The organism is Pseudomonas sp. W3I7, from assembly GCF_030816095.1.
GTDB lineage: Bacteria > Pseudomonadota > Gammaproteobacteria > Pseudomonadales > Pseudomonadaceae > Aquipseudomonas > Aquipseudomonas salomonii.
The window spans coordinates 4,057,364-4,288,049 of record NZ_JAUSXP010000001.1 but is presented as its reverse complement, the minus strand read 5'-3'; the positions used below and the strand labels follow the sequence as shown (position 1 = coordinate 4,288,049).

Annotated in this window: 186 protein-coding genes, 10 tRNA genes, 3 rRNA genes and 9 pseudogenes (2 of these 208 cut by a window edge); 103 read left to right on the top strand and 105 right to left on the bottom strand. The window is 60.3% G+C overall.

The annotated features are described in order from the left end of the window. The 5 genes and pseudogenes from pyk to gcl form a co-directional block, all read right to left on the bottom strand. A pseudogene (pyk, locus tag QF043_RS19685) lies at positions 1 to 148 on the bottom strand (pyruvate kinase) (it extends 1,269 nt beyond the left edge of the window). Then, on the bottom strand, positions 138 to 1,418 hold the full coding sequence (locus QF043_RS19680) for a glycerate kinase (RefSeq protein WP_307419868.1): 1,281 nt from the start codon (positions 1,416 to 1,418) through the stop codon (positions 138 to 140). Before QF043_RS19680 ends, pyk begins: the two are co-directional and overlap by 11 nt. Before the next feature lie 168 nt (positions 1,419 to 1,586). Next, the gene (locus QF043_RS19675) at positions 1,587 to 2,477 is read right to left on the bottom strand and encodes a 2-hydroxy-3-oxopropionate reductase (RefSeq protein ID WP_056857631.1); all 891 of its coding nucleotides are present in this window, start codon (positions 2,475 to 2,477) and stop codon (positions 1,587 to 1,589) included. Between the two features lie 171 nt (positions 2,478 to 2,648). Further along, positions 2,649 to 3,431, bottom strand: a complete 783-nt coding sequence (hyi, locus tag QF043_RS19670; protein ID WP_307419867.1) for a hydroxypyruvate isomerase — start codon at positions 3,429 to 3,431, stop codon at positions 2,649 to 2,651. Positions 3,432 to 3,441: 10 nt separating this feature from the next. Then, on the bottom strand, positions 3,442 to 5,217 hold the full coding sequence (gene gcl / locus QF043_RS19665; protein WP_307419866.1) for a glyoxylate carboligase: 1,776 nt from the start codon (positions 5,215 to 5,217) through the stop codon (positions 3,442 to 3,444). A 256-nt stretch (positions 5,218 to 5,473) separates the two neighbouring features. Between gcl and QF043_RS19660 the strand changes: the two genes are divergently transcribed. Continuing rightward, a complete protein-coding gene (locus QF043_RS19660; protein WP_307419865.1) occupies positions 5,474 to 5,914 on the top strand; it encodes a heme-binding protein in 441 nt (146 codons plus the stop codon). Between the two features lie 124 nt (positions 5,915 to 6,038). Here QF043_RS19660 and QF043_RS19655 read toward each other — a convergent pair whose 3' ends face one another. Both QF043_RS19655 and QF043_RS19650 read right to left on the bottom strand, forming a co-directional pair. After that, a complete protein-coding gene (locus QF043_RS19655; RefSeq protein ID WP_177033508.1) occupies positions 6,039 to 6,497 on the bottom strand; it encodes a transposase in 459 nt (152 codons plus the stop codon). A gap of 205 nt (positions 6,498 to 6,702) precedes the next feature. Continuing rightward, positions 6,703 to 7,308 carry a TetR/AcrR family transcriptional regulator gene (locus QF043_RS19650; RefSeq protein WP_056857111.1) on the bottom strand — a complete coding sequence of 202 codons (606 nt, stop codon included), beginning with the start codon at positions 7,306 to 7,308 and terminating at the stop codon, positions 6,703 to 6,705. A gap of 133 nt (positions 7,309 to 7,441) precedes the next feature. Here QF043_RS19650 and QF043_RS19645 point away from each other — a divergent pair, with 133 nt between their 5' ends. After that, complete coding sequence (locus QF043_RS19645; RefSeq protein ID WP_307419864.1) at positions 7,442 to 8,347, top strand: DUF808 domain-containing protein; 906 nt, start codon at positions 7,442 to 7,444, stop codon at positions 8,345 to 8,347. Between the two features lie 61 nt (positions 8,348 to 8,408). On the opposite strand, the gene QF043_RS19640 is transcribed toward QF043_RS19645, so the two are convergent. Then, positions 8,409 to 9,197 (bottom strand): VacJ family lipoprotein, encoded by a 789-nt coding sequence (locus QF043_RS19640; protein WP_056857109.1) that lies wholly within the window; start codon positions 9,195 to 9,197, stop codon positions 8,409 to 8,411. Then, positions 9,190 to 10,488: a serine/threonine protein kinase gene (locus QF043_RS19635; RefSeq protein ID WP_056857108.1), complete on the bottom strand. Its 1,299-nt coding sequence runs from the start codon at positions 10,486 to 10,488 to the stop codon at positions 9,190 to 9,192. The genes QF043_RS19640 and QF043_RS19635 overlap by 8 nt, the downstream gene beginning before the upstream one ends. A 235-nt stretch (positions 10,489 to 10,723) precedes the next feature. On the opposite strand from QF043_RS19635, the gene QF043_RS19630 reads away from it, so the two are divergent. Continuing rightward, positions 10,724 to 11,095: a hypothetical protein gene (locus QF043_RS19630; protein WP_307419863.1), complete on the top strand. Its 372-nt coding sequence runs from the start codon at positions 10,724 to 10,726 to the stop codon at positions 11,093 to 11,095. A gap of 117 nt (positions 11,096 to 11,212) precedes the next feature. Here the strand turns inward: QF043_RS19630 and QF043_RS19625 are convergent, their stop codons facing one another. Continuing rightward, on the bottom strand, positions 11,213 to 12,766 hold the full coding sequence (locus tag QF043_RS19625) for a glycosyl hydrolase family 17 protein (protein ID WP_307419862.1): 1,554 nt from the start codon (positions 12,764 to 12,766) through the stop codon (positions 11,213 to 11,215). A gap of 332 nt (positions 12,767 to 13,098) precedes the next feature. Between QF043_RS19625 and QF043_RS19620 the strand changes: the two genes are divergently transcribed. The 3 genes from QF043_RS19620 to QF043_RS19610 all read left to right on the top strand — a co-directional run bounded on the left by QF043_RS19620 (position 13,099) and on the right by QF043_RS19610 (position 16,241). Further along, on the top strand, positions 13,099 to 13,950 hold the full coding sequence (locus QF043_RS19620) for a glycine betaine ABC transporter substrate-binding protein (RefSeq protein ID WP_307419861.1): 852 nt from the start codon (positions 13,099 to 13,101) through the stop codon (positions 13,948 to 13,950). A gap of 324 nt (positions 13,951 to 14,274) precedes the next feature. Continuing rightward, a complete protein-coding gene (locus QF043_RS19615; protein WP_307419860.1) occupies positions 14,275 to 14,586 on the top strand; it encodes a DUF485 domain-containing protein in 312 nt (103 codons plus the stop codon). Further along, positions 14,583 to 16,241: a cation acetate symporter gene (locus tag QF043_RS19610; protein ID WP_110624990.1), complete on the top strand. Its 1,659-nt coding sequence runs from the start codon at positions 14,583 to 14,585 to the stop codon at positions 16,239 to 16,241. Before QF043_RS19615 ends, QF043_RS19610 begins: the two co-directional genes overlap by 4 nt. A gap of 159 nt (positions 16,242 to 16,400) precedes the next feature. Here the strand turns inward: QF043_RS19610 and gltA are convergent, their stop codons facing one another. Then, entirely contained in the window at positions 16,401 to 17,690 is a 1,290-nt protein-coding gene (gene gltA / locus QF043_RS19605; RefSeq protein WP_307419859.1) for a citrate synthase, read from the bottom strand. A gap of 364 nt (positions 17,691 to 18,054) precedes the next feature. Here gltA and sdhC point away from each other — a divergent pair, with 364 nt between their 5' ends. From sdhC to QF043_RS19550, 11 genes and pseudogenes are all read left to right on the top strand, one after another. Beyond that, a complete protein-coding gene (gene sdhC, locus QF043_RS19600) occupies positions 18,055 to 18,429 on the top strand; it encodes a succinate dehydrogenase, cytochrome b556 subunit (protein WP_016979564.1) in 375 nt (124 codons plus the stop codon). Continuing rightward, a complete protein-coding gene (gene sdhD, locus QF043_RS19595; protein WP_003172805.1) occupies positions 18,423 to 18,791 on the top strand; it encodes a succinate dehydrogenase, hydrophobic membrane anchor protein in 369 nt (122 codons plus the stop codon). The genes sdhC and sdhD overlap by 7 nt, the downstream gene beginning before the upstream one ends. Before the next feature lie 3 nt (positions 18,792 to 18,794). Continuing rightward, complete coding sequence (gene sdhA, locus QF043_RS19590) at positions 18,795 to 20,567, top strand: succinate dehydrogenase flavoprotein subunit (RefSeq protein ID WP_017134444.1); 1,773 nt, start codon at positions 18,795 to 18,797, stop codon at positions 20,565 to 20,567. A gap of 11 nt (positions 20,568 to 20,578) precedes the next feature. Further along, positions 20,579 to 21,283 carry a succinate dehydrogenase iron-sulfur subunit gene (locus QF043_RS19585; protein ID WP_003172807.1) on the top strand — a complete coding sequence of 235 codons (705 nt, stop codon included), beginning with the start codon at positions 20,579 to 20,581 and terminating at the stop codon, positions 21,281 to 21,283. A 261-nt stretch (positions 21,284 to 21,544) separates the two neighbouring features. Further along, positions 21,545 to 24,377, top strand: a pseudogene (locus tag QF043_RS19580) (2-oxoglutarate dehydrogenase E1 component). Positions 24,378 to 24,421: 44 nt separating this feature from the next. Beyond that, positions 24,422 to 25,645 (top strand): 2-oxoglutarate dehydrogenase complex dihydrolipoyllysine-residue succinyltransferase, encoded by a 1,224-nt coding sequence (gene odhB / locus QF043_RS19575; RefSeq protein WP_017134446.1) that lies wholly within the window; start codon positions 24,422 to 24,424, stop codon positions 25,643 to 25,645. A gap of 99 nt (positions 25,646 to 25,744) precedes the next feature. Then, positions 25,745 to 27,181 (top strand): dihydrolipoyl dehydrogenase, encoded by a 1,437-nt coding sequence (gene lpdA, locus QF043_RS19570; RefSeq protein ID WP_307419858.1) that lies wholly within the window; start codon positions 25,745 to 25,747, stop codon positions 27,179 to 27,181. Positions 27,182 to 27,385: 204 nt separating this feature from the next. After that, on the top strand, positions 27,386 to 28,552 hold the full coding sequence (sucC, locus tag QF043_RS19565; RefSeq protein ID WP_307421451.1) for an ADP-forming succinate--CoA ligase subunit beta: 1,167 nt from the start codon (positions 27,386 to 27,388) through the stop codon (positions 28,550 to 28,552). Beyond that, the gene (gene sucD / locus QF043_RS19560; protein ID WP_307419857.1) at positions 28,552 to 29,433 is read left to right on the top strand and encodes a succinate--CoA ligase subunit alpha; all 882 of its coding nucleotides are present in this window, start codon (positions 28,552 to 28,554) and stop codon (positions 29,431 to 29,433) included. The genes sucC and sucD overlap by 1 nt, the downstream gene beginning before the upstream one ends. 427 nt (positions 29,434 to 29,860) lie before the next feature. Further along, on the top strand, positions 29,861 to 31,174 hold the full coding sequence (brnQ, locus tag QF043_RS19555; RefSeq protein WP_305458728.1) for a branched-chain amino acid transport system II carrier protein: 1,314 nt from the start codon (positions 29,861 to 29,863) through the stop codon (positions 31,172 to 31,174). A 232-nt stretch (positions 31,175 to 31,406) separates the two neighbouring features. Then, on the top strand, positions 31,407 to 32,147 hold the full coding sequence (locus QF043_RS19550) for a DUF599 domain-containing protein (RefSeq protein WP_305458729.1): 741 nt from the start codon (positions 31,407 to 31,409) through the stop codon (positions 32,145 to 32,147). A 96-nt stretch (positions 32,148 to 32,243) separates the two neighbouring features. Here the strand turns inward: QF043_RS19550 and QF043_RS19545 are convergent, their stop codons facing one another. Beyond that, positions 32,244 to 32,501 carry a hypothetical protein gene (locus QF043_RS19545; protein ID WP_056859728.1) on the bottom strand — a complete coding sequence of 86 codons (258 nt, stop codon included), beginning with the start codon at positions 32,499 to 32,501 and terminating at the stop codon, positions 32,244 to 32,246. Positions 32,502 to 32,658: 157 nt separating this feature from the next. Here QF043_RS19545 and QF043_RS19540 point away from each other — a divergent pair, with 157 nt between their 5' ends. The 4 genes from QF043_RS19540 to QF043_RS19525 all read left to right on the top strand — a co-directional run bounded on the left by QF043_RS19540 (position 32,659) and on the right by QF043_RS19525 (position 36,373). After that, positions 32,659 to 33,135 carry a PaaI family thioesterase gene (locus QF043_RS19540; protein ID WP_307419856.1) on the top strand — a complete coding sequence of 159 codons (477 nt, stop codon included), beginning with the start codon at positions 32,659 to 32,661 and terminating at the stop codon, positions 33,133 to 33,135. Further along, positions 33,132 to 33,584, top strand: coding sequence for a PaaI family thioesterase (locus tag QF043_RS19535; protein ID WP_307419855.1), 453 nt, complete (start codon positions 33,132 to 33,134; stop codon positions 33,582 to 33,584). Before QF043_RS19540 ends, QF043_RS19535 begins: the two co-directional genes overlap by 4 nt. An 89-nt stretch (positions 33,585 to 33,673) precedes the next feature. Continuing rightward, positions 33,674 to 35,578 (top strand): molecular chaperone HtpG, encoded by a 1,905-nt coding sequence (gene htpG, locus QF043_RS19530; RefSeq protein WP_065929522.1) that lies wholly within the window; start codon positions 33,674 to 33,676, stop codon positions 35,576 to 35,578. A 66-nt stretch (positions 35,579 to 35,644) separates the two neighbouring features. After that, positions 35,645 to 36,373 (top strand): dienelactone hydrolase family protein, encoded by a 729-nt coding sequence (locus tag QF043_RS19525; protein WP_305458732.1) that lies wholly within the window; start codon positions 35,645 to 35,647, stop codon positions 36,371 to 36,373. A gap of 99 nt (positions 36,374 to 36,472) precedes the next feature. Here the strand turns inward: QF043_RS19525 and QF043_RS19520 are convergent, their stop codons facing one another. Further along, positions 36,473 to 37,339, bottom strand: coding sequence for a pirin family protein (locus QF043_RS19520; protein ID WP_307419854.1), 867 nt, complete (start codon positions 37,337 to 37,339; stop codon positions 36,473 to 36,475). A gap of 64 nt (positions 37,340 to 37,403) precedes the next feature. Continuing rightward, the gene (locus tag QF043_RS19515; RefSeq protein WP_307419853.1) at positions 37,404 to 37,820 is read right to left on the bottom strand and encodes an OsmC family protein; all 417 of its coding nucleotides are present in this window, start codon (positions 37,818 to 37,820) and stop codon (positions 37,404 to 37,406) included. Between the two features lie 205 nt (positions 37,821 to 38,025). On the opposite strand from QF043_RS19515, the pseudogene QF043_RS30850 reads away from it, so the two are divergent. Next, a pseudogene (locus QF043_RS30850) lies at positions 38,026 to 38,796 on the top strand (MCP four helix bundle domain-containing protein); the annotation flags it as partial. Beyond that, entirely contained in the window at positions 38,788 to 39,651 is an 864-nt protein-coding gene (locus tag QF043_RS30845) for a methyl-accepting chemotaxis protein (protein WP_371919102.1), read from the top strand. The pseudogene QF043_RS30850 and the gene QF043_RS30845, both read left to right, overlap by 9 nt. Positions 39,652 to 39,828: 177 nt before the next feature. Here the strand turns inward: QF043_RS30845 and fabB are convergent, their stop codons facing one another. The 5 genes from fabB to QF043_RS19485 all read right to left on the bottom strand — a co-directional run bounded on the left by fabB (position 39,829) and on the right by QF043_RS19485 (position 46,790). Then, the gene (fabB, locus tag QF043_RS19505) at positions 39,829 to 41,049 is read right to left on the bottom strand and encodes a beta-ketoacyl-ACP synthase I (protein ID WP_012723103.1); all 1,221 of its coding nucleotides are present in this window, start codon (positions 41,047 to 41,049) and stop codon (positions 39,829 to 39,831) included. An 11-nt stretch (positions 41,050 to 41,060) separates the two neighbouring features. Beyond that, positions 41,061 to 41,576 carry a 3-hydroxyacyl-[acyl-carrier-protein] dehydratase FabA gene (gene fabA / locus QF043_RS19500; protein ID WP_003210552.1) on the bottom strand — a complete coding sequence of 172 codons (516 nt, stop codon included), beginning with the start codon at positions 41,574 to 41,576 and terminating at the stop codon, positions 41,061 to 41,063. A gap of 249 nt (positions 41,577 to 41,825) precedes the next feature. Continuing rightward, entirely contained in the window at positions 41,826 to 43,727 is a 1,902-nt protein-coding gene (locus QF043_RS19495; protein ID WP_307419851.1) for an ATP-binding protein, read from the bottom strand. Further along, on the bottom strand, positions 43,724 to 44,668 hold the full coding sequence (locus QF043_RS19490) for an ABC transporter substrate-binding protein (protein WP_307419850.1): 945 nt from the start codon (positions 44,666 to 44,668) through the stop codon (positions 43,724 to 43,726). Before QF043_RS19490 ends, QF043_RS19495 begins: the two co-directional genes overlap by 4 nt. Before the next feature lies 1 nt (position 44,669). Next, positions 44,670 to 46,790: a TonB-dependent receptor plug domain-containing protein gene (locus QF043_RS19485; RefSeq protein WP_373460715.1), complete on the bottom strand. Its 2,121-nt coding sequence runs from the start codon at positions 46,788 to 46,790 to the stop codon at positions 44,670 to 44,672. 193 nt (positions 46,791 to 46,983) lie between these two features. Between QF043_RS19485 and QF043_RS19480 the strand changes: the two genes are divergently transcribed. From QF043_RS19480 to QF043_RS19440, 9 genes are all read left to right on the top strand, one after another. Next, positions 46,984 to 48,009, top strand: a complete 1,026-nt coding sequence (locus QF043_RS19480) for an NAD(P)H-dependent glycerol-3-phosphate dehydrogenase (protein WP_200434258.1) — start codon at positions 46,984 to 46,986, stop codon at positions 48,007 to 48,009. A gap of 11 nt (positions 48,010 to 48,020) precedes the next feature. Then, positions 48,021 to 48,368 (top strand): DUF4389 domain-containing protein, encoded by a 348-nt coding sequence (locus QF043_RS19475; protein WP_058421405.1) that lies wholly within the window; start codon positions 48,021 to 48,023, stop codon positions 48,366 to 48,368. Continuing rightward, positions 48,365 to 48,814 carry a phosphohistidine phosphatase SixA gene (sixA, locus tag QF043_RS19470; RefSeq protein WP_307419849.1) on the top strand — a complete coding sequence of 150 codons (450 nt, stop codon included), beginning with the start codon at positions 48,365 to 48,367 and terminating at the stop codon, positions 48,812 to 48,814. The genes QF043_RS19475 and sixA overlap by 4 nt, the downstream gene beginning before the upstream one ends. An 85-nt stretch (positions 48,815 to 48,899) precedes the next feature. Then, positions 48,900 to 50,549 carry an AMP-binding protein gene (locus tag QF043_RS19465; RefSeq protein WP_307419848.1) on the top strand — a complete coding sequence of 550 codons (1,650 nt, stop codon included), beginning with the start codon at positions 48,900 to 48,902 and terminating at the stop codon, positions 50,547 to 50,549. A 30-nt stretch (positions 50,550 to 50,579) separates the two neighbouring features. Beyond that, on the top strand, positions 50,580 to 51,023 hold the full coding sequence (locus QF043_RS19460) for a hotdog fold thioesterase (RefSeq protein WP_307419847.1): 444 nt from the start codon (positions 50,580 to 50,582) through the stop codon (positions 51,021 to 51,023). A gap of 97 nt (positions 51,024 to 51,120) precedes the next feature. After that, positions 51,121 to 51,924: an alpha/beta fold hydrolase gene (locus QF043_RS19455; protein ID WP_056859713.1), complete on the top strand. Its 804-nt coding sequence runs from the start codon at positions 51,121 to 51,123 to the stop codon at positions 51,922 to 51,924. Then, positions 51,921 to 52,775 carry an alpha/beta fold hydrolase gene (locus QF043_RS19450; protein WP_307419846.1) on the top strand — a complete coding sequence of 285 codons (855 nt, stop codon included), beginning with the start codon at positions 51,921 to 51,923 and terminating at the stop codon, positions 52,773 to 52,775. Before QF043_RS19455 ends, QF043_RS19450 begins: the two co-directional genes overlap by 4 nt. 102 nt (positions 52,776 to 52,877) lie before the next feature. Further along, the gene (locus QF043_RS19445; protein WP_307419845.1) at positions 52,878 to 53,696 is read left to right on the top strand and encodes a DUF4892 domain-containing protein; all 819 of its coding nucleotides are present in this window, start codon (positions 52,878 to 52,880) and stop codon (positions 53,694 to 53,696) included. A gap of 73 nt (positions 53,697 to 53,769) precedes the next feature. Then, positions 53,770 to 54,831 carry an AI-2E family transporter gene (locus tag QF043_RS19440; protein WP_056859710.1) on the top strand — a complete coding sequence of 354 codons (1,062 nt, stop codon included), beginning with the start codon at positions 53,770 to 53,772 and terminating at the stop codon, positions 54,829 to 54,831. Here QF043_RS19440 and QF043_RS19435 read toward each other — a convergent pair. Together QF043_RS19435 and QF043_RS19430 are read right to left on the bottom strand one after the other, a co-directional pair. After that, positions 54,828 to 55,862 (bottom strand): HAMP domain-containing sensor histidine kinase, encoded by a 1,035-nt coding sequence (locus QF043_RS19435; protein ID WP_307419844.1) that lies wholly within the window; start codon positions 55,860 to 55,862, stop codon positions 54,828 to 54,830. The genes QF043_RS19440 and QF043_RS19435 overlap by 4 nt on opposite strands. Continuing rightward, positions 55,862 to 56,626, bottom strand: a complete 765-nt coding sequence (locus tag QF043_RS19430) for a response regulator (protein ID WP_056859738.1) — start codon at positions 56,624 to 56,626, stop codon at positions 55,862 to 55,864. The genes QF043_RS19435 and QF043_RS19430 overlap by 1 nt, the downstream gene beginning before the upstream one ends. Positions 56,627 to 56,887: 261 nt before the next feature. Between QF043_RS19430 and pyrF the strand changes: the two genes are divergently transcribed. Then, positions 56,888 to 57,586: an orotidine-5'-phosphate decarboxylase gene (gene pyrF, locus QF043_RS19425; protein ID WP_307419842.1), complete on the top strand. Its 699-nt coding sequence runs from the start codon at positions 56,888 to 56,890 to the stop codon at positions 57,584 to 57,586. A 122-nt stretch (positions 57,587 to 57,708) separates the two neighbouring features. Here the strand turns inward: pyrF and QF043_RS19420 are convergent, their stop codons facing one another. Then, entirely contained in the window at positions 57,709 to 58,716 is a 1,008-nt protein-coding gene (locus tag QF043_RS19420; RefSeq protein WP_307419840.1) for an NADP-dependent oxidoreductase, read from the bottom strand. A 228-nt stretch (positions 58,717 to 58,944) separates the two neighbouring features. Here QF043_RS19420 and QF043_RS19415 point away from each other — a divergent pair, with 228 nt between their 5' ends. The 4 genes and pseudogenes from QF043_RS19415 (at position 58,945) to QF043_RS30835 (ending at position 63,404) form a co-directional block, all read left to right on the top strand. Further along, positions 58,945 to 59,706 (top strand): SDR family oxidoreductase, encoded by a 762-nt coding sequence (locus tag QF043_RS19415; RefSeq protein WP_305458765.1) that lies wholly within the window; start codon positions 58,945 to 58,947, stop codon positions 59,704 to 59,706. A gap of 203 nt (positions 59,707 to 59,909) precedes the next feature. Then, a complete protein-coding gene (locus QF043_RS19410; protein ID WP_307419838.1) occupies positions 59,910 to 61,322 on the top strand; it encodes a PLP-dependent aminotransferase family protein in 1,413 nt (470 codons plus the stop codon). Positions 61,323 to 61,436: 114 nt separating this feature from the next. After that, positions 61,437 to 62,546 (top strand): annotated as a pseudogene (locus QF043_RS30840) (HAMP domain-containing protein); the annotation flags it as partial. Then, positions 62,523 to 63,404, top strand: coding sequence for a methyl-accepting chemotaxis protein (locus QF043_RS30835; protein WP_371919101.1), 882 nt, complete (start codon positions 62,523 to 62,525; stop codon positions 63,402 to 63,404). The pseudogene QF043_RS30840 and the gene QF043_RS30835, both read left to right, overlap by 24 nt. 27 nt (positions 63,405 to 63,431) lie before the next feature. On the opposite strand, the gene QF043_RS19400 is transcribed toward QF043_RS30835, so the two are convergent. Further along, a complete protein-coding gene (locus QF043_RS19400) occupies positions 63,432 to 64,244 on the bottom strand; it encodes an alpha/beta fold hydrolase (RefSeq protein WP_307419835.1) in 813 nt (270 codons plus the stop codon). 373 nt (positions 64,245 to 64,617) lie between these two features. Between QF043_RS19400 and QF043_RS19395 the strand changes: the two genes are divergently transcribed. Then, positions 64,618 to 65,010 (top strand): hypothetical protein, encoded by a 393-nt coding sequence (locus QF043_RS19395; protein ID WP_307419834.1) that lies wholly within the window; start codon positions 64,618 to 64,620, stop codon positions 65,008 to 65,010. Positions 65,011 to 65,305: 295 nt separating this feature from the next. On the opposite strand, the gene QF043_RS19390 is transcribed toward QF043_RS19395, so the two are convergent. Further along, on the bottom strand, positions 65,306 to 66,064 hold the full coding sequence (locus QF043_RS19390; protein ID WP_218177959.1) for a hypothetical protein: 759 nt from the start codon (positions 66,062 to 66,064) through the stop codon (positions 65,306 to 65,308). A 383-nt stretch (positions 66,065 to 66,447) separates the two neighbouring features. On the opposite strand from QF043_RS19390, the gene QF043_RS19385 reads away from it, so the two are divergent. From QF043_RS19385 to QF043_RS19370, 4 genes are all read left to right on the top strand, one after another. Beyond that, positions 66,448 to 66,523 (top strand) — tRNA-Glu (locus tag QF043_RS19385). A 4-nt stretch (positions 66,524 to 66,527) separates the two neighbouring features. Beyond that, positions 66,528 to 66,603: transfer RNA gene (locus QF043_RS19380), tRNA-Gly, on the top strand. Positions 66,604 to 66,708: 105 nt separating this feature from the next. Next, positions 66,709 to 66,784 (top strand) — tRNA-Glu (locus QF043_RS19375). 4 nt (positions 66,785 to 66,788) lie between these two features. Continuing rightward, positions 66,789 to 66,864, top strand: a tRNA-Gly gene (locus QF043_RS19370). Between the two features lie 53 nt (positions 66,865 to 66,917). Here QF043_RS19370 and QF043_RS19365 read toward each other — a convergent pair. Then, positions 66,918 to 67,202 (bottom strand): hypothetical protein, encoded by a 285-nt coding sequence (locus QF043_RS19365; RefSeq protein WP_307419833.1) that lies wholly within the window; start codon positions 67,200 to 67,202, stop codon positions 66,918 to 66,920. A 126-nt stretch (positions 67,203 to 67,328) separates the two neighbouring features. Here QF043_RS19365 and gltS point away from each other — a divergent pair, with 126 nt between their 5' ends. Next, entirely contained in the window at positions 67,329 to 68,540 is a 1,212-nt protein-coding gene (gene gltS, locus QF043_RS19360) for a sodium/glutamate symporter (protein ID WP_307419832.1), read from the top strand. Here gltS and QF043_RS19355 read toward each other — a convergent pair. Continuing rightward, on the bottom strand, positions 68,497 to 70,716 hold the full coding sequence (locus QF043_RS19355) for a hypothetical protein (protein ID WP_307419831.1): 2,220 nt from the start codon (positions 70,714 to 70,716) through the stop codon (positions 68,497 to 68,499). The genes gltS and QF043_RS19355 overlap by 44 nt on opposite strands. Before the next feature lie 117 nt (positions 70,717 to 70,833). Then, a complete protein-coding gene (locus QF043_RS19350) occupies positions 70,834 to 71,625 on the bottom strand; it encodes a response regulator transcription factor (protein WP_305458779.1) in 792 nt (263 codons plus the stop codon). Positions 71,626 to 71,763: 138 nt separating this feature from the next. Between QF043_RS19350 and QF043_RS19345 the strand changes: the two genes are divergently transcribed. After that, positions 71,764 to 72,867, top strand: a complete 1,104-nt coding sequence (locus QF043_RS19345) for a polyamine ABC transporter substrate-binding protein (protein WP_307419830.1) — start codon at positions 71,764 to 71,766, stop codon at positions 72,865 to 72,867. A gap of 55 nt (positions 72,868 to 72,922) precedes the next feature. Next, on the top strand, positions 72,923 to 73,174 hold the full coding sequence (locus QF043_RS19340; protein WP_099547849.1) for a hypothetical protein: 252 nt from the start codon (positions 72,923 to 72,925) through the stop codon (positions 73,172 to 73,174). 1,131 nt (positions 73,175 to 74,305) lie between these two features. Here QF043_RS19340 and QF043_RS19335 read toward each other — a convergent pair. After that, positions 74,306 to 75,787, bottom strand: coding sequence for a PLP-dependent aminotransferase family protein (locus tag QF043_RS19335; RefSeq protein ID WP_307419829.1), 1,482 nt, complete (start codon positions 75,785 to 75,787; stop codon positions 74,306 to 74,308). A 77-nt stretch (positions 75,788 to 75,864) separates the two neighbouring features. On the opposite strand from QF043_RS19335, the pseudogene QF043_RS19330 reads away from it, so the two are divergent. The 7 genes and pseudogenes from QF043_RS19330 (at position 75,865) to QF043_RS19300 (ending at position 89,573) form a co-directional block, all read left to right on the top strand. Beyond that, positions 75,865 to 77,528 (top strand): annotated as a pseudogene (locus tag QF043_RS19330) (M24 family metallopeptidase). 262 nt (positions 77,529 to 77,790) lie between these two features. Continuing rightward, positions 77,791 to 79,569: a ShlB/FhaC/HecB family hemolysin secretion/activation protein gene (locus tag QF043_RS19325; protein WP_307419828.1), complete on the top strand. Its 1,779-nt coding sequence runs from the start codon at positions 77,791 to 77,793 to the stop codon at positions 79,567 to 79,569. A 9-nt stretch (positions 79,570 to 79,578) separates the two neighbouring features. Further along, positions 79,579 to 80,085 (top strand): toxin-activating lysine-acyltransferase, encoded by a 507-nt coding sequence (locus QF043_RS19320; RefSeq protein WP_305458790.1) that lies wholly within the window; start codon positions 79,579 to 79,581, stop codon positions 80,083 to 80,085. Between the two features lie 42 nt (positions 80,086 to 80,127). Next, positions 80,128 to 88,362: a hemagglutinin repeat-containing protein gene (locus tag QF043_RS19315; RefSeq protein ID WP_307419827.1), complete on the top strand. Its 8,235-nt coding sequence runs from the start codon at positions 80,128 to 80,130 to the stop codon at positions 88,360 to 88,362. Positions 88,363 to 88,373: 11 nt separating this feature from the next. Next, entirely contained in the window at positions 88,374 to 88,688 is a 315-nt protein-coding gene (locus QF043_RS19310; RefSeq protein ID WP_307419826.1) for a hypothetical protein, read from the top strand. A 61-nt stretch (positions 88,689 to 88,749) separates the two neighbouring features. Beyond that, positions 88,750 to 89,004, top strand: a complete 255-nt coding sequence (locus QF043_RS19305) for a hypothetical protein (protein WP_040268219.1) — start codon at positions 88,750 to 88,752, stop codon at positions 89,002 to 89,004. A gap of 20 nt (positions 89,005 to 89,024) precedes the next feature. Continuing rightward, on the top strand, positions 89,025 to 89,573 hold the full coding sequence (locus tag QF043_RS19300; RefSeq protein ID WP_307419825.1) for a hypothetical protein: 549 nt from the start codon (positions 89,025 to 89,027) through the stop codon (positions 89,571 to 89,573). 72 nt (positions 89,574 to 89,645) lie between these two features. Here QF043_RS19300 and QF043_RS19295 read toward each other — a convergent pair whose 3' ends face one another. The 6 genes from QF043_RS19295 to QF043_RS19270 all read right to left on the bottom strand — a co-directional run bounded on the left by QF043_RS19295 (position 89,646) and on the right by QF043_RS19270 (position 97,068). Then, the gene (locus tag QF043_RS19295; RefSeq protein WP_307419824.1) at positions 89,646 to 91,385 is read right to left on the bottom strand and encodes a dipeptidase; all 1,740 of its coding nucleotides are present in this window, start codon (positions 91,383 to 91,385) and stop codon (positions 89,646 to 89,648) included. A gap of 271 nt (positions 91,386 to 91,656) precedes the next feature. Beyond that, on the bottom strand, positions 91,657 to 92,874 hold the full coding sequence (locus QF043_RS19290; RefSeq protein ID WP_307419823.1) for a phospholipase D-like domain-containing protein: 1,218 nt from the start codon (positions 92,872 to 92,874) through the stop codon (positions 91,657 to 91,659). Positions 92,875 to 92,929: 55 nt separating this feature from the next. Then, a complete protein-coding gene (locus QF043_RS19285; protein ID WP_069788768.1) occupies positions 92,930 to 93,577 on the bottom strand; it encodes a MotA/TolQ/ExbB proton channel family protein in 648 nt (215 codons plus the stop codon). Positions 93,578 to 93,602: 25 nt separating this feature from the next. Beyond that, positions 93,603 to 95,888, bottom strand: a complete 2,286-nt coding sequence (locus QF043_RS19280) for a TonB-dependent receptor (protein ID WP_307419822.1) — start codon at positions 95,886 to 95,888, stop codon at positions 93,603 to 93,605. Positions 95,889 to 95,911: 23 nt separating this feature from the next. Next, a complete protein-coding gene (locus QF043_RS19275; protein ID WP_307419821.1) occupies positions 95,912 to 96,658 on the bottom strand; it encodes an energy transducer TonB in 747 nt (248 codons plus the stop codon). A 2-nt stretch (positions 96,659 to 96,660) separates the two neighbouring features. After that, positions 96,661 to 97,068 carry a biopolymer transporter ExbD gene (locus tag QF043_RS19270; protein WP_056859640.1) on the bottom strand — a complete coding sequence of 136 codons (408 nt, stop codon included), beginning with the start codon at positions 97,066 to 97,068 and terminating at the stop codon, positions 96,661 to 96,663. Positions 97,069 to 97,258: 190 nt separating this feature from the next. On the opposite strand from QF043_RS19270, the gene QF043_RS19265 reads away from it, so the two are divergent. Both QF043_RS19265 and QF043_RS19260 read left to right on the top strand, forming a co-directional pair. Beyond that, positions 97,259 to 97,813, top strand: coding sequence for a GNAT family N-acetyltransferase (locus QF043_RS19265; protein ID WP_307419820.1), 555 nt, complete (start codon positions 97,259 to 97,261; stop codon positions 97,811 to 97,813). Beyond that, positions 97,810 to 99,384 (top strand): alkaline phosphatase, encoded by a 1,575-nt coding sequence (locus QF043_RS19260; RefSeq protein ID WP_307419819.1) that lies wholly within the window; start codon positions 97,810 to 97,812, stop codon positions 99,382 to 99,384. The genes QF043_RS19265 and QF043_RS19260 overlap by 4 nt, the downstream gene beginning before the upstream one ends. Positions 99,385 to 99,629: 245 nt before the next feature. Here QF043_RS19260 and QF043_RS19255 read toward each other — a convergent pair whose 3' ends face one another. Next, entirely contained in the window at positions 99,630 to 100,256 is a 627-nt protein-coding gene (locus tag QF043_RS19255) for an alanyl-tRNA editing protein (RefSeq protein WP_307419818.1), read from the bottom strand. Between the two features lie 89 nt (positions 100,257 to 100,345). Between QF043_RS19255 and QF043_RS19250 the strand changes: the two genes are divergently transcribed. Then, positions 100,346 to 101,278 (top strand): LysR family transcriptional regulator, encoded by a 933-nt coding sequence (locus tag QF043_RS19250; protein ID WP_307419817.1) that lies wholly within the window; start codon positions 100,346 to 100,348, stop codon positions 101,276 to 101,278. Between the two features lie 158 nt (positions 101,279 to 101,436). Here the strand turns inward: QF043_RS19250 and QF043_RS19245 are convergent, their stop codons facing one another. Together QF043_RS19245 and QF043_RS19240 are read right to left on the bottom strand one after the other, a co-directional pair. Continuing rightward, positions 101,437 to 101,844, bottom strand: a complete 408-nt coding sequence (locus QF043_RS19245) for a PA2817 family protein (protein ID WP_010567536.1) — start codon at positions 101,842 to 101,844, stop codon at positions 101,437 to 101,439. Positions 101,845 to 101,919: 75 nt separating this feature from the next. Next, a complete protein-coding gene (locus QF043_RS19240; protein WP_307419816.1) occupies positions 101,920 to 104,367 on the bottom strand; it encodes an acyl-CoA dehydrogenase in 2,448 nt (815 codons plus the stop codon). Between the two features lie 178 nt (positions 104,368 to 104,545). On the opposite strand from QF043_RS19240, the gene QF043_RS19235 reads away from it, so the two are divergent. The 4 genes from QF043_RS19235 to QF043_RS19220 all read left to right on the top strand — a co-directional run bounded on the left by QF043_RS19235 (position 104,546) and on the right by QF043_RS19220 (position 107,734). Further along, positions 104,546 to 105,217 (top strand): transglutaminase family protein, encoded by a 672-nt coding sequence (locus tag QF043_RS19235; RefSeq protein WP_307419815.1) that lies wholly within the window; start codon positions 104,546 to 104,548, stop codon positions 105,215 to 105,217. 56 nt (positions 105,218 to 105,273) lie between these two features. Next, positions 105,274 to 105,891 carry a glutathione S-transferase gene (locus QF043_RS19230; RefSeq protein WP_307419814.1) on the top strand — a complete coding sequence of 206 codons (618 nt, stop codon included), beginning with the start codon at positions 105,274 to 105,276 and terminating at the stop codon, positions 105,889 to 105,891. A 134-nt stretch (positions 105,892 to 106,025) separates the two neighbouring features. Beyond that, complete coding sequence (locus QF043_RS19225) at positions 106,026 to 106,958, top strand: ABC transporter ATP-binding protein (RefSeq protein WP_056859647.1); 933 nt, start codon at positions 106,026 to 106,028, stop codon at positions 106,956 to 106,958. After that, positions 106,955 to 107,734 (top strand): ABC transporter permease, encoded by a 780-nt coding sequence (locus QF043_RS19220; protein WP_058420148.1) that lies wholly within the window; start codon positions 106,955 to 106,957, stop codon positions 107,732 to 107,734. Before QF043_RS19225 ends, QF043_RS19220 begins: the two co-directional genes overlap by 4 nt. 133 nt (positions 107,735 to 107,867) lie before the next feature. Here QF043_RS19220 and QF043_RS19215 read toward each other — a convergent pair whose 3' ends face one another. Further along, on the bottom strand, positions 107,868 to 108,407 hold the full coding sequence (locus QF043_RS19215; protein WP_307419812.1) for a TetR/AcrR family transcriptional regulator: 540 nt from the start codon (positions 108,405 to 108,407) through the stop codon (positions 107,868 to 107,870). A gap of 91 nt (positions 108,408 to 108,498) precedes the next feature. Between QF043_RS19215 and QF043_RS19210 the strand changes: the two genes are divergently transcribed. The 3 genes from QF043_RS19210 to QF043_RS19200 all read left to right on the top strand — a co-directional run bounded on the left by QF043_RS19210 (position 108,499) and on the right by QF043_RS19200 (position 112,917). After that, positions 108,499 to 109,689: an MFS transporter gene (locus QF043_RS19210; RefSeq protein WP_307419811.1), complete on the top strand. Its 1,191-nt coding sequence runs from the start codon at positions 108,499 to 108,501 to the stop codon at positions 109,687 to 109,689. 109 nt (positions 109,690 to 109,798) lie between these two features. After that, positions 109,799 to 110,977 carry a TDT family transporter gene (locus QF043_RS19205; protein WP_307419810.1) on the top strand — a complete coding sequence of 393 codons (1,179 nt, stop codon included), beginning with the start codon at positions 109,799 to 109,801 and terminating at the stop codon, positions 110,975 to 110,977. A 65-nt stretch (positions 110,978 to 111,042) separates the two neighbouring features. After that, a complete protein-coding gene (locus tag QF043_RS19200) occupies positions 111,043 to 112,917 on the top strand; it encodes an MFS transporter (RefSeq protein ID WP_307419809.1) in 1,875 nt (624 codons plus the stop codon). Positions 112,918 to 113,026: 109 nt separating this feature from the next. On the opposite strand, the gene sugE is transcribed toward QF043_RS19200, so the two are convergent. The 3 genes from sugE to rdgC form a co-directional block, all read right to left on the bottom strand. Then, positions 113,027 to 113,341, bottom strand: coding sequence for a quaternary ammonium compound efflux SMR transporter SugE (gene sugE, locus QF043_RS19195; protein WP_016970241.1), 315 nt, complete (start codon positions 113,339 to 113,341; stop codon positions 113,027 to 113,029). A 112-nt stretch (positions 113,342 to 113,453) separates the two neighbouring features. Then, positions 113,454 to 114,413 (bottom strand): bile acid:sodium symporter family protein, encoded by a 960-nt coding sequence (locus tag QF043_RS19190; protein WP_307419808.1) that lies wholly within the window; start codon positions 114,411 to 114,413, stop codon positions 113,454 to 113,456. A gap of 166 nt (positions 114,414 to 114,579) precedes the next feature. Then, positions 114,580 to 115,500: a recombination-associated protein RdgC gene (rdgC, locus tag QF043_RS19185; protein ID WP_003172886.1), complete on the bottom strand. Its 921-nt coding sequence runs from the start codon at positions 115,498 to 115,500 to the stop codon at positions 114,580 to 114,582. Between the two features lie 159 nt (positions 115,501 to 115,659). On the opposite strand from rdgC, the gene QF043_RS19180 reads away from it, so the two are divergent. Together QF043_RS19180 and QF043_RS19175 are read left to right on the top strand one after the other, a co-directional pair. Then, positions 115,660 to 115,735, top strand: a tRNA-Val gene (locus QF043_RS19180). Positions 115,736 to 115,754: 19 nt separating this feature from the next. Next, positions 115,755 to 115,831 (top strand) — tRNA-Asp (locus tag QF043_RS19175). Between the two features lie 142 nt (positions 115,832 to 115,973). On the opposite strand, the pseudogene QF043_RS19170 reads toward QF043_RS19175, so the two are convergent. From QF043_RS19170 to QF043_RS19160, 3 genes and pseudogenes are all read right to left on the bottom strand, one after another. Further along, positions 115,974 to 118,406: pseudogene (locus tag QF043_RS19170) on the bottom strand (TonB-dependent siderophore receptor). 78 nt (positions 118,407 to 118,484) lie between these two features. Then, positions 118,485 to 119,468 (bottom strand): FecR family protein, encoded by a 984-nt coding sequence (locus QF043_RS19165; protein ID WP_307419807.1) that lies wholly within the window; start codon positions 119,466 to 119,468, stop codon positions 118,485 to 118,487. A gap of 7 nt (positions 119,469 to 119,475) precedes the next feature. Next, positions 119,476 to 119,994: a sigma-70 family RNA polymerase sigma factor gene (locus QF043_RS19160; RefSeq protein WP_307419806.1), complete on the bottom strand. Its 519-nt coding sequence runs from the start codon at positions 119,992 to 119,994 to the stop codon at positions 119,476 to 119,478. Positions 119,995 to 120,194: 200 nt separating this feature from the next. Between QF043_RS19160 and QF043_RS19155 the strand changes: the two genes are divergently transcribed. The 3 genes from QF043_RS19155 (at position 120,195) to QF043_RS19145 (ending at position 122,239) form a co-directional block, all read left to right on the top strand. Continuing rightward, positions 120,195 to 120,270: transfer RNA gene (locus tag QF043_RS19155), tRNA-Val, on the top strand. 19 nt (positions 120,271 to 120,289) lie between these two features. Continuing rightward, positions 120,290 to 120,366: transfer RNA gene (locus tag QF043_RS19150), tRNA-Asp, on the top strand. A gap of 631 nt (positions 120,367 to 120,997) precedes the next feature. Continuing rightward, entirely contained in the window at positions 120,998 to 122,239 is a 1,242-nt protein-coding gene (locus tag QF043_RS19145) for a M10 family metallopeptidase C-terminal domain-containing protein (protein WP_307419805.1), read from the top strand. Between the two features lie 179 nt (positions 122,240 to 122,418). Here QF043_RS19145 and QF043_RS19140 read toward each other — a convergent pair whose 3' ends face one another. From QF043_RS19140 to kdpF, 6 genes are all read right to left on the bottom strand, one after another. Beyond that, on the bottom strand, positions 122,419 to 123,111 hold the full coding sequence (locus tag QF043_RS19140) for a response regulator (RefSeq protein ID WP_307419804.1): 693 nt from the start codon (positions 123,109 to 123,111) through the stop codon (positions 122,419 to 122,421). Next, positions 123,108 to 125,759 carry a sensor histidine kinase KdpD gene (locus tag QF043_RS19135; protein WP_307419803.1) on the bottom strand — a complete coding sequence of 884 codons (2,652 nt, stop codon included), beginning with the start codon at positions 125,757 to 125,759 and terminating at the stop codon, positions 123,108 to 123,110. The genes QF043_RS19140 and QF043_RS19135 overlap by 4 nt, the downstream gene beginning before the upstream one ends. A gap of 133 nt (positions 125,760 to 125,892) precedes the next feature. Next, entirely contained in the window at positions 125,893 to 127,962 is a 2,070-nt protein-coding gene (gene kdpB, locus QF043_RS19130) for a potassium-transporting ATPase subunit KdpB (protein ID WP_307419802.1), read from the bottom strand. Between the two features lie 11 nt (positions 127,963 to 127,973). Then, positions 127,974 to 128,621, bottom strand: a complete 648-nt coding sequence (gene kdpC / locus QF043_RS19125) for a K(+)-transporting ATPase subunit C (protein WP_307419801.1) — start codon at positions 128,619 to 128,621, stop codon at positions 127,974 to 127,976. 10 nt (positions 128,622 to 128,631) lie between these two features. After that, complete coding sequence (kdpA, locus tag QF043_RS19120) at positions 128,632 to 130,338, bottom strand: potassium-transporting ATPase subunit KdpA (RefSeq protein ID WP_307419800.1); 1,707 nt, start codon at positions 130,336 to 130,338, stop codon at positions 128,632 to 128,634. 107 nt (positions 130,339 to 130,445) lie between these two features. After that, the gene (gene kdpF / locus QF043_RS19115; protein WP_256666301.1) at positions 130,446 to 130,520 is read right to left on the bottom strand and encodes a K(+)-transporting ATPase subunit F; all 75 of its coding nucleotides are present in this window, start codon (positions 130,518 to 130,520) and stop codon (positions 130,446 to 130,448) included. A gap of 1,001 nt (positions 130,521 to 131,521) precedes the next feature. Here kdpF and QF043_RS19110 point away from each other — a divergent pair. Next, entirely contained in the window at positions 131,522 to 132,850 is a 1,329-nt protein-coding gene (locus QF043_RS19110) for a M10 family metallopeptidase C-terminal domain-containing protein (RefSeq protein WP_307419799.1), read from the top strand. Positions 132,851 to 132,994: 144 nt separating this feature from the next. Here QF043_RS19110 and QF043_RS19105 read toward each other — a convergent pair whose 3' ends face one another. Together QF043_RS19105 and QF043_RS19100 are read right to left on the bottom strand one after the other, a co-directional pair. Continuing rightward, complete coding sequence (locus QF043_RS19105; RefSeq protein ID WP_307419798.1) at positions 132,995 to 134,158, bottom strand: catalase family protein; 1,164 nt, start codon at positions 134,156 to 134,158, stop codon at positions 132,995 to 132,997. Beyond that, positions 134,155 to 135,966 carry a di-heme-cytochrome C peroxidase gene (locus QF043_RS19100; protein WP_307419797.1) on the bottom strand — a complete coding sequence of 604 codons (1,812 nt, stop codon included), beginning with the start codon at positions 135,964 to 135,966 and terminating at the stop codon, positions 134,155 to 134,157. The genes QF043_RS19105 and QF043_RS19100 overlap by 4 nt, the downstream gene beginning before the upstream one ends. 258 nt (positions 135,967 to 136,224) lie before the next feature. Here QF043_RS19100 and QF043_RS19095 point away from each other — a divergent pair, with 258 nt between their 5' ends. The 4 genes from QF043_RS19095 to QF043_RS19080 all read left to right on the top strand — a co-directional run bounded on the left by QF043_RS19095 (position 136,225) and on the right by QF043_RS19080 (position 138,536). Beyond that, entirely contained in the window at positions 136,225 to 136,965 is a 741-nt protein-coding gene (locus QF043_RS19095; protein WP_017136377.1) for an FKBP-type peptidyl-prolyl cis-trans isomerase, read from the top strand. Positions 136,966 to 137,277: 312 nt separating this feature from the next. Further along, a complete protein-coding gene (locus tag QF043_RS19090) occupies positions 137,278 to 137,733 on the top strand; it encodes a YkvA family protein (RefSeq protein WP_065931724.1) in 456 nt (151 codons plus the stop codon). Positions 137,734 to 137,829: 96 nt separating this feature from the next. After that, on the top strand, positions 137,830 to 138,168 hold the full coding sequence (locus tag QF043_RS19085) for a helix-turn-helix transcriptional regulator (RefSeq protein WP_307419796.1): 339 nt from the start codon (positions 137,830 to 137,832) through the stop codon (positions 138,166 to 138,168). Beyond that, on the top strand, positions 138,165 to 138,536 hold the full coding sequence (locus tag QF043_RS19080; RefSeq protein WP_005786715.1) for a hypothetical protein: 372 nt from the start codon (positions 138,165 to 138,167) through the stop codon (positions 138,534 to 138,536). Before QF043_RS19085 ends, QF043_RS19080 begins: the two co-directional genes overlap by 4 nt. Here QF043_RS19080 and QF043_RS19075 read toward each other — a convergent pair. Both QF043_RS19075 and QF043_RS19070 read right to left on the bottom strand, forming a co-directional pair. Next, positions 138,533 to 140,296 carry a bifunctional diguanylate cyclase/phosphodiesterase gene (locus QF043_RS19075; RefSeq protein WP_307419795.1) on the bottom strand — a complete coding sequence of 588 codons (1,764 nt, stop codon included), beginning with the start codon at positions 140,294 to 140,296 and terminating at the stop codon, positions 138,533 to 138,535. The two genes, QF043_RS19080 and QF043_RS19075, sit on opposite strands and share 4 nt — an antisense overlap. 119 nt (positions 140,297 to 140,415) lie before the next feature. Then, positions 140,416 to 142,530, bottom strand: a complete 2,115-nt coding sequence (locus tag QF043_RS19070; RefSeq protein ID WP_307419794.1) for a carboxy terminal-processing peptidase — start codon at positions 142,528 to 142,530, stop codon at positions 140,416 to 140,418. A gap of 106 nt (positions 142,531 to 142,636) precedes the next feature. Between QF043_RS19070 and QF043_RS19065 the strand changes: the two genes are divergently transcribed. Further along, positions 142,637 to 143,599 carry a zinc-binding dehydrogenase gene (locus QF043_RS19065; protein WP_307419793.1) on the top strand — a complete coding sequence of 321 codons (963 nt, stop codon included), beginning with the start codon at positions 142,637 to 142,639 and terminating at the stop codon, positions 143,597 to 143,599. 137 nt (positions 143,600 to 143,736) lie between these two features. Here QF043_RS19065 and QF043_RS19060 read toward each other — a convergent pair whose 3' ends face one another. The 6 genes from QF043_RS19060 to QF043_RS19035 form a co-directional block, all read right to left on the bottom strand. Further along, a complete protein-coding gene (locus tag QF043_RS19060; protein ID WP_307419791.1) occupies positions 143,737 to 144,390 on the bottom strand; it encodes an HAD family phosphatase in 654 nt (217 codons plus the stop codon). A 30-nt stretch (positions 144,391 to 144,420) separates the two neighbouring features. After that, positions 144,421 to 145,410 (bottom strand): ABC transporter ATP-binding protein, encoded by a 990-nt coding sequence (locus QF043_RS19055; RefSeq protein WP_307419790.1) that lies wholly within the window; start codon positions 145,408 to 145,410, stop codon positions 144,421 to 144,423. Further along, positions 145,407 to 146,207 (bottom strand): ABC transporter permease, encoded by an 801-nt coding sequence (locus tag QF043_RS19050; RefSeq protein ID WP_056859665.1) that lies wholly within the window; start codon positions 146,205 to 146,207, stop codon positions 145,407 to 145,409. Before QF043_RS19050 ends, QF043_RS19055 begins: the two co-directional genes overlap by 4 nt. Then, positions 146,194 to 147,057 (bottom strand): ABC transporter permease subunit, encoded by an 864-nt coding sequence (locus QF043_RS19045; RefSeq protein ID WP_178110818.1) that lies wholly within the window; start codon positions 147,055 to 147,057, stop codon positions 146,194 to 146,196. Before QF043_RS19045 ends, QF043_RS19050 begins: the two co-directional genes overlap by 14 nt. After that, positions 147,036 to 147,842 carry an alkaline phosphatase family protein gene (locus tag QF043_RS19040; protein WP_307419789.1) on the bottom strand — a complete coding sequence of 269 codons (807 nt, stop codon included), beginning with the start codon at positions 147,840 to 147,842 and terminating at the stop codon, positions 147,036 to 147,038. Before QF043_RS19040 ends, QF043_RS19045 begins: the two co-directional genes overlap by 22 nt. Positions 147,843 to 148,045: 203 nt before the next feature. Continuing rightward, positions 148,046 to 149,113, bottom strand: a complete 1,068-nt coding sequence (locus tag QF043_RS19035; RefSeq protein ID WP_056859668.1) for an ABC transporter substrate-binding protein — start codon at positions 149,111 to 149,113, stop codon at positions 148,046 to 148,048. A 351-nt stretch (positions 149,114 to 149,464) separates the two neighbouring features. Here QF043_RS19035 and QF043_RS19030 point away from each other — a divergent pair, with 351 nt between their 5' ends. Further along, positions 149,465 to 150,178 (top strand): UTRA domain-containing protein, encoded by a 714-nt coding sequence (locus QF043_RS19030; RefSeq protein WP_236373427.1) that lies wholly within the window; start codon positions 149,465 to 149,467, stop codon positions 150,176 to 150,178. A 123-nt stretch (positions 150,179 to 150,301) separates the two neighbouring features. Here the strand turns inward: QF043_RS19030 and QF043_RS19025 are convergent, their stop codons facing one another. From QF043_RS19025 to QF043_RS18990, 8 genes are read right to left on the bottom strand one after another with little or no spacing between them, the layout of a single operon-like run. After that, positions 150,302 to 151,219, bottom strand: a complete 918-nt coding sequence (locus QF043_RS19025) for a metal ABC transporter solute-binding protein, Zn/Mn family (protein WP_307419788.1) — start codon at positions 151,217 to 151,219, stop codon at positions 150,302 to 150,304. Further along, positions 151,219 to 152,118, bottom strand: a complete 900-nt coding sequence (locus tag QF043_RS19020) for a metal ABC transporter permease (protein ID WP_056859671.1) — start codon at positions 152,116 to 152,118, stop codon at positions 151,219 to 151,221. Before QF043_RS19020 ends, QF043_RS19025 begins: the two co-directional genes overlap by 1 nt. Beyond that, a complete protein-coding gene (locus QF043_RS19015; protein ID WP_307419787.1) occupies positions 152,118 to 152,861 on the bottom strand; it encodes a metal ABC transporter ATP-binding protein in 744 nt (247 codons plus the stop codon). Before QF043_RS19015 ends, QF043_RS19020 begins: the two co-directional genes overlap by 1 nt. Further along, positions 152,858 to 153,778, bottom strand: coding sequence for a metal ABC transporter substrate-binding protein (locus QF043_RS19010; RefSeq protein WP_307419786.1), 921 nt, complete (start codon positions 153,776 to 153,778; stop codon positions 152,858 to 152,860). The genes QF043_RS19015 and QF043_RS19010 overlap by 4 nt, the downstream gene beginning before the upstream one ends. 19 nt (positions 153,779 to 153,797) lie before the next feature. Next, on the bottom strand, positions 153,798 to 154,358 hold the full coding sequence (locus tag QF043_RS19005; protein WP_307419784.1) for a DUF6162 family protein: 561 nt from the start codon (positions 154,356 to 154,358) through the stop codon (positions 153,798 to 153,800). Then, positions 154,355 to 154,678 carry a hypothetical protein gene (locus QF043_RS19000; RefSeq protein WP_099547881.1) on the bottom strand — a complete coding sequence of 108 codons (324 nt, stop codon included), beginning with the start codon at positions 154,676 to 154,678 and terminating at the stop codon, positions 154,355 to 154,357. Before QF043_RS19000 ends, QF043_RS19005 begins: the two co-directional genes overlap by 4 nt. After that, on the bottom strand, positions 154,675 to 155,214 hold the full coding sequence (locus QF043_RS18995) for a thiamine pyrophosphate-binding protein (protein ID WP_307419783.1): 540 nt from the start codon (positions 155,212 to 155,214) through the stop codon (positions 154,675 to 154,677). The genes QF043_RS19000 and QF043_RS18995 overlap by 4 nt, the downstream gene beginning before the upstream one ends. Further along, positions 155,214 to 156,413, bottom strand: coding sequence for a PepSY domain-containing protein (locus tag QF043_RS18990; protein ID WP_307419781.1), 1,200 nt, complete (start codon positions 156,411 to 156,413; stop codon positions 155,214 to 155,216). Before QF043_RS18990 ends, QF043_RS18995 begins: the two co-directional genes overlap by 1 nt. 269 nt (positions 156,414 to 156,682) lie before the next feature. Between QF043_RS18990 and leuC the strand changes: the two genes are divergently transcribed. The 6 genes from leuC to QF043_RS18960 all read left to right on the top strand — a co-directional run bounded on the left by leuC (position 156,683) and on the right by QF043_RS18960 (position 163,674). After that, the gene (gene leuC / locus QF043_RS18985) at positions 156,683 to 158,101 is read left to right on the top strand and encodes a 3-isopropylmalate dehydratase large subunit (protein WP_307419780.1); all 1,419 of its coding nucleotides are present in this window, start codon (positions 156,683 to 156,685) and stop codon (positions 158,099 to 158,101) included. Continuing rightward, entirely contained in the window at positions 158,098 to 158,712 is a 615-nt protein-coding gene (gene leuD / locus QF043_RS18980) for a 3-isopropylmalate dehydratase small subunit (RefSeq protein ID WP_307419779.1), read from the top strand. The genes leuC and leuD overlap by 4 nt, the downstream gene beginning before the upstream one ends. Positions 158,713 to 159,157: 445 nt before the next feature. Next, on the top strand, positions 159,158 to 160,312 hold the full coding sequence (locus tag QF043_RS18975) for a KamA family radical SAM protein (RefSeq protein ID WP_307419778.1): 1,155 nt from the start codon (positions 159,158 to 159,160) through the stop codon (positions 160,310 to 160,312). Positions 160,313 to 160,341: 29 nt separating this feature from the next. Beyond that, entirely contained in the window at positions 160,342 to 161,703 is a 1,362-nt protein-coding gene (locus QF043_RS18970) for an acetyl-CoA carboxylase biotin carboxylase subunit family protein (protein ID WP_307419777.1), read from the top strand. 4 nt (positions 161,704 to 161,707) lie between these two features. After that, positions 161,708 to 162,445, top strand: coding sequence for a 2OG-Fe dioxygenase family protein (locus tag QF043_RS18965; RefSeq protein ID WP_307419776.1), 738 nt, complete (start codon positions 161,708 to 161,710; stop codon positions 162,443 to 162,445). Beyond that, on the top strand, positions 162,442 to 163,674 hold the full coding sequence (locus tag QF043_RS18960; RefSeq protein ID WP_307419775.1) for an MFS transporter: 1,233 nt from the start codon (positions 162,442 to 162,444) through the stop codon (positions 163,672 to 163,674). Before QF043_RS18965 ends, QF043_RS18960 begins: the two co-directional genes overlap by 4 nt. Here the strand turns inward: QF043_RS18960 and QF043_RS18955 are convergent. From QF043_RS18955 to soxR, 5 genes and pseudogenes are all read right to left on the bottom strand, one after another. Further along, a complete protein-coding gene (locus QF043_RS18955) occupies positions 163,655 to 164,569 on the bottom strand; it encodes a LysR substrate-binding domain-containing protein (protein ID WP_167365900.1) in 915 nt (304 codons plus the stop codon). The two genes, QF043_RS18960 and QF043_RS18955, sit on opposite strands and share 20 nt — an antisense overlap. A 156-nt stretch (positions 164,570 to 164,725) precedes the next feature. Beyond that, positions 164,726 to 166,030, bottom strand: a pseudogene (locus QF043_RS18950) (dicarboxylate/amino acid:cation symporter). Positions 166,031 to 166,125: 95 nt separating this feature from the next. Further along, positions 166,126 to 167,001 carry an alpha/beta fold hydrolase gene (locus tag QF043_RS18945; protein WP_307419773.1) on the bottom strand — a complete coding sequence of 292 codons (876 nt, stop codon included), beginning with the start codon at positions 166,999 to 167,001 and terminating at the stop codon, positions 166,126 to 166,128. A gap of 1,226 nt (positions 167,002 to 168,227) precedes the next feature. Continuing rightward, positions 168,228 to 168,686: a VOC family protein gene (locus QF043_RS18940; RefSeq protein ID WP_307419772.1), complete on the bottom strand. Its 459-nt coding sequence runs from the start codon at positions 168,684 to 168,686 to the stop codon at positions 168,228 to 168,230. 167 nt (positions 168,687 to 168,853) lie between these two features. After that, positions 168,854 to 169,303, bottom strand: a complete 450-nt coding sequence (gene soxR, locus QF043_RS18935; RefSeq protein WP_307419771.1) for a redox-sensitive transcriptional activator SoxR — start codon at positions 169,301 to 169,303, stop codon at positions 168,854 to 168,856. Positions 169,304 to 169,402: 99 nt separating this feature from the next. Between soxR and QF043_RS18930 the strand changes: the two genes are divergently transcribed. Further along, a complete protein-coding gene (locus QF043_RS18930) occupies positions 169,403 to 169,768 on the top strand; it encodes an antibiotic biosynthesis monooxygenase (RefSeq protein WP_056859702.1) in 366 nt (121 codons plus the stop codon). Here the strand turns inward: QF043_RS18930 and QF043_RS18925 are convergent. The 4 genes from QF043_RS18925 to msuE form a co-directional block, all read right to left on the bottom strand. Beyond that, on the bottom strand, positions 169,757 to 170,860 hold the full coding sequence (locus QF043_RS18925) for a sigma-54-dependent Fis family transcriptional regulator (protein ID WP_307419769.1): 1,104 nt from the start codon (positions 170,858 to 170,860) through the stop codon (positions 169,757 to 169,759). The two genes, QF043_RS18930 and QF043_RS18925, sit on opposite strands and share 12 nt — an antisense overlap. A gap of 11 nt (positions 170,861 to 170,871) precedes the next feature. Beyond that, entirely contained in the window at positions 170,872 to 172,059 is a 1,188-nt protein-coding gene (locus QF043_RS18920) for an acyl-CoA dehydrogenase family protein (protein ID WP_056859690.1), read from the bottom strand. 164 nt (positions 172,060 to 172,223) lie between these two features. Then, entirely contained in the window at positions 172,224 to 173,369 is a 1,146-nt protein-coding gene (gene ssuD, locus QF043_RS18915) for an FMNH2-dependent alkanesulfonate monooxygenase (RefSeq protein WP_307419768.1), read from the bottom strand. Between the two features lie 9 nt (positions 173,370 to 173,378). Continuing rightward, on the bottom strand, positions 173,379 to 173,942 hold the full coding sequence (gene msuE, locus QF043_RS18910; RefSeq protein WP_307419767.1) for an FMN reductase: 564 nt from the start codon (positions 173,940 to 173,942) through the stop codon (positions 173,379 to 173,381). 400 nt (positions 173,943 to 174,342) lie between these two features. Here msuE and QF043_RS18905 point away from each other — a divergent pair, with 400 nt between their 5' ends. The 3 genes from QF043_RS18905 (at position 174,343) to QF043_RS18895 (ending at position 177,864) form a co-directional block, all read left to right on the top strand. Further along, positions 174,343 to 174,612, top strand: coding sequence for a hypothetical protein (locus QF043_RS18905; RefSeq protein WP_307419766.1), 270 nt, complete (start codon positions 174,343 to 174,345; stop codon positions 174,610 to 174,612). A gap of 234 nt (positions 174,613 to 174,846) precedes the next feature. Next, positions 174,847 to 176,007, top strand: coding sequence for a cysteine desulfurase family protein (locus tag QF043_RS18900; protein WP_307419765.1), 1,161 nt, complete (start codon positions 174,847 to 174,849; stop codon positions 176,005 to 176,007). A 48-nt stretch (positions 176,008 to 176,055) separates the two neighbouring features. Continuing rightward, a complete protein-coding gene (locus QF043_RS18895; RefSeq protein WP_307419764.1) occupies positions 176,056 to 177,864 on the top strand; it encodes an aminopeptidase P family protein in 1,809 nt (602 codons plus the stop codon). Here QF043_RS18895 and QF043_RS18890 read toward each other — a convergent pair. The 5 genes and pseudogenes from QF043_RS18890 to rhtA form a co-directional block, all read right to left on the bottom strand. After that, positions 177,857 to 177,964: pseudogene (locus QF043_RS18890) on the bottom strand (LysR family transcriptional regulator); the annotation flags it as partial. The gene QF043_RS18895 and the pseudogene QF043_RS18890 sit on opposite strands and share 8 nt — an antisense overlap. Before the next feature lie 110 nt (positions 177,965 to 178,074). Further along, positions 178,075 to 178,665, bottom strand: a complete 591-nt coding sequence (locus tag QF043_RS18885; RefSeq protein WP_099488874.1) for a 2-hydroxychromene-2-carboxylate isomerase — start codon at positions 178,663 to 178,665, stop codon at positions 178,075 to 178,077. Between the two features lie 47 nt (positions 178,666 to 178,712). Beyond that, positions 178,713 to 179,444 (bottom strand): SDR family oxidoreductase, encoded by a 732-nt coding sequence (locus QF043_RS18880; RefSeq protein ID WP_307419762.1) that lies wholly within the window; start codon positions 179,442 to 179,444, stop codon positions 178,713 to 178,715. A gap of 99 nt (positions 179,445 to 179,543) precedes the next feature. Next, entirely contained in the window at positions 179,544 to 179,825 is a 282-nt protein-coding gene (locus QF043_RS18875) for a hypothetical protein (protein ID WP_056859698.1), read from the bottom strand. A gap of 164 nt (positions 179,826 to 179,989) precedes the next feature. Then, on the bottom strand, positions 179,990 to 180,877 hold the full coding sequence (gene rhtA, locus QF043_RS18870; protein ID WP_307419760.1) for a threonine/homoserine exporter RhtA: 888 nt from the start codon (positions 180,875 to 180,877) through the stop codon (positions 179,990 to 179,992). A gap of 639 nt (positions 180,878 to 181,516) precedes the next feature. Here rhtA and QF043_RS18865 point away from each other — a divergent pair. The 6 genes from QF043_RS18865 to mrdA all read left to right on the top strand — a co-directional run bounded on the left by QF043_RS18865 (position 181,517) and on the right by mrdA (position 189,063). Next, a 16S ribosomal RNA gene (locus QF043_RS18865) occupies positions 181,517 to 183,053 on the top strand. Between the two features lie 161 nt (positions 183,054 to 183,214). Beyond that, positions 183,215 to 183,291 (top strand) — tRNA-Ile (locus tag QF043_RS18860). Positions 183,292 to 183,321: 30 nt separating this feature from the next. Next, a tRNA-Ala gene (locus QF043_RS18855) sits at positions 183,322 to 183,397 on the top strand. Positions 183,398 to 183,644: 247 nt separating this feature from the next. Continuing rightward, a 23S ribosomal RNA gene (locus QF043_RS18850) occupies positions 183,645 to 186,536 on the top strand. Positions 186,537 to 186,700: 164 nt separating this feature from the next. After that, positions 186,701 to 186,816, top strand: a 5S ribosomal RNA gene (rrf, locus tag QF043_RS18845). The 16S, 23S and 5S rRNA genes sit together here with 2 tRNA genes alongside, the layout of an rRNA operon. A 354-nt stretch (positions 186,817 to 187,170) precedes the next feature. Beyond that, positions 187,171 to 189,063: a penicillin-binding protein 2 gene (mrdA, locus tag QF043_RS18840; RefSeq protein WP_056858820.1), complete on the top strand. Its 1,893-nt coding sequence runs from the start codon at positions 187,171 to 187,173 to the stop codon at positions 189,061 to 189,063. On the opposite strand, the gene QF043_RS18835 is transcribed toward mrdA, so the two are convergent. After that, positions 189,064 to 189,465: a GFA family protein gene (locus QF043_RS18835; protein ID WP_017135350.1), complete on the bottom strand. Its 402-nt coding sequence runs from the start codon at positions 189,463 to 189,465 to the stop codon at positions 189,064 to 189,066. 100 nt (positions 189,466 to 189,565) lie between these two features. Between QF043_RS18835 and QF043_RS18830 the strand changes: the two genes are divergently transcribed. Then, a complete protein-coding gene (locus QF043_RS18830; RefSeq protein ID WP_307419758.1) occupies positions 189,566 to 190,033 on the top strand; it encodes an SRPBCC family protein in 468 nt (155 codons plus the stop codon). Between the two features lie 108 nt (positions 190,034 to 190,141). Here QF043_RS18830 and QF043_RS18825 read toward each other — a convergent pair whose 3' ends face one another. Then, on the bottom strand, positions 190,142 to 192,364 hold the full coding sequence (locus QF043_RS18825; protein ID WP_307419757.1) for a TonB-dependent siderophore receptor: 2,223 nt from the start codon (positions 192,362 to 192,364) through the stop codon (positions 190,142 to 190,144). Positions 192,365 to 192,485: 121 nt separating this feature from the next. Beyond that, positions 192,486 to 192,620, bottom strand: a complete 135-nt coding sequence (locus tag QF043_RS18820) for a hypothetical protein (RefSeq protein WP_307419755.1) — start codon at positions 192,618 to 192,620, stop codon at positions 192,486 to 192,488. A 68-nt stretch (positions 192,621 to 192,688) separates the two neighbouring features. On the opposite strand from QF043_RS18820, the gene QF043_RS18815 reads away from it, so the two are divergent. From QF043_RS18815 to QF043_RS18800, 4 genes are all read left to right on the top strand, one after another. Further along, positions 192,689 to 195,046 (top strand): DNA polymerase II, encoded by a 2,358-nt coding sequence (locus QF043_RS18815; protein WP_307419754.1) that lies wholly within the window; start codon positions 192,689 to 192,691, stop codon positions 195,044 to 195,046. 71 nt (positions 195,047 to 195,117) lie between these two features. Beyond that, on the top strand, positions 195,118 to 195,696 hold the full coding sequence (locus QF043_RS18810) for a GNAT family N-acetyltransferase (protein WP_307419753.1): 579 nt from the start codon (positions 195,118 to 195,120) through the stop codon (positions 195,694 to 195,696). A 13-nt stretch (positions 195,697 to 195,709) separates the two neighbouring features. After that, positions 195,710 to 196,330 carry a glutathione S-transferase gene (locus tag QF043_RS18805; RefSeq protein WP_307419752.1) on the top strand — a complete coding sequence of 207 codons (621 nt, stop codon included), beginning with the start codon at positions 195,710 to 195,712 and terminating at the stop codon, positions 196,328 to 196,330. Between the two features lie 176 nt (positions 196,331 to 196,506). Continuing rightward, positions 196,507 to 197,094, top strand: a complete 588-nt coding sequence (locus tag QF043_RS18800; RefSeq protein WP_056858813.1) for a DUF4174 domain-containing protein — start codon at positions 196,507 to 196,509, stop codon at positions 197,092 to 197,094. 522 nt (positions 197,095 to 197,616) lie between these two features. Here QF043_RS18800 and QF043_RS18795 read toward each other — a convergent pair. From QF043_RS18795 to QF043_RS18725, 15 genes are all read right to left on the bottom strand, one after another. Further along, positions 197,617 to 198,672, bottom strand: a complete 1,056-nt coding sequence (locus QF043_RS18795; RefSeq protein WP_307419751.1) for an acyltransferase family protein — start codon at positions 198,670 to 198,672, stop codon at positions 197,617 to 197,619. Between the two features lie 22 nt (positions 198,673 to 198,694). Further along, complete coding sequence (locus QF043_RS18790; protein ID WP_307419750.1) at positions 198,695 to 200,104, bottom strand: lipid II flippase MurJ; 1,410 nt, start codon at positions 200,102 to 200,104, stop codon at positions 198,695 to 198,697. Between the two features lie 2 nt (positions 200,105 to 200,106). Then, positions 200,107 to 201,540, bottom strand: a complete 1,434-nt coding sequence (locus QF043_RS18785; protein WP_307419749.1) for an O-antigen ligase — start codon at positions 201,538 to 201,540, stop codon at positions 200,107 to 200,109. Beyond that, positions 201,537 to 202,640 carry a glycosyltransferase family 1 protein gene (locus QF043_RS18780; protein WP_307419748.1) on the bottom strand — a complete coding sequence of 368 codons (1,104 nt, stop codon included), beginning with the start codon at positions 202,638 to 202,640 and terminating at the stop codon, positions 201,537 to 201,539. The genes QF043_RS18785 and QF043_RS18780 overlap by 4 nt, the downstream gene beginning before the upstream one ends. Beyond that, entirely contained in the window at positions 202,631 to 203,848 is a 1,218-nt protein-coding gene (locus QF043_RS18775; RefSeq protein ID WP_307419747.1) for a glycosyltransferase family 4 protein, read from the bottom strand. Before QF043_RS18775 ends, QF043_RS18780 begins: the two co-directional genes overlap by 10 nt. An 8-nt stretch (positions 203,849 to 203,856) precedes the next feature. Continuing rightward, positions 203,857 to 205,185, bottom strand: a complete 1,329-nt coding sequence (locus tag QF043_RS18770; RefSeq protein WP_307419746.1) for a beta-galactosidase — start codon at positions 205,183 to 205,185, stop codon at positions 203,857 to 203,859. Beyond that, complete coding sequence (locus QF043_RS18765) at positions 205,175 to 206,365, bottom strand: glycosyltransferase (protein ID WP_307419745.1); 1,191 nt, start codon at positions 206,363 to 206,365, stop codon at positions 205,175 to 205,177. The genes QF043_RS18770 and QF043_RS18765 overlap by 11 nt, the downstream gene beginning before the upstream one ends. Next, complete coding sequence (locus QF043_RS18760) at positions 206,365 to 208,356, bottom strand: exopolysaccharide transport family protein (RefSeq protein ID WP_307419743.1); 1,992 nt, start codon at positions 208,354 to 208,356, stop codon at positions 206,365 to 206,367. Before QF043_RS18760 ends, QF043_RS18765 begins: the two co-directional genes overlap by 1 nt. Before the next feature lie 14 nt (positions 208,357 to 208,370). Beyond that, the gene (locus tag QF043_RS18755; protein ID WP_307419742.1) at positions 208,371 to 209,147 is read right to left on the bottom strand and encodes a polysaccharide biosynthesis/export family protein; all 777 of its coding nucleotides are present in this window, start codon (positions 209,145 to 209,147) and stop codon (positions 208,371 to 208,373) included. Positions 209,148 to 209,176: 29 nt separating this feature from the next. Continuing rightward, a complete protein-coding gene (locus tag QF043_RS18750; RefSeq protein WP_307419740.1) occupies positions 209,177 to 210,088 on the bottom strand; it encodes a glycosyltransferase family 2 protein in 912 nt (303 codons plus the stop codon). 1 nt (position 210,089) lies between these two features. Next, on the bottom strand, positions 210,090 to 211,550 hold the full coding sequence (locus tag QF043_RS18745) for a mannose-1-phosphate guanylyltransferase/mannose-6-phosphate isomerase (protein ID WP_307419739.1): 1,461 nt from the start codon (positions 211,548 to 211,550) through the stop codon (positions 210,090 to 210,092). Next, positions 211,550 to 212,989: an undecaprenyl-phosphate glucose phosphotransferase gene (locus QF043_RS18740; protein WP_307419737.1), complete on the bottom strand. Its 1,440-nt coding sequence runs from the start codon at positions 212,987 to 212,989 to the stop codon at positions 211,550 to 211,552. The genes QF043_RS18745 and QF043_RS18740 overlap by 1 nt, the downstream gene beginning before the upstream one ends. A gap of 421 nt (positions 212,990 to 213,410) precedes the next feature. Further along, complete coding sequence (locus QF043_RS18735) at positions 213,411 to 215,897, bottom strand: TonB-dependent receptor (RefSeq protein ID WP_307419735.1); 2,487 nt, start codon at positions 215,895 to 215,897, stop codon at positions 213,411 to 213,413. A 106-nt stretch (positions 215,898 to 216,003) separates the two neighbouring features. Further along, positions 216,004 to 216,954, bottom strand: a complete 951-nt coding sequence (locus QF043_RS18730; RefSeq protein ID WP_307419734.1) for a FecR domain-containing protein — start codon at positions 216,952 to 216,954, stop codon at positions 216,004 to 216,006. Next, complete coding sequence (locus tag QF043_RS18725) at positions 216,941 to 217,456, bottom strand: sigma-70 family RNA polymerase sigma factor (RefSeq protein WP_307421446.1); 516 nt, start codon at positions 217,454 to 217,456, stop codon at positions 216,941 to 216,943. The genes QF043_RS18730 and QF043_RS18725 overlap by 14 nt, the downstream gene beginning before the upstream one ends. Before the next feature lie 171 nt (positions 217,457 to 217,627). Here QF043_RS18725 and QF043_RS18720 point away from each other — a divergent pair, with 171 nt between their 5' ends. Further along, positions 217,628 to 218,257, top strand: a complete 630-nt coding sequence (locus QF043_RS18720; RefSeq protein WP_307419732.1) for a LysE family translocator — start codon at positions 217,628 to 217,630, stop codon at positions 218,255 to 218,257. An 810-nt stretch (positions 218,258 to 219,067) separates the two neighbouring features. On the opposite strand, the gene inhA is transcribed toward QF043_RS18720, so the two are convergent. Next, positions 219,068 to 219,748 (bottom strand): isonitrile hydratase, encoded by a 681-nt coding sequence (gene inhA, locus QF043_RS18715; protein ID WP_307419731.1) that lies wholly within the window; start codon positions 219,746 to 219,748, stop codon positions 219,068 to 219,070. A 90-nt stretch (positions 219,749 to 219,838) separates the two neighbouring features. Here inhA and QF043_RS18710 point away from each other — a divergent pair, with 90 nt between their 5' ends. Both QF043_RS18710 and QF043_RS18705 read left to right on the top strand, forming a co-directional pair. Continuing rightward, positions 219,839 to 220,807, top strand: a complete 969-nt coding sequence (locus QF043_RS18710; RefSeq protein ID WP_305458963.1) for a GlxA family transcriptional regulator — start codon at positions 219,839 to 219,841, stop codon at positions 220,805 to 220,807. A 100-nt stretch (positions 220,808 to 220,907) separates the two neighbouring features. Then, a pseudogene (locus QF043_RS18705) lies at positions 220,908 to 223,134 on the top strand (ATP-binding protein). Here the strand turns inward: QF043_RS18705 and QF043_RS18700 are convergent. From QF043_RS18700 to QF043_RS18685, 4 genes are all read right to left on the bottom strand, one after another. Further along, complete coding sequence (locus QF043_RS18700) at positions 223,117 to 224,022, bottom strand: alpha/beta fold hydrolase (protein ID WP_307419730.1); 906 nt, start codon at positions 224,020 to 224,022, stop codon at positions 223,117 to 223,119. The pseudogene QF043_RS18705 and the gene QF043_RS18700 sit on opposite strands and share 18 nt — an antisense overlap. An 83-nt stretch (positions 224,023 to 224,105) precedes the next feature. Next, positions 224,106 to 224,651, bottom strand: coding sequence for a GNAT family N-acetyltransferase (locus QF043_RS18695; RefSeq protein WP_307419729.1), 546 nt, complete (start codon positions 224,649 to 224,651; stop codon positions 224,106 to 224,108). A 123-nt stretch (positions 224,652 to 224,774) separates the two neighbouring features. Further along, a complete protein-coding gene (locus QF043_RS18690) occupies positions 224,775 to 226,601 on the bottom strand; it encodes a glycoside hydrolase family 15 protein (RefSeq protein WP_307419728.1) in 1,827 nt (608 codons plus the stop codon). Beyond that, positions 226,594 to 227,394: a glucose 1-dehydrogenase gene (locus QF043_RS18685; RefSeq protein ID WP_305458969.1), complete on the bottom strand. Its 801-nt coding sequence runs from the start codon at positions 227,392 to 227,394 to the stop codon at positions 226,594 to 226,596. The genes QF043_RS18690 and QF043_RS18685 overlap by 8 nt, the downstream gene beginning before the upstream one ends. A 256-nt stretch (positions 227,395 to 227,650) precedes the next feature. Here QF043_RS18685 and QF043_RS18680 point away from each other — a divergent pair, with 256 nt between their 5' ends. The 5 genes in view from QF043_RS18680 to QF043_RS18660 are tightly spaced (at most 25 nt apart) and all read left to right on the top strand, a layout consistent with a single transcriptional unit that may run on beyond the window. Next, a complete protein-coding gene (locus tag QF043_RS18680) occupies positions 227,651 to 228,367 on the top strand; it encodes an HAD family phosphatase (protein WP_307419727.1) in 717 nt (238 codons plus the stop codon). 25 nt (positions 228,368 to 228,392) lie between these two features. Then, complete coding sequence (locus QF043_RS18675; protein ID WP_307419725.1) at positions 228,393 to 229,157, top strand: transaldolase family protein; 765 nt, start codon at positions 228,393 to 228,395, stop codon at positions 229,155 to 229,157. Further along, positions 229,108 to 229,617: a hypothetical protein gene (locus tag QF043_RS18670; protein ID WP_307419724.1), complete on the top strand. Its 510-nt coding sequence runs from the start codon at positions 229,108 to 229,110 to the stop codon at positions 229,615 to 229,617. The genes QF043_RS18675 and QF043_RS18670 overlap by 50 nt, the downstream gene beginning before the upstream one ends. Then, complete coding sequence (locus QF043_RS18665) at positions 229,614 to 230,342, top strand: sulfotransferase family protein (protein WP_307419723.1); 729 nt, start codon at positions 229,614 to 229,616, stop codon at positions 230,340 to 230,342. The genes QF043_RS18670 and QF043_RS18665 overlap by 4 nt, the downstream gene beginning before the upstream one ends. A gap of 10 nt (positions 230,343 to 230,352) precedes the next feature. After that, a protein-coding gene (locus tag QF043_RS18660; protein ID WP_307419722.1) for an SDR family NAD(P)-dependent oxidoreductase crosses the window boundary here: on the top strand, positions 230,353 to 230,686 show its 5' portion. 392 nt of this gene lie beyond the right edge of the window; only the first 334 of its 726 coding nucleotides appear in the window; it begins with the start codon at positions 230,353 to 230,355; its stop codon lies off the right edge, out of view.

Below are 230,686 nucleotides of genomic sequence, written 5' to 3'. Positions count from 1 at the left end.
ACGCTGGGCGTGATCGGCATGCTCGCCGTGGCTGAAGTTAAGCCGGAAGATATTCACCCCCGGCTTCCACCAGCTCGCGGATGTCATCGATACCGTCAGTGGCCGGGCCGAGGGTGGCGAGGATTTTGACTTTCTTGTCAGGCGTCATGTTTGGCAGTCTCAAGAATCAGGATGGCGCGCAAGTCATTGACATTGGTGCGGGTCGGCTCGGTGACGACCAAACCGTCGAGCGCGGCGAAGTAGCCATAGCCATTGTTGTTGTCCAGCTCGTCACTGGCCGACAGGCCCAGGGCTTCGGCGCGGCGGTAGCTGCACGGGGTCATGATTACGCCGGCGTTGTCTTCGGAGCCGTCGATGCCGTCGGTGTCACCGGCCAGTGCGTAGACGCCGGGCAAACCCTTGAGGCTGTCGGTCAGGCTCAGCAGGAATTCGGCATTGCGCCCGCCACGGCCATTGCCGCGCACGGTAACGGTGGTTTCACCGCCCGAGAGAATCACGCACGGCGCCGCCAAGGGTTGGCCATGCTGCACGATTTGCCGCGCGATACCGGCGTGTACCTTGGCCACGTCCCGTGCTTCGCCTTCCAGATCGCCAAGGATCAACGGGCTGAACCCGGCCTGGCGGACTTTTACCGCCACCGCTTCCAGCGACTGCTGCGGGCGGGCGATCAATTGGAAGTGGCTGCGCGCGAGCACCGGGTCGCCGGGTTTTACGGTTTCCGAGGCGGGGTTCTGCAACCAGTTGCGCACCGACGCCGGCGCCTCAATGCCGTAGCGTTTGAGAATCGCCAGGGCTTGCTGCGAGGTGCTCGGGTCGCCGACGGTGGGGCCGGAAGCGATGACGGTGGCCTGGTCGCCCGGCACATCCGAGATGGCGTAGGTGTACACCGTCGCCGGCCATGCGGCCTTGGCCAACCGGCCGCCTTTGATGGCCGAGAGGTGCTTGCGCACGCAATTCATCTCGCCAATGGTCGCGCCGGATTTGAGCAGGGCTTTATTGATGCTTTGTTTGTCGGCCAGGGTGATGCCTTCGGCGGGCAGGGCCAGCAAGGCTGAGCCGCCGCCGGAGAGCAGGAAGATCACGCGGTCGTCTTCGGTGAGGTTGCTGATCAGTTCCAGCACGCGCTTGGCGACGGCAAGCCCGGCCGCATCGGGCACCGGGTGCGCGGCTTCGACCACTTCGATTTTTTTGCACGGTGCGCCGTGGCCGTAACGGGTGACCACCAGGCCCGAGACTTCGCCCTGCCAGCAGTTTTCGACCACCAGCGCCATGGCAGCCGCGGCTTTGCCGGCGCCGATCACGATCACACGGCCGCTGCGGTCGGCGGGCAGGTAAGGTTCAAGGACTTGTCGGGGGTGGGCGGCGTCGATGGCTGTGGCAAACAGCTCGCGAAGCAGGTGTTGCGGATCGACCGACATAAGCGGGCTCCCGGGGATTTTTTGTTATTAGAGTCAAGACTCGAAACGGGATCAAAATGTGGGAGCTGGCTTGCCTGCGATAGCGGTGTACCAGGCAATGAATGTCTAACTGAAAGACCGCTATCGCAGGCAAGCCAGCTCCCACATTGGCCTGCATTTCAAATCGAATTACTTATCGCGAATCGAAAAGTTCGCCATGTGTTCCAGGCCCTTGATCAGCGCCGAGTGGTCCCAATTGCCGCCACCAATCGCCGTGCAGGTACTGAACACCTGCTGCGTTCCGGCCGTGTTTGGCAGGTTGATCCCCAGCTCCTTGGCCCCGGCCAGCGCCAGGTTGAGGTCTTTCTGGTGCAGGTTGATACGGAAGCCCGGATCAAAGGTGCCCTTGATCATGCGCTCGCCATGTACTTCCAGGATCTTCGACGAAGCAAACCCGCCCATCAGCGCTTCACGCACCTTGGCCGGGTCGGCGCCGTTCTTGGAGGCGAACAGCAGCGCTTCGGCCACTGCCTGGATGTTCAGCGCGACGATGATCTGATTCGCCACCTTGGCGGTCTGGCCATCGCCATTGCCGCCGACCAGGGTGATGTTCTTGCCCATGGCCTGGAACAACGGCAGGGCACGTTCGAACGTCTGCGGCTCGCCGCCGATCATGATACTCAGGGTGCCGGCCTTGGCGCCGACCTCGCCGCCGGACACGGGCGCGTCGAGGTATTGCGCGCCGGTCTGGTTGATCTTGGCGGCGAACGCCTTGGTGGCGGTGGGCGAGATCGAACTCATGTCGATCACCACTTTGTTCGGCGACAGGCCGGCGGCAACGCCGTCGGCGCGGAACAGCACGTCATCCACCTGTGGGGTGTCGGGCACCATCACAATGATGAACTCGGCTTCCTGGGCGACTTGCTGCGGGTTGGCCAGGGCCACGGCACCCGCCGCGATCAGGGCTTCGGGCGCCTTGCCGTGATGCTCGGACAGGAACAGTTGGTGACCGGCCTTTTGCAGGTTGGCGGCCATGGGTTGGCCCATGATGCCGGTGCCGATAAATCCGATTTTAGCCATGATCAACATCCTCTTTTTATTCTATGTGCAGGGCGGACAGGGTCCGCCAAACACTGAAGATCCACTGTGGGAGCTGGCTTGCCTGCGATGGCATCACCCGGTTTTGCCTGATACACCGCGGTGTCTGCATCGCAGGCAAGCCAGCTCCCACTTTCTTTTGGGTTGTGTCAGTTAGATCGCGTTATGGGTCTTGAGCCAACCCAGTCCCGCCTCAGTGGTGGTCAGCGGCTTGTACTCGCAGCCGACCCAACCGGCGTAACCAATCCGATCCAAATGCTCGAACAGGAAGCGATAGTTGATCTCCCCGGTCCCCGGCTCGTTACGCCCTGGGTTGTCAGCCAGCTGGATGTGGTTGATCTCACCCAGGTGCGTCGCCAGGGTCCGGGCCAGGTCGCCTTCCATGATTTGCATGTGGTAGATGTCGTATTGCAGGAACAGGTTGGCACTGCCCACCTGCTCGCGAATCGACAGGGCCTGCGCCGTGTTGTTCAGGTAGAAACCCGGGATGTCGCGGGTGTTGATCATCTCCATCACCAACTTGATGCCTGCCGCTTGCAGCTTGTCGGCGGCGTACTTGAGGTTGGCGACAAAGATTTTTTCCACGGTTTCATCATCCACACCGGCAGGGCGAATCCCGGCCAGGCAGTTGATCTGGGTATTGCCCAGCACCTGGGCGTAGGCGATGGCCAGCTTGACCCCGGCACGGAACTCCTCGACCCGGTCCGGGTGGCACGCCAGGCCGCGCTCGCCCTTGGCCCAGTCACCGGCCGGCAGGTTGAACAGCACTTGGGTCAGGCCGTTGGCATCCAGCTGTGCCTTGATCTCGGCGGAGCTGAACTCGTACGGGAACAGGTATTCCACACCCTGGAAGCCGGCGTCGGCGGCCGCTTTGAAACGGGCGAGAAAGTCCTGCTCGGTAAACAGCATGGACAGGTTGGCGGCAAAACGCGGCATAGGGTTCTCCTTAATCGAGCAGGGAAATGGCAGTCGGCGCATCGTTGCCGACCAGGGCCAGATCTTCGAATTCGTTGACGGCGTTGATCTCGGTGCCCATGGAAATATTGGTCACGCGCTCCAGAATAATCTCAACAATCACCGGAACCTTGAATTCTTCGATCATTTCCTGTGCCTTGCGCAACGCCGGCTGGATCTGGCCCGGCTCGAATACACGCAGGGCCTTGCAACCCAGGCCTTCGGCGACAGCCACGTGGTCGACGCCATACCCGTTGAGTTCCGGCGCGTTGAGGTTGTCGAAGGACAGCTGCACGCAGTAGTCCATCTCAAACCCGCGCTGGGCCTGGCGAATCAAGCCCAGGTAGGAGTTGTTCACCACCACGTGGATATACGGCAGCTTGAACTGCGCGCCCACCGCCAGCTCTTCGATCATGAACTGGAAGTCATAGTCGCCCGACAGCGCCACCACTTTGCGGCTCGGGTCGGCCTTGACCACCCCGAGTGCCGCCGGAATGGTCCAGCCCAAGGGGCCGGCCTGGCCGCAGTTGATCCAGTGACGTGGCTTGTACACGTGCAGAAATTGCGCGCCGGCAATCTGCGACAGGCCGATGGTGCTGACGTAGCAGGTGTCTTTGCCGAACACCTGGTTCATCTCTTCGTACACGCGCTGCGGCTTGACCGGCACGTTGTCGAAGTGGGTCTTGCGGTGCAGGGTGGCCTTGCGCTGCTGGCAGTCATGCAGCCAGGCGCTGCGGTCCTTGAGCTTGCCGGCGGCTTTCCACTCGCGAGCCACTTCAATGAACATGGTCAGCGCGGAACCGGCGTCGGAAACGATGCCCAGATCCGGCGTGAACACGCGGCCAATCTGCGTCGGTTCGATGTCGACGTGAATGAACTTGCGGCCTTCGGTGTACACCTCCACCGAGCCGGTGTGGCGGTTGGCCCAGCGGTTGCCGATGCCCAGCACCACGTCCGACTTGAGCATCGTTGCGTTGCCATAACGGTGCGAGGTTTGCAGGCCGACCATGCCCACCATCAGCGGGTGATCGTCCGGGATCGTGCCCCAGCCCATCAGGGTCGGGATTACCGGGATGCCGGTGAGTTCAGCAAACTCCACCAGCAAGTCGCTGGCATCGGCATTGATCACGCCGCCACCGCTGACCAGCAAGGGGCGTTCGGCCGCATCCAGCAGCGCCAGGGCTTTTTCCACCTGGACGCGCGTTGCCAGTGGCTTGGCCAGCGGCAGTGGCTGGTAGGCATCGATATCGAATTCGATCTCGGCCATCTGCACGTCGAACGGCAGGTCGATCAGCACCGGGCCAGGGCGGCCGGAGCGCATTTCATAGAAGGCTTTTTGAAACGCGTAGGGCACTTGGCCGGGCTCCAGCACGGTGGTCGCCCACTTGGTCACCGGCTTGACGATGCTGGTGATATCCACGGCCTGGAAATCTTCCTTGTGCATCCGCGCACGTGGGGCCTGGCCGGTGATGCACAGAATCGGGATCGAATCGGCCGAGGCGCTGTACAGGCCGGTGACCATGTCGGTGCCCGCCGGGCCGGAGGTGCCGATGCACACGCCGATATTGCCGGCCTTGGTGCGGGTGTAGCCCTCGGCCATGTGCGAGGCGCCTTCAACGTGGCGAGCAAGGACGTGATCGATGCCACCGACCTTCTGCAAGGCCGAATACAGCGGGTTGATCGCGGCGCCCGGGATACCGAAGGCGGTGTCCACGCCTTCACGGCGCATGACCAGGACGGCGGCTTCGATTGCTCTCATTTTGCTCATGGTTTTGGTGCCTCTTGCGTTTTGTAATTGTATACAAGTGGTGTCTTGGTAAAGTGTATTCACGGCGAGCTGCGCAGGTCAATGCATTTTGCAAAGTGGCCCTGGCGTTCGTCGGAAGCACTTTTTTCGACGTATGGAGCCTTTGTGCGAAAATATTGTATACAAAATTAAATATCATTGTGTTCTATTTGTTTGATCGAGCATCTGATCAAACAGACCTCCACCGCATTCCCAATAACAAAAGAAGGACGGCACCATGAGCGCTTTAACCTTGAAACTCGCCACCCAACTTGCCAGCCAGGCCCTCAGCGCAGGCCGCACGATTTCGGCTGCGCCGCTGACCATTGCGGTGCTCGACAGCGGCGGCCACTTGATCACCCTGCAACGCGAAGACGGCGCCAGCCTGTTGCGCCCACAAATCGCCATCGGCAAGGCCTGGGGCGCAATTGCGCTGGGCAAGGGCTCACGCTTGCTGGCGCTGGACGCCCAACAGCGCCCGGCGTTTATTGCCGCGTTGAACAGCCTGGGGCAGGGCAGCGTGGTGCCCGCGCCGGGTGGGGTGTTGATTCGCAATCGAGATGGGCTGGTGCTGGGGGCGATCGGGATCAGCGGCGATACCTCGGATATCGATGAGCAGTGTGCGATTACGGCGATTGAGGGGGTGGGGTTGTTGGCGGATGCGGGGGTTTCGGCTTGATCGCCATAGACTTATAGGGCCTCATCGCAGGCAAGCCGGCTCCCACACTGACCGAGTTCCACCTGTGAAATACAGTCAAGTGTGGGAGCTGGCTTGCCTGCGATGCAGACGACTCGGTATTGAGTCAAAGCCAAATGGCATCCCACAGCGGATAGTCGCCAAACTTCTTCACCAGCCCGGCTCTCAATGGGTTGGCCACAATGTAGCGAGCTATACCTTCCAGGCTTTCCTCTCGGCGCACGGCATGATCGTGAAAGCCAGGTTGCCAGAGGCGACCTTGACGACCGGCTACAGCATTCACGACGCGGGTGCTTTTGGATTTCACGCGACGCATCAGGTCGGCAAGAGAGCCCTTTTCCAGTGAGATAAGCCAGTGGAAGTGATCAGGCATGACCACCCAGGCCAGGGATGTGGCGAGGCCCAGGTTTTGGGCAATTCTAAATTGTTGGACAACCAGTCGTCCCAGCCTGAAATTCTGGAATATTGGCTCGCGATCAAGTGTGTTGGTGGTGAGCAGGTAGATACGGTTGGGTTCATCATGGCGACCGATGCGCAGTCGTTTTGAAGCGGGGAGTTCAGGCATTCCATGGCCTCTCTTCAGGTGGGGTTCTGAGAGGCTAGATGTGGGTGGAGAACTTTGATCGGCAGGCTTTTGGCAGGATGTGTCTGGAAGGGCGCTATCGCGGGCAAGCCCGCTCCCACAGGGAGTTAGAGGTGTTCATACAATTTGTGTACGACCCGGAAAAGTGTGGGAGCTGGCTTGCCTGCGATACCCTCACCACGGTCCATCAGCCCAACTCACACCCCTTCAACACCAACCGAATAATCGTCTGCGCCGCCGCCTCATAATCTGCCTCGTCCAGCTTGGCCTTGCCGGTGACCGCCGATATCTGCCAGTCAAAATCAGCATACGTCTGCGTCGCCGCCCAGATGCTGAACATCAAGTGATTGGGGTCAATGTTGGCGATCAGGCCGCGATCTACCCAGCTCTGGATGCAGTTGATGTTGTGCTTGGCCTGGGCGTTGAGCTGTTCGATCTGCTCGGGGCTCAGGTGCGGGGCGCCGTGCATGATTTCGCTGGCAAACACCTTGGAGGCAAAGGGCAGGTCGCGGGAGATGCGGATTTTCGAGCGGATGTAATTGCTCAGCACCACCGCCGGCTCGCCCTCGGGGTTGAACGGTGTGGAGGCGGCCAGAATCGGCTCGATAATGCTCTCGAGCACCTCGCGGTAGAGGTTGTCCTTGGACCTGAAGTAGTAATAGACGTTGGGCTTGGGCAGCCCGGCCTTGGCGGCGATGTCGCTGGTTTTGGTCGCGGCGAAGCCCTTGTCGGCAAACTCCTCGCTTGCCGCCCGCAGGATCTTTTCTTTGTTGCGCTCGCGAATGGTGCTCATAAACCAGGAGTTTCCTTGCCAGATCGGCGGTTGTGCATGGTAGCACCGGCTATCCGCGAGCCTCAAGAATGCGCCCGTAAAGCTTTGCGCCGCGCTATGCTCGGCCTTTCTCATTCTTATGGAAGCCCGATTCATGGCAGGAAGCAGCTTGTTGGTATTGATCGACGATATCGCCGCCGTACTCGATGACGTTGCGCTGATGACCAAAATGGCCGCCAAGAAGACCGCCGGCGTGCTGGGCGATGACTTGGCACTCAACGCTCAGCAGGTTTCCGGCGTGCGCGCCGAGCGGGAAATCCCTGTGGTGTGGGCGGTGGCCAAGGGGTCGTTTGTCAACAAACTGATCCTGGTGCCGGCGGCATTGCTGATCAGCGCCTTTGCGCCGTGGGCGGTCACGCCGCTGTTGATGCTCGGCGGCGCCTATTTGTGTTTTGAAGGCTTTGAGAAGCTTGCGCATACCTTTTTGCATAAACGCACCGAAGAGCAGGCCCACCTGGTTGAAGCCGTGGCTGATCCGGCGACTGACCTGGTGGCATTTGAGAAGGACAAGATCAAAGGTGCAATTCGCACCGATTTCATCCTCTCGGCCGAGATCATCGCCATCACCCTGGGCACCGTCGCGGATGCGCCTTTGATGCAGCAGGTGGTGGTGCTGTCGGGCATTGCCATTGTCATGACCATCGGCGTCTACGGGCTGGTGGCCGGTATCGTCAAGCTCGATGACCTGGGCCTGTGGCTGACGCAAAAGCCCGGCCAGGCGGCGCGCAGTATCGGTGGGGCGATCTTGCGCGCCGCGCCTTACATGATGAAAAGCCTGTCGGTGATCGGCACAGCGGCGATGTTTATGGTCGGCGGCGGCATTCTCACCCATGGCGTGCCAGCGGTGCATCACTGGATCGAGCGTGTCAGTCAGCACGTTGGCGGGCTGGCGTGGTTGATGCCGACGTTGCTCAATGCGGTGGCCGGGATTATTGCGGGGGCTGTTGTCTTGGCGGTGGTGAGCGTGGTCGGCAAGGTGTGGAAAGCCCTCAAGGCTTGAAGAAATTACGCGCAATAAAAAAGGCCATTCATGCGAATGGCCTTTTTTTGTGTCGCCCGGTTTATTCGGCAATCTGCAACTTGCGCGATTCGGTGTAGATGTAGCGCACCTTCTCATACTCAAACGGCGAGTTCATCTGGCCGTAGCGGAAGCTGGTCTGGTAGCGCTTGTCGACGGCGCGCAGGGCCCAGATTTCCGGGTGGTTTTCGCTGACTTTGGAGACGTTGAGGAAGTTGATCTCGGTCTCGGCGCCGTAGTCGACGATCAGGCCGGTAGTGTCACGCAGGTTCGAGGGGCCGAAGATCGGCAGCACCAGGTAGGCGCCGCCCGGCACGCCGTAGAAACCCAGGGTCTGGCCGAAGTCTTCGCTCTGGCGCGGCAGGCCCATGGCGGTGGCCGGGTCCCACAGGCCGGCGATGCCGATGGTGGTGTTGAGCAGCAGGCGCCCGGTGGTTTCCAGGGAGCGGTGGCCCTTGAGTTGCAGCAGGCTGTTCAACAGGTTGGGCACATCGCCCAGGTTGTTGAAAAAGTTGCTCACGCCGGTGCGCAGGAAACTTGGGGTGACGTAGGTGTAGCCATTGACCACGGGCAGGAACACCCATTGGTCGAAGCGGTAGTTGAAGTGGTAGACGCGACGGTTCCACGACTCCAGCGGGTCATAGACGTTAAGTGCCGTCAGCGATGAACGCTCGAACTCACGTTGGTCCAGGCCCGGGTTGAACTTGAGTTTGGTCAACGGCTCCTTGAAGCCATCGGAGTCAACCTTGACCGGCTCGTGGGCCTTGCTGTTGTCGGCATTGGCGACGCCTGCGCACATCAGCGCGGCGAGCAGCAAAAGATATTTAGCCACGGAAGAACTCCAGCATGGCGTCGGCGTTGACGCGGTAATTAAGGTTGCCGCAATGGCCGCCCAGCGGGTAGACGGTCAAGCGATCGCCGAAGGTTTTACGCAGGAAACCGAGATCGCCAGGGCCGAGGATCACGTCGTCGGCGTTGTGCATGACCGCGATTTTCGGGCTGTCGTGCAGGTAGTCCTTGAGTGCGTACAGGCTGACCTGGTCAACCAGTTGCAGCAGGCTGCCGCCGTCGGAGCGGGCGCGCCACATCGGAATCACTTGTTCGGTGAGGTAGCAGTCGAAGTCGCATTGCAGTGCACGCTTGAGGAACGGCGTGAGGCTGGTGCCTTCGGTGATCGGGTATTTCGGCGGGATGATCAGGCCACGGCGGTTGATCAGGTCCGAAGTAAAGGCAATGTCGGCCGCCGAGAAGCGGAACGAGGTGCCGATCAGCATGGCCATCTGTTCGTTGGTCAGGTGCTGCTTGGAGTTCTGGAAGTCGTAGAGCAGGGCGTCATTGAGGTCGATGTAGCCCTTTTGCTGGAAGTAGCGCGTCAGTTTGGCCAGCACCAGCTCATAGAAGGTCGTGGTGTTGTTGATGCCCTTGACCTCGGTCTGTACCAGTTTGTCGAGGTTGGTGATCGAGGTGTAGAGGTTGACCGGCGGGTTGAGCAGCAGCACTTTCTTGAAGTTGAAGCTGCGGCGGGTCTCGTCGAGCTTGCTGACAAACGCTGCATCCAGGGCGCCGAGGCTGTAGCCGGTGAGGTAGTAGTCGGTCACCGGCAGCGAGGCGTTCTGCGCGCGCACCGCTTGCATCACGCGGTACATGTCTTCGGCGTCTTCCTGGGTGATACCCGGCGTGGCGAAGCGCGAGGCGGCGCTGATGAAGTCGAAGCTGGTGGGCGATGACAGCTGCACCACGTGGTAGCCGGCCTGGTAATAGAGCTTTTTCAGGTATTCGTTGATGCTGCTGTCAAACCGGGCGCCCGTGCCTGCGATCAGGAAGATCAGCGGCGCGGCACGGTCCTGTTTGGCGATGCGGTAGGTGAGTTTCTTCACTGCCCAGAAGTTGTCCGGCAGGCTGAACTCACGCTCTGGGCGCATGTTGAGGGTGTAATCGGACTGGTTGATCTCGTCGTTGCTGGGCAATTTGGGCCGCAGGTCCGGCGGGGTGGTGGCAATGGTCGCCTCGAACGGGTTCGTCAAAGGGAAGCCATAAGTGGCCTGGTCGACATCGACGGCCAGTGCTGACGCACTCAAAAATAGGCTGCCCAGCAAGGCAGCGCAGCGCAAGGAACGGAGCATGACTTAATCCCTAAGAGGAAACGTGCTGAATGAAGTTCGCAGGCTATGACCACCGCGTTGCCACCGAAGTGCCAGCCCTCGGCACTAAAAGTCGGAAAAAAACACGGAATCGGGGGTAATAGTAGCGAGAAGATACACTTTGCAGCGCCTTGATGAACAGTTATCTGCGTACACACCTTGCTAACGGCCGCCGTGGGATTAAGCTGAGCGCCGTTTTTGCCTATCGGAGTTCGCCATGTCCCGTCGTTTGCCACTTATCCTGCTGCTTATCGCCTTGCCGTTATGGCTGGCCGCCAGTTATGGCGCCCGTTACGGTTTTATGGAAGACGGCCAGTGGGTGGGGGTCTGCGTCGATGAGGCCAGCCGCTGGGAATGCCAGTTGCGCTCGAACCTGGGGCTGATGACTCACTTCAAGGTGTTGGGCTGGGCGGCGTTGGTGACGTCGGTGCTGGCGTTTTTTCTGCCGGGCCGCGTCGGCTGGGGGTTGGCGGTGCTGGGGATGGTGTTCGGGCTGCCGGCGCTGGCGTTGTATAACACCACGTTTGCGGTGTTTGCGGTGGTGATTGCGGGGTTGCGATTGGTCAGGAAGCCTCGGGTTACTGATTAACCCGTATAAGGGCGCTTTTGTGGCGAGCGAGCTTGCTCCCGCTGGGGCGCGAAGCGGCCCCAAAAAAGCGGGAGCGCTGCGCACTCCAGCGGGAGCAAGCTCCCTCGCCACAGCTGTTTAGCCCTTGCGCACCCGCAAGCAACGCCACAAGGCTACAACCATCAACCCGCTGACCACCGCCCAGCCCCACGCCTGCTGGTTCAGCAACCCTTCGCGATACAGCTGCGGCGCAACACCGGCACCGATGATAAAGGCCAGCAGCGCGATCTCCCGACGAGGCCCAGTCACAGGGCGAACCAGGTACACCAGCGCCGGCAATACCAACGCCGCACTCGGGAAGCTGCGATAGCGCGGGTCAAATACCAGCGCCAGCATCATCACCGCCCCTGCGAACCCGGCGATTGCCACCAGCCATCCGGCGCGTTGTTCCAGCCAGTTGAAGCTCCGTTCACGCCAGCCTTCCTGGGCACTCAGCGCCAGTGCAGCATGGGCCAGCACGAGCAGGTTCAGCATCACCAGCAAGCCTGCCCACACCCATTCATCGTTGAAGCGCGCTGTGACGCGGGTCAGTTCAGCCCAGGTGCCGATGGCGCAGGCCGCCACTGCACCGAGCAGTGGCAGCAACAGCGCGGCACGCGTGCTGCGCACCCGGCCACCCAGCACCAGGGTGCCCAGCAGGATCAGGCCGCCGACGCCCAGCCACAGCGGCCAATACGGCACGTTGCTCACTGGCCCGGCAAGAATGCCCTTGTCCTGGCGATCGGCATCAAACAAGCCCCAGTAACCACCGACGGCACCTTCGCTGGCGCGTTTCCAGGGTTGGTCAAACGCTTCGATCAGGTTGTAGCGCCAGCCATTGGCTTCGGCCATGGCCACAAAACCGCGCATGAACTTGGCCTCGTTGACCCGGCTTGGTACCGCAGTTTCGCGCTGGCGGCCTTCGCTCGGCCAGCCGGTCTCGCCGATCAGCACATCTTTAGGCGCGAATTTGTTACCGAAGGTCTGGCGCACATCACCCACATGCTTGAGGGCTTGATCGATGCCCGACGGGTCATCTTCCCAGTACGGCAGCAGGTGAATGGTCAGGAAATCCACCGCCGGGGCGATTTCCGGGTGCTGCAGCCAGAATTCCCACACATCGGCATAAGTGACCGGCTGCTTGATCTGGCTTTTGACCTGATGGATCAGCGTCACCAACTGCTTGGCGGTGACTTCCTTGCGCAGCAGGGCCTCGTTACCGACGATCACCGAGGTGACCACATCGGGGTTGGCATTGGCAGCCGCAATCAGTTCTTTGATTTCTTTTTCGGTGGCCACCGGGTCACTGCTGACCCAGGCGCCGGCCATTAACTTCAAGCCATGCTTGCGCGCCATGCCCGGCAGGGCTTCCAGGCCGGTCATGGAGTAAGTGCGGATGCATTCAAAACGGGTGGCCAGCAGTGCCAGGTCAGCGTCCATGCGCTCGGGGCGCAGTTTGAATGGCTGGTCGAACGGCGACTGGTCTTTGTCGAACGGCGTATAGGACGCGCATTGCATCTTGTGGCTGGCACTGGCTACATCCGGCAATACCACCGGCCGGCCAAGGCCGTACCAATAGCCGATAAGGGCAAGCACACCGAGGATCAAGGCGCAGAAATAGGGCAGGGCAGGGAAGCGGGCAGTCGCGGGCATGGTCAGCTTATCTGGGGGAGCAAAGGCGCGCATCTTACCCGGATTTGACCCGTACCAGTGGGGCTGCATAATTTAGACATGCAAAGTTCGGGCGGGAAATTGACGCCAAGTCCTAGGAACAGTCCTGCTGGCGATGTGATGTCGTTTCTTGCTTACCCGAGGTCGCTGACAGAGCAGGTCCAAGGCCCCGGCAGGTTGATGATCCAAGTGTCAGCACTCCACTGGCGGGGCACCACCGTGATCGACGCGCGTGAAGGGGGCGCGATGCACCCTATAACAACAGGTTGACGTCGCTCGGCATCCGTCGAGCGCAGCACTTTCGGGGAAGTATTATGAAGATGCGACGACTCTTGGGCGCAGCTGCCACTCTGGTAGTTGCGATGGGCTCCACACTGGCCAGCGCCGACAGCAAAACCCTGAGCATCGGCTATGTAGATGGTTGGTCCGACAGCGTTGCCACGACCCATGTGGCAGCCGAGGTGATCAAGGAAAAACTCGGTTACGACGTGAAACTGCAAGCCGTCGCCACCGGGATCATGTGGCAGGGCGTCGCCACCGGCAAGCTCGACGCCATGCTGTCCGCCTGGCTGCCTGTGACCCACGGTGAGTATTGGACCAAGAACAAGGACAAGGTGGTCGACTACGGCCCCAACTTCAAGGACGCGAAGATTGGCTTGATCGTGCCGGAGTATGTCAAGGCCAAGTCCATCGAAGACCTCAAGACCGACACCACCTTCAAGAACAAGATCGTCGGTATCGACGCCGGCTCAGGCGTGATGCTCAAGACCGACGAAGCGATCAAGGCCTATGGCCTGGATTACAAACTGCAAGCCAGCTCGGGCGCGGCGATGATCGCCGAACTGACCCGTGCCGAAGACAAGCAGGAATCCATTGCCGTAACCGGCTGGGTGCCGCACTGGATGTTTGCCAAGTGGAAACTGCGTTTCCTCGACGACCCAAAAGGGATTTATGGTGCTGCTGAGACCGTCAACAGCATCGGCAGCAAGGGCCTGGAGAAGAAAGCGCCGGAAGTCGCCGCTTTCCTGAAAAAATTCCAGTGGGCCTCCAAGGACGAAATCGGCGAAGTCATGCTCGCAATCCAAGAGGGCGCCAAGCCTGATGCCGCGGCCAAGGATTGGGTCGCCAAGCACCCTGAGCGTGTGGCCGAGTGGACCGCTAAATAAAGCACTAACCCTTTAGAAGCCCCACCACAACCCTACTGTGGGAGCGGGCTTGCTGTGGCGAGGGAGCTTGCTCCCGCTGACTGCGCAGCAGTCTCCGACTTTTTGGGGGCGCTTCGCACCCCAGCGCAAGCAAGCTTGCTCGCCACAGCAAGCCCGCTCCCACATTTTTTTGCCTGTATTAAGGCTGTTGTTTATTTGTTGCCCGCAAAACTTGCTAAGTGGCCATCTCGATCTACTACTAAGGTCGTCTGGAACCTGTTCCGCAGCCGCATACAGTGGATATGTTCCAAAATAATAAAAAGCTGTGCTGCGAGGATAAAAACAATGAACGACAGCATTTACCTCTCGATTCAAAACAGCCCGCGTTTCAAGGAGCTGGTCAGGAAAAGGGAAAGGTTCGCCTGGATTCTCTCGGCGATCATGCTAGGGCTTTACTCCGCTTTCATCCTGTTGATTGCCTACGGGCCACAAGTGCTGGGCGCCAAGCTCAGCCCTGGGTCTTCGATTACCTGGGGTATTCCCTTGGGTGTCGGGCTGATTGTGTCCGCTTTCATCCTGACCGCGCTCTATGTGCGTCGGGCCAATGGCGAATTTGACGACCTGAACAATGCGATTCTCAAGGAGGCTGCGCAATGATCCGGCGTCTATTGGCTATATTCGGCGCTTCGCTGTTTGCTCCGGCCGTTTGGGCGGCGGATGCATTGACCGGGGAAGTGCACAAGCAACCGCTGAACGTGTCCGCCATCGTGATGTTTGTCGCGTTTGTCGGCGCCACCCTGTGCATCACTTACTGGGCATCCAAGCGCAACAAGTCGGCGGCCGACTACTATGCGGCCGGCGGCAAGATCACCGGTTTCCAGAACGGCCTGGCGATTGCCGGTGACTATATGTCGGCGGCGTCCTTCCTGGGGATTTCCGCGCTGGTGTTCACCTCCGGCTACGATGGCCTGATCTACTCGATCGGCTTTCTGGTGGGCTGGCCGATCATTCTGTTCCTGATCGCCGAGCGCCTGCGTAACCTGGGCAAGTACACCTTTGCCGACGTGGCGTCCTATCGCCTCGGGCAAACCCAGATCCGCAGCCTGTCGGCTTGTGGTTCGCTGGTGGTGGTGGCGTTCTACCTGATCGCGCAGATGGTGGGGGCGGGCAAGCTGATCCAGCTGCTGTTCGGCCTGGACTACCACGTCGCGGTGATCCTGGTGGGTATCCTGATGTGCATGTACGTGCTGTTCGGCGGCATGCTGGCGACCACTTGGGTGCAGATCATCAAGGCGGTGCTGTTGCTGTCCGGTGCTTCGTTCATGGCGCTGATGGTGATGAAGCACGTCAACTTCGACTTCAACACGCTGTTTTCCGAGGCGATCAAGGTTCACCCTAAAGGTGAGGCGATCATGAGCCCCGGCGGCTTGGTGAAAGATCCGATTTCGGCATTCTCGCTGGGCCTGGCGCTGATGTTCGGTACGGCCGGCCTGCCGCACATCCTGATGCGCTTCTTCACCGTCAGCGACGCCAAGGAAGCGCGCAAGAGCGTGTTGTATGCCACCGGCTTCATTGGTTACTTCTATATCCTCACGTTCATCATCGGCTTTGGCGCGATCCTGCTGGTGAGCACCAACCCGGCGTTCAAGGATGCTGCAGGCGCCTTGCTGGGCGGTAACAACATGGCGGCGGTGCACCTGGCCAATGCGGTGGGTGGCAGTATTTTCCTGGGCTTCATCTCGGCCGTGGCGTTTGCCACCATCCTGGCAGTGGTTGCCGGTTTGACCCTGGCCGGTGCCTCGGCGGTGTCCCATGACCTGTATGCCAGTGTGATCAAGAAGGGCAAGGCCAACGAGAAAGATGAGATTCGCGTGTCGAAGATCACCACCGTGGCGTTGGGTGTGTTGGCAATCGGCCTGGGTATCCTGTTCGAAAGCCAGAACATTGCGTTCATGGTCGGCCTGGCATTCTCGATTGCGGCCAGCTGTAACTTCCCGGTACTGCTGCTTTCCATGTACTGGAAAAACCTCACCACCCGTGGCGCCATGATTGGCGGCTGGCTGGGCTTGATCAGTGCCGTCGGCCTGATGATCCTCGGCCCGACCATCTGGGTGTCGATCCTGCACCATGAAAAAGCCATCTTCCCTTACGAGTACCCGGCGCTGTTCTCGATGATCATTGCGTTCGTCGGCATCTGGTTCTTCTCGATCACCGACAAGTCGGCGGCGGCAGAGAAAGAGCGTGCGCTGTACTTCCCGCAGTTTGTGCGTTCGCAGACTGGCCTGGGGGCAAGTGGGGCGGTTAACCACTAATATTTGTAACGGCTACAAAAAAAGCCCCGGTCGTGAGATCGGGGCATTTTTTTGCTTTTATTGTGGGTGGATATCACAAAACTGTTTCTCAATTCCTGCACAAATAAAAACGGCCTCCTTGTGAAAGGAGGCCGTTTTTAAGACCAAATAGTTAGATGCTTACTTGCGATCTTCCAGTTTGGTGATATCACGCGGCTTGGCGCCGGTGTACAGCTGGCGCGGACGGCCAATCTTGTACGGGCTGGAGAGCATTTCTTTCCAGTGCGAGATCCAGCCGACAGTACGTGCCAGGGCGAAAATCACGGTGAACATGCTGGTTGGAATGCCGATTGCCTTGAGGATGATCCCCGAGTAGAAGTCGACGTTCGGGTACAGCGAGCGCTCGATGAAGTACGGGTCGGTCAGGGCGATCTCTTCCAGGCGCATGGCCAGTTCGAGTTGCGGATCGTTCTTGATGCCCAGTTCCTTCAACACTTCGTCGCAGGTCTGCTTCATCACGGTGGCACGTGGGTCACGGTTCTTGTAGACGCGGTGACCGAAGCCCATCAGCTTGAACGGATCTTCTCTATCCTTGGCCTTGGCGATGAATTTGTCGATGTTCGAGACATCGCCAATTTCATCCAGCATGGTCAATACGGCTTCGTTCGCACCGCCGTGGGCAGGGCCCCACAGTGCGGCGATACCGGCGGCGATACAGGCGAACGGGTTGGCACCCGAAGAACCGGCCAGGCGTACGGTAGAGGTGGAGGCGTTCTGTTCGTGGTCGGCGTGGAGGATGAAAATCTTGTCCATCGCCTTGGCCAGCACCGGGCTGATCGGTTTGATCTCGCACGGGGTGTTGAACATCATGTGCAGGAAGTTTTCCGCGTACGTCAGGTCGTTGCGCGGGTACATCATGGGTTGACCCATGGAGTACTTGTAAACCATCGCGGCCAGGGTGGGCATCTTGGCAACCAGGCGGATCGCGGAAATTTCGCGATGCTGCGGGTTATTGATGTCCAGGGAGTCGTGATAGAAGGCCGACAGGGCGCCGACTACGCCGCACATGACGGCCATCGGGTGGGCGTCGCGACGGAAGCCGTTGAAGAAGGTCTTCAACTGCTCGTGAACCATGGTGTGGTTCTTCACGGTGCTGACGAACTGGGCTTTCTGCTCGGCTGTTGGCAAATCTTCATGCAGCAGCAGGTAGCAGGTTTCCAGGTAGTCCGACTGTTCAGCAAGCTGTTCGATCGGGTAGCCGCGGTGCAGCAGAATGCCATTATCACCATCGATGTAGGTGATCTTCGACTCGCAAGAGGCGGTCGACATGAAGCCTGGATCGTATGTGAAACGGCCCGTGGCCGTCAGGCCCCGTACGTCGATAACATCGGGACCAACGGTGCCGGTTAAAATGGGCAGCTCGACGGGGGCTGCGCCCTCGATGATCAACTGCGCTTTTTTGTCAGCCATGTGGCCTCCTATTTATGCTTCAAATCATCAGACAGACCCCCCACGCAGGGCCCGCACCACTATATTGATATAAATCCAGATGTCAATTTGCCTAAAGTCTTGCTCCAGAAGGCTTTAACCATACTTTTTCGTCGAAATTGACTGCCATTTACGCCTTTTATACCGCCAGCGCAATCAGCTATTAGGGTGAGGAGTGCGCGTTGTCATTAGTAACCTAACTGTCTATACTCGGCCACCGACCGCCAAGGGCTTTTGGGCTTGCTTTCATTGGGGGTCGCACTCCCTGGGTGGTGCTTACCTGACCAGTGCACTCCCCAACAACTTTGCCCTGATTGTTAGGGGCTCTTCAGTGTGAAAAAAAGCCGTGAATAGCCAACGACCTGTAAACCTAGACCTAAGGACCATCAAACTCCCCATCACCGGCGTTACGTCGTTCCTGCACCGTGTTTCCGGCATCATCCTGTTCCTGGGCTTGGGCATCATGCTTTATGCATTGAGCAAATCCCTGGGTTCCGAGGAAGGATACGCCGAGGTGAAGGCATGCTTGACCAGCCCGCTGGCCAAGTTCGTAGCATGGGGCCTCCTGTCCGCTCTGCTGTATCACCTGGTTGCCGGTGTGCGCCACTTGATCATGGATGCGGGTATCGGTGAGACGCTCGAAGGCGGCCGCCTGGGCTCGAAAATCATCATCGCCATTTCCGTGGTGCTGATCGTTCTGGCAGGAGTTTGGATATGGTAACCAGCGTTACGAACCTTTCGCGTTCGGGCCTCTATGACTGGATGGCACAGCGTGTGTCTGCGGTCGTTCTCGCGGCTTATTTCATTTTCCTGATCGGATACCTCGTCGCAAACCCGGGCATCGGCTATGAGCAATGGCATGGCCTGTTTTCCCACAATGCGATGCGAATCTTCAGCCTGCTGGCCCTTGTAGCCCTGGGCGCTCACGCCTGGGTCGGCATGTGGACCATCGCGACCGACTACCTCACGCCAATGGCGCTGGGCAAGTCCGCGACTGCAGTCCGTTTTCTCTTCCAGGCAGTCTGCGGCGTCGCGATGTTCGCTTACTTCGTCTGGGGTGTGCAGATTCTTTGGGGTATCTGATTCATGGCTAACATTCCAACTATTTCCTTCGACGCCATCATTATTGGTGGCGGCGGTGCCGGCATGCGCGCAGCGCTGCAGCTGGCCCAGGGTGGTCACAAGACTGCCGTGATCACCAAGGTGTTCCCGACCCGTTCCCATACCGTATCGGCCCAGGGTGGCATCACCTGCGCCATCGCTTCCGCCGACCCGAACGATGACTGGCGCTGGCACATGTACGATACCGTCAAGGGTTCCGACTATATCGGTGACCAGGACGCTATCGAGTACATGTGTCAGGAAGGCCCGGCCGCCGTGTTCGAGCTGGACCACATGGGTCTGCCGTTCTCGCGTACCGAGCAAGGTCGTATCTACCAGCGTCCATTCGGCGGCCAGTCGAAGGATTACGGTAAAGGCGGGCAGGCTGCCCGTACGTGCGCCGCTTCCGACCGTACCGGTCACGCGCTGCTGCACACCCTGTATCAGGGCAACCTGAAAGCCGGTACCACGTTCCTGAACGAGTACTACGCAGTTGACCTGGTGAAGAACGCCGACGGCGCCTTCGTCGGTGTGATCGCCATCTGCATCGAAACCGGTGAAACCACCTACATCCGCGCCAAGGCTACTGTGCTGGCAACCGGCGGTGCAGGTCGTATCTACGCGTCGACCACCAATGCCCTGATCAACACCGGTGACGGCGTCGGCATGGCCCTGCGTGCTGGCGTGCCGGTACAAGACATTGAAATGTGGCAGTTCCACCCGACCGGCATCGCCGGCGCCGGTGTACTGGTTACAGAAGGTTGCCGTGGTGAAGGTGGTTACCTGATCAACAAGCACGGCGAGCGTTTCATGGAGCGTTATGCTCCGAACGCCAAAGACCTTGCCGGTCGTGACGTTGTGGCCCGTTCGATGGTTAAGGAAATCATCGCCGGCAACGGCTGTGGCCCGAATGGCGACCACGTACTGCTGAAACTCGATCACCTCGGTGAGGAAGTGTTGCACAGCCGCCTGCCAGGCATCTGCGAACTGTCCAAGACCTTTGCGCACGTTGACCCGGTGGTTGCTCCGGTGCCGGTTGTTCCGACTTGCCACTACATGATGGGCGGCGTGCCGACCAACATTCATGGCCAGGCGATCACCCAGAACGCCGAAGGCGTGGACGAGATCATCCACGGTCTGTTCGCTGTAGGCGAAGTGGCCTGCGTATCGGTACACGGTGCCAACCGCCTGGGCGGCAACTCGCTGCTCGACCTGGTGGTATTCGGTCGCGCTGCCGGCCTGCACCTGGAAAAAGCCCTGACCGACGGCATCGAATACGATGACGCCACCGACGCCAACATCGAGGCCGCCCTGGCGCGCCTGAACGCTCTGAACGAGCGTACCGATGGCGAAGACGTGGCTACCCTGCGTCGTGAGCTGCAAAGCTGCATGCAGAACTACTTCGGTGTATTCCGTACCGGCGAATACATGCAGAAGGGTATTGCCCAGCTGGCCGACCTGCGCACGCGCATCGCCAACGTCAAGATCAACGATAAGAGCCAGGCGTTCAACACCGCTCGTATCGAAGCCCTTGAGCTGCAAAACCTGCTGGAAGTGGCTGAAGCCACTGCGATCGCCGCCGAGGTTCGTAAAGAATCCCGTGGTGCCCACGCCCGTGAAGACTTTGAAGATCGCGACGACGAAAACTGGTTGTGCCACACCCTGTACTTCCCGGGTGACAAGCGCGTAACCAAACGTGCCGTGAACTTCTCGCCGAAGACGGTGCCGACGTTTGAACCGAAGATTCGGACTTACTAAGGGTGGCTGCCATGTTGAAAGTCAGTGTTTACCGCTACAACCCTGATCAGGACGCCGCGCCGTTCATGCAGGAATTTCAGGTCGATACCGGTGGTAAAGACCTGATGGTGCTGGATGTACTGGCACTGATCAAAGAGCAGGACGAAGGTTTTTCCTACCGTCGCTCTTGCCGTGAGGGCGTTTGTGGCTCCGACGGCATGAACATCAACGGCAAGAACGGCCTGGCGTGCATCACGCCGCTGTCCGCTGTTGTTAAAGGTAACAAGCTGATCGTTCGTCCACTGCCAGGTTTGCCGGTTATCCGTGACCTGGTCGTCGATATGAGCATCTTCTACAAGCAATACGAGAAAGTTAAGCCGTTCCTGCAGAACGACACGCCGGCTCCGGCCATCGAACGTCTGCAGTCCCCTGAAGAGCGTGAAAAGCTCGACGGTCTGTACGAGTGCATCCTGTGCGCTTGCTGCTCGACCTCGTGCCCGTCCTTCTGGTGGAACCCGGACAAGTTCCTGGGTCCAGCTGCTCTGCTGCAAGCGTACCGCTTCCTGGCAGACAGCCGTGACACCAAGACGTCCGAGCGTCTGGCTTCACTGGATGACCCGTTCAGCGTCTTCCGCTGCCGCGGGATCATGAACTGCGTCAACGTATGTCCCAAAGGCCTGAACCCGACTAAGGCCATTGGTCACATCCGTAACATGCTGCTGCAAAGCGGCGTGTAAGCGACGTTGTAGCAAGGCAGGACCGTTGTGCCCGTAAATGCTACGGCGCAGGCTTCAACCGGCGCCGTAGTTTTAACTTGAGCAGCGACTTACAAAGCCGCAGCTCTTATTTTGAAGAAATGAGACAAGCAGGGGCATTCGGGTTGGTACCCGAACTATCAGCGTGATCCTAAGTGGCTTGTTTTGGTCGCTGCACTTGGCCTTTTGCAAGCAAACTCGGTGTTTTCGCCGGTGGTGTCCCCAAATCGAGGGTGACCAAGCATGCAAGAAAGCGTGATGCAGCGCATGTGGAACAGCGGCTATCTTTCAGGTGGTAACGCTGCCTATGTGGAAGAGCTTTATGAGCTCTACCTGCACGACCCTAACGCTGTGCCAGAAGAATGGCGCACCAAATTTCAGACGTTGTCTTCAGACGGCAACGCTGCCACCGATGTATCGCACGCAACAATTCGCGATCAATTTGTGCTGCTGGCAAAGAACCAGCGCCGCGCCCAACCGGTTTCCGCCGGTAGCGTGAGCAGCGAGCATGAGAAGAAGCAAGTTGAAGTATTGCGACTGATCCAGGCTTACCGGATGCGTGGCCACCAGGCGGCCCAGCTTGACCCGCTGGGGCTCTGGAAGCGTCCTGCACCTGCTGACCTGTCGATCAATCATTACGGCTTGACCAATGCCGATCTTGATACGACCTTCCGTGCCGGCGACCTGTTCATCGGCAAAGAGGAAGCGAGCCTACGCGAAATTCACGAAGCGTTGCAGCAGACATATTGCCGCACCATCGGCGCTGAATTCACGCACATCACCGATTCCGAGCAGCGCCACTGGTTCCAGCATCGTCTGGAAGGTGTGCGTGGCCGTCCGGTATTGTCCGCCGACGTGCGCAGCCACTTGCTGGAGCGCGTGACCGCGGCCGAAGGCCTCGAGAAATACCTGGGTACCAAATACCCGGGCACCAAGCGTTTCGGCCTGGAAGGCGGCGAAAGCCTGATTCCAATGCTCGACGAGCTGATCCAGCGTTCCGGTTCCTACGGCACCAAGGAAATCGTGATCGGCATGGCTCACCGTGGTCGCCTGAACGTGTTGGTCAACACCTTCGGCAAGAACCCGCGTGAACTGTTCGACGAATTCGAAGGCAAGAAGAAGGTCGAGCTGGGTTCCGGTGACGTTAAATACCACCAGGGCTTCTCGTCCAACGTAATGACCACCGGCGGTGAAGTTCACCTGGCCATGGCCTTCAACCCGTCCCACCTGGAAATCGTTTCTCCGGTGGTCGAGGGTTCGGTGCGTGCCCGCCAGGATCGTCGTAACGATTCCACCGGTGAGAAAGTCCTGCCGATTTCCATCCACGGTGACGCGGCATTCGCCGGTCAAGGCGTGGTCCTGGAAACGTTCCAGATGTCGCAGACCCGCGGCTTCAAGACCGGCGGTACGGTTCACATCGTCATCAACAACCAGGTCGGTTTCACCATCAGCAACCCGCTCGACGCGCGCTCGACCGAGTACGCGACCGACGTTGCCAAGATGATCCAGGCGCCGATCCTCCATGTGAATGGTGATGATCCGGAAGCCGTGTTGTTCGTGACCCAGCTCGCCATTGACTACCGCATGCAGTTCAAGCGTGATGTGGTCATCGACCTGGTTTGCTACCGCCGTCGCGGTCACAACGAAGCGGATGAGCCGAGCGGCACCCAGCCGTTGATGTACCAGCAGATCACCAAGCAGCGCACCACCCGTGAACTGTACGCCGACAGCCTGATTACGGCCGGCGTGGTTGACGATGCGCGTGTTCAGGCGAAAGTCGATGAATACCGCAACGCGCTGGACAACGGCCTGCATGTAGTAAAAAGCCTGGTTAAAGAGCCGAACAAAGAGCTGTTCGTGGACTGGCGCCCGTACCTGGGCCACGCCTGGACGGCGCGTCACGACACCTCGTTCGACCTCAAGACCCTGCAGGAACTGTCCGCCAAGCTGCTGGAAATTCCAGATGGTTTCGTGGTGCAGCGCCAGGTTGCGAAGATCTACGAAGACCGTCAGAAGATGCAAGCCGGCGGCCTGCCGATCAACTGGGGTTACGCCGAAACCATGGCGTACGCGACCCTGGCGTTCGAAGGTCACCCGATCCGCATGACCGGCCAGGACATCGGCCGTGGTACGTTCTCGCACCGTCACGCGGTCCTGCACAACCAGAAAGACGCGACCACCTACGTACCGCTGCAACACCTGTACGAAGGCCAGCCACGTTTCGACCTGTACGATTCGTTCCTGTCCGAAGAAGCCGTACTGGCGTTCGAATACGGCTACTCCACCACCACGCCAAACGCGCTGGTGATCTGGGAAGCCCAGTTCGGCGACTTCGCCAACGGTGCCCAGGTGGTTATCGACCAGTTCATCACCAGCGGTGAGCACAAGTGGGGCCGTCTGTGCGGTCTGACCATGCTGCTGCCACACGGTTATGAAGGTCAGGGCCCGGAGCACTCCTCGGCCCGTCTGGAGCGTTACCTGCAGCTGTGCGCCGAGCACAACATTCAGGTGTGCGTGCCGACTACGCCGGCCCAGATCTACCATTTGCTGCGTCGCCAGGTGATCCGCCCGCTGCGCAAGCCGCTGGTAGTGCTGACCCCGAAATCGCTGTTGCGTCACAAATTGGCCATCTCGACCCTGGAAGATCTGGCCGACGGTTCGTTCCAGACCGTGATTCCAGAAATCGACACCCTGGACGCTGCCAAGGTCACTCGCCTGGTCCTGTGCAGCGGCAAGGTTTACTACGACTTGCTGGAAAAAACGCCGTGCCGAAGGCCGCGAAGACATCGCCATCGTGCGTATCGAGCAGCTTTACCCGTTCCCGGAAGACGACCTGATGGAGGCCATCGCGCCTTACACCAACCTCACCCATGCGGTGTGGTGCCAGGAAGAACCGATGAACCAGGGCGCGTGGTACAGCAGCCAGCATCATTTGCGTCGCAGCATCGGTAACCACAAAACAGGCCTGGGCCTGGAGTACGCCGGTCGTGATGCTTCTGCTGCACCTGCGTGTGGTTATGCGTCGATGCACGCCGAGCAGCAGGAAAAACTGCTGCAAGATGCTTTCACTGTTTAACGCCTTCGCGCTGACTGAAACCGAATTTTAAGGACCCACAGATAATGGCTATCGAAATCAAAGCCCCGTCATTCCCGGAATCGGTTGCCGATGGCACCGTTGCCACCTGGCACAAGAAACCAGGCGACGCTGTAAAGCGTGACGACCTGATCGTCGACATCGAGACCGACAAAGTCGTTCTGGAAGTGTTGGCCGAAGCTGACGGCGTGCTGGGCGCGATCGTGGCTGAAGAGGGCGCTACCGTCCTGTCGAACCAGATCCTGGGCTCGATCGAAGCGGGCGGCGCTGCTGCTCCTGCTCCGGCCGCTGCTGCTGCTCCAGCTGCCGCGCCTGCCGCTGCCGCTCCGGCTGCAGGTGGTGAAGACCCGATCGCTGCACCGGCTGCGCGTCAGCTGGCTGAAGAAAACGGCATCAACCTGGCGTCCCTCAAGGGCACCGGCAAAGACGGCCGCGTCACCAAGGAAGACGTGGTTGCGGCTGTTGAAGCCAAGAAAAACGCTCCGGCTGCCGCACCGGCCAAGGCTGCAGCACCTGCTGCCGCTGCGCCTGTGTTCGCTGCTGGCGACCGCACCGAGAAGCGCGTACCGATGACTCGTGTACGTGCCACCGTGGCCAAGCGTCTGGTTGAAGCACAGTCGAACATGGCGATGCTGACCACCTTCAACGAAGTGGACATGACTGAAGTCATGGCCCTGCGTTCGAAGTACAAGGATCTGTTCGAGAAGTCCCACAATGGCGTGCGCCTGGGCTTCATGTCGTTCTTCGTGAAAGCGGCCACCGAAGCGCTGAAACGCTTCCCGGCAGTCAACGCTTCCATCGACGGCAGCGACATCGTTTACCACGGCTATGCAGACGTCGGCGTTGCCGTGTCCAGCGACCGTGGCCTGGTAGTACCGGTTCTGCGTAACGCCGAGCTGATGAGCCTGGCTGAAATCGAAGGCGGCATCGCCGGTTTCGGCAAGAAAGCCCGTGACGGCAAGCTGACCATCGACGAGATGACCGGCGGTACCTTCACCATCACCAACGGTGGTACCTTCGGTTCGATGATGTCGACTCCGATCGTCAACCCGCCGCAAGCTGCGATCCTGGGCATGCACAACATCATCCAGCGTCCGATGGCCATCAACGGCCAAGTCGTGATCCGCCCGATGATGTACCTGGCGCTGTCGTACGATCACCGCCTGATCGATGGTAAAGAAGCCGTGACTTTCCTGGTAACCATCAAGAACCTGCTGGAAGACCCGGCTCGTCTGCTGCTGGATATCTGATAGAAGCAGCCTCACGTTGCGAGCTGCAAGCTGTAGGAACAAGCAGCTTGGTTTGCAGCGTGGGGCTAAAAGCTTGTCGCAAATAGAGGATCTATTTTCATGACACAGAAATTTGACGTTGTAGTGATTGGTGCAGGTCCTGGCGGCTACGTTGCCGCCATCAAGGCCGCACAACTGGGCCTCTCGACTGCTTGCATCGAAAAATACACCGACAAGGAAGGCAAACTGGCACTGGGCGGTACTTGCCTTAACGTCGGTTGCATTCCTTCCAAGGCGCTGCTGGACAGCTCCTGGAAATTCCACGAAGCCCAGGACGGTTTCGCGATCCACGGCATCAACCATGCTGGCGTGACCATGGACGTGCCAGCAATGGTCGGCCGTAAAGCCAACATCGTTAAAGGCCTGACTTCCGGCGTTGCCACCTTGTTCAAGGCTAACGGCGTCACTTCCCTGCAAGGCCACGGCAAGCTGCTGGCCGGCAAGAAAGTTGAAATCACCAAGCCGGACGGCTCGGTTGAAGTCATCGAAGCCGAAAACGTGATCCTGGCACCAGGTTCGCGTCCAATCGACATTCCGCCTGCTCCAGTTGACCAGAACGTGATCGTTGATTCGACCGGCGCCCTGGAATTCCAATCGGTTCCCAAGCGTCTGGGCGTGATCGGCGCCGGCGTAATCGGCCTGGAACTGGGTTCGGTATGGTCGCGCCTGGGTTCTGAAGTGACTGTGCTGGAAGCCCTGGACACGTTCCTGCTGGCTGCCGACAGCGCAGTGTCCAAAGAAGCGCTGAAAACTTTGACCAAACAAGGTCTGGATATCAAGCTGGGCGCCCGTGTTACCGGTTCCAAGGTCAACGGCGAAGAAGTCGTTGTGACCTACACCGATAAAGAAGGCGAGCAGACCATCACCTTCGACAAGCTGATCGTAGCCGTGGGTCGCCGTCCAGTGACCACCGACCTGCTGGCTTCCGACAGCGGCGTGAACATCGACGAGCGTGGTTTCATCCACGTTGACGATCACTGCGCTACCACCGTGCCAGGCGTGTACGCCATCGGCGACGTGGTGCGCGGCATGATGCTGGCGCACAAGGCTTCCGAAGAAGGCATCATGGTTGTCGAGCGCATCAAGGGTCACAAAACCCAGATGAACTACGACCTGATCCCATCGGTTATCTACACCCACCCGGAAATTGCATGGGTCGGTAAAAACGAACAGCAGTTGAAAGCTGAAGGCGTTGAAGTTAACGTCGGCACCTTCCCGTTTGCCGCTTCTGGCCGTGCCATGGCAGCTAACGACACCGGTGGTTTTGTCAAAGTCATCGCTGATGCCAAGACTGACCGCGTATTGGGCGTCCACGTGATTGGCCCGAGCGCTGCAGAACTGGTTCAGCAAGGCGCGATCGGTATGGAATTCGGCACCAGTGCCGAAGACCTGGGCATGATGGTCTTCTCCCATCCGACCCTGTCCGAAGCGTTGCACGAAGCAGCGTTGGCTGTGAATGGCGGCGCCATCCACATCGCCAACCGCAAGAAGCGCTAAGCGAGATAATAAGAAACCACGGCGGAGTTGCCCGTCGTGAGCCTTGCGCGCAAGACTCACCGCGGAATATCCGCTGGACGCAGCCTTGCACAGCTTTACGGGTATTAAGCCCAGCAAGTTGTGCAAGCAGCAGTCACAGGTGGCGCGGCACTCATAATGAGCGCAGCGCCGAATGCGCAGTACCTAACGAAGACGGTAAAAAGCATGAATCTTCACGAGTATCAGGGTAAGCAGCTGTTCGCTGAATACGGCCTGCCAGTATCCAAGGGTTACGCAGTAGACACCCCGGAAGCAGCAGCAGAAGCTTGCGACAAAATCGGTGGTACCGAGTGGGTTGTCAAAGCCCAGGTCCACGCTGGTGGTCGCGGTAAAGCGGGTGGCGTCAAGCTGGTTAAGAGCCGCGAAGAAGCCAAGGCCTTCGCAGCGAAGTGGCTGAATCAGCGTCTGGTGACTTACCAGACTGATGCCAATGGCCAACCAGTCTCCAAGATCCTGGTTGAATCGTGCACTGATATCGCTAAAGAGCTGTACCTGGGCGCTGTCGTTGACCGTTCGAGCCGTCGCATCGTGTTCATGGCTTCCACCGAAGGTGGCGTGGACATCGAGAAAATCGCTCACGACACTCCAGAAAAAATTCTGAAAGCCACTATCGATCCACTGGTTGGCGCTCAGCCATTCCAGGGTCGCGAGCTGGCTTTCCAGCTGGGCCTGGAAGGCAAGCAAGTTGCTCAGTTCGCCAAGATCTTCGTTGGTCTGGCCAAACTGTTCCAGGATCACGATCTGGCCCTGCTGGAAGTGAACCCGCTGGTGATCAAGGCTGACGGCGATCTGCACTGCCTCGACGCCAAGATCAACATCGACGCTAACGCCATGTACCGTCAGCCTAAGCTGAAGACTTTCCACGACCCGTCGCAAGACGACAAGCGTGAAGCCGACGCTGCCAAGTTCGAACTGAACTACGTAGCCCTGGAAGGTAACATCGGTTGCATGGTCAACGGTGCCGGCCTGGCCATGGGTACCATGGACATCGTCAACCTGCATGGCGGCAAACCAGCCAACTTCCTCGACGTGGGCGGCGGTGCTACCAAAGAACGCGTGACTGAAGCCTTCAAGATCATCCTGTCCGACTCCAACGTCGCTGCAGTATTGGTCAACATCTTCGGCGGCATCGTTCGTTGCGACATGATTGCCGAAGGCATCATCGGTGCAGTTAAAGAAGTAGGCGTTAAAGTTCCAGTCGTTGTTCGCCTTGAAGGTAACAACGCTGAACTGGGTGGAAAAGTACTGGCAGAAAGCGGTTTGAACATCATCGCGGCTACCAGCCTGACCGACGCTGCTCAACAAGTTGTCAAAGCTGCGGAGGGCAAATAATGAGCGTCCTGATCAATAAAGACACCAAAGTTATCTGCCAGGGTATTACCGGTTCGCAAGGTAGTTTCCACACCCAGCAAGCCATCGAATACGGCACCAAGATGGTTGGCGGCGTAACTCCGGGCAAAGGCGGCACCGAGCACCTGGGTCTGCCAGTGTTCAACACCGTGAAAGATGCAGTAGAAAAAACTGGCGCCACCGCCAGCGTGATCTACGTTCCAGCTCCTTTCTGCAAAGACTCCATCCTGGAAGCGGCATTCGGCGGCATCAAGCTGATCGTTTGCATCACCGAAGGCATTCCTACCCTGGACATGCTGGACGCTAAAGTTAAGTGCGACGAGCTGGGCGTAGTCCTGATCGGCCCTAACTGCCCAGGCGTGATCACCCCAGGCGAATGCAAGATCGGCATCATGCCAGGTCACATTCACTTGCCAGGTAAAGTCGGTATCGTTTCGCGTTCCGGCACCCTGACTTACGAAGCTGTTAAGCAGACCACTGACGCCGGTTTCGGTCAGTCGACTTGCGTCGGCATCGGCGGTGACCCGATTCCGGGTTCGAACTTCATCGACATCCTGAAGCTGTTCCAGGAAGACCCGAAGACCGAAGCGATCGTGATGATCGGTGAGATCGGCGGTTCGGCTGAAGAAGAAGCGGCTGCCTACATCAAGGCCCACGTGACCAAGCCGGTTGTTTCCTACATCGCTGGTGTGACTGCCCCTCCAGGCAAGCGCATGGGCCATGCTGGCGCAATCATCTCTGGCGGCAAGGGCACTGCAGACGAGAAGTTTGCTGCCCTGCAAGACGCAGGCGTTAAAACCGTGCGTTCGCTGGCAGACATCGGCAAAGCCTTGGCTGAGCTGACTGGCTGGGCTGTCAAGTAAGCCTCGCGCTTAGCTGACGCTTCACCACACAAAGGCCACCTTCGGGTGGCCTTTGTGCATTCCGGGTATCCCCATTTTGGCAAATGTACCCGGTTCTATGTGGGACCTGGCTTGCCTGCGATGGCATCGACTCATTTTGGCTGATGCACCGAGGTGTCTGCATCGCAGGCAAGCCAGCTCCCACAGGGCCGGCATTGCCGGATTAAGTATGAAAACGCGACATTTGAATGTCGCTTATCGGACAGTCCGCCCCGCAACAGTGCGTTTGTCGGCTTAATTCTGTACTCTAGCCGCCTCTTTATGCGTCCGCCTCCCAAAAGGAAGCCGCGCGCTAGACCGGTCGGTCCCCATCAGGGCCGGCAGCAGTTCCCTCATCCACAGGGAATCCCTCTCTAAATTCCGATTCAGTAGTGTGGTATTTCCTGAAATGAAAGTGTTGAAAAGCCAGGACATCCTGGCGTTAGGCTTTATGACGTTTGCCCTGTTCGTGGGCGCCGGCAACATCATCTTCCCGCCTATCGTTGGTTTGCAGTCCGGGCCGCACGTCTGGATGGCAGCGCTGGGCTTCCTGATCACCGCGGTCGGTTTGCCGGTGGTTACCGTGATTGCCCTGGCCAAAGTCGGCGGCGGCATGGACGCGTTGAGCAGCCCGATCGGCAAGATCGCCGGAGGCCTGCTGGCGGCGGCAGCGTACCTGGCGGTAGGCCCGCTGTTCGCCACCCCGCGTACCGCGACCGTTTCGTTTGAAGTGGGCCTGGCGCCGCTGACCGGCGAAAGCCCGCTGGCGCTGTTCCTCTACAGCTCGGTGTACTTCCTGCTGGTGTTCTTCATTTCCCTGTACCCGGGGCGTCTGCTGGACACCGTAGGGCGCTTCCTTGCACCGTTGAAGATCATCGCCCTGGCCGTGCTGGGCATCGCCGCGTTTGCCTTGCCCGCCGGTGATGTCGGTGTCGCCACCCCGGAATACGTTGCTGCACCGTTCTCACAGGGGTTTATCAATGGTTACCTGACCATGGACACCCTCGGCGCGCTGGTATTCGGCATCGTTATCGTCAACGCCATTCGTTCCCGTGGTGTTGAGTCGCCTACGCTGATTACCCGTTACGCGATCATCGCCGGGCTGATTGCCGGCGTGGGCCTGGCGCTGGTGTACATCAGCCTGTTCCGCCTGGGTTCGGGCAGCCATGCCGTGGCGGCCGGTGCCAGCAATGGCGCTGCAGTGCTGCACGCCTACGTGCAACACACGTTCGGCTCGCTGGGCAGTGGCTTCCTCGCGGTGCTGATCTCCCTGGCGTGCCTGGTCACTGCCGTGGGCCTGACCTGTGCCTGCGCCGAGTACTTCAGCAAGGTCCTGCCACTGTCCTACAAGACGCTGGTGGTGATCCTGGCGCTGTTCTCGCTGTTCGTGTCCAACCTGGGCCTGACCAAGCTGATTGCCTTCTCGATCCCGGTACTCACCGCGATCTACCCGCCGTGCATCGTGCTGGTGGCCCTGAGCTTCTGTAAAGACTTCTGGCAGGAGCAGGGCCGTATTGTTGGCCCGGTGATGCTGGTGTCGTTCATCTTTGGTTGCATCGATGCGCTTAAAGGCGCTGGCTTGGCCGATTGGATGCCTGCACAGTTGGCGCACCTGCCGCTGAGCGAGCAAGGTTTGGCCTGGCTCGTGCCGTCGGTGATGACGCTGGTGGTGGCGGTAGTGGTTGACCGTATGCTTGGCAAGCGCAGCGAAGCGATCGCCTGACCCGCGGTTTCACGCTGTACTGAAATGCCCCGTATCAATCGATACGGGGCATTTTTTATGCCTGCACGACCACAACCTTCTAAAGTTGGACCTCGGTCAATGTGGGAGCGGGCTTGCTCGCCAATGCGGTGGATCAGTAATGCATCAGGCGACTGACACACCGTATTCGCGAGCAAGCCCGCTCCCACATTTAGATCGCATTAATATCCATATACCGAGCATAAGGCCCTGCATGTCGTTCATCGAAACCAACCAAATCCACCTGCTGGCCGCCTTCTGGTTCGCCCTGTGCTGGGGCGGTTACACCCGTTATGCCAGCTGGAAAGCCCGTGACACCGCATGCCTGGCCAGCGTGCTGCATCTGTATCGCGAAGACTGGATGCGCCGCATGCTGCTGCGTGATAACCGTATTGCCGACGCCAGCGTGATCGGCAACCTGGAGCGCAATGCCTCGTTCTTCGCCTCCAGCACACTGATAATCCTCGCCGGTATTCTTACCGTGCTGGGCGCTTCCGAGCGGGCGGTATCCTTGCTGGCGGACATTCCCATGGTGCAGCAAGTGTCCCAGGGCATGTCGGAAATCAAGCTGCTGTGCCTGGCGCTGGTGTTCGTCTACGCGTTCTTCACGTTCAGTTGGTGCATGCGCCAATACAATTTTGCCGCCGTGCTGGTGGGGTCGGCGCCTATGATCGGTGAGCGGCATGTGTCGGAGCAGGAGCGCAAGGCGTTTGCCCTGCGGGCGGCGCGAGTGATATCGATGGCGGCCAACCAATTCAACTTTGGCCTGCGTGCGTATTACTTCGGCATGACCATGCTGGCCTGGTTTGTCAGCCCCTGGTTGTTCATGCTGATGAGCAGCGGGGTGGTGCTGGTGCTGTATCGCCGCGAGTTTCATTCCGACGTACTGCAGGTGATGGTCTACACGCCGACCGATATGCCAGTGGCGGAGCCGGCTAAAGACGCTGTGTCTTAACGAGAAGCACCGGTGTTAGTCCGGCTTTATTAAACCGCAGACAAAGAAAAGCCCGCTCTATAAGCGGGCTTTCTTTTTGCAGCAAAGACCAGGCTATTAAGGCTTGGCAGGTGCTGTTGGAGTAGCGGTACCGTCTTCTTTCGCTTTTTCAGCGTTCGCATCAGCCTGAGCTTTGGCAGCATCGGCGTTTTCTTTTGCAGCGTCGTTCACTTTATCCTGTGCTTTGGCCATGTCTTTCTGAGCTTGCTCAGCATGCGATTGAGCATCTTGGGCTTTGTCTTCGGATTTCTTATCGCAGGCAGCGAGACCGAGGGCAGCGGCCAACATCATGGAAATAGCTAAAGTCTTGCGCATGGGGTGTTTCTCCTTATGGATATATCTACTGGCCTTTCGAGCTTAGACGGCCAGCATTAGTTCATTTTGTTTCAAAGATATATAAAACACCGTGACCAAGGAACTTTTAGCCCTATCCCCAAACTGCGCAAACCGACACTAATAAGAGTCTGCACACATGACCGAAAACCCCCTGTTAGAGCGTGCCACGCGCTTTGTGTCGGCCCTGCGCCATTGCCAGGTGCTGGGCATCATCGTCCATGCCGCCAGCCAGGAGGGCATGACGCTGGCCCTGCCTTACGGCCCGCATATCGTCGGCGACCCTCAGACCGGCGTGATTCACGGCGGCGCGCTGACCTCCTTGATGGACACTGCCTGCGGCATGGCCACGCTCTGCGTGCTGCCGGAGTTCGAGGTGTGCCCGACCCTGGATTTGCGCGTCGACTATATGCATCCCGCCGAACCGCATAAGCCGGTGTATGGCTTCGCACAATGCTACCGGGTGACCACCGACGTGATTTTCACCCGTGGGTTCGCCTACCAGGATGACCCGCAACAACCCATCGCCCACGTGGTGGGCACGTTCATGCGCATGGGCAAGCGCCTCAAGGGCACGCAAGGATTCGGCAATTCGATCAAGGGAGACCAGGCATGACCCATCGATTCAAGACCCGCCTCGAACAGGCCCATGAGCGCGGTGACTATGAGGCGCTGCTCAATCTGGTGCCCTACGCCAAGCTGATCGGCATTGAATGCTCAAGGCTGGGGGATGAACTGCTGTTTCGCCTGCCGGCCAACAAGGACAATATTGGTAACCCGATATTACCGGCGCTGCACGGTGGCGTGATCGCAGGTTTTATGGAGCTGTCGGCGGCGTTACATTTGCTGGTATTTACCGGCGCGCCGGGCTTGCCGAAAATCATCGATTTTTCCCTGGATTACCTGCGCGCCGGGCAGTTTCGCGACACCTACGCCAAATGCCAGGTGTGGCGCCAAGGCCGGCGGGTGGCGAATGTGGCGATCACTGCCTGGCAAAGTACCGCAGCGGAGCCGATTGCCACCGCCCGCGCACATTTCAAACTTGAGGATTGGGTGCGCCCTTGAAATCCTGGTCTTAGCCCCCAACTTTGATGACAACCCGCCGCCAACCCTTTCGGGCGCGGCCACTGCCATCCAATTGGAGTTTGATGACCATGAGTGTGGAAACTCAAAAGGAAACCCTGGGCTTCCAGACCGAGGTGAAGCAACTGCTGCACCTCATGATCCATTCGCTGTATTCCAACAAGGAAATCTTCCTTCGCGAATTGATCTCGAACGCCTCTGACGCTGTCGACAAATTACGTTTCGAAGCCCTCTCCAAGCCAGAGTTGCTGGAAGGTGGCGCCGAACTGAAAATCCGTGTGAGCTTCGACAAGGACGCCAAGACCGTCACCCTCGAAGACAACGGCATCGGCATGAGCCGCGAAGACGCGATTACTCATCTGGGTACCATCGCCAAATCCGGCACCGCAGACTTCATGAAGAACCTGTCGGGCGACCAGAAGAAAGATTCGCACCTGATCGGCCAGTTCGGCGTGGGCTTCTATTCGGCCTTCATCGTCGCCGACAAGGTTGAAGTATTCAGCCGCCGCGCCGGCCTTGACGCCAGCGAAGGCGTGCACTGGGCCTCCAAAGGTGAGGGCGAGTTCGAAATCGCCACTGTCGACAAGGCTGACCGCGGTACGCGTATCGTGCTGCACCTCAAAGCGGCTGAAGATGAGTTCGCCGACGGCTACCGCCTGCGCAATATCATCAAGAAATACTCCGACCACATCGCTTTGCCCATCGAACTGCCGAAAGAACAAGCGGCTGTCGAGGGCGAAGAAAAACCTGCCCAGGAATGGGAAGTGGTCAACCGTGCCAGCGCCTTGTGGACCCGCCCTCGTACCGAAGTCAAAGACGAGGAATACCAGGAGTTCTACAAGCACATCGCTCACGACTACGAAAACCCGCTGAGCTGGAGCCACAACAAGGTCGAAGGCAAGCTGGAATACAGCTCGCTGCTCTACGTGCCGGCCCGCGCTCCGTTCGACCTGTACCAGCGTGAAGCGCCGAAAGGCCTGAAGCTGTACGTGCAGCGCGTGTTCGTGATGGACCAGGCAGAGTCCTTCCTGCCGCTGTACCTGCGCTTCATCAAGGGTGTGGTCGACTCCAACGACCTGTCGCTGAACGTGTCGCGGGAAATCCTGCAGAAAGACCCGATCATCGACTCCATGAAGTCGGCGCTGACCAAGCGCGTGCTCGACATGCTGGAAAAACTGGCGAAGAACGAGCCTGAGCAATACAAGGGCTTCTGGAAAAACTTCGGCCAGGTCATGAAAGAAGGCCCGGCGGAAGATTTCGCCAACAAGGAAAAAATTGCCGGCCTGCTGCGTTTTGCCTCGACTCAGGGTGACGACGGCGAGCAGGTTGTGTCGCTGGCCGAGTACCTGGCACGCGCCAAGGAAGGTCAGGACAAGATCTACTACCTGACCGGCGAAACCTACGCGCAGGTCAAGAACAGCCCGCACCTGGAAGTCTTCCGCAAGAAAGGCATCGAAGTGCTGCTGTTGACCGACCGTATCGACGAGTGGCTGATGAGCTACCTCAGCGAGTTCGACGGCAAGACCTTCGTCGACGTGGCCCGTGGTGACCTGGACCTGGGTAACCTGGACTCCGAAGAAGAGAAGAAGGAAGCCGAAGAGGTCGCCAAGGCTAAAGAAGGCCTGGTTGAGCGGATCAAGACTGCCTTGGGCGATGCCGTCAGCGAAGTGCGGGTTTCCCACCGTCTGACCGATTCCCCGGCGATTCTGGCCATCGGCGAGCAGGACCTGGGCATGCAGATGCGCCAGATCCTTGAAGCCAGCGGTCAGAAGGTGCCGGATTCCAAGCCGATCTTCGAATTCAACCCGGCTCACCCGCTGATCGAGAAACTCGATGGCGAGCAGAGTGAAGAGCGTTTTGGCGACCTGTCGCACATTCTCTTCGACCAGGCAGCCCTGGCCGCCGGTGACAGCCTTAAAGATCCGGCCGCGTATGTGCGCCGCCTGAACAAGCTGTTGGTTGAACTGTCGGTTTAACACCGTTGTAGAAAAACCCGCTTCGGCGGGTTTTTTCGTTCTAACGCACCTCAACTGGAGTAAATGATGAGCCAAGTCACTGTACGTTCCGTGGTCTATCAGATTGATGGCCAGTCCTATGAAAGCCGCCTGGCGTTCGACGCCAGCCACAACGGCCCGTTGCCGGGCCTGCTGATGGCGCCGAACTGGATGGGTGTGAGTGCGGGTGCCGAGGAAATCGCCAAAAGCGTGGCCAGCCAAGGCTACGTGGTGCTGATCGCCGACCTGTACGGGCAAACCGTGCGCCCGACGAATGGCGATGAAGCCGGCGCTGCGATGATGCCATTGAAGAACGATAACCCGGCGCTGCTCAAGCGCATGCAGGCGGCCTTTGAGCAGCTGCAAAGCCAGACCGAAGCGGCCGTTGATACCTCGAAGCTGGCCACCTTCGGTTTCTGCTTTGGCGGTTTCTGCTCCCTGGAACTGGCACGTACCGGTGCGCCGTTGAAGGCGGCCGTGTCGTTCCACGGCACCATCGACACACAAAACCCGGCCGGTGCGAAGCACGTCAAGGGTTCGGTGCTGGTGCTGCACGGCGCATCCGATCCATTGGTGCCAAAAGAGCAACTGCCGGCGTTCGAGCAAGAAATGAACGCCGCCGGTGTGGACTGGCAGTTGCTGAGCTACGGCGGCGCGGTGCATTCCTTTACTGACCCGCACGCCAATGTGCCGGGCAAGATGATGTACGACGCAAAGACGGCCAAACGGGCGTTCCAGTCGATGCATAACTTGCTGGACGAAGTGTTCAAGGGCTAACGCTTTAGCGCCTGTTCCGGCCTCATCGCAGGCAAGCCAGCCCCCACACTTTGAACTGTGAAAACAGTCGACATGTGGGCGCTGGCTTGCCTGCGATAGCTATCTGACCGGCAACTCAATCCTTTCAGACTCACCCGGCACCGTCGGCCAGTCCCCGGCTGCCCAACGCTGCCTGGCTTGTTCAATCACTGCCGGATCGCTTGCGACAAAATTCCAGTTGATCCGCCGTGGCCCATCCAGCGGCGCGCCGCCGAACACCACCACGTGGCAATCGCTTTGAGCAAACAAGGTCATTGCCTGCCCGCTCGGCAACACCACCAGGCTATGCGCCTGGACTGCCTCACCGTCCAACTGCGCATCGCCGTCCAGCACATACACCGCCCGTTCTTCATGCTCATCCGGGATCAGCAAGGTGGTGGCCGTCTGCATCTGCACTTCGGCATACAGCGTGGGTGACAGCACCGGCACCGGCGATTTAAGGCAGAAGCCCGAGCCTGCGATCAGGCGAATCTGCACGCCCAGGTTGTCGCTCACCGGCAGGCTCGCCGCCGGATGATGGCTGTAGTGGCCCGGACCGGTTTCGTGGTCCTTGGGCGAGGCCAGCCACACTTGCAGGCCATGCAGGCTGAAGCCGCTGGCCGTGATGGCATCGGGCGTGCGTTCGACGTGGGCAATTGCGCTGCCGGCGGTCATCCAACTGACGTCACCGGCTTGCACTACCTGGTCCGAGCCCAGGCTGTCCTTGTGCTGCAAAGCGCCTTCGAACAGATAGGTGAGGGTGGACAGCCCGATATGCGGGTGCTGGCGAATATTCATGCCAGTGCCGGGCGCATAACGGGTCGGCAACATGTGGTCGAAAAACACAAAAGGCCCGACGCTGCGGCATTCGCGTGACGGCAGCGGTCGCAGGATCGGCTGGCCTTCGACGTCTTCGGCGCGTGGGCGGATCACGGTGAGGGTGGTCATGGGGCGTCCCTGTCTGAGCGGGTTAGGTGCTACTGAGCATAACCCGCTCGACGGGAGGTTGGCGCTACTGGCTGAAGGCGCCTTCGGACAGTTTGGTCTCGATGGTGACTTCGGCGGTGGTCATCAGCTTGTGTACCGGGCACTTATCGGCGACGTGATGCAGCTCATCGCGCTGTGCGTCGGTGAGTACGCCCTTGAGCGTCAGCTTGACGTTGAGCTTGTACTTGCCTTTTTGCTCCTCGGCGCTGTCGTGGGTGACTTCCACGGTGACGCCGGTGAGCGGGATGTCTTTTTTCTGGGCGTAGAGCTTCACGGTCAGCGCCTTGCACGAGGCCAGGGCAGCGTCGAAATAGTCGTGGGGCGAGGGCGCCGAATCGTCACCGCCCAGGCTTTTGGGCAGGTCGGTGAACAGCTCGTGGTTGTTGATGTTCACGCTGTGGCGAAAGTTATCGGAGTTCAGGGTATTGACGGTAACAGGCATGGCAAACCTCACGAGGGCAGGAAAAGGTCATGCAGTTATAGAGCATGCTGGCACTTCAGTGTTCCGCGTTTTTTGCACTGGCAGCTCGCGCGATTGCAATGGGCGTTGATATCGCGTTTTCGTCTTACGCAAATGGGACGACGGGCCGATACCTTTCAGGAGACCTGCTGCAGGTGGATGCAGCGCATTCGGAAGGAATCCAGGCATGAGTATCCGTAGTTTGAATATCGCCCCGCGCGCCGGTCTGGGCTTTGGCGTGCTGGCATTGATGGTGTTTGCCCTGGGCGGTTTCGCCCTGCTGCAAATGGCCAATATGCGCCAACAGTCCGATCAGGTAGAGAACAATTGGTTGCCCAGCGTGATGGCGGTGGGGGAGATGGCCCAGGACCTGCTGCGGGTGCGTGCGCTCACCCTGCGTTTGCTGGTCAACCGTGACCCGCAGGCGCTGGCGCAGAACGAGCAGAAACTCACTGACCTGAAAAACGGCCTGCACCGGGCGCAGACGCTCTACGAAGGGCTGATGGTAGTGCCCGAAGAGCGTGTGCTGTTTGATCGCTTCAAGGCCCAGGAGCAGCAATACCTGCAACGCCAGGAGCAGGTGATGGAATTTTCCAAGGCCAATCAGCTGGAAGACGCGATCAGGATCGTCAACGGTGAGATGAATCAACTGGCCGATGAGTTGGCCGCGACCTTGCACGACCTGGTGACCTTGAACAAGGCCAGTGCCAACCAGGCCGCGAACCTGGCGCAAAGCGTATTCACGCAATCGCGTACGTGGGTGGTCACCATGATAGTGCTTACCGCATTGATCACCATCGGCCTGGCGGTCTGGCTGACCCGCAGCATCGTGCTGCCGTTGGCGCAGTCGCTGAAGGTCGCCCAGGGCGTGGCGGGCGGCGACCTCACCGGTGACATCAACGTAACCGGCAACGATGAGCCCGCGCGCTTGCAGCAGGCGCTCAAGGGTATGCAGGCGAACCTGCGCGACACCATCCGACGGATTGCCGAGTCTTCGAACCAATTGGCTTCGGCTTCTGAAGAGCTCAGCTGTGTGACTGAGGATGCGACCCGTGGCTTGCACCAGCAGAACCAGGAAATCGAACAGGCGGCCACGGCGGTCAACCAGATGACCGCAGCGGTGGAGGAGGTGGCGAGCAATGCGGTCGCCACCTCCCAGGCGTCCCGCGAGTCTGACCGCATTGCCCAGCGTGGGCGCGAGCAGGTGCATCAGACCGTGGTGTCGATTGAAGCGCTGGCCGATGACGTCACCTCCAACGCCACTCAGGTAGAGGACCTGGCGCAGAAGGTCTATGGCATCAGCAAGGTGCTGGATGTGATTCGCTCGATTGCCGAGCAGACCAATTTGCTCGCGCTGAATGCCGCGATTGAGGCGGCGCGCGCAGGCGACGCCGGGCGTGGCTTTGCGGTGGTGGCCGATGAGGTGCGGGCCTTGGCCCATCGCACGCAGCAGTCGACCCAGGAAATCGAGTTGATGATCAGCGGGATCCAGCAAGGCACCGATCAGGCTGTCAGTTCAATGCAGCAGAGCAACACCCGGGCGCGCTCTACGCTGGATATTGCCAAGTCGGCGGGCACGGCGTTGGAGGAGATTGCGTCGGCCTTTACCTTGATCAACGAGCGCAACCTGGTGATTGCCAGCGCGTCGGAGCAGCAGGCGGCGGTGGCGCGGGAGGTGGATCGCAATTTGATGAATATTCGCGATCTGGCGCATCAGACGTCGACGGGGGCTAACCAGACCAGCGCGGCGAGCCAGGAGTTGTCGCGGTTGGCGGTTGACCTCAATACCATGGTGGCGCGGTTTTCGGTATAGGGCTGAGACCGGGGTGATGCTATCGCAGGCAAGCCAGCTCCCACATGTTGAATGGCGAACTCCGTCAAATGTGGGAGCTGGCTTGCCTGCGATGAAGGCGACTCGGTCTTGAATTCAGTTGCCCACAAAAAAGCCCCGAACCAGTCGGGGCTTTTTCAGGTGATCAACCTGCGGGGCTTACTTGCCCTGCCAGCGTTTCAGTACCAGGGTGGCGTTGGTGCCACCGAAGCCGAAGCTGTTGCTCATCACGGTGTCGATCTTGGCGTTTTCAACGGTCTTGGTCAGGATCGGCATATCGGCGACGACCGGGTCGATCTCGTCGATGTTGGCCGAGCCGGCCATGAAGTTGCCTTCCATCATCAGCAGGCAGTAGATCGCTTCGTGAACGCCGGCGGCGCCCAGGGAGTGACCCGACAGGCTCTTGGTAGAGCTGATGGCCGGTGCCTTGTCGCCGAATACCGCACGCACACCTTCCATTTCCTTGGCATCGCCGACCGGAGTCGAAGTGCCGTGGGTGTTCAGGTAGTCGATTGGGGTGTCCACGGTGGACATGGCCATCTGCATGCAACGGATGGCGCCTTCGCCGCTTGGCGCAACCATGTCGTAGCCGTCGGACGTAGCGCCGTAGCCGACGATTTCCGCGTAGATTTTTGCGCCACGGGCCAGAGCGTGTTCCAGCTCCTCGACCACTACCATGCCGCCACCGCCGGCGATGACGAAACCGTCACGCTTGGCGTCGTAGGCGCGGGAGGCCTTTTCCGGGGTTTCGTTGTACTGGGTGGACAGCGCGCCCATGGCGTCGAACAGGAACGACTGGCTCCAATGTTCTTCTTCGCCGCCGCCGGCGAAGACGATGTCCTGCTTGCCCAGCTGGATCTGCTCAACGGCAGTACCGATGCAATGCGCACTGGTGGCGCACGCGGAGGAGATCGAGTAGTTCACACCCTTGATGGCGAACGGCGTGGCCAGGCAGGCCGAAACGGTGCTGCCCATGGTCCGTGTGACACGGTACGGGCCAACGCGCTTCACGCCTTTTTCGCGCAGGATGTCCAGCGCTTCCATCTGGTTGAGGGTCGATGCGCCGCCGGAGCCGGCGATCAGGCCGGTGCGTACGTTCGAAACCTGGTCTTCGCTCAGGCCTGAGTCGGCGATGGCGTCTTTCATGGCCAGGTAGGCGTAGGCGGCAGCGTGGCCGACGAAGCGATAGATCTTGCGATCAATCAGTTCTTCGAGAGGCAGGTCGATGGAGCCGGAAACCTGGCTACGCAGACCCATTTCGGCATATTCCGGGTTGAAGCGGATGCCAGGGCGACTTGCACGCAGGTTAGCGGTGACGGTCTCTTTGTCATTGCCCAGGCAAGAAACAATACCCAGACCAGTGATAACGACGCGGCGCATGCGGATAACCCTTAAAAGTTGTCAGTGGAAGTGAATACGCCGACCCGAAGGCCTTCGGCAGTATAGATCTCGCGACCGTCGACAGTCACCGAACCGTCGGCGATAGCGAGGTTCAGCTTGCCCTTGAGGACGCGCTTGATTTGAATGTTGTAGGTGACTTTCTTGGCGGTCGGCAGGACCTGGCCAAAGAACTTCACTTCGCCCGAACCCAGGGCACGACCGCGACCTGGCAGGCCTTGCCAGCCCAGGTAGAAACCAACCAGTTGCCACATGGCATCAAGGCCCAGGCAGCCCGGCATCACAGGGTCGCCTTCGAAATGGCAGGCGAAGAACCACAGGTCAGGGGTGATATCCAGCTCGGCGACCAATTCACCTTTGCCGTACTTGCCACCCTCTTCGCTGATATGGGTGATGCGATCCACCATCAGCATGTTCGGGGCGGGCAGTTGCGCGTTACCTGGGCCGAACAGCTCACCGCGACTGCAGCGCAGCAGGTCTTCCCGAGTAAAGGCGTTTTGTTTGGTCATGCGAGCTCCTCAATAATCCCATGCGGCAGGGCAGGGTAAATCTTCCCGGACCGAATGAAGCGTTCATGCCTCATATCGGCAGCCTACACATAGACTATTGCGTTGTAGTGAAAGTCACAGCGTCAAGGCACTCAATGTACACTTGTTCACTGAAATTTTAAACCGAGCCTGTTTATCGGCCCGTTTGGGTGCCTAAGACTGCCGCACTTTCGCCTTTCACGCCAGTCGCAGTTGGTTGATGGCGCCGCGCTATTGCACCCAGCGCTGCAGTATTTGCTGCAAATCCGTGCGTTTGAACGGCTTGGCCAGGTAATCGTTCATTCCGGCTGCCAGACAGGCTTCGCGATCACCCTGCAAGGCGTTGGCCGTCAGCGCGATAATCGGCAGGTCGGCGCAGCCGGGCAGTTGGCGAATCTGGCGGGTGGCTTCGTAGCCGTCGATCAACGGCAGGCGGCAATCCATCAGGATCGCGGTAAAAATCAGGCTTTCGGCACTGCGGATCGCCTCGGCGCCATCGATGGCCAGGCTCACTTCAAACCCCAGGCTGCGCAACATGGCTTCGACCACGGTGCGATTGACCGGGTTGTCCTCTACCAGCAACACATGGCGGCCATCACCCGCGCTGGCCTTGCCCTCGGCGTCCAGGGCAACCGCCGGCAGGCTGTGCTGGTCGATGGCCAGGGGGATTTCCAGAGTAAACACCGAGCCACGACCTTCCTGGCTTTGCGCGCGCAGCGTGCCGCCCATACGTTCGGCCAGCGTGCGCGCAATGGGCAGGCCCAGGCCGGTGCCGCCGTAACGTCTGGAAATGGAACTGTCAGCCTGCTGGAACGCATCGAACATCAGCTCCAGGCGTTCGGCGGAAATCCCGATGCCACTGTCGCGCACCGTGCAGGTGAACCACACCAGTTCATGGTCGAGGGTCTGCCAATGGGGCTCGACGGTGACGCTGCCGTGCTCGGTGAATTTGAGCGCGTTACCGATCAGGTTCACCAGAATTTGGCGGATACGGGTCGGGTCACCCTGCACGCGCAAGGCGTCCATGCCCGGCGGAATCGGCAACTCCAGGCTCAACCCGCGCTGCTGTGCGCTGTGCTGGAAGGCCTGGGCACAACTGTTGATCAGGTCGGCGAGGTTGAAGGGGATATGTTCCAGCTCCAGCGCGGCGCGTTCGATGCGTGAGAAGTCGAGGATGTCGTTGATGACTTTAAGCAGGTGCTCGGTGGACTCCGACGCCAGCGCCGCGTACTCGGTCTGCTCCTCGGTCATCTCGGTGGTTTCCAGCAGTTGCAGCATGCCCAGCACGCCGTTCATGGGCGTGCGCAGCTCGTGGCTCATCATCGCCAGGAAGTCCGACTTGGCGTTGTTGGCCCGTTCGGCTTCTTCGCGGGTCTGAATCAACTGGGCCATGGCCTGCTGCTGTTCGCGGCTGGCCTGGTTAAGGCCTTCGGCGAGGTTGTTGATGTGCCGTGACAAGTCGCCCAGCTCCGAGTCATCGACAATCGGCAGCGGTGTCTTGTAGTCGCCTTGCTGGATGGCTTTTACCGCGTGGCCCATGGCGCTGATCGGCTGCGACAGGCTGGCGGCCAGGCGCCGGGCGAGCAGGAAGGTAAACAGCAGGGCGAACAGTGCGAGGATGCCGGCCTTGAACAGAATCTCCTGCTGGCGCTGGCTGAAGGCGTCGTTGGACATGCCGACGATCACCCGGCCCAGGTAATCGGCACGTGGCGCCTTGGGTTCGTTGAGGTTGTCCTGGAAAAAGTCATTGCCCAGCTGGATATGCTGTAAGCGGATGGGTGCCTGGAACACTTTCACCGACAGCGATCGGTCGTGTTTCTCCGAAGGTTGCTCGACATACACCAGGATGTTCTCGGTGCTGTCCTGAATCTCGAGGAAGCGCACATGCGGGGTGGCCAGCGTGGCACGCAGCAGGCTTTCGAGCACATCGTTGTTGCCGGAAATCACCCCGTACTCGGTGGCCGGGGCCAGTTGGTTGGCGATCAACTGGCCGGTGTGGTCGAGTTCCTGGCGCAGGTCCTGGATACGCACGAAGGTAAAGAAGCTGATCAACAGCAGGGTCAGCAACAGCGCCGGGCCCAGGGTGATGAGCTGGGTGCGGGTGTTGATGTCCCAGCGACGACGCAAGGTCATGGGCGTTTTTCTCCTTCGGCCAGGCGGGCGGCGACGGCGGCTTCGTCCACCTGTTCGATCCCCAGTGAGCGCGCGACTTGCGGGTTGCCCACGACTTTGAAGTGTTGCGGGTACACGCTGCGTGGCCAGTTGGCTGGCGGATGATCCAGCAGCCGGTCGAGTACATCCAGCCAGTCGGCCTGGTCGCTGTAGGTGCTGGCCAGGCTGCCGGCCTTGACGAACCCGGCGTTGGGGCCCACCAGCGGCAGTTGCTGGGCGTAGCTGCTGAGCAACAGGTTCTTCACGGTTTTCGGGTTGTACAACTGCGGGTCGTCGAGGCCGAGCAGCACGTCACTGTTCTTGAGCAGGTTTTGCAGCGGGCGGCTGTCGCTGATGTTGTCCCAGCGCTGCGGCACGATCTGCAGGCCCATGGGCGCTGCGTACTCGCGCAGCTCCGGCAGCAGGAACTCACTGTCGCTGCCATAGAGCACACCGATGCGTTGGGCCTGCGGCAGGATGTTGGCGATCAGCTTGAGTTGGCGCGCCAGCGGCGGGTCGCTCCACAACAGGCTGATTTTTGCCGGGTGGGTGGTGCCCAGGCGCTGGCGTGCCTGCAGGCGGCTGATACGCAACACCAGGGTCGGCGGGCCCTGGTCGTCCTGCAGGCGCCAGTCGAGGCCGGGCAGGTCCAGCAGGATCAGGCGCGTGCCGGGCGGCAACCGGCTGGGCGCGGGCAAGTCTTTGAGCGGGACAAAGCTCACCTGCTCTTCGGGGCGCTGCCGGGCCAGGGCTTGGGTAAAGGCCTGAACGCCGGCACCGTCTTCGGCGGCGGTCAACAGGATATCGGCGCTCCACGCCGGTGCTGTCAGCAGCAGGCACACCAGCAGCAGGCACACCAGCAGCAAGGCACGGCGCCAGAGCCGAAAGATAAAGAAGGGGGTCATCCGTGACTGAGCGCCCATGTCAGAATTCCAGCTCCGCGCTGAAATAGAGGACATGGCGACTGTCGTAGTTGTTATCGGCCCAGGTGGTGGGCTGGTTATCGAGGCGTTGTTGCAACATGCCGGCCAGCTCCACATTGGCTTTGCCCAGGGCAATGCGCTTGGCCACCCGCAGGTCGACCCGTTCGAAGCGATATTGGTTGAGCGCATCGTCGCCATAGTAGAACAGCGCACTGGACCAGCCGTGGCCCCACTCGCGCAGCCAACCGGCCGAGCCGCTGTTGCGCGCGGTTTGCGCCTTGTCCAGCGGGTTGCTGGAAGCGGCGTCGACGTAAGCATAGGTCAGGCGCAGGCGGTCGGTATTGCTCATGCGCCAGTCGAACTGCGATTCGGCGCCGGTGAACCGTGCGCTGTTGGCGTTGCTGGCAATGTATTGGTTGTTGCGCAGCGGCGAGCTGATCATCTCGGTGATTTCGTCGTAGAACAGTTTCACGTCGACATTCAACCCGAAGTCGGCAAAGAAGCCGTTGTAGCCCAGCTCTCGTGAACGCATCAACTCTTTATCGAGGTTGCCGGGGCCCCGCGTTACCACAAAATATTGCCCGGAGTTCTGCCCGTAGGTCGGGGAGCTCAAATTGGTGACGCGGTAGCTCCAGTTAACGTTGTTCTCGAACATGTCGGGCGAGCGAATCGCCTCGGAGTACACCGCCCGCAGGCCGTGGCGCGGGTTGATCAGGTAGTTGACCGCCACCCGCGGCGTCAGCGAGTTGCCGCTCAGGTGGGTGTCTTCGTACATGGCGCCGCCTTGCAGCAGCCAGTGTTCGCTGGCACGCCATTCCAGGTGGCCGAACAAGCGCCAGGTGGTGTCGTCGAGGGTGCCGTTGAAGTAGGTATCGGAGTCGGCGCGGTCGTAGCGGTAGTTCATGCCGCTGACCAGGCGCAGGCTATCGGACAGGCTCAGGGTGTCCTGAATCTCCAAATCGTAGCGGCTTTCGCGGGTGCTCTGGTCGATATCACCGCAGACGCTCTGGTTGGCACCGTCGCGCCACTGTTCCAGGACTTGCTTGGCCAGGCCCTGCTCAGTGCTACTGCCAGGCGGAAGGCTGTCTGGTTTGTAACTGTTCATGTGCCGGGCCAGCTGTTCGGCATAGTTGGGGTTCAGTTGCCACAACCGCGTCAGCTCCGGGCTGAACGAGACCTTGGCATCACAGGCTTTCCAGACCTGCTGTCGGTCCCATTGCTGGGCCGAGCCTTGAATGTACAGGCTGTGCTCGGGGTTGAAGTCGACGTTCCAGCGCAACGACCCGGCATAGTCCTTGGCGACGGCATCGGAATTGGTGCCGCCTTCGGTAATCCCGGCAAACACCGGCGTGTAGGTATAAGGACGCTGGTTGGTGCCTTCCTTAGCGTCAAATTGCCAGTCGAGGCTCTGTTGCGCGTTCAGGGTCTGGCTCACCGCCAGGCTGAAGCGGTTGAGGCGGCGGCTGTCACGGCGGTCGGCGCCGACGGCATCGCTGTCAAAGCCATCGTCCTGCTGACCGGACAAGGACAGGCGCAAGTCACCGGTTTCCCAACCCACGCCCTGGCTGGCGTAGTAGTCGTTGATGCCGCGCTGGCCACGGATGACTTTAATTCGCGAACCGTGGCTGTTGGCCGGTGAGCGCGTGAGGATATTGACCACCGCCATCAGCGCGTTGGCGCCATAGCTGACGGTGTTGGGGCCACGGAATACCTCGATGCGCTCGATATCTTCCATGGCCACCGGGATGTCGCTCCAGTCCACGGTGGCAAGGCCCGCGCGGTACACCGAGCGCCCGTCGATCAACACCTGCATGCGCCGCGCGTCGCTGGCGCTGGTGCCGTGGTAGTTCACCGCGGCCTGGTTGCCGGTGGTGTAGCCGACCATCATCCCCGGCACCAGCCGCAGCAGCTCGGCGATGTCGCGTGCGCCGCTGGCCTTGATCAGCTCGCTGTCGATCACCGTCATGCTGCCGGGCACGGCCGCGGCTGATTGCTTGAGGCGTGTGGCGGTCAACACTTGCGGCAGCGGCTGGCTGTCGAGAAACAGGTCATCAGCCAGCGCAGGTGTGCTGCACAGCAACATCAGCAACAGAGATGAGCGAGGAGGAGGGCCCAGATACACGGCACGGCCTTGATAATTACGGATAGCCGCCCATGTTAACTGAGGTGGGGCCATTTGCCAGTCGTGGGACTTGCAATTACTTCACACAAGTGTGGCATTTTCCGACAAGCGCACGAATTGACGCGGGGGCTGGCCGCAAGCGGGTCGCCCCGTATAATGCCGCCATCGCCATGTAAGGATTAACGGATTGCATATGACTGAACAGCGCCCTATTGCGGTCCTGGGAGGCGGAAGTTTTGGTACCGCCGTGGCTAACCTGCTGGCTGAGAACGGCCACGCGGTGCGCCAGTGGATGCGCGATCCCGAGCAGGCCGAGGCCATCCGCGTGCATCGGGAAAACCCCCGTTACCTTAAAGGCATCAAGATTCATCCGGCAGTGGAGCCGGTCACCGACCTGTTGGCTACGCTGACCGACTGTGACCTGTGCTTCGTCGCGCTGCCTTCCAGCGCCTTGCGCTCGGTGTTGGCACCCCACGCCGAGCGTCTGGCCGGCAAGCTGCTGGTCAGCCTGACCAAAGGCATTGAGGCGCACACCTTCAAGCTGATGAGCGAAATCCTCGCCGAGATCGCCCCGCAGGCGCGCATCGGCGTGCTGTCCGGGCCGAACCTGGCACGGGAAGTCGCCGAGCACGCGCTGACCGCCACGGTGGTGGCCAGCGAAGACGAGGCCCTGTGCGAACGTGTCCAGGCCGTGCTGCATGGCCGTACCTTCCGCGTCTACGCCAGTGGCGACCGCTTTGGCGTCGAGCTGGGCGGTGCGCTGAAAAACGTCTACGCGATCATCGCCGGCATGGCCGTGGCCTTGGGCATGGGCGAGAACACCAAGAGCATGCTGATCACCCGCGCGCTGGCGGAAATGACCCGTTTTGCGGTGAACCAGGGCGCCAACCCGATGACCTTCCTCGGGTTGGCCGGCGTAGGCGACTTGATCGTCACCTGCTCGTCGCCCAAAAGTCGCAACTACCAGGTCGGGTTCGCCCTCGGTCAGGGCCTGAGCCTGGAAGACGCGGTCACGCGCCTGGGCGAAGTCGCCGAAGGCGTCAACACCCTCAAGGTGCTGAAGGCCAAGGCCCAGGAAGTGGGTGTGTACATGCCGCTGGTCGCCGGGCTGCACGCGATTCTGTTTGAAGGGCGCACCTTGAACCAGGTGATCGAGCTGCTGATGCGCGCCGAGCCCAAAACCGACGTCGACTTTATTTCCACCAGTGGTTTCAACTGAGGAACGCGCACATGAACGACCCGAAAGACACCCCAAAATACGAGTCCATCCTCCTGCGTATCCTGTGGATGCTGGTGTTTGCCCTGGTGTGGCAAGTGGCGCAGTTCCTGCTCGGTGCGCTGGTGGTGGTGCAGCTGATTTATCGCCTGATCTACGGCGCGCCGAACCTGGGCCTGATGAATTTTGGCGACAGCCTCAGCCAGTTCCTGGCGCAGATCGGCCGTTTCGGCAGCTTTCATACTGAACAGAAACCCTGGCCGTTCGCCGATTGGCCAACCCCACGTGCACCCGAAGGCGAAGCCGCCCACAGCGTGCCGCCGGCGCCGCACCCGGTGCGTGATGAGGAGCCAAAGCTGTGAAGCTATGGATTTTGCGTCACGGTGAAGCCGAAGGGCATGCGCGCACCGACGCCGAACGCAACCTCACCGAGCACGGCCGTGGCGAAGTGTTGCGCAGTGCCGCGCACCTGATTGGCCAGCCCATCAGTGCCATTATCGCCAGCCCCTATGTGCGGGCGCAGCAGACGGCGCAGTTGGTGCGTGAGGCGCTGGGTTTCGAGCCGCAGGTCCGCACGGTGCCGTGGTTGACGCCTGAGGGCAACCCGCTGCAAGTGCTGGAAAAGCTCGACACCGATGACAACGTGCTGCTGGTCAGCCACCAACCCTTGGTGGGCAGCCTGGTCAGCTTTTTGCAGCATGGTCACCAGCGCCAGCCGGAGCCGATGCACACCGCCAGCCTGGCGGAGCTGGAGGGCGATATTCCGCTGGCAGGGCTGATGAACCTGGTCAACGTAAAAAACCCATAAGCTCGATCGCTTCTTTTTGTGTGCTATATAGTCAACCAAGCAAGTGCTTGGTTGGCTATCATCGGATCACAAAGGAGCGCGTCCCATGCCTTTCGCTTTTCGTTTGCCGTTGCAGGTCTTCTTCGAACGTGAAGCGCGACACCCGCGCAAACCTTTCCTGGTGCAACCCATCGGCGGCGGCGAGGTGCAGACGCTCACCTGGGGCGATGTCGGCCATCAGGCCCGATGCGTCGCACATTGGCTGCGCGCCCGGGCATTGCCCCAGGGCTCGCACATTGCCCTGATCTCGAAAAACTGCGCGCACTGGATCATTGCCGACCTGGCGATCTGGATGGCCGGGCATGTGTCGGTGCCGTTGTACCCCAACCTCACGGCGGACTCCGTCAACCATGTGCTCACGCATTCGGAGGCGGCGCTGGTGTTGATCGGCAAGCTGGATGATTGGCCCGCCATGGCGCCCGGCATCCCGGCCGGGTTGCCGACCATCAGCCTGCCGTTGTGCCCGGCCGGCGATTTTGATTTCAGCTGGGCAGACCTGCAGGCCAGTTCACCGATTCAGGACAACCCTTCGCCAGAGGCCGCGAGCCTGGCCACCATTGTTTACACCTCCGGCACCACCGGCTTGCCCAAAGGCGTGATGCAAACCTTCGGCGCCTTGGGGTTTGCCGCCACGCGCGGCACGCAGATATTTGGCTTGGGCGAGGACGACCGGCTGCTGTCCTACCTGCCGTTGTGCCATGTGGCAGAGCGCATGTTTGTCGAGCTGGCGGCGATCTATACCGGGCAAACCGTGTTTTTCGCCGAAAGCCTCGACACCTTCCTGACCGACCTGCGCCGGGCGCGCCCCACGGCCTTGTTCGGCGTCCCGCGTATCTGGACCAAGTTCCAGATGGGCGTCTACGCCAAAGTCCCGGAAAAACGCCTCGATACCCTGTTGCGCCTGCCTTTTATCGGCAAGCGCGTCGGCCACAAAGTGTTGGCCGGGCTGGGCCTGGACGCGTTGCGCATCGCGCTGTCCGGCGCCGCCCCGGTGCCAGAAGCCTTGCTGCGCTGGTATCAACGCCTGGGCCTGGATGTGTTGGAGGTGTATGGCATGACCGAAAGCTGCGGTTATTCCCATGTGTGCCGCCCTGGCCAGCAGACGCTCGGCTGGATCGGCTTGCCGTGTCCCGGTGTCGAGGTGCGCATCGACCCGATGGGCGAAGTGCAGGTGCGCAGCGGCGCGACCATGCTCGGCTATTTCAAGGACCCGCAGAAAACCGCCGAAACCCTCACCGACGATGGCTTCCTGCGCACCGGCGACAAGGGCGAGCAGGATGCCGACGGCCGCCTGCGCCTGACCGGGCGGCTCAAGGAGATTTTCAAGACCAGCAAGGGCAAGTACGTGGCTCCGGCGCCGATCGAAAACCGCTTGGCTGAACATGCACGCATCGAACAGGTGTGCGTGGTCGGCGATGGCTTGCTGGCGCCGATGGGCTTGTGCGTGTTGTCAGCCGGCGGCCAGGACCGACAGGCACTGCGCAGCAGCCTGGAACGCTGGCTGGAACAGGTCAACGGTGCGCTGGACAAGCACGAGCGGTTGCGCCAACTGGTGGTGGTCAAAGACAGTTGGGCGGTAGAGAACGGCTTTCTGACGCCGACCTTGAAGATAAAACGCAACGTGATCGAGTCGACTTACGGCGCACAATTTTCGGCCTGGAGCGAACGCAGCGAGCCGATTGTGTGGCAGGATTAGGGTCGTAATAAAACCAATAAGGACGATTTCATGAGCTTGTGGCGCACCCAACCGAATATCGAGCAACTCAACGCCATCCAGAAAAACACCATCGGTGAATTGCTGGATATCCGTTTCGAAAGCTACGACGACGAGTCGCTGACCGCGAGCATGGTGGTCGACCATCGCACTCACCAGCCGTATGGCCTGCTGCACGGTGGCGCGTCGGTGGTGCTGGCCGAAAGCGTCGGTTCCATGGCGGCTTACCTGTGCATTGATGCCAGCAAGTTCTATTGCGTGGGCCTTGAGGTCAACGCCAACCACTTGCGTGGTGTGCGCAGCGGGCGGGTGACGGCGGTGGCGCGGGCGATTCATATCGGCCGTACTACCCAGGTGTGGGACATTCGCTTGACCAGCGACGATGGCAAGGCCAGCTGCGTGTCGCGCCTGACCATGGCCGTGGTGCCGTTGGGCGAGAACCCGCCGGCACGATAGGCGTGGCGTGAGTGTCATCATTCCTGGCGGTTACGGTCATTGCTGTGCGGTTAAAGGCTGGTGACAATTCACTTCTGTTCTCGTAGATGGATCCTGTATGTCGCAGCACGTGTTTTTTGCCCATGCCAATGGGTTTCCTTCGGCCACTTACGGCAAGTTGTTTGCCGCCCTGGCCCCGGAATACGCGGTGGCGCATTTGCCGCAGCACGGTCACGACCCCAGGTTTCCGGTGGATGACAACTGGCAGAACCTGGTGGACGAGCTGATCCACCACCTGGAACAGCAACCGGAGCCGGTGTGGGGCGTGGGCCATTCCTTGGGCGGCGTACTGCACTTGCACGCCGCCATGCGCTGCCCGCAGTTGTACCGTGGCGTGGTGATGCTCGATTCGCCGGTGTTGACCCGCGCTGACCGCTGGGTGATTCGCGCCGCCAAACGCTTTGGTTTTATCGACCGCCTGACCCCGGCCGGGCGCACCTTGGGTCGACGTGAAGAATTCAGCGACCTGGCTGCCGCACGCAGCTACTTCGCCGGCAAGACGCTGTTTCGCGGCTTCGACCCGGAGTGCTTTGACGCGTACCTGCAACACGGCCTGCAACAGGTGGGCGATCGCCTGCGCTTGCGCTTTGATCCGGCCACCGAGATCAGCATCTACCGAGGCGTGCCCCACACCAGCCCAGGCCAGGTTCGCCAATTAAAGGTGCCGCTGGCGGTGGTGCGCGGTCGCCAGAGCCGGGTGGTGATGCGTCACCATGCCAGTGGTGTCGACCGCCTGCCCATGGGCGAAATGCTCACCATGCCCGGCGGCCACATGTTCCCCCTCGAACGGCCCCAGGACACCGCGACGTTGATCAAGCACCTGTTTTCCCGCTGGCAAGCCCGCGAGCGCAGCTGCGCATGAGCAACCCGGTCGAAGAAGTGCGCCTGAGCCTGCCGCATATCGAATTGGCCGCGCATCTGTTCGGGCCCGAAGACGGCCTGCCGGTGATCGCTTTGCATGGCTGGCTGGACAACGCCAACAGCTTTGCGCGTCTGGCGCCCAAGCTTGAGGGGCTGCGCATCGTTGCGCTGGACATGGCCGGGCACGGGCACTCGGCCCATCGGCCTGCCGGGGCCGGTTATGCCTTGTGGGATTACGTGTTTGATGTGCTGCAAGTGGCTGAACAACTGGGCTGGAAACGTTTTGCATTACTTGGCCATTCCCTGGGCGCCATCGTTTCCCTGGTGCTGGCCGGGGCGTTGCCGGAACGTGTCACCCACCTGGGGTTGATCGACGGCGTGATCCCGCCGACCGCCGCTGGCGAGAACGCTGCCGAGCGCCTCGGCATGGCGTTGCAGGCGCAATTGAGGCTGCAAGACAAGCGCAAACCGGTCTACAGCACCTTGGACCTCGCGGTGCAAGCGCGCATGAAAGGCGTGGTGGCGGTCAGCCGTGAAGCCGCCGAACTGCTGGCCCAGCGCGGTTTGATGCCCGTGCCGGGCGGCTACACCTGGCGCACCGACGCGCGCTTGACCCTGGCATCGCCGATGCGCCTGACCGATGAGCAGGCGATGGCTTTCGTGCGGCGTGTGGGTTGCCCTACACAGTTGGTCGTCGCGGCTGACGGCATGTTGGCGAAACATTCCGAATTGCTTTCTCAGCTACCTTTTACGGTGAACACGCTGCCGGGCGGCCATCATTTACACCTTAATGATGAGCCCGGCGCGATCCTTGTTGCAGACTGTTTCAATCGGTTCTTCTCCACGCCTTGACTTGGCGGGGTCAACTGCCGAGGCTGGGCGGATTGAAAGGGAGTCAACCATGTACGAACTCAACACTGCTGTGCACTTCGATGGCCAGGGCTCACTCATCCGATGAGCCTGCGTAAAGAATGTCTCCGTGCCCTTGGGCTGTGCTGTTTCAGCCCTCTGGTGTTCGCCGCCGATGTGCCAGGCAGCCAGGATCTGCCGGCCGTGGCCCGTCAGGTCGATGCGCAAATCGTCGATTACCGCCCCGCTGAAGAAAAAGAACGCATTTACCCCATGGGCGCGATCCGCAAGATCAGCGGCCAGCTGCGCTACGAAGGCCAGGCCACAGCGCGCGGCCAAACCACTGCCATCACCTATGAACTGCCCGCCGAGCACACGTCCAGCGCCGCCTTTACCGCGACGCGTGAAGCGTTGCAGGCCAAGGGCGCGCAGCTGTTGTTCTGGTGCCAGGCGCGTGATTGCGGCGAAAGCAGCCTGTGGGCCAATGAAGTGTTCGGCAACGCCAAGCTGGTCGGCGCCGACGGCCAGCAGGAATACCTGCTGTTGCGCCTGGCCGCCCCGCAGGACCACTCGTTGGTGGCACTGTATGGCATTACCCGCGGCAACCGCCGTGCTTATCTGCATGTAGAACAACTGGACGCTGGCGCGCCATTGGGCGACTTGCTGCCCACCTCGGCGACCTTGCTGCGCGAGCTTAAAAGCACCGGCGAGCTGGACTTTCCGGCACTCGGCAACGCGCCTGACGCCACCTGGCTGACCTTGATTTCCCGTGGCTTGAACCTCGACGCCACCTTGCGCGTGAGCCTCACCGGGCCGACCGCCGAAGCCTGGCGCCAGGGCCTGATCGACAGCGGCGTGCGGGCCGCCCGCCTGGAAACCGGCAGCGGTGACGCTAAGGGTTTGCACCTGCATCTGATACGCTGACCCTTATCAAGGCGGACGGACCCGTGCCGTTCGCCTAAGCTCTCTTCCTACAGCCTTATTCTCGAGATACCCGATGCTCAATAACGATCGCCTACTGGTGCAAATCCTGCTGCTGGTGTTGTTTGGTGCCAGCTTCTGGGTAATGGCGCCGTTCTGGTCGGCACTGTTCTGGGGCGCGGTGCTGGCGTTTGCCAGCTGGCCGCTGATGCGTTTGCTCACGCGCTGGCTGGGTGGCCGCGAATCCCTGGCGGCGGGCATCCTCACGTTGGGCTGGATGTTGCTGGTGGCAGTGCCGCTGGTGTGGCTGGGGTTCAACCTGGCCGACCATGTGCGCGATGCGGTGGGCCTGATCAAGGATATCCAGGTTGACGGCTTGCCCGCCGCACCTGCCTGGCTGAACTCGATCCCCTTTGTTGGCGAGCGGCTGGTGGCGACCTGGGACAGCATCGACCAACAGGGTGCAGCGCTGATGGTCAGCATCAAGCCGTACCTGGGGCAGGTGGGCAACTGGCTGTTGGCGCGCAGTGCGCAAATTGGCGGCGGTATTCTCGAGCTGACCCTGAGCCTGGTGTTCGTGTTCTTCTTTTACCGTGATGGGCCACGGCTGGCGATGTTTGCCCATCGGTTGCTGGAGCGCCTGATCGGCGAGCGTGCCGGTTACTACATCGAACTGGTGGCCGGCACTGTGCAGCGGGTGGTCAACGGCGTGATTGGTACGGCGGCGGCCCAGGCCCTGCTGGCGCTGATCGGCTTCCTGATTGCCGGCGTGCCGGGCGCGCTGGTGCTGGGCATCGTCACCTTCCTGCTCAGCCTGATCCCCATGGGCCCGCCGCTGGTGTGGATTCCCGCCACGGCCTGGCTGGCATGGAAGGGCGACTACACCTATGCGGTGTTCCTCGGTGTCTGGGGCACGTTCATCATCAGTGGCGTGGACAACGTGCTCAAGCCGTACCTGATCAGCCGAGGCGGCAACCTGCCGCTGGTGATCGTGCTATTGGGCGTGTTTGGCGGCTTGATTGCCTTTGGCTTCATCGGCCTGTTTATCGGCCCGACCTTATTGGCGGTGGCCTACAGCCTGCTGACGGATTGGAGCGCGACCCAGTCCCAGGAACGTCGCGAAGACAAAGCGCTTTAGGCCCTCGGTAAGTACATCACGGCCGTCAGGCCACCGCCCGGGGTTTCCTCCAGGCTCAGGTGGCCGCCGAGGCGCTCCACGGCTTCCTTGGAAATGGTCATGCCCAGGCCAACGCCACCGGAGTTGCGGTTGCGTGAGCCTTCGAGGCGAAAGAACGGTTCGAACACCGCCTCGCGTTTATCGGCCTCGATTCCCGGCCCATGGTCGATCACGCGGATCACCAGGGCGCCACGGCTGTCCTCCAGCTCAATACGCGCCGTACCGGCGTACCGCAGGGCGTTGTCGATCAGGTTGTTGAGGCACGAACGCAGTGCCATCGGTTGCACCTGCAAAGGCGCGCAAGTGCCGCAGAACTGCACGTCCGAGCCTTGGTCCTGGGCGTTTTCGCTGAGGGACTCGACCAGCGCCTGCACGTCGAGCCAGTGCCGGGTCTCGCTGGTGCGCTGTTCGTGCAGGTAGCTCAAGGTGGCGTCGAGCATGCCGATCATGTCGTCCAGGTCCTGGCGCATCTGGCCTTGCAGCTTGGTGTCTTCGATTTGCTCCAGGCGCAGCTTGAGGCGTGACAGCGGCGTACGCAGATCATGGGAGACGGCGCCGAGCATGCGCGCGCGCTGGCTGACTTGCTCGCGGATGCGCTTTTGCATCAGGTTGAAGGTCGATGCAGCCTGGCGCGCTTCCCGTGGCCCGGACTCGTTGAGCGGCGGGCTGTCGAGGTCAAGGCTCAAGCGTTCGGCGGCTGCACTCAGGCGCTGGATCGGCCGGCTCAGCAGTTTGGCACCGTACCAGGCAGCGATGATCAGCGAGATAAACTGAAAGGTCAGCGGCACCACGGGGCCGCCGTACCAGGGCCGATGATGGCGAGCCAATGGCTTCATCGTGCCGTCCGGTTGCTCGACAAAGGTTTCCTGGGGCGGCGGTGGCGGCGGGCCGTAGTGGCGGAACCAGAAGATCGCCAGCACATGAGCGAGCACAATAGCCACCAGCAATACGCCGAACAGCCTGCCAAACAGCGTATTGAAGGTGGCGCGCATCAACCGATATCCCGGGCGTCGAACAGGTAGCCTTCGCCGCGCACGGTTTTGATCAGTTGCGGGGCTTTCGGGTCATCCCCAAGCTTCTGGCGCAGGCGCGATACGAGCAGATCGATGCTGCGGTCAAAGGCTTCGATGGAGCGGCCACGGGCAGCATCCAGCAATTGTTCGCGGCTCAGCACACGGCGCGGGCGTTCGATGAACACCCACAGCAGGCGAAATTCCGCGTTGGACAGCGGCACCACCAGGCCATCGTCGGCCACCAATTGGCGCAGTACGCTGTTGAGGCGCCAGTTGTCGAAGCGGATGTTGGCGCGCTGCTCGGTGCGGTCATCGCGCACCCGGCGCAGGATGGTCTGGATTCGCGCCACCAGCTCCCGCGGTTCGAACGGCTTGGACATATAGTCATCGGCGCCCAGTTCCAGGCCGATGATGCGGTCGGTGGGTTCGCAGCGTGCGGTGAGCATCAAAATCGGGATGTCCGACTCAGTGCGCAACCAACGGCACAGCGACAGGCCGTCTTCGCCCGGCAGCATCAGATCGAGTACGACTACATCAAAGGTTTCGGCTTGCATGGCGGTGCGCATGGCCGTGCCGTCGGTGACGCCGGTGGCGAGGATATTGAAGCGGGCCAGGTAGTCGATCAGCAGTTCGCGGATCGGCAGGTCGTCATCGACGATCAGCGCGCGGGTGTTCCACCGCTTGTCTTCGGCGATCACCGCGCCTTTTTGCTCTTCGTTTACAGAGACGGTAGGGGTATGCATAGTGCGATCATCTGCCTGGGTTGTTGCATTGAGCATAGGCGCCCGGTTCCATGGCTGGAAGTGCCGGGCGAGCGGTCATGTGCGCGAGGCTAGCCGTGGGGCGTGTTGAGGGCATGTCGGGAATGTATCGGTCTTGACACAATGACTCGAAATCCCCGGTTATGCGCGCTTGATCAGCATTTTACCGATCATCGGATCCCGCAACGGCGCCGCTTGCGCTACAATCCGCGCCGATTTCGACTTGCCTGAGAGCCCATTCCAATGTCCGTCTGCCAGACTCCTATCATCGTCGCCCTGGATTACCCCACTCGTGACGCCGCACTGAAGCTGGCTGACCAGTTGGACCCCACGCTTTGCCGGGTCAAGGTCGGCAAGGAACTGTTCACCAGCTGCGCCGCCGAAATCGTCGGTACTCTGCGTGACAAAGGCTTCGAAGTATTCCTCGACCTGAAATTCCATGACATCCCCAACACCACGGCCATGGCGGTTAAAGCCGCCGCCGAAATGGGCGTGTGGATGGTCAACGTGCACTGCTCCGGCGGCCTGCGCATGATGAACGCCTGCCGCGAAGTGCTCGAGCAGCGCAGCGGCCCGAAACCCTTGCTGATCGGTGTGACCGTGCTGACCAGCATGGAGCGCGAAGACCTGGCCGGCATCGGCCTGGACATCGAGCCGCAGGAGCAGGTCCTGCGCCTGGCGGCATTGGCGCAGAAGGCTGGCCTGGACGGCCTGGTCTGTTCGGCCCTGGAGGCCCAGGCGCTGAAGACCGCGCACCCGTCGCTGCAACGGGTGACCCCGGGGATTCGTCCGGCAGGCAGCGCCCAGGATGACCAGCGTCGTATCCTGACGCCGCGTCAGGCCCTGGATGCAGGCTCTGACTACCTGGTGATCGGTCGCCCGATCAGCCAGGCGGCGGATCCGGCGAAGGCACTGGCGGCAGTGGTCGCCGAAATCGCCTGATTGTCACGGATCTAAAATGTGGGAGCGGGCTTGCTCGCGAAAGCGGAGTGTCAGTCACCAGATGTGTGTCTGGCACAGCGTATTCGCGAGCAAGCCCGCACCACATTTCGATCAGCATTGTGTCAGTTAACCTTCAGAATCAACTTCCCGAAGTTCTCGCCGTTGAACAGCTTCATCAACGTCTCCGGGAACGTCTCCAGCCCCTCGACAATATCTTCCTTGCTCTTGAGCTTGCCTTGGGCCATCCAGCCGGCCATTTCCTGCCCTGCGGCGGCAAAGTTCGCCGCGTGGTCCATCACCACGAACCCTTCCATGCGCGCACGATTGACCAGCAACGACAAATAGTTGGCCGGGCCTTTCACCGCCTCTTTATTGTTGTACTGGCTGATTGCGCCGCAGATCACCACCCGCGCCTTCAAGGCCAGGCGGCTGAGCACGGCGTCGAGAATGTCGCCGCCAACGTTATCAAAATACACATCCACGCCTTTGGGGCACTCGCGCTTGAGGGCGGCGGGCACGTCTTCGCTTTTGTAGTCGATGGCTGCGTCAAAGCCCAGTTCATCAATGAGGAATTTGCACTTGTCGGCGCCCCCGGCAATGCCCACTACGCGGCAGCCCTTGAGCTTGGCAATCTGCCCGGCAATGCTGCCTACCGCACCGGCGGCGCCGGAGATCACCACCGTTTCCCCGGCCTTGGGCGCGCCGGTGTCGAGCAGGGCGAAGTAGGCGGTCATGCCGGTCATGCCCAGTGCTGACAGGTAGCGCGGCAGCGGCGCCAGTGTTGGGTCGACCTTATAAAAGCCGCGCGGCTCGCCCAGGAAATAATCCTGCACGCCCAGCGCGCCGTTCACATAATCACCCACCGCGAATTTCGGGTTGTTCGAGGCAATCACCTTGCCCACGCCCAGCGCCCGCATGACTTCGCCGATGCCGACCGGTGGAATGTAGGATTTACCCTCGTTCATCCAGCCACGCATGGCCGGGTCCAGGGACAGGTATTCATTGCGCACCAGCACTTGCCCGTCCGCTGGCGTGCCCACCGGCACTTCCTGGTAGGTAAAGGTCTCCCGCGTGGCCGCACCGACCGGGCGTTTGGCGAGCAGGAATTGGCGGTTGGTCTGGGCAGTCATGGCTGGGACTCTTCAAAAAGTGAGCCTTGAGTGATAGACCTTCAGCGGCTTGGGGGCAAGGTTAAGGGTGAGTGCGAATGCCCGCCGATAGGTTGGGCTGATAGTTGGCCTGGGCGTCTTATCACTGCCATTCATGCGACCCCAACCGGCCATATGATAGTGCTGACGCGCCGGCCATGCGCTTGGCTAGACTCGGCCCACGGCCATTTCTTGCATAGGACATCCCCCATGAGCATGACGTTTTCCGGCCAGGTCGCCCTGGTGACCGGCGCCGCCGCTGGTATTGGCCGCGCCACCGCGCTGGCATTTGCCGCAGAAGGCTTGAAAGTAGTGGTAGCCGACCTGGATGTGGCGGGCGGCGAGGGCACGGTTGCGTTGATTCAACAAACAGGCGCAGAAGCGCTGTTCGTGCGCTGCAATGTCACGCTGGACGCCGATGTGCAGCAATTGATGGCACAGACCATCGCCGCCTATGGGCGCCTGGACTATGCCTTCAACAACGCCGGCATCGAGATCGAGAAGGGCAAGCTGGCCGACGGCAGCCTGGATGAGTTCGATGCAATCATGGGCGTCAACGTCAAGGGCGTATGGTTGTGCATGAAGTATCAACTGCCGCTGTTGCTGGCCCAGGGTGGCGGTGCGATCGTCAATACTGCCTCGGTCGCCGGGTTGGGCGCTGCGCCGAAGATGAGCATTTATGCGGCGTCCAAGCATGCCGTGATCGGCCTGACCAAATCGGCCGCGATCGAATATGCGAAGAAGAAAATCCGCGTGAATGCGGTGTGCCCTGCGGTGATCGACACCGACATGTTCCGCCGAGCCTATGAAGCAGATCCGCGCAAAGCCGAGTTCGCCGCCGCCATGCACCCGGTCGGGCGCATTGGCAAGGTCGAGGAAATCGCCAGTGCCGTGCTGTACCTGTGCAGCGATGGGGCGGCGTTTACCACCGGGCAAGCTTTGGCGGTGGATGGCGGCGCAACGGCTATCTAGGACCCAATGCCATGCACTCTTCGAAAAGGATGGGGCCGCTGTGGGGCGTTTCCATGGGTGGCACAAGGCCTCGTCAGAATGTGTATCAGAAGGTAAATAAGTCAATAAAATCAATACTTTAATAAGAGTTTACGGCCGGTTTGAACGAGCTTCTGTGCTTAACTGTTTGGGGTTGAATAACAGACAGTTGAAGTGAGTGGCTCATGGATTTAGGGATCGATCGACAAGCCCTTGTACCGGTGGTGCAGCAAATCGTCAGCGCGGTGGCGCAATGGATACGCAAGAGCGGCGCAAGCCCCGGTACGCGCTTGCCGTCCATCCGGCAACTGGCCCTCGACAACCTGCTCAGCCAGTCCAGCGTGATAGAGGCTTTCGAACGAATGGTCGCCCAGGGTTTACTGGCGTCCAGGCAAGGCTCGGGATTTGTGGTCGCCCAGCCGCCTGTTTGCCTGGAAAGCCACTGGTATGAGGGGGCAGAGCTGGGTTGGGGCGACTATGTCGATGGCCCGTTGGGCGAGTTGAAGCTGGGTTGCGGCTGGCTGCCGGACACCTGGCGTGAAAGCGATGACCTGTGCTACGCGATACGGGAAATCAGCCGCACCGACACGGCTGGCCTTTTTAACTACAGCACGCCACTGGGCCTGCCGGCATTGCGCGAGCAACTGCTCAAGCGGCTGACCCAGATAAAGGTTGCCACCTGCCTGGATCGCATCCTGACCACCCATGGTGCCAGCCATGCACAGGACCTGCTGATACGCTCGCTGCTCAAGGCTGGCGATACAGTGGTGGTTGAGACGCCGGGCTACGCCAACCTCTATCGACAGTTGGAGCGCCAGGGTGTCACGTTGCTGGAAGTTCCGCGCACCGTGGGCGGCCCGGACATGCCGGTGCTCGAGCAACTGCTGCTGCGCCATCGCCCCAAGTGCCTGTTCATCAACTGCCTGTACCACAACCCCACGGGCACCAGCTTGTGCCGCGCCGTGGCCGAGCGGTTGCTGGAGCTGTCGCACCGTGATGGCTTCCTGATCATTGAAGAGGACGTTTTCGGCGACCTGCAGCACGCCAGTTGCACGCGGCTATCGGCGTTACCCCATGATGACCGGGTGATCTATGTTTCAAGCTTTTCCAAGACCTTGAGCAGTGCCTTGCGCGTGGGTTACGTCAGTGCCGACACGGCCATCGTTGCGCGTATGGCCAGCCTCAAGACCCTGACCGGTATCGGCACGTCACGGTTTGCCGAAACAGTGGTCGCCACGCTGTTGGCTAATGGCACTTACCGCAAGTGGGTGCAACGCCTGCGCAAGCGTTTGAATGCGCAAATGGCAGCCACTCTGGAGGTGCTGGAGGATGAGGAATGGCAGGTGTTTGCCGTGCCTGCCGGCGGTATGTTCGTGTGGGCGCGGCCGGGTCTGGGCGATCATTCCCGGTTGCAAGCGTGCGCGCGCAGGCTTGGCGTCTTGCTGTCGGGCGGGGCGCTGTTCACTCCCCGCGGCGAGCACAGTGACTGGCTGCGCATCAATGTGGCCTATGCTGCTGATCAGCGGGCGTTGGCGTTGTTCCGTGCCATGGGGCCTGCCAGATCGACCTCGACCATTCTGAAAACGACGAGCATGTAGCTTTTTGCCATTATTGTGGCGCCAACGTCTTGTGCCAATGGCGTCTCGTTGCGAATCTCACTGTATGGCAACCAGGCTTGCTGGCAGCTGCCCGTGCAAGAGGATTCAAGTGCAATGATTTCGGCCGTGCAACGACGTTTCGCCAACCTCGGTATGGCAAAAAAACTGGGCTTGGGCTTCTCCCTGGTGCTGCTGTTGACGGCGCTGGTGGCGGCCATTGGCGTGTGGTCGCTGCAAACCGTTGGCCAGCGTTTCGAAGGCCTCAATGCGATGTCTTCGCTCAACAGCGGCTTGCTCAAGGTGCGCTTGATCGAGCAGGACTACGCGTTGCATGCCGACCCCAAAGCCGTCGATGCCTTGCATGAAAGCGTCGATGCCCTGGCTGCTATGGCGGCCACGCTCAAGGCCCAGTCCGCCGCCAATGTGCCGGTGATGGGCGACGTTGAACAGGCGTTGGCCGCGTATCGCCAGGCGTTCGACGAATTTGTCGAGTTGACCCAGACCAAGGACCTGGCGCTGGAGATGGCCAGTTGGTCGGTCTCCAGCGTGGCCAATAACCTCGATGTGCTGCAAGCCGGCCTGGCCGACGATGGCGCCTATGGCCTCAAGGAAAGCCAGGGCAAAGAGGGCGCCGAGTTTATCGAGCAGGCCGGGCAGGTCAGCCAAGTGTCGCGGTTGATGTTGCAAGCCATGAACGAGGCGCGGGTGCGCCTGGACCAGAGCCGCAAGGCCGATGCCGACAACGCCGAGCAGGGCAAGATCGAACAGGCCGACCAGGCCCTGGCGCAGGTCGAGCAGCTGAAAACCGCGGTCAAGGACGCGGGTTACCAGACCGTGCTCAACGAGGTGTCCGGGCACATTGCCGCCTTCAGCGAAAAACTCGGTGAGTACACCGGTTTGCTGGCGCAGGAAAAAATCGTCTACAAGCAATTGCATGACCGCGCCGATCAGGTGGTCAGCCGGGTCAACCAGGCGTATGCCGCCGAAGACCAGTCGATGCAGGCGCAATTGAAGAAAAGCACGTTGCTGATCATCGGTTCCTCGGCGTTGGCGTTGTTGGTGGGGCTGGTTGCCGCCTGGCTGATTACCCGCCTGATCGTGGCGCCGCTGCGCCGTGTAATTGCCGTGGCCCAGCAGATTGCCGCCGGAGACCTGAGTGGGCGCATGGAGGTCAGTCGCCGTGATGAGATCGGCCAGCTGATGCAAGCGATGCAGCAGATGGGCACTGGCTTGAGCCAGATGGTCAGCGGCTTGCAGGCCGGCATCGAGCAATTGGCCAGCTCTGCACAATCACTCTCCAGCGTCACCGAACAAACCAATCTCGAGGTCAGCAGCCAGAAGGAGGAAACCGAACAGGTCGCCACGGCGATGAACCAGATGACTGCCACGGTGCATGACGTGGCGCGTAACGCCGAAGAAGCTGCGCAAGCGGCGCAGACCGCCGATGCCAAGGTCGACAGCGGCCAGCAGGTGGTGCGTCAGAGTCTGCAACGCATTGAGTTGCTGGCGTCCTCCAGCACCAGCGCCAGCGCCAGCATCGACAGCCTCAGTGCCGAAATCCAGCACATCGGTACGGTGTTGGGGGTGATCAAAAGTGTCGCCGAGCAGACCAACCTGCTGGCCCTTAACGCCGCCATCGAGGCCGCCCGTGCCGGCGAGCAAGGCCGAGGGTTTGCAGTGGTGGCCGATGAGGTGAGGGCGCTGGCCAAGCGTACTCAGCAATCGACCGAGGAGATCGAGCGGTTGGTGAGCACCTTGCGCAGTGCCGCGCAGTCGTCGGTGCAGCAGATTCAGCAAAGCGGCGAGCTGGTGAAGCTGGCCGTCAGCGATGCGCTGGAAACCGAGAGCGCGCTGGGCAGCATCGCCGCTGCCGTGTCCCTGATCCAGCAGATGAACCAGCAGATTGCCGCCGCCGCCGAGGAGCAAAGCTCGGTGGCCGAAGAGATCAATCGCAGTGTCACCAGTATCCGCGCGAGTGCCGACCAATCGGCGCTGAGCATGCAAGGCAACGCCGCGTCGAGCATTCAGCTGGCGCAGTTGGGGGCGCAGCTCAAGGGTATGGTGGGGCACTTCCGCCTTTGATCCATGAGCAAAGGCGGAGCCGTACGATCAGGCGTTGTTGGCGAGGAAGGTCAGCAGGGCTTCGTTGACGAAGTCCGGGTTTTCGCGGCTGGAGATATGCCCGGCGTCTGGAATCAGGGTCAGGCTGCAACCGATCAGCGCGGCCATTTCCCTGGATTCGGCGGGTGGGCGTGGCTTGTCCTGCTCACCGCACATGATCAGGGTGGTGTCGGTGTCCAGGCGGTGCAGTTGGTCGAGGATATCGGCGCGGCTGAAGATGTGACGGCCCAATGGCACGATGCTGTCCAGCAGGCGCTCCTTGGAGAAAGCCCGCAGCGACTGGCGAAAATCCTGGTACAGCGCAGATTCGCGGTCGATGCCTGGCCGGAAGAAGATCGGTGCGATCACATCCAGTAACGGCTCAGGGATGGCGCCGGCGTCCTCGATCATCTTGAACAGCGAAAAGTAATACTGGCGCGTGGTCTCGGGCTCGGCACCGAGGTAGGTGTCCATCAGCACCAGGCTGTTGATGCGCTGCGGCGCCAGCAGCGCCAGGCGTGCGCCCCACATGCCGCCTACCGACAGGCCCACCAGGTTGATCTGTGCGATGTCCAGCTGGTCCAGCAGGGCCAGGGTCTGGCGCGCCAGGTCGTCGAGGGACTGGGTTTGGGCCGGCAGCGGGCCGGATTCACCATGGCCCCACAACTCGGGGACGATCACGCGGTACTGTTGCGACAGGGCTTCGATTTGCGGCGCCCACATGTGGCGGTCCCACAGGTAGCTTGAGCCCAGCAGAACGACCGGGCCGGTGCCTTGGTCGACATAGTGCAGCGGTTGTCCATCAATGACGGCGACAGGCATAGCAGGCCTCTGACTTCACGGAGTTAGGGGCACTTTTTTACGCTAGTCGGGGGCGGGGGGATAGGTGCAAAGTGATGGCACTTGGTGGTGGCGTGGTGGGGTGGGCTGGGTTGGGCTGTTGGGTGAATATCCATTATTTAGGTAACGGCGGCTTATGGTTCCGCTCTTACAGCGGGTCACTTTTGGCAAACGCCCCAAAAGTAACCAAAAGGTCTTCGCCCCAACACTCGGTGCCTCGCTGTGGCTCGGCATGCCCGCAATCCGACACTGATTTGGGGGGCCGCCGCCACGCGCCATCCATGGCGCGGGGCGGCTAAACCGGCATCCCTGCCGGTTTACCCCCCAAATCACTGTCGAATTCCGGCCATCGTGTTTGACGGGGCGCTTTCAGATCAAGATCAAGATCAACAGCGCAGATCAAAAGACCGCTGACTTCGTCATCGAAAAGGATGTAAGGGCCGGAGCAACAGCAACAGCAACAGCAAAAACAAAAGCAAAAGCAACAGCAGAGCCATACTCGGTCAACTGTGGGAGCTGGCTTGCCTGCGATGGCATCAACTTGGTGTACCTGACACACCGAGGTGCCTGCATCGCAGGCAAGCCAGCTCCCACAGAAAAGCAGATCCCACAGAAAAGCAGATCCCACAGAAAAGCAGATCCCACAGAAAAGCAGATCCCAGGTGTATGCGAATCCGCTTTTCGCTTTTGCTTTAACCACTCAGGTCGGCTACTAGGCCGCCGTGCTCTGCTTTTGATTTTGATCTGAGGCGCCCCGTTAACCACGCTGGCCGAACGCAGGCTTGAATCCGTGGGTAACCCGGCAGGACGCCGGGTTAGCCGCGCTGGGCCAAGGATGGCCCATCGCGGCGGCCCACGGATTCAAGCCGGAGTGAGGGCACACCGAGCCTAGGCGAGGTGCCGAGTGGTGGGGCGAAGACCTTTTGCTTACTTTTGGGTCTTTCCAAAAGTGAGCCGCCGTAAGGGCGGAACCCTAAGTAGCCGTTACCGCAGCAACGGATATGTACCCAACCCACCCATCCACCGCGCGCGCGCCCCAACGATCAATCGTAAATAGCTTTCTTTTTCCACTCCGCATCGGCATCCACAACTTTAAGCCCTTCAGTCAACTCATTGACCTCATCTTCAGCCGGCTTGCTGTTGGTCAATACCGTGGAATTGGCGCGGGCCAGTTGGCTTTCGAGCAATTGCAGCTGCGCGCTGTAGAGCGCCGGCTCCGGCTGTTTGCGCAGGTACTGCACGCCGCGCTCGAATGCCAGGCGTGCCTGGCCGGGTTGGTTCTGTTGCAGGGCGTGCTGGCCGAGGTTGTTGAAGAACTCGATGTGCAGCAGCACCAGGATATGGCGAATTTCCTTGATCCAGTGCTTGGCCTCGTTGGTCGGCAGAAAACCATCCTGAGCCGCACGGGTCACTTGACCATGCAGGGCTTCGAGGAGGAAGCGCACGTCCTTGGCCTTGGCTTCGGTCTGGATCGGCGCCGGTGGGTTGGTCACGGGAATAGATTCGCCCTGGGCGATCAGCGCATTCAACTCAGTGATACGCGCCTTGAGTGCTGCACTGGACTTGTTGAGGTGCAACAGGCGCTGGTTGACGTTGAGCTCAAGGCGGGTGAGCAGCAGCTTGAGCGCCGGGGTCATCAATTGGCCAGGAAAGGTCTCGGTGATTTCACCGCACCGACGCAGCCGATCATTGAGCTCGATCTCGGTACGTTTTTTTTCCAGTTTGTTGTTTTCCACCACGTGGTTCATGTAGCCAATGGCGATCAGTATTACGATCCCGGCTATTACCAGCAGGGTGATCATGAGTGGTGTCACCGGTGTGACCTCTTTTATAGGGTTTGCTGTGGAGTGTAGTGACTGGACCATCCGGCGGATAGGGCTGTACGACCAGTTGCCCAGGTAGTTTCTTCTATATAGGTAAGCGTGACAGAGCGGGCTCCTTGCATAGATGCACATTGCCATCATTTACTCGGGCCAACTATAGCGTCTTGTCGGGCGCCAGAATATAGGCGTCAAAGCCCCCACGGGCAGAATGCTCGCAAAGGCCTGGAAAGCAGGTCGAAGTCATTGATTTAAATAAATTTATCCTTGGGGGTTGACGACCTTTCAATCCATCCATAGAATGCGCGCCACTTACAGCGTAAAGCACACAGCGAAACGCGGTAAGGAGTGAATGTTGTACGTGTGTCCCCTTCGTCTAGTGGCCTAGGACACCGCCCTTTCACGGCGGTAACAGGGGTTCGAGTCCCCTAGGGGACGCCAATATGCGGGAATAGCTCAGTTGGTAGAGCACGACCTTGCCAAGGTCGGGGTCGCGAGTTCGAGTCTCGTTTCCCGCTCCAATTTACAAGCAATGTGGCCCTCGGGCGGCATTGAGTGAAACCAGGGCATAATCTTCGGATTTAACCTCTGGGCACTGAAACACACACCATGTGTTTCAGTTGTGTGTCCCCTTCGTCTAGTGGCCTAGGACACCGCCCTTTCACGGCGGTAACAGGGGTTCGAGTCCCCTAGGGGACGCCATTTTGCGGGAATAGCTCAGTTGGTAGAGCACGACCTTGCCAAGGTCGGGGTCGCGAGTTCGAGTCTCGTTTCCCGCTCCATATTCAACAAAAACGCCGATCAGCAATGATCGGCGTTTTTGTTTGCGCTGAATTTACTCAGCCGGGTCAGGAACAGGCCCAACCACAGCGTTTTGCCGATTGATAAACACTCTGCGTGGACAGTGCCATGTGTGTGCTGGGTGGCGAATAGGCTCGGCCATGGTCAGCAAGAGCACGAAACTGGTGAAAGAGCCAATGGCCAGGAAGATGAACACCTGGTTCCAGCCCAGGCTGTCCAGCAGCAGGCCGTTCAAGAGCGGCTCTGCCGGCGACAAAAACTCGCCCGGTTCCATCACTTTTAGTTTTTCTAAAGGTTTTGCAGCGAGTGAACCTCTCAACTGTGTAGGTCTTGTTGTTAAGTGTGTGGGAATAGTCTGTAGTTAATCGCGGGTGGGTGTGTACTGGGTCTGCTGTCTCTACTCTGGCCAGCCCAGTGTGCCTGTTCACGTCGGAGAACTGCCCAGATGTTCCAACTCGATTTTTATTCAACCCTGGTGGCCGCCTCTCTGGTGTTGCTGTTGGGGCGTTGGCTGGTCGCCCGCATCGGCTTTTTACGCGCCTACAGCATTCCGGAGCCGGTGGTCGGCGGCTTATTGGTGGCTGCGCTGCTGCTGTTGCTGCGCGCATTGACGGATATCGAAGTTCGATTCGACGCCTCATTGCAGGCCCCCTTGATGCTGGCATTCTTTGCCACCATCGGCCTGAATGCGGACTTTGCCAGCCTGAAGAAAGGCGGGCGCATCCTCGGCATCTTCCTGCTGGTCGTGACGGCCCTGCTGGTGGTGCAAAATGCCATGGGCATTGCCCTGGCCAAGGCGCTGGGTCTCGACCCGTTGATGGGGCTGTTGGCAGGCTCCGTCACCCTGTCCGGCGGCCACGGCACCGGCGCGGCCTGGGGCGCCGTGTTCAGCGAAAAATATGGCGTGGCTTCGGCGTCCGAACTGGCGATTGCCTCGGCGACGTTTGGCTTGGTACTGGGTGGGCTGATCGGTGGCCCGGTTGCACGTTTGTTGATCAAACGTGTGCAGGTGCCTGGTGTTGAACTGGCGCTACCGCCTCAGCCCAAAGGCTTTGAGCAGCCCAACCAGGAACGCATGATCACCTCGTTTTCGTTTATCGAGACCCTGGCGTTATTGGCGATCAGCTTGCAGGTCGGCACATTCCTGTATGGCTTTATTAAAGGTACGGCTTTCGAGTTGCCGACGTTTGTATGCGTGCTGTTTGTGGGCGTGGTGTTGCGCAACGGCTTGTCGGCGCTGGGCTGGCATCAGGTGTTTGAGCGTGAAGTGTCGCTGCTGGGCAATGTCAGCTTGTCGTTGTTCCTGGCGATTGCGCTGATGTCGCTCAAACTCTGGGACCTGGCGGCGCTGGCCTTGCCGATTGTGATTTTGTTGGCGGCCCAGGCGTTGCTGATGGCGCTTTTCGCGATTTTCGTGACGTTCCGGGTCATGGGCCGCAACTATGACGCGGCCGTACTGGCGGCGGGGCACTGCGGTTTTGGCTTGGGTGCCACGCCGACCGCCATCGCCAATATGCAGGCGGTCACGCAGCGCTTCGGGCCTTCGCCGATTGCGTTTCTGGTGGTGCCGATGGTGGGGGCGTTCTTTATCGACATTACCAATGCGGTGGTGATCAAGTTGTACCTGGCGCTGCCGTTTCTGGGGGCGGCGGGCTGAGGGGGCCTTCGAATGGTCGCCAAGCGGCTGCGTCCTGACGGATCAGTACGGCGTCGTGGCTCATGTACAGGTCGATTACCTGTTCTATTTGCACGTGGCGAAGTTTGAAGTTGTGCGTGGGGGTGATTATCGCGCCATGTTTGTACAGCGTGTAAAAATGCACCTCCCCCGAGAGTTGCAATCCGGCCTCTTGCTGCGCAACTTCGAAAGCTTTATCCGGCAATTGCACTCGAAAATACGACAGCAACGGCCAGCGTTTTCGTTGTTCTTTGTCTGACCCGGCACCTACGGCCTCATAAGCACGGCGCATCCCCAGCACTCTCTGGTGGTACTGCGCGGTACGGGTCTGCCCGGTGATGGCCAGCGACAGTTGCCCCTCCAATGCGGCCTGCGTGTAGTCGCTGTATTCATAGGCACCGTACTGCACCACTGGGCGTCCCTGGGATTCAATCAAGGTGGGACCGGCGCGACCATCCCAGGCAGGGCTGTCGCCCAGGCCGATTTCGCTGTCTGTCAGCGGAATGACCGTGGCGGAAACATTGCGCGGTTCAAAGCTGCGGGTGGAATCAGGCGCCACCCCTGGCCAGTACGAGCCGAGTGCCGCACAGATGCGTGCATCCTCAGTAAACGGGCTGGCTAACTGATAACCGCACAGCATGTTCGTAAACGGAGCGTCGACCAGGCCCCGGCCCACTTCCCAGCCCGGCCCAAAGACCCCGCTGGCGAAATCCGGCAACCAGGATTGCCGTTGAGCATGCTGCACAGGCAGGGCCGAGCCAGGTGTTGTGGAAAACTGTGGGTGGGAGACGATGGCGGTGACGCCGCGGTCTTCAGGGGCGAAGTACCCACCGGCAAGGGCTTGATTGATAAAAAAACGCACGTCGGACAGTGGGTTCACCCGCGTATGCCAAACCTCTGGACAGGGCGGCGCAGGGCAAGGGAAAACGCCAGGGTCACTGGACCATCGCTTGAGTTCCCGCTGCCCGCACAACGGAAAAAAATCCGGCGCACCGATGATGGAGTAGGCGGCAATGCTCGCCAGTTCCAGGGCAGGGCATTGGGCACGTACCCAGCCGTCGGCCATGGCATCCTGATAATGCAGGGCTCGGTAGCCGCCCGCCTTGACGATGGCGTCGACATCCTCACGCTGGTTGAGGTCTTCGATCGAACCGTCGTCGCGCAAATGATGGCGCCCATGCACCAACCCGCCGGTATTTGCGGGCATCATGAACGACAGCGGACGGTCTTGGTAACAGGCCAGTTCCACCAGCGCGTCTTTGGCGTCGGGCATCAACAGCCCCGGCGCGAATTCATCAGTATTCGCCCAATGGCACAAGCCCTCGGTGATGACGAAAGGCGCGTTGAGAATGTCAGGCTCTTGCCAGCCGGTATCGGGAAAGCGCCGATGGATCTGTGCGATTTTTTCATTGATCTGATGGTTTTCCAGCTGCACGGTCAGGTCCATCCCGGCCAGGCATTCGTGGCCATCGAACACTTTGTGCAACGGCACCCAGAACTCCAGATCCTCATCGATAGGTTGAGCATCCATTGGGCCAAACTGCGCCGGTTGGCCGGTGTGCCGGGCAGCGATGAACGCGCCGTAGCGCGCCGGTATCACCCGCATCTGATTCGGCTGGCCTTCGACAAAGGGCAAAAAGCCTCGTTGCTGCGGGTTATACAGTGCGTTCGCTGTACCGACCCGGGCCACCCCGGTGCGTGAAAAACACAGGTCCGCCTGGCGGCTGTGCACGGTTTCGGCGTAGGGCCGGTATTCATAGGCAAACACTGCAATCGCCAGTGGCGCCTCACCGGCTCGTTGCTGCAAAGCCGCCAGGGTCGGGGGAGTGGCGCCATAGACATAATTGAGGATGTGCTCGATTTCAGCGGCTGTGGGGAAGGCCGTGAGCGTTTCACCGTTGACCCCAGTGACCACATTGGGCGAGGCGAATGCATGAAACAACAGGCTGTCGGCCGGGCGCCCAGGCTCTATGCCGCGTGTGGCATCGCCGGAAAAATCCTCAAAGCCTGCTTGGGTGCGGTCAATCTGCAGAGGCCTGGCGAGCTCTTCACGCAGGCTTGACGAGGTGATGTCCAGGCCGTGATGCATCAGCAGCTCACGCCATCCTGCCGGGGCCAGACGTGTGCAAGCGTGTTCTACAGCGCTGATCAAGGGCATCAAGACTCCTCCGATGGAAATCAAGGGAAAGAGTACGCAAAGGTGCAAAGTGCAGTAACTGACCGAACGGCTAGGTCACCGTTGAGGGCTTCTTAGGCAGGGTGGGTCGTCGTTCGTCTAATTCAGGGTGTAAACGTCCTGTTTGGGCATGAAAAAACGCGAAAACAGTTCGGACTGCGACTTGATGTTGAGCTTGTTGTAAATATTGCGTCGGTGCACTTTGATGGTTTCGGTCGACAGCGCCAGTTTGCCGGCGATTTCTTTATTGGAGAAACCACTGAGCAGCAACTTGAGCACGTCCTTCTCGCGCGTGGTGATCTGCGTGCCCAATTGCGCAATGGCTTCGGACCAGGGCGGCGGCTCACTAAGGTTTTTTTCCTCATCCACTTCAAAGCACATGCGTTGATGCATCAACGCCATGACCCAGGGCTTGATGATATCCAGAGTGGTGATCTGTTCCGGGGTGTAGCGCGTGTTACTGCCAAATGAAATACACAGGGTTCGATCCGCGTCGAGCTGGACGTTGTACTGCACCTCATCGACGGACACGTACCGGGCGAAATACTGATGGTAGTACTCGGTGGTCAGGAAGTGCTCGGGGGCGATGTCTGACAGGTGGAAGAAACCACTCTGCGGGTTTTCACGGTTGGCAATGTAAAATGGGTCCAGCAGGTAAAGGCCTTTTACATACAGCTGCGTCAGGGCGTCGACTTCGTCGGCATCCGCTACCTCGGTCACGCTGACGACGTTGACTTGCTGGTTGCTGAACACCAGGACCACCCAATTGTCGATCTGCACATACTCATTCAAGACGCGGACCAGCGAGCTCCAGAAGGCTGGGCGATTCAGCTCCATGATCAGCTTGCCGGCCGACCGGTGCCAGGCGAGATTGTGTAGGTCGAGTGACATGGACTACCCCTTTTGGGTTAGGGATTCATGGGGCTGAGCTAAGTATTTGTAGGTATTTACTATTCGACGACGCCGGGTATATTCACCCACCAGCGTTGATGGCCATGAAGGCCTGTCGTTTTTGACAAGGATAGTTATATGAATAAATCACATTTGCGAGCCATTTTTTTAGCCTCGCTTGTCTGTGTGGGGGCCGGCACGCCCGCAGCGGCGGCAGAACCCCGGGTTAACCTGTACAACTGGTTCGGGTTGATCGCACCAGAAACGCCGAAGGAATTCGAGCAAAAAACCGGCACCAAGATGCACATTGATACCTTCGACAGTGCCGAGGTCATGCAAAGCAAGGCCATGGCCGGGCGCACCGGGTATGACGTTGTCGTCGCCACCTCCAACGTGTTGCCAAGCCTGATCCAGGCGGGCGTGCTGGCCCCGCTGGACCGCAGCCAACTGAGCAACTATGCGCATATCGACCCGGAAATGCTGGCGTTGCTCGCCACCAACGACCCAGGCAACGAATACGCGATTCCTTATCTGTGGGGCACCACCGGCATCGGCTATGACGTGGATAAGGTCAAGGCGGCACTGGGTGATAACGCCCCGGTGGACAGCTGGGACTTGATCTTCAAAGAAGAAAACATCAGCAAACTCAAGTCCTGCGGCGTGGCGATGCTCGATTCGCCGAGTGAAATCATCTCCATCGCCTTGCATTACCTTGGCCTGCCGAGCAACAGCCAGAACCCCGAGGACTACCAGAAGGCCCAGGCGCTGCTGCTGAAAATCCGCCCTTACGTTCTCTATTTCGACTCCTCCAGAACCGACGCCGACTTTGCCGATGGCAATATCTGCGTGGTCGTGGGCTGGGCGAGCGGGGCGCTGACGGCCCAGGCCATCAATGAGAAAAACCACACTGGCCGCAAGATTGCCTACAGCTTGCCGCGCGAGGGCGGGCTGGTCTGGTCGGAAAACTTTGTGCTGCTCAAGGATGCGCCCAACGCCAAGGCCGGCTTGGCGTTTATCAATTACATGCTTGAGCCCGAGGTGATTGCCAAGAGCTCCAACCACACGCTGTACCCGAATGCCAACAAGGACGCCACCGCGCTGGTTGAGCAGAAGTTGCGCGATAACCCGTGGATTTATCCGTCCAAAGCCACTATCGCCACGCTGGTGCCGCTTGAGCCATTGCCGTTGAAACTCGAGCGTATCCGCACGCGCGTGTGGACCAAGGTCAAGAGCGGTACGTGACGGGCTGAGTAAGGCCCTGGCGCTTTCGCAGAGATCCCAGAGAGGGAGATAAATCATGGCCCGACGTGATGACCCGTGCGACGTGAAATCGGACGACTACCAGGCGTACAAGGAGATCGAGGAGCAGATCGGTCACTGTACGCCGGAGCAAGCCTGGGCCATGTATTACGTCTCGACCGGGATGGTGCGTGAATATGTTACACGGGCGGTCATGGAGCATATCGGCAGGGGCAACCGGGCGTTGCTGCTGGAGTTTCCCGAGTTGGCGCGGGTACAAGAGCGGTCTCGTTTGATGCTGCCTCTTTGAGTGCTTTGCTTTTCAAGGTCTTTTGAGGCGGTCTTAGGGGCGTTGGTTTTGAGTGTATATCCATTGCTGCGGTAACGGCGGCCTATGGTTCCGCTCTTACAGCGGGTCACTTTTGTAAAGACACAAAAGTAACCAAAAGGTCTTCGCCCCACCACTCGGCACCTCGCTGTGGCTCGGTGTGCCCGCACTCCGGCTTGAATCCGTGGGCCGCCGCGATGGGCCATCCTTGGCCCAGCGCGGCTAACCCGGCGTCCTGCCGGGTTACCCATGGATTCAAGCCTGCGTTCGGCCATCGTGGTTAACGGGGCGCCTCAGATCAAGATCAAGATCAAGATCAAGATCTACAGCACGGCGGCCTGAAAGCCGACCTGAGTGGTTGAAGCAAGAGCCAGATCAAGTGCAAATCAAAAGCCTATCTACCTGATACAACTGGGTCTAAATGTGGGAGCGGGCTTGCTCGCGAAGGCGGTATGTCAGTCAATTCATCTGTAACTGACCCACCGCATTCGCGAGCAAGCCCGCTCCCACAGTTGACCGCATGCGGTTTTGAAAAAGAGGTCGGCTGCGGATTTGCATGCACTGAAGAGCTGCTTTTCTGTGGGAGCTGGCTTGCCTGCGATGCAGACACCTCGGTACATCAGGTACAACCGGTTGATGCCATCGCCGGCAAGCCAGCTCCCACCTTTGACCGAGTATGGCTCTGCTGTTGCTGTTGCTGTTGCTGTTGCTGTTGCTGTTGCTGTTGCTCCGGCCCTTACATCCTTTTCGATGACGAAGTCAGCGGTCTTTTGATCTGCGCTTGTGATCTTGATCTTGATCTTGATCTGAAATCGCCCCGTCAAACACGATGGCCGGAATCTGACAGTGATTTGGGGGGTAAACCGGCAGGGATGCCGGTTTAGCCGCCCCGCGCCATGGATGGCGCGTGGCGGCGTCCCCCCAAATCAGTGTCGGATTGCGGGCATGCCGAGCCACAGCGAGGCACCGAGTGTTGGGGCGAGGACCTTTTGGTTACTTTTGCGTCCTTGCAAAAGTGACCCGCTGTAAGAGCGGAACCCTAAGCCGCCGTTACCGCAGCAACGGATATACACTCAACAACCCACCCCCCCACACATAGCGTTCGGCCTGTGTTCAACACATCTTCATGGCCCGCGCCAAGCGCAATGTACCTTGGCGTATCTCATCCCGATTGAGCGAAGCAAACCCCAGGCGCAACGCATTCTCCGACAAGCCCTCGGGCGAAAACTGACGTGCACTGCGCACCACAACGCCCTGGCCCAGGGCATTTTCCACTAACCGATCAACATCGGTCTCATCCTTAAAACGCACCCAGAGCGCCAGCCCACCTTCCGGCGTGCGCACCTGGACACGCTCGCCGAACGCCTCGTGCAGGCAGCTTTGCAACACTTCCCGCCGCGCGGCGTATTCTTTCGAAACACGGCGCAGGTGCTTCTTTAATTCACCCTCGTTGATCAGGTCTGCCAACATCTTTTGCGCGACGGCGTCGGTGTCGCCCACCACCAGTGCGGCGCTCTTTTGCAGCACTTCAATCACATTGGCCGGCGCCACCACATAGCTGCAGCGAAATGTCGATCCCAATGCCTTGGATAACGAGCCGATATAGATCACATGGCGTTGCGCGCTGTCACTGGCCAGAGGCAAGTAGGGCCGCCCGTTGAAGTGATACTCGTGGTCGTAGTCTTCTTCGATCACACAAAAATCGTGCAGCGCCGCCAAGGCCAGCAACTGTTGCCGACGTGCCGCATGCAGGCTCACGGTGGTGGGGAATTGATGGTGCGGCGTGAGGTAGATCATGCGCACCTTATGCGCTTGGCAGAGTTGCTCGATATGGTCGGTGCGGCAGCCTTCATCGTCCATGTCGACGGTAATCAAGCGCGCGCCGAGTTTGCGAAAAATCTCCCACGCCGGCGGGTAACTCAAGCGCTCCACCAACACCACGTCACCGGGTTGGATCAGCAGGCTGGCCGTGAGGTACAGCGACACCTGGGTGCCTGGCGTCAGGCAGATATTCTCGGCGCTGATCATCAGCCCGCGATTGTTGCGCAACATATCGGCCAACGCGCAGCGCAGGTAATAGCCGGTGCCTTCGCTGCCGTAGCGCACCGTGTTGGTGGTAAAGCTGCTGCGCAAGGCGTTGCGGTAGTAGCGATGCAGCACGGCTTGCGGCAACAAGCGGTGATCGCACGCGCCGTTATCGAAAAACAGCGCGTCATGCCGATGCTCCAGGGCAATCACCTGGGCGTTCTGGCTGAAGTAGGGCACGACCGCCTGCGGTACTAGCGCCGGGGCGAAGGACGGCTTGGCGTGACTGGCTGCGGGCTTGGGTGCCAGCTGCGCATTGACGAACGTCCCGCGCCGCGGCTCGCTGATCAGCCAGCCTTTGGTCAGGGCTTCTTCATAGGCCAGGATCACGGTCTTGCGGTTGACGTCGAGCAACTGCGCCATCTCCCGCGTGCCCGGCAGCAATGTGCCGGGCGGCAGCCGCCCTTCGAGGATGGCCGCGACGAGGCCTTCGGCAATCTTGCGATAGGAGGCTTGGCTTGTGCCGTCGTCAAGCTTGAGCAGGGGGCGCCATTTACGCATCTGGACCATCTGAAGTATCCAAAACTGGAGGTTTTAATGGGCCTAGTCTAGCGCAACAATCAGGCCTCACTCACTCCGAGGTTTTTATGAACACACGCCATGTAATCGAACTCTCTCCCTCGGGGAAAACCTTTGAAGCCGGTGACGAGCTGCTGCTGGACGCCATGCTCGCCAGCGGTTTGTCGGTGCCGTTCTCGTGCCGACGCGGTGCCTGTGGGTCGTGCAAGGTGGTGGTCGCCCAAGGTGAGTACCGCGCCAAGCAACTGGCCCCTGGCGCAACCGCGCGCCCAGCTACCCGTTGGCGGCCAATGAAATGCTGCTGTGCCAAAGCCATGCCTGCGCCGACATGCGCCTGGAAATACCCGGCTGGTCGCTGGACACGCCCGCGCTGGTGGTCGAGGCCACGGTGCTGAGCAAGTGCGCATTGAGCGCCGACATCATCGAGTTGGTGCTGATGCCGGATATGCCGTTGGCCGTGCGGGCGGGCCAGTACCTCAAGTTCCGCCTGGTCGATGGCGATTCGCGGTGCTTCTCGATCGCCAACCTGCCGGCCGAAGGCGATGGGCGCCTGGTGTTTCAGATTCGCCGGGTGAGCGGTGGGCTGTTTTCCGAGACCCTGCTGGGCGGCCTGGAGGCCGGCGATCTGTTGCAACTGGAAGGGCCTTTTGGTGCCTGCACCTGGCAGGACGATGACGCTGCGCCGGTCGTGCTGTTCGCCACCGGCACCGGCTACGCGGGTATCAAGCCGATCCTGCTGACCGCCTTGAAGCGGGATGTGGAGGTGACGTTTTACTGGGGCGGCGCGCAGGCAACCGATTTTTACGACCGTGCATTCCTCGACCAGGCGGTCCTTGACCACCCGCGTTTTCACTGGCACCCGGTATTGGCTGCCCAGGGCAAGGTGCAGGAAGTCGCGCTAAGCCACGGGCACCACTGGGAAGCGGCGCAGGTGTATGCCTGCGGTAACGGCGGCATGATCAGCCAGACGCGTGCCGAGTGCCTGGAAGCGGGTCTGCCCAGCCATCGTTTTATCGCCGAAGCCTTTGTGCCCAGTGGCCAGTCGAGCGCCGACACGCTGCTCAAGACACTGGATGACACCTGGGAAAAGGTCGGCCCGAGGTATTCGCTGGACGGCATGCTCGCCGCCCGTGAAAAAACCATCCGCGCCCTGGCGGCGATTGCCAGCCAGCTCAAAGTCGGCATGACCACCGGAGAAACCCTCGACATGGCCGCCGAGCAATTGCAGGCCATGGGCGCCTCCCACACCTGGCACCCGACGTACATCCGGTTTGGCGACGACACGGTTCGCCCACCGAGAGAAGGCATTGACCCCCTGCGCACGCTGCGTGCCAGCGATATCGTGGTGGTCGACCTCGGCCCGGTGTGGGACGGCTACGAGGGCGACTATGGCGACACTTTCGTCTTCGGCGCGTCAGCGCTGCACCACGATTGTTTCAAGGCTGTGCATGAAGTCTTCGATGAAACCCGCGAAGCGTGGAAGCGTGGCATGACCGGCTGTGAGCTGTATGACTTTGCCGAGGCGCGGGCCGTTTCCAAGGGCTGGCGGCTGTCCCGTAACCTGGCAGGCCACCGTATTGCGGATTTCCCCCACGCCTTGTTTGGCAACCAGGAACTGGCCGCGCTTGAGATCACGCCAAGTGAAATGGTGTGGGTGCTGGAGATCCAGCTCTGCCACCCCACCGAGCCGGTCGGCGGGTTCTTTGAAGATATCCTGATGCTGCAGGCTTGAAGGGCTAACGTGCAGCCCGCCACTGCCGCGGGCTGCACTGCCAGGCTCTGGCCGCAACGGCCTGAGCTAGAGCGGGCGCAGCTAAAAAGCCGGCTGTTGCCCTTGAAGTAATAGCTGTTTTTTGTAGGATATTTCCCGGTTTTGCGTGAACTTTGTGAACGTTGTCCGCTCATACAGCCATTGGCCATCAAGGCGATTCCTGCTGCTCAAGTGCCGTTCGGGTGTTTGATGCGCCGGCAGGAAAACTTCACAGGGATGCGAAATGGAAGTGTTTTTCCGGCCGGGGGAGTCTCTGGCCCGCTTTTGCACGTTGTACTCGCCCGTTAAAAACCTGGCACCCTCTCATCATTCGATGGCCGTGTTGCTGTTGGCAGCGCTCGGCAGCTGCGTCGCGCACGCCGCTGACCCTCCCGTACCTGCGCAGCAGTTGTTGCTGCAACAAGACCGCGAGCGCGCATTGCGTGAGCAACTGGAGCCGGCGCCGGATGTGCGCCTTGAGTTACCGCCGTCGTCCTCCAAAGGGTCTTTGCTTGAGAAACGCGAAACGCCCTGTTTCCTGATCCGCAAGATCGCCTTGAACGGCGAGCTGGCGGAGGATTTTCAATGGGCGCTGCGCAGCGCCGACCCCAAGCATGATCCCGCCACCGGCCAATGCCTCGGTGCCCAGGGCATCAACCTGACGATGAAACGTATCCAGAATGCGATTATCGAGCGCGGGTTTGTCACCACGCGCGTGCTTGCGCCGCCCCAGGACTTGAACAGCGGCGTGCTGCAACTGACCTTGATTCCCGGGCGCATTCATTCGATTCGTTTCGCCGAAGGCACCTCCACCCGCGCCAATGCCTGGAACGCCGTGCCTGCCAGCGCCGGTGATCTGCTCAACCTGCGCGACCTTGAGCAAGCGTTGGAAAACTTCAAGCGCGTGCCGACGGCCGAGGCGGATATTCAAATCGCCGCCGCCCAGGGGATGGACGCAAAGCCGGGTGACAGTGATTTGGTCATCGCCTGGAAGCAGGCGCTTCCTGTGCGCTTGAGCGTCTCGGTCGACGATTCGGGGACCGATGCCACCGGCAAATACCTGGGCTCGACCTCCGTGTCATTGGACAACCTGCTGAGCCTGAACGACTTGTTCTATGCCAGCTTCAACCACGATCTGGGCGGTGGCGATTCGGGCAGTCGTGGCTCCAAGGGCCATACCCTGCATTACTCCGTGCCCTACGGTTATTGGTTATTCGGCATTACCTCCAGCGAATATGACTATCACCAGACAGTCGCCGGGGCCAACCAGACTTACCAATACACCGGTGAAAGCAAAAACAACGAAATCAGTGCCTCGCGCTTGCTGTATCGCGATGCCGTGCGCAAAACCACGCTCAAACTCAGTGGCTGGACCCGCACCTCGCAAAACTACATCGACGACACCGAAATCGAGATCCAGCGCCGGCGCATGGCCGGTTGGGCATTGGGGCTGAGCCACCGCGAGTTCATCGGTACCGCGACCCTCGATCTGGGCGCCAGCTACCGCCGTGGCACCGGCGCGCGCAACGCCATCGCCGCGCCCGAGGAGGCGTTTGACGAAGGCACGTCGCGCTCGCAGATTATCAATGCCGACGCGCAGTTTACCGTACCGTTCAACCTCGCCACGCAGCGCCTGCGCTACACCGCCGCCTGGCGTGCGCAGTGGAACCGTACCGCGTTGGTGCCCCAGGACCGTTTTTCCATCGGCGGGCGCTACAGCGTGCGCGGGTTTGACGGTGAGAACATTTTATCCGCCGACCGCGGGTGGCTGGTACGCAACGACCTCGGCCTGGCGCTGGGCAACACCGGCCAGGAAACTTACCTGGGGGTTGACTACGGCAAGGTCGGCGGCCCTTCGAGCCGCTACTTGATCGGCGATCATTTGGCTGGCTATGTCGTGGGGTTGCGCGGTGGTTACCGACAAGTGTCCTACGACGTATTTGTCGGCCAGCCGATCAGCAAGCCCAAGGGTTTCGAGACAGCCAACACCACCGCAGGCTTCAGCCTGACGTGGGCCATGTGAGGGCTTGCCATGCAACTCGATAATCTTGAGCTGATGGTTCCGGCGTTCAGTGAGGAACCCTGGAACGAGTCTCAGGCACTGGGCGCTGCCGTGTGGCTGTGGATGCACTCGGCGAACCATCGCGATGTGCCGTTGCACACACTGAACGCGCTGCTATTGCCGGCAATTGCCAACCGCCAGTTCATCGTTGGCTACGAACACGGGCGCCCGGTGTTTTATGCCGCCTGGGCCTGGTTCAGCGCCGACGCTGAACAGCGCTACCTGCAAAACCCGGCCATCAGCCTGCCCGCACCCGACTGGAACAGCGGCGAACGCTTGTGGTTCCTGGACTGGGTCGCGCCGTTTGGCCACAGCGCACGCCTTGCCCGCCTGGTACAGCGCCATTTATTTGCCGACAGCCGCTTCAGCGCGCTTTACCACCGGGGCAATGAGCGCGGGTTGCGAATCAAGCGCTTTCAAGGTGCCGGCCTGGCGCGCACGCCGCCACCTGTTCCAGCGATTGCTCGCCATCCGTAGTGCTCGTCACATTTTTACGCTTTTCAAGACACAGGGATCGTCATGAACAAAAACCTCTACAGGATCGTTTTCAATAAAGCCCGTGGCCTGCTGATGGTAGTGGCCGAAAACGTGTTGGGGAGCAAAAAAGCCTCAGGTCGTGGCGCAGGCGTTGCCCCGGTGGTCTTGAGCGCTGAATTGACCTTGCGCCCCCTGCGGTTTGCGTTGATGGCGGCACTGGGCTTGATCACGCTGGCTTCACCCCTGGCCTGGGGCGACATCGTTGCCGACCGTGGCGCTCCCGTCGGCCAGCAGCCGGTGATCATCAATGCTGCCAATGGTGTGCCCCAAGTCAACATCCAGGCCCCGAGTGCGGCGGGGGTGTCGCGTAACACCTACAGCCAATTCGACGTCAACGCCCAAGGTGCGATCCTCAATAACGCGCGCACCAATACCCAGACCCAACTCGGTGGCTGGATCGAGGGCAATGCACACCTGGCCGGCGGCACGGCGCGGGTGATCCTCAATGAGGTCAACAGCAGCAACCCCAGCCAACTGCGCGGTTACATCGAAGTGGCCGGCGACCGTGCCCAGGTGGTGATCGCCAACCCGTCGGGTATCGCCTGTGACGGGTGTGGTTTTATCAACGCCAACCGTGCCACCTTGACCAGTGGCAGTGCGCAAATGCAGGACGGCCAACTGCAAGGTTATCGGGTCGAAAGCGGCAAGGTGGTGATCTCCGGCAAGGGCCTGGACGCCTCACAGACCGACTTTACCGATGTGATCGCGCGGTCGGTCGAGGTCAACGCCGGGGTCTGGGCCAATGACCTGCGGGTCACCACTGGCGCCAATCAGGTGAATGCCGACAACACCCAGGCGACGGCCATCAACGGTGCCGGCGACAAGCCCCAGGTCGCGATCGATGTGGCGCAATTGGGCGGCATGTACGCCGGTAAGATCAAGCTGGTGGGCACCGAAGCCGGTCTGGGCGTGCGTAATGCCGGGCAAATCGGTTCCAGTGCCGGCGACGTGGTCATCAGCGCTGATGGCCGGCTGGGCAACAGCGGGCAAATCAGCAGCAGCCAGAACCTGCAGGTGCACAGCCAGTTGGGCATCGACAACAGCGGCTCGCTGTACAGCAAGGGCACTGCGACGTTGACCAGTGGTGGCGATATCAACAACCAGGGCGTGGTCGCGGCGCAGCAGGACTTGGCGTTGACGGCACGTAGCATTAACAACGCCAGCAAATCTGTGCTGGGGGCCGGCGTGGCGGCCGACGGCAAGGTCAGCGGCAATGGTGCGCTGCACGTCAGTGCCAGCCAGACCCTCAAGCATCAAGGTTCGGCCATTGCCGCCGGCGATCTGCGCCTGGACGCGGCGAGCCTCGACCTCAAGGCGAGTGAGACCGCCGGGCGCAATGTCACGCTCACTGCCCGCGCGGGTGGCGCTGACTTGAGCGGTGCGGCACTGGATGCCACCGCAACGTTGAACACGTCGGTACAGCAGGCGCTGACCACCGACAACGCCAAGGTCAATGCTGAAGGCATTCAACTGGCGGCCGGCAGCCTGTCCAACCATCAAGGTGAAATCGTACAGGTGGGCAAGGGCACCACCGTGATCGCCGTAACCGGCAGCCTCGATAATGCCGACGGGCGCATTGCCAGTAACGCGACCGACGTGAGCCTGTCGGGTGCGGCCCTGTCCAATGCCAAGGGCCGGATCGAACACGCCGGAGCGGGCACCTTGACCCTTCAGGGCCAGTCGCTCACGGGGGCCCAAGGCAGCCTGCAGAGCAATGGTCTACTGCAAGTCACCGTCGCCGACGCGGTACTGGACGGCGCCACCACCGTGGCCCGGCAGATTCAAATCGACGCCAACCAACTGTCCAACCGCCAGGGCAACATCCTGCAGACCGGCGCGGGCACGTTGCGCATCAACACCCAGGGCCTGCTGGACAACACCGGCGCCACAGTGGCCAGTGACAGTGATATCAGCCTGACGGCTGATCGCTTGCTCAATCAAGGCGGCACGGTTCAGGCGGCGGTGGCCGGTAACCTCAAGGTCGCCGCGCATACGCTGTTGGACAACAGTGCAGGCACCCTGGCCGCCGCCAAGGGCGCCCAGTTGAGTACCGGGCAGTTGCTCAACGCGCAAGGCAAGATCACAGCAGGCGACAGCCTCACGCTGTCCGGCGCGCAGGTGAACAATGACCACGGCACGCTGGCGGCTATTGGCGCACTCAGTGTCAGCGCCGACGCACTGAGTAACCGGCAGGGCACCGTGGGTTCGGTCGGCGGGCCGCTGGTGCTGACGGTGAGCCAGGGCGCGTTTGATAACATCGGCGGTGTGGTGCAGGCCCAGCAAGGCGTGACCATTACCAGCCTGGGCCTGAACAACGACGATGGGTTGATCAGTGGCGCGGCCCTGTTGCTCGACAGTGCCGGGCAAGGCCTGTCAAACCAGCGCGGCGCCATTATCGGCAGCGGCACCGTGGACCTGCGCAGTGGTGAGCTGAAGAACCAGGCCGGGCTTATCCAGGGTAACGGTGCGATCACACTCGACACCCATGGGCAAACGTTGACCAACACCGATTCGGGCAGCGCCAATGGCATCCTCGGGCAGGCCGATATCACGCTGCGCACCGGCAACCTGAATAACAGCGCCGGCTTTATCGGCAGCAAAGGCGACGTGGCGATCCATGCTGCGCAGGTCGATAACCTCGACGCCGGTGTACTCAGCAGTGAAAAGAGCCTGCTGCTGACGGCGGGCGGCCTGAACAATCGCGGTGGCCAGTTGCAGAGCCTGGGTAACGCCCGGCTGGACATCGGCAGCGGTCGCCTCGATAACGTCGGCGGTCTATTACGTGCCGGGGGCACCTTGACGGTCGATGCAGGGCAGTTGGATAACCAGCAGACCCAAGGGAGCAATCAGGGCGTGGAGGGGCAGTCGCTGGCCCTGAACCTGGCGCAGTTGCTTAACCGCTCGGGTGCCCTGCGTGCCGACCAGTTGCTGAGCGTCAACACTACCGGGCAGTTGGATAACAGCGCGGGCCTGATCTCGTCGAGCAAGCAAGTGTCGATCCGCGCCGACCAGGCGCTGCTCAACAGTGCCGGCACAGTGATCGCCGGAGAACGGCTCGGCCTGACCAGCGCCAGCCTCAGTGGCGATGGCCGCGTGTTGAGCCTGGGCGATATCAGCCTCAACCTGGCTTCGGGGTTGGTCAATACCGGCAAAGTGCAAGCCAACGGTAATCTTGAGCTGAGCCTGCAAGGTACGCTCGACAACCAGGGTGGCGTTCAGGCCGGCAAGCAATTGCGGGTATCGAGCGATGGGGTTGAAAACCGCGCCAACGGCGAGATCAGTGCCGCGCAAGTGACCCTCGATGTGGGGGATACCCTGAGCAACCGTGGCGTGATCGATGCCCAGATCACTCGGATCAATACCCAGGTGCTCAACAACCTTGGCAGCGGCCGTATTTATGGTGATCACGTATCCATTGCGGCGGGGCAATTGACCAATGATGTGGAAGATGCCCGCGCGGCCGTGATCGCCGCGCGCGAACGCCTGGACATTGGCGTCGGCACGCTGCTCAACCGTGAGCACGCCATGCTTTTCAGTGCCGGTGACCTGTTGATCGGCGGCGCGCTGGATGCCCAGGGCCAGGCCACCGGCCAGGCGGCTCTGGTGCGTAACGCCAGCGCAAGCATCGAAGCACTCGGTGGGCTGAGCCTCAACAGTGCCGAGTTGCGCAATACCAACGAGCACTTCAGCACGCAAGTGGTGGAGGTCAGCCGCGAAGGCGTTCAGGAGTTCCAGCACACCGGCTCTGCCAATCGCTATCGCCCGGGTCAGATCTCACTCTACAACGACGAAGTCAGCCACTTGGTCAGCCCCGAGGGCGTGTCCGATAACTACAACCGCTACGACTACACCCGCACCACCACTCAAACCCAGATCCTCACCTCGGACCCGGGTGAAATCCTTTCCGGCGGCTCAATGCTGTTGACTGCCAATTCGGTGTTGAACGACAAGAGCCGGATCATCGCCGGCGGCACGTTGGTGGGCACTATCGGACAGCTCAACAACACTGAAGTCACCGGGCAGCAGACGGTGACGGACAGTGGCACGTTCAGCCATTTGTATCGTATCCATCGCAAGGGCCGTGACCGTCAGGGCCGTTCGACAGCCGCCTACAACCCGGCCGCCAGCGTCACGGATATTTTCCTGCGGCCAACCCAGTACCTGCAAAACACCACCCCTACCGGCAGCGGTTTGCAACTTGGCACGCGCCTGACCAGCAGCGTCGATCAGGCTGCCGGCGGTGCCAGTGCGGCCAAGGTCAATGTGGGCAATGGCCGAGCGCCTGGCCCGGTGCTGGAAGTGGCGGCGTTGCAAGCGACGGCGGCGGGGGGCGTGGGTGAGTCAATCCGTACCGGCGGGCTTAATGTGCAGGTGCCGGACAACAGCCTGTTCCACCTCAACCCCCAGGCCAACCCCAACTATCTGGTGGAGAGCGACCCACGGTTCACCCGTTATCGTTCCTGGCTGTCTTCCAGCTACATGCTGGACCGGCTGCAACTGGATCCGGGCCTGACCCTTACGCGGCTGGGTGATGGTTTCTATGAGCAAAAACTGATCCGCGAACAGATCGCCCAACTCACCGGCAGACGCTTCCTCGACGGCTACGCCAATGATGAAACCCAGTACCGCGCGTTGCTCGACAGTGCGCTGACCTACGCCGGCAAGTGGAACCTGGTGCCGGGTGTGGCGCTCAGCCCTGAGCAAATGGCCCAGTTGACCAGCGATGTCGTCTGGCTGGTCAAGAAGGACGTGACCCTTGCCGACGGCAGCGTGACCCAGGCGTTGGTGCCGCAGGTGTATGTGCGGGTGCGCGACGGCGACCTGGACGGCTCCGGTGCACTGATGGCGGGCAACGTCGTCGACCTCAAGCTACAAGGCGACCTGGTTAACCGCGGCACGATCGCCGGGCGCAGCGTGCTGGCGATTTCCGCCGACAACCTGCAGAACCTGGGCGGGCGCCTGTCCGGTGGCGAGGTGGAGGTCAAGGCCCGCACTGACTTGAACAACCTCGGCGGGTTGATCGATGCCACCACGCGCTTGAATACGGTTGCCGGTCGCGATATCAACCTGGTGTCCACCACGCGCAACACCGAAAGTGCCCAGGGCACCGCCACGGGTATTTCGCGGGTTGCCGGGTTGTTTGTCTCCGATGCCAAGGGCGAACTGGTGGTGAACGCGGCGCGCGATATCAACCTGAGTGCGGCGCAGATCGTCAGTTCCGGCAAGGACGGCAAGACCACGGTGGTTGCTGGCCACGATATCAACCTGGGCACGGTGACCCAAAGCCGTGAACAAAGCGTGCAATGGAACGCCAGTAACTGGCGCAAGGACGCGAGCCGCACCGATATCGGCAGTGTGATCCAGGGTGAGGGCGAGGTACGCCTGATCGCGGACAATGACCTCAATGCCCGTGGCGCCAAGGTCGTCAGCGAACAGGGCGGGGTCACCGTTTCGACCGGCCGCGACGTCAATTTAAGCACCAGCCAGAGCTACAACTTTGTCGACGAGGCCCATAAGGTCACCGGCAGTAACAGCCTGTTCTCCAGCAAGACCACCACAACCCGCGACACCGTGAGTGAAACCCGCGCCCAGGCCACCACCCTCAGTGGCGAGACCGCGTGGGTCAAGGCCGACAATGACTTGAATGTGCGCGGCAGTAACGTGGTCTCCACCAGTGGCACCACCCTGGTGGCCGGGCACGATGTGAATGTGGTGGCCGCCACCGACCAGCTCAGCGAACAGCACTTCAAGCAGGTCAAGCAAAGCGGGCTGTTCAGCGGTGGCGCCATCGCGGTGACCATCGGCAGCCAGCAGCGCAGCGACCAAAACCGTACCGACAGTGAAACGGCGGCGGCCAGCACCATCGGCGCCACCGATGGCAACGTGAGTATCCTGGCCGGCAATGCCTACCGTCAGGTCGGCAGCCAAGTGACGGCGCCCAAGGGCGATGTGAACATGGCCGCGCGCTTGGTCGATATCCTTGAGGCCCGTGACCAGCAGCACATCACCCAGGAGACCAAGTTCAAGCAAGGCGGCCTCACGATTACCGTGACCAACCCGGTGATCGAAGCCGTGCAGACCGCCCAGCGCATGAAAACCGCGTCCGACCGCACCGATGATGGCCGGCTCAAAACCCTGGCGCTGGTCAATACCCTGATGGGGGCGGGCAACGGCTATATCCAGTACGACAAGGACCCGTCCATGGCCGGCGGCGTCAATATCAGCATTTCGGCCGGCACCAGCAAGAAGGAAAGTAAAACCGAGCAGACCTCCAATTCGGCCGCCAGCTCGTCGGTGTTGGCCGGTGGTGATGTCAACATTACCGCGGCCGGCGCCGGCGAGAACAGCAACCTGACCGTACAAGGCAGCCAGATCACCGCCGGCCATGACGTGAACCTCAAGGCCGACGGCGCTATTGCCTTGCTGGCCGCGCAAAACACGGTGCAACAGCGCACGACCGAAAAGGGCAGCAACGCCAGCCTTGGGATTGGCATTGCCATCGGCGGCCAAACCACCGGCATCAGTTTTAACGCCGGGGCGTCCCAAAACCGCGGCAAGGCCGATGGCGATGATGTGGTCTGGAGCAATACCCATGTGGACGGCGGTAATAAGGTCTCGCTCGATTCCGGTGGCGATACCCGACTCAAGGGCGCAGTGGTGAGCGGCAAGCAAGTCACGGCCGATGTGGGCGGTGACTTCAGCGTCGAAAGCCTGCAGGACACCAGTACCTACAAGGCCAAACAGACTAGCCTGGGCGTGGGCGTGAGTATTTGCGTGCCGCCATTTTGCATCGGCTCATCGAGCTTCACGTTGAGTCAGAACAAAGGCATTCAGAAATCCAACTTTGAAAGCGTCACTGAGCAGAGCGGCATTCGGGCCGGCGACGGTGGTTTTGATATCCGGGTCAAGGGCAACACCGACTTGGTGGGCGGCGTGATCGCCAGCAACGACAAGGCGATTGCCGATGGCAAGAACAGCTTGAGTACCGGCTCATTGACCACCGCTGACTTGCACAACAGCGCCAAGGCCAGCGCCGACAGCAGTGGGCTCACCCTCAGCAGCGACTTTGTCGGCCAGGGCATGTACGGCGCCAGCAAGGCCTTGTTCAGCAACTACCTGGATGCAGGCAAGGCTTCGGACTCGTCCGAGGGCAACACGCGAAGCGCGGTGAGTGCCGGCAATATCCTCATCACCGATGCCTACCGCCAGCAGCAATTGACCGGCCGTGATGCCAGCCAGACGGTGGCCAGCCTTAACCGTGACACTGCCCATTCCCATGTCGGCGCCGGGCGCCAGGACCTGGACAAACTGCAGCGTACCGCCGAGGCAGAGCAGGCGATCAAGAATGAGGCCTATCGCCAAGGGGTGCAGTTTACCGATGAGGCGTATCGCACCATGTTCAAAACGCCGCCACAGATGTTGGCGCTGGAGCTGGATGAACAGGGCAATGTGAAGGAAGGCCCGGACCACAAGCCGTTGTTCCGTGTAGTGGGTGATGCAGAAAGGCAACACCTGCAGGCGGATGAAAACAACGTGGTCAACGTAGCCCTCAATGGCATTTTCAACGACGACAAAGCCGCGGCAAAATACGCGGCTCAGCATCGCGACCCTGGCGCGACCGGGCCACAGTATTTCATGTGGTTTCCCAAGGCGGGCAATACTCTGTCGGAGCTGTTGATTGCCGGGTATCAGAAGGCGATGGATAACGACTTCTTCGGCTTGACCAACTACACCGCGGCCTCGCGCCAGCTGCAGCTCGACTATGGCGCCACTGGCTTGCACCTGACTGAACACAGTCGCGGCACTATGACCGGTGGTAACTCTCGACAATCCATTTACAACATGCCGGATGCTGCCGGGTTACTCAGCAAGACTACGGTGTATAACTTCGGTGGGGCGTTCAATGTTTACACTGCCGATGAACAGTTGGCCTTTTTGCAAAACCGTTCGGCCGTCACCGACCCCGTCGAACAGGCGAAGATGGTTCTTAAATACGAAGTTCATAACAACGACCCGGTGGGCAGATGGTTCTTCATGGGCAATAACCCGGGTACTGGCGGCGTAATACCTGAGGGCAGCAGCTTGCTCAAGGAGTTGGGCAATGTCTTCACCGGTGATACGACCATGCACAGCTGTTATGGCAGTGGTGCGCAAGCCTGCGCAAGGTATTGGCCGCAAGGCACGCCGGTACTGGTGCCTGTCAGCCCGAGAAAATAAGGAGATTGATCATGTGGCTTAAACCTGTGGCATTGGCGCTGCTGCTTGCTCCCTTCGTCACCGCCTGTTTCAGCGAGCCCTTTCAGCCCCCGGCGGCTGACGCGGACTTATGGGAGAAACCCGGCGCGAGCAGCAAGGATGTCTTGGCCGCCATGTTGGCTTGCGGTGAGAAGAATGGCTCCGGCATCGATCCCAATGCCAGCTTCCAGGAGCGGGCGCAGCGCTTTGTGTGTATGAAGCGCGCAGGCTACACCCGGCGTGATGGTTTTGACGTCTGTGCATTGCGCACCCAAGAACCGTTGAAAGCCTGTGAGTCGGCGCAATGAACCGGCTGAGCAACCGCCCCGTTTTGAAGGCCTTGGCATAAACACTGTAGGGATATCGCCTGTGAAATATGCAATCTGCGCCACCTTGCTGCTGTCACTGAGCGGCTGCCTGACCATGTCGGGTGAATACACCGTAACGGCTCACGACGCCTCCGGCGCCCAGATAACCAAGCTTGGCACTTTCACCGCCGAGGGCCATAACATCTACCCCATACGCAATGCGTTCTGCCTCAATGCGCCGGGGGCGACAGTCATCATTCGCGATGCCCGCACCGGCGAGGAACTGCGCAGCGAAAGCCCTTATCACTGCCGTTAAGCCTCAAAAAAAGGATTTCCATGAGAGCGTTTCTGATCGCAGGCCTGGCCCTGGCCGTGAGTGGCTGCGGCAATATTTCCAATATCCGTGCTTACAATACGGCCTATGTTGAACCCGCATCCGGGGATACCGCACGCTTGCGTGTGATCACCAATGGCATGGCGCGCGGCGTGCCGGGCCGTGACTGCATCGACTGGCGTGTGCCTGGCGCCGGGGTGATGGCCGTGTCCGAATCCGGCTTTGCGGGGCAGAATAATGGTCGCAGCCTGGGCATGCCCGAGGGCAACCGCCGGGTGGAGGCGCAAGGCTCCGCGCGTAGCGAACTGAAGGTGCCGGCGAACAAGCCGTTTGCCATGAACTTCCAGAGTGAGGGCTATGTTTCTGGCGGCAATTCCTATAGCTGCAGGCAAAGCTTTCACTTCACCCCCAAGGCCGGGCAAGATTACGAACTGATCCTGCTGGACGGTGGCCAGTGCCTGATTGCTTTACAGCGCCTTAACCCGACGGGGAAACCGGAGAATGTGGCGGTGCAGAAGGCCAAGCTGTGCAACGCGATGGATATGTTTTAGGCCGCAAGCAAGACCTGGTTAACCACAACGCCGATCACGATTGATCGGCGTTGTGGTTTATACCTTCGCCTGTCAGAGCTTCGGCAGTTGCCCCACACGGCCGATCATTTCCGTGACGATCTGCAGGTCCAGCAGGAACTGCTCGACGGTCTTGAACTCACCGTCGGTGTGCCCGGTGTATTTCACGCCCGGCTTCGCCAGGCCGAATTGCACGCCATTGGGCAGCTCATGCACGGAGGTCGCACCGGCTGAAGCGCCGAATGTGTGCTGCATGCCGAGGTTCTCGCTGGCCACGGCCAACAGCGCTTTGACCCACTCACCTTCCGGGTTGCGGTACATCGGCTCGGCTACCGAGTAGGTGACACTCATGGCCACCTGGGTGCGCTTGTCCCAGGCGCTGATTTTCTCTTCGATCTCTGCCTTGAGTTTTTCCGGCGACTTGCCCTTGGGAATACGCAGGTTCACCGCGAGCTTGAAGGCGTTGGCGTCTTGGCCGACAAAGGTCAGCGAAGTGGTCAGCGGCCCCATGAACGCATCGGAGAAGCCCACGCCCAGCTTGCCGCCCAGGTAATCCAGGCCCCAGTTGTCGGCGGCGTACTGCGCAGCGTCGGTGATGTGGTTGTGGCTGAGGGCGATCTTGCCGTCGACGCTGTGGATCAGCTCCAGCATGCGTGCGACCGGGTTGACGCCGGTTTCCGGCTTGGACGAGTGCGCGGATACACCGGTGACCGTCAGCTTGACCTCTGTGCCCACCACCTTGGCCGCCACTGTGAAGTCGCCACCGTGCTGCCTGGCATATTCATCGCCGGCGTGTTGCAGGCTGGCCGCCAGCTCGGCGGGTTTATCACTGACTAAAGTAGCCACTGACACGGAAGGAATCTGATTGGTGGCCGCGCCGCCGGTCATCGAGATGATTTCTGCGCCTTTGCCGTCACCTTTGCGCACCGGGAAGCTTGCCATGACGGTGCCGTAGCCTTTCTCGGCAATCACCACCGGGTAGCCGCCATCGAGCGCCAGGTTGTAGTGCGGCGTAGGGTTACGCTCGAAGTAGTACGGGATGGCGTCCCCGGACGTTTCCTCGGTGGTGTCCACCAGCAGCTTGAAGTTGCGCGCCAGTGGCAGTTTTTCTTCCTTGATGACCTTCATCGCATACATCGTCACCACGATGCCGTTCTTGTCATCCTCGGTGCCACGGCCGTACATGCGGTCGCCGATCAGGGTGACTTTGAACGGGTCAAGTTTAGTGCCGTCCTTGAGCACCCAGTTTTCCGGGGTCACCGGCACCACGTCGGCGTGGGCGTGAATGCCGACGACTTCATCGCCGCTGCCTTGCAGGGAGATTTCGTAGACGCGGTTGTCGACGTTACGGAAGTTCAGGTTGAAGGCTTTGGCCAGGCCCTGGATCTTATCGGCGATCTTGAGGAACTCCGGGTTCTTGTACTGCGGCAGGCCGTCGATGTTGAAGGTTGGGATCTCGACCAGCTCGCGCAGGGTTTCCAGGGCGGCCTTGCCGTACTTCACGCGGGTGTAAATCCCCAGCAAGCGATTGATTTCGTTCTGCTGGTCGGCGCTCAGGGTTTTGTTGGCGAGGAAGGCTGTGATGGCCGGGCCGACGTCGTCGGTTTTTGCTAGGTCGCTCTTGGCCAGGGTGGCGAGGAAACCACGGAAATCGGTGGCCGGGGTTTCGCCAAAGTGCTTGATGATGGCTGTGCTTTGTTCGACGCTGATATTAGCGGACGCAGGCGTGGCGACGGCCACGAAGCTGGCGGCGAACAGGGTGGCAGCCACCCGCTTCTTGAGTGGAAAGTGCATGGTTAGAAGCATTCCTTTGCAGGCAGTGAGTAAGAGGTTTCTGATCGATCTGTCAGAAACATTTCCACACACTACCATCACCAAGGCCGGGGTAGGGAGCCTCGGCGAGGGAAATATCCTACTCAAATATAAGGGTTGCCCAGTTTCAAATGTGGGAGCTGGCTTGCCTGCGATCGCGGTGGATCAGCAATGAAGTTGTCGACTGACAGTTCGCCATCGCAGGCAAGCCAGCTCCCACACACACACGGGATTACAGTGAGGTACCGGGCGCTCAAGGCTTGCCCGGATGCGGCTCCGGATACTGCGCCATCACGTCCACAGCCTTGGCATACGGCCCATCCCACAACTGCTCGTGCAACTGCCCGATGCGCTTGGCCATCGCCGCGTCATGCATCACCACCTCCAAATTGCGCGAGTTATCCAGGTACCCGCCCAGCCAATTGCTGGTGCCTACCCAGGCCACTTGCCCGTCGATCTCCATGGTCTTGCTGTGGATCACCCGCGCATAGGGAATAAACCCTTGTTTGGCTGCGGGCAGGGTGACGATCTTGACCTCGACGTTAGGCAGCACGGCGAGGCTTTTGAGGTAGGGCAGTTCCAGCGTGTCGGTGTTCCAGTTGGACACCATCAGCTTGACCGACACCCCCCGCGCAGCGGCGGTGCGCAGGGCGTTGTCGATCACTGCGTAGTAGGGGCGGGTTTTATCCGGCCCGTAGGACAGCGGTGCATAGTCGAGCAATTGCACGCGCACTTCTTTCTTGGCTTCGCTCAGCAGGCGCGGCAGTTCCAGTTGTGAGTCGCCCACGCCGGGCGGGTTGTAGCGTTGCGGGCTGGCCACCAGGTAGTTGCCGGTGCGCGCAGGCGCCTGGCCCGCAGCGGGCAGTGGCACCGGTTGCTTGTCCGCCAAGGCGGCCTGGGCTTGCCAGTCCTGGTTGAAGATCGCCTGCACCTGGCTGACTACGCGGGCATCGCTGATGCGCAGCCCGGTTTCATGGATATGCTCCAGCGAGCGCCAATCGAAATTCTGACTGCCGACAAACGCCTGCTTGCCATCCACCACCATGTATTTGGCGTGGATGATCCCGCCGCTCAACTGCCCATAGGCCAACACGCGAAAGCTCAGGTTGGGAATCGCGCGCAGGCGTTCCAGCGTAGACGCCTCCGATAAGCGAATGCCTTTTTCCTCCAGCAGAAAGCGAATCTTCACACCCCGTTTGCCGGCAGCTTCCAGATGCTCGATCACCTTGTCCATCACCGAACCGGGATGGTCGGCCGCGTAGAACTGGCCGATATCAATGCTGCTTTTGGCGCCATCAAACAACTCGATCCACACCGGCCCCGGCTGGCGCAGGTCTTCCGTGCCCAGCGTGGTGTCCACCGGCACGGTGTGTACCAGTTCAAACCCTGGAATTGAAAAGTCCGCCTGGGCAAGCGGACTCAACAGAAGGCCGGTCAGGCCTGCGATACGCAACTTCATCGAGAGGGACATAAGCGTCTCATCGGGCAAAAAGAAAGGCGGGCGCATCACGCGCCCGCCCTGAAGGTCATGCCGTGCGGGTGTGCAACGGCGTCGGCACCAGGTGCGGCACTTCACCCTGAACACGGGCGCCGGTCGCCGCGCGGATCAGCAGGATTTTCAGCTGGTCGTTGATGCGCTCCAGGCTGTCCTGGAAGAAGTTGTGGAACACCACGCAGAACAGCGCAATGGCGATACCCAGGCCGGTGGCGAACAACGCCGTGCCGATACCACCGGAGATCTGGCCTGGATCGGACACGCCGGCACTGGCCAGCGCCTTGAAGGTGTCGATGATGCCGAGGATGGTACCCAGCAGGCCCAGCAATGGCGCGGCGGTGGTGATGGTCTCGATGATCCACAGGCTGCGCGACAGCGGCGCACGGGTCTTGAGGTACTGGGTTTCGATTTCATCGTCCAGGTCCTTGCGCGAGCCGTTGGAGGCCTTCTGCGCCAGGATCGGCAGCACCATGTTCAGGGGCAGGCTGTCGCGGCGGGTGAGGCTTTGCGGCAGGTCGCGCTCGCTGTGTACGTTGGCGCCGAGCACGTCGGTCAGGGCGCGGGCCTGGCGGCGCACGTAGGCAAAATAGATGCCCCGTTCGATGGTGATGAAGATCGCGATCGCCATCGCGGCGTACATCACATAGAAGGTGATTTGGTGCAGCAGGTCCATGTCCATGAGTGTGTTCCTCTCAGGTGATTAATCAGAAATTCGCTTCCAGGGAAACCGTGACGGTACGGTCCAGGCCAACGATGTAAGCCGGGTCGCCATCGCGGAAACCGCTGTAGCTCGCCGCGTTGGTCTTGGTGGTGTACACGCCGTCCAGGTACTTCTTGTCAAACAGGTTGTCGACGTTCAGGCGCAGGGTGGCGTCCTTGACCACTTTCTTGTCCACGGGCAGGTAGATACCGGCGCCGAGGTTGAAAACGGTGCGCGCCGAAATGGCCTCGTCGTTGGTCAGGTCGCCGTAGAGCTTGCTGGTGAACTTGCCGCCGAAGGTGCCGTAGAAGCGCCCGTCGTCGTAGCCGATGTTGGCCGCCAGCATGTTGGTCGGCACGTTGGCGAACTGCTTGCCGCTGGTGGGCAATACGATCGGTTTGCCGGCGCTGAAGACGGTCAGGTCATCCTGCTGCTTGGAGCTGGTGTAGGTGTAGGAGGTGTAGTAGTTGAAGTTGTGCGGCAACTTGCCGCTCCACTCCAGTTCCAGGCCTTTGTTGATCACGGTGCCGGCGTTGATGTCGGCCGAATCGCCGTTGCTGTCCAGGGACGTGAGCTGGCGGTTCTTGAACTGCATGTAGAACAGGGTGGCGGCGAGGGTCATGTCTTCGCCGGTGTAGCGCCAGCCCAGTTCCTGGTTCCAGCTCAGTTCCGGCTTGGAATCCAGCGAGCCCACGCCTTTGTCGTACAGCACGTAGTTCTGCGGGATACGCATGTTGCGCGAGAGGCTGTAGAACAACTGGTCACGCTCGTCGAGCTGGTATTTCAGACCAGCGTTGGGCAGCAGCTTGTTGTAGGTCTGGTTGGCCTTGCCCGGTTGCTCGGTGAGGCTGCCGTGGTTGGTGCCTTCACGCTCGACATTCATGTAGGCAAGGCCGGCGATCAGGGTCCAGTCCGAGTTGATGTACCAGGTGTCCTGGGCCCAGACTTTTTGCGCCGGCGTCACGGTGTAGCGGTCGCGACCTTGTACGGTGTTGCCGTTGGCGTCGACCACGGAGTTGGCGTCCGGCCAGGTGTCGCTGGGCTTGCCGCTGTTTTTGAGGGCAATGAACGGTTGGGTCTGGCTTTGGCGGGCGCGTTCGTACCAGTAGCCGAATTGCAGGCTGTGGTCGCCCAGGTCCCAGTTGAGTTTGGTGGTGATGCCCGGGCGCCAGGTCTGGGTGCGCGAAGGGCGGTAGTAGACGCCCGTCGTCGCGGAGCCGTCGGCGTTGTATTGGGCCTGCGTCGGCAGGTTGCCGAGGTCGAATACGCCGCCTTTGTTGGAGCCGCTGTTGAGCGCATAGGCGGAGGAGCCCACGCCACTGCCGTTGCCGTAGTAGTAATACGGGATCACCGAGAGCGACAGGTTATCGCTCAGCTTGTACTGGGTGTTGAGCACGGCGGTGAAGGTCTGGAACGGGTTCTGTGCCAGGTCGTAGTAGCTGCTGATCTTGCCGTTGGAGCCCAGCGCCGGCTTGGCCGGGTACGGGTCATACTTGCGGCCGAACTGCTGGAACTGCGCCTTGGTCAGCTGGCTGTAACTGTTGTTGTCCTGCTCGTGGTACTTGAGGATCAGGTTGGCGGTGTTGCCGTTGCCGGCGTCGAAAAAGCTGTTCCACTCCACCTTGTCCGCACGCACCGCGCCCGAGCCGCGCCACATCTGGCCTTCGGTGTGGGAGGCCGACAGCCAGTTGGAGAGGCCGTTGACTTCACCGGTGTTCAGGCGCGCGAAGGTCTTGCGGGTGGCGTTGCTGCCCACCACTTGTTTGACGAACGCACCGGTTTCCTTGGTCGGTCGAATCGTCACGATACCGATGTTGCCGCCGCTGGAACCAATGTGCGGGCCGTCGGCTTCCGACGAACCCTGGGTGACGAAGATCTGGTCGATGTTTTCCGGATCGCCCAACAAGTTGGAATACAGTGCGTAGTTGCCGGAGTCATTGATCGGCATGCCATCCACCGACATACCGACCTGGTCGGAATTCATGCCGCGCATGGTGAAGCGAAAGCCCGACAGACCGGTGTTGTCCTCACTGGAAATGTTCAGGCCCGGCGTGTACTTGAGCTTGTCGATGGCGTTGCCGGTGGCGGTTTGCTTGTCCAGCGCCTCCTTGGTGATGGTCGAGCGGCCCTTGGCGCTTTCTTCCTGGACCATGTAACCGCCCCCCGCGGTCGCTTTGCCTCCCTGAACTCCGATCGTGCCGACGTCACTGTCGCTGGTAGCTGCCATGACCACTGCGTGGGTCATGCTCGTCGCGGCAACAAGTGCCAGATGAATACGTGTGAACCTCATCACTGTCGTCCTGGTGTCGGTGCTTATTGCACGCTGTAGTTGAAGGTGGCGGTGAAGCGTTGTTCGTTACGTCCACCGAAGGCTTGTTCGGGGAACGGCTTGACCTGCTTGATGCGGCGCAGGCTATTGGTAGCGGCCCGATTGAGCAGCATGCTCGGCGCCGGGGTCTGGATCCCGGCATCAAGGACGCGGCCTTGTCGATCCACCATCAACCACACCACCACCTCGCCACTGGGGCGTTCGAGGGACGCTTGGCGCCCGGTGGGGTATTGCTTGTACGTGTCCAGCTCGTTGCGCAGCCCCTTGAGGTAACCGCCTTCCAGTGCCTGGCCATCCACTTTGGGCGGTGCCGGTGGCGCGGGCGGCGCAGGTGTCGGCGCGACGGCGGCCTGTACCGGTTTGGCCGCGACGGGTGCGACTGGCGCTGGCGCTGGAGTCGGAATCGGAGTCGGTTTGGCAGCCACCACGGGCCGGGGTTTGGGCACCGGCTTGGGCTTGGGTTCAGGTTTTGGCAAGGGCTTGGGCGGTGGTGGCGGCGGCGCGGGTTCGGCCTCTTCGTCCTCGATCACCGGCGGTGGCGGCGCTTGCTCGACCACAGGCTCGGGAACCACTTCAGGCTCCGGCTCGACCAGGGCCAGCTCGACCGCCGACTCGTCGTACTGCGGCTGGATTTTCAACGGTTGGGACTGGATACCCAGTGCAATCAGCACCAGGGCGATCAGGGCCGGGACACTGCCCAGCAGCTGACGCGCACGAAACAGTACATACATGATCAAGACTTACGCGTGGCAATGGACACGGAGGTAAAGCCACCCAGGCGCAGGGTGTCCATGACTTCCACCAGGCGCGAAACCTCCACACCTTTGTCGCTGTTGACGATGATGGTCGACTTGGTATCAGGCTTTTCTGCGGCCTTCAGCGTCGGCACCAGCGCGTCGACCGTGAGGTCCTTGCCGTCGAGTTGCAGTTGGCCTTGCAGGCCCAGGGTCAGAATGAATTTATTCTGCGGTTTGAGTTGTTGCGAGCTGCTGGCGCTGGGCAATTGAGTCTTCATGCCGAGTGCCGGAATCACGTTCAAACTCACCAGTACGAAAAACACCAGGAGGAACATCATCACGTCGATCATGGGGATCAACTCGATGTGTGCCTTGCGTTTCTTGGGTTCATCCCAGGTTCTCATTCTGTTACCCCGTCGTTGAATTAGGGGCGACACGCTAACAACCAAAAATGACCGAATGGTTAACTTTAATTGACGTTTTAAAGGCTCTAGGACGCGTCTTTCAGAGTTTTTACCTGGCACTTTGATGACGTAATGCAATTGACACGAAGGCAGTACACTCTGGAAGAATTTACTTGAAGAGCTGCCGCGTATGCCCACTGCACTGCCTCAATTGTCGACCCCGCGACTTCTATTGCGCGCACTGGAAATGGACCAGGCCGAGGTGCTGTTCATGCTCGCCAACGGGCCGAAGATTGCTGACAACACAGCCAACATTCCGTCGCCCTATACCTTGGAAACTGCGCAGGATTTTATCGCCGCGGCCGCCGACAAATATCGGGCGGGCGAGTTGTTGAACCTGGGAATGCATGTGCGTGAAACCGGTGAGTTGGTTGGCATCGTCAGCCTGCGTCTTAACGCTCGTCATCACGCGGGGCATTTGGGCGGCTGGGTCGCGGCGCATGCGCGTAACCTGGGGTATGCCGCTGAGGCGGCGAGCGCGATGATGGGTTTTGGCTTCACCGAGCTTGGGCTGCAGCGGGTAGGCAGCCAATGCTTTGGCCGCAACAAGGAATCGGCGCGGGTCATGGAGAAAATCGGCCTGCGTTATGAAGGCTGCCTGCGTCAGGCGTTTCTCAAAAATGGCGTGTACGAAGACCTGTTGGGCTTTGCCACCGTGCGTGAGGACTGGGAGCGCGCGTTGTGAGTGACGCAGTGGACCACGGCAGGCGGCGAGTCCTTACCGGGCTGGCGGTCGCTACCGCGTTTTCAATTCTCAGCCCGTTTGCGCGCAGTGCCGGGGTGGATTACCCGTTCACCCTCGGCGTGGCCTCGGGCGACCCGCTGCCGGATGGTTTTGTGATCTGGACGCGCCTGGCGCCGTTGTTCAATGCAGCCGATGGCAGCGGTGGGCTGAAGCGCGCGGTGCCGGTGCGCTGGCGGGTGGCCAGTGATGCGGCGATGACGCGCATCGTGAAGCAGGGCGAAGTCTTGGCGACCGAGCGATTCGCCCATTCGGTGCATATTGAAGTGGCCGGGCTTGCGGCGGGCCGGCCGTATTGGTACCAGTTCGAAGGCCTCGGCGCGCAGAGCCCGGTGGGCCAGGCACGTACCACGCCACCTTGGCAGGCGATGGCTTCGGCTCGGCTGGGGTTTGTTTCCTGCTCGCATTGGGAGCGCGGTTACTTCAGCGCCTATCGCCATTTAGCCGCAGAGCAACCCGACTTGGTGTTTTTTCTCGGGGACTACATCTACGACAGCTCTTACGCCGCCGATTCGGGGAAGGTCGTTCGGCCCCACGGCAGCGGCAACGCGGTGAGCTTGAGCGACTACCGCAACCGCTACGCGCTGTACAAAACCGATCCGGATCTGCAAGCCCTGCACGCCGCAGCGCCCAGCGTGGCAACCTGGGATGACCACGAAGTGCAGAATGACTACGCCAACCGCTGGTCCCAGGACCCGAAGACTCCCGTGGCGCAATTTCTCCAGCAGCGGGCAGCGGCGTACCAGGCGTTTTACGAGCACATGCCGCTGCGCGCCAGCAGCGTGCCTAAAGGCCCGGACATGCGTATTTACCGACGCCTGGACTACGGCCGACTGGCGCGTTTTCATGTGTTGGACGGGCGCCAGTATCGCTCCGAGCAACCCTGCATCCAGGCCAACGGCAGCCATCAGGGGCATATCGCTGCCAACACTTGCAGCGACCTGCGCGACCTCGGTCGCACCATGCTCGGCTGGCAGCAGGAGGCCTGGCTGGACCAGGGCTTTGCCCAGTCGCAGGCGCAGTGGAATGTGATCGCCCAGGACTTGCTGGTGGCGCCCTTGATCCAGCGCGACCTGACCAGCCACAAGGTAGGCCATTGGACTGATGGTTGGGACGGCTACATGGCCAACCGTTCACGCATGCTGGCGTCCATCGAGCGTCACAAGGTCAGCAACCCGGTGTTCTGGGGCGGTGATATCCACTCGTTCTGGACCACCGACCTGCATGCCGATGCCAACAACCCGGATTCGCCAGTGATCGCCACTGAGTTTGTCGGCAGTTCGGTGACCTCTGATGGCCCGCCCTTTGAGGCGTTCAGCAAGATCCTGCCGCTTAATCTGCATGTGAAGTTTTTCGACAGCCGCCAGCGTGGGTATGTGTCGGTAGAGCTTGCGGCTCAGAAGATGTTGACGAACTTTCGGGTGATAACTGACCCGCGCGATCCCAACGCCACGGTCTCGACCCTCAAGTCGTTTGTGGTGGAGCCAGGGCGGGCGGGGGCGATTGCGGTTTAGCGTATTTGTCGGTTGTAGATACTCAATGTGGCGAGCGGGCTTGCCCCGCGTTGGGCTGCGAAGCGGCCCCAAAACCAGGCGCTTATGTTTGTCTGAAAAAACGCGGTGACTGTATTAGGGCCGCTTCGCAGCCCAACGCGGGCAAGCCCGCTCGCCACAACAGGCCCGCTCGCCACAACAAGCCCGTTCGCCACAACAGCCTGCTCATCACAACAAGCCCGGTGGCCACAAAAGGCGCGTGTCTGTCAGTTGATTTCGTAACGCACCGACAGCGCGCCTTTTTTCTCCGACAAGGCCAAGATGGTCACCTGGCCCAGTTCGCTCAACGCTTGCACATGGGTGCCGCCGCAGGCGTAGGCGGGCAGTTCGCCGAAACCCACTTCGCGGGCACCGTCTTCCAGGGTCATATGGCGCGGGTAGTCGGCGGCGATCCATTGGTTGACCTGTTGCTGGATCGTCTCGGCGTCGATGGCCTGGGCCATTTCGCCACGGATAAAGGTGATTTTGCACTCGCCCGGCCAGTGGTGGGCCTTGATCGGCATCCAACCGAAGCTTTCTCCCGCATTGCCGATCAGGTGCCCGGCCGAATGCAGGCGAGTGTGCAGGGCACGGCGTTGTTCGTCGACCCGTGCGCTGATCGGGCCGGGCTGCACAGGCTGGTCCACGTAATGCACCACACGGTCAGCCTCTTGGGTTACGCGCAGCACCTGGCTGTCGCCCAGCCAACCGGTATCAAAGGGTTGCCCGCCGCCTTGGGGATGAAAAATCGTCGATTGCAGGGTGACCGCGAACAGGCCTTCGTGGGGTGTGCAGCTCAGCACTTCAAGCTCGGCGGTCAAGTGGTCGTGGGTGAAAAACAGGCGCTCGGTCATCATTTACATCCGCATCAGGGTTCTGCGGGCAGTATAAATAGTGCGCAGATGGGTGATAATCCGTTCAATTATCAATGGACCTGTGCGTCATGAGCATCAATCTTCCTTTGCCACTGCTGGGTGAAATGGCGATTTTCGTCAAAGTCGTGGAGACCGGCAGTTTCTCCGAAGCGGCGCGACAGCTGAGCGTTTCGCCCTCGGCGGTGAGCCGCAGTATCTCGCGCCTCGAACAGGCGCTGGCCACTCGCTTGCTGCAACGCACCACGCGTAAATTGCGCTTGAGCGAGGGCGGCGAAGAAGTGTTCAAGCGTTGCCAGGAGATGGTCAACGCGGCGCGTTCGGTGATGGAAATCAGCGGCCAGTTCACCCATGAAGCCGAAGGCCTGGTGCGGGTCAGCGTGCCCAAGGCGGTGGGCCGGTTTGTGGTGCACCCGCATATGCCGGAGTTCTTGCGGCGCTACCCCAAGGTGGATGTGCAGTTGATCCTGGAAGATCGGCATGTGGACCTGATCGACGACAATGTCGACCTCAGCATCCGCATCACCGACAGCCCGCCGCCGGGCTTGGTCGGCCGCCAACTGTTGCCCATCGAGCACTTGCTGTGTGCCACGCCGCAGTACCTGGCCGCGCAGGGTACGCCTGAACATCCCCATGATTTGCTGGAACACAGCTGCATCTACCTGGGGGAAACGCCGGGGGATTCACGCTGGAAGTTTCGTCAGGGCGCCAAGGCGGTGACCGTGGGCGTGCGCGGGCGCTACGCCGCGAACCACACTGGCGTGCGCCTGGATGCGGTGTTGCAGCATGTGGGGATCGGCAGCTTGCCGTACTTCACGGCGCGCCACGCCTTGGAGGCGGGGAACCTGGTGCAGGTATTGCCCGAGTGGGATTTTATTGCGTCCTACCATGGCGAGGCGTGGTTGCTGCATTCGCCCACGCGGTATCTGCCACCGAAGTTGCGGGTATTTATTGATTATCTGGTGGAGTGTATGGCGAAGGAGCCGACATTGCGCCGAAGGTAGGAGTGCGGTCCAACTGTGGGAGCTGGCTTGTGTGGGAGCTGGCTTGCCTGCGATGCAGGCGACTAGGTCTATCAGTTAAACCGAGGCGATACAATCGCAGGCAAGCCAGCTCCCACACAAGCCAGCCCACACATTTAGATCTCGGCGTTCTGAAAAAATCAGTGCTTGCTCTGATCCTGCGGCATGGCCAGCAGTTGTTTTTCCTGGTTCCAGTCGAACGGCTCATCGTTCTGTTCGGCTTCAAAGCGACGTTCTTCCAGGGCCTGGTACAGGTCCAGTTCTTCATCGGGCATAAAGTGCAGGCAATCACCGCCGAAGAACCACAGCAGGTCGCGGGGCACCAGATGGGCGATTTGCGGGTAGCGCAGGATGACCTGGCTCATCAGGTCCTGGCCCAGGTACTGGCTTTCGATCGGGTCGATGGGCAGCAGGGCGCGCAATTCGTCGAAGCGCTCCAGGAACAGGGTATGGCTTTCCTCGGGCACCTGTTCGGCTTCGCCGACGGCAACCAGGATGCTGCGCAAATGGTCGAGCAAGACGAGATGATCGGCAACGACGTTGGACACGAGATAAGTCCTCTAAAGCAAAAACGGGCGCGAGAGTATATAGCTCACGCGCCCGTTTTTATATGACTGCTCGTCTCAGCGGACTTTACCCTCAGCCTGGGTCAGCTCTTCCTTGCTGAAATCATCCACATCGATCACCTTGCGGCGCGCGGCTTCGGCATCGCGCAGGGTCTGCGCCTCGGCCGGTTGCAATACGCCCGCGTGCAGCGCGGCGTCGATGGCATGCTCGCCGGCGGCCGGTTTGACTTGGCCGCTTTTGAGCGCGGTGTGGAGTTTTTTCTGCAAGGGGTGGCTGGCACCCAGCAGGTCGTAGGCGTGTTGCAGGGCGCCCACCGGGTCTTCTGCCGATTGCGGGCGATAGCAACCCGCCAGCAATTCTTCCAGGGTCGGGTCGCCTTTGGCGCGGCCAATCACCGCAGCCACTTCGGCGTCCAAAGCATCGGACGGCCCGGTGTGACGACGGCCGAACGGGAACACGATCACCCGCAGCAGGCAACCAAGCACCTTGTTCGGGAAGTTGCTCAGCAGTTCATCCAGGGCCCGTTCCGATTCACCGAGGCTTTCTTCCATGGCCCAGGCGAACAGCGGCTCCAGGTGATCCGGCGAGTCCAGGTCGTGATAACGCTTGAGCGCTGCCGAGGCCAGGTACATATGGCTCAGCACATCACCCAGGCGCGCCGACAGGCGTTCGCGGCGTTTCAGCTCGCCGCCCAACAGCATCATGCTCAAGTCGGCGAGCAGGGCGAAGGCGGCGGCCTGACGGTTCAGTGCGCGGAAGTAACCCTGGCTCAAGCGGTTACCCGGGGCTTTCTCGAAGTGACCGATGCCGAGGTTCAGCACCAAGGTGCTGGCGGCGTTGCTCACGGCGAAGCCGATGTGTTGCATCAGCAGGCCATCAAATTCCTTGAGCGCCTGGTCATGGTCTTCACGGCCGGCCAGGGCCATCTCCTTGAGCACAAACGGGTGGCAGCGGATCGCGCCCTGGCCGAAGATCATCAGGTTGCGCGAGAGGATGTTCGCGCCTTCTACCGTGATGAAGATCGGCGCGCCTTGCCAATTACGGCCCAGGTAGTTGTTGGGGCCCATGATGATGCCCTTGCCGCCATGCACATCCATGGCATGGCTGATGCACTCGCGACCGCGCTCGGTGAGGTGGTACTTGAGGATCGCCGACAACACCGAGGGTTTTTCGCCCAGGTCGACGGCATTGGCGGTGAGCATGCGTGCGCTGTCCATCAGCCAGGCGTTGCCGCCGATGCGCGCCAGGGCTTCCTGGATACCTTCGAAGGCCGACAGTGGCACATTGAATTGCTCACGCACTTGAGCGTATTGGCCGGTCACCAAACTGGTGAACTTGGCCGCACCGGTGCCGACCGCAGGCAGCGAGATCGAACGGCCGACCGACAGGCAGTTCATCAGCATCATCCAGCCCTTGCCGAGCATTTCCTGGCCACCGATAAGGAATTCCAGGGGGATGAACACGTCCTTGCCGGAGTTGGGGCCGTTCATGAACGCGGCGCCCAACGGCAAGTGACGACGGCCGATTTCTACGCCTGGGGTGTCGGTGGGGATCAGCGCCAGGCTGATGCCCAGGTCTTCTTCCTCACCCAGCAAGTGGTCCGGGTCATGGGCCTTGAACGCCAGGCCGAGGAGGGTCGCGACCGGGCCGAGGGTGATATAGCGTTTTTCCCAGTTCAGGCGCAGGCCAAGGGTTTCCTTGCCTTCCCATTCACCTTTGCAGATCACGCCGGTGTCGGGCATGGCGCCGGCGTCGGAGCCGGCCAGCGGGCCGGTGAGGGCGAAGCAGGGGATGTCGTCGCCACGGGCCAGGCGCGGCAGGTAGTGGTTGCGTTGTTCGTCGGTGCCGTAATGCAGCAGCAACTCGGCCGGGCCGAGGGAGTTAGGCACCATCACCGTGGACGCGAGGTCGCCGCTGCGGGTGGCGAGTTTCATCGCGACCTGGGAGTGGGCATAGGCCGAGAAGCCCTTGCCGCCATATTCCTTGGGGATGATCAGGGCGAAGAAACCGTGGGTCTTGATGTGCTCCCAGGCGGCGGGCGGCAGGTCCATGGCCTGGCCGATTTCCCAGTCGCTGACCATCGCGCAGAGTTCTTCGGTAGGGCCGTCGATGAATGCTTGTTCTTCTTCGGTCAGTTGCGCCTTGGGGTAGGCCAGCAGTTTGTCCCAGTCGGGGCGACCGCTGAACAGTTCGCCGTCCCACCACACGGTGCCGGCGTCGATGGCGTCGCGCTCGGTCTCGGACATCGGTGGCAGGACTTTCTGGAACCAGCTGAACAGCGGCTTGGTGAAGTATTGGCGGCGCAGGTCGGGCAGCAACAGGGGCACGGCCACGGCGGCGATCAGCACCCAGAAGATGACCAGCAGCCAACCCGGTGCATGGCTCCAGGCCCCCATCGCCAGCAGGTAGACGGCAACCACGCCCAGCGCGGGCAGGGGCGCGGTGCGGCGGTGTGCCAGGTAGGCAATGCCGACCACCAGAACCAGTATCCACAACAACAGCATATTCAATCCTCCGTGAAACCAAGGGCGAAACCACCATGGAGCTTAGTCGGCATCCGAAAAAGCGCGGTGGCGAGGGTGTAACGAGTTGTGCTGGCGCACGCCGACATTTGGCCGAATCGTCGTTATCTCCACGGCAGACCTGTCGTTAGACTCAAGGCTTCCCTTGGAGATAAAGCTCATGGATACGTACCTGAGTCCCAGCCGCTTCATCGATAGTGACCACCCTGCGGTGGTGGAGTTCGCCGAAAAACATCGCGGAACCCGCCCGGATTTAAGTGACCAGGCGGTCAGTCTCTACTACGCCGTGCGTGAGGCGATTCGCTACAACCCGTACACCTTCAGCCGTGACCCGAACACCCTCAGTGCCAGCTTCGCCCTGGCCACCGGCGAGAGCTATTGTGTGCCCAAGGCCACCTTATTGGCCGCCTGCGCCCGCCATTGCGGGATCCCGGCGCGCATTGGCCTGGCGGATGTGCGCAATCATTTGTCGACACCGCGCCTGCTCGCGCTGCTCAAAAGTGATGTGTTCGCCATGCACGGCTATACCGAGTTGTACCTGCACGGCCGCTGGGTCAAGGCCACGCCGGCGTTCAACAGCCAACTGTGCGAGTTGTTCGACGTGCCGCCGCTGGCGTTCGACGGGGTCAACGACAGCGTGTTCCACGCCTTCAACCGCCAGGGCCGGCGCTCGATGGAGTATGTGCTGGACCACGGCCAGTTCAGCGATGTGCCCGAGGCGTTTTTCTTCGCGCATATTCAGCAGTGTTACCCGCACCTGTTTGCCGACGACATGCCGATCTCGCTGAAGGACATGCACAGCGATATGCAGAGCGATTTAAGCCGCGGGTGAACCGGCGTATGCTGCTGCGTTCATCAAGCCATGTTCATCAACGATAAGGCGCGGTCATGCTGAAAATCTGGGGTCGTAAAAATTCATCAAACGTCAGGAAGGCACTGTGGTGCGCCGAGGAACTCGGCCTGGACTATGAGGCAATTGATGCGGGCGGAGCTTTTGGTGTGGTCGACACGCCGCAATACCGGGCCTTGAACCCCAATGGCCGGGTGCCGATGATCGAGGACGGCGACTTTGTGTTGTGGGAATCCAACACCATCGTGCGTTATCTGTGCGCCAAGAACGCGTCGGAATTTTACCCGAATGACCTGCAAGCCCGGGCCAGCGCCGAGAAGTGGATGGACTGGACCACGTCCACGCTCGCCGATCCGTTCAAGGCGGTGTTCTGGGGCATCCTGCGTACCCCGGCAGAAAAACAGAACTGGGACAGCATCAATGCCGGGCGCCAAGCCTGCATCGATGCGCTTGAAACCGTCGACCAGGCCCTCGCCAAGCAACCCTACCTGTCCGGCGAGCATTTCGGCATGGGCGATATCCCCTTGGGCTGTTTTGCCTACGCCTGGTTCGAGATGCCCATCGAACGCCCTGCAATGCCCCATCTAGAGGCCTGGTACCAGCGCCTCAAGGACCGCCCGGCCTACCGCAAGGCCGTGATGACCGCGTTGACTTAATACTGACTATTAATACAGGTGACTGTACTTGTGCGGCGCGGGCAAGCACCATGCTTGTCATGCGCCGCCGTTGAACTACGTGCGCTGCGCGCTTATCTACTCTTTCTATTCCCTTCTCTGGTGCGTAATCCGATATGAGTTCCGCTCTGTCCATCCGGCAGCTAACCAAAACCTACGGCAACGGTTTCCAGGCCCTGAGTGGTATCGATCTGGACGTTGCCGAAGGTGACTTCTTCGCCTTGCTCGGCCCCAACGGTGCCGGCAAATCCACCACCATCGGCATCCTCTCCACCCTGGTCAACAAAACCAGCGGCTCGGTGAATATCTTTGGCCATGACCTGGACAAATCCCCGGCGGCGCTCAAGCGCTCCATCGGCGTGGTGCCCCAGGAATTCAACTTCAACCAGTTTGAAAAAACCTTCGACATTGTCGTGACCCAGGCCGGTTACTACGGCATCCCGGCGAAAATCGCCAAGGAACGCGCCGAGCAGTACCTGACTCAGTTGGGCCTGTGGGACAAGCGTGACGTGCCGTCGCGTTCGTTGTCGGGCGGCATGAAGCGCCGCCTGATGATCGCCCGCGCGCTGGTGCATGAACCGCGTCTGCTGATCCTCGATGAGCCAACCGCCGGTGTGGACATCGAGCTGCGCCGTTCGATGTGGACCTTCCTCACCGAGCTGAACGAGAAGGGCATCACCATCATCCTCACCACCCATTACCTGGAAGAGGCTGAGCAGCTGTGCCGCAACATCGGCATCATCGACCACGGCACCATTGTCGAGAACACCAGCATGCGCAACCTGCTGGGCCAGTTGCATGTGGAGACCTTCCTGCTGGACCTGAAAAACAACCTGTCGGTGGCGCCGCAACTGCTCGGCTACCCAAGCCGTCTGGTCGATGGCCACACCCTGGAAGTGCAGGTGGACAAGGCCATGGGCATCACCGCGTTGTTCACCCAGTTGGCGGCCCAGAGCATCGAAGTGCTGAGCCTGCGTAACAAAACCAATCGCCTTGAGGAGTTGTTCGTGTCCCTGGTGGAGAAAAATCTGGCGAAGGTGGCGGTATGAGTTCCGAACTGCAACCTAACCTCGTCGCGCTGCAGACCATCGTTTACCGCGAAGTGAAGCGCTTTACCCGGATCTGGCCGCAGACCCTGCTGCCGCCGGCGATCACCATGGTCTTGTACTTCGTGATCTTTGGTAACCTGATCGGCCGCCAGATTGGCGACATGGGTGGCTTCACCTACATGGAGTACATCGTGCCGGGCCTGATCATGATGTCGGTGATCACCAACTCCTACGGCAACGTGGTCTCGAGCTTTTTCGGCAGCAAGTTCCAGCGCTCGATCGAAGAACTGATGGTCTCGCCGGTGTCGCCGCACACCATCCTGATCGGCTACACCCTGGGCGGCGTGCTGCGCGGCTTGATGGTGGGGGTGATCGTGACCTTGCTGTCGCTGTTCTTCACCCACCTGCAGGTGCATCACCTGGGGGTCACCATTCTGGTGGTGGTACTGACAGCGACGATCTTCTCGCTGCTGGGGTTCATCAACGCCGTGTTTGCACGCAACTTCGATGATATTTCGATCATCCCGACGTTTGTGCTGACGCCACTGACTTACCTGGGCGGGGTGTTCTACTCCATCACCTTGCTGCCGCCGTTCTGGCAGACCGTGTCGCTGGCCAACCCGGTGTTGCACATGGTCAACGCCTTCCGCTACGGCATCCTGGGCGTGTCGGATATCAAGATCAGTGTGGCGATCACCTTTATGCTGGTGGCGACCGTGGTGCTGTATGTCGGCTGTGCGCGGTTGCTGGTGAGTGGGCGCGGGATGCGTACCTAAGCAGCAGTCATATGCGTTCAAAATGTGGGAGCGGGCTTGCTCGCGAATGCGATATGCCAGTCGACTGATTTGTTGACTGACACACCGCTTTCGCGAGCAAGCCCGCTCCCACATTTGGTTTTGTGTAAGGCCTTTATTTTTTCAGCGCCAGTTCTAACAAGGTATGCAGCTCTTGCACCGTCAGCGGTTCGGTCGAGAACAAAATGCGAAACACCGTCGGCGCCGCCAGCAGGTTGATCAAATGGTCCACGCTCGGCGGCGTACTCTGTGGGTAACGATCGATAATTGTCTGAAACTGCCCACTCAGAATGCTCACGCAATAACCCGGCGTGATCATGCTCTGCAGGTCACGCATCATGTTGCGCCCTGGCTCCGAACTCATTTCATCCAGGTATTGCTCGGCCCAGGCCAGCAGATCACCGCGCAGGCTGCCGGTATTCGCCGGCTCGCTGTCGGGGCGCATGCGGGCCAGGGCCACATCGGCCAACAGCACCGATAAGTCGCCCCAGCGCCGGTAGATGGTCGAGGGCGTGACACCCGCGCGCGTCGCAATCATCGGCACGGTGACGCTGGAGCGCTCATGCACTTCGAGCAGTTCACGCACCGCCGAATGCACTGATTCCTGGACCCGGGCACTACGGCCTCCCGGGCGAAGGCCTTCTTTTATCGCCATGCGTAAAACCTTAACACAAAGAATTTGCTTTAAGCGCTCGCCAGTAGCACACTGAACAAAAGCAAAGTATTAGCTTTAGCGGAGTGTGCCCATGTCTCGCGTTATTTCTCAACGGTCCAGCCTGGCGTTCCTGGTCATCACGGTGTTGACCTTCCTCGCCGCGTCCAGCGCGCCGACGCCGCTGTATCAGGTGTATCAGGAAAACCTGCATTTCTCCGCGACCATGCTCACGGTGATTTTCGGCGTGTACGCCGTCAGCCTGCTGGCAGCGTTGCTGACCGTGGGTTCACTGTCGGATCACCTGGGGCGCAAGCCGGTGATTTTCGTCGCATTGCTGCTCAATATTGTGGCGATGCTGCTGTTTATCAACGCCGACAGCACCGCGCACCTGATTGCCGCCCGCGCGCTGCAAGGTTTCGCCACCGGCATGGCCACGGCGGTGCTGAGTGCGACGTTGCTCGACACTGACCGCGTGCGCGGCCCGATGCTCAATAGCCTGGCGCCGCTGTTGGGCATGGCCAGTGGCGGGCTGGGCAGTGGTCTATTGGTGGAGTTCGCGCCGCGTCCTACCCAATTGATCTACTTCACGCTGTTGGGGTTGATGGTGTTGCAGGCTGTGTATGTGTGGCGCCTGGCGGAAACCGTCAGCCGTATTCCGGGTGCCTTGAAATCGCTGGCGCCGACCCTGCATGTGCCGCAGCAAGCGCGCCGCGCCCTCTGGTTGGTGATGCCGCTGAATGTGGCGGTGTGGGCGCTGGGCGGGTTCTTCTCATCCCTGGCGCCGTCGCTGGTCAAGGCTGCCACCGGTTCCACGTCGCACCTGATCGGCGGCGGCCTGGTAGCCGTCGTGACCTTGAGTGGCGCGGTGATGATCTACAGCGTGCGCGAGCGCCCGGCCGATAAAATCATGCGGCTGTCGGCAGGGTTGTTGGCCGTGGGCGTCGCGTTGCTGCTGGTGGCCGTCCATATGGGTATGTTGTGGCTGTTCTTTGTCGCCAGTGTGATTGCAGGTTTTGGTTTTGGCGGCGGCTTCATGGGCAGTGTGCGCAGTATCGTCGGGCTGGCGTTGCCCCACGAACGGGCCGGTTTGATGTCGGCGTTCTATGTCTTGAGCTACCTGGCGTTCTGCTTGCCGGCGCTGTTGGCGGGTTACCTGTGTCAGGTTTACGGCCTTATCGTCACCACTGAAGGCTATGGTGCTGCGCTGATGGTGCTGGCGCTGAGTGCCTTGGTCGGTTTGGTTGTGCAGGACTCGGTGCGGGCCAAGGCGGCGATAGAGTGATGCGGTATATTGGTAAAGTAGATAACAGATAGAGATATTACCCGTTATATAGATATTCGATCAGGTTCTATGATGGCTTCAACCTCATGCGAGGAAGAGGATTACCATCATGACCTGCTCGACGACTCCCAGTTGCAAGCCCTCAAGCTGTAAAACTCCCAGCTACAAACCCTTGAGCCACCTGACCCGCCCACGGGAAGTGATTCGCCAGTTCACCCCCAATTGGTTTGCCGCCACCATGGGCACTGGCGTGCTGGCCCTGGCCCTGGCGCAACTGCCATTCAGCCTGCCAGGTTTGCACGTCATTGCCGAAGGGTTGTGGTTGTTCACCATTGGCCTGTTTGTGCTGTTCAGCCTGCTGTACGCGGCACGCTGGGTGATGTTTTTCCACGAAGCACGACGCATCTTCGGGCATTCCACCGTCTCGATGTTTTTCGGCACCATTCCCATGGGCCTGGCCACCATTCTCAACGGCTTGCTGCTGTTCGGGCTGCCGCGCTGGGGCAGTGAGGTGATCCCGCTGGCAGAAGCCTTATGGTGGCTGGACGTGGCGATGGCCCTGGCCTGCGGTGTGTTGATCCCGTTCATGATGTTCACCCGCCAGGAACACAGCATCGACCAGATGACCGCCGTCTGGCTGTTGCCGGTGGTTGCCGCCGAAGTCGCCGCCGCCAGCGGTGGCTTGCTGGCGCCGCACCTGGCCGACGCCCATGGGCAACTGGTGATGCTGGTGACCAGCTACGTGCTGTGGGCGTTTTCCCTGCCGGTGGCATTCAGCATCCTGACCATCCTGATGTTGCGCATGGCCCTGCATAAACTGCCGCCTGCCAACATGGCCGCGTCGAGCTGGCTGGCCCTTGGCCCCATCGGTACCGGTGCGCTGGGCATGTTGCTGTTGGGCGGTGACGCACCGGCGATCTTCGCCGCCAATGGGTTGCCGGAAGTGGGCGAAATGGCCAATGGCCTGGGCGTGGTGGCCGGCATCACCCTGTGGGGCTTCGGTTTGTGGTGGATGCTGATCGCGGTGCTGATCACCCTGCGTTACCTGCGCGCCGGCATTCCGTTCAACCTCGGCTGGTGGGGGTTTACCTTCCCGCTGGGGGTTTACGCGTTGGCCACGCTGAAGCTGGCGAGCCTGCTGCACCTGAGTTTTTTCAGCATCTTTGGCAGCGTGCTGGTGCTGGCATTGGCGCTGATGTGGCTGATCGTGGCCAAGCGCACGGTGCAGGGCGCCTATAAAGGTGAGCTTTTTGTTTCGCCATGCATTGCAGGACTAGGGAATAAGTAAGCGCGATTAGGTAAAGTCGTGGCCTGAGAAACTACACGCCTTCAGGCCACGCAGGAACACGGACGATGAGCCACCCCTCACAATTCACCTTGCTGCGCACACGGCGCTTTCTGCCGTTTTTCATCACCCAGTTACTGGGCGCGTTCAACGACAACATCTTCAAGCAATCGCTGATCCTGGCGATTCTCTACAAGCTCACCATCGAGGGCGACCGCTCCATCTGGGTCAACCTGTGCGCCTTGTTGTTTATCCTGCCGTTCTTCCTGTTCTCGGCGCTGGCCGGGCAGTTTGGCGAGAAATTCAACAAGGACGCGCTGATCCGTGCGATCAAGATCGGCGAGATCGTGATCATGGCCGTGGGCGCCACCGGCTTTGTGTTCAACCACCTGGAGCTGATGCTGCTGGCGCTGTTTGCCATGGGCACGCATTCGGCGCTGTTCGGCCCGGTGAAGTACTCGATCATGCCCCAGGCGCTGCACGACGATGAGCTGGTGGGCGGCAACGGGCTGGTGGAAATGGGGACGTTTCTGGCGATCCTGGCCGGTACCATTAGCGCCGGGATCATCATGTCTTCAACCCATTACGCGCCACTGGTGGCGGTGGCGATTGTCGGCGTGGCGGTGCTCGGCTACTTGGCCAGCCGCAGCATTCCCCGGGCGGCGGCGTCCACGCCCGAGCTGCGCCTGAACTGGAATATCTTCAGCCAATCCTGGGCCACCTTGCGCCTGGGCCTGGGGCAGACGCCGGCGGTGTCGCGCTCGATTGTCGGCAACTCGTGGTTCTGGTTTGTCGGCGCGATCTACCTGACGCAGATCCCGGCCTACGCCAAGGAATGGTTGTACGGCGACGAAACCGTGGTGACGCTGATCCTCACGGTGTTTTCGGTGGGCATCGCCGTCGGTTCGATGCTCTGCGAAAAGCTCTCGGGCCGTAAGGTCGAGATCGGCCTGGTGCCGTTTGGCTCGTTTGGCCTGACGGTGTTCGGCCTGCTGCTGTGGTGGCACTCGGGCGGTTTCCCGCAGTCACCCCAGGAACATAGCTGGCTGGCGGTGCTCAGCTACGGTCAGGCGTGGTGGGTGTTGTTCGATATCCTTGGCCTGGGTGTGTTCGGTGGCTTCTATATCGTGCCGCTCTACGCGCTGATCCAGTCGCGCACGGCCGAGAACGAGCGCGCGCGAGTCATCGCGGCCAACAATATTCTCAATGCGTTGTTCATGGTGGTCTCGGCCATCGTCTCGATCCTGCTGCTGAGCGTGGCCAAGCTGTCGATCCCCGAGCTGTTCCTGGTGGTGTCGCTGCTCAACATTGCGGTCAACACGTACATCTTCAAAATCGTCCCCGAGTTCACCATGCGTTTCATGATTTGGCTGCTGAGCCATTCCATGTACCGCGTGGAGCATCGCAACCTTGAGCTGATTCCGGATGAAGGCGCGGCGCTGCTGGTGTGCAACCATGTGTCGTTTGTCGATGCATTGTTGATTGGCGGCGCGGTGCGTCGGCCGATTCGCTTTGTGATGTACTACAAGATCTACCGTTTGCCGGTGCTCAACTTTATCTTCCGCACAGCCGGGGCGATTCCGATTGCCGGGCGCCATGAAGATATCCAGATCTACGAAAAGGCCTTCACACGGATTGCCCAGTACCTGAAGGACGGGGAATTGGTGTGCATCTTCCCGGAAGGCAAGCTGACCGCCAATGGCGAGATGAATGAGTTCCGTGGCGGGTTGACGCGGATTCTGGAGGAGACCCCGGTGCCGGTGATTCCGATGGCGCTGCAAGGGTTGTGGGGGAGCTTTTTCAGTCGCGATCCGAACAAGGGGATCTTTCATCGGATCTGGTCGCGGGTGGTGTTGGTGGCGGGGGAGCCGGTTGCACTGGAGGCCGCGACGCCTGAGCAGTTGCAGGCTGTGGTGGGTCTATTGCGGGGGAGTGTCAGGTAGCGCTGTACTGCATGCCCCGGCCCCTTCGCGAGCAAGCCCGCTCCCACATTTTGATCTGTGAACGCAGTCAGAATGTGGGAGCGGGCTTGCTCGCGAAGGCGGTAGTGGCCTAAGTGCTGATCTTGAGCCCAACCAACCCGCAAATAATCAACGCCACACTCGCCAAACGAAACAACGCCATGGACTCGCCAAACAGAATAATCCCGGCGATCACCGTGCCCACCGCACCCACACCGGTCCAGATGGCATAGGCGGTGCCCAGCGGCAGCTCCTTCATGGCCAGGCCCAGCAGGCCGAGGCTGATGGCCATGGCGGCAATCGTCAGGGCAGTCGGCAGCGGCTTGCTGAAACCGTCGGTGTACTTCAGGCCGACCGCCCAGCCGACCTCGAACAGCCCGGCAAAAAACAGAATGATCCAGGACATGTTGATCTCCCCTCTATAGCTGGGGTCGTCCCCGGATTAAGCGCTTGAGAGCGTCGCGAGGTCGTCCCCGCGAAGGTCGGTAGCTTGCCGAAAATTGATCAGGTGATCAAGTTTACGGCGCGCTCTCCAAGGCGCGACGGTCCTCTTTCTCGCTCATTCTGCGAAAGTACGTCGACAGCAGTGCCCCGGAAATATTGTGCCACACGCTGAACAGCGCGCTCGGCACCGCCGCCAACGGCGAAAAGTGCGCACTGGCCAGTGCGGCGCCCAGCCCTGAGTTCTGCATGCCCACTTCCAGCGCCAGGGATTTACGCTGCGCCAATGGCAGTTTGAACACGCGACCAGTGAAGTAGCCGAGCAGATAACCGAAGCTGTTGTGCAGCATGACCACCGCCATGATCAACAGGCCGGATTCGGCGATCTTCGCCTGGCTCGCGGCAACCACTGCAGCGACGATGATTACGATGCTTACCACTGAGACCAGCGGCAATACCTCTACGGCATGGCGCACCCGGTCGCCCAATACGCGTTGCGCCACCACGCCCAGCACGATCGGCAGCAACACCACTTGCAGGATCGACCAGAACAACTCCATGAACGACACCGGCAGCCAGGCCGAGGCCAGCAGCCAGATCAACGCCGGCGTCAGCAGCGGGGCGAGGAGGGTGGTGACGGCGGCGATGGCCACCGACAGCGCCAGGTCGCCCCGGGCCAGCCAGGTCATGACGTTGGATGAGGTGCCGCTTGGGCAGCAACCGACCAGGATCACGCCGACGGCGATTTCCGGCGGCAGGTGGAACGCCTGGCACAGCAGCCAGGCCACGCCCGGCATGATCACAAAGTGCGCGACTACACCGAGAGCCACGCGCCAGGGGTGGCGAGCGACTTCAGCGAAGTCTTCCAGTTTCAAGGTCAGCCCCATGCCGAACATCACCAGGCCCAGCAGCGGCACGATGGCGCCCTTGAGGCCAATGAACCAGCCGGGCTCAAGGAAGGCGAGCACCGCGAAAATCAACACCCAGTAGGCGAAGGTATTGCCGACGAAGCGGCTCAAGGCGGCGAGTGCACGCATGGGGGGATGTCCTTGTTATCAGATTTCGAAAGTGCAAATGTAATCAAATGTGGGAGCTGGCTTGCCTGCGATAGCATCAACTCGGTATGACTGATGGACCGAGGTGTCTGCATCGCAGGCAAGCCAGCTCCCACACTGACTGTGCTCCCTTTATGGCGGGTGTTGCTTAGATGCCCTGTGGAGTTTCTTCGCCGCCGAGCGCTTCAACCAACGCCGGCAGAAACTCGCCAAACGTCAGCATCATCAGGGTAAAGCTGGCATCCAGTTGGCCCAATGCCTCGTCGCCGCCGTCCTGTTCGGCCTGGTCTTGCAACAGGTCTTCGAACTTCAGGCGCTTGACGGTCATTTTGTCGTCGAGCATGAAGGACAACTTGTCCTGCCAGGCCAGGGACAATTGCGTCACGACTTTGCCGGTGGTCAGGTGCAGCTGGATCTCTTCGCCGGTCAGGTCCTGGCGCTTGCAGCGCACGATGCCGCCGTCTTCGTGGGTGTCGCGCAGTTCGCATTCGTCGAGGACGAAGAAGTCATCGGCCGGCTTCTGCGTGGTGACCCAGTCGGTCATGATCGCCGTGGGTGCGGTTTTAACCGTCAGCGGGCGTACCGGCAGGGTGCCGATCACTTCGCGCAGGGTCGACAGCAGGTCTTCGGCGCGCTTGGGGCTGGCCGAGTTGACCAGGATGAGGCCCTGTTTCGGCGCAATGGCGGCGAAAGTCGACGAGCGACGGATAAAGGCACGCGGCAGGAAGGCCTGGATGATTTCATCCTTGATCTGGTCGCGTTCCTTCTTATAGACCTTGCGCATTTGCTCGGCCTCGATCTCTTCGACTTTCTCTTTAAGCGCGTCACGCACCACGCTACCCGGCAGGATGCGTTCTTCCTTGCGTGCAGCGATCAGCAGGAAGTCACCGCTGACATGCACCAGGGGAGCGTCTTCACCTTTACCAAAAGGCGCGACGAAACCGTAAGTGGTCAACTCCTGGCTTGCACACGGGCGCGCCAGTTTGGTGGCCATGGCCGCTTCCAACGCCTCGGCATCAACAGGCAGATCTTGGGTCAGGCGATAGATAAGCAGGTTCTTGAACCACATGGGGTGAGTCTCTCCTTTATACAAAGGGGGGCATTATTCTCTTGATCCGGGCTGAGGCCAACCCTGCCTAAGCCATTGGAAGGGCTGAAAAAAAAGATTTAAGAAAGTGCTTGCCAGACTTAAGGTCGCTCCGTAGAATGCGCGCCACACCGAAGCGAAGGGTGATTAGCTCAGCTGGGAGAGCGTCTGCCTTACAAGCAGAATGTCGGCGGTTCGATCCCGTCATCACCCACCATTCGTTTCAAGTGTTACGCGCAGCGGTAGTTCAGTCGGTTAGAATACCGGCCTGTCACGCCGGGGGTCGCGGGTTCGAGTCCCGTCCGCTGCGCCATATTCGGTAACCTGGAACACTGAACGCCAGGTCACCACAGAAAGCCCGCTCAATGAGCGGGCTTTTTGCTGTCCGGGGTGTGTAAAACCGAAAAACGCCGCCGATCATTTCCGATGATCGGAGGCGTTTTTTTATGGGCTGATCAGAAATCCCAGCGTGTGGTGACCATCACGTTGCGCGGCTCGCCATACGCGGCGGAGTTATAGAAACCGATATTGGTGTAGTAGGACTTGTCGAAGATATTGTTGAGGTTCAGCGTCGCCGACAGGTTCCTGGTGACCTGGTAGCGGGTCATCAGGTCCACCAGCCAATAAGCGTCCTGGGAGAACTCTTCATAACCCTTGTGCGGGTTGTTGTAGATATCCTGCCAGCCCACGCTCTGCCAGCGCACGCCGCCGCCGACGGTGAGCTTGTCCAGGTCGCCCTTGAGTTTATAGGTGGTGTACAGCTTGACCTGGTCCTCGGGCTCGAAGGTGGAGATCTTCACGTCCTTGTCATCGCGCACGACCTTGTGGGTGTACCCGGCCTGCAACTGCCAGCCTGGCGCAATTTCGCCGGACACTTCCACTTCGTAGCCCTTGGTCACCGCCTTGCTGCTTTTATAAGCGTAGTTGGACGGTATCGGCGTCTGGTTGTTGTACTCGTCGTCGGAGAGCGCGCGGTTGGATTCGTGGATTTCAAAGTAAGCGGCGCTGGCGTTGAGGCGGCCGTCGAGGAAGTCGGCTTTGAGGCCAAATTCCCAGTTCTGACCCTCGTCCGGTTCAAGCAGTTTGTTCTCGCGGTCGCGGTTGTAGTTTTCCTGCGGCATGAAAATATCGGTGTAGCTGGCGTAGACCGAGTAGGTGTCGTTCAGGTCATAAATGGCGCCCACATACGGCACGAATCGCCCGGACTCGCGGTAGCTCGGGTTGTTGCCGGTGACTTGGTAGTTGACCACGCGCCCGCCCAGCAGCAGCTTGAGGTCGTCGGCGAGGTTCAAGCGCGTGGTGACATAGGCGCCGGTCTGGCGCACGGTGTCGTCGATCAGTGATTGTGCGCTGCCCCAATCCGGGATCGTGGCGTGGCCGCGCCAGTGGTTGAAGTCGACGGTATTGGGGGCCAGGTTCCAGTAACCCTTGCCTTTCCACTCCGATGCGCTGATGGAGCCGCCCAGTACCAACTCATGCTCGCGACCGCCGAGGCTGAACGGGCCGCTCACATACAGGTCGGCCGAGTCGCTGACGGTGTCACCGGTGTATTTGCCGGAGGTGAGGTTGGCCGTGCCGTCGGGCTGTGGCTGGTCGCCCTGGATCGAGCCCATCAGCGCGTGGTAGCCATTGATCTTGTGATCGAGTTGCAGCTTGCCGACCCAGCCATCCCCCAGGTCATGTTCCAGCATGGCGAACACGGTGCGGGTGTATTGCTCCCAACTGCTCCAGTTGGCGGCGTTGTTGAACGAGCGCTTGACGCTGTTGCGCTCGCCCTGGGAGTTGATCAGCGGAAAGCTGCCGGACCACGACGAGGCGGTCGGCAACGTATCCTGATAGTCGCCGCCCACGGTCAGCAAGGTGTCGGGTGACAGGTCGAACTCCATGATGCCTTAGTACGTCGGGCTCTTGCGCGAGTAGCGGTCCATGAACGAGCGCTTGTCTTGATAGGCCGCAACTGCTCGGCCGCGCACATTGCCGCTGTCGGTCATTGGGCCGCTTACGTCCAGTTCGCTGCGGTAGTTGTCCCATGAGCCGGCCCCGAGCGTGGCGTGGCCCTGGAAATCGGCGGTGGGTTTCTTGCGCACCAGGTTGATCGTCGCTCCCAGTGAGCCGGCGCCGGTGAGCAGGCCGGTGGCGCCTTTGAGCACTTCTACGCGGTCATAGATCGCCATGTCGCTGAGGGTGTTGCCCGCCGAGTAGGCGACGTTGCGCGCGGTCGAAGGAATGCCGTCGTACTGGAAGTTATTGATCGAAAAGCCGCGCGCGTAATAGTTGCTGCGTTCGGTGTCGAAGGCCGACACGGTGATGCCTGGGGTATGGCGCATCACGTCGTCGACGTTGTTTAGGCCAAAGTCATCCATGTGTTGGCGGGTGACCACGCTCACCGATTGCGGGGTCTGTTTGGGCGTCAGTATCAACCGCGTCGAGGTGGCGATCGTGCCGGGCGTGTAGGAGCCTGTGCCTTCGGTGACATTACCCAACTGGGTGGCGGTGACTTCGGTGGGGCCTAGCTCCATGGTGCCGCTGCTTCCCGTCGCAATGGCCTGCAGCGCGTACCCCTGCGCACCTTTAACGGCACGATAGCCACTGCCTTGCAGCAACCGATCAAAGCCGTCCTGAGTGGCAAAGGTGCCCTTCAACCCGGGGCTTTGCAGGCCTTCGAGTGCCTGGGGCTGGAACACAATCGCCACGGCGGCTTGCTGGGCAAAGCGGTTGAGCGAAGTGCCCAGCGGCCCGGCGGGAATGTCGTAGGCTTGGGCGGCGACGTTGACCGTGTCCGCCTGTGCCAGGTGAGTGCTCAGGGTGGACGCGGCAAATATCGCCAGGGACAGCGGCGCACTTTTCAGCAGGCCAAAGCGCCCGCGTGGGTCAGAAGGGGTGTGCATGGTCAGGGCAATCCTTTACGTGTCGAATTACCTTGCTTGACGGGCAACCCCAAAAAAACCGGAAGCAAATGCGAATAATTATTTATTGGGCGCTGTTTCAGGGCTCACGACCATCAGCCAGGCAGTGTAGTGGCGAACCTTGATCGGCAAGGTCTGCGCCAGCAATTGCAGGGCTTGATCGCTGTCATCCAGCGCAACGACCGCCGATACCCGCAGGTGTTGCAGGGCGGCGCGATCAAATTGCAGATAGCCGGTTCGATGGCGGGCGATTTCATCCAGTACGTCGGGCAACGGCCGGTTTTCCACCACCAACTGATGGCGACGCCAGGCTTCGTTGACGCTGGCCGGGTCGATACGGCCGTTCAGGCGCACGTCGTTCGAGCTCATCAGCGCCTGCGAGCCGGCATCCACTTCCACGGTCTCCTGGGCATTCGTGCTGTGCGCCGCCACGCGCGACTGCAACATGCTCAGTACGGTCACGTCACCCTCGCGCTTGACCACAAACCGCGTGCCCAGCGCACGCAGGGTGCCTTGCGCGGTCTGCACGATAAAGGGCCGTGCGTTGTCATGGGCGACGTCCACCAGGATCTCGCCTTGCAGCAATTCAATCCGGCGCTGTTGTTGATCGAAATGCAGGTTGGCCGCGCTGATGCCGTTGAGAGTGAGTGTCGAGCCGTCCGCCAGCTGCAGGGTTTGCCACTGGCCGGGGCCGTTACGCACATCGGCCATCCACCGTTGCGGATAAGGGCTGACGAGCAGCGCCGCCGCAGGAATCGCCAGGCTGCACGCGAGCAGCAGGGCGCGTACCGCGTTTTTGCCGCGCCGCGGTTTTCGTTGAGCAAATGCCGCGTTGAGTGCCGCCCGCGCCGGTGATTTTTCCGCACGCAAGGCCTGCATCCGGGCAATCACGGCCTCCATGCGCGCAGCGGCCGCGGCGTACTGTGGCCCTTGTTGTTTCCAGCACTCGAACGCCATGCGCTGGGCTTGGCTCACATCACCTTCGTGCAAACGCAGTAGCCATTGAGCGGCTTGTTCTTCGATCTGTTGGTGGGTGTCAGGCATGCGCGGGTCAGGTGTCCATGCTATGGCTGCAATGCACCAGTGCCTGGATCAGGTATTTGCGCACGGTGCGTTCCGACAGCTTGAGCTGCCGAGCGATTTGTTGCTGGGTCATTTCTTCCAGGTAATACAGCACAAACGCCTGGCGCGAGTAGTCGTGCATGCCTTCCAGAATAAACGCGATGTGCTCGAGCGCTTCGAGGGTCGTGTGGATTTGCTCCGGCGACTGAAACCCCTCCAGCGCGTCTACCGTGAGCGCCAACTCTTGCAGGTAAGCCTGCTCAATCTGTTTACGCCGCGCCTGATCGATCAGCAGGCGTCGAGCCGTGGTACTTAAATAAGCACGCGGCTCACGAATGCTTGCCACGGATTCACGGGCATTGAGAATCCGCGCAAACGTGTCCTGCGCCAGATCGGCTGCGTTCTGGCGGCAACCGAGTTTGCGCCGCAACCAACTGAGCAGCCAGCCGTGATGCTCACTGTAGAGCAGGGTTATTTCCCGTTGGAATGGCGGTTCACCCACAGACATAGGCGCGGCTCAGGTGTTATTGAGAATGGTTTTTAATTGTGCCGCCATGCAGCGTATAAACGCAATAGACTCGCATTTGGAGGCTTGAAGCCCCGTTTTTCGGGGCGCGGAGGGTGCTGGAGAAATTATTTTAAATAAATTGCATTTAAATCAAGACATTGCAGATTTTTGGTGTATTATGCCGCCCACACCGAAGCGAAGGGTGATTAGCTCAGCTGGGAGAGCGTCTGCCTTACAAGCAGAATGTCGGCGGTTCGATCCCGTCATCACCCACCATTCGTTTCAAGTGTTACGCGCAGCGGTAGTTCAGTCGGTTAGAATACCGGCCTGTCACGCCGGGGGTCGCGGGTTCGAGTCCCGTCCGCTGCGCCATATTCGGTCACCTGGAACACTGAACGCCAGGTCACCACAAGAAGCCCGCTCATTGAGCGGGCTTTTTTTTGCCTGCGATTCAGCTTTGCGCTTCAACGGCGAGCGCCGTAGGCGCGGGTGCGATCTCACGTCGGCTCAGAAATACAAACAGCACCGCTGATGTAAATAGCGAGAGTGCCTACCGGTAGCCCAGCGCCAAATGGGGTTGTGCTCCACGGCCATTGCGATGACAAAGGCCAGTCGTGGCGATCGCGAACTCCCAGGCAGTCGCTTTTGGCAAAGCCCCTTGTGTGTGGTCAGTGTAACTTTCCGTGCGTTTACAACCCCATTAATCGATACGCGCCTCCAGCGGACAAGTGCAATACCGCGACTGTTCGGGGCCGCGTGCCGCTGACATGGATTGCGCGCCCAATCGTTATTGATTAATGTTGTAGGTATTCAGTAGGGTTGGCTTTATATAGGATTATTCCTGCAAAAGTACGGTTGTTTGCTTTATAGTTATTTTTAAGTATTGCCCTAAGTGCGAAATATTTACTAAAGCTTTTCCATCTTTATATTTTGTACGTGAATGCTATAAGCTTTGCTTGCTGCACGTCAGGTTTTTTATATTGATTATTATAAGGTGATTGCTATGAGTATTCGCGCCACCGCGACTTCTTCCGTTGTGCCCCCTTCTCCCCCTTCTCCCCCTGCTACTCCGTCTATTCCTTCTACTCCTTCTCCTCAGTTTACGGATCGAGACGGGAATGGAAAAGTTGATATCGAAGTGGATTTCGATGGGCCGGAAGGACAGCATTTTTCCAGTTTGGGCAATAAAGGCTATCAAGGGCTCACTGACGCGCAGCAACATGAGCTGCGGCATCAGATGCTAAAAATCAGTAATGATGTAAATGTGGTGTTCCACAAAAAAGGTACAATAGACAACCCTGATGGAAAACTGAAATTTGGTACTTTTCAGCAGAACACATCACAAACGAATGATGTAGTGGTTCATGCGCCCTCTGATTCGAGTCAGCCTGTCGAGGTTTATTTTAACGGGAACGCAAAGGAAGATCCCTCGATTTCAGAGCCTAATGAAACCAATAAAGGCGGTCACACACTGACTCGTGCACTGCTGTACGGCCTGGGTGTAAAACCCCCGAAGCCAGAGGAAGAAGGCGGTAGGCATGACTCCCTGGGCTACAGCGCGCTCAGTACTAAGCCAGAAACCAGAACGGGTCATGATTTTAAGGGCGCTCCTGTCATCGGTGCGCAACTCGATGATCAGGAACAGTTGGAGAGTCTCTACGAGAGAAATACGGGCGAGAGGGCGCCCATTGAGATAGGTCAGGTCGGCAACGGGGGTTATGGCGCGACAGCCACTATTTCAGGTGGGGTAACCTCCTCTTCCCACGAGACTATTGATGCCACGGGTGATACTAATGATCAGACGATCGATATGCGCCCTGGCAGTTTTTCCAGTGTAAAGGGCTATACAAAGAATATTTCTATTACCTCAACTACGGTAGTTGAAGATCTTAGGACAGGCTCGGGTAATAATGTCATTATTCCTAATGCCGTCAGTAATCAGATTACGTTGGGGGCGGGCAATAATAGGGTTGTGTACAATCACACCTGGGATTCAAACCCGCAAAGGCCTGATACCATTATTGGATTTAAATCAGGGCAGGATAAATTGGACCTCACTCAGCTTCCGACGCCCGTAAATTTTGAGCGTGATCGCAATTCTCCTATAGAAATTATAAAGGAAGGTGACGCGACTTATGTTGTGCGATGGACCACTGCTAGAAGGAAAGCGGCGGGATCCGATCCTGAATTCAAGGTGCGTGTCGATGGAATACAAATGAGCGATATCCTACGGTATAGCTATTAGTGTATGGCAATGTGGATGAGCCGTCTTTGACCTGCTCCATCGACTTTGCGAATAGTTGACGATAAACAGAAAGCCCTTTTTTCTAATAAGGGCTTTCTGTTGAGGCGATATTCTCAAGGCAATATCCAGTGAAACCGGCTCACCGAATGGAACTGCGAACTCGCCGGCCGAGTGCAGTTTCACAACCCCATCAACCGATACCCCACCTGCAACTCGGTAATAAAATGCTTCGGCTGTGCCGGGTCGGCCTCCAGTTTTTGCCGCAAGTGCGCCATATGCACACGCAAATAATGCGGACGCTCCACGTAGTCCAACCCCCACACCTCCAGCAATAACTGCCGATGGGTGAGCACCCGGCTCTGGCCGCGAACCATCGCGCAGAGCAGCCGGTACTCGATGGGCGTGAGGTGTACCGGCTGGCCCTGGCGCCACACTTCATGGGTCGAAAGGTCCACTTCAATTTCACCAAACGCCACCTTGCTGGTCGCCGCCACCGCACCGGTCTGCCCGTGCCTGCGCAGTTGTGCGCGGATGCGTGCGAGCAATTCGGGCACGCCGAACGGCTTGGTCAGGTAGTCGTCGGCACCCGCGTCCAGGGCGGCGACTTTTTCTTCTTCGCGATCGCGCGCCGACAACACCAGGATCGGCACCGCCAGCCAACCACGCAACTCACTGATCAGTTGCTTGCCATCGCCATCGGGTAAGCCGAGGTCGACGATCACCAGGTCCGGTTGACGGCTGGCGGCGTGGATCAGCGCACGCTTGACGCTGTCGGCTTCGAACACCTGAAAACCTTCATCTTGCAGGGCGATCCCGACAAAGCGACGGATATTGGCTTCGTCTTCCACAATCAAAATGCGTGCAGTGCTCATAGGGTTTCCATGGGCGGCGGGGTGCCGGCCGGTAAGGTGATGATGAAGTGCATGCCGCCCGTCGCTAGCGGGTGGGTGTGGATATGCCCGCCATGGGCTTCAACGATGCGTTTGGCCAACGCCAGGCCCAGGCCGATGCCGGTCACGGACGATTCCTGTTGGCCGCGCGCGAAAGGTTCGAACAGGTTGGCGGGCGCCTGGCCCGGGCCGTTGTCGCGAACTTCCAGCACGATGCTGTCTGATACCTGGCTGGCGGCGACGGTGATGAGGGTGCCCGCCGGTGTGTACTTGGCGGCGTTATCCAGCAGATTGACCAGCACTCGCTCGATCAGCAGTGCGTCGATGTCCACCAGCGGCAACTGCGAATCCAATAGGGTTTGCACGCTGTGGTGTGCCAACGGCTCACGCAACTGGCGCAAAGCGCTGCCGACGATTTCTTCCAGCGAATGCCACTGCCGGTTCAGGCGCACGCCGCGCTCCTGCATGCGCGCCATGTCCAGCAGGTTTTCGATCAGCCGCTGCATCGACGTGGCTTGCTCATGAATGCCGTGCAGCAATTCGGTCAGCGGACCAGGCGGGGCATGGGGCAGGGCGGTGTCGGTGGCGCCGATCAGGGTGGTCAAGGGCGTGCGCAAGTCGTGGGAAATGGCGGCGAGCAGGGTGTTGCGCATCTTCTCGCCTTCCATCTGCACCAGCGTGCTTTGCGCCACCTCGACAAAATGCACGCGCTCCAGCGCAATCGCCAATTGGCTCATGCAGGCTTCCAGCAGGCGGCGTTCCTGCGGGTCGTTCAGGCGCTCGCCTTGGGCCAGTTCGAGCACCAGCACGCCGCGCACGCGCATCGGCGCCTTGAGTGGTAAATAGCAACCTTTGGCCGCCGATAAGGTGTCGGTGCCTTGGCCAGCGGCCTGGCCGTGGTCGTAAGCCCATTGGGCGATGCTGTCGTCAATCGGCAAGCCACCGGCACTCACGCTGTGCACGCCATCGGCGGCGTCCGGCAAGGCCAGGCCGACCCGTGCCTCGAACACGCCACTGAAAGTGCGCAGTGCGACTTCGCTGATGTGCTCCACGGTCAGTGCCGCCGACAAGTCGCGAGCCAGCCGCGCCAATGAGGTAGCGCGCCGTTCGCGCGCGGCCGCCGTGCGTGCTTCATGGCGCAGGCGGGCGGTGAGTTGCCCGGTGATCAAGGCAATGCCGAGCATCAGCGCAAAGGTGAAAAAATACTGGGTGTCATTGACGGTGAACGAGTAGCGCGGCTGCACGAAAAAGAAGTCGAAACACAATACCGCCAGCATCGCCGCCCACACGCCGGGGCCGCGTCCGTAACGCAGGGCCACCAGCACCACGGTGAGCAAAAACAGCATCACCACGTTGGCCAGGTCGAACACTTGCAGGAGCAAGGCCGCAACGGCGCTGGCGCTGGAACAGGCAAGTGTGGCCCACAGGTACGCCAAGGCGCGGCCCGGCGTTGGCGTGGGTTTTTCGCTCACCGGTGCAGGCCCCGGCAACACACCGTGGGCAATCACGATCTGATCGATTTGCGGGTGATGGCGGCTGATCCGGTCGCCAACCGACGGGTGCCAGAATCGCCATGCCCGGCGCGGATGATGGCCGAGCACCAGGCGGTTGGCGTTGTGTTCGCGGGCGCAGGCGGCCAGGGCTTCAGCCACGTCCATGCCTGGCAGCGTGGTGGTATCGGCGCCGAATTCGCTGGCCAGGCTCAGTGTTTTCATCGCGGTGAGGTACCGCTTGGCGCCGCTGCCTTGGACCGATGCGACATGCACCACGATCCAGTCAGCCTCGAGCTTTTGCGCCAATCGTGCGGCTTCGCGCACCAGGCGTTCATCACCGGCGTCGCCTGCCACACCGACCAGCAAGCGTTCGCGGGCTGGCCACAAGGCTTTAATCGACTGTTCGCGACGGTACACGCGCATCTGCGCGTCGACCCGATCCGCCGTGCGCCGCAGCGCCAGTTCGCGCAGGGCCAACAGGTTGCCCTTGCGAAAAAAATGCTGGGCGGCGCGTTCGGCTTGCGGGCCGAGGTAGACCTTGCCGTCCTTCAAGCGTTGCAGCAAATCGTCGGGCGGCAGGTCGATCACCACCACGTCATGGGCGTTATCAAACACATGGTCCGGCACGGTTTCGCGCACGCGAATGCCGATGATGCCGCTGACCAGATCATTCAGGCTTTCCAGGTGCTGGACGTTGAGCGTGGTCCACACGTCGATACCGGCGCTGAGCAGTTCTTCAACGTCTTGCCAGCGTTTGGGATGCCGCGAACCGGGTACGTTGCTGTGGGCCAGTTCGTCCACCAGCACCACGGCGGGGTGCCTGCGCAACGCGGCGTCGAGGTCGAATTCGCTGAGCGCAAAATCGTGGTGCAGCAAGGCGGCAAGGGGCAGTTGCTCCAGGCCTTGAAGCCGCTCGGCAGTCTCCGTGCGGCCGTGGGTTTCGACGATGCCGGCAAGCACATCACGGCCCAGGGCGACTTCGTGTTGCGCCGCCGCGAGCATGGCGCAGGTCTTGCCCACCCCGGCATTGGAGCCGAAGTAGATACGCAATTTGCCGCGCAAGGCGGCCTGTTCTTCGAGCTGTACCCGCGCGAGCAGGGCGTCGGGGTCGGGGCGTTCGTGGTTGAGTGCGGGCATGTTCTTCCTGATCAATACAACACAGTTAATTGTGGGAGCTGGCTTGCCTGCGATGGCGGTGTGTCAGTTGAAACTTCCTTGGCTGACCCACCGTTATCGCAGGCAAGCCAGCTCCCACATGCTTTTGGCGGTGCTACACGAGACCTAACCCGGTCAATATCATGTCAATCACCTTGATCCCCGCAAACGGCACCAGCACGCCGCCCAGGCCATAGATCAACAGGTTGCGGTTAAGCAACGCCGCCGCGCCGATGGCCCGGTACTTCACGCCGCGTAACGCCAGTGGAATCAACGCGACAATGATCAGCGCGTTAAAAATCACCGCGCTCAAAATCGCCGAATTGGGGCTGCTCAGGTGCATCACGTTCAAGGCGCCGAGCTGTGGGTAGGTGGCGACAAACGCCGCCGGGATGATTGCGAAGTACTTCGCCACGTCATTGGCCACGCTGAACGTGGTGAGCGCGCCGCGGGTCATGAGCATCTGTTTGCCGACCTCGACCACTTCGATCAGCTTGGTCGGGTTGCTGTCGAGGTCGACCATGTTGCCGGCCTCTTTGGCCGCCTGGGTGCCGCTGTTCATCGCCACGGCCACGTCGGCCTGGGCCAGCGCCGGTGCGTCATTGGTGCCGTCGCCGGTCATGGCCACCAGCTTGCCCTGGGCCTGGTAGTCGCGGATCAGTTGCAGCTTGTCTTCCGGACGGGCCTCGGCGAGGAAGTCATCCACACCAGCTTCCACCGCAATCGCAGCGGCGGTCAGGCGATTGTCGCCGGTGATCATCACGGTCTTGATGCCCATGCGCCGCAACTCGGCGAAACGTTCCTTGATACCGCCTTTCACCACGTCCTTAAGCTCGACCACGCCCAAGGCCTTGGCGCCGTCGCTGACCACCAGCGGCGTGCTGCCGCGCCGCGACACTTCATCGACCTTGGCCTGCAACGCCGCCGGGAAACTCCCGCCCAAGGCTTCGATATGGCTGCGAATCGCATCTGCCGCGCCCTTGCGAATGGCGCGGCCTTCGGCCAGGTCGACGCCGCTCATGCGGGTTTGCGCGGTGAAGTGCACAAAACGTGCGCCGAGGGCGTTGATGTCCCGCGCGCGGATGTCGAATTTCTGCTTGGCCAGCACCACAATGCTGCGGCCTTCCGGGGTTTCATCCGCCAGTGAGGCAAGCTGCGCGGCGTCCGCCAGTTCGGCTTCCTTCACGCCCGGAGCCGGCAGAAAGCTGCTGGCCTGGCGATTGCCCAAAGTGATGGTGCCGGTCTTGTCCAACAGCAACACGTCGACATCACCCGCCGCCTCGACGGCGCGGCCGGAGGTGGCAATCACATTGGCCGACATCATGCGGCTCATGCCCGCCACGCCGATGGCCGAGAGCAGGCCGCCGATGGTGGTGGGGATCAGGCACACCAGCAACGCCACCAACACCGTAGCGCTGATCACGCTGCCGCTGCCGCTCATGGCCACGGCGAAGATCGAGTAGGGGCTCAGCGTGGCGATCACCAGCAGGAACAACAGCGTGAGGCCCACCAGCAGAATCGTCAGCGCGACTTCATTCGGGGTCTTCTGGCGTTTGGCCGATTCGACCATCGAGATCATGCGGTCCAGGAACGACTCGCCGGGGTTGACGCTGATGCGCACCACCAGCCAGTCCGACAGCACCCGCGTGCCGCCGGTGACCGACGAAAAGTCGCCACCGGCCTCACGAATCACCGGCGCCGATTCGCCGGTAATTGCGCTTTCGTCCACCGACGCCACGCCTTCAATCACCACGCCGTCCAGCGGCACCAGGTCACCGGCTTCGATCAGCACCACGTTGTCCTTGCGCAGCAGGCTGGCCGCAAGCGGCAGCCAGGCTGCGCCGTGACGCGGTTGCTGGAGCAATTTGGCCAGGGTCTGGCGTTTCATGCCGCGCAGGCTCGCGGCCTGGGCCCGGCTGCGACCTTCGGCCAGGGCCTCGGCGAAGTTGGCGAACAGCACGGTAAACCACAGCCATAAGGTGATGCTGAGGATGAAACCGCTGGGCGCTTCACCCTTGCCGCCCAGGGATTGGAACCACAGCAAGGTGGTGAGCAGGCTGCCCAGGTACACCACGAACATCACCGGGTTTTTCCACTGGGCCTGGGGCAGCAATTTCTTCAGCGCATCGACGCCGGCAGTCAGCACGATGCGCCGGTCAAACAGAGGTAAACGAGGATTTTTCATGACGGAATCTCTTACTCACTGAGCGCAATAGAGGGCTGACGCGCATCCAGAGCCACGTTGAGTTGCAGCACATTCACCCGTGGCTCGCCGAGCAGGCCGAAGGTGCGTGCAGCGGTGTGGTCGTTGAGCAGTTGCAGCAACTCGGGCTCGGGGATGTGCCGCAGGCGCGCCACCCGTGCCAACTGCAGGCGGGCGTTGGCTACCGAGATATGCGGGTCGAGGCCGGAGGCGGAAGCGGTGACTGCGTCCACCGGCACCGAGGCGTCAGCGGCCAGGCCGTTATCCTGGCGATAGGCGTTGGCGCGGGCAGCCACCTGGTCGAGCAATTTTTGACTGGTAGGCCCGAGGTTGCTGGCGCCGCTTGCGCCTGCGTTGTAGGGCTGCGACACGCTTTTGCCCGGGTCTTGCGGATCAGCGCCGAGGGTCATGCTCGGGCGGCCCTGGAAGTACTCGGGCCTGGTAAAGCTTTGGCCGATCAGCAGCGAGCCGATCACCCGGCCATCGCGTTCCATCAGCGAACCTTGAGCCTGAAACGGGAACAGCCACTGCGCGGCCACGGTGGTGAACGCCGGGTAAGCCAGCCCGGTCAGCAGCATGAAAAACACCGCCGACACCAGTACCGGGCGCAGCAGCCCTTTGAAGATCGATTGAGTGGTCATCAACATGTCCTTAGTTGTAGGTCTGGCCGGACAGCAACTGCAGTTGCTCCACCAGCGGGCCAAGCGCGAGCGCGGGCAAGAAGGTCAGGCCACCGACCACCAGCACCACGAACACCACCAGCAACATGAACAGCGGGGTGGCAGTGGGGATGGTGCCGGCGCCGGCCGGTACGGTTTTTTTCATCGCCAGGGAGCCGGCCACGGCGAGCATCGGCAGCATCGTGAAGAAGCGCCCGATCAACATCGCAAGACCAATGGTGGTGTTGAAAAACGGCGTGTTGGCATTCAGCCCGGCGAACGCCGAACCGTTGTTGGCGGTGCCGGAGGTGTAGGCGTAGAGCACCTCGCTGAAACCGTGGGGGCCCAGGTTGTTGAGGCTGGCCAGGGTGTCCGGCCACAGGGCGGCGAGGGCAGTGAAACCGAGGATGCTGATGGGGTGCGCGAGCACTGAGAGCATCACCAGTTTCATCTCGCGGGCCTCGATTTTCTTGCCGAGAAATTCCGGGCTGCGGCCGATCATCATGCCCACCAGGAACACCGTGAGCAGCGCGTACTGGATCAGGTTGATAAAGCCCACGCCGTCACCACCGAACACGCAGTTGAGCATCATCTGCGCCAGCGGCACGAAGCCGCCCATGGGCGTCAGCGAATCGTGCATGGCGTTGACCGAGCCGGTGGTAGCTGCCGTGGTGGTGGCGATAAACAGGCTGCTGTCGGCAATGCCGAAACGCAGTTCCTTGCCTTCCATATTGCCGCCGCTTTGCTCGATCGACAGCACCTGGTTGGCGCCGGCCTGGGTCAGCAGCGGGTTACCGGTTTGCTCGGCGCCATACACCAGCGCAAGAAAGCCGATAAACATCACCAGGAAGGTGCCGAAAAACACCCAGCCCTGACGGCGTTGCAACAGCATGCTGCCAAAGGTGTAGGTCAGCGCCGAGGGGATCAACAGCATGCTGAGGATGTGCAGGATGTTGGTCAGCGGCGTCGGGTTTTCGAACGGGTGCGCGGCGTTCATGCTGAAGAAACCGCCGCCGTTGGTGCCGATATGCTTGATCGATTCAAAGCTGGCAACCGCGCCGACGATCAGCTGTTGTTGCGCGCCTTCCAATGTCGTCGCCAGGGCCTGGGAGGCGAAAGTTTGCGGCATGCCTTGCCACACATACACCAGCGCCATGCCCACACACAGCGGCAGCATCACGCGGTAGAGCGTACGGGTGAAGTCGACCCAGAAATTACCGATATCGGCCGCGCTTGAGCGGCTCAAACCACGTATAAAACCGGCGGCTGCCACCACGCCCGAGGTGGCGCCGACAAACATCAAAAAGGTGATGACCGCCATCTGGCTGAAGTTCGACAGGCTGGTTTCGCCCGAGTACGCCTGCCAGTTGGTGTTGGTGATAAAGGACGCGGCGGTGTTGAACGCCAGGTCCGGTGTTTGCGCGGCCAGCCCCAGTGGGTTGATCGGCATGACCGCCTGCAGGCGCAGGATGCAGTAGCCGAGCAGCATCATTGCCGCGTTCGACAGCATCAGCGCTGAACCATAGCGGGCCCAGCCCATGGTTTCCAGCGGATTGATGCCCAGCAGGCGATAGGTAAAACGTTCCGGCCAGGCATGGCGGTTCCCGGTGAATACCCGGGTCAGCCACTTGCCCATGAGCACGGCAAGCGCGGTCATCAACCCCAGGACCAGCGCAAATTCCAGCAAAGTGCTTAGCATGTCGTGGCTCCGTTCAAAGCTTGCCCATGGCGACAATGGCCATGGCAGTCGCAATAAAAAACACCAGGGAGAGGCCCATAAACATCACGTCGTACATGGCGGGCTCCCTAGAACTTTTCGGCGCGAATGAGGGCGTAGCCCAAGTAAGCGAACAGCCCCACAGCGCAAACGCCGCTGGCCACATAAATGAAGGTTAGTGTCAGCACGGTGTAACTCCCCTTGTTGAGTAAGCCGGGGAGGTTAGGCGCTCTGGTATCAAGCTCGGGCACTGATTACGGCGGGCGGTATTAAGACGGTATATAGAAGATTTTAGGCTGGGCGCACGAAAACAAGGGATAGCCCGCGAGTGGCTGATCCCTTGAAAGTCTGGGGTTCGGCTGATTTCGTTGACCCGCTTATTTGGCTTTCTTTTTCTTCTCGCTGCGGGTGGCGAGGTGTTCGAAACAAAACGCGGCGGTGCCGAAGAGCGCAATCAGTGACAGGACGAGCATGCCTAACGTTGAACTTTCCACGATGACTTCCTACGGGTTTTGGGGGTAGAACGTGACGGTAGGGTTTGTGGTTTAGTGGTTCAATAGAGGCGACGTAATCGTTATGGAAAACGTGGGATTTATACGAATTTTTTACGGCCGGCTTGAATTCGATCGTTCCCAAGCGTGGAAACGATCATGATCTCTGATAGTCGTTGAGCGCCTTATACACCGACTTGCGCAGCCGATTAATCCCAGCCATTGGCCGGTGCCCCTCCAGACTAACCGTCTCAGCAGCCGAGCCTGCGGCATTGGATTTTTTATTGCCGTTCAAGAAGTGATGTTCGACGTGTATTACACGATGAATTTGTATAAAAAGTGCAGTAGATTCCTGCCGAAAAACACGGGTGAACGGAAAGCGTGGCAGGCATGCCTTCTATTATTTTTGACGTTTGAACATGCGCTCATTCTGGCTTGAGAAGTCAAGGGTTTGTGAGGTTTGCTGTTGGGAAGTTTACAGGGCGTAAGTGAGTGTCTGAAGGTAGGATTATTCTTTTTTTGTGCTTCTTTGTTGGTGTTTTGTTATGAGTGTTTTTAGTGCGGTAGCTGGGAAATATTTGCTAAAGGTTGTGGGTGTGTATTTTATTTTTTTCCGCATTAGGCTGTGCTCGCTGTGGTTTTATTGACGGTTAATTATATAGAGGGGTAATTTTATGAGCGTGTCTGCTTCTTCTGGCGTGAGCCATTCTCCAACTTCCAATTCGCTCGACCCTTCGGTCAGTGCTGGTACAGCCTCGTCCGGTAGCAGTAATGCAGCAGATCGTCCCCGCTGGGTGGATAAAAACAATAATGGGAAAATAGATATAGAAGTGGACTTTACTTCAGGGGCGGGTGATCTTTTTAACAAGCATGGCTTTAAGGAGTATCGTGAGTTTACTCCGTTGCAGCAGCAAGAGCTGCTGGCTCAAATGCATGAGATTAGTCTGGAAGCGAATGTGGAGTTTCACCTGAAAGGTACAATCGACAATCCTGATGGAAAGGTAAAGTTCGGGAACTTTGCGCCACAAGTCGGCAAAAGAAATCCGGTAGAAGTGTTTTCTCCGGCCCACTCAGATGGCCCGGTAGAGGCTTATGTCAGGGCTGATGCGGATAACCTTAATCCCTCCGCCAGTAATAAAGGGGGAAATGCGCTCGCACGTGCACTGTTGCAGGCTTTGGGGCTGCCTGTCTCTAATGAGGATTCTCAAGGGTACAGCATTCTGGGTCGTCAGCCGGAAACTGCAACGGGCCATGATTTTAAAGGTAAGTACGCCACGCGTCCTCAAATTAAGGATGTCGAGGCGCTGGTCAAGAAGTTTGGGCAGAATTTTGATTATGAGAGTATTGTCAGCCACGTTAATCACTTAGGGAAAGAGGGTAAAGCGGTTACCATGACGATCGGTAGTGGATCGCTTGAAGTGGATGAAGACGGTGAGGAGCGTTATACCCATGACACCATCAACGCGGCGGGTGATACTAATGATCAACAGATTAATTTGAAGCCCGGTACGTTTTCCAGTGTGGGAGGATTTAAAAACAACGTCGCTATCACATCGACTACGGACGTTGAGGACGTTATTACAGGCGCTGGTACTAATAGGGTTATCGCTAACGCGGTGTCGAATAAAATTGAGCTGGGGAGTGGTGCGAATACTGTTGTTTACGAAAATATATCAGACTCGTCGAGCGAAAAGCCTGACCAGATTGTTGGGTTTAAAAGCGGTATCGACAAGGTTGATGTCAGTGCTTTTTATTCGCGTGAAAAGTTCGTTGATGCCGAGAATCCTCGACTCATACTCGATAGGAAAGAGAACGGTGAAACATGGTTGAGGTGCTGGACAAATCACAGTGCTGAAAATAAAGATCGTCCGGATTTCTCACTGCGAGTTGATGGGGCAAGGTCGAGCGACATCATGACTGGCCCACACATACTCACCATCCTTAGTGGTGGTATTCCAGACGTAAAAGAACGAACAACTTGGTATGGAAAAGGGCCAAACTGAAGTATTTAGCGAACGGTGGGCCCGCCCTTCTTTAGAAAGGCGGGCCCTTGGAATGCGCCCTGCAAACCGCAGCTGTCGGCGCATTTGCATGTGTCTATGGTTAACGGGGCTCACTGCGTCGGGCGATAAAGTGCATTATCTCGATTATAAGTTTCGACTATGCCTATAGTCGCTCACCGCCTCATACACCGCCTTGCGCAACCGATTGATCCCCCCAATCGGCCGATGCGCCTCCAGCCCGAACCACGGGTTGAACGACTGGTTATCACAGGCAAGATTCAACGCAGGCGTATCAAAGTCCTGCGCAGGAATCCGCACCTTGGCCACCGTCTCATACGGTGCATCACGCTCCTTCCATTCGATACTGGTGTCTTCAATCGGCATGAACTTCTGCGGATTCTGCCGCTGAATCTGCAACACAAAACACGCGGGCACGCGGTCGGTGGACAGCTGCTGGTTCAGCGCACTGCGCAGAAAATTGGGCAGGTCCTGATTCTGCTCGGGCAGCACATATTCAGGGCAACTCTGTGGGTCAGGCGCTACACGAAACTTGGCATTTGCCGCGCCAAATTTGTAGGGCGAAACTGAAAAATACGTAGTCTGCGTCGGGCTCGCCGGCGCGGGCGCCAGGGTGGCCAGGGCGATAAACAGGTGACGCACTTGCCAACTGCGCGGGTCGGCCTTGGGGAAGAACGCCAGCACCTTTTTGCCGTCAGCCTGGGCGCCGATGTTCTGCGCGTATTCGGCCACATCACTGACAAAAAAGTTCGGGTGGCTGAACATCACGAAGTCTTGTTCGGTGCGCGCCTGTTGGTCGGCCATCAACTGTTTGCCCGGCACATCCAGCAGCTTGATCGCCATGCCCCGCGCATCGCGGATGCTGTCGAACTGCGGGTAGGCGTTGCCGTTGGACAGGCGCATCTGCGCCTGCCAGGTCTTGCCAGGTTCAGCGAACACGCCTTGGCGCAGCGCCGGGTCGAGGTCCGCCAGCACACTGACTTCGGCCTTCACGCAGCCGTGGGCCTTGGCATGCGCGTCACGCAGGTAGCGCGTGCCTTCGCGATGCTGATCAACGATGCGCACCGCCGTCTGGATGATGCCTTGGGTCATGGCCGCTTCACCGGGCGGGATCTGTTCATCCGGCGACACCGGGCCGCTGTGTTGCCAGGCGAACCAGGCCATGGCGATCAGCCAGCCCAGCAGCCCCAAACCCAGCAGCCACAGCAGGGTTTTACCGAGAAAGGCGCCCAGGCGCAGCCAGAGGCGTGCGAGCAGCGAACGTTGGTTGTATTGAGATCGGATAATCATGGCAGTGTTTGCTCCAGCGGGCCGCCCAGCACTTTGAGGTATTCCAGCAGCGCCCAGCGTTCCTGCGGCAGCAGGCCACGGCCGATCACGCCATTGCCACGCTTGCCATCACGGAATTCGTGACCGCTGTTGTGGTTGCCGGTGATGTTGGTATCGAACAAAAATGCGTTTTTGAACGCAGCCGTTTCAAAGCCCAGATGACGCGGGTCGTAATTGAACGTGCCTTTGTAGAAGGTGGTGCTGCGTTCGTCCTGGGGCGAGAGCAATTGGTAGATCGTCGGCACCGAGCCATTGTGCAGGAACGGCGGTGTGGCCCACACGCCGGCCAGCGGCCGGGCTTTGTAGGCGCGCAATTCACGCACGCCGATGGGCAGGCCAAAACCGTCCAGGCTGGGGCGCTCGGCCGGAGTTACACCGGCGGCGCGGTAGGCGTGTGCTTCGACGAAAGCCGTGACGTAGGCCAGGCCCTGGGCCACGGACAGGTTGTGCAGGTCCAGCGGTGCGGTGGGCGTGGGGTGCAGCTCGACATTGAGCCTGGCCAGTTCGGCCGGGTCCCACTGCAGGGCGCTGAGGTCGTAGCGTTGGTCGGCAATGTTGTTGGCGGTGCCGGGGTCGGTACCGATGTAGTCCACGGGCAGCATCTTCAGTTGCTGCACCGGGCGGCCGTTTTCCTGGGTGACCGTTGGCACATGGCAACCGGCGCAGTTCTCGGCGAACAGCGCGCGGCCTTGGGCAGCGAGAGGCTTGTCGATGACGCCGAACAGGTCTTGCGGCCAGGTCGGCGGCTTGAGGCGTTGCAGGGTTTCTTCGATCCGGTTGAGGTCGCGCACGCGCACGCTGGAAGGGTAGCGGGCATCGCCCTGAAGGGGTTGGCCGGCTGCGTCGAAAAAGGCCAGGGTCGCGCCCACGCCCAGGGCCTCGCCGATGTTGCGCGCCATGGGCTGCTGAGCCGAGCCGTTCCATTGCACCCAGTCGAAGGTCCAGATATCCCACAGGTGCGGGTAGTCCACCGGCGCATTGGCGACCCGGTAGTTGGCCGGCGAAATGGCGTCGCCAAAGCTGGCATTGGCGATGCGGCCAAAGGCGTCAGTGCGGCCCGGGCCTTCTTCGGTGGGGTACAGGCCACGGTGGGTGTCGTTCCAGGCGACTTTGAGGAACTGGTTCAGCGACTGTTTGAAGTCCTGACGCAGTTGTTGCTTGCTGTGGTCGTCATAGTCGTGGCCGAGCACGTTGTGGGCGAAGCGATCGAACTTCCAGGGCAAGTAGTAGGTAGCGGCAAGGCTGGCCACCAAGGCCTGGCCGAAACTGCCACCGCGCAAGGTCGGTACGCTGGACGGCAGCACATGCTGGGCCGAGCCGCCGTCGATGCGCAGCGCCTGGTTTTTGAAATGCAGCTCGCCGGTGTGGCAGGCGGCGCAGGTGATGTCCAGGTATTGCACCTTGCTGTCGGCGTTCTGGTGCCGGGCGAAGCCTACGGGCAGGTTGCCGGGGTTTTGTGCGCTGGGCACTTGCTTGGGGTCGACCAGAAAACCGAAGCGTGCGAGGTAGTCGGGCGTGGCAAAACGCTGGTCCGAAAGCGGCAGTTCGAGGGCGGTGAACCAGTCGTAATGCAGGCCTTTTACTTGGGTGCCCTGGGGCGTGAAGTAGTAGGTCTGGCGATCGGCCTCGCTCCATTGTTCCTGATAGTGCACCTGCTCCACGGGCACGTAATCCGGCAGCTTGGGGTTGAGGGTGTAATAGATCACCACGCCCAGCAGCAAACCCAGGGCGAGCAATATCAGGAGTAAAACACGGGAAAAAATGCGCAAGATGGCTATCCTTGTCTCGGCCTTGTCGAGTTGTAGCGTTCTTATGCCATTGCATTACAGGTGCGGCAAGTGGCCAGCAGCCTGGTTGCGAATGGTCCCGCGATCCTTCGCGGCCCCCTATAATGAATGAAAATGCTTTTAAACACGTGAACTTATCAGAAGTTTCCTGCTCAGATGCCGGTAGCCATTGGTCGTGGCCGCCTGATAAGCTCGCGACTTTACTCGAATGCCCTTTTGGCGCACGAACAAGGAAATAGCATGAAACAGCATCGGTTGGCGGCGGCGGTGGCCCTGGTTAGCCTGGTACTTGCGGGTTGTGATTCGCAGACCAGCGTAGAGCTGAAAACCCCGGCGCAGAAAGCTTCCTACGGCATCGGCCTGAACATGGGCAAAAGCCTTGCTCAAGAAGGCATGGATGACCTGGACTCCAAAGCGGTAGCCCAAGGCATCGAAGATGCCGTCGGCAAGAAAGAACAGAAGCTCAAAGACGACGAGCTGGTTGAAGCGTTTGCCGCACTGCAAAAACGTGCTGAAGAACGCATGACCAAAATGAGCGAAGAGTCGGCAGCCGCCGGCAAGAAATTCCTCGAAGACAACGCCAAGAAAGACGGCGTAGTCACCACCGCTTCCGGTCTGCAGTACAAGATCGTGAAGAAGGCCGACGGCGCTCAGCCCAAGCCAACCGACGTAGTGACTGTTCACTACACCGGCAAGCTCACCAACGGCACCACCTTTGACAGCTCCGTAGATCGCGGCAGCCCGATTGACCTGCCGGTCAGCGGCGTGATCCCGGGTTGGGTCGAAGGCCTGCAACTGATGCACGTGGGCGAGAAGGTCGAGTTGTACATCCCGTCCGACCTGGCCTATGGCGCACAGAGCCCGAGCCCGGCGATTCCAGCCAACTCCGTGCTGGTTTTCGACCTGGAGCTGCTGGCCATCAAGGACCCAGCCAAGGCTGAAGCCCCTGACGCACCTGCGGCCCCAGCTGCCAAGAAGTAATCGGCACCTGAACACACAACGCCCCGTTTTTACGGGGCGTTGTTGTTTCTGGCGTTTGCAGATCTGCGCCTTTGCAAATCCAATCGAACATCCCCAACCTGTAACAGTCTGATATAAGACTCGAGCACGGGTAGCCGCACATCAATGCCAAGTCAATGAATTCTTGGGTTTTTTTTATGTGCGCAAAAAACGCCCGATCTGACTGCAAGCCTTGTAGCCCGTGGCTTTCAGCCGATAAAACAGGCTCTGTTCACAAGGTTATCCACAATTTGTGTGGATAACCTTTTATCTCGCCTGGAACTGGAGTGACCGATGAAACCACCCTTCAACTTCACCCGCTTCCTGCCCATGGCCGCACGCTTGCTCGGCCGTGGCCGGTTGCCAACCCTGCTGTTTGCCGTGGCCGCCAAAGGCTCAAGCCAGGGCAACCGGCTGGGTAAACTCAAGGATGATCTCAAATTGCTCCAGGCCTTGTGCCTGGCTTACTGGCGCGGTGAGTACCGGGCCATCAGCCCCAAGGCGCTGATCTCGGTAGTGGCGGGGCTGATGTACTTCCTCAGCCCGATTGATGCGATCCCGGACTTTATCCCGATGTTCGGCATGCTCGATGACATTGCCGTGCTGGCTTGGGTCATGAAGACCCTGGACGGCGAACTGAGCGCGTTTCGCGCCTGGCGCGACGCCCAGCGCCCGGAAAAACTCGCCGTGGTGGAGCGGCTGCCTGCGACGCCTGCGCTGCTGGCCGAGGAAAACCCGCAAAAAAACTGAACACGCTTATATCCCCCTGCGACCTTTGTGGCTGTTAGGATTACACTTCTAAGGAAAGAACTTACTTAGTAAGTGTTGTTATCCTACGGGGCAGTCATGGATATTCAGATAATTTCGCGCGATGGCGCACCCGAGTATGCGGTGTTGCCATGGGACCAGTACCAGGCGCTACTAAAAGCTGCCGGTCAGCAACAGCCTGTCGCCACTCCTTCTTCTATCGCCCAGGTCGCGCCCGATGAGGCCTTGCGCCCGCTCGCGGACCTGCGCGGCCTGCGTGAGGCCAAGGGCTTGGCCATTGAAAGCCTGGCCCGCACCGTGGGCATCAGCCCTTCGTACCTCGGATTGATTGAAAGTGGTGAACGCCAGCCGGATGCCGCCATCCGCCGCAGCCTGGCCTGGGAATTGGGCGTTACAGGTTGGAGGGATGAATCTTGAGTCTACGAATCAGTCGTCAACACTGGGATGGGTTGCTCAACGAACTGGACCAGGCCCGCCGGCAGCGCCATTTGCTCACCTACCGCGCGCTGCTGGAGCGCCTGCAATTTCCCACGCCGGCAATGCAAACCCTCGCCGCTGCCCTTGAGCACCTGGCGGCGCTGGACGCCAAGGCCGAGCAGCCGTTGCGCAGCTCGCTGGTGATCAGCCAGGGCGCCAGCCGCTTGCCGCGTACCGGTTTCTTTGAATGTGTGGAGCGCCTGGGGCGGTTCAGCGGGCCGTCCGACGGTGTGGCTGCTGCTTCGTGGCACGCTTCGGAAGTGGTGCGGGTGTTCGAGTACGAGTACCCGGAGTCCGCCGAGGCCTAAGCGTGCAGGCTGTCCATGCTGTCGATCACATGGATGCTGTAACCGGCAATGTCTTTGGCGTGGTGCTTGGCTTGCGAGGCCAGCTCCGCCAGCTGGCTGGCATCCAGGTGTGCACAGGCCTGTGGATATAAATGCACCACGCCGATCGACAACGACAGCAAGGCGAACTCCTGGCGCACGCCCTGGCGGTTCGACGCCACGAAGCAACCCGCGTCCAGGTGTTCGGCGCGGTAGAAACGTCGGCATTGGGTGTGGAAGTCATCCAGTAACTGGTTGAGCCGCTTGCGCCAATCCTGCGGGCCCAGCACCAGCAAAAAATCATCGCCGCCAATGTGCCCGACAAAGTCGCGGCTGGGGTCGACCCGATCGTTCAGGCACTGCGCCAGGCACAACAACACCTCATCCCCACGCCCGTAGCCGTAGATATCGTTGAACGGCTTGAAGCTGTCGATATCCACGTAGCAGATCACCGACTCGCGCTGTTGTTGCAGCAACCGCGTCAGGCACTGCTGAATCGGCACGTTGCCCGGCAGCAGCGTCAGCGGGTTGGCATAACGCGCCTGCTGGATCTTCAGCTCAGTGATCAACTTGAGCACATCGATCACCCGGCCCAGGCCCAGGTAGTCACCGTTGAGGGTGATGATGAAGTCTTCCTCGATCCGTTGCCGCGCACGGCTGGTGAGCAGGCGGCTGACCTGTTGCAGGGATTGGCTCAACTCCACCGCCAGGAAGTCATCGCTCATCAAGCGACTGATGGGTTTGCGTGCGAACAGGTCGGTGGCGAACGGCTTGAGCAGCGCATCCGACAGCGAATGCCGATGCACGATGCCGACCGGGTGACCGCGCCCATCCAGCACGGCCAGGGAGTTGAGGTTGGCCTGGCGGCGGAAGGATTCGAGCACCTGGGCGGTAGCGGTGTCCTGATCCACCGCCGGTTGTTCGTTGAGCAAGGCGCTGAGGTCGCTGCCTTCTTCGCTGAGGGTGATGTGGGTGTGGTCCTGCTTGGGCAGCATCAGGCGCGCTTCCCGGGGCGGTTGTTCCTGGGGGCGGCAAAGCAGGTAGCCCTGGACCAGGTCAACGCCCATTTCCGTCAACACCGCCAACTCCTCCGGCAGCTCGATACCTTCGGCAATCACCTGGGCGCGGGATGCCTTGGCGATTTGCAGGATAGAACCGACGAACTCGCGCTTGAGCGCATCCTGATGGATGCCGTCGATAAAGTGCCGGTCGATTTTCACGTAGTCCGGGCGCAGCTCCGACCACAGACGCAGGCTGGAATACCCGGCGCCCAAGTCATCCAGGGCGATGGCAAACCCCATGTCGCGGTAATGATGCAGCGCGGTTTGCAGCAGGTCGAAGTCGTCGGTGGGCGTTTGCTCGGTGAGTTCGATCACCACCTGGCTTGGCGGGATGCCGAAGTCGCGCAACAACTGCAAGGTGCGGCCCGGTTGATGCGCCGTCTCCATCAAGGACTCCGGCGAGATATTCAGGAACAGCTTGCCCGGCAGCTTTTGCTCGCTGAAGCGTCGGCAGGCACTTTCGCGGCACGCCATTTCCAGTTCGCTGAGGCGCCCGGCATGGCTGGCCACGCTGAACAGGGCGACGGGGGAGTGCAAGGGGCTGTTGGATGGGCCACGGCTGAGCGCTTCGTAGCCGAGGATACGCCGTTCGGACAGGCAAATGATCGGTTGGAACAGGCTGTGTAAACTGCCTTGAGCCAGGATTGAGCCCAATGCATTCAGCTGTTCGGTCATGGTCATGGCGATCTCGATCGAAAAAAAAGGACCGCAGGCTTAACGCCTGCGGTCCCTGTATTTCACGACAGAATGATGTCTATATGATGACACTCTGGGGAGCGTTCACATTAAATTGCCATCATTTACTGCTTGGCCACCTGCTTGCTGATTTTCAAGTAGTCCAGCAGCACCCGGCCTGTCTCGGACAGATAGGCATCGTCTTCCGGCTTGGTTTTTTCCGGCTCGGCCGGCAGCGCATCTTCATCTTCTTTCTTCAGCTCTTTGAGCGGGTCCTCGCCTTTGGCCTTGCGGCGGGCGTTTTCCAGCACGAGCTGCTGATTTTCGATGCTGGTGTGCTGCGCACGGCGATCGACTTCGTTGAGGCTGACGGTTTTTTCTTCCATCAGCTTCTTGGCCAGGGCCAGTTTGTCGCGGATAAACACAAACTCGGCATCCTTGGCTGAGCGGGTCTCGTGGTCAGCCTTCAACTGCGTCAGGTACGGCTTGAACGGGTCCGAAGCCGGCTTGATCGCAGGGCGGATGGTGTCCCACTGCATCGCCTCAGGCAGCGCGCTTTCGCCGATTTCCTTGGTGTCGATGATCGACGGGAAATCCACGTCCGGCAATACGCCCTGGTGCTGGGTGCTCTGCCCGGAAACCCGGTAGAACTTGGCAATGGTCAGCTTCAGTTCGCCATGGTTGAGCGGCTGAATGGTTTGCACGGTGCCTTTACCGAAGGTCTGGCCGCCGACGATCAGAGCGCGGTGGTAGTCCTGCATGGCACCGGCGAAAATCTCCGAAGCCGAGGCCGAAAGGCGGTTGACCAGCAACGCCATCGGGCCTTTGTAGAACGCGCCCGGGTTCTCGTCTTCCAGCACATCGACACGGCCGTCCGCGTTGCGAACCAGCACGGTCGGGCCTTTGTCGATAAACAGGCTGGTCAGCTCGGTGGCTTCCTGCAGGGAACCGCCGCCGTTGTTGCGCAGGTCGATGACCACGCCGTCGACTTTCTCTTTCTGCAGTTCGGTGAGGATTTTCTTCACGTCACGGGTGGTGGACTTGTAGTCCGGGTCACCGGCGCGGAACGCTTTGAAGTCCAGGTAGAACGCAGGAATCACCACGACGCCCAGTTTGTAGTCCTTGCCATCCTGCTTGAGGTTGAGGACTTGCTTCTGCACCGCCTGGTCTTCGAGTTTCACCGCTTCACGGGTGATGGACACGATCTTGCTGGTCTGGTCGTTCGGCGCATTGGTGTGCGGAATCACTTCCAGGCGCACCACGCTGCCTTTCGGCCCACGGATCAGCTTGACCACTTCGTCCAGGCGCCAGCCGACCACGTCGACCATCTCTTTGTCGCCCTGGGCGACGCCGATGATCTTGTCGGCCGGTGCAACCTGCTTGGTCTTGTCGGCCGGACCTGCCGGCACCAGACGCACGATCTTGACCTGGTCATTGTCGCTTTGCAGGACGGCACCGATGCCTTCCAGCGACAAACTCATGTTGATATCAAAATTTTCGGCGTTATCTGGCGACAGATAATTGGTGTGCGGGTCGTAGGACATCGCGAAGGTGTTGATGTAGGCCTGGAAGATATCTTCGGCGCGGGTCTGATCCAGACGTGCCAGCTGATTCTTGTAGCGCTTGGTCAACAGCTCTTGAATGGCCTTGGGCTCTTTGCCGGCGATCTTCAGGCGCAGCACTTCGTCCTTGACGCGTTTGCGCCACAGGTCGTCGAGAGCGGTGGTGCTGGTCAGCCAGGGCGCGTCCTTGCGATCCACCAGAAGGGTTTCCTTCTGGGTGAAGTCGAGCTTGTCGACGCCTTTGTTCAGTTCACCCAAGGCGAAGTCCAGACGCGCTTTGACGCGATCCAGGTAGCGCTTGTAGATGGTGAACGCAGGCTGCAGGTCGCCGCTCTTGAGGAAGTCGTCGAACTGGGTCTTCCACTTGTCGAACTCAGCGATATCGCTGGCCAGGAAGTAGCTGCGCGACGGGTCCAGCAGCTTGAGGTAGCTGTCGTAGATGATCACCGAGCGCGCGTCGTCCAGCGGCGGCTTGCTGTAGTGATGGCGCTTGAGCAACTCAACGACGTTAAGGCTGGCAATCACCTCATCGCGATCAGGCTGAAGATTGTCCCAGCTGTTGGCTGCGAACGTATTGGTCGACATCGACGCAAAGCCGAGACCAATGAAAAAAGCGAGGGCGGTACTGGGGAACAAATGCTTCATGCTGATTCGACGCGGGGGCAATTGATAACGCATATTAGGCCGTCTTTGAGGGAGCCGGTTCCATATGATCCGGTCGCATAATGCAAAAAAGCCCGGCGCTACAGCTACGGGCTCAGTCCAGACTCACTATGGAGGCACTGTGAAAGCATTGCAAGGCGTTGAAGGTCATGTGGAGTGGATGGAAGAACCCAGTCCTACCTGCGATGTAGGCCAAGTTCGCATTCGTGTGGCGGCTGCGGGCCTTAATCGCGCCGATTTATTACAACGTGCCGGGCTCTATCCGCCACCTCCAGGCGCCAGCCAAGTGCTGGGCCTGGAGTGTTCCGGGGTCATCAGCGAAGTGGGCGCGGGGTCTTCCTGGCAAGTCGGCGACCGCGTTTGCGCGCTGCTGGCCGGGGGCGGCATGGCCGAAGAAGTGGTGGTGGATGCCCGTCATGTGCTGCCCGTGCCGGAAGGCTTGTCGTTGACCGAAGCGGCGGCGTTGCCCGAGGTGTACAGCACTGCGTGGCTGAATCTGTTCCAGTTGGCGGGCCTCAAGCCCGGTGAAAAAGTCTTGCTGCATGCCGGCGCCAGCGGCGTGGGCTCGGCGGCGATCCAGCTGTGCAAGGCATTCGGCAGCCCGTGCTGGGTCAGCGTCGGCTCGGCAGAACGCCTGGCTTACTGCGAAGCACTCGGTGCCCAGGGCGGCGTGGTACGTACCGACGGCCTTGAAGGGCTGCGCGATTTCGGGCCGTTCGACGTGATCCTCGACCCGGTCGGCGGCAATTATGCGGCGATGGACCTGAAGCTGTTGGCCCTCGATGGGCGCTGGGTATTGATCGGCTTGATGGGCGGCCGGGATGCGCAACTGGACCTGGCACAGGTGCTGGGCAAGCGCATCCAGCTGCTGGGTTCGACCCTGCGCAGCCGCAGCGATCAGTTCAAGGCCGACCTGTTCAGCGACTTGAGCCAGCATGTGTGGCCGCTGTTTGTTGAGGGGCGCTTGAGCCCGCAACTGGCCAAAACCTTCCCGATCAAGGATGCCGAGGCGGCGTTTGCGGAGCTGGCGACCAACCGGATTTCCGGCAAGTTGGTGCTGGTGATAGACGAGAGCCTGACCTGATCTCAAGTAGAAATACAGCCACTGTGGGAGCTGGCTTGCCTGCGATAGCGGTGTATCAATGAAGAATGTTTCATCTGATGCACCGCTATCGCAGGCAAGCCAGCTCCCACAGTGGCTTGGGTTTTCAATTCAAACGGTCAAACCCAATGGTGAATCGGCCAGCCAGCCTTTTCAGCATGCTCGCGCAGCACAGGATCCGGGTTCACCACCTGCGGATGATCGACCTTCAGCAACAACGGCAAGTCATTGCGCGAATCCGAGTAAAAATACGCGCCTTCAAGGCTTTCACCTTCCTGCTCCAGCCATGCCAGCAACCGTGTGATCTTGCCTTCACGGTAAGTCAGTACCCCCACGGTCTTGCCGCTGTACACGCCATGACTGATCTCCAGATCAATCCCCAGCACTTCATCAATCCCGATACGTGCCGCAATCGGCGTGACCAGGTGCGTGCCCGAGGCAGAGATCACCAGGATCCGGTCACCTTTCGCGCGGTGACGGGCGATGGTCTTGGTGGCGTCGCTGTAGATTAGCGGCTCGATAACGTCCTCCACCCACGGCTCGACCAGATGCTCGATCTCCTCGGGCGTGCGCCCGATCATCGGCTCCAGGCTGAAGTCCATGAAGTCTTCCATGGCCAGCTCGCCACGGCTGTAGGCGGCCATGAGTTCGTCGTTCTGGCGCATGAACGACGCCGGGTCGACCCAGCCCAGGCGGCCCATCTGTTCGCTCCACAAGGTGGCGCAGTCGCCGTGGATCAAGGTGTCGTCCAGATCAAAAATTACCAATGCCATCGGTCACGCTCTCTCAAATCAATCGTTGTGTCAGGCTACTTCACACAACGCACTGGGGTCGATGGAAAGTGCCAGGCGCTGGCCATCCGGGTGCAGATCGTCGGCCGAGCGGTTGAGCACGTCCACCACCAATTCCACGCCACGCGCTTCGATGCGATAGCGGATCACGTTGCCCAACAAGCTATGGCTGCGTACCAGCGCGTCGAGCTCACCGCTGCGGCTCAGCTCGATGGCTTCCGGGCGAATCGCGATGCGCCCGCTGACAGGCCGTTGCAGCAACTGGCTGGCCTTGTCGGCGTCGAGCAGGTTGTAGTTGCCGATAAAACCGGCGGCAAATACATCCACGGGCGCAGTGTAAAGGGTCTCGGCATCGCCGCTTTGTACGATCTTGCCCTGGTTCATGAGGAAAATACGGTCTGACATGGTCAGCGCTTCTTCCTGGTCATGGGTCACGAAAATCGTGGTCAGGCCCAGCTCGCGCTGGATCTGGCGGATCTGTTCGCGCAGGTGCTTGCGAATCCGTGCATCCAGCGCCGACAGCGGTTCATCCAGCAGCAACAGGCGAGGGCGCGTCACCAGCGAGCGGGCGAGGGCCACACGCTGGCACTGGCCGCCGGACATCTGGTGCGGGTAGCGGCCGGCGAGGTCTTTGAGTTCCACCAGTTGCAGCACTTCCTGCACGCGCTTGTGGCTGTCGTCGGCATTGACCTTCTGCATGCGCAGGCCGAAGGCGACGTTCTGTTCCACGGTCATGTTGGGGAACAGCGCATAGCTCTGGAACACCATGCCGATGTGACGTTTTTGCGGGCTCAAGGGCACGATGTCCTGGCCATCCAGCAGGATCTTGCCGCTGTCCACCGAGGTCAACCCGGCGATGCACCGCAGCAGGGTCGACTTGCCGCAACCCGACGGGCCGAGCAGGGTGACGAATTCACCCTTGGCGATTTCGCAGTTGATGTCACTGAATACCGGCGTGCCGGTGTAGGCTTTTTGCAGGTGTTGGACGCTGACGAAGCTCATTGGCTTTTGTCCTTGTTCAAGATATTGGCGGCCCAGGTCAGCACCAGCACAAAGAAGAAATAGGAGATGACGATGGCACTGGTGAAGTGGCCGCTCGTGTTGCGCATGTTGTTCAAGTACACCTGCAGGGTTTCGTAGCGAGTGCCCACCAGGATGTTGGCGAACACGAACTCACCGAACAGGAACGAGAACGACAGCAGCAGCGCCACCATCAGGCCTTTGCGCAGGTTGGGCAGCACGACAAAAATCGCCGCCTGCCAGGTGCTGGCACCCAGCAACTGCGAGGCGTCCATCAGGTCGCGCAGGTTGATCGCTTGCAGGTTGTTGGTGATCGCGCGGTACATGAACGGCAAGGCCACGGTGAAGTAGCAGCCGATCAGGATCCACGGCGTGCCCACCATCGCAAATGGCCCGGAGCCGTAGAGTTGCAACAAGCCCACCGATGACACCACTGGCGGCACCGCGAAGGGCAGCAGGATCAAGATGTTCATCAGCGCGTCGAGCTTGGGAAAGTGGTAATGCACCACGAACAGCAGCGGCAGAATCAGCACCACCGACAACACCAGCGCACCCACGCACACCAGCAGTGACTGACCGAAGGCGGCCAGAAAGCGTGGGTCACTCCACAGCTGCACGTACCACTTCAGGGTAAACCCGGCGGGCAGGATGGTGGCCGACCAGCTGCTGGCAATGGAGTAGACAAAGGTGCCCACCAGCGGCAACACCAGGATCGCAAACAACAGGTACACCACTACCCGATGGTAGACGGAGGCCGAGCCGGCTTCAGCGCGAGACATGGTAGCTCCTCTTGAGCAGCAGTTGATGGACGACGGTGACCACCGTCATCAGGGCCACCAGCACCACGGCCAGGGCGCTGGCCATGTTCGGGTCCAGGGAGATGTCGCCGGAAACCATTGCCGCGATACGAATGGGCAGCACGTTGAAATTGCCGGTGGTCAATGCATACACCGTGGCATAGGCGCCGAGGGCGTTGGCCAGCAGGATCACGAAAGTGCCCAGCAGGGCCGGAGTGAGCACCGGCAGGCCGATGTGCCGCCAGAACTGCCAGCTGCTGGCGCCGAGCAACGAGGCCGATTCGCGCCAGTCTTCGCGCAAGGCATCGAAGGCCGGGTAGAGCAGCAGCACGCCCAGTGGAATCTGGAAGTAGGTGTACAGAATGATCAAGCCAGTCTTGGAGTACAGGTTGAAGTCCTGAATGATCCCCGCCTGCTTGAGCATGATCGTGATGCTGCCGTTAAAGCCCAGCAAAATGATGAAGGCGAAGGCCAGGGGCACGCCGGCAAAGTTGCTGGTCATGTTGGCGAAGGCCGTCACGAAGTTACGCAGTGGGCCATCCACGCGGCGCAACGAGTAGCTGCCGAGCACCGAGATGATGATCCCGAACACGCTGGAGTAGAAACTGATCTCCAGGCTGTACTGGATGGCTTGCAGGTAGAACTTCGAACTGAAGATCTTGGTGAAGTTGGCCAGGCCCCAGCCGAACTCTTCCGACTGCAGGCTGTTGATCATCACCCACAGCAGCGGGGCGATTTCAAACACGATAAAGAACAGCGCAAAGGGCACCAGGCATAGGATCGCCAGCCATTTGCCACGGGTTATGGCGTTCACTTCAGCAGCTCCCGGCATACAGGTTTGTCGTGGGGCACGCCGAGCAGTTCGCAGACGGTGCCGCACAGGTCGGTTTGCTTCGGGATGGCGCCAGGGTCGAAGGTGAAGGCCGAGCCCAGTACGAACAACGGCACTTCGCGTTCTTCCGGCAGCACACCGTTATGGGAACGGTCGTTGTTCATGCCGTGGTCGGCGGTCACCAGCACCTGGTAGCCAGCATTGAGCCAGCCTTGCAGGTAGTCGGCGAGGATGATGTCGGCCGAGCGTGCGCTGTTGCGGTATTGCGCGGTGTCCAGGCCGTGCTTGTGGCCGGCGTCATCAATGTTCATCGGGTGCACCACCAGGAAGTTCGGCGCGTGCTTGAGCCGCAGGCTTTCGGCATCTGCGAACAGGTGGGAGTCGGGGTAGTGGTCATTCCAGTAGAAATGCCCGTGCTGGATCGCCAGGGCCTGGTCGTCGGTATGACGATCACGCGCGGCATCAAAGGGCGTGCGGTTATACAACTCGCTGACCCAGTGGTAGGCCGCCGCCGCGGTGGTGAGACCCGCAGCGGTGGCGTAATGGAAAATGCTGCGCTGGTTGGACAAGCGTGAGACATGGTTGTGGACAATGCCGCTGTCGATCGGGGGCACGCCGGTGAGTATGCATTCATACAACGGCCGGGACAGGGCCGGCAGTTCACATTCCAGTTTGTAAAGCGCTGCGCGTCCTGCGCCGATATAGGCCTGGAGATGCCCCATGGCATGTCGGGCAACCTCGTAGTTCAGGCCGTCGAGCACCACAAGGATGACGTTGTGCTTCATAGGGGGAGACGCTCCGCGACGATAGGCTTGACTCAATTTCATTTGGGGAACGGGGTCAAAACTGTGGGAGCGGGCTTGCTCGCGAAAGCGGTGGATCAGTGAAATAAGTGTCGCCTGACACACCGCTTTCGCGAGCAAGCCCGCTCCCACACGAGCCCGCTCCCACATTGGATCTCCAGTGGAGATCCAATGTGTCTATAGCCTTACTGCATATTGATGATGACTTCTTCCTGCCACTTCTGCGGCAGTGCCTTGGAGGTTTTTTCCCACGCGTCGGCATCTTTGATCGGCGTGACTTTCTTGTACTGCTCGTTCGGGAGCAGCTTGGCCTGTACATCGGCCGGCAAGGTCAGGTGCTCGGCACGGATCGGACGTGCATTGCCGCGTGCCAGGTTGGTCTGGCCGGCGTCGCTGAAGATGTACTCGCGGGTCAGCTTGGCGGCGTTCGGGTGCTTGGCGTATTTGTTGATGATGGTGGTGTAGCCGGAAATCACTGAGCCGTCCGACGGGATCAGCACCACGTAGTCATCCGGGTTAGCCATCTTGGCTTTGTAGCTCAGGCCGTTGAAGTCCCAGACCACGCCCACTTCTACTTCGCCTTTTTCCATGGTGGCGATGGTCGGGTTCGCCAGCGACAGGCGACCTTGCTTGGCGATCTCGGCAAACATCAGCAGCGCAGGCTGGATGTTTTTCTCGTCGCCACCGTTGGCCAGGGCGGCAGCCAGCACGCCATTGGCGGCTTGGGCGGCAGTGCTCACATCACCAATAGAGACTTTGTATTTACCGGTTTTCAGGTCAGCCCAGCTTTTTGGGGCTTCAGAGCCGTGCAGCAGTTTTTTGTTGACGATAAAGGCGATGGTGCCGGTGTAGGCCAGGGCCCAGTTGCCGTCTTTATCTTTGGCCCAATCCGGCACTTGTGCCCAAGTGGTCGGTTTGTACGGCTGTGCCACGCCCTGTTTCACCGCAATCGGGCCGAAGGCGGCGCCGACGTCACCGATATCGGCGCTGGCGTTGTCTTTTTCGGCGGCGAACTTGGCGATTTCCTGGGCCGAGCTCATGTCGGTGTCGATGTGCTTGAGGCCATAGGTCTTGGCCAGGTCGTCCCAGGTGCCTTTCCAGTTGGCCCAGTCATCGGGCATGCCGACGCTGTTGACGGCGCCTTCCGATTTCGCGGCGGCTTCGAGCGTTTTTAGATCGGTATCAGCAGCCATGGCGGCGGTGCACATGGCAATGGTCGAGCCTAACAGTGATGCCAGGAAAAGCTGTTTCATCCGAAGCTCCTTTGGGCGTTTTCAACGCTGCGTTTTTACGAACGATTGCGATGGTGTTGGTCTAGGTCAGCAATACCTGAGCCAATTTAGGCTCGGTGGATGACAGTTTCATGTCGATGTCGTTTTTAAAGCGTTTATGTCGCTGACTTCAGACTCAGCGTAGACCATGCCCAAGTGCCCGCAGACCCTGGACTTGGCCGATGTATTGCAGGGTGTGGAGTGAAGCGGAGGCACGGACTGTCATCTGTCGGTCATCTGTAATGCCTAGGCTGGCAGGTAACGGCAGACGCCCGAATACAGCACGGTTTATGCACCTGAACGGTGCTGGTCTAGTCCAGATAGGTAACGTTGATGCGTGATGAGGCAATCAAGGCGGTGACATCCATCGGCCTGGCACTGCAAGAGCAGATCGTCCACGGGCTGTTGCCGCCTGCGAGTAAATTGCCTGCCGAGCGCAAACTCAGCGAGTTGTTTGGTACCACCCGCATTACCGTGCGGGAAGCCTTGTTACAACTGGAGGCCCAGGGCCAGATCTATCGCGAGGAACGACGTGGCTGGTTCGTCTCGCCGCCGCGCCTGGCTTATAACCTGATGCAACGCAGCCACTTTCACGCGATGGTCAGTGAACAAGGGCGCGTAGCTTCGACCGAAGTGATTTCGGCGCGGCTGCAACCGGCGTCGGCGGCGGTGTGTGCGTGGTTGCAGTTGCCGGCGCTGTCGAGCGTGATCCAGATCTGCCGGGGCCGGCGAATCGATGGGCGCTTGGTGCTGTATGTGGAGCACTATTTGAACCCGCAGTATTTCCCGGGGATTCTGGCGTGCGACCTGAACCAGTCGATGACCGAGTTGTATGCGCGCAAGTACGACCTGCATTACGGCCGCGTGCGTTTCGAGATTGTGCCGACTTCACTGCCGGTGGAGGCCGCCGCCGCATTGCGTGTGTCGGTGGGCAGCCCCGGCTTGCGGATCGCCCGGGTTAACTATGACCAGCATGAGCGCCTGATCGACTGCGACCTGGAGTTCTGGCGCCATGATGCGATTCATGTGGGTGTGGATGTGGTTTGACTGGCAGATATTCAACAGATGCACCACGAGCTAAATGTGGGAGCTGGCTTGCCTGCGATGGCATCACCGCGAGCTGGCAGTGATACCGAGTTGCCCGCATCGCAGGCAAGCCAGCTCCCACATTCAGGGCATCAGCGCCTTGATCACCTGATCCACATTGCCTTCCAGCTCCGCCACCGGGTCCGGCCCGTCGACATTCAACACTAACAGTTGCGCACCGCTCGCCGTCACCGCCGTTTTAACGGCCTCACTCGGTTGGCGGTGATGCAGCACCACGGCCACGTCGTTGCTCTTCAAGTCGGCAGTGAGTGTGTGCAAGGCCTCTGGCGTCCACTCCGCATCCGGCCGGGCATCGGTGCTGAGCACTTCCAGGTTCAAGCTGCTGACCAGATAAGCAAAGTGATCACTCAAGCTGACCACACTCAGGTTGTCCGCTTTGGCCAGTCTTGCTTCGCTGTCGGCGCTGAGTTTGAGCAGGCGCTGTTTGAGCGCTGCGAGGTTGGCGTCGATTTTGGGTTTGGCCGTGGGCGCCAGGCGGCTCAGGTCGGCCGCCATCACATCGGCCATGCGCCCCATGTTGTTGCTCGACTGCCATGGCTGGCTGTTCAGGCCGTCGGCGCTGCCGGGTTGCACGGCGATACCCGGCAACCCGCCGTCCACCGGGCGCGCGGCGTCCACTTCGACGATACGGATATTGCTGCGTCGCGCCACCGGGTAGAGCGGGTCATCCGCCCACAGCGAGCGCAGGCCGATAGCCGCGTCGGCGTCCTGGGCCAAACTGCCCAAGGCCGGCGCACCCCGGCCGGTGAAGTAGGACACCTGTCGCGAACCGGGCAGGCTGGCCGGTGCTGCGCGCTCAAGCTGTACATCGGTGCCTTTGAGCAGCACCTCGGCCAGGCCGTAGGTGATGGGCAGCGAGGCCAGCACTTTCACCGGTTTGGCAGCGTGAACCGCCGGTTTTGCGGCTTCGGCGGCCATCAACGGCGCAGTGAACAAACAGGCAATGGCCAGGGCCAGCGGATGAAAAAAAACAGAGCGCATTATCCAAGATTCCCTTTGAGGCTGGGCACGGTGCCGCGCGCGATGGCGGCAAAGGCGAAGGCGATACCGGCCACCAGAATGATCGCGGCACCGGACGGGATGGGCAGGTCGAAGATGATCGGCAGCAGAATGCCGCACAGCGTGCTGAGCGTGGCGATCACCACCGAGACCCAGAAAAAACCCTTCAGCGACTGGCTCAACAGGCGCGCTGCCGCCGCCGGAATCACCAGCAGGGCGCCGACCAAAATAGCGCCGATCACCTTGACCGCCGCCACCGTTATCAAGGTCACCAGGATCACGAACAGGTAATCCAGGGTTTTGACGGCCACGCCACGCACAGCAGCCAATTGCGGGTTGAAGCTGGCCAGCATGATGCGGTTGTACAGCGGCAGCGCCAGGGCCATCACCAGTGAGCCGACGACCGCCAACACCAGCAGGTCATTGCCGTTCACCGTCAGCACCGAGCCGAACAACACGTTTTCCAGAATGTGCACGTTGATCTTGCCCGCCAGAATCAACAGCAGGCTCGCGCCCAACGCCAGCGACACCGAGAGGAACACACCGATCAGGGTGTCTGGCGCCAAACCGGTGCGGTTACGCAGGTAATTGAGCAGGATGCCGAACAACAGGCAGTAGCCGAACAGGCTGCCGTAAGGCCCGGTATAGGGTTCGCCGAGCAGGATGCCCACGGCCACGCCGGTCAACGCGGCATGCCCGACGGCTTCAGAGAAGAACGCAAAGCGCTTGACCACCACCAGCGTGCCCAGGCCGCCCAGCACCGGGCCGATCAGCAAACCGGCGAGCAAGGCGTTGACCACAAACCCATAGGCCAGTGCTTCCGGCAGGTACCCGGATGAAGCCCAGCCCTGGACCATCAAACGAAAGGCTTCATAACTCATCACGCCGGGCTCCGAGGGTGGGTGGAAAACAGGCTCAGCAGGCGGTCCGGGGTCAGCGCTTCCTTCGGCGTGGCGTCGAACAGCACGCGGCGGTTCAGGCCGGTAACGCGATCGGCCAGGCGGCCCACGGCTTCCAGGTCATGCTCGATCCACAGCACGGTAATCCCGGCCAGGCGCCAGTCATTGAGCAGTCGTTCGAACACCTGGATACCGGCTTCATCGAGTGCCGACATCGGTTCATCCAGCACCAGCAGCTGTGGCGCCGGGATCAGCCCTTGGGCCAACAGCACGCGCTGACGCTCACCGCCGGACAACGCGCCCATGCGGCGCTTGCGTTTGTCCTGCATGCCGACCCGTTCCAGCGCCTCGCCAATCGCGGCGGCGTAATGCCGGGACAGGCCCAGAAATGCCGGGCGCCGCTGGCACATGGCGGCCATGAAGTCGTCGACGGTCATCGGCAGGCCCCGATCGAATTCCAGCGCCTGGGGCACATAGCCGACCGTGCCTGGCGTGTTCGGCCAGTGCAGGCGCAATTGGCCCTGGTGCGGGGTCTGCCCCAGCAAGGTCTTGATCAGCGAGCTTTTGCCGCCGCCGTTCGGGCCGACCAAGGCGTGGATGCTGCCCGGTTCGACCTGGAAGCTCACCGCATCGAGAATCACCGTGCGGCCCAAGGTCAGGGAGACCGTGTCGAACTCAAGGGTCGGGCCAATGCTGGCGACCTTCAATGGCTGCGCCGCCGTCATGCCCCCGACTCCTGAATCGCCCGCACCACGGTGTTGAGGTTGCCGGTCATTTCCACTTCGTATTTCTCTGGCGTGTATTCGCCGTAGGAAATATGCGACAGCGGGTACAGCTTCACCCCGGATTCACGTTGGATGGTCTCGACGTAGGTAGACGGGAAATCCATCTCCGAGAAAATCACCTTCACATCCAGTGCGCGCAGTTCATCGATGGTCTTTTTCAACTGGCTGGGGCTGGGCTCGATGCCATGGGCGGGCTCGACCACGGCGGTGACTTCCAGGCCAAATTCGCGCAGCAGGTAGTCGTAGGCCGCGTGCACGGTAGCGACGCGCAGGTCGGGGTTCGGTGCGCTGGTCAGTTTCGCCAGGGCATCGGCGCGCATCTGGCGCAGGCGCTTGCCGTAGGCGCGGGCGTTTTGGGTGTAGGTCTTGGCATTGTCCGGGTCGAGCTTGCCCAGTTCGCGGGCAATGTTATTGACCTGGGCAATCGACGCACTGATCGACAGGAAGGTATGCGGGTTGACCACCTTGCCCGCACCGCGCGCGGCATTGCCGGTGGCAGCCAGCAGCGGCACGTTGGCGTTGGCTTCGATCACCGGGATGTCCGGGTGCTCGCTGGTGGCGATCATGCGGTCGGCAAAATCATCATGGCCGACACCGTTAAGCACGATCACGTCCAGGGTGCCGATGCGCTTGATGTCTTCGGCGCGCGGTTCGTAGGCGTGGGGGTTGAAGCCGGCCGGAATCAGCGGCACCACCTCGGCCTTGTCGCCGACGATATTGGCCACGTAGCTGTAATACGGGTGCAGGGTGATGCCGATGCGCAGGCGCTTGGCCGCCTCGGCACTGGCGAGCGGGGCGAGCATCAGGCTGAACAGGCCAACCAGCAACAGGCGTAACAGGGGCGATGAGATAGACATGGGCACTCGGTCTTCTGGTTCAGTGACGGTGCTGGCGGGTCACGCCGGCATCGAATTGCGTGACCACCTGGCGCCAGCCGGCGGCGATCAGCGCCGCGTCGGTGAGGTCGGCAGGGGCGGCGAGGTTGGCCTGGCGGTTGAGCCACACATCCGGCTCGGCGCCTTGCACGCGCATCAGCACTGAACCGCTGGTGCTCGGCGCTTGGCTCAAACCCAGGTAGGCCGCAGGCTCAAGCAGCTGCCAGTGATGGTCGCCACGGCTGATCGAACTGGCGTCCTGGGCAAACGGCGCGAAGCCCTCTTCGGCCAGTTGCGCGGGCGTCGGCAGGGCGTTCTGCTCCTGCTGCAACAGCTGGATTTCATCCAGGGTTACGCGCAGGTCGGCGTAGATGCCTTGCTCGGCAGCGCTCAGGTCGCGGCGCGCGTCCAACTGGTGGCTGGGCACGGCGACGACCTCCTGGGTTTCACCGTGCAGCGCCACCACGGAGCCAGCCACCGCAAGGATGATCAGGCACAGCAGCAACACGTAGAGGGTTTCATGGCCGGCCCCGGCGGGGCGTACAACCTGTGTGGTGCTCATTGAGGCTGGATATCCGCTTGGTCGATTTCCACCACGTGGCCAGGGCCTGCATCAAACAGCACATAGAACTCGGCCGAGGGCTTTTTGAAGGTCAGGGTCGAGTCCTGGCCAAGCTTGCCCGGCAGCAGGATGGTTTCGTCGTAGCCGATCACGTCCAGGGTCACGCCTGGCGCGCCGCTGCCGTCGGAAAAACCGCCGGTGCACTGGATTTGCTCGCCGGGGATTTCCTTGCACTCGCACATCGGGTTATGGGCCAGGGCGACGCCACTGAAGCCGGCGCAGAGTAATAAAGCGGCGCGAGTCAGGCGCATTAACGTCATGGTTTAACTCCTTGCTTGTTCAGCCAGGCAATGGTGGCAGGCGAGGCCTGGCTCAGCGGGATGGAACCCTGGTGCATGGAGCCGTCCCAGCCTTCCATGGTCACCCAGACTTCGGCATCGACGGGGGTGCGCTCCGGCACCGGCAGCACTGCACCCATGCGGTACGGCGTGCCGAAGAAAATCACCCCGGCCGCGCGCAGGCTGCGCGGTTTGCCGATACGCAGGTAAGTGGCCTTGACCTGCTCGGCGCAGGTGGCGCACAGGGCGGCGTTGAAAAATTTCATCGGGCCGGCCGGGTCCGGGCGCGGGCCTTCGTTGCGAAACTCTGCCAGGGTCAGGCTCCACGGCCCCACCTGCACTTCGCCGGCCACCCGCTCGCCAATGCCGCTGTCACCACGAAACAACGCGGCGTCGGCAAAGTACTTGGGCATGAACCCCAGGGGCACCAGCAATAGCAGGACATTGATGTGGAAGCGCCATTTGAGCCAAAAGGCCCGCAGCGGCGAAGGCGGGGTGGTGGTCGCGAGTCTGCTCATCAGTTGGCCTCCGAGGTTTCAGCCGGCCTGGCCGTGGCGGCGGCCGGTGCGCGTTGCGTCTTGGCCTCGCGCTTGAAGGCGTTAAGGGTGGCCAGCGCGGTGCGTTTGGTCCAGATCAGCAGACCGCTCAACACCATCATGCTCATGATCAGGCCGAAGAAGGCCCAGATCAGCTTGACCCACAGGCCGCCAAAGTCGCCGGTGTGCAGCGGTCGCATGGATTCGGTGACGAACTCCAGTGTCGAGCGGTCGGACAGCAGGTGCGACACGGCAATTTCACCGTCATACGGGTTGAGCTGCGCCGTCTGGAACATCAACGGATACCAGCCGCGCCCGCCGATCTGCAGGTGGCTATAAGCGTTGCTGGGCAGGAAAACAAAACTGGCCTCAAGCCCTGGGATGCGCTGCGTGGCGATTTCAATGGCCCGATCGATCGGGATCATCGGTGCCGGTACACCCGGCGCCGACACAGGCACTTTTTCCCGCGCAATCACGGGCACGATGGGCTCACTGGAGATGGAGATCTGGTTGTCACCCAGAATTGCCCGGATCAGGAACCAGATGCCGGTGATGGAAATCACCGCGATAAACCAGATCGACCAGATACCGCTCAAACGGTGGAAGTCGCCCCAGAAGATCCGCGCGCCATGGCGGATGCGCAGGGTCGGGCGCACAAACCCCTTCCAGAACCGCTTGTACACCACCAGCCCGGTGACCAGCGATGCCAGCAGCGGTATGCCAAGTGCCGACACCAGGTACCAGCCCCAGCTGTAGCCATTGGTAAACGGCACCAGCCACCAACCGTGCAACGCGCGGGTAAATTGCTGGAAGTTGAAGGCCGGGCTAATGCCCTGGATTACACCGGTATACGGGTTGACGTAGACCTCCACGGAGCGCCCATCGGGATAACTGAGGTCGACACTCAGCGCGAAGTGCGACTCGTCCGGGCGGATGATCGACTGCACGATCGCCTGGGGTTCGTTGCGCTTGATGGCACCGATGACCTGGTCGTAACTCAGCCGTTCGGCATCGTCCGACGGCTTGCTGGCGCGGATGTCCGGGTTGGCCAGCCAGACGATTTCCTGGCTGACCACCGCCAGGGTGCCGGTGACGCAGACGATCAGTACAAAAAACCAGATGGGCAACGCCAGCCAGCTATGAACCAGAAACCAGAGTTTTGAGCGTGACTTCTTCGACATGTGGATGCGGGTCTTGATCGGAGGAGGGCGAAGGAGGCCCGGAAAAGGCCGGTCGTAGCTTTTGCTGACGCGACGGGCTGTATCTAAGTTAAGACGGATGAGAATGAGAAATCCCTAAGCGGGATATGAAAGAAAATGTTTCAGAGTTGCCGGATTGAACACGAAACATGTTCCCAGCCATCACCCAGGTGCCATTGATGGGGCCGGGGGGCTGCGTAGGATGGGCTCATACCGGTGAGCGAGCGCTTATAAAAGTGAGTCCACAAAAAATGACTGCCAGAACCCTCTACGACAAACACATCGACTCCCACACGGTGTGCGCCCTGGATGACCAGGGCCATGTGCTGCTTTATATAGACCGCCAGGTGATCAACGAATACACCAGCCCCCAGGCGTTCAGCGGATTGCGGGAGGCCAAGCGTGGCGTATGGCGCCCCGGCACCGCGCTGGCGGTAGTCGACCACGTAAACCCCACCACGCCCATGCGCATTGCCGCCATGCCCGACGCAGGCGGCGCGCGGCAAGTCTCGTACCTGGCAGAAAACTGCCAGGATTTTGGCATCGAGTTGCTGGATATCCTCGACAAACGCCAAGGCATCGAACACGTGATTGCCCCGGAGCAGGGCTTTATCCTGCCGGGCATGGTGATCGCCGCCGGCGACAGCCACACCACCACCTACGGTGCTCTTGGCGCCTTCGGCTTTGGCATCGGCACCTCGGAAATCGAGCACCTGCTGGCCTCGCAGACCCTGGTGTACAAACGCCTGAAAAGCATGCGTGTAACGGTTGAGGGCCACTTGGGCAATGGCCTTACCTCCAAGGACGTGATCATGGCGCTGATCGGCAAGATCGGCGCTTCCGGTGCCACCGGTTACGCCATCGAGTTTTGCGGCGCCACCATCGATGCGCTGAGCGTCGAAGCGCGCATGACCATTTGCAACATGGCGGTGGAAGCCGGCGCGCGTGGCGCTTTTATGGCACCCGACGAAAAAGTCTTCGCCTACCTCAAAGGCAAGCCGCGTGCGCCCAAGGGCGAGCTGTGGGAACAAGCCCTGGTGCAATGGCGCACGTTGCACACCGACGCCGATGCGGTGTTCGACCAGGAAGTGCAGCTGGACGCCAGCACTCTGGAACCCATGGTCACCTGGGGCACCAGCCCCGACCAGGCCGCGCCCATCGGCGCCCGCGTACCGGACCCGCAAGACGTCAGCGATCTGATCCTGCGCCAGGACATGCGCCGCGCCCTCAACTACATGGGCCTGGAAGCCGGCATGCCGCTCAATGAAATCGTGATCAGCCACGCGTTTATCGGCTCGTGCACCAACGCGCGCATCGAAGACCTGCGCGACGCCGCCAGTGTGGTGCGCGGCAAGCAAGTGGCCGAGCATGTGCGGGCAATGATTGTGCCGGGCTCCACCGAAGTGCGCGACCAGGCCGAAGCCGAAGGGCTGGCGGCGATTTTTATCGACGCCGGCTTCGAATGGCGCCAGTCGGGCTGCTCGATGTGCCTGGCGATGAACGATGACGTGCTGGCCCCCGGCGACCGCTGCGCGTCCAGCACCAACCGCAACTTCGAAGGTCGCCAGGGCGCTGGGGCGCGCACTCACTTGATGAGCCCGGCGATGGTCGCCGCTGCGGCCATCACCGGCCGCCTTACCGATATCCGTCACTTTGGAGACCGCCCATGAGCCTGCAACCGTTCACCCAGGTCACCGGCCAGGCCGCGCCGATGCTGGCGGCAAATATCGACACCGACGTGATCATGCCCAAGCAATTTCTTAAAGGCATCGACCGTGCCGGCCTCGACCGTGGGCTGTTCTTCGACCTGCGCTTTTTGCCCGATGGCGCGCCCAACCCCGAATTCGTGCTGAACCAGCCGGCCTGGCAGGGCGCGAGTTTTATGGTGGTGGGGCCCAACTTCGGCTGTGGCTCGAGCCGTGAACACGCGGTGTGGGGCTTGAAGCAGATGGGCATTCGCGCGCTGATCGGCAGCAGCTTTGCCGGGATTTTCTATGACAACTGCCAGCGTAACGGGGTGTTGTTGATTACCTTGGATGAGGCGACGTTGCACGCACTTGGGCAGACGGTCAGCCAGCCTGCGCACGCGCAGATCAGCGTGGACCTTGAGGCGCAGCAGATTCGCTTGGCCGATGGCCAAGTGATTCCGTTCCAGATCGATACTTTGCGCAAGACCGCGTTGTTACTCGGCCTGGATGCCATTGGCAGCACGTTGCAACGCAGTGAACAGATTAAAACCTTCGAGCGCCAGCATCTGGCGGCCAATCCGTGGTTGGGTTAATGAACCCAATGATTTTAACTACGTAGTCATATAAGTAGAGAACAACGCCCTCGCGTTACTGGAGGGCGTTTTTTTTGGACTATTTACTTTTCAAATAACGCGCGTTACACCGCGTAACCTCAGTGATTTCAACGGCGTAGTTAAGGTGCCAGGTTAAACCCTGAAAAAATACACGGGCAGGTTGTTGACACCTTGTAGGCCATCGGCTTAAGTGAGTGCTGACTTGGAAAGTCGCACATTATAAGAAAAGGAAGTTGAAGCCATGACCGATGAATTAGTTAGCCTTCATGCCTCTCTGGTGGCGGTGGTCAAGTTTATCACTTGATCGAGTGCTGCCGCCTGTCAATCAGTTGTCATTGTTGTGGTTACCCCTGTTTTTTCCACTGTGAAAAGACACGTAAGCCTATGCCTTAACATCCGTTCAGAACACAGAGAGTTCAAACTCATGTCGATTTTTGATCAAGCAATCCATCGTTCGGTACAGTGGCAGGATTGGCGTTGGCAGCAGAAGAATGCCATCCGCGACGAACCGGCACTGCGTGCCGCCTGCGGTGGCTGGAATGAGGAAACCAGCGCGCATATCGAGCACAACTTGCGAGACCGCAAGTTGCAGATAACGCCTTATTACATTGACCTGATCAAGCGCTCTCTCACCGAGGGCGAGGTGATGGACCATCCGTTGTGGCGCCAAGTGGTGCCCTACTGGAGCGAGCAGGTCGCTGGCGATTACGACGGCACCTCGGAGAACTGGGAACTCGGCCACGAGATGAAAACGCCGATCTGCCAGCACAAGTACGACAACCGCGTGATCCTGCGCATGACCAACACCTGCAACGCCTATTGCCAGTTCTGCTTCGAAGCGCTGCGCACCTTGCAAGTCGGCACCGAGAAGGCCAATGCCAGCGCCGACTCGTTCAAGGACTCGCTCGAGTACATCCGCAACAACCCGGCCATCGAAGAAGTGATTCTCAGCGGCGGTGACCCGTTGATGCTCGCCGACCGCAAGCTCGAAGAGAACCTCGCCGCCCTGCGTGGCATCCGCGATGACTTGCTGATTCGCCTGCACACACGGGCCTTGAGCTTTAACCCGTTTCGCGTGACCGATGAGTTACTGGCGATGTTGGAGAAGTACAAGGTTAATGCGTTTGGCGTGCATGTGTGCCACCCGCTGGAACTGAGTGAAGACTTTGCCGTGGCGGTTAAACGTATCCAAGGTGTGGTGCCGATTGTGTTCTCCAACATGCCGCTATTGCGTGGCGTGAACGACGATGAGGCCACCTTGCATAAACTGTTTATTGATCTGTATCGGTTGGGTGTAAAACCGTATTACTTGTATCACTTCATGCCGTTTTCACCCGGGGCTTCAGAATATAAAGCGTCCATCAGTCACGCCATCGCTATTATGGATCGCCTCAAGCGGCGCGTGTCCAATATCGCCATGCCGGAATATGTACTGCCCCATGCACAGGGCAAGTTTACCGTGCCGCTGCTGGACTTTGAAAAACCACAAGACTTGCCGCACTTTGAAGTGCGCGATGGGCAACGTCATTACCGTTTCCGTAATTGGGAAGGGCAGTGGTGCAGTTGGCAGGATGCCTGACGTTATTGACGCATGAGGCGGTATGAATAATGAAACAAGATGCCATTCTTTTTATTGATGTCGATGACAGTGCTTCCATTCGCTATAGCTACCGAGAGCCGCACTTTGTTGCGGCCCGGGCCAAAGGCCTGGTGTGTTTGACTGCGGGTCTGGTGGGGCGCAAGCACCTGCAACGGCTGCAGGACGACAGTGATGAAGTGTTCCTGCTCGATACACTCAGTGAACCGGCCATTCTCGACTTGGTGGGCGAACTGGATGGGCGCTATCAGATCCGCGCGATTTTCTGCCAGGCCGGCCATTCGTCTGCGCTGGGGCAAGTCGGTTGCATCGTAGCGCAGGCCAGTCAGCGCCTGGGCCTGGTGTACAGCTGCCCGCAAGCCATTGCGGCGTGTAACAACAAGTTCCTGATGCGTCGGGCGCTGAGCCAGCATGGCGTGCGCTCCGTGCCCTTCGCGCTGTGCAATGACGAACAACAACTGCAGCAAAGCGCCGAGCGCATGGGCTATCCGCTGATTGCCAAACCGCCGTTTGGTGGCGCCTCGGCGTTTATCAAGAAGTGCTTCAATTGGCCAGAGTTAAGCCGGCACTATGCGCAATTTCGCAGTGGCCACGCCAACGCTGCCTACGCCGATTTCTACGGTTGTGAGCATATCCTGGCTGACGAAGAAGGGCAGCAACGCCATTACATTCCAGGGCACAGCCTGTTGTTGGAGGGGTTTATCCAAGGCGTTGAAGGCAGCGTGGAGTGTGTCATCGTCGGCGGTCAGGTTCATGCGCTGTTGATCAACGAAAAACTGATGTTGACCGAGCGCAGTGGCACGGTGCTGGAGAACCTGCTGATTTCCCCGCCCACGTCTTTTACCGACACCCAGTGCGAGCAGATTCGTCAGTACGCGGGGGATTGTCTGCGTGCTGTGGGGCTGACCAACGCGCTGGTGCATTTCGAATTTCGTATGACGGAGGCGGGGCCGGTGGTGATTGAGATCAACCCGCGCGTCGGCGGGCTGTACGTCAATGCGGCGTTCCGTGACCTGGCCGGTATTGACCCGTACGACCTTTATCTGTCCCTGCTGTTGGGCGAGCCGGACCTGAATGCCCGGTTGCAAGCCTGTGCGCATAACATCGCGAATGCCTCCCAGCATTACTCGATGCTGGCGATCTACCCGGAGCACAGTGGTCAGTTCAAGGGCATTGAGGGGATGCAGTTCCTCGATGAGCACCCAGCGGTGCTGGAGTATTTCCAGCAGGAACCCGGCAACTGCATCGATGCAGATATCGAGGAGCACTATTTGCTCAAGTGCTGGGCCAAGGTCGACGATGCTGCCGACGCCCACGCCGTGCATGATGCAATCCGGCACAACCTGCGCGTGATCATCGACAGTAAGGTTTAGCGATATGGACATCCCACAGATTGGCGCGCACTTGCGCGAGCACCACTATTGTCACCGTCGGGACTTTGGCCAGTTGCTCAAGGTTGAGCCTGGCGAAGAGCAAAGCTTTCGCGCCTACTGGGCGAACCTGGTGCGCGACGAGGCGTTCAAGGAATACACACATCGCGAACGGCGGATCCTGCGCTATCGTTTATCCCCGTCGCGGCAGTTGCAGATCGACCGCACGACCGCGTTCAAGTCACCGGTCACCTATGCGGTCAACTATCGCCAGGGCGTGAACCACTTGAGCTACAGCGAGGAGGGCTTTATCGAGCACCCACTGATGCAGAAATTGCTCACCACCGACCTGGCGGTGATCGAACCGCACCTGGGTCCGCATGCCTACACCATTGATATCCACCAGTTCCGCGTGCGTGCAGAGGGGCCATCGGCCAGCCCGACCACCTCGGGGATTCACCAGGACGGCCTGGATTGGGTGTTCATGCATTTCATTGGCCAGAGCAATACCGTGCCGGTGGTGTCCGAGGTGTTTACGGCTGAGGCGGAGCACAGCCGCGTGCTGAACCTGGCGATGGAGCAGTTTCTGGAAACCATTGTGATTAACGACCGTGGGCTCTATCACCGCGCCGGCGCTGTCCGTCCGCAGGCCGATTCGGCACCGGCCTGGCGTGACGTGCTGCTGGTCAGCCTGCGCGGCGTGGCTGCTGATGTACGGCGGGAAGACGAGGTACAACCTGCATGAGCGACGTTCAGCCATTGAGCCTGTCGACCCGCAACGCCCGCTTGATCATCTTTGCGCGGGGCGTGTCGGACTTCGGCGCATTTCTCAACATGGTGGCGCTCTCGACCTACGTTTACTGGCTCAGCCAAAGCGTGGTGTTTGTCAGTGTGTTCCTGGCGTGTCGGGTCACGGGCGGGATTGTTGCCAGCCTGTTCGGCATCCCGTTTTTCCGGCGTTTTGCGGGGCGCAGTACCCTGGCTGGGCTGGACCTGGCCCGGGCGCTGTTACTGGTGCCGCTGCTGGTGTTGATACCGGCGCATCAACTTAACGTGCTGCCTTTTATCGCGTTCGGCATCGGCCTGTGCAACTCGCTGTTTGCCATTGGCCTCAATAGCCAGTTGCCGACCTGGGTGGCGCTCGAGCAGCGGGTGAGCACCAACGCCTGGATCACCTCGGCGGCGGCTACCGGTGCGGTATTTGGCAGCTTGCTCTCCGGCTTGCTGATCGCCACGGGCGGATTCGAGGCGGTGTTTGCCGTCAACATCGGCACTTACGTGGCCGCGGCCTGCCTGATCCTGCCGTTGCGCGCCTTGTATTCAGTCGCCGTGGCCGCGCATCGCGGGCTTGCCGCCGAATGGCATGAGCTGACCAAAGGCCTGCGCGGTGCGCCGGTGTTGGCGGCGATGTTGTTGATCAGCATGCTCGACACCCTCGGCAGTGCTGCACATAACGTCGGCTGGCCGGTGTTGTCGCAATACATTTCGCCGGACACCGCCAAAACGGTCATGGGCTACCTGCTGGCGGTGTGGGCCTGCGGCAAGTTCATCGGCGCGCGCGTGGCCAGTGCGCTACTCAAGAGCCGTGGCACCCAAGGCATGGAGCGCTGGTTCATGGCGGGTGTGGCGCTGATGTCCAGCGGCTTTATCCTGACCTTCCAGCAAACCGAACTGTGGCTGGCGCTGTTGCTGGTGGTGTGGGCCGGGCTGGGCGATGGTATCTCCGAAGTGGCGCTGGTTTCCCGCGCACAAAGTGAACCCGATAGCTTGCGCCTGCCGCTGTTCAGCCTGTTGACGCTGATCCAGATGGCCGGCTTTGGCGTGGGCATGCTGGTGGTGGGGCCGTTCTACCTGACGTGGACGCCGGCCCAGGTGATCGTGCTGTTCCACGGGCTGCCATTGACGGCCTTGGTGATCATGACGGTATGGCTGGGTGTCAACGCCACGCGGGGCGTCAGATCGACAACCCCTTGAAGTGCTCCTGTAAAAATTCCACGCAGGCGCGCAATTTGCCGGAGTAGGCCAAACGTGTCGGGTACACCGCCCACACGTTGGCGCTTTGGGTGTAGGTGTGCAGCACCTGCACCAGCCTGCCCTGTTCCAGCAGCGGTTTTACGTCCCACATCGAGCGCAGTAACACACCGCGCCCGTCCAAAGCCCACTGCAACACGATCTCGCCGTTGTTCGATGACAGCGGCCCGCGTACACGCACGCTTTCGGGCGCGCCGTCACGCTCCAGGTTCCAGATACCGAAGGCGTTGTCGCGCTCCTTGAGCACCAGGCAGTCATGCTGCTCCAGGTCGCTCAACTGTTGCGGCGTGCCTTTGCGTTGCAGGTACGCCGGTGCTGCGCACAGCACCCGGCGATTGCTCACCAGCCGCCTGCCGATGTGCTGACCGGGGATGTCATCGCCGACGCGAATCTCCAGGTCGAACCCTTCGCTGACGATATCCACCACGCGGTCGAACAGGTCCAGGCGGATTTCCAGGTCCGGGTACTGCTCGGCCAGCAGCGACAGGGCCGGCGCCACATGATTGCGGCCGAAGCCGAAGCTGCTGCACAGGTGCAAATGCCCGCGCGGGCTGTCGTGGGCATCGCTGAGTTCATCGGACAGTTGCTGGAAATCTTCGAGGATGCGCACAGCCCAGCGTTGCACGCGCTCGCCGTCTTCGGTCAGGGCGATGCGGCGGCTGGTGCGGTGCAGCAGGCGCGTGGCCAGGGTGGTTTCGAGGATCTGAATGCGCTTGCTCACATACGCAGGCGACAGCCCCAGTTCATCAGCGGCGGCAGCGAAGCCGGCCTTGCGGATCACGGTGAGGAACACCCGCAGGTCTTCGGGTAGGGGCACGGTATCTTTCTTATGAGTCATCAGAAACAGACGTGGTGGCGTGAGCCGCCAGAATAGCACCGGTGTGGCGAGGGAGCTTGTTGCCGCTGGACCTGGTGGGTGTGCCCAGGATTCTGGGGCTGCTGCGCAGCCCAGCGGGAGCAAGCTCCCTCGCCACAAGGTGATTGTCTTTAAAGCTTACTCGGCGGCGATCTTCGCCTGCGCGGCAGCCCGCGCATGGCGGCCATGCTTGAGGGCGATAGGGGCCATTTTTTCGCGATCCAGCTCACCCTCCCAGGCGGCTACCACCAATGCCGCGACGGCATTGCCGATGATATTGGTCAGCGAGCGGCACTCGGCCATAAAGCGGTCGACACCCAGGATCAGCACCATCGCCGCCACCGGCACGGTGGGCACCACCGCCAGGCTTGCGGCCAGCGCCACAAAACCTGCACCCACCACCGCACCGGCGCCCTTGGAGGTGAGCATGGCCACCGCCAGCAAGGTCAATTGTTGCTCCAGCGGCAGGTGGATATTGGTGGCTTGCGCCAGGAACAACACCGCCAAGGTCATGTAGATGTTGGTGCCGTCGAGGTTGAAGGTGTAGCCGGTCGGCACCACGATGCCCACCACGCCTTTGGACGCACCCAGGCTTTCGAGTTTCTGGATCAGTTGCGGCAGCGCCTACTCCGACGAGCTGGTGCCCAGCACAATCAACAGCTCCGACTTGATATAGCCCATCAACTTGAAAATGCTGAAGCCGGCGTAGCGCGCGATGCTGCCCAGCACCACGGCGACAAAGAAAAACGCGGTGAGGTAGAACGTACCCACCAGCTTCAGCAACGGCAGCAACGAGCCCACGCCGTATTTGCCGATGGTGAAGGCAATCGCCCCAAACGCGCCGATGGGCGCCACGCGGCTGATGATGCCGACGATGCGAAAGAACACTTCGCTGGCCTGGTTGATCACGCCCACCAATGGCCGGCCTTTGTCCCCGACCATCACCAGGCCGACGCCGAACAGTACCGAGACAAACAGTACCGGCAGGATTTCACCCTTGGAGAAGGCATCAAAAAACGTGGTGGGGATCACGTGCAGCAGGAACTCGGTGATGCCTTCACCCTGTTCGGCTTGGCCGACAAAACCGGCGATGGCCGAGCTGTCGAGGGTCTTCACATCAATGTTGAAACCTACGCCCGGTTGCAGCAGGTGCGCGGCGAGGAGTCCGATCAGCAGGGCGATGGTGGAGACGATCTCGAAGTACAGCAGCGCCTTGCCGCCGACTCGGCCCACCTGTTTCACATCGTGCATGCTGGTGATGCCGGAGACCACGGTGCAGAAGATGATCGGGCCGATGATCATTTTGATCAGCTTGATAAACCCGTCCCCCAGCGGCTTGAGGTCGATGCCGATTTGCGGTCGGACATGGCCGATCAACACACCCAGCGCGATGGCGATGAGCACCTGGACATACAGGGTTCCCAGCAGTTTTCGGATTGTCATTGTTATTATCTCGGGATGTTTTTGGGCAAAGCGAACCCGTCGCAGGCTATGGGCAGCCTGCGAGGCGGGTGTTTCGGATCAGGGTGTCAGTGCATTCAGCGCAGGAAGGCCAGGACTTCGCCAAGCAACAACTCAGGGGCTTCTTCGGCAATGTAATGCCCGGCCGGCAGCGCCTTGCCACGCACGTCTGTGGCGACTTTCTGCCATTCCTTGAGCGGCTCGAAGCAGCGGCCGACCGTACCTTCGGCGCCCCACATCACCAGCAACGGCAGGTTCAGGTGATTGCCGGCGTCGATGTCGGCCTGGTCGTGCTCAAGATCGATGCCGGCGGCAGCGCGGTAGTCCTCGCAGATACCGCGCGCGGTGCCGGGCAGTTGCAGGCAGCGCAGGTATTCGGCGAAGGCTTCATCGGTGAACGGCTTGAGCCCGGCGCTGCGGCTGCCCATAACGCTGCGCAGGTACAACTCGGGGTTGCTCTCGATCAGGGCTTCGGGCAACGGCGCCGGGCGGATCAGGAAGAACCAGTGCCAGTAGGCGCGGGCGAAGGTTTCGTCGGTCTGGGCGTACATCGACAAGGTGGGGGCGATGTCCAGCAGCACCATGCGCTGCACGGCGGCGCGGTGGTCCAGGGCCAGGCGATGGGCGACGCGGGCGCCACGGTCGTGGGCCAGTACCGAGAAACTGTCGAAGCCCAGGGCTTGCATCAGCTCGACGTTGTCGCGGGCCATTTCGCGTTTGGAATAATGGGTGTGCTGGTCGCTGGCCGGTGGCTTGCCGCTGTCGCCATAACCGCGCAGGTCGGCGGCGACCACGGTGAAGTGTTCGGCCAACTGTTCGGCGACTTTGTGCCAGATGACGTGGGTTTGCGGGTGCCCGTGCAACAGGAGCAGACCGGGACCTGTACCGCCTTTGCGGTAGCTGATGTCCACGCCGTTGACGTGGCACTGGTCTTTTTGGAATCCGGCGAACATGGAGTGACTCCTCTTTGTAAGTGCTTGCATCGTGGAATCACGCGGGGTTTGGGGCAAGGGGGAAAGCGTGGAGGGGGTGTTCATGAAGTGTGTTGCGGGGGGGGGGGGGGCTGTGGTGGTTTTTCGGTGTACATATCCGTTATTTGGGTAACGGCGGCCTATGGTTCCGCTCTTACAGCGGGTCACTTTTGGCAAACGCCCCAAAAGTAACCAAAAGGTCTGTGCCCCACCACTCGGCACCTCGCTCTGGCTCGGTGTGCCCTCACTCCGGCTTGAATCCGTGGGCCGCCGCGATGGGCCATCCTTGGCCCAGCGCGGCTAACCCGGCGTCCTGCCGGGTTACCCACGAATTCAAGCCTGCGTTCGGCCATCGTGGTTGACGGGGCGCCTCAGATCAAAATCAAGATCAAGATCTACAGCACGGCGGCCTGAAAGCCGACCTGAGTGGTTGAAGCAAAAGCCAGATCAAGTGCAAAGCAAAAGCCTCTCTACCTGATGCAACGCGGTCCAAATGTGGGAGCGGGCTTGCTCGCGAATACGGTGTGTCAGAGGCAGATAAATTGACTGACCCACCGCATTCGCGAGCAAGCCCGCTCCCACAGTTGACCGCATGCAGCTTTGAAAATGTGGTCGGCTGCGGATTTGCATGCACTGAGGAGCTGCTTCTCTGTGGGAGCTGGCTTGCCTGCGATGCAGACACCTCGGTGTGTCAGGTACACCCAGGTGATGCCATCGCAGCGGTGCGACGATTCGACAAGCCAGCTCCCACCTTTGACCGAGTATGGCTCTGCTGTTGCTGTTGCTGTTGCTGTTGCTCTGGCCCTTACATCCTTTTCGATGACGAAGTCAGCGGTCTTTTGATCTGCGCTTGTGATCTTGATCTTGATCTTGATCTGAAATCGCCCCGTCAAACACGATGGCCGGAATTCGACACTGATTTGGGGGGTAAACCGGCAGGGATGCCGGTTTAGCCGCCCCGCGCCATGGATGGCGCGTGGCGGCGGCCCCCCAAATCAGTGTCGGATTGCGGGCATGCCGAGCCACAGCGAGGCACCGAGTGTTGGGGCGAAGACCTTTTGCTTACTTTTGGGTCTTTCCAAAAGTGAGCCGCTGTAAGAGCGGAACCATAAGCCGCCGTTACCGCAGCAACGGATATGTACACCACCAAAAGACCGCTATCGCAGGCAAGCCAGCTCCCACATTGGATGTACAGGGTTATTGAAACTTCAGCCTTGCTTGAACATCGCCATGGCCCGCTCGCGAATCTGCGCTTCAGTCAGATCCTCCTTGCGCGTAGCCAAAAACCACAGGTGACCGAAGGGGTCCTTCACGCTCGCCGAACGGTCGCCGTAAAATTGATCTTTTGGCTCAGACACCGAAAGGGCGCCTGCATCAATGGCCTGTTGGTACTGCGCATCCACATCGCTCACATACAGGTGCAAACCGACGCTGGTGTGTTCACCGGGATTACGCAGGGCCATGTCGGCACACGGCGAGCCGAGCATAATCGCCGAGTCACCGATGCGCAGCTCGGCGTGGCCGACCTTGCCGTCGGGCATGTCCAGGCGCATGACCTGCTTGGCACCGAAGGCTTTCTGGTAAAACTCAATGGCCTCAGCAGCGTTATCGATGCCCATATACGGCGTGACACTGTGATAACCCTCGGGGATTGGCTTAACGCTCATATCGTTCTCCTTAGGTGGTGGTTGTGGAAGGTTCGGTCTTTTCACTATAGGCCACGCCCGGCGTGGCCTGCAGGTAACCGACGAGGTGTTGGCAAGTCGGTTTGACTGACAGACCGGGGTGTCTGCATCGCAGGCAAGCCAGCTCCCACATTGATCGCATTGCCAACTCAGGCGGGTGTGGTGGGCTCCAGTAACTGGGCGCCCGGGCCATGCTCACCTAACTGATCATCCTGATTACGCAAGGGACACGCCTCCAGCGATAAACACCCGCAACCAATACAACCACTGAGTTTGTCGCGCAGCAGCATCAGTTTGTTGATGCGCTGATCCAGATCCTCACGCCACAGGGCCGACAAGCGTTCCCAGTCCTGTGCAGTGGGCGTGCGCCCGTTCGGCAAGGTCTGCAACGCCTCGCCAATCGTTGCCAGTGGAATCCCCAAGCGTTGTGCGATCTTGATCACCACCACGCGCCGCAACACATCCCGTGGATAGCGCCGCTGGTTGCCTGCGTTGCGGTTGCTCTTGATCAACCCCTTGGACTCATAAAAGTGCAGCGCCGTAACCGCTACGCCGCTACGTGCGGCGAGTTGGCCGACGGTGAGTTCCTTGGTAAGCATAAAAACTCCAGATAAGCGCTTGACCTTGACTTAACTAGAGGTTTTACCCTGCGTGGCATCGAATCGCAAGATTCTGCCTATAGAGAGAGGGGAGTGTTCATGCAGGTATCAGAGAAAAATCGCAGCTTCACTCAGTTGATCGAGTTTCAGATCGAGCCTCAGCAGCAATTTGCCCTGGTGGCGGCCTTGTCCACCCAGAGCGAACGCCTGGCCCAGGGCCATGGCGGCTTTATCAATGCCAGTGTGCAAGTCAGCGACGACGGGCGGCGAGTGCTCAATTACCTGCAATGGCGCTCGCGTGAGGACGGCGAGGCGGCGTTCAAGTGTTTTGAGCACGGCGAGGAAGACTTCTGGACGCTGATTCGCGCCCACCAGGCCACGGCGGTGACCTTCGGTTCGTTCCAGGTGCTGCGCAGTTTCGAGCGCAGCCATGACAACGCGTTGCACTGCCGCCTAAATGGATAAGTGCAGCATGCGTTCGCCCTGCACGTTTTCGCCGGGGCGGCGTTTGTTCACCGCCAACTCGCCGATCTTGATCAGGCGTGTGCGCGTGACGTTGCGGCTCAGGCCCAGCAGGTTGGCGGTGTGCACCTGGTTGTAATGGCTGAAACGGTAGGCGGCGCGTAACAGCGCGTCTTCGACCTTTTCATGCAGGGCGCCGGCCTGTTCTTCGAAGAGCTTTTGAAAGGCGCGGGCCAGCAAGGCGTCGGCGCTGTTGTCGGTGCCGTGCTGGCTGTCGTCCTGGCGCTCGATGCGCATGTTCGACAGGCGCAGATCATCGCGCTCGATCAGGCCATTACGGCAGATCAGCAACGTGTGGTGAATCACGTTTTCCAGCTCGCGGATATTGCCTGGCCAGCTGTAGCTTTTGAGCTTGTGCTCGGCCTCGCGGCTGATGGTGATGGGGCCGTAACCCAGGCGCTGGCTATAGGCTTCGATAAAATGCCGGGTCAGCGGCAGGATATCGCCGGGGCGCTCGCGCAGTGGGCTGAGTTCGAGGCTGACCACATCCAGGCGGTAGTAGAGGTCTTCGCGAAAGTGCCCCGCGTTGATGGCTTTTTCCAGCTGCACGTTGGTGGCCGCCAGTACGCGCACATCAATCGCAATGCTCTTGCGCGAACCCAGGCGCACCACTTCACGTTCCTGTAGTACGCGCAACAATTTGACCTGGATCGCCATCGGCAAATCGCCGATCTCATCGAGGAACAGGGTGCCGCCGTCGGCCTCTTCGAACCAGCCGGCCTTGGCGCTGAGGGCGCCGGTAAACGCACCTTTTTCATGCCCGAACAATTCGGCTTCCACCAGGGATTCGGAAAACGCGCCGCAGTTCACCGCCACAAAGGGCCGGTTGCGCCGCGCACTGAGGTTATGAATATGGCGCGCCACCAGCTCTTTGCCGGTGCCGGTCTCGCCGATGATCAGCACGCTGGCTTCGCTCGGTGCTACTTGCTGGATATGGTCGAGCAACGCCTGGGATTTGGGGTCTTCGAAGACCTGGGCCGTGGCGCGAATCGAGGTCGCGAGGGCGGGCGAGGGCGGTAAGGTTAACAGCTGCATGGGCACCTCTCTCAGGAGTAGAACGTCGGGATCGGCAGAGACTGGTTCAACGCCCAGTCCCCCAGTTCGTGGAGTTTGTAATCCACCGGGTCGTGCAGGGTTTGCGTGCGCAAGTTGCGCCAATGGCGGTCCAGGCGCAGCGAGGCATGGGTCGAGCGCGCGCCGGTGACTTCAAACAGGCGGCTGCACAGGTCCAGGCCCTGGCGGGTGGCGGCGACTTTGGCGGTGGCGATGGCAATGGCCAGTTCGCCGCGTTGCTGTTCGCTCAAGCTGGCACCTTTGGCCCAGGCCTGGTCGAGCAATTCGCCGGCGCGTTCGACCAACAGGCGCACACCTTGCAGGGCCACCCAGAATTCGCCGTAGTGGTGCAGCACGTAAGGGTCCTGGCGCACGTCGCCAGCCGAAGATTTGTGCCACGCACGGGTTTCGGTGAGGGTGTAGTTGCGCGCTTCTTCAAAGGCGCCTTCGGCAATCCCGAGAAACATATACGTGAACGTCAACTGCGCGATCAGCGGGCGCAGGCAGGCGAAGGGCGTGCTCAACGGGCCGGGATCGAGCAGCAATTCCGACTCTTCGACGCGCACCCGTTCAAAGCTGGCGCTGCCGCTGTCGGTTTGGCGCTGGCCGATGTTGTTCCAGTCGTTGTGCAAGGTAATGCCGCTGCGCCCGCTGGGAATCGCGGCGATCAGCAGCTTGCCGCCGGCGCTTTCATCCACGGCCGAGGCGATGAGCATTTCCGAATCGCTGGCGCCGGAGCAAAAGCTTTTCTTGCCGGAAAATTCGCGCCAGCCGCCGAAATCCTTGACCAGCGTGCGCGTGTCCAGCGGGTTGAGGGCATTGCCCCAGAACCAGTTTTTGCGTGCGGTCTGTTCGAACCACGGCTGCCATTGGTCCGGGCGCGCAAACAGGCGCACGGTGGCAAGCATCAAGTGGTGAAAGCCGAAGACATGGGCGATGGAGCTGTCGACCTTGGCGAACTCGCGCACGATGCCCAGGGTTTCACTCCAGCGCGCGCCGAGGCCGCCGTATTGCGTGGGGATACTCAAGGCCAGCAGGCCGCTTTGGCGCAGCGCGTCCCGTTCGGCCTTGGGCGTGCCGCCGCGCTCATCGCGTTCAACGGCGGTGAGGGCGAACTCGGCGGCCAGCAGTTTGGCGGTCTGCAACGGTGAAGGCAGGACGCTGTGGGGTTTGGCTGTCACACGGGGTTCCTCAATGTCGGTCTGGCAATCACGTTCAAATGTGGGAGCTGGCTTGCCTGCGATAGCATCACTGTGGTGCAACTGAAGCACCGCGTCGTCTGCATCGCGGGCAAGCCCGGCTCCCACAGGAGAACAGTGTCCACATAGGGTGGATCTCAGCGCTCTCAGGCCTTGTCTTTTGTCGGCAACACATCATTGGCAATCATTTCCCCAAACGGCCCTGTGAGGTTGGTGATGCCGCGCCCGGCGAGGCTGGCGTAAGGTTCCGGCAACAGCGGGAACACCAGCTCGGCAAAGCGATAGGCTTCTTCCAGGTGCGGGTAGCCGGAGAAGATGAAGCTCTCGATGCCAAGGTCGGCGTATTCCTTGATCCGCTCGGCCACTTGCTGCGGGTTGCCCACCAACGCGGTGCCGGCACCGCCGCGTACCAGGCCGACGCCGGCCCACAGGTTGGGGGCGATTTGCAGGTTGTCGCGGCGCCCATCATGCAACGCCGCCATGCGCCGCTGGCCTTCGGAATCAAAGCGCGAGAAGGATTTTTGCGCGGCGGCGATGGTTTCATCGCTGATGTGCTCGATCAGTTTGTCGGCGGCTTTCCAGGCGTCTTCTTCGGTTTCGCGCACGATTACATGCAGGCGAATGCCGAACTTGGCGGTGCGCCCATGGCGGGCTGCGCGTTCACGCACGTCGGCAAGTTTTTGCGCAACGGCGGCGGGCGGCTCGCCCCAGGTCAGGTACACGTCGACCTGCTCGGCGGCCAGGTCGTGGGCAGCATCCGACGAACCGCCGAAGTACAGCGGCGGATACGGCTTCTGCACCGGTGGGTAAAGCGCTTTGGCGTTCTGCACACGCAGGTGCTTGCCTTCAAAGTCCACCGACTCGCCCTGCAACACACGGCGCCAGATCTGCAGGAATTCGTCGGAGACTTCGTAGCGTTCACTGTGGTCGAGGAAACTGCCGTCGCCACGGTTTTCATCGGGGTCGCCACCGGTGACCACGTTGATCAGCAATCGGCCGTTGGACAGGCGGTCCAGAGTCGCGGCCATGCGCGCCGACACCGTGGGCGAAATAATCCCCGGGCGAATCGCTACCAGGTATCGCAGGCGTTCGGTCAGTGGCACCAGTGCCGAGGCGATTACCCAGGAATCTTCACACGAGCGCCCGGTAGGAATCAGCACGCCGAAATAACCGAGGTTGTCAGCCGCTTGCGCCACCTGCTTCAGATAATTGAGGGTGACCGGGCGCGCACCTTGGGTGGTGCCGAGGAAATGGCCGTCGCCATGTGTGGGCAGAAACCAGAAAACATCCATGACAAATCCTTAAGCGATTTTCAGCAGAGAAGGGGAGTGCGCGGCAAACAACGGCGCTGCGCGTTCTGCGGCCAGTTGAATGCGGGCTTTTAATAACTCGCTGGTTATTTGGTAGTCGGTGAAGTCGGCTTCGGTGGCGTACACGCCGATCGGCAGGGTCAAGGCCTGGAAGAAGCTGAACAGCGGGCGCAATTGGTGATCGAGCACCAGCGCATGGCGCTCGCTGCCGCCGGTGGCCGCGAGCAACACCGGAGTGTCGATCAAGGCGTTGAGGCCAACCAGGTCAAACAGGTGCTTGAGCAGGCCAGGATAAGAACCGCGATACACCGGCGCGGCGACGATCAGCAGGTCGGCCTGTTCGATGGCCAACAGTTGCGTTTCGACCTCGGCCGGCAGCTCATCACGTGAGAGTGCGCCACCCAAGGGCCGGGCAATGTCACCCAACTCGATCAGGGTGGCCTGGATCGGCAGCAACGTCGCCAGTTCGGCCAGCACGGCTTGAGTCAACACCAAGGTGCGCGACGGGCGCCAGGTTCCGCCGGAGAGGGCAACGACATTCAGAGGACGGGACATAAACAGTTCCTTTTTCAACAGGGGTGGGTAGCAGGTGAGATGGAACGTGTTGAGCAAGAGCTGTACCAATGGCTGCGAGCCTTGATTGACGAGGGCTGCAGACGTCCTGTTGAAAAAAGAAGCTGTTGCCTGTTTGCGGTTTTGTTGAATGGCTGTTGCCTGGGCAACAGTTGCGTGGCGAACAGTGATGATTGCGCGCAGAGCCATTTATAGAAGGTTATGGTTATTCCGTAAACGAACGTATTTCCATATTTATAGATCGTAAATGAATATGCGCGGCCCGCTATCAAGCATGCCGGAACGGTTGATAGCGACTATCACGGCGGATGATTTTTCACTGCGCAAGGGCGGGAGTAGCCTGTGTTCATTGACTACAAACCTCCTTCGCAGGGCCTTCACCATGAACCACTTCCTGGCTGTTTCCTTAATAGTTGTCAGCGCTGTCCTTGCCGGATGTGCGTCCCATCCCTCGCCTGAATCGCGTCCTTACACCGCCGAAGAAACCAGGCAGTTGGCCCTTGAGGCCTTGAGTCGTCGCGGCCTGTCGTTTGATGAATATCAACAGCAACGCGCCGCGTTGACCGGCCAGCCACACAAGCCGTTCGGTTTCGACCACCAGGGCGAAATGAACGCCGAGCGCAGCGTAGTGATGCACGGTCGCCCCAGTTGAGCCGGTGCCAGGCGGCAAAAAGCCCGAGGATTCCCTTAAGGAACCTCGGGCTTTTTGTTTGCCATTGGGATACTTCAGCCTGTTAAGCTGAATTTCAGGAGCGTTCCTACGCACATTTACATAAAGTGGTCCTTCTTTTATGGCATCCGACTGGTTAAACCTGACGACCTCTGTCCCGGTCGATGCCCCCCCTGGGCGCTGTCCAGGGGAATACGCTCTGCGAGTCTTAACGTCATGAATAAACGTCCGTTGTATTTCGACTACGCCGCCACCACGCCGGTGGATGAGCGGGTCATTCAAGTGATGGTCGAGTGTCTGGGCTTCAATGCCAACTTCGGCAACCCTGCGTCCAGTTCCCATGCGTTCGGCCAGGCGGCCCGGCACACGGTCGAGCAGGCGCGGCGCCAAGTGGCCGAGCTGGTCGGTGCCCAGCCTGAGCAAATTGTCTGGACCTCCGGTGCCACCGAATCCAACAACCTGGCCATCAAAGGCGTGGCCCAGGCGCGAGGTGTGGCAGGTGGACATATCATCACCAGCCAGATCGAACACAAGGCCACATTGGATACGGCGCGGCAGTTGCAGGAAGCCGGCGTGGCCGTCACTTACCTGGTGCCGGACGCTGAAGGCTTGATCAGCGCCGAGGCCGTCAGTGAAGCCCTGCGCGAAGACACCTTCCTGGTGTCGCTGATGCTGGTGAACAACGAGTTGGGCACCCTCAATGACATTCCTGCCATTGGGGCACGCGTACGTGAGCACGGCGCGCTGCTGCATGTGGATGCGGCGCAGGGCGCGGGCAAGGTCGCGATCGACCTGGCGGAATGGCCGGTGGACCTGATGTCGTTTTCGGCGCACAAGCTGTACGGCCCCAAGGGCATTGGCGCGCTGTATGTCGGCCCGCGTGCGCAGCAGAAGGTGCTGGCGCAGATTCACGGCGGCGGCCACGAAGGCGGATTGCGCTCGGGTACCCTGGCGACCCATCAGATTGCCGGGATGGGCACTGCATTTGCCCTGGCGGCGCAGTCCTTTGCTGAAGAAAAAGCCGCTATCGTCGCGTTGCGTCAGCGCCTGCTCGATCAGTTGGAAACGATTGCCGGCGTGCGCCTCAATGGCAGCGCCACCCAGCGCATTCCCCATACACTGAGCCTCACGTTCACAGAGGGCGAATTCAATTCCGCCGCACTGAGCGCAGGTATCGCGTTTTCGGCCACCTCGGCGTGCAATTCGGCGAGTAATGCGCCGTCCCACGTGCTTCTGGCTTTGGGCCATGACGCACGCAGCGCCGGTAGGACCATTCGCTTGAGCCTGGGCCGGTTTACCACCGAGCAGGATATCGACGCCGCCGTGCAGTTGATCAAAGCCGCGTTGGCCAGTGCGCCAGCGTTCTGGGCGGTGTGATTTTCAGTCACAACACATAACAATTATGAGTGCTTAGCAGGAGACATGATGAGTACGCAGCCTTTGACCCATGGAACGGTTCCCCAGCGCCTGGCGCATACCCGCGAACTGATGCGCCGCGAGGGCATCCATGCCCTGCTGGTGCCGTCGGCCGACCCGCATCTGTCCGAGTACTTGCCGGGTTACTGGCAGGGGCGGCAATGGCTGTCGGGTTTTTATGGCTCGGTAGGCACGTTGATTGTCACCGCGGATTTTGCCGGTGTGTGGGCCGACAGCCGCTACTGGGAGCAGGCGACCAAGGAACTCAAGGGCAGCGGCATCGAATTGGTGAAGCTGCAACCTGGCCAACCCGGCCCGCTGGAATGGCTGGCCGAGCAAACCCCGGAGGGTGGCGTGGTCGCGGTGGACGGCGCAGTAATGGCCGTGGCCTCGGCACGTACCTTGGGCGCCAAGCTGGCCGAGCGCGGCGCTCGCCTGCGTACCGATATCGACCTGTTGAATGAAGTCTGGCAAGACCGCCCGGCCTTGCCGAACCAGCCGATCTACCCACACCTGCCGCCGCAGGCGACCGTCAGCCGTGGCGACAAACTCGCGGCCCTGCGTGCCAGCTTGAAAGAGAAGGGCGCCGATTGGCACTTCATCGCGACCCTGGATGACATCGCCTGGCTGTTCAACCTGCGCGGCGGTGATGTGTCGTTCAACCCGGTGTTTGTGTCCTTTGCCTTGATCAATCAACAGCAGGCCACGTTGTTTGTGGCGCTGAGCAAGGTCGATGCCGAACTGCGCGCGGTACTGGAGCGGGACGGCGTGACCCTGCGCGACTACAGCGAAGTCGCAGATGCGCTGCGTGCAGTTCCGGCGGGTGTGAGCCTGCAAGTTGATCCGGCACGCGTGACCACCGGTTTGCTGGAAAACCTCGATGCCGGTGTCAAGCTGGTCGAGGGCTTGAACCCGACCACGCTGGCCAAGTCGCGCAAAAGCCTGGCGGACGCCGAACATATCCGCCAAGCCATGGAGCAGGACGGCGCAGCGCTGTGCGAATTCTTCGCCTGGCTGGACAGTGCGTTGGGTCGCGAGCGCATCACCGAACTGACCATCGATGAGCACTTGACCGCCGCGCGTACCCGTCGCCCCGATTATGTGTCGCTGAGCTTCAACACCATCGCGGCGTTCAACGCCAACGGTGCGATGCCCCATTACCACGCCACCGAAGAAGAGCATGCGTTGATCGAAGGCGATGGCCTGTTGCTGATCGACTCCGGCGGCCAGTACCTGGGCGGCACCACAGACATTACGCGGATGGTGCCGATCGGCACGCCGAGTGATGAGCAGAAGCGCGACTGCACGCGCGTGCTTAAGGGCGTGATTGCCTTGTCGCGTGCGCACTTCCCCAAGGGCATTCTCTCGCCATTGCTGGATGCCATCGCCCGTGCGCCGATCTGGGCCGAAGGCGTGGACTACGGCCACGGTACAGGTCATGGCGTAGGCTATTTCCTGAATGTGCATGAAGGCCCGCAGGTGATCGCCTACCAGGCCGTCGCGGCACCGCAGACGGCAATGCAGCCGGGGATGATTACTTCGATTGAGCCGGGCACTTATCGTCCGGGTCGCTGGGGCGTACGCATCGAGAACCTGGTGTTGAACCGCGAAGCGGGCAAGACCGAGTTTGGTGAGTTCCTCAAGTTTGAAACCTTGACCCTTTGCCCGATCGACACCCGTTGCCTGGAGCCGTCGTTGCTGACGCCGGATGAGCGCGAGTGGTTTAACGCTTACCACGCCCAGGTGCGTGAACGCCTGAGCCCGCTGCTTAGCGGAGCAGCCCTGGAATGGCTGCAGGTGCGTACCGCCGCTATCTGATCGGTCGCAGCTCAGGAGCCTTGGCCAGGGCGTCGGCGAGACAGTTGTCGAACGCCTTGACCCTGGCTGACTGGCGTCGATTGGGTGCCGACACCGCGTAATTCGCCGATACGCAACGTGACATGGACCCACACCGTTTCGACCGGCAACGGTAAGCGCCGCTTACGATTTGCTCGCAAGCGGCGCTCAAAGGCGCTTGGCGATCCCGTTTTAGCGGAGCGCTTCGCGCACAAACTCCAGACGGTCCTGACCGAAGAACAGGTCATTGCCTACAAACATACTGGGTGCACCAAATACCCCGCGCTGAACAGCCTGTTCGGTTTTGTCCTTGAGGGCGGCCTTGACCTTTTCATCGTTGGCCAGGTTCAGGACTTCCTCTGGGTCGAAACCCGCCTCACTCAACACAGCGGCCACGACGGCGGGGTCGCCCAGGTGGCGACCTTCGACCCAAAGGGCGCGAAACAGGCAATCGACGAAGGCCTGGAAGCGCTCGGGCTGGCGCATCTGGATACCCATGACGGCACGCATCAGCACCAGGGTATTGATCGGGAAGTGCGGGTTGAACTTGAGCGCCACGTTGTAGCGCTTGGCGTATCGCGCCAGGTCATTAAACATGTAACGCCCTTTGGCGGGCACAGTGATGGGGGAGGCGTTGCCGGTAGCTTTGAACACGCCACCCAGCAGCATGGGCTGATACACCAGTTGCGCACCGGTCTCGGCACATAGCGCAGGCAATTGCGTATAGGCCAGGTAAGTGGCGGGGCTGCCGAGGTCGAAAAAAAATTCCAGGGTTTTACTCATGGTCGATTCTCGCTAGTTATTGTTGTTCTTGATCAGGGTCGGTGCGTTTACCAGGGTTCATTCCAGGGGCGCAGGTCCAGTTCGAAGGTCCAGGCGTCACGTGGTTGGCTATGCAGGTACCAATAGTTGTCGGCGATGTGTTCTGGGTTGAGGATGCCGTCCTGGTCTTTTTGCGCATATTTGTGCGGGAAATTGTCGCGAATAAAGTCGGTGTCGATGGCTCCATCGACCACCACGTGGGCCACATGGATGTTCCTCGGGCCCAATTCCCGCGCCATGCTTTGCGCGAGCGCGCGGATGCCGTGTTTGGCGCCGGCGAACGCGGCAAACCCTGCACCGCCACGCAGCCCGGCAGTGGCACCGGTGAACAAGATAGTGCCGCGTTCGCGCGTGACCATGCGCTTGGCGACTTCGCGGGCGTTCAGGAACCCGGAGAAGCAGGCCATCTCCCAGATTTTGAAATATTTGCGCGCGGTTTCTTCGAGGATGCTGCACGGCACGTTGGCGCCGATATTGAAGACGAAGGCTTCGATGGGCCCCAGTTGGGTTTCTATCTGTTCAACCAGCGCGATCACGTCGTCTTCTTTACGCGCATCACAGGCAAAACCGTGGGCTTCGCCGCCCGCTGCCTGGATGCTGTCGACCAGGGGCTGCAGCTTATCGGCACTGCGACGAGTGACGCAGGCTAAATAGCCTTCGCGGGCAAAGCGCCGGGCAATGGCGCCACCGGTTGCATCACCGGCACCAACCACCAATACGATTTTCTTGTTGGGTGTCATGGGAACTCCGTTGCTCGAATGTCGAGCAGGAGTGTAGCCGCAGCAGGGCGTAGGGCATGTAAAGAGGAAGGAGCAGCCGGAAGAGGACTGCTCGGGCGGTCATTTACAGATGACGATCATGCTGCGGCTGGTGTAGCCGGCAGGGTTGATACCGAAAGGATAGTCCCCTGGCTCTTCGGAATTGTCACCGGATTTGGCGACAACCCGGTAGCCCTTGGCGCCGCAGGAGTTGGCTGCGCTGGTGTAGCACTGGTCCCAGGAGGAGGACAGGCCGGAACAATTGATGTGCATGCCTTTTTTGCCCCGTTTCACTTCTGTCTTGGTGGTCGCAGCACAGCCAGCAATACCCACGACCAGTAACAGTATCAAAATTCGTTTCATTACTATCCTTATAGCCGCGTCGCAAAAAGGCTCGATGCAGGCTTCACTCGCTCTCGATTGTAGCGTTCAGCAGTCCCTGTCGAAATTCTCCATGAAAGACATTCGTTTACGGCCTAAACATGGCCTAAATGAGCGGCAAATACCAGAGCTACCTGCGATGAGAATCAATCGGCGGGCACCAATGGTTTGGATTCATTGCGCATCGTCAGTGTGGCACCGACGGAGGCGAAGATAATGCAGGTGATTGCCAGCCATTGCGCGAGGGACAAGTGCTCCTGCAGGAAGAACAGGCCCGAGAGCGCACCGAATGCGGGCTCAATGCTCATCAAGGTGCCGAAGGTGCGAGCGGGCAGGCGAGTGAGCGCGACCATTTCCAGGGTATAGGGCAAAGCGGTGGAGAGGATCGCGACACCGATGGCAACGGGAATCAGCGAGGGCGTCAGCAGGGCGGCGCCGGCATGGACGATGCCGATCGGCGCCACGAACAAAGCGGCGATCATCACGCCCAGGGCGGCAGTTTGCACGCCGTTGTCGTTGCCGGCTTTTTGGCCGAACAGAATGTAGAGCGCCCAGCAAACGCCGGCACCCAGTGCATAGGCGGCGCCAACCAAGTCGATGCCGCTGCTGGTGTCGCCGGTGGGGATCAATAACAGCAGGCCCGCGATCGCGAGGCCGATCCATACAAAGTCCACCGCCCGGCGCGAGGCATAGATAGCCACGGCGAGCGGGCCGGTGAATTCCAGCGCTACTGCGATGCCCAGGGGCACTGTGCGCAAGGACATATAGAAGAGAAAGTTCATGCCACCCAACGCCATGCCGTAGACGATGACCGTGCGCAAGGATTTGGCCGTGAGTTTGGCGCGCCATGGGCGTAATAGCAGCAGCATGATCACACTGGCGAAAATCAGCCGCAGAGTCGTAGTGCCCTGTGCGCCGACGATGGGGAACATGCTCTTGGCCAGCGAGGCGCCGGACTGGATGGAGGCCATGGCGATCAACAGCAGGCCGACCGGGAACAATGCCGAGGCCAGGCTGCGAGGTGGTGTAGTCATTGGGGCGGGTGTCCGAAGTCATGGTAAAGAAGCAGAGCGCCTATGATGCTTAACTGTCTGGCTTTGAGCAATATATTGCTCAGTTCGGGTTGCTGTGCTCTCTATATAGAAGGGGATAGGGCATTTGGGGTTGTTTGATAGAGAATCTAAATTAAGTATTGACGGCATTTTATATCTGTCTATAATTCGCCCCACTTCCGGCGCAGTCGAAACATAAAACTCCTTGGTAAACAAAGAGTTATGAAGTTTTCGGCAGCAAGTTGCTTCAGTTTATCGAAGCCAAAAGGAAGTTGAAAAAGAGGTGTTGACAGCAGCGTGTAACGCTGTAGAATTCGCCTCCCGCTAACGAGAGATCGTAAGCGCAAGTGGTTGAAGTTGTTGAAGAATTCTTCGAAAACTTCTGAAAATAACCACTTGACAGCAAATGAGGCTGCTGTAGAATGCGCGCCTCGGTTGAGACGAAAGATCTTAACCAACCGCTCTTTAACAACTGAATCAAGCAATTCGTGTGGGTGCTTGTGGAGTCAGACTGATAGTCAACAAGATTATCAGCATCACAAGTTACTCCGCGAGAAATCAAAGATGTAACCAACGATTGCTGAGCCAAGTTTAGGGTTTCTTAAAAACCCAAAGATGTTTGAACTGAAGAGTTTGATCATGGCTCAGATTGAACGCTGGCGGCAGGCCTAACACATGCAAGTCGAGCGGTAGAGAGAAGCTTGCTTCTCTTGAGAGCGGCGGACGGGTGAGTAAAGCCTAGGAATCTGCCTGGTAGTGGGGGATAACGTTCGGAAACGGACGCTAATACCGCATACGTCCTACGGGAGAAAGCAGGGGACCTTCGGGCCTTGCGCTATCAGATGAGCCTAGGTCGGATTAGCTAGTTGGTGAGGTAATGGCTCACCAAGGCGACGATCCGTAACTGGTCTGAGAGGATGATCAGTCACACTGGAACTGAGACACGGTCCAGACTCCTACGGGAGGCAGCAGTGGGGAATATTGGACAATGGGCGAAAGCCTGATCCAGCCATGCCGCGTGTGTGAAGAAGGTCTTCGGATTGTAAAGCACTTTAAGTTGGGAGGAAGGGCATTAACCTAATACGTTAGTGTTTTGACGTTACCGGCAGAATAAGCACCGGCTAACTCTGTGCCAGCAGCCGCGGTAATACAGAGGGTGCAAGCGTTAATCGGAATTACTGGGCGTAAAGCGCGCGTAGGTGGTTTGTTAAGTTGGATGTGAAATCCCCGGGCTCAACCTGGGAACTGCATTCAAAACTGACTGACTAGAGTATGGTAGAGGGTGGTGGAATTTCCTGTGTAGCGGTGAAATGCGTAGATATAGGAAGGAACACCAGTGGCGAAGGCGACCACCTGGACTAATACTGACACTGAGGTGCGAAAGCGTGGGGAGCAAACAGGATTAGATACCCTGGTAGTCCACGCCGTAAACGATGTCAACTAGCCGTTGGAAGCCTTGAGCTTTTAGTGGCGCAGCTAACGCATTAAGTTGACCGCCTGGGGAGTACGGCCGCAAGGTTAAAACTCAAATGAATTGACGGGGGCCCGCACAAGCGGTGGAGCATGTGGTTTAATTCGAAGCAACGCGAAGAACCTTACCAGGCCTTGACATCCAATGAACTTTCTAGAGATAGATTGGTGCCTTCGGGAACATTGAGACAGGTGCTGCATGGCTGTCGTCAGCTCGTGTCGTGAGATGTTGGGTTAAGTCCCGTAACGAGCGCAACCCTTGTCCTTAGTTACCAGCACGTTATGGTGGGCACTCTAAGGAGACTGCCGGTGACAAACCGGAGGAAGGTGGGGATGACGTCAAGTCATCATGGCCCTTACGGCCTGGGCTACACACGTGCTACAATGGTCGGTACAGAGGGTTGCCAAGCCGCGAGGTGGAGCTAATCCCACAAAACCGATCGTAGTCCGGATCGCAGTCTGCAACTCGACTGCGTGAAGTCGGAATCGCTAGTAATCGCGAATCAGAATGTCGCGGTGAATACGTTCCCGGGCCTTGTACACACCGCCCGTCACACCATGGGAGTGGGTTGCACCAGAAGTAGCTAGTCTAACCCTCGGGAGGACGGTTACCACGGTGTGATTCATGACTGGGGTGAAGTCGTAACAAGGTAGCCGTAGGGGAACCTGCGGCTGGATCACCTCCTTAATCGACGACATCAGCTGCTCCATAAGTTCCCACACGAATTGCTTGATTCATTGAAGAAGACGATAAGAAGCAGCCTAAAGGGTTGTAGCTTAGTTGGTTAGAGCGCACCCCATGCTCTGTGGTAAAGAGCAGGGTGAGGTCGGCCTTAGCAGCTCGAAATTGGGTCTGTAGCTCAGTTGGTTAGAGCGCACCCCTGATAAGGGTGAGGTCGGCAGTTCGAATCTGCCCAGACCCACCAATTTTGTGTGGGAAACGCCTGTAGAAATACGGGGCCATAGCTCAGCTGGGAGAGCGCCTGCCTTGCACGCAGGAGGTCAACGGTTCGATCCCGTTTGGCTCCACCACTACTGCTTCTACGTTATGAAAGCTTAGAAATGAGCATTCCATCAGGTTGATGATGAATGTTGATTTCTAGTCTTTGATTAGATCGTTCTTTAAAAATTTGGGTATGTGATAGAAAGATAGACTGAACGTTACTTTCACTGGTAACGGATCAGGCTAAGGTAAAATTTGTGAGTTCTCTTAGTTGAGAAATTCGAATTTTCGGCGAATGTTGTCTTCACAGTATAACCAGATTGCTTGGGGTTATATGGTCAAGTGAAGAAGCGCATACGGTGGATGCCTTGGCAGTCAGAGGCGATGAAAGACGTGGTAGCCTGCGAAAAGCTTCGGGGAGTCGGCAAACAGACTTTGATCCGGAGATGTCTGAATGGGGGAACCCAGCCATCATAAGATGGTTATCTTACGCTGAATACATAGGCGTAAGAGGCGAACCAGGGGAACTGAAACATCTAAGTACCCTGAGGAAAAGAAATCAACCGAGATTCCCTTAGTAGTGGCGAGCGAACGGGGACTAGCCCTTAAGTGGCTTTGAGATTAGCGGAACGTTCTGGAAAGTACGGCCATAGTGGGTGATAGCCCTGTACGCGAAAATCTCTTAGTCATGAAATCGAGTAGGACGGAGCACGAGAAACTTTGTCTGAATATGGGGGGACCATCCTCCAAGGCTAAATACTACTGACTGACCGATAGTGAACTAGTACCGTGAGGGAAAGGCGAAAAGAACCCCGGAGAGGGGAGTGAAATAGATCCTGAAACCGTATGCGTACAAGCAGTGGGAGCCTACTTTGTTAGGTGACTGCGTACCTTTTGTATAATGGGTCAGCGACTTATTTTCAGTGGCGAGCTTAACCGAATAGGGGAGGCGTAGCGAAAGCGAGTCTTAATAGGGCGTCTAGTCGCTGGGAATAGACCCGAAACCGGGCGATCTATCCATGGGCAGGTTGAAGGTTGGGTAACACTAACTGGAGGACCGAACCGACTACCGTTGAAAAGTTAGCGGATGACCTGTGGATCGGAGTGAAAGGCTAATCAAGCTCGGAGATAGCTGGTTCTCCTCGAAAGCTATTTAGGTAGCGCCTCATGTATCACTGTAGGGGGTAGAGCACTGTTTCGGCTAGGGGGTCATCCCGACTTACCAAACCGATGCAAACTCCGAATACCTACAAGTGCCGAGCATGGGAGACACACGGCGGGTGCTAACGTCCGTCGTGAAAAGGGAAACAACCCAGACCGTCAGCTAAGGTCCCAAAGTTATGGTTAAGTGGGAAACGATGTGGGAAGGCTTAGACAGCTAGGAGGTTGGCTTAGAAGCAGCCACCCTTTAAAGAAAGCGTAATAGCTCACTAGTCGAGTCGGCCTGCGCGGAAGATGTAACGGGGCTCAAACCATACACCGAAGCTACGGGTATCACGTAAGTGATGCGGTAGAGGAGCGTTCTGTAAGCCTGTGAAGGTGAGTTGAGAAGCTTGCTGGAGGTATCAGAAGTGCGAATGCTGACATGAGTAACGACAATGGGTGTGAAAAACACCCACGCCGAAAGACCAAGGTTTCCTGCGCAACGTTAATCGACGCAGGGTTAGTCGGTCCCTAAGGCGAGGCTGAAAAGCGTAGTCGATGGAAAACAGGTTAATATTCCTGTACTTCTGGTTATTGCGATGGAGGGACGGAGAAGGCTAGGCCAGCTTGGCGTTGGTTGTCCAAGTTTAAGGTGGTAGGCTGAGATCTTAGGTAAATCCGGGATCTTAAGGCCGAGAGCTGATGACGAGCTAACTTTTAGTTAGCGAAGTGGTTGATGCCATGCTTCCAAGAAAAGCTTCTAAGCTTCAGGTAACCAGGAACCGTACCCCAAACCGACACAGGTGGTTGGGTAGAGAATACCAAGGCGCTTGAGAGAACTCGGGTGAAGGAACTAGGCAAAATGGCACCGTAACTTCGGGAGAAGGTGCGCCGGTGAGGGTGAAGGACTTGCTCCGTAAGCTCATGCCGGTCGAAGATACCAGGCCGCTGCGACTGTTTATTAAAAACACAGCACTCTGCAAACACGAAAGTGGACGTATAGGGTGTGACGCCTGCCCGGTGCCGGAAGGTTAATTGATGGGGTTAGCTAACGCGAAGCTCTTGATCGAAGCCCCGGTAAACGGCGGCCGTAACTATAACGGTCCTAAGGTAGCGAAATTCCTTGTCGGGTAAGTTCCGACCTGCACGAATGGCGTAACGATGGCGGCGCTGTCTCCACCCGAGACTCAGTGAAATTGAAATCGCTGTGAAGATGCAGTGTATCCGCGGCTAGACGGAAAGACCCCGTGAACCTTTACTATAGCTTTGCACTGGACTTTGAATTTGCTTGTGTAGGATAGGTGGGAGGCTTTGAAGCGTGGACGCCAGTCTGCGTGGAGCCAACCTTGAAATACCACCCTGGCAACTTTGAGGTTCTAACTCAGGTCCGTTATCCGGATCGAGGACAGTGTATGGTGGGTAGTTTGACTGGGGCGGTCTCCTCCTAAAGAGTAACGGAGGAGTACGAAGGTGCGCTCAGACCGGTCGGAAATCGGTCGTAGAGTATAAAGGCAAAAGCGCGCTTGACTGCGAGACAGACACGTCGAGCAGGTACGAAAGTAGGTCTTAGTGATCCGGTGGTTCTGTATGGAAGGGCCATCGCTCAACGGATAAAAGGTACTCCGGGGATAACAGGCTGATACCGCCCAAGAGTTCATATCGACGGCGGTGTTTGGCACCTCGATGTCGGCTCATCACATCCTGGGGCTGAAGCCGGTCCCAAGGGTATGGCTGTTCGCCATTTAAAGTGGTACGCGAGCTGGGTTTAGAACGTCGTGAGACAGTTCGGTCCCTATCTGCCGTGGACGTTTGAGATTTGAGAGGGGCTGCTCCTAGTACGAGAGGACCGGAGTGGACGAACCTCTGGTGTTCCGGTTGTCACGCCAGTGGCATTGCCGGGTAGCTATGTTCGGAATAGATAACCGCTGAAAGCATCTAAGCGGGAAACTAGCCTCAAGATGAGATCTCACTGGGACCTTGAGTCCCCTGAAGGGCCGTCGAAGACTACGACGTTGATAGGTTGGGTGTGTAAGCGCTGTGAGGCGTTGAGCTAACCAATACTAATTGCCCGTGAGGCTTGACCATATAACACCCAAGCAATTTGAGTCGACTCTCTAATAAAGAGCATCAGATTGCGGTGTGTGAAGACGAGATGAACCGAAAGTTCGACGCTCACAAAACACCGAAAGCTATCACATACCCAATTTGCTGAAGCGAAGCCATCTGGCTGCGACTCAGTACCCGAATTTCTTGACGACCATAGAGCATTGGAACCACCTGATCCCATCCCGAACTCAGTAGTGAAACGATGCATCGCCGATGGTAGTGTGGGGTTTCCCCATGTGAGAGTAGGTCATCGTCAAGATTAAATTCCAAAACCCCTGATTGCTAACGCAATCAGGGGTTTTGTTTTGGGCGGTCGAAAAGCGCCGAACGACTTCAAAGCCTCCGCGCCTTGATCAGCTCAATCGGCACCCTCCAGGTCGCCATCCTCACACGCACCCTGCACAGCACTGGAAGGGCATCGCAGTGATCGCACTTCCGGGATCGAGGCCTTTTTCGAGCCAAAGTCGGTGCTTGTCTGACAAAACACCATGCCGTTGGGGAAATCAATGCAAAGTGTTTCTGCATTTTTGGTAAGGTGCAGCACATTTTCACAAGGATGGATATTTCACCCGCAGGATGCGGCGTCGACCTTCTTCAACGAGATGCTGTAGAAATGCCTGAACCGATACCGATCAAGGATCACGAAAAAGAAAACCGCCTGGTCAACAAGCGCTTGCTCGCCTGCGCGCTGTTGGTGATTGGTATTACTTGCGCCCTGGTCGGGCGCATGTATTTCCTGCAGGTGGTGCAGTACGACTATCACTCGACAATTTCCGAGAACAACCGGGTCCATGTATTGCCGATAACGCCGACGCGCGGGCTGATTTATGACCGCAATGGCGTGGTGCTGGCCGACAACCGTCCCAGCTACAACCTGACCATCACTCGTGAGCGCACCACTGACCTCAAGGGCGAGCTGGACGCTATCGTCAGCCTGTTGCATTTACCCGCCGAAGACCGCGCGGTATTCGACAAGGCGTTGAAACAAGCCCGTCATCCGTTTGTGCCGGTGACGCTGTTCTACGAATTGACCGAAGAGCAGATTGCGGTGCTGGCCGTTAACGAGTTCCGCTTGCCGGGCGTCGACGTCGAACCGCAGTTCGTGCGGCATTACCCGTTGGGCGCGCATTTTGCCCACTCGATTGGCTACGTTGGTCGAATCAACGAAAAAGAATCCAAGGCCCTCGACTCGGTGGAGTACCGCGGTACCCAGTCCATCGGCAAGACCGGTATCGAGCGTTTCTACGAGTCCGAACTGCATGGCCATGTCGGCTATGAAGAGGTCGAGACCAACGCCCAGGGCCGCGTCTTGCGCGTGCTCAAGCATACCGACCCGATCCCCGGCAAAAACATCGTGCTGAGCCTCGACGTCAAGCTCCAGGAAGCCGCGGAAGAGGCCTTGGGCGATCGCCGTGGTTCGGTGGTGGCCCTCGACCCGCAAACCGGCGAAGTGCTGGCCATGGTGAGTAAGCCGAGTTTTGACCCGAATTTGTTCGTCACCGGCATCAGCTTCAAGGAATATGCCGCGCTGCACGACTCCATCGACCGGCCGCTGTTCAACCGTGTGCTACGCGGGCTTTATGCGCCCGGCTCGACCATCAAGCCGGAAGTGGCCATCGCCGGCCTCGACAGTGGCGTGGTGACCGCGCAAACCCGAGTGTTTGACCCCGGTTACTACCAACTGCCCGACTTTGACCACAAATACCGCAACTGGAACCACAGCGGTGACGGCTGGGTGGACATGGACGCGGCGATCATGCGCTCCAACGACACCTACTTTTACGACCTGGCCCACAAGCTGGGCATCGATCGCCTGCACGACTACCTGGCCGAGTTCGGCCTCGGTCAGAAAGTCTCCCTCGACATGTTCGAAGAATCAGCCGGCCTGATGCCTTCCCAGGCCTGGAAGCGTGCGACGCGGCGCCAGCCCTGGTTCCCGGGCGAAACTGTGATTCTCGGCATTGGCCAGGGCTATATGCAGGTCACGCCATTGCAGCTGGCCCAAGCCACTGCATTGATCGCCAACAAAGGTGTGTGGAACCGGCCGCACCTGGCCAAGACCATCAACGGCGTGCCGCCGGTGGACGAAAACCCGATGCCTAACGTGGTGCTCAAGGATCCGCGTGATTGGGAGCAGGTCAACCATGGCATGCAACTGGTGATGCACGACCCGCGTGGTATCGCCCGTGCGGCAGCCGCAGGTGCTCAATATAGGATCGCCGGCAAGAGTGGTACGGCGCAGGTGGTGGCGATCAAGCAGGGTGAGCGCTATAACCGCAACAAGACCCTGGAACGCCATCGCGACAACGCCTTGTTCGTTGGCTTTGCGCCGGCCGAACATCCGAAAATTGTGATCTCGGTGATGATCGAAAACGGCGAGGCCGGTGGCCGCGTGGCAGGCCCGGTAGTGCGACAGATCATGGACGCCTGGCTGCTGGATCAGGAAGGCCATCTCAAGCCGCAATATGCGACCCCCGCCAAAGCGCCCGGTGACCCGCACGTCTAGTCAAACCTTCCACTCATCCCAGTGCTCTACGCCTGCGTAAGCAAGCCAGGGCACATCATGGGCCGTCCAGATGTGCGAGGTGGGCCGCACGCCAGGGTCATCATCCAGCGTCGCCACCCGCACAATCACATGGGGCTGATGCCCACGCTCAGCCATCAGGTGCGAACCGCAGCGCGAGCAGAAATGCCTGAGCTTGCCCGGTGAAGATTCAAACGACGACAGCAGCGCCTCACCCTGCATCCAGCGAAAGTGCTCGCGCATCACCCCGGCCGTGGCCACGAATGCGGCTGCGTGCACCTTGCGGCAACTGTCGCAATGGCAGTGGCTGATGGGCATGTCCAAGCTGTCGATTTGATAGCGCACGGCTTTGCAGAAGCAACTTCCATTCAGCGGGTCAGTCATACACGTATTGCCTGATTAAGGACGGGGACAATCATCATTGCTTACAACCTGAGGTTGCGCATTGTTTGTTGTCGCCTACTGTCAATGGAGGAGGTGACTTATGCACGTGTTAGATCGCATCGAACGAAAAGTCCAGCTCAACGTACCGCGCAAACAAATCTGGGAAGCGCTCACCAATGCCGAGCAATTTGGCGAGTGGTTTGGCATCGCCCTCAAGGGTAAAACCTTTACCGCTGGAAAAACCATCGAGGCACCGATCACCTACCCAGGCTACGAACATGTGATGTGGAAGGCGGAAATCGTGCGCATCCTGCCCCAAACCCTGTTCTCATTCAGATGGCACCCTTACGCTGTCGAGCAGGGCGTCGACTACGACCACGAAACACCGACCCTGGTGGAGTTCACCCTCGAAGACCGCGCCTTCGGCATCCTGCTGCGGGTAGTCGAATCCGGTTTTGACACAGTGCCCCAAGCCCGTCGCCAAAAAGCCTTCAGGATGAATTCCCGAGGCTGGGACGAGCAAATGGGCAACATCGAAAATTACCTGAACCAGGCACGCAGCGCCTGACCCAAAACGGGCATCGTGAAGATGCCCGTTCTTATTGCTGTCAGACGCCTTGAGTCCACTGGTGAGTCAGCGATGCGCAAATCCGCTGACTCCCAGGTTATTGCGTATTTAAAAATCCACCGTCGCCGAGAACTTGGCCACACGTGGATCACCTTGGGTCAGGTAACCGCCCAGCGCCGATTCCCAGTATTTGGTATTGGCCACGTTCTCCACCGTGGCACCCAGGCTTACATCACGCTGGGCCACCTTGAAGTTGTAGCGAGCGCCTACATCGAAGCGGTTCCAGGCCGGCAGGCTGAGGTTGTTCGCCGCATCGGCGTACTGGCCGCCGGTACGCAGCATGCGGCCATTGACGCTCACGCCTTGCAGGCCCGGCACATCCCAATCCACGCCGGCATTAAGTTGGAAGGACGGCACGCCAATGGCGCGGTTGCCGTCGTTGGCGCCGTTTGCCGTGCCGTTGACTTCGGTGTGGATGATCGTCGCGCCGCCCAGCAGGCGCAAGCCGCTGACGGGTTCGCCGAAGACGTTCAGCTCCACACCTTTGTTGACTTGCTCGCCCTGGAAGACAAAAGTCGCCGTGCCGTCCCCATTCAGCTGGGAAAAACCCTGGGTCGGCTGTTCGATTCGGTATACACCCAGCGTTGCGCCGTAGGTGCCCATGTCGACCTTGACGCCGGCCTCGGTCTGTTTCGAGCGCGCAGGTGCAAACGTCTGGTTGGCGTTGGTCACGATGGCGCTGCTGAAGGTAGACGGTGCAGTCGGCCCTGACGCCAGGCCTTCGATGTGGTTGGCGTAGAGCGACACATGCTCCCACGGCTTGAACACCAGGCCATACACCGGCGTGGTGATGCCCTTGGCGTAGTTGGCCGTGCGTGTGCCGGTGCCGTAGGCGTAGCCCTGAACCACCAGCTCCTGGCGACGCAGGCCGGCGGTGAACAGTAAGCGGTCATCCATAAAGCCGAAGGTGTCCGACACCGCCGCGCTGCGGGCGAAGGTCTTGGCGGTGATGCCGGGGTCGTTCAGGTCGCTGCCGGAGGTGAAACCGCCTTTGGCCGGTGCCGTCACGTCAGCCGGGTTGTAGATGTTGGTCGGCTGGCTGCCGGAGGCAAAATCAAAGGCGTTGCGGGTCTGGGTCCAGATGCCGGTCAAGCCGAGGTTCAATGTGTGGCTGACAGCGCCGGTCTGGAATTTGCCGTTCAGGCCAGCCATCAGGCTGGTGTTGTCTTCCTGATGCGCAATGTTCGAGCCGCTGACCGTGGCATTGCCCAGAGTGTCCCTCAAGGTCACCGACGAATAGCGGCCCAGCTCGTTGGTGTGCTTGGCGCCGCCGGCGATGTAGGCGGTCCAGTTATCGTTGAGGTCATACTCGCCGCGCAACATGCCGAAGGTGTCTTCCAGGCTGGTGGTGCCCCAGTTCGGCGCGTAGTTGGTGTCGGCCGACGGCGCATTCGGGATATGGGTCAGCCCGCTGCCAAGCAACACCGTGTTGCGTCCGCCATTGACCTGCTGCTTCTGATAAACAAAGTCGCCGGACACCCGCAGGGCATCGCCGCGATAGTCCAGGCCGACCGAAAACAGCTTCGAACGCTGGCTTTCGTCGTCGATGGCGGTGTCGCCTTCGCGCTGGGAAATATTCACCCGCGCGCCAAAACGGTTGTCTTCGCCGAAGCGCTGGCCGATGTCCAGGTGTTCACCCACCCGGCCATCACTGCTGATATCGGTGCTCAAACGGCGCAAAGGCACATCATCAGCGCGCTTGGGTTGCAGGTTGACGCCGCCGCCGATGCCGGAGCCGCTGGGTGTGACGCCGTTGATGAACGCGTTGGGGCCTTTGAACACTTCAACCCGTTCCAGGGCATCGGTGGACATGATCTGGCGCGGCAGAATGCCGTACAAGCCGTTGAACGAAATATCGTCGCCGTTGAGCGGCAGGCCACGAATCACAAAGGCTTGAGCCTGGTTCGCATAGCCCGACGCCTGGCGCACGGACGAGTCATTGAGCAACACATCGCCGACGGTTTGCGCATGCTGCTCGCGGATCAACTTTTCGGTGTAGGAGGACATGCTGAACGGCGCGTCCATGATGTCCTGGTTGCCCAGCACACCTAATTGGCCGCCGCGCGCGACCTGGCCACCGGCGTAAACCGGCGGCAATGCATTCGGTGCAGGTGCGTCGGCGCTGATAGTGGTGGCCCCCAATTCCAGTGTATTGCCGTCCGGGCGGTTGTTGGCATCTGGGGTTGCCGCATGAACAGCAAGGCTCAGGGAGCAGCAAAGGGCAAACAGGGTAGGGCGAAACGGCGCAGAAATTGGGTTGCAGGTGGGCATGGTCGATCCGGACGGCGAACCGTCAATGTGAGGAAAAGGGCAACAACGTTGCGCTTCCTCACTGCGCGGATACGACTCCGGTGCGAATGATAGTAATTGTCATTAATGTTCTGCAACCAGTTTATGAAATCGTTGTCCGCGCAGGCGCGAGCTGCCGACCAGCGGCGGCAAAGGTGCGTGCGGCAGACGCGTCTTCGGCCGCCTGGGCAAGGGCGATGGGCCAGGCGCTGAGTACAAACGCAAAGGTAAATGCCATCGCCCATCGCGTTTGCCCGGATGCCGAGTAGAATCACGCCCTGAGAGCGATTCCTGAGGTGCGGTACGGTGGATTTACAGCAGGGTTTTGTCCTGACCCGGCATTGGCGCGACACGGCGGCGGGCACGGAGGTCAGTTTCTGGCTGGCCACCGACCAGGGCCCACGCTGTGTGCGCCTACCCGTGCAAACCTCGGTGATGTTTATCCCGCAAGCCCATCGCAAGCCGCTCGACTGGTTGCTCAAGGGCGAGCGCGACATCGAACTGCGGCCGTTGCAATTGTGCGATTTTCACCATCGTCCCGTCCTTGGTCTCTACACCCGCCAGCACCGCCAGTTGATGGACCTGGAAAAGCGCCTGCGCGCCGCCGGTGTCGACGTTTACGAAGGCGACGTGCGCCCGCCCGAGCGTTACATGATGGAGCGTTTCATTACCGCGCCCGTGTGGTTTGGCGGCACGCCGGATGCCAGCCGCACCTTGCTTGAGGCGCAGATGAAACCCGCGCCGGACTATCGCCCGCCGCTCAAACTGGTGTCCCTGGACATCGAGACCACCGCCCAAGGCGATCTGTATTCCATTGCCCTGGAAGGCTGCGGCGAGCGCCAGGTGTATATGCTCGGCCCGCCAAACAAAACCGATGCAGTGGACTTCAAGCTTGACTATTGCGATACCCGCGCCCAACTGCTCGAACGCCTCAACCAATGGCTGGCCGCCCACGACCCCGATGCAATCATCGGCTGGAACCTGGTGCAATTCGACCTGCGTGTGCTCCACGAACATGCCCAGCGTCTCAATGTGCCGCTGCTGCTCGGGCGTGGTGGTGAGGCCATGGCCTGGCGCGAACATGGCAGCCGCAACCACTACTTCGCCGCCGCAGCCGGGCGGCTGATAATCGACGGCATCGAGGCCTTGCGTTCGGCCACCTGGAGTTTCGAATCCTTCAGCCTCGAAAACGTCGCGCAAACCCTGCTCGGCGAAGGCAAGGACATCTCCACGCCGTACCAGCGCATGGACGAAATCAACCGCATGTTCGCCGAGGACAAGCCCGCGTTGGCGCGCTACAACCTCAAGGACTGCGAGCTGGTCACGCGGATTTTCGCCAAGACCGAACTGCTCAAATTCCTGCTCGAACGCGCCAGCGTCACCGGGCTGCCGGCCGACCGTAATGGCGGCTCGGTGGCGGCGTTCACGCACCTGTATATGCCGCTGATGCACCGCCAGGGCTTCGTCGCGCCAAACCTGGGCGACAAACCGCCCCAGGCCAGCCCCGGCGGGTTCGTGATGGACTCGCGTCCCGGCCTCTATGAATCGGTGCTGGTGCTGGACTACAAAAGCCTTTACCCGTCGATCATCCGCAGTTTTCTCATCGACCCGGTGGGCCTGGTCGAAGGCCTCAAGCACCCGGACGACAGCGAGTCGGTAGAGGGCTTTCGCGGTGCACGTTTTTCCCGCACCCGGCATTGCCTGCCATCGATTGTCGCGCGGGTGTCCGAAGGCCGCGAAGTGGCCAAGCGTGAACACAACGCGCCGTTGTCCCAGGCCCTTAAAATCATCATGAATGCGTTTTACGGCGTGCTTGGCTCCAGCGGCTGCCGGTTTTTCGATACGCGGCTGGCGTCTTCGATCACGATGCGTGGGCACCAGATCATGCGCCAGACCCGTGAACTGGTGGAGGCCAAGGGGTATGACGTAATCTACGGCGACACCGATTCCACCTTCGTCTGGCTCGGCAGCGCGCATGCTGCGGATGACGCCAGCCGCATCGGCCGTGAACTGGTGCAGCACGTCAACGAGTGGTGGCGCGCGCATCTGCACAACGAATTCGGCCTGCAAAGCGCCCTGGAGCTGCAATACGAAACCCACTTCAGCCGCTTCCTGATGCCGACCATTCGCGGCGCCGAGGAGGGCAGCAAAAAGCGCTATGCGGGTTTGGTGGTACGCGGCGACGGCAGCGAAGAAATGGTCTACAAAGGCCTGGAAACCGTGCGCAGCGACTGGTCGCCCCTGGCCCGGCAATTCCAGCAGGAACTCTATCAGCGCATCTTCCATCGCCAGCCGTATCAAGACTACGTACGCGACTATGTGCGGCGTACCTTGAGCGGTGAACTCGACGACCTGCTGATCTACCGCAAACGCCTGCGCCGCCCACTCGACGACTACGAGCGCAACGTGCCGCCGCATGTGCGCGCCGCACGCCTGGCGGATGAATACAATGACCGTCTGGGGCGCCCGCGCCAGTACCAGCGCGGCGGCTGGATCAGCTATGTGATCACGGTCAACGGCCCGCAGCCGCTGGAAGTGCGCCAGGCGCCGATCGACTACGACCACTACGTCACCCGGCAATTGCAGCCGGTGGCCGATGCGATCCTGCCGTTCGTAAATGATGATTTCGGCACGCTGGTCGGCGGGCAAATGGGCCTGTTTTAAAACGCTTGCCTGCACGTGGGGCGAGCCTGCACTCTTGGCCTCTGACGACACCCTCAGACGGCGCAGCTCCCATGACTCAGATCACCTTGACCGGCAGCACGGTCGAACTCCAGCCCCTGCAACGCGAGCACAAGGCTGCCTTGCTTGAAGCGGCTGCCGACGGCCAATTGTGGAACCTGAAGGTCACCAACGTGCCAGGCCCGGACACCATCGACACCTACCTCGACACGGCCTTGGCCGGCCGCGACGCGGGTAGCATGATCCCCTTCACTCTGGTGCGCGCAGGCACTGGCCAGGTGGTGGGCAGCACGCGGTTCTGGAAGGTCGACCGGGTCAATCGCAAGCTGGAAATCGGCCACACCTGGCTGGCCGAGTCCACGCAAAAAACCGGCATCAACACCGAAGCCAAGCTCCTGTTGCTGACCTACGCTTTTGAAGTGCTCGACTGTGTGCGGGTGCAATTCACCACCGATGAGCTCAACGAAAAATCCCGCGCCGCGATCCTGCGCCTTGGCGCCGTGCAAGAGGGCATTGTGCGCCACGAGCGCATCATGCCCGACGGGCGCAAGCGCAACTCGGTGCGGTTCAGCATCATCGATTCGGAATGGCCGCAGGTGAAGGCCAGCTTGCAAGCCAAGTTGCGGCGCTAAGGAGATACCGCCCATGTACACGCTCTACGGCATCGACGAATCCGGTTCCTGCATGATCGAAATCGCCCTGCAGCGTTGCGCGGTGCCGTGGCGGCGAATCGACGCCAGTTCCTGGGAAGACAGCGAAGGCAGTGATGCCCTGGCCCGCATCAACCCACTCAAACAAATCCCCACGTTGGTGACGCCCGATGGGCAAGTGCTGACCGAAAGCGCCGCGATCCTGATCCACCTGGGCCTGGAATTTCCCGCCTCCGAGCTGCTTGCCGGCAACCGTGCGCAGATCCTGCGCGGGCTGGTATACATCGCCGCCAATTGCTATTCGGCGGTCGGCATCATCGACTACCCGCAACGCTGGCTGGGCCATGTGGATGACGCCGCACAGGCGCAACTGGTCAGCGGCACGCGCCGTTACCTGCACCAGGCCTGGGTGGTGTTCGCCGAGCAGTTTGCCGACCAGTTGTTCGCCCCCGGCAATGTGCCGAACGCCCTGGGCATTATGGCCGCCGCGGTGTCGCGTTGGGACGCGGCACGGGAGGTGTTGAACAACCTCGCGCCAGGCTTTGCCCAAACGCTGGCGCGGGTGGATGCCGACCCGGTGGTGGCGCCAGTGTTTGCACGGCATTGGCCGCAATAGAACGCCTCGTAATGGTTCCGCAATCAGAAGAAACAATGACTGATAACCCCATTTGCGCCCTTGCGTGGCAGGCTTACTGACCTACGCTTCTTAACGAGGTGTAGGAATCATCCTTGAAATTGACTGTCGCAGACATGAAACTCAAGAACCCTGCATGGAATTCAAAGGAGGTGCGCATGCTCATCCGGTCGCTGACCCTGGCTACCTTGATGGCTTTTACGGGGCCGCTGTTGGCCGCGGATGATATCAACCCACTCAAGCAGGACTTGAACAAGTCCCGCCCACTGGTGGTGGTGGAACTTGATTCCGGCAACGAAACATTGGCGACCCTCAAGAAACAGCTGGACGAGCCTGCCAACAAGCAGTCCTTTGAAGAACGCAACATGGTGTTCTACACCGTTAAGTTCGGCAGTATCGGCGCTGAAGGCGAGAAGTTCGCCAAGGATGCCAAGGACAACAAGAAGCTCACGCCGCCGGAGACCAATGCGCTGATTCGTGCCCTCAAGCTGGGCGCTGGCAGTGGCACCAAGGTGATCCTGGTGGGCAAGGACGGCGAGAAGAAACTCGAGAAGACCGTGCCACCGGATACCCTCGACTTGAAGGAGTTTTTCAGCGCCATTGACCAGATGCCCCAGGCTGAAAAAGACCTCGCCGCACCGGCTGAGCCTGAGCCTGCTGCTGCAGCTGCGCCTGCCAAGAATGGTAAACCTGCCAAGCCCGCAAAGGCCGGCAGCAAACCCGCCGCCTCACAACTTGATGATTGAGCAGACATAGTCAATGTGGGAGCTGGCTTGCCTGCGATGGCGGTTTGTTGGTGTGCATATCCATTTCTGCGGTAATGGCTTCTATTGGTTCCGCTCTTACAGCGGGTCACTTTTGGCAAACGCCCCAAAAGTAACCAAAAGGTCTGTGCCCCACCACTCGGCACCTCGCTCTGGCTCGGTGTGCCCTCACTCCGGCTTGAATCCGTGGGCCGCCGCGATGGGCCATCCTTGGCCCAGCGCGGCTAACCCGGCGTCCTGCCGGGTTGCCCACGGATTCAAGCCTGCATTCGGCCATCGTGGTTAACGGGGCGCCTCAGATCAAAATCAAAATCTACAGCACGGCGGCCTGAAAGCCGACCTGAGTGGTTGAAGCAAGAGCCAGATCAAGTGCAAGGCAAAAGCCTGTCTACCTGACCCAACGCGGTCTAAATGTGGGAGCTGGCTTGCCTGCGATGCAGACACCTCGGTGTGTCATGTAAACCAAGTTGATGCCATCGCAGGCAAGCCAGCTCCCACATGGGTTCAGCGTTGTTCCAAAGGTTTTGGCGCCTTACGCACTGGAAACGGAAAGTAGAAAAACCGCAAGAACGCCACCCGCTTGATCATTTCCCCGATCAGCAACGGCACCACCACCGCCACCACCAAACCGATACACGCCGACAGCAACGGATGCAGGCCCACGCGCTCCATCAGGGCAACGGTCTTATGCTGAATCTCTCCATGAAAAATCAACAGAATCAAAGTGGACTGCCCGATATACGTCATCACCCGCGTGATGACCGCCGACGCCATCAGCACCCGCGCCAGTGACCAGCTCGCGTACACACCGATCACCGCCAGCAGGCTGGTCCACAGCCAATGGTCGTAGCGCCGCTGCGCCAGGTCCATGGTGTCGTGGCTGTAGAGAAATACCGCGGCGAACAACACCACCGAAATCACCAGCGTCAGCAGCGAACCCTCATGCCTGCGCAGCCAGTCGCGCAGCAGGTAGCCGTAGATGAAGTAAGTGCTGCTGATCAGGGTTATCTCGAGGCCGAAGGGTAAGCCAGGCAGCGTCCAGGTCTGCCCGCCGACCGTCACCGGTATTTGCCAGAACCACGGCAAAACCCGGATGCCGATCAGCAGTTGCACCACGATCAGCAGGCAACTGACGGGCAGTGACAGCTTCAGGCGCTGGATCAGGCGCAGCATCAGCCAACTGAACAGAATCGCCACCCAGAAGTGCGGCAGAAACCACAGCGCCTGCCAGGGGATGGTGTCCACCGAGGCATACAACACGCCGCCGACATCCGGCAGCAGCGGTTGACCGCGCAGTACATCGCGCACCAGCACGTACACCAGCATGGTGAAGAAAAACGGCTTGAGCAGGCCGTCGGCCTTGCGCACTGCCATCTCCACAAAGGGTTGCTCGGGCTTGAAGAACACCCCGGAGAGGAAAAAGAACAGCGGCAATATGAACGAAGCGATGATCGGATACTGCAACTCCAGGGAGTTGGCCACGAACCAGCTGTGGCCATACACGATCAGCAGGATGCCGATGCCCTTGGCGATATCCATTTGAACCCAACGATGTTTCATCCGACTGCCCCCGACCGATCATTCATGCCTTGCGCCATGGCTTGAGCCACAGCCCCATGCCCAGCAACACCCCGGCGCCGGCCAGGGTGCTTAATCCCAGTTGCAGCCAGATACCTTGAATTGGAAACAGCAACAGCGCCGCCAGGCTCATCACCAGCGCACTGAGCAGCCAGTGCCGCGTCCAGGGCAAAGCATTGAGTAGTGCCTGGTGTTGCATCAGCAGCAGTGCGGTGCAAATCACACCTGCCAGTGCGGCCAAGGGAATACCCGCCAGGCCAAACACAAACGGCAGCACGCCCAGCAGCAGCACATTGACCAGGCTGCCGAGCAGCTCGCAACGCAGCGGCTGGCGCGTATCGCCGGCGGCATAGGCATAACGCGCAAGCAAGGCATTCCAGGCGCCGAACACCAGCGGCACGGCAAACCAAGCCAGCAGCAGCGGCAACGGTGAGTCCGCCGATTGTTTGGGCAGCAGCAGGGCCACCAGGCTCGGCGCTGCCGCCACCAGGCCAACACCGGCCGGCAAAGTCAGCACGCTGGCGGTTTCGAGGCCGCGCTTGAGCAGGGCCAGGCGCTCATCGCCCTGGCGTCGGCTCATCATGCCCAGCAGCACCTGGTTGAGGCTCATCAGCGCAATCAGCGGCAGGTTCATCAGCTTGCGGGCGAGGTTGACCCAAGTCACCGCGCCTTCGCCGAGCAGCGACGCCACCAGCCGTTCGATCAAGGCCAGGCCCTGGCTGGCGCCATTGCTCAGTAACAGCGGCCCGATGCGCTGGCCCAGCTCGCGCAGCGGCGCAAAGGCCAGTCGCCAGCGCCACGGCCGCCAGCCCTGGCGCCAGATCGACGGCAGCAACGCCAGCGGCATCAACAGGCTGCCGGCCAGGCACGCCAAGGCGAGGGAATGCGGTTGCGTGGCCGTGCCCGCCAACGCCAGGTAGGTCACCGGCGGCAGGTTGAACAGCAACGAGCCCAACCCCGCCAGCACAAATCGCTCGCTGGCCTGCAATGGAATACTGAACAGCGCATGCAGCATCAGGCCGGGCACGCACCAGGCGACGATTTGCAGGTTGCTGGCGGCCAGCGCCGTGGCACTGGCCACCAACCCCGGCCCGAGCAATTGCACCAGCCACGGCGCCAGCAACGTCAGCACCAGGCTGGTGACCAGCGCGATCAACATCAAGGCCGGGAACAGCACTGCCAGCCAGTCAAGGCGTTCGCCGTCCTTGCGTGCCAGGTACAGCGGCAATGCGGCGGCGCTCAAGACGCCACCGGCCAACGACATGCGCAACGCCTCGGGCAAAAACAGCGCGATGAGGAAGGCGTCACTGCGTTCTCCGGCGCCCCACGCGGCCACCAGCAGCCATTCGCGGGCGAACCCCAGGCACAGGCCCAGCAAGGTCGCAAGCGTCAGCCAGACGGCAGAGCCGAGCATGGTTAAGGCCGCACGCCGTCAAGCAGTGGCTTGCGGTACACCACGGTCTTGACCTGCGGCAGGCGCGCCGGAAACAGTCGGCGGGCCTCCAACACATTGATGCCGACCATCAGCCAGAACAGCGACACCATCACCACGGCAAAACTGAAGTAGTGGTCAAACAGGCCGCTGACCAGCGCCGCCAGAATCCCGGCCGTGCTGCCCAGCCACAGCGCGTTGTCTTTGGTCAGGCGGATCGGGCCTTTTTCCGGGCGCGCTTCACGCCACCAGCGCACTGTCACGGCAATAAACAACAGCATGCCGACAATGCCGATCTTGTAGACGTAGTTCAGCCACAGGTTGGAGATCCCCAGAAAGTGCGTGCCCGGCACCGGCGGGTCGACCTTGAAGCCGATGCCGAACGGGTAGGCTGCCACCGCCTGGGGGAACATGCGGTATTCGTCGAAACGGATTGCGGTACTGGCGTTATCCGAGGAGAAAATCGTCGCCAGGCGGTCCTGCAACGGCGGGTAAGCCATCACCAGCGCCACGGTCAGCGCCGCACCGATCATCAACAAGCGGCCGGTATACGGCACGCGGCGCGTGGCCATCCAGATCAGCACCAACGCCAGGCTGACCATCGCCCCACGGCTACTGGCCAGCAGCAAGGCGGCGGCCCCCAGGCACGCCACGCCCAGGCCCAGCCCACGCTTCCAGCCCTGTTCGGTCATGCCGAAGCAGAAGGCCAAGGGCAGCAACAGGGCCATGATCCCGCCGATGGCATTCGGGTGCATCCACGGCGAACCCATACGCGAGGACATCGCCTCCAGGCCGAATTTGAGGGTGTCGAAGTTGCCGTAATTGAACAGCGCCAGCACCGGCGCAATGCCGGCGCCCGAGCGCGTGCGCACGAACACCGCAATCGACAGCACCAGCATCGCCAGGGTGCCCAGCAACAGGGCGATCACCAGCGATTCGCGGTGCTTGTGGTCGACCAGCAACTTGGCGGCCAGAAACACCCCCGACAGGTTCAGCAACCAACGCAGCCAGTTCGCCACGCCACTGCTGTCGGCGTGAATGGTGACCTGGCCAACGATAAACGGGAACACGCTGAACAGCATCAGCCACAGCAGCATCTGGTCGGTGGGGCGGCGAGTGAGGCTGGGTGTGGCCGGCACGCGGGCCAGAAAGCTGTGCCACAGCACCGCGCCCCAGGTCAGCGCCAGGATCGCTTCGCTGACCGTACTGCGAATACCCAGGTTGAGCGTGGAGTAAGGCATAAAGGTTGCCATCCCGGCGAACAGCAGCAAGCCCCAGAACGGGAAGCGCAAAATGGTCACCGCAGCGGCCAGGCCGATCACCGCGAGAAACGCCTTGGCCGGTGACAGCATCAAGGCGAGTGCACCGAACAGCAGGCCGAACAGGATGGCGACGAGGCTTGCCAGGGAGAATCTCATTTCAATTCCTCGATCAGTTCGGCCAGGCGTTGGCGATAGGCAAGCGGGTTGTAACGCTGTGCCCATTGCCGACGTTGCGCGGGTGACTCTTCATCCGCCTGATCGCTCAGGCCCAGCATCAATTGCACCAGCGCCGGGCCATCGGTGGGCGAAAAGCGCGGCGCCGACGGCGGGGTGATTTCATCCAGCGAGGTGCCGCTGGCCACCGCCACCGGCGTGCCGACGCTCAGCGCTTCGATCACCGGCAAGCCAAAGCCTTCGGCATAGGACGGCTGCCACAGGCGCGAGGCCTGGCGGTACAAGGCGTGCAGCTCGGCATCCGACACGCCGCTCAGAGCGTGAATCCCCGACAGGCGGCGCTGGGCTTCGGGCAGGTGGTCGAGGCTGCCGACCAATACCAGCTCCGGTACGGCGGGGGAGAGGCTGCGCGCTTGTTGCCAGGCGTCCACCAGAAACGGCACGTTCTTGCGCAGTTCCCGGGTGCCCACCAACAGCCAATAACGCGGCGGCAGCTGGCGCGCGGTGAGGTCCGCCGCCAGTTCGATAAAACCATCGACCTGATTGGGCAGCACGCGCACTTTGCCGGCGGCCTTGGGAAACAACCGCGTGGTTTCATCGGCACTGTACTGCGACGGCGTCCACACCCGGTCGGCGCTGTGTACCGCATAGCTGATCGACAGGCGATCGCTGGTTTTGTAGATCAACGCCTTTAAACGGTTGGCGTGGTAGTTGTTCAACGTGATCTGGAACAGGTCGTGCAGCAATACCACGGTGCGCAAGCCTTTGGGCTTGGGTGGCAGTGGCAGGCCCATGTTGAAGGTGCTGATGTACAGGTCGATCTGTTGTTCACGCAAGGCCCGTGGCAGGAAACCGGCCTCGAACCTCAAACGATTCTGCGGCTGATGCATGGCCGTCTTCGCACAGCCCCAGGCCGGGCAGTGGGCCTGCAAGCGCGTCTCATCGCCCAGCGGCGCCACGGTGAAGCGCTCAAGTTCGATGCCGGGCAAACTGCGCAAGGCGGTTTCAAGCGCATACACCTGGCGGCTGATGCCCGATTGCGGTGAGGTGCCGACGGTGCGGTAATCCAGGCCTACACGCATACGGTTTCCTTTTGATTGAGTGGCGCCAGCAAGCCATACACCTGCTCCAGCTGGCTGGCGGCGACACTCCAGTCATGGGCCCGGCGCACATAGGCGCGGCCGGCTTCACCCATGGGCGCGGCGGCCTCGGGAAATTGCAGCAGGCGCACCACGGCATCCGCCAGGCTGTCGGCACTTTGCCCGCCGAGGTAGTCCAGGCCTTCCACCAAGTCCAGGCCCGACACACCTTGCTCGGTGCTTGCCAGGGGCAACCCGGCGGCCAGCGCTTCGAGCACTTTCAATTTGGAGCCGCCGCCATGGCGCAGCGGCGCCAGGAATACCGAGCAGCTCGATTGCAGGTTCAACAGGTTCGGCACAAACCCTTGCCACTCGATGCGCGGGTCTTTCCAACGCTCGCGCCAGCTGCCAGGCATGCCGAACCCGCACACGCTCATGCGCGCGTCCGGGCAGCGCTCCCAGACTTTGGGCAGGATCTCATCCAGCGCCCACTCGATGGCGTCCACGTTGGGCGCGTACTCATAGTTGCCGAGGAACAACACACGGCGGGTCGACGGGTCGGGATGGGCGGCGGCGAAGTGATCGCAGTCCACGCCATTGACCACCACGGGCACCGGTTTGCCGGCGATTTTGGCCAGCACTTGCGCGTCCGTTTCGGTCACCGCCACCACCTGCGCCGCCTGGCGCATCACCCGGTGTTCCCAGCGGCTGTAGCGCCATTGATCGTAGCGAATGAACGGCAGCGCCCAGCGCGGCAGGCGGTCATAGGTGGCGGCGCCCAACGCCGACTCCACGTTGTGTTCGGTCAGCACGAACGGCTGGGATTTGCGTGCCAGCGCGTCTTCGTAGGGTTGGAACGTGTAGGTGTGCTCGATCTGCACCACGTCCCAATGCTCGTTAAGCAGTTGCTCGAAGGTGTCCTGCAAGCCCGCCGACAGGCCATTCACACTCGCCAGCAGCGGGTAGGGCGCCAACAGCCCGGCCACCAGGGTCTTGAGGCTACGCAGCGGGCGGCGCGGCAGGATGATCACTTGCTCGAGGAAGGCTTCCAGCACCTGGCGGTCGGTCAGCGACACCGGGTGCTTGTCATGCAGCAGCAGGGTGATCCGATGCCCGCGCGCGGCCAGGCTGCGCAGCAGGTGGAACTGGCGGGTCTTGCCGCCGCTGGTGGCGGGCCAGGGTGAGTAGGGCAGGATCCATAAAATGCGCATGGCAGGCCTCAATCCCATAACAGAATTTGCAGGTTTGACTTGACCGGTACGGTCAGGCCGTCGGTGCCACTCAGCGGGGTTTGCGTGCCGCGCAGCGGGTCGTACAGGGTCGCGCCGGCCAGGCCGGGCAAGTGCGCGTTGCCGCCCTGGGCCGACCAGAAATACCAGAGTTTGTGGCCGTCGGCGCGGGTCCAGCCGATGCTGAACAAGCCGTCCGGCAATTGGTCGGCGGTGGGCGGGTCGCCGGGTGTGAGTTGCGGGCCGCTGACGTCGAGGAAGTTCTTCAAGGCGGTGTAGACCGGCTTGGGGTTGGCATCGATGTCGAGCAAGCCGTAAGACTGGTCGCGCACGCTGGCGCGCTGGTCGAGGTCGCTCAAGGTGAACAGGAAGATTTTGTCGAAATCCATCGCGCTCATGAGTGCCACGCGGCGTACTACATAATCAGCCTGGCCCTGCAAGGTAATCAAGTCCTGGGCGTCTTTGGGGCCGGGGTAGGTCGACCAGCCCCACTCGGTGCTCCACAGGGTGTGCACGCCAGCGGCGCGCAGGGACTGGTTGAGCGCCGTGGTCTTGGCGATAAAGTCCAGGTTAGACGGGTCGTTGCCTTCGGGCAGCTGCGTGTAAGGGTGATAGGAAATCACCGTGTTCAAACGGGCCACACCCAATGCGCCAAGGGCCGAGAGCATAGTCTGGCCGTTGGGCATTTCGCTGAAGAATGCCATGCCGGCGGCCACCACCGGTTTGTTGGCATTCACTGCGCGCAAGGCGGCGGCGCTGACGGTGAGCAAGTTGGCATAGCCGGCCGGGTCGGCCGTCGGGCGCCAGAAGCCGAGCAGGTTGGGTTCGTTCCAGACTTGCCAGGCATCGACGCTGGGGTAGCGTTGCGACAACAGCGCCATGCGGTTGGCGAACACATTCGGGTCCTTGGGCGGGTACTGGTCCTGATACGGCGCACCGACCGGCGCGGTGGTGGCGAAAGGCGCCGAGCCCACCAGGTAGAACACCGATTTGAGCTGGTTGGTTTGCAGGTTGGCGACCAACTGATCCAGGGTCGCGACCTGATACTGGCCCTCAGCGGGCTCCAGTTGGTCCCAATGCAGATCCAGGCGCACCCATTGCAGGCCCAGGGCCTTGAGACGGTTGATTTGCAGCTGATACAGCGTCGGGCTGAACCACAGGAACTGCGCGTTAACCCCCAGAAAGTCCTTCCACACCACCACCTTGTTGCCCTTGAGCACATGGTTTTCGGCGTCGGCCTGGCGCCCCCACATAAAGACGCTGAGGCCGATTGCCGCGACCACGGCCAGGGTGGCTAACCACGTGCGTTTAGCTGCCATAAGGTGCTCCTGCAATGGCCTGTTCAAAGAGCTGCTTGAACTTCTGCGCGGTCAATGGCCACAGGCGCTCGCGGCCGATTTCACCGGCGCGGTCGGCCCAGTCGCGGGCCAGGGTCGGTGTGCGCGCCAGGCGCAGCAGCTGTGCACTCAAGGCCGCCACATCACCTTGGGGATAAATCGCGCCATTGCCGCTGGCGACTTCTTCGGCAAACGCGCGGGCATCCGAAGTGATCGCCCCGCGCCCACACGCCGCGGCCCAGGACAGCGCGCCACTGGTGCCACGCTGGCGCCCCAGCAGGCCGAGTTTTTTCGATTCGCGGTACGGCAGCACCATCACATGGTGCGCCTGGATCGTCTGCGCAATCTCGCCCGCCGGCAGGTTCAGCCGCCAGTCGATGGCACCCGCCAGGCCGAGGTCGGCGATCTGGCCGTTCAACTGCTCCAGGTAATTGCCGCCTGCGCCAAACGCCATTTCGGCGGCCGTGCCACCGGCCAGGGTCAGGCGCACACGGTCACGCAATTCGGGGGCTTGCTTGAAGACATCGGCCAACGCCTGCAACAGGTCTTCAATGCCTTTGCCACGGTAGATAAAGCCGAAATACAGCAGGTGCAAGGTGTCCAGCGACGGCAACGGTGCCGGCGCAATCGCCAGGTTGGCGTGGTTGATCACCGCCACCTTGCCGGCCGGCAGTTGCATGCGTTGGGACAAACAATCGGCGCCCAGGCGGGTGAGGGTAATCAGCCGCGTCAGGCCCTGGGCGACCTGGCGTTCTTCACCCAAGGTCAGCGGGTCGGCCAGCACCACGGCCGCTTGTGGCAATGGGCTGGGCAGACGCTCCAGCAGGTTCAGTGGAAAGGGCAGGTGCTCCCGCCGCCAGACCATGCGTTCGGGGTCGTGCACGGTGGCGGTCAGCGGCAGCGTGGGATGAGCCTTGCGCAACTCGCGCAGGGCCAGGAACTCCCCCAACCGCCCGCCGCCCAGCTCGGCGTGGACCAGGTCCACGCGTTGCCAGTCGAAACCGGCGATCGCCTGCCGGATCGCGGCGCTGCTGCCTTCCACGCCGCTCAACGGTGTCGCCACCGTCACGCCCAACTGCTCCAAGGCCGTCTTGAAATGGTTCGCGTAATCGGCGATCCCGTTTTTTTCCGGTGGCAAAGGCGCGAGCAGGGCGATGCGCATCAGAACGCTCCCCGGTATTTGGCGATGGTTTTGAGCACCTTGGCCGGCACTTCGAATTTACGCCGGTTGATGATGATGCCATCCACCTTGCCGAACGCGGTGTTAAGAATCGACAGCGCGTGTTCCACCACCGGCACCGTGCTTTTCTGCGCTTCCACCACCAAAGCGATCAGGTCGGCGCGACGCAGGTTGATAAAGGCATCGCGGTTATCCAGCAGCGCCGAGGCATCCAGCAGGACCAGCTCGCCGGGCGCCGCCGGTTGCGCGCCGCCGACCCGCACGTTGATGCCGTTCTCTTGCAGCAACTGGCGCAGTTGTTCGACCACAAAGGTCACGCCTTCGCCATGGCGTGCCGAGGTCAGCCCCAACGTCATGCCGCGCTCGGCAATGCGCTCCAACTGCAGCAGCCCATACAGGCGGTAAATGCTCGCATTGAATGCGTTGGTACCTTGCGCGGTGCTGGTGTCCAGCTCCGGCAGGGTGGTCCACAGCGGAAGGCCGAATTTGCGCTCCACCAAGCCGCCATCGTGAATGCGCTGGTCGAGCAGGTAGCACAGGTAGATCACCAGCAGGCCGACGACGATCGAGAACGGAATCGCCAACAGCAGCATCAGCAGGGTTTTCGGGAAGATCCGGCCTGGGTTCAGGGTGGCTTCTTCGATCACTGCAATGTTGCTGATCTGGCTCTTGTCCAGCTCACGGTCGATGCGCGATTTTTCCAGGTTGTCCACATACAGCGCGTAGTTGCGCTCGGTGGCGCTCAGCTCGCGGGAAAGGCGGGTCAGCTCCGGTTCAATCTCCAGCGCCTCCTTGCGTTGCGCTTCAAGGTTGACCAGTTGTTTCTGTTGTTGAACCAGCTGGGTGCGCAGCGCCAGGTTATTGCTCGACTCATCCAGCAGCACGCGCTGCAAGTGAATTTCGAGGGTGTTCGGCGCGCGGTTTTCCGAGCTTTGCACCGTGTTGCTTTCACCGGCCACCTGCGCCTGCATCGCCCGAATCGACGCGTCCAGGGCTTTGACCGGCGGCGCGTTATCGGTGTAGGTGCGCATCATGTCGGCCTTTTCCAGCAGCTTCTGGTTGAGCAGGCGACGCAAATCCTGTTGCTGCGGGTTCAGTGCGATCTGGCGCACCGTGGTGACTTCCTTGGGCTGGCCCTTGAGCTGGTTGCGGGTGCTCTGGATCGCGCTGTCGGAAGAAGCGATCAGACGCGTGGTGTTGAAGGTCTCGCCACGCAGCACATTGATGCGCTCGGACAAGTCTTCCAGGCGGTCGGTGATGCTCGCCGCGCCGATCTCGTTCAAGTGCTTGAGGATCTGCTCCTTGTAGCTTTTGATCTCGGTGGCGCTGGTGTTCACCTGGCCTTCATAGAAGGCATACAGGCTCTTGCGGCCCAGTGCCTGGGTGCGTTCGGCGATGTAGGTCTCGACCCAATCCTTGACCACCTGTTGGGCGATTTGCGGGTCACCCCAGCGAAAGCTGATATCCATCACCGTGGAACCCACGGCGTGGCTGACCTCGAAGTTTTTCTCAAGGCTGGCGGCCAGGCGCTCCACGGGGGTGGTTTTTTCCAGGATGCCGACAGTCTCCAGTACCACGCGAATCCCGTCGAATACCGCGCCCACACCTTCCTTGACGTAGTACTTGGTGCGCTTCCAGAAGCCTTCCGGCGGTGGTGCGTTGGCGATCACTTCCAGGTAATGCTCGGCCACTGTGCGCACAATCGGCCGCCCGGTCAGCAGGCGCTCTTCGTCGACAATCGGGTCGCGCTGGGTGCTGGGCATCACGATGGCCTGGCGGTTGCTGATCTCGATCGGCAAGGTCGAATCACGCCCCGGCTTGACCAGCAGGCGCGCGGTGGATTCGTACTTGGCCGGCAGCAAAAAGGCCCCCAGCAAGATGATCACCAGCGCCGCGATCGCCGCCAGTTTGAACTCGTGCCGAAAGATGAAGAACAGGCGCAGAAGATCACGAAAAGAACGGATCTCGATCATGGGATGTCGCTCCTTCAGTTATTGCCGCCGCTGGTTCGGGTGTAGTTGTAGCCAACCCCGATCGACTTGGTGAACGGGATCAGTTGGTTCAAGTAGGTATCCACCCCTTGGATGCGCTCGCCGACGTTGGATTTGGGCACGAACACCACATCGCCGCGTTGCAGGTGCACCGGTTTACGCCCGTTGGGGCCGGGCTTGAGGTATTGGCTGAAATCCAGGAAGTAGGCGTGATAAGCACCCTGGGCATCTTCGCGCAGCAGCGCGACCATGCTCGCGTTGCCCGATGGGTTGACCCCACCGGCACCGACGATGGCTTGTTCCAGGGTGTTGGCCGTGCCCAGCTGCACGGCGGTGGGGTTATTCACCGCGCCGCCGACGATCACCGAGTTGCCCGGTGCCTGGTTGATATTCACTGTCACCCGCGGTTCGCGATACACCGGCGCGAGCTTGTTGCTCAGTTCGGTGGCCAGCTCCGAGGGCTGGCGCCCGGCGACCTGGATCGGCCCTAGGAACGGGTAGTTGATCTTGCCGTCGGTCTGCACCGTGTACAGCGTCAGCTCATAAATGGTGCTGACGTTGAACGCCGACAGCGTCGGCATTTCCCCGGCATCCCGCACGATGCGCAACTGGTCGCCGATGCGGATGCGCTCCACCGCCGGTGGCAGCTGCGCAAGCTGGTCGAGGGCGCGTTTGCCGTCTTCAACGGTCTGGTTATCCGGCGGGACGATGCGTGCGGGCGTATTGCAGGCGGCCAACGCCATCATGGCCAGGACGAGCAAGGTTCGTTTCATCAAGGGGGACTTCCTGTAGGTCATGATGCTCACCTCCAATAACCGGGGAACATGCTGATGCGCCGCTTGAGGGCGAGGGGGAGCCGACGTTCCAGATGGCCCAGCCGGTAGCCGAGCAACTTGAACGCGCTGCGCACCAGTACTTCGGGCACGCGGTGCAATGCACCGGCTGCGCGCAATGCCGCGAGCTCAGCCAGTACATAGCGTTTACCTTCACCGCCGGCATCGCCGAACGCCTGGCGAATCCACGGCTCGCGACCGTAGAACACGCCAATGTCGAAGTAGCGGTGGAACTCATCCATGAGTCGGTAATCGTGGGAGTGGTACACCCGCGCCGTGGCGGCGTAACGCACGGTGTAGCCTTCGAGCAGCAGGCGTGCGGCGACGTAGGCGTCTTCGCTGCCGATGACATCGGCGGGGAAGCCGCCGACGGCCTGCAAGGCGCTGCGTCGGTACACGCAAAACGAGTCGGAGCTGAAGCAGGTTTTGATCCCGAGCGTGGGCGCGTCGGCCATGCGCTTGGTGCGGCTTTGGTCCGGGTAATTGAAGTGCCGCGACTGCGCGCCCAGTACGCCGGCGCCGGGGTGTGGCAACTGGCGCCCGTAGGCCACGCCGGTGAGCGGGTCTTGCTGCAGTTCATCGAGCAGGTTGGCGAAGGTCTCGGCATCGGCGGGGATCGCGTCCTGGGTCATCACGATCAGTGCGTCACCGCTCACTTGCTCACTGGCCCAGCGGCGTGTGCCGCCGTGGTTGAAATCACGCGCGTCGATCACCTCGACCCGGGCGCCGAACTCGCGAAAGCGCGCCACGGTGTCATCGCTGGAGGCGCTGTCGACCACCAGCATCTCGTCCGGTTGCAGCGTCTGCATGTGCAGCGCAGGCAGCAGTCGCGCCAGGTGGCTGGACGCGTTGCGGGTCGGGATGATCAACGAGGTGCGCATATCACTTCTTCACTTCTGCCGGTGCACGCCCATAGATGTCGTCAAAGCGCACGATGTCGTCCTCGCCCAGGTACTCGCCGCTTTGCACTTCGATCATCACCAGGTCGATGATGCCGGGGTTGGTCAGGCGGTGCTTGTGCCCGGCCGGGATGTAAGTGGACTCGTTGGCATTGATCAAAAACTCACGCTCGCCATTGGTGATCTGCGCGGCACCACTGACCACCACCCAGTGCTCGCTGCGGTGATGGTGCATCTGCAACGACAGCGAAGCCTGGGGCTTGACCACGATGCGCTTGATCTTGAAGCGGCTGCTTTCCTCCAGCACCGTGTAGGTGCCCCACGGCCGGGTGACGGTGCGGTGCAAGCTGAACGCCGGGTGGTTCTGGCGCTTGAGTTCGGCGACGATGTAGCGCACATCCTGGCTGCGGTTGGCGTCGGCGATCAGCAACGCATCGGGGGTGTCGACGATGATCAGGTCGCGCACGCCGACGGCGCCGAGTACGCGCTTGGGCGAGTCGATGTAGCAGTTGTGCACGTCATGCAAAATCGCTTCGCCATTGACCTGGTTGCCATGCGCATCGCTGGGCGTGAGCTGGCGCAGCGCTTCCCAGGAACCGATGTCGCTCCAGCCGATATCGCAGGGCACCACGGCGACTTGCTTGGACTTCTCCATCAAGGCCACGTCGATGGAAATGTCCGGCGCGCTGGCGAACGCATCCGCATCGAGTTCGCGCTGGCGTGAGGTTTTGTTTTGCAGGCCATGGCTGTGTTCCAAAGCGGCTCTGGCAGCGGTCAGCACCTCGGGGGCATGGGCGGCGAGTTCGTCCACCAGGGTGCCGGCCTTGAAGCAGAACATGCCGGCGTTCCACAGGTGCTTGCCACCGTCGAGGTAGGCTTGCGCGGTGGCCAGGTCGGGTTTCTCGACAAAGCGTTTGACGCGGTTGCCGGTGCCCAGCGCATCACCTTTTTCGATATAGCCAAAACCGGTTTCGGGGTGATCGGGCTGGATGCCGAAGGTCACCAGGTAGCCGGCTTCAGCCAGGTCGCGCGCCTGGGCCACCGCCTCGGCAAACGCGACTTCATTGAGGATCAGATGGTCGGCGGGCATCACCAGCAGCTGTGCGCTGTCACCGAAATGCTCCTGCACATGCAAGGCCGCCACGGCGATGGCCGCAGCGGTGTTGCGCCCGAAGGGTTCGAGCAGCAGATCCAGGGGCAAGTGGGCCTTGTTGACCCCACGGTAGTCATCCAGGGTACGAAACAGCAGGTCGCGGTTGGTCACCGTGAGCACGCTTTCCACGCCGGGCAACTTGGCTGCGCGCTGGAAAGTCTTTTGCAACAGGCTCTGGCCGTCACGCATGCGCATGAAGGGCTTGGGCATGTTCTGCCGCGAGACCGGCCACAGCCGCGTGCCCGAACCACCGGAAATGATGCAGGGAATTAATCCGTTGAGGGTGTTCATCAATAGACTTCCTTGGTGGAGAGGACGGCCGGGACCGTCATGAAGACGATGTACAAGTCAAACCACACCGACCACTTGGAGATGTACTCCAGGTCGTACTCGACACGTTTCTGGATTTTGAACAGGGTATCGGTCTCGCCCCGATAGCCGTTGATTTGCGCCCAGCCGGTGATGCCTGGCTTGACGCGATGGCGCGAACTGTACTCGCTCACCGCCACTTCGAAGGGGATGCCTGCGGCTTTGGTGGCCGTGGCATGCGGGCGCGGGCCGACCATGGACATATTGCCCAGCAGCACATTGAACAGCTGCGGCAGCTCATCGATGCTGGTTTTGCGAATGATGCGGCCCACGCGGGTAATGCGCGGGTCTTTGCGGGTGGTCTGCTGTTCGGCGGTGAAGTCGCTCTGGTCGGTGAACATCGAGCGGAACTTGAACACGCGAATTTCGTTGTCGTTGTAGCCATAGCGGTTCTGGCGAAACAGCACCGGGCCCTTGGAGTCGAGCTTGATGGCGATGGCTGTGAGCAGCATCACCGGCGACAACGCCACCAGGGCCAGGCTGGCCAGCAGTAAATCTTCACAGCGCTTGATAAACGGCGACCAGCCGCGCAATGGCAACTGCGAGGTATTGAACATCAGGATGCCGCCCACGTCGGTGATGCGGCTGTGGCCGTAGCGCAGGGCGGCCATGTCGGGCACCAGCATCACGTTCACCGACATCTGCCGCAGGCGGTTGACCAGCCCGTGGATACGCTGCTCGGCGGCCCATGGCAGGCAGATCATCACCTGGTTGACCTGCTCGGCGCGGATCAGTTTTTCCAGGTCACGGGTGTTGCCCAGCAAGGGCAGGTTGCTCAATTCCTTGGGAATGCGCTCGGTGCGGTCGTCAATGAAGCCGATCAGGCCGGAGCGGATATCGCCATTGCGTTGCAAGTGGTCGGCAATATGTACGGCGGTGTCGGTAAAGCCCAGGATCACCGTACGTTGCAGGTACTTGCCCTTGCGCATCAGGTTGCGATACAGGCGCAGCATCACCAGGCGTTCTACGCAAAACAAACCCAGGCTGGCGATGTACCAGACCACCAGGTTGCGCGGGGTCAATTGCGGGAAAAACTGCAGGATCTGGTACATGAACAGCAAGATGCAGAACGCCGCGGACCAGGCGACGATACTGGTGCGCAGGCGCAGGCGATTGCTGAACAGCTCTTCGGAGTAAATCCCCAGGGCCTGAAACAGAATAATGCTCAGGACTGCGAAAAACAGCAGCAGACCGAGAAAGTGGGAGCGCATCTCTGGTTCCAGCGGGTCAAGGAACAACACCAGCACCAGCGGCGGCAAAATCGCAGTCAGGCCATGTACCAACTTGACGAAAACAACAAAAAATTCAACAAATCCAGCACGGGTCAGAAACAGGCTATCGACTGACGACTTTTCTCGCATAAAACATCCCTCATTGCACTCCAGACTCTCTGTTCGGCTACTTCACCCTGCTTGATAAGAGGGCAAATCGAACGACGGCTATGCTGGGTAAAACGCAACTATTTCATCCACGTGCAACCTTCCAAATGGAGGAAATTGGCAGGGGCAGTGACTAAAGGAGTGTTCCTTTTATTGGCTTGATCAGAAAATTGACTGTGGAGCGAAGGTGGTATTCCAGACACGTTGAGAGGTGTTTTTATGTGTCATGTTCTTGACCTTCCTTGTTCATGCACTCGGTCTTGGGGTGTGATTTTGAGTGTAGGAACAAATATGGGAATTTTCCTGCTAGATGAGTAAACCTTTTTCGAAGGGACGTAGGAAAAGGGGACAAAGAGAGGTCGGCAGAGCGCCCTCGGCGCCCTGCCTGCGGGGTGGGAAGGGGTTAGAAGTTGCCTTTCAAACTCACAGTGAAATTGCGCGGTTCGCCGTAAAAATTACCCCAGGCGGCAGTGCCGACGGTCTGGTAATAGTGTTTGTCGAACAGGTTGTTGCCATTGAGCGCCACGGTCCAGGTGTCATCCACCCGGTAGGCCAGCCGCGCACTCCACAGGGCGTAGCCGGGCTGTTCGAGCTTGATGCCCTGCACGCGATAGTTGCTGCTCTGGGCGTTGACCCCAGTGCCCACGCTCCATTTCGACAGCGCGCCGTCGAGTTGGTAGTCGCCCCACATCCGCAGCATGTGCCGTGGCACATAGCTGTTGCCAATGCCACCTTCGATGGCACTGTCGATGTTTTTCAGGGATTTGGTCTGGGTATAGGTGTAGCCGCCTGACACCTGCAAGCGCTCCAGCAGTTCGCCGCTGACTTCGGCCTCGACACCCTGGGCGCGGGTCTTGCCGCTGTCGGAGTAGCAATAGCCATCGGAGGAGGTCGGGCACAAGCTGAGGTAGTCGGTTTCGGCGGCGTTTTTCTGCACCGCACGGAACAGCGCGAGGGAGCTATTGAGGCGCCCGTCGAACCATTCGCCCTTGATGCCCAGTTCATAGTTTTCGCCGATCAGCGGCTTGAGGGCCGCGCCATCCACTGTGGCGTACGAGCTTTGCGGCTGGAAGATATCGGCGTAGCTGGCGTACACCGACAGGTGTTCGTCGAGGTCGTAGATCAGCGCGGCAAACGGCGTGACCTCGCCGGTTTCTTTGGTGCGTGCATCCTGCACGGCCCATTCGCCCCAGGCCAGGTTATTGGACTGACGGCGGTTCTGGTACCAGCTTACCCGGCTACCGACGATAAACATCAACGGCTCGGCCAGGCGCAGGCGCAAGGTGGCATAGGTGCCGTACTGGGTGGCGGTTTCCTTGACCGTGCCGCCTCGGTACATATTCGGCCAGAAGGTGTCGTTGGCCGGCTCCGGGAAGTGGTGGTCGGGCTGGTAGATGCTCTGGCGCGTCGGCAGGCTCCGGATCGCGTAGACGTCGTCCTGGGTGCCACGGCTGCCGTTGGCGCCGATGATCAGTTCATGCTCCAGGCCGAAGGCTTCGAACTTGCCGTCCAGGTAGGCGTCGAGGCCGAAGTCCTTGTGATCGTAGTCCATCAGCGCGGCGTAGGAATTGGCAGTGGGTGCGGGGTCACCATAGGCGATGGTGCCTTCGCTGGCGGCGTACTTGGTGTCTTGCAGGTTGCGGCTATGCACGGCCGCGACCTTGAGTTGCCAGTCGTCGTTGAAGTGGTGGGTGAGGTCGGCGAAGAAGGTGGCGCGCTGGCTTTGCCAGTCGTTCCAGGATTGGCCAAGGCAGGTGGAACGGCTCAGTTTGGCGCTCTTGCCATCCTTGTAGCGCGGCACACCGCCCCAGCACGGGCTGGCGTCGATGTCTTCGTAGCTGGCGCCCAGCCCCAGGGTGGTGTCGGGGTTGAGGTCGACATCCAGCGCGGCGTAGAAGGCCTGGTCCTTGCGTTTGGAGACGTCCATGTAGGAGCCGCGATCCTGCTGGCTGAACGCCGCGCGGCCGCGCACGGTGCCGCTGTCATTCAGGGGGCCGCCGGTGTCGACGTCGGCGCGGTAGTTGTCCCAGGTGCCGGCGGCCAGCGACAGGCTGGAGGTCGGCTTGGCCTGGGGGCGTTTACGCACAAAGTTGACCGCACCACTGGCGGTGCCGGCACCCTTGAGCATGCCGGCTGCGCCCTTGAGCACCTCCACGCGGTCGTAGATCGCCATGTTGGCGCTGAAGCTGTCGGCCTGTACATAGTCTTTGCCCATGTCCAACGGTACCCCGTCGTACTGGTACTGGCCGAGCATCTTGAAGCCGCGGGAATAGAAGTATTTACCGCCCATGGGCGATGCGTAGGCGGTGATCCCCGGGGTGCGTTCCATCACCTCTTCGATGGTGGTGAGGTTCTGGTCATCCATTAGTTGGCGGGTCATCACACTGACCGATTGCGGGGTTTCACGCAGGCTGTGTTGGCCTTTACCGATGGTGACCGCGCCTGTGGTGTAGGAACCGGTGCCGTCGGTGGTAGCACCCAGACGCTCGCCCGTTACCGTGGTGGCACCGAGGTTCAGCGCGCCGCTATCGGCCATGTAGGGCAATAGCAGCCAGGTGCTAGCGCCTTGACGTTGTGCCTGTAAGCCCTGGCCACGCAAGAGTTCGCTCAAGGCTTGCTCGCGCTCAAAGCGCCCGTTCAAGCCGGGGCTCGATTTGTTGGCAACGCTGGTGGCGTCGTAGGACAGACTGATGCCGGCCTGGCGGGCGAACTGGTCCAGCGCGTGGGTCAGCGGGCCAGGGGCAATGCCCCAATCGCGTGCCAGGGTGTCGTTGGCGAGTGTTTCGGCCATCACGGCCAGCGGCAGGGCGCCGCCGCTCAGGCAGGCGCCCAGCAGGGCGGCCTGCAACGCGCGCTTGAGGGGGGAACTATGGGAAGGGAACGCTTGCATGACCGCGGGATGCTCCTTTAAGGAAGTGAACAGAACCGGCCTGTTGATCGGCCTTTCCTTACAGGTCGAGCGGCAATGAGAAATAACCTCATTTATTTTTGAAGCCTTAAACGCGGGGCGTGACCGTGACCCAATAACGGCTGCGATAGGTGACGTTCACCGCCAACGACTGCGCCACCAGGTTGAGCACCTGGTCGGTGTCATCCAACTGGTAAGTGCCCGACACGCGCAACCCGGCCACGGCCTCGCTGCAACGCAGCAAACCGTTGCGGTAGCGGCTCAGTTCGGCGAGGAAGTCATCAAGGCGCATGTTGTGGGCGCTGATCACGCCGTCACTCCAGGCCCAGGGGTCCAGGCCGTTAGCGATGGGAGGGCGCAGATGGGTGTGGTTGAACAGTACCTGCTCGCCGGGGTTGAGCAGTTGGCGGGCGCTGCTGTCGTACAGGCCGGCAAACACCGCCACGCTGCCCTGTTGGACGGCGAGCAACGTGCCTTGGCCTTCTTCGCGCACCATAAAGCGCGTGCCGACGGCGCGCAGGTAGCCGTCTCGGGTTTGCACCCAGAAAGGTCGACTGTCGACGCCGGTGTGGATCAGCATTTCGCCCTGGCGCAGGTGTACCCGGCGCTGTTTGGTACTGAGCGAAACGTCGATCGCACTGGCGCTATTGAGCTGGATCTGGCTGCCATCGTCGAGCGTCACCCAGCGTCGCTCGCCGGTGGCGGTGCGATAGTCAGCCATCAACTCGGGCAGGGGCGTGTAGTCGCGCCCAAGCCAGGCGAGGCCGGCGGCGCCGGCAAACAGGCCCAGCACCTTTAAGGTGTCACGGCGGCTGATGCGTTGGCGTGCGCTGTTGAGGGCATCGCGCCCGGCACCGGCGGGCACGTGGCTGAACTCATCGTTCATGGTTGCCACCTGTTGCCACACCCGTTGGTGTTCGGGGCTGCTTTGCAGCCACTGTTCGAACGCGGCGGTGCTGACGTCATCGGCGACGTTAAAACGCAGCCGGATCATCCACTGGATGGCCTGGTCGACCAGGCGCGGGTCAACGTTCGGCATAACGTAGCCGGTAGCAGGCATGCAGGGCTTTGGACAGGTCGCGCTCAACGGTGGCCTTGGACACACCCAGACGCAGGGCGATTTGTGCGCAGGTCAAGCCGTCCAGTTGCGCCAGCAGAAACGCTTCGCGCACCCGTGGCTTGAGCTGGTCGAGCAGGCGGTCGATGCGCTCCAGGCTGTCGAGGATCAGCAGGCGGGTTTCTTCCGACGGCACATCCACTTGCGGGAAGTGCGCCAGGCTTTCAAGGTAGGCGCGCTCCAACTCGCGGCGCCGGTACTGGTCGATCATCAGGCTGCGCGCAATGCTGCTCAGGTAGGCGCGCGGTTGTTGCAAGGTCTGATGTTTGCGCGCGTTAAGCAGGCGCACAAAGGTTTCCTGCGCCAGGTCCGCGGCACGTTCACGACAGCCTGTGCGCCGGCTCAACCAGCCGCGCAACCAGGACGAGTGGGCATGGTAGAGCTGGCCGATGGCGGCAGAGTCCAGAGGATGGTCGCTCAACAGGGGCATCCTGATGCAGGGTCTTATTGATAATGTTTCGCATTCTAATCGTTGGTTGTGGCAATGGGCAATCACCCGGCGTGAGTGTTGGCGAAGAATGTATCCAGCACAATTTTTTGTGACCCCAAGGCGCGCCGTTTAATCTGGGGACTTTCTCTGGTGGATGGCCTGAGCATGATCGACCTTGCAACCCTCGCGGTTTTTTCCGGCGCTGTTTTGCTGTTGCTGCTGTCACCGGGGCCGAATATGGCATTTGTCATCAGCCATGGCGTGAGTTATGGCTGGCGCGCAGGGGTGGCGTCGAGCCTGGGGATCTGCGTGGCGGACGTGTTGCTGACCGCCTTGACGGCCAGCGGGGTCACCGCCTTGGCCGCCAGTTGGCCGCCGGCGTTTGATTTGATTCGTTACGCCGGGGTGATCTACCTGTTGTGGCTGGTGTTCAAGACCTTGCAAAAAGGCACCGGCCTGGACATGACCCAGGTCCGTCGCGTGCGTTTGCGGCATGTGTTTGTGCAGGCCATGCTCAACAGTTTGCTCAACCCTAAGGCGTTGTTGTTTTTTATGGTGTTCCTGCCCCAATTCGTCAGGCCCGAGGCCGGCTCCATCGCCATTCAACTTTGGGTGCTGGGCGGCGTTCTGACCCTGATCGCCGGGGTTTTTCATGCCTTGCTGGGCATTTTTGGCGAGGCGATCAGCCGAATGTTTGCGGGCAGTCGCCACAGCGCCAGGCTACAGAAATGGGGCCTGGCGACCGTGCTGATGCTATTGGCCGCGCGGTTGGCACTGATGTCCCGGCCAGCCTGACCCACCGCTTTCGCAGCCTCGCTAAAGCTCGACAGCTCCCACAGGGGATCGGCTTTGTTGCTGAGGTCTCGATTAGCAGGGCCATCGCGGCAAGCGCAAACCCCGCCAGCGCAGCCGTTCAACTGTGGGAGCTGTCGAGCCCCAGCGAGGCTGCGAAGGCGGCGGCACTGGCGGAGTATAAGTTGCCTGACCCACCGCTTTCGCAGCCTCGCTAAAGCTCGACAGCTCCCACAGGGGATCGGCTGTGTTGCTGAGGTCTCGATTAGCAGGGCCATCGCGGCAAGCGCAAACCCTGCCAGCGCAGCCGTTCAACTGTGGGAGCTGTCGAGATCCAGCGAGGCTGCGAAGGCGGCGGCACTGGGGAAACATAAGCTGCCTGATCCACCGCCTTCGCAGCCTCGCTAAAGCTCGACAGCTCCCACAGGGGATCGGCTGTGTTGCTGAGGTCTCGATTAGCAGGGCCATCGCGGCATACACAAATCCCCCAGCGACAAAGATCCAATGTGGGAGCTGTCGAGCCCCAGCGAGGCTGCGAAGGCGGCGGCACTGGCGAAATATAAGCTGCCTGACCCACCGCTTTCGCAGCCTCGCTAAAGCTCGACAGCTCCCACAGGGGATCGGCTTTGTTAGTCAGGTCTCGGTTCGCAGGGCCATTGCGGCAAGCGCAAATCCCGCCAGCGCAGCCGTTCAACTGTGGGAGCTGTCGAGCCCCAGCGAGGCTGCGAAGGCGGCGGCACTGGCGACACACAAGCTGCCTGACCCACCGGCATAACCGACCTGCAGCCGCAGAGTTTTGCTGCAGTCGTGGCGTCAGCCCAACCGCGCGGCCGCACGCGCCACAATTTCACCGCGCACCCGACGTGATTCCGTCGTGCGCTTGTTGGCTTCCTCCAGCACATGTTTGGGCGCGGTGTCCGGGCTGCCCGCTTCAAACGGTGGTGCCGGCGCGTATTCGATCTGCAACTGCACCAGTTGTGCGGCGGCTTCGCTGTACAGCTCGGCGGCCAGGGTCAGCGCAAAGTCGATCCCCGCAGTAATCCCGCCACCGCTGAACAGGTTGCCATCACGCACCACGCGCGCCTGTACCGGGATGGCGCCCAGTGGGGCGAGGAGGTCGTGGTAGGCCCAGTGGGTGGTGGCTTTGCGGCCGCGCAGCAAACCGGCCGCGCCGAGCACCAGTGAGCCGGTGCATACCGAGGTCACGTAGCGGGCGGTCTGTGCCTGGGCTTTGAGGAAGTCGAGTGTTTGCGGGTCTTCCATCAAGGCGCCGACGCCGGAACCGCCGGGCACGCATATCACATCCAGGCGCGGGCAGTCGGCATACGTCATGGTCGGAGTGAACACCAAACCGGTGCTGGAAGTGACCGGTGCCAGGTCTTTCCACACCAGGTGCAGCGTCACATCCGGCAGCGAACCCAGCACGTCATAGGGGCCAGTAAGGTCCAGTTGCTGGATGCCGGGAAACAACAAAAAGCCGATCTGCAAGGTCATGAATCAAGCTCCGATAAAGGGGTGGACGGCTTCACTGTAGAGGCCTAGGCTTTGGCGAATACGCCATTGAACCCACAAATCACGCCAATCATGACCCGGATCATTCACGTGCTCGCTTTTGATAATGCCCAGGTGCTCGACGTGACCGGGCCGTTGCAGGTGTTCGCCTCGACCAATGACCTGGCGCGCCAGCGCGGCCTGGCGTTGCCTTACGCGGTCTCGGTGGTCGCCGCGCAGGACGCGCCGGTGATGACCTCCGCCGGCCTGGCGTTGGTGGCCGAGCCGCTGCCCGCGGCGGATACACCCTGCGACACGCTGGTGATCGCCGGCGGCTGGGGCGTGTACGGCGCCGCCGAAGACCCCGCGTTGGTGCAGTGGGTGCGCGAAAAGGCCAGGCACACACGGCGCATGACGTCGGTGTGCACCGGGGCTTTTTTGCTCGCCGCCAGCGGCCTGCTCGACGGCTGCCGTGTGGCCACCCACTGGACTCGCTGCGAAGAGCTGGCGCGCAAGTTTCCCGCGCTGACGGTGGAGTCCAACCCGATCTTCATCCAGCAAGGTGCGGTGTGGACCTCCGCCGGCGTCACCGCCGGCATCGACCTGTGCCTGGCCCTGGTGGAAGAAGACCTGGGCCGCGCCGTCGCCCTGGAAGTGGCGCGGCATTTGGTGGTATTCCTCAAGCGTCCGGGCGGGCAATCGCAGTTCAGCGCAACCTTGTCGCTGCAAAAGGGCGACAGCCGCTTTGCCGACTTACACGCCTGGATGGCCGACAACCTCACCCTGGATTTGAACATCGCCACCCTGGCCGCCCAGGCCGGCATGAGCGAGCGTAGTTTTGTGCGCCACTACCGCACCGAAACCGGCCAGACCCCGGCCCGCGCCGTCGAATTGATCCGCGTGGAAACAGCGCGGCGGCAGTTGGCCGACAGCACGGCATCGATCAAACGCATTGCGGTGCAATGCGGTTTTGGCTGTGAGGAAACCCTGCGGCGCAGTTTTCTGCGGGCCTTGGATGTCACGCCCCAGGCCTACCGGGAACGCTTCTGCCAACCGGTTTGAATGAAAACATACACAGTTGAACCAAGGTGCTATGTTGGCGCAAGTATCTCGTGCGGCGACCTGCGCCATCATTCCTTCCGCCCCCGGCGTGACCTGTCTCATGAAGCCATTGCCTGCGACCAACGCCGATCCCCTGCGGGACGATTGCGCGAGCGAGCCCATTCACATTCCAGGGACCATCCAACCCCACGGGTTGTTGTTAACGCTAAGCGAACCGGCGTTGGTGGTGCTGCAAGCCAGTACTAACCTCAATACAGCCTTGGGGCTGGGGCCTGGAACCTTGACCGGGAAGGCCTTGGCCAGCCTCGTTGGCGATGCGGCGTTGGCCGGCATTCGGTTGGCGCTGGCAGACCTGGATGCGGATGAAGATGAACTGCATCAGGTGACGCTCAACGGCGAATTGTTTGATGCGTTATTGCACCGCCATCAAGGCCTGTTATTGCTCGAGTTGGAGCGCTCCGTGACGCCCCGGCATACGGCCCAGCTGCACGTGGCCCGAACCTTGCGCCGCCTGCAGTCGGCCAAGAGCCTCGATGGGCTCTACCAGACCTGCGTCACCGAGATTCGCGCCCTGACCGGCTATGACCGGGTCACCCTGTATCGCTTCGAGCAGGAGGGCCACGGCAAAGTCATCGGCGAATCCCTCAGCGACGGTATGCAGCCGTACCTGGGCCTGTGTTTCCCTGCCTCGGACATCCCGCCCCAAGCCCGCGAACTCTACCGGTTGAACTGGATTCGGGTGATTCCCGACGCCGAGTACCTGCCGGTGCCGATCCTGCCGGCCCTGCGCCCGGACACCGGTCAAGCCCTGGACCTCAGCTTTGCGGTGCTGCGCAGCGTCTCGCCGGTTCACTGTCGCTATCTGAAAAATATGGGGGTGCGCTCGTCGATGAGCATTTCCCTGCTCAAGGACGATCAGCTCTGGGGGCTGATTACCTGCGGTCACCGTGAACCCTTGCGCGTGCCCCATGAATTACGCACTGCCTGTATCAGCATCGGCCAGCTGTTGTCGATGCAGATCACGTTGCTCCAGGAACAGGAGGCGCGTCGTCAGCAGCAGGAAAAAACCGCCATGATCGACAGGTTGGTCGCCGCCATGACGGCGCAAACGTGCGATGTACTGGAGAGCCTGTTGCCCCACGCCGACACCTTGCTGAGCCTGACAGCCGCCGAGGGGCTGGCCATTCTGGTGGAGGAGCGCCTGCATCGGTTTGGCGTTTGCCCCAGCGAGGCTGACATTCGTGCGCTGTACCCGTGGATTCATCAGCAGGGCAAAGGCGTGGTCGCCAGCCACCAATTGTCCGCCGACTTCCCGCCGGCTGCCGCCTGCCAGGCCTTCGCCAGCGGCTTATTAGCCTTGCGACTGCCCAAGCCTACGGACAACGCAGTGATGTGGTTCCGCCCTGAGATCAAAACGACCGTGCAGTGGAGCGGCGAACCGATCAAACACGGCGAAGCGGGGGCAGCGGCGTTGAGCCCACGCCAGTCATTTGCCCTATGGAAGCAGCAGGTGGACGGCAAGGCGCTGCAATGGTCGGCCTCGGAGTTACAGGCCGTGGAGAGCCTGCGCCGTAACGCCCTCGAGCATGACCTGGCGCGCCAGGTGCAGCGCGAGCATGCAGCCGTGCGGGCGCGGGATGAGCTGGTGGCGGTGGTTTCCCATGACCTGCGCAGCCCGCTGACGATCCTGCTGATGCAATGCGGCATGATGCGCAAGATGGTGCCCGCCGACGACACCAAAGCCACCCTTCGCTTGAACATCGCAATTGAAACCATGCAAACCGCGACCGCGCGTATGAACACGTTGCTGACGGACTTGATCGACCTTTCCCGCATTGAAGCGGGGCGCTACCAGGTCGCCTTGCAAGCGGTGGACGTGGCGCCCACGCTGGAGCAGCTCGGGTTGATGTGGCACCCGCTGGCAGCGGCCAAGGGCGTTAACCTCACGTGGCGGACCCAGCCAGGGCTGTGCGTGCAGGCCGACCCGGAGCGTCTGTTCCAAGTGTTTTCAAACCTGTTGGGGAATGCCCTGAAGTTCACTGACCCGGGCGGGGCGATCGAGGTGATTGCCCAGGCAGCAGGCGACGATGTGCTGTTTCGCGTGTGTGACAATGGCGCCGGTATCGGCGCGGCGCAGTTGCCCTACATCTTCGAGCGCTATTGGACATCCCGCGAGGGCAACCCCAAGGGCAGCGGCCTGGGCTTGTATATCTGCCATGGCATCGTCGAAGCCCACGGCGGCTCGCTTTTGGGCAGAAAGCGTGGTGGGGCAGGGCAGTGTCTTCAGCTTCAGGATCGCGGCGGCGCTCTCACGTTCTGTCGAGTAGTTCAAACAGCGCCTCAAGGGTCACCTGCGGCGCTTCCTGGAACACATTGTGGCCAACACCCTGCAACACCTGGCGCCGATACACGCCGCTGAAGCACGCCACATCGTCGTCCTCCACCGGGGCCGGGCCGACGCCATCATCGGCGCCGCACAGCGAGATGCTCGGCACCGAAATCGGCGGCTGCAGCGCCAGGGCCTGCTCGATGGCTTCCAGCGCCGGGTCGCCGGGGGCGTACATGAAGCGATGGCGATAGGAGTGAATGACCACCTCGACAAAATCCGGGTTATCAAACGATGGCGCGGTCTTGGCGTAGAGGCTCGGCCCTTCGGCCCAGGTCGGCGACCACAGCTTCCACAGCAGCGCGCACAGCTCGCGGCGATTGGCGCTCAAACCGTCCACGCCACGCTGGGTGTGAAAGTAGAACTGATACCACAGGCGATGCTCTGTGTCGGGCGCACGCGGCTTGAGTGAATGGGCGATGTCCTGAATGTTGTAGCCATCTCCCGTCACCAACCCACGTACGCGCTCGGGCCACAGCGCGGCGACGATACACGCGGCGCGGCCACCCCAGTCAAAACCCGCCAACGTGGCTTGCGGGATGTGCAGGGCATCCATGAAGTCCAGCAGGTCCTTGGCCAACGCCGCCTGTTGGCCGGAGCGCATGACCTGCGCATTGATAAACCGCGTGGGGCCATAGCCGCGCAGGTAGGGCACCAGCACGCGGTAGCCACGCTCGGCCAGCACCGGCGCGATGTCATCGTAGCCACGCGGGTCGTAGGGGAAACCATGCAGCAATATGATCGGCGCACCGCCTTCAGGGCCGTGGGCTTCATAGGCCACGTCGAGCATGGAGGTGCGCACGTAGAGCAGTGGGGCGAGTGGGTTCATGACGGTCTTCTCGTAGCAGGCCAAAGGTGAAAAACTTTAGTCGAACGCTGTGACGGGAGATCGAACGATCGAAGGCAATGTTCTTACTTGTCTAGACACTCGCGCACCAACAATCCCAGTGCTGTCAGGTCATGCCGCTGGCCATTCCAGAACCCGGCCTCTCGCAATGTGCCTTCGGTTTTAAAACCCAGGCGTTTCAATAGCGCTAGAGAAGCAAAGTTCTGCGGATGCACCAAGGCTTCTACCCGATGCAACTGCATATGCTCAAAGCCCCAATCGAGCATGGCCTGCAAGGCTTCGCGCATCAAGCCTTGCCCGCGAGCAGCAGGGGCGAGTTCGCAGGACAAAGCGCAGCTGTTCCAGGCGCGGTTCCACTTGAACAGGCCGCAACTGCCAATCAATGTGCCTTGGTGTTCAAGGCCCCAGCGGGTGCCTGGGTTGGGGTGAGTGCGCCACTGGGCGAAGGTGTTGATAAGGGCTTCGGCCTGGGCGAGGTCAGTCATGGGGTCGGCGCCGAACCAGCGCATGCTCGCGGCATCGGCGTGGATGGCGAACAGCGCGGGGGCGTCGGTTACTTGCAGTTCTCGCAGGCGCAGGCGCGGGGTTGCGAGGGTAGGAAATCCGCTCATGGCGCCAGGGTCGCGAAAACCGGGTCGCGATCAACGATTTTGACCAAAGGATGCCGCCCCACCTCTACCTCCATGTTTTGCGCACAATCGAACGACGCGTCTGGCCATTGTGCCCAGCCCGCCTCAGGGTTGCCACACGGTCTTTACCCCACTGAGCTTGCGGTCCAAGAAAGTCGCCGCGCTGATCAGCGCCAAGTGGCTCAGCGCCTGGGGCGTATTGCCGAGGTGATGGGCCTGGCTGTCGAATTCTTCGGCGTACAGGCCCAACGGGTTGGCGTAGCGCAGCAGTTGTTCGAATTCCAGGTGGGCTTTCTCCACCTGGCCGGCGCGGGCCAGGCATTCGACGTACCAGAACGAGCAGGCCGTAAAGGCGCCTTCGGTACCTTGCAGGCCGTCAATCTGGCTGTCGTCGTTGCGGTAGCGATAGACCATGCCGTCACGCACCAGGCTTTTCTGGATCGCTTCCAGGGTCGACAGCCAGCGCGGGTCGGTGGCCGCGACGAAGCGCACCAGCGGCATCAGCAGCATCGAGCCATCCAATGCGGTGCTGCCGATATGTTGCACAAAATGGCCGCGCTCTTCGTTCCAGAAGTTGCTCCAGATGTCGGCGTAGATGGCCTGGCGGGTCTGGTCCCAGCGTGCGAATGGGGCCGGCAGCGAGCGTTTGGAGGCCAAGCGGATCGCGCGGTCCAGCGCCACCCAGCACATCAGCCGCGAATGCAGGAAGTGATGCTGCTCGCCGCGCATCTCCCAGATGCCCACGTCTTTCTGGTTCCAGATTTCGCAGACCTGGTCGGCCACGTCCACCGTGTGTTTCCAGCCTTCGTGGGAAATCGCCTCGCCGTATTTATTGACCAGATACACCGCGTCCATCAGTTCGCCGTAGATATCCAACTGGATCTGGTCGAACGCCTCATTGCCGACGCGCACCGGCTTGGCGTCGCCATGCCCACTCAAGTGGTCGAGTGTGGTTTCCGGCAGCTGCTGACGCCCATCGATGCCATAGAGGATATTGATTTTGGTCGGCTGCCCGCAGCAATCGCTGACCCGGCCTTTGAGCCAGCGCATGTAGCTGTTGGCTTCTTCGACAAAGCCCAGGCGCATAAACGCGTAGACGGTGAACGAGGCGTCGCGGATCCAGGTGTAGCGGTAGTCCCAGTTGCGTTCGCCGCCGGGAGACTCGGGCAGGCCGAAGGTGGCGGCGGCGATGATCGCGCCGTGTTTGCGTGAGGTCAAAAGCTTCAAGGCCAGCGCCGAGCGGTTGACCATTTCGCGCCAGCGTCCACGGTAATTGGATTGCGCGATCCAGCCGCGCCAGAACTTCAGGGTGCGTTCCAGGTACAGGTCGGTGCAATCGTTGGTGACGCGTGGGTCGTCGGCGCCACCGAGGACAAACTCGGCGCCTTCATCCTGGCTCAGGCTAAAGCGTGCGACTGCCGCCTGGTCTTCGAGGTTCAGCGGATGGCTGCCGACCAGGCGCAGGCCGGGCTGGCCGTCGGCCGTAAACAGCACGCCACCGTTATCGGTCTTCGCCTGGGTCGCTGCACGGGCATAGTCATGGCGCACGGCGCAACGCAGGTGAAGAGTGGCTGTGCCGCTGACCACACGCACGCGGCGAATCAGCAGCGGCAGGTCGTCGACGTCTTCGCCGACGGACAGCAGGTCAGTGATTTCCACCACCGCTTCATCACTCAGCCAGCGGGTTTGCAGCACATTGGTGTCGGGCAGGTAGATTTGCTCGCGGCGCGCGTTAGGCAGGTCGGGAGTGAGTTGGAAAACACCGGCTTCGGGCGTGTCCAGCAGCGAGCAGAAGACTGACGGGCTGTCGAATTCCGGCCAGCAGAAAAAATCGATGCTGCCTTTATCGTTCACCAGCGCTGCACTGCGCATATCGCCGATGATGCCGTGGGCATCGATGGCGCTTTGGGGTTCGTTCTTGAAATCAACCATTGCCACGAAACTCCGGATAAAGGCTCATGCCGCCATCAATAAACAAGGTGCTGCCCACCACGTAGTCGGAGGCATCACTGGCCAGCCAGACCACCGCGTTGGCCACGTCTTCCACGTCGCCGACGCGACCGTAGGGAATCAACTTGAGCAGTTCTTGTTCAGCCGCGCCTTCAGTGGCCGCACGGTTGATTGCCGTGCGAATCGCCCCTGGCGCGATGCCATTGATGCGGATGCGCTGTTCACTGACTTCCTGGGCGAGGGTGCGCATCAGCATCTCCACGCCGCCCTTGGAGGCTGCGTAATTCACATGCCCGGCCCACGGGATGACCTGGTGCACCGAACTCATGTGGATGATTTTGCCGGCCGCCCGCGAGACGCCGTCGCGGATGCCCTGGCGATTGAAGATCCGTACGGCGGCGCGGGCGCACAGGAACTGGCCGGTGAGGTTGACGCCGATCACGGTGTTCCAGTCATCAAGGGTCATGTCGACCAGATTGGCGTCTTTTTGCAGGCCCGAGTTGGCCACCAGAATGTCCAGGTGGCCGAAGGCCTCGAGGGTCTTTGCAAATAAACGCTCTACGTCGGCTTCTTTGGACACGTCGCCACCGATGGCAATCGCCCGCCCGCCGCCTGCGTTGATCTGAGCGGCAAGGGCTTGCGCCGGCGCCGCCTGAGAATTGTAGTTGAGCACCACGGCCGCCCCGGCCTCGGCCAACGCCTTGGCCGCACCTGCGCCGATGCCGGAGCTGGCGCCGGTGACCAGGGCCACTTGTTGCTGCAAGGAGATCTGCATTGCCCGCCCACCGTTTTATGAGAGTCCTTTGTGCTGACTGACACGCGTCGGTAGAAGTTCAGCCAGCTCAAATGGGTTTTTCCGCGATAGCGCTTCATCTGACGGAATAAAAAACACATTATAAATAATTAAAAGTAATTAATAATCCACTAAAAATCATTTGACAGGATTTTGCTCTGAGCGTCTTATAGGCGCTCATCAATGTGCTCCGCTGGTAGTTCAGAAGTCATCGCGGATATACCTATAAGAGATGCCTATGCACCCATTGGCTTTTATAGGGGAACTACCAGTTCAGGAGGCAGCGCCTGTCCGCGTGGGCGTGCCTAAGTTAGTGATCTTCGATTGCGACGGTGTATTAGTGCAAAGCGAAGAAATCACCCTGTCTGTATTGATTTCCCTGCTGAATGAACAAGCACGTCGTGACACCCCAGAGGCTAAGGGTCTTGACTCAGTAGAATTCATTGAGCGCTTTCGTGGGCGCAAGATTGCCGATTGCTTACGTGAAGCTGAACAGTTCTTGAATATTTGCCTGGACAGTCAGTTTGAACAAACTTTTCGTCAGCATGCACGCGTTGCTTTGACTGCGCAGTTAAAACCTACCGATGGAATCCATGAAGTGTTGGAAGGCCTGACGCTACCTTTTTGCGTAGCCTCCACTGCGCCCCTTAATAAAATAGAACACTGTTTACGCCTCACGGGGCTGTGGTCTTATTTTGAGGGGCACATTTTCAGTTGTTACGAATTAGGCCGTTGGAAACCAGACCCTTTGGTGTTTTTAACGGCGTGCGCTGCTTATAACGTCGACCCCCGTGATGCATGGGTTATTGAAGACAGTATCGCCGGTATTCACGCGGCGGTTGCAGCCAATATAAGTGTGTTGGGTTTTGGGCCGGTAGACCGACATTCAATGTTGGCCGATGCCGGGGCGTTACCTTTTTCTGATATGCGTGAATTACGCACGTTACTAGCGTGATATGACTACTCAAGGAGGAGGCGTTGTGAAGATTTCAGGTTATACAGAGCGACTAAAGAGTAATGATCAACGTTCGGAGGTGTGGTGGGATTCGTCGCCGGCCGTCTATGTACCTTATAAGAAACACTTGCTTGAGAAATACCCCGCAGCCTTCAGTTCCATAGAACAGTTAATGCCCGACACGTTTGCGCAACCCGGCGGGTTCAGTAATGTAACGACAAACCCTCGTCTGGTAACGGCGGTGATTCTTGAAAAACGTGACTATTGGTTGTCGCGGTTCAATCTCGCCAAGCTGGCGCCCCAAGAGTTGCGCAGGAAGCTGTACGACGAAGTGATCGTGCAGGGCGCTTCCGATCTGAAGCAGCGTTGGGTTCAATCCGGCCAGCGTGAAGGCTGGATTTGCGCGCAAGTCGATCCTGTCGATGTGCGCTGCGCTGAACGCATGACTGCCAGGGGAGTGGCGCTGCGTCAGTTGGCTGCGAACGTGATGGTGAAGGTCCCCGCAAGCCTGGAGGGCCTTGCGACGGTTGAGCATTTAGTGGCGCAAGGCAGCTCAGTGAACATCACCTTCTGCTTCACGGTTGCGCAGTTCCAGGCAGGCATCGAGGCTATAGAACGTGGAAGGGTGACTGCACGCAGCAAGGGTGTCGACACACGCCACTGCAAGTATGTGATCACATTCATGATCGGGGCGCTTTGCCTGTCAGCCCGAGTTTGCGTTACAAGCGGCAGAGCGTGGCTTGGCACTGAGCCCGGAGGACCTGCGCTGGGCCGAGTTGTTGGTTTATGAGCAGGTACAGGCGCTGGTCTCGGCGTCGGCCGCGCCGGTCAAAACCCTGCTTTCCAGTATAAAAGTCGATGTCGACGAGCGTGGCAACAAGCACTGCTGGCACCTGGAGAAGACCGGCTTGTCGGCGACGTGCTACACACTGACGCCGGAAGTGGTTGAGTTTTTGGTTGAGCGCGAAAGTCGCGGTAAACCGGTATTTCCTGCGGGGGAACCCTTGAAACCGCCGGCTTCGACACTCGCGAAGTTGTTGCGTATTCCCTATTTCTGCGAAGCCTACTTTCTGGACGGCATCGAGCCTTATGACTTTTGCAACCATGAGGCTTTTATCAATACGTGCAATGAGGCCAACAGCGCGCACCGGCGCCTGGCCGACTTCTGCACTCGACTCTGCCCCCCTGCGCACGCTTTCAGCCGCTCCCTCAGTACGATCATGGCGGCCGAATACGGGGTGCTGGTATGAACAAGATGGTCGCCTTATGGGCGCACCCCCGTTCGCGGTCCACGGTGTTGGAGCGCGTGTTTATCGAGCGCGGAGACTTCGAGGTTTTCCACGAGCCGTTTGCCCATATGGCATTTTCTGCCGATTCTGAAATTCCGTCGGATGAATGGGACCACAGTTTCCCAACCACTTATCAGGGGATAAAAGAGCGACTGGTAACGACCAGGGAAACGGCCAACGTATTTCACAAAGACATGTGTTATCACTGCCTCGATGACTTGAAAGCTGACGTGGAGTTTCTGGCACAACAGGACAATATCTTTCTTGTTCGCGAGCCCGCCAGCAGCATTCTTTCGCATTATCGCGTACACCCCAACATGCCGTTGCAAGCCATTGGGCATAAAGCCTTGTACGAAATCTTTTGTGTGGTCACCAAACTTACCGGCAACGTGCCCTATGTGATTAATGCTGATGACCTGGCGGCAGATCCGGAACGGGTGATTGGTAAGCTGTGTGACTATTTGGGGATTGAATTCCTGCCGCAAGCCATGAGGTGGAAGCGCGAGTGCCCACCCCAATGGAAAACCTGGAGAAGTTGGCACGTCGCAGCAGAGAACAGTCAGTGCATTATTCCATCGAGTGAGCATCGCCCCAATAAAGAGGAACTCGACAATATACCCGCGTTAAAGGCGATGTATGACTATCACCGGGTTTTTTACGCGCGCATGAACGAATTCTGTCAATAGGGAGCAGGGCATGAAGAAGTTGGTTATTACCGGTGCCGCGAATGGAATTGGTCGGGCAACCTTGGAGCAGGCGATTGTTGAAGGTTACTTTGTCATTGCCGTGGATAAGGACGCGGACGCCCTTAACCGGCTGCAACAGACTTACGGTTCGAGTGTATTAGAGACTCATGTTGCCGATCTTGCCAATGATGCTGTGATCAAGGGCTTTATTCCAAGCCTGTATGAGCGTCATTCCACGCTCTATGGGTTAGTTAATAATGCAGGGCTGTATCACGGCAAAAGTATTTACGCCTATTCCGATAATGAAGTGGATGAAATGCTTAACGTTAACCTCAAAGCATTGC

Bases quoted from the DNA above. Each gene is read 5' to 3' on its own strand.
- QF043_RS18830 (WP_307419758.1), top strand. From the start codon at position 189,566: ATGCACGTGTTAGATCGCATCGAACGAAAAGTCCAGCTCAACGTACCG.
- QF043_RS19320 (WP_305458790.1), top strand. From the start codon at position 79,579: ATGCAACTCGATAATCTTGAGCTGATGGTTCCGGCGTTCAGTGAGGAA.
- kdpA (WP_307419800.1), bottom strand. From the start codon at position 130,338: ATGCTAAGCACTTTGCTGGAATTTGCGCTGGTCCTGGGGTTGATGACC.
- QF043_RS19240 (WP_307419816.1), bottom strand. From the start codon at position 104,367: ATGCTGTTGTTGTGGATACTGGTTCTGGTGGTCGGCATTGCCTACCTG.
- QF043_RS18955 (WP_167365900.1), bottom strand. From the start codon at position 164,569: ATGACTCATAAGAAAGATACCGTGCCCCTACCCGAAGACCTGCGGGTG.
- QF043_RS19265 (WP_307419820.1), top strand. From the start codon at position 97,259: ATGCCCACTGCACTGCCTCAATTGTCGACCCCGCGACTTCTATTGCGC.
- rdgC (WP_003172886.1), bottom strand. From the start codon at position 115,500: ATGTGGTTCAAGAACCTGCTTATCTATCGCCTGACCCAAGATCTGCCT.
- QF043_RS18790 (WP_307419750.1), bottom strand. From the start codon at position 200,104: ATGCTCGGCTCTGCCGTCTGGCTGACGCTTGCGACCTTGCTGGGCCTG.
- QF043_RS18665 (WP_307419723.1), top strand. From the start codon at position 229,614: ATGAACAAGATGGTCGCCTTATGGGCGCACCCCCGTTCGCGGTCCACG.
- msuE (WP_307419767.1), bottom strand. From the start codon at position 173,942: ATGTCCCGTCCTCTGAATGTCGTTGCCCTCTCCGGCGGAACCTGGCGC.
- QF043_RS19540 (WP_307419856.1), top strand. From the start codon at position 32,659: ATGACCGAAAACCCCCTGTTAGAGCGTGCCACGCGCTTTGTGTCGGCC.
- QF043_RS19315 (WP_307419827.1), top strand. From the start codon at position 80,128: ATGAACAAAAACCTCTACAGGATCGTTTTCAATAAAGCCCGTGGCCTG.
- QF043_RS19030 (WP_236373427.1), top strand. From the start codon at position 149,465: ATGCGTGATGAGGCAATCAAGGCGGTGACATCCATCGGCCTGGCACTG.
- QF043_RS18825 (WP_307419757.1), bottom strand. From the start codon at position 192,364: ATGCCCACCTGCAACCCAATTTCTGCGCCGTTTCGCCCTACCCTGTTT.
- QF043_RS18835 (WP_017135350.1), bottom strand. From the start codon at position 189,465: ATGACTGACCCGCTGAATGGAAGTTGCTTCTGCAAAGCCGTGCGCTAT.
- QF043_RS19675 (WP_056857631.1), bottom strand. From the start codon at position 2,477: ATGGCTAAAATCGGATTTATCGGCACCGGCATCATGGGCCAACCCATG.
- QF043_RS19275 (WP_307419821.1), bottom strand. From the start codon at position 96,658: ATGTATGTACTGTTTCGTGCGCGTCAGCTGCTGGGCAGTGTCCCGGCC.
- QF043_RS19450 (WP_307419846.1), top strand. From the start codon at position 51,921: ATGAGCAACCCGGTCGAAGAAGTGCGCCTGAGCCTGCCGCATATCGAA.
- QF043_RS19070 (WP_307419794.1), bottom strand. From the start codon at position 142,530: ATGCGTTATCAATTGCCCCCGCGTCGAATCAGCATGAAGCATTTGTTC.
- leuC (WP_307419780.1), top strand. From the start codon at position 156,683: ATGACTGCCAGAACCCTCTACGACAAACACATCGACTCCCACACGGTG.
- QF043_RS19660 (WP_307419865.1), top strand. From the start codon at position 5,474: ATGAGCGCTTTAACCTTGAAACTCGCCACCCAACTTGCCAGCCAGGCC.
- gltS (WP_307419832.1), top strand. From the start codon at position 67,329: ATGTTCCAACTCGATTTTTATTCAACCCTGGTGGCCGCCTCTCTGGTG.
- QF043_RS18765 (WP_307419745.1), bottom strand. From the start codon at position 206,365: ATGCGCATCGCCCTGCTCGCGCCTTTGCCACCGGAAAAAAACGGGATC.
- QF043_RS19645 (WP_307419864.1), top strand. From the start codon at position 7,442: ATGGCAGGAAGCAGCTTGTTGGTATTGATCGACGATATCGCCGCCGTA.
- QF043_RS18760 (WP_307419743.1), bottom strand. From the start codon at position 208,356: ATGATCGAGATCCGTTCTTTTCGTGATCTTCTGCGCCTGTTCTTCATC.
- QF043_RS18975 (WP_307419778.1), top strand. From the start codon at position 159,158: ATGTCGATTTTTGATCAAGCAATCCATCGTTCGGTACAGTGGCAGGAT.
- QF043_RS19410 (WP_307419838.1), top strand. From the start codon at position 59,910: ATGGATTTAGGGATCGATCGACAAGCCCTTGTACCGGTGGTGCAGCAA.
- QF043_RS18745 (WP_307419739.1), bottom strand. From the start codon at position 211,550: ATGAACACCCTCAACGGATTAATTCCCTGCATCATTTCCGGTGGTTCG.
- hyi (WP_307419867.1), bottom strand. From the start codon at position 3,431: ATGCCGCGTTTTGCCGCCAACCTGTCCATGCTGTTTACCGAGCAGGAC.
- QF043_RS18800 (WP_056858813.1), top strand. From the start codon at position 196,507: ATGCTCATCCGGTCGCTGACCCTGGCTACCTTGATGGCTTTTACGGGG.
- sdhA (WP_017134444.1), top strand. From the start codon at position 18,795: ATGGCTAACATTCCAACTATTTCCTTCGACGCCATCATTATTGGTGGC.
- leuD (WP_307419779.1), top strand. From the start codon at position 158,098: ATGAGCCTGCAACCGTTCACCCAGGTCACCGGCCAGGCCGCGCCGATG.
- QF043_RS19235 (WP_307419815.1), top strand. From the start codon at position 104,546: ATGGATACGTACCTGAGTCCCAGCCGCTTCATCGATAGTGACCACCCT.
- soxR (WP_307419771.1), bottom strand. From the start codon at position 169,303: ATGCTTACCAAGGAACTCACCGTCGGCCAACTCGCCGCACGTAGCGGC.
- sucC (WP_307421451.1), top strand. From the start codon at position 27,386: ATGAATCTTCACGAGTATCAGGGTAAGCAGCTGTTCGCTGAATACGGC.
- QF043_RS19435 (WP_307419844.1), bottom strand. From the start codon at position 55,862: ATGCGCGCCACCTTCAATACGCTGTTTGGCAGGCTGTTCGGCGTATTG.
- QF043_RS19625 (WP_307419862.1), bottom strand. From the start codon at position 12,766: ATGCCCGCGACTGCCCGCTTCCCTGCCCTGCCCTATTTCTGCGCCTTG.
- QF043_RS19165 (WP_307419807.1), bottom strand. From the start codon at position 119,468: ATGCCTGACACCCACCAACAGATCGAAGAACAAGCCGCTCAATGGCTA.
- QF043_RS19270 (WP_056859640.1), bottom strand. From the start codon at position 97,068: ATGAGAACCTGGGATGAACCCAAGAAACGCAAGGCACACATCGAGTTG.
- sdhD (WP_003172805.1), top strand. From the start codon at position 18,423: ATGGTAACCAGCGTTACGAACCTTTCGCGTTCGGGCCTCTATGACTGG.
- QF043_RS19190 (WP_307419808.1), bottom strand. From the start codon at position 114,413: ATGCGTGCACTCGCCGCCTTGAGCCGCTTCGTCGGCAATACCTTCGCC.
- QF043_RS18695 (WP_307419729.1), bottom strand. From the start codon at position 224,651: ATGAGCGGATTTCCTACCCTCGCAACCCCGCGCCTGCGCCTGCGAGAA.
- QF043_RS19060 (WP_307419791.1), bottom strand. From the start codon at position 144,390: ATGGCATTGGTAATTTTTGATCTGGACGACACCTTGATCCACGGCGAC.
- QF043_RS19390 (WP_218177959.1), bottom strand. From the start codon at position 66,064: ATGATCACCCTGCTGGTAATAGCCGGGATCGTAATACTGATCGCCATT.
- mrdA (WP_056858820.1), top strand. From the start codon at position 187,171: ATGCCTGAACCGATACCGATCAAGGATCACGAAAAAGAAAACCGCCTG.
- QF043_RS18770 (WP_307419746.1), bottom strand. From the start codon at position 205,185: ATGGCAGCTAAACGCACGTGGTTAGCCACCCTGGCCGTGGTCGCGGCA.
- QF043_RS19465 (WP_307419848.1), top strand. From the start codon at position 48,900: ATGCCTTTCGCTTTTCGTTTGCCGTTGCAGGTCTTCTTCGAACGTGAA.
- QF043_RS19290 (WP_307419823.1), bottom strand. From the start codon at position 92,874: ATGTCCCTCTCGATGAAGTTGCGTATCGCAGGCCTGACCGGCCTTCTG.
- QF043_RS19610 (WP_110624990.1), top strand. From the start codon at position 14,583: ATGATCCGGCGTCTATTGGCTATATTCGGCGCTTCGCTGTTTGCTCCG.
- QF043_RS19215 (WP_307419812.1), bottom strand. From the start codon at position 108,407: ATGGCGATAAAAGAAGGCCTTCGCCCGGGAGGCCGTAGTGCCCGGGTC.
- QF043_RS19615 (WP_307419860.1), top strand. From the start codon at position 14,275: ATGAACGACAGCATTTACCTCTCGATTCAAAACAGCCCGCGTTTCAAG.
- QF043_RS18690 (WP_307419728.1), bottom strand. From the start codon at position 226,601: ATGGTTGATTTCAAGAACGAACCCCAAAGCGCCATCGATGCCCACGGC.
- QF043_RS19400 (WP_307419835.1), bottom strand. From the start codon at position 64,244: ATGCCTGTCGCCGTCATTGATGGACAACCGCTGCACTATGTCGACCAA.
- QF043_RS19205 (WP_307419810.1), top strand. From the start codon at position 109,799: ATGACCTGCTCGACGACTCCCAGTTGCAAGCCCTCAAGCTGTAAAACT.
- sucD (WP_307419857.1), top strand. From the start codon at position 28,552: ATGAGCGTCCTGATCAATAAAGACACCAAAGTTATCTGCCAGGGTATT.
- QF043_RS19280 (WP_307419822.1), bottom strand. From the start codon at position 95,888: ATGAGGTTCACACGTATTCATCTGGCACTTGTTGCCGCGACGAGCATG.
- brnQ (WP_305458728.1), top strand. From the start codon at position 29,861: ATGAAAGTGTTGAAAAGCCAGGACATCCTGGCGTTAGGCTTTATGACG.
- QF043_RS19045 (WP_178110818.1), bottom strand. From the start codon at position 147,057: ATGCCGGGAGCTGCTGAAGTGAACGCCATAACCCGTGGCAAATGGCTG.
- QF043_RS18930 (WP_056859702.1), top strand. From the start codon at position 169,403: ATGCAGGTATCAGAGAAAAATCGCAGCTTCACTCAGTTGATCGAGTTT.
- QF043_RS19620 (WP_307419861.1), top strand. From the start codon at position 13,099: ATGAAGATGCGACGACTCTTGGGCGCAGCTGCCACTCTGGTAGTTGCG.
- QF043_RS18990 (WP_307419781.1), bottom strand. From the start codon at position 156,413: ATGTCGAAGAAGTCACGCTCAAAACTCTGGTTTCTGGTTCATAGCTGG.
- QF043_RS19055 (WP_307419790.1), bottom strand. From the start codon at position 145,410: ATGAGCTTCGTCAGCGTCCAACACCTGCAAAAAGCCTACACCGGCACG.
- QF043_RS19025 (WP_307419788.1), bottom strand. From the start codon at position 151,219: ATGCGCTCTGTTTTTTTTCATCCGCTGGCCCTGGCCATTGCCTGTTTG.
- QF043_RS19535 (WP_307419855.1), top strand. From the start codon at position 33,132: ATGACCCATCGATTCAAGACCCGCCTCGAACAGGCCCATGAGCGCGGT.
- QF043_RS19250 (WP_307419817.1), top strand. From the start codon at position 100,346: ATGAGCATCAATCTTCCTTTGCCACTGCTGGGTGAAATGGCGATTTTC.
- QF043_RS18900 (WP_307419765.1), top strand. From the start codon at position 174,847: ATGAATAAACGTCCGTTGTATTTCGACTACGCCGCCACCACGCCGGTG.
- QF043_RS19095 (WP_017136377.1), top strand. From the start codon at position 136,225: ATGAAACAGCATCGGTTGGCGGCGGCGGTGGCCCTGGTTAGCCTGGTA.
- QF043_RS18730 (WP_307419734.1), bottom strand. From the start codon at position 216,954: ATGCCGAACGTTGACCCGCGCCTGGTCGACCAGGCCATCCAGTGGATG.
- QF043_RS19550 (WP_305458729.1), top strand. From the start codon at position 31,407: ATGTCGTTCATCGAAACCAACCAAATCCACCTGCTGGCCGCCTTCTGG.
- QF043_RS18940 (WP_307419772.1), bottom strand. From the start codon at position 168,686: ATGAGCGTTAAGCCAATCCCCGAGGGTTATCACAGTGTCACGCCGTAT.
- QF043_RS19440 (WP_056859710.1), top strand. From the start codon at position 53,770: ATGCTCAATAACGATCGCCTACTGGTGCAAATCCTGCTGCTGGTGTTG.
- QF043_RS19220 (WP_058420148.1), top strand. From the start codon at position 106,955: ATGAGTTCCGAACTGCAACCTAACCTCGTCGCGCTGCAGACCATCGTT.
- QF043_RS19160 (WP_307419806.1), bottom strand. From the start codon at position 119,994: ATGTCTGTGGGTGAACCGCCATTCCAACGGGAAATAACCCTGCTCTAC.
- QF043_RS18820 (WP_307419755.1), bottom strand. From the start codon at position 192,620: ATGGCATTTACCTTTGCGTTTGTACTCAGCGCCTGGCCCATCGCCCTT.
- QF043_RS19545 (WP_056859728.1), bottom strand. From the start codon at position 32,501: ATGCGCAAGACTTTAGCTATTTCCATGATGTTGGCCGCTGCCCTCGGT.
- fabA (WP_003210552.1), bottom strand. From the start codon at position 41,576: ATGACCAAACAAAACGCCTTTACTCGGGAAGACCTGCTGCGCTGCAGT.
- QF043_RS19340 (WP_099547849.1), top strand. From the start codon at position 72,923: ATGGCCCGACGTGATGACCCGTGCGACGTGAAATCGGACGACTACCAG.
- QF043_RS19105 (WP_307419798.1), bottom strand. From the start codon at position 134,158: ATGATTATCCGATCTCAATACAACCAACGTTCGCTGCTCGCACGCCTC.
- QF043_RS19650 (WP_056857111.1), bottom strand. From the start codon at position 7,308: ATGAGCACCATTCGCGAGCGCAACAAAGAAAAGATCCTGCGGGCGGCA.
- QF043_RS19140 (WP_307419804.1), bottom strand. From the start codon at position 123,111: ATGAGCACTGCACGCATTTTGATTGTGGAAGACGAAGCCAATATCCGT.
- QF043_RS19480 (WP_200434258.1), top strand. From the start codon at position 46,984: ATGACTGAACAGCGCCCTATTGCGGTCCTGGGAGGCGGAAGTTTTGGT.
- QF043_RS18750 (WP_307419740.1), bottom strand. From the start codon at position 210,088: ATGCGCACCTCGTTGATCATCCCGACCCGCAACGCGTCCAGCCACCTG.
- gcl (WP_307419866.1), bottom strand. From the start codon at position 5,217: ATGAGCAAAATGAGAGCAATCGAAGCCGCCGTCCTGGTCATGCGCCGT.
- QF043_RS19075 (WP_307419795.1), bottom strand. From the start codon at position 140,296: ATGACCATGACCGAACAGCTGAATGCATTGGGCTCAATCCTGGCTCAA.
- QF043_RS19475 (WP_058421405.1), top strand. From the start codon at position 48,021: ATGAACGACCCGAAAGACACCCCAAAATACGAGTCCATCCTCCTGCGT.
- QF043_RS18685 (WP_305458969.1), bottom strand. From the start codon at position 227,394: ATGCAGATCTCCTTGCAGCAACAAGTGGCCCTGGTCACCGGCGCCAGC.
- QF043_RS18925 (WP_307419769.1), bottom strand. From the start codon at position 170,860: ATGCAGCTGTTAACCTTACCGCCCTCGCCCGCCCTCGCGACCTCGATT.
- QF043_RS19420 (WP_307419840.1), bottom strand. From the start codon at position 58,716: ATGACTGCCCAGACCAACCGCCAATTCCTGCTCGCCAAACGCCCGGTC.
- QF043_RS19415 (WP_305458765.1), top strand. From the start codon at position 58,945: ATGAGCATGACGTTTTCCGGCCAGGTCGCCCTGGTGACCGGCGCCGCC.
- QF043_RS30835 (WP_371919101.1), top strand. From the start codon at position 62,523: ATGCAAGCGATGCAGCAGATGGGCACTGGCTTGAGCCAGATGGTCAGC.
- QF043_RS19015 (WP_307419787.1), bottom strand. From the start codon at position 152,861: ATGACGGCGGCGCAGCCATTGAAGGTCGCCAGCATTGGCCCGACCCTT.
- QF043_RS18810 (WP_307419753.1), top strand. From the start codon at position 195,118: ATGACTCAGATCACCTTGACCGGCAGCACGGTCGAACTCCAGCCCCTG.
- QF043_RS19490 (WP_307419850.1), bottom strand. From the start codon at position 44,668: ATGGGCGCTCAGTCACGGATGACCCCCTTCTTTATCTTTCGGCTCTGG.
- QF043_RS19350 (WP_305458779.1), bottom strand. From the start codon at position 71,625: ATGTCACTCGACCTACACAATCTCGCCTGGCACCGGTCGGCCGGCAAG.
- QF043_RS19050 (WP_056859665.1), bottom strand. From the start codon at position 146,207: ATGTCTCGCGCTGAAGCCGGCTCGGCCTCCGTCTACCATCGGGTAGTG.
- QF043_RS19355 (WP_307419831.1), bottom strand. From the start codon at position 70,716: ATGCCCTTGATCAGCGCTGTAGAACACGCTTGCACACGTCTGGCCCCG.
- QF043_RS18895 (WP_307419764.1), top strand. From the start codon at position 176,056: ATGAGTACGCAGCCTTTGACCCATGGAACGGTTCCCCAGCGCCTGGCG.
- odhB (WP_017134446.1), top strand. From the start codon at position 24,422: ATGGCTATCGAAATCAAAGCCCCGTCATTCCCGGAATCGGTTGCCGAT.
- QF043_RS18735 (WP_307419735.1), bottom strand. From the start codon at position 215,897: ATGCAAGCGTTCCCTTCCCATAGTTCCCCCCTCAAGCGCGCGTTGCAG.
- rhtA (WP_307419760.1), bottom strand. From the start codon at position 180,877: ATGACTACACCACCTCGCAGCCTGGCCTCGGCATTGTTCCCGGTCGGC.
- QF043_RS19585 (WP_003172807.1), top strand. From the start codon at position 20,579: ATGTTGAAAGTCAGTGTTTACCGCTACAACCCTGATCAGGACGCCGCG.
- QF043_RS19495 (WP_307419851.1), bottom strand. From the start codon at position 43,727: ATGACCTTGCGTCGTCGCTGGGACATCAACACCCGCACCCAGCTCATC.
- gltA (WP_307419859.1), bottom strand. From the start codon at position 17,690: ATGGCTGACAAAAAAGCGCAGTTGATCATCGAGGGCGCAGCCCCCGTC.
- QF043_RS18740 (WP_307419737.1), bottom strand. From the start codon at position 212,989: ATGCGAGAAAAGTCGTCAGTCGATAGCCTGTTTCTGACCCGTGCTGGA.
- QF043_RS19325 (WP_307419828.1), top strand. From the start codon at position 77,791: ATGGAAGTGTTTTTCCGGCCGGGGGAGTCTCTGGCCCGCTTTTGCACG.
- fabB (WP_012723103.1), bottom strand. From the start codon at position 41,049: ATGCGCCGCGTCGTTATCACTGGTCTGGGTATTGTTTCTTGCCTGGGC.
- sugE (WP_016970241.1), bottom strand. From the start codon at position 113,341: ATGTCCTGGATCATTCTGTTTTTTGCCGGGCTGTTCGAGGTCGGCTGG.
- QF043_RS19310 (WP_307419826.1), top strand. From the start codon at position 88,374: ATGTGGCTTAAACCTGTGGCATTGGCGCTGCTGCTTGCTCCCTTCGTC.
- QF043_RS18680 (WP_307419727.1), top strand. From the start codon at position 227,651: ATGCACCCATTGGCTTTTATAGGGGAACTACCAGTTCAGGAGGCAGCG.
- kdpC (WP_307419801.1), bottom strand. From the start codon at position 128,621: ATGACCACTCAATCGATCTTCAAAGGGCTGCTGCGCCCGGTACTGGTG.
- QF043_RS18795 (WP_307419751.1), bottom strand. From the start codon at position 198,672: ATGAAACATCGTTGGGTTCAAATGGATATCGCCAAGGGCATCGGCATC.
- kdpB (WP_307419802.1), bottom strand. From the start codon at position 127,962: ATGAAAAATCCTCGTTTACCTCTGTTTGACCGGCGCATCGTGCTGACT.
- QF043_RS19295 (WP_307419824.1), bottom strand. From the start codon at position 91,385: ATGCACTTTCCACTCAAGAAGCGGGTGGCTGCCACCCTGTTCGCCGCC.
- QF043_RS19010 (WP_307419786.1), bottom strand. From the start codon at position 153,778: ATGTCTATCTCATCGCCCCTGTTACGCCTGTTGCTGGTTGGCCTGTTC.
- QF043_RS19455 (WP_056859713.1), top strand. From the start codon at position 51,121: ATGTCGCAGCACGTGTTTTTTGCCCATGCCAATGGGTTTCCTTCGGCC.
- QF043_RS18885 (WP_099488874.1), bottom strand. From the start codon at position 178,665: ATGAGTAAAACCCTGGAATTTTTTTTCGACCTCGGCAGCCCCGCCACT.
- QF043_RS30845 (WP_371919102.1), top strand. From the start codon at position 38,788: ATGCAGGCGAACCTGCGCGACACCATCCGACGGATTGCCGAGTCTTCG.
- QF043_RS19005 (WP_307419784.1), bottom strand. From the start codon at position 154,358: ATGAGCACCACACAGGTTGTACGCCCCGCCGGGGCCGGCCATGAAACC.
- QF043_RS19430 (WP_056859738.1), bottom strand. From the start codon at position 56,626: ATGCATACCCCTACCGTCTCTGTAAACGAAGAGCAAAAAGGCGCGGTG.
- QF043_RS19525 (WP_305458732.1), top strand. From the start codon at position 35,645: ATGAGCCAAGTCACTGTACGTTCCGTGGTCTATCAGATTGATGGCCAG.
- QF043_RS18875 (WP_056859698.1), bottom strand. From the start codon at position 179,825: ATGAAACGAATTTTGATACTGTTACTGGTCGTGGGTATTGCTGGCTGT.
- QF043_RS19040 (WP_307419789.1), bottom strand. From the start codon at position 147,842: ATGAAGCACAACGTCATCCTTGTGGTGCTCGACGGCCTGAACTACGAG.
- inhA (WP_307419731.1), bottom strand. From the start codon at position 219,748: ATGACCTTGCAGATCGGCTTTTTGTTGTTTCCCGGCATCCAGCAACTG.
- QF043_RS19520 (WP_307419854.1), bottom strand. From the start codon at position 37,339: ATGACCACCCTCACCGTGATCCGCCCACGCGCCGAAGACGTCGAAGGC.
- QF043_RS19255 (WP_307419818.1), bottom strand. From the start codon at position 100,256: ATGACCGAGCGCCTGTTTTTCACCCACGACCACTTGACCGCCGAGCTT.
- QF043_RS19225 (WP_056859647.1), top strand. From the start codon at position 106,026: ATGAGTTCCGCTCTGTCCATCCGGCAGCTAACCAAAACCTACGGCAAC.
- QF043_RS19345 (WP_307419830.1), top strand. From the start codon at position 71,764: ATGAATAAATCACATTTGCGAGCCATTTTTTTAGCCTCGCTTGTCTGT.
- QF043_RS18780 (WP_307419748.1), bottom strand. From the start codon at position 202,640: ATGCGTGTAGGCCTGGATTACCGCACCGTCGGCACCTCACCGCAATCG.
- QF043_RS19145 (WP_307419805.1), top strand. From the start codon at position 120,998: ATGAGTATTCGCGCCACCGCGACTTCTTCCGTTGTGCCCCCTTCTCCC.
- QF043_RS19680 (WP_307419868.1), bottom strand. From the start codon at position 1,418: ATGTCGGTCGATCCGCAACACCTGCTTCGCGAGCTGTTTGCCACAGCC.
- QF043_RS19000 (WP_099547881.1), bottom strand. From the start codon at position 154,678: ATGACGTTAATGCGCCTGACTCGCGCCGCTTTATTACTCTGCGCCGGC.
- QF043_RS18785 (WP_307419749.1), bottom strand. From the start codon at position 201,540: ATGAGATTCTCCCTGGCAAGCCTCGTCGCCATCCTGTTCGGCCTGCTG.
- ssuD (WP_307419768.1), bottom strand. From the start codon at position 173,369: ATGGATGTTTTCTGGTTTCTGCCCACACATGGCGACGGCCATTTCCTC.
- QF043_RS19335 (WP_307419829.1), bottom strand. From the start codon at position 75,787: ATGGTCCAGATGCGTAAATGGCGCCCCCTGCTCAAGCTTGACGACGGC.
- QF043_RS18960 (WP_307419775.1), top strand. From the start codon at position 162,442: ATGAGCGACGTTCAGCCATTGAGCCTGTCGACCCGCAACGCCCGCTTG.
- QF043_RS19020 (WP_056859671.1), bottom strand. From the start codon at position 152,118: ATGAGTTATGAAGCCTTTCGTTTGATGGTCCAGGGCTGGGCTTCATCC.
- QF043_RS18755 (WP_307419742.1), bottom strand. From the start codon at position 209,147: ATGAAACGAACCTTGCTCGTCCTGGCCATGATGGCGTTGGCCGCCTGC.
- QF043_RS19090 (WP_065931724.1), top strand. From the start codon at position 137,278: ATGAAACCACCCTTCAACTTCACCCGCTTCCTGCCCATGGCCGCACGC.
- QF043_RS19135 (WP_307419803.1), bottom strand. From the start codon at position 125,759: ATGCCCGCACTCAACCACGAACGCCCCGACCCCGACGCCCTGCTCGCG.
- QF043_RS18700 (WP_307419730.1), bottom strand. From the start codon at position 224,022: ATGAACCCACTCGCCCCACTGCTCTACGTGCGCACCTCCATGCTCGAC.
- QF043_RS19210 (WP_307419811.1), top strand. From the start codon at position 108,499: ATGTCTCGCGTTATTTCTCAACGGTCCAGCCTGGCGTTCCTGGTCATC.
- QF043_RS19630 (WP_307419863.1), top strand. From the start codon at position 10,724: ATGTCCCGTCGTTTGCCACTTATCCTGCTGCTTATCGCCTTGCCGTTA.
- lpdA (WP_307419858.1), top strand. From the start codon at position 25,745: ATGACACAGAAATTTGACGTTGTAGTGATTGGTGCAGGTCCTGGCGGC.
- QF043_RS19200 (WP_307419809.1), top strand. From the start codon at position 111,043: ATGAGCCACCCCTCACAATTCACCTTGCTGCGCACACGGCGCTTTCTG.
- QF043_RS19230 (WP_307419814.1), top strand. From the start codon at position 105,274: ATGCTGAAAATCTGGGGTCGTAAAAATTCATCAAACGTCAGGAAGGCA.
- QF043_RS19460 (WP_307419847.1), top strand. From the start codon at position 50,580: ATGAGCTTGTGGCGCACCCAACCGAATATCGAGCAACTCAACGCCATC.
- QF043_RS19035 (WP_056859668.1), bottom strand. From the start codon at position 149,113: ATGAAACAGCTTTTCCTGGCATCACTGTTAGGCTCGACCATTGCCATG.
- QF043_RS19110 (WP_307419799.1), top strand. From the start codon at position 131,522: ATGAGCGTGTCTGCTTCTTCTGGCGTGAGCCATTCTCCAACTTCCAAT.
- QF043_RS19300 (WP_307419825.1), top strand. From the start codon at position 89,025: ATGAGAGCGTTTCTGATCGCAGGCCTGGCCCTGGCCGTGAGTGGCTGC.
- QF043_RS18970 (WP_307419777.1), top strand. From the start codon at position 160,342: ATGAAACAAGATGCCATTCTTTTTATTGATGTCGATGACAGTGCTTCC.
- QF043_RS19635 (WP_056857108.1), bottom strand. From the start codon at position 10,488: ATGCTCCGTTCCTTGCGCTGCGCTGCCTTGCTGGGCAGCCTATTTTTG.
- QF043_RS18710 (WP_305458963.1), top strand. From the start codon at position 219,839: ATGACCCGGATCATTCACGTGCTCGCTTTTGATAATGCCCAGGTGCTC.
- QF043_RS18880 (WP_307419762.1), bottom strand. From the start codon at position 179,444: ATGACACCCAACAAGAAAATCGTATTGGTGGTTGGTGCCGGTGATGCA.
- QF043_RS19445 (WP_307419845.1), top strand. From the start codon at position 52,878: ATGAGCCTGCGTAAAGAATGTCTCCGTGCCCTTGGGCTGTGCTGTTTC.
- QF043_RS18995 (WP_307419783.1), bottom strand. From the start codon at position 155,214: ATGAGCAGACTCGCGACCACCACCCCGCCTTCGCCGCTGCGGGCCTTT.
- QF043_RS19655 (WP_177033508.1), bottom strand. From the start codon at position 6,497: ATGCCTGAACTCCCCGCTTCAAAACGACTGCGCATCGGTCGCCATGAT.
- QF043_RS18905 (WP_307419766.1), top strand. From the start codon at position 174,343: ATGAACCACTTCCTGGCTGTTTCCTTAATAGTTGTCAGCGCTGTCCTT.
- QF043_RS18775 (WP_307419747.1), bottom strand. From the start codon at position 203,848: ATGCGCATTTTATGGATCCTGCCCTACTCACCCTGGCCCGCCACCAGC.
- QF043_RS18945 (WP_307419773.1), bottom strand. From the start codon at position 167,001: ATGTTCGCCGGATTCCAAAAAGACCAGTGCCACGTCAACGGCGTGGAC.
- QF043_RS18805 (WP_307419752.1), top strand. From the start codon at position 195,710: ATGTACACGCTCTACGGCATCGACGAATCCGGTTCCTGCATGATCGAA.
- htpG (WP_065929522.1), top strand. From the start codon at position 33,674: ATGAGTGTGGAAACTCAAAAGGAAACCCTGGGCTTCCAGACCGAGGTG.
- QF043_RS19515 (WP_307419853.1), bottom strand. From the start codon at position 37,820: ATGCCTGTTACCGTCAATACCCTGAACTCCGATAACTTTCGCCACAGC.
- QF043_RS19085 (WP_307419796.1), top strand. From the start codon at position 137,830: ATGGATATTCAGATAATTTCGCGCGATGGCGCACCCGAGTATGCGGTG.
- pyrF (WP_307419842.1), top strand. From the start codon at position 56,888: ATGTCCGTCTGCCAGACTCCTATCATCGTCGCCCTGGATTACCCCACT.
- QF043_RS18720 (WP_307419732.1), top strand. From the start codon at position 217,628: ATGATCGACCTTGCAACCCTCGCGGTTTTTTCCGGCGCTGTTTTGCTG.
- QF043_RS18965 (WP_307419776.1), top strand. From the start codon at position 161,708: ATGGACATCCCACAGATTGGCGCGCACTTGCGCGAGCACCACTATTGT.
- QF043_RS19285 (WP_069788768.1), bottom strand. From the start codon at position 93,577: ATGGACATGGACCTGCTGCACCAAATCACCTTCTATGTGATGTACGCC.